This is a genomic window from Paenibacillus sp. QJM3NY_38, from assembly GCF_056173265.1.
Genome location: NZ_CM149665.1, coordinates 2,181,030 through 2,411,715, shown reverse-complemented (window position 1 = coordinate 2,411,715; position 230,686 = coordinate 2,181,030). Strand labels below are relative to the sequence as shown.

Below are 230,686 nucleotides of genomic sequence, written 5' to 3'. Positions count from 1 at the left end.
TTCACGGTAATACTGCATCAGGGCTCCGCAGATTTCGACCAGCTCTTCATCCGTTTTCACTTTGCAGAACGAATCCGCCAGACGTGCCTTCGTGCCGCCGTTGCCTCCAACGAATATTTCCCATCCACCGTCATTGCCAACGATCCCGATATCTTTCGTGCACGACTCGGCACAGTTTCGCGGACATCCGTTGACCGCCATTTTAAATTTCGCCGGAAAATCCAGTCTTTCGAATTTCTCCTCGAGGAATGCTCCCATGCCCATCGAATCCTGCGTACCGAAACGGCAGAATTGGGATCCTACACAGGTCTTCACGGTCCGCAGCGATTTGGCATATGCATAACCCGACGGCATATCGAGCTCTTCCCAGACGCTCGGCAAGTCTTCCTTCTTAACACCGATGAGGTCCAGACGCTGTCCGCCGGTAACCTTGACAACCTTCACATTATATTTAAGCGATACATCCGCGATTTTCTTCAAATCCTCCGGCGTGGTAACGCCGCCGTACATTCTTGGGACTACCGTATATGTGCCGTCTTTCTGAATGTTGGCGTTCATCCGTTCGTTAACAAAACGGGATTCCCTCTCCTCCTGATGGGTTACCGGGTTCAGCATGGCCAGATAATAATGAATGGCCGGGCGGCATTTCGAGCAGCCTTCCGGGTTACTGAAGTTCAGAACATGCATGACTTCCTTCGTTGTGGTAAGTCCCTTCGCACGGATTTCCGCGACGATTTCATCCCGATCGAGTGTCGTGCATGGGCATATGCCTTGTTTGCCTGCGGCCTTAAAGCCATCGCCCAATACGCTCTGGAGTATTTGCTCCACGACAGGTTTGCAGCCGCCGCACGAGCGGGTAGCACCTGTGCAAGCTTTGATCTCATCCACTGTCGTATGACCTTGAAGAGTAATGGCATCCACGATGGCTTTTTTGGTTACGCCGTTGCAGCCGCATACGATCTCATCGTCGGGCATCTTTTCCAGCGAAAATGCCTTGCCGCCTCCTGTCCCTGCACGATCCGTGCCCATGATCGAATCATATATCTCATCCGTCATGGCTGTCTTTTTCCGAATCATGGATTGAAGGCTTGCCGAATCGCTCACATCTCCGAACAATATCGCCCCGACAATGATATTGTCGCGGATTAATATTTTCTTATAAGTCTTGCGCCAATCATCTTTCGCGGTGATCACCGCGTGTTCGGCTTGCTCCATGAACTCTCCGGCAGAGAATACATCAACACCGCTGATTTTCAGTTTCGTCGATACAATGCTTCCCTCGTAAGGCTGGCCTTCCACGCCGCACAGATGCTTCGCCAGTACCTGTCCCTGTTCAAACAACGGTGCAACCAGGCCGTAGCAAACGCCCCGATGCTCGCAGCATTCGCCAACCGCATACACATCCGGCCAGGAAGTTTGAAGATAATCATTAACCACGATTCCCCGGTTCACTTCGATTCCGCTCGCTTGGGCGATCCCCGTATTCGCTCTGATGCCCACTGCCATGACCACCAGGTCGGCTTCAAGCTCATCCCCATCCTTGAACCGGAGTCCCTTGACTCTGGTATCTCCCAATATTTCGGTTGTTTGTTTGCCTAGTAAGAAGTTGATACCCTGCTGTTCAAGCTCCCTCTTCAGCATGCCGGATGCCATCGAATCCAACTGGCTCTCCATCAAATCCTGCATGAGATGAACCACCGTCACCTCCATGCCGAGGCTGACCAATCCCTTGGCAGCTTCCAGACCCAGAAGTCCCCCGCCGATGACTGCCGCTTTCTTGTACGCCTTAGCGGCCTCCAGCATCTGGTTGCAATCGGCTATGTTACGGAAACCGATAACGCCTTCTTTGTCACTACCCGGTACATGTAAAATAAAAGGCTTCGAGCCCGTTGCTATCATTACTTTGTCATAAGGCACCGTCAATCCGTTGTCGGCGGTCACGACCTTGTGCTCTCCATCAATCGCTGTCACGGTGACACCCGTATGCAAAGTGATATGGTTATCCTCGTACCATTTCCAATCATTCAATACAATGTCATCCAAGGTTTTGCTGCCTTCCAACACATACGACAGCATAATGCGGTTATAATTCAGATGAGGCTCCTGTCCAATGACGGTGATGTCAAAATTCCCACCCAATTTAATGATTTGCTCAACCGTGCTATTCCCGGCAATACCGTTGCCAATGACAACTAACTTTTCTCTCTTTATATTGGACATAAGTTCGATTCCTCCCCAACACGTTTATCTAGATCGTGGTATTCCGTTCCTTTCACATAAATTATATCGTCTGACGGCATTATTTTTTGTGATATATTTCACATAAATCGTTAAAATTTTAAACAAAAATGCCAAATAACCCTGTCCGCGTCTGAACAAGGTTATGATAAGAACACTCTATATAATATCGGCTTCCATATAGGCTCGTTCACCGCTTGGCACTTTTAAATAAGGGCGAATACCCGCAAACCCCTTCGCATCCAGATTTACCCCGGTCATCCAGTTCCCCTCTAATAAGCCGCCATCCGATTGCATAGTGACGGCAGGCGCCTGAATATGCTCCTGATACAGAACGATGCCGGCCTGTATGGTCTTAAAGGCTTTTCCCTGCTCCACCAACGGTACGGCGCTGATATACGTAGGCACAAAGTAATTCGCAATCACATCCAGCTCTTCCCCGTCAAAAAACGGCTCGCTGCCAAGGAAGGGATGCATCATCACGATTTTCTCATAGAGTGACCAGATGATCATCTGCAGAAATCTTCCCGTTCGTCCCCTATTCTGCCCGGCAGCATGAAATCGATCGGTTTCATAACCAATGAACTTCCATCCGCCAGGGGCTTTGACCCATTTCTGAAACATGACTGAAGCACTGGTACCGTTTTGGTTAAGGTGTTCTGCAGGTTCCGGGCTTGTTCCAGAAGCAGCTAACCACAGGGAGTCCGGCACATATTGGCTCAGCATCCGCTTGGTTTTCTCAAAAATATGAAGCACTTTTAATGAAGCGTTTTCAAGTTCTGAGATGTCCTCTTGTCCATAATGGAAACGGGAGATATACGTTCGCTTGGTCATGGGCTCGCCTCCTTGATATGCCGCTCTCGTTATTTACATCATATAGCAGCCGCGTCCGCTTGGTGCATGTCCACCTATTCTTGCCGTAAATAAACAGGAACCATACTTCCGTTTAGAAAAAAAACCCTGAAATGAGGATGTCTCATGCCAGGGTTTAATCATCAAGGGGAGTCTTAAGATGACTCATCTTTCGACCCATTGTTCTGCCCAGGATGCAATTTGCTCCATCACCGGACGAAGTGCTTTGCCTTTTTCAGTCAGTTCATATTCAATACGTACCGGTGTTTCCGGATAGACATGACGAATCAGTATCCCTTCACATTCCAAATCCTTCATCCGCTCGGAGAGCATTTTATCGCTCATGGACGGAATCAAATTCGAAATATCCTTAAAACGCTTAGGCCCGCTCATCAACGTTTGAATAATCAAACCGTTCCACCGTTTGCCCAGAAAAGAAAATGCAGATTCAAAACGGGGACACATCGTAACATTTGTAACTTCCATATCCCTTCACCTCTTTACGAAGTCACCTTGTTTATAGAAACTCATAAGCTTAGTCAAAAAAAACTAGAAAACTTACGAATTGTAAGTATGTTTCATTTTAGCACATTTCCGAGAAACTGAAAACCACCTAGCCCCTTTTTCCCATAAAATCAGCTTTTATCCCATAAAATACGAGCCAAAATATCCAAATCATTCTCGATCAATGTGGACAATTTCCTATTATACAGCACGGCCGCTGGATGGAACAGAGGGAATATCTTATAGGTTTCCTCCGAAAACATATAGCCTGCACTTGGATTCTCTAGGTCTGCTGCTTGCTGGACCGGGCCCTCCATCAGTTTGCCGTGCAGCGATGTCACCGTTTCATGGCTTCCGATTAACCGGTGCAGTGCCGTATTTCCCATGGGTGCGATAATGTGCGGGCGAACCCATCGGATCTCTTCATCAAGCAAAGGTGCATGGGCCCATATTTCCGCCTTCGTCGGTGTGCGATTAGAACGGCTGATGACGCTCTCGCCCGAGGATCTCACGATTAGCTTTTCCTTATAGGGCCTGCTTCTCATGGCACTGGTAATATACACTTGCTCCCGGGTCAGGGTCAGGCGTTCCAGGTAGGCATTCATCTCTTGCCCGGCCTGCCCTACAAAAGGTAAACCTTCCAGAACTTCATGTGCGCCGGGTGCTTCCCCAATAAACATAATCTTGGCGAAGCGGACTCCTCTCCCCAGCAGGAAGCCCTCTACGGGTTGATGGACAAGCTTGGCCTGGCATATGGCGATGATTGCGGGATCTACAGGTGCGCTTTGTACTTCATTCATGTGTACAGCCCCCCTTCTTGTATATCATACAATACCCCATACTTAGGTATATTCTATCCCTAGCCGTCAAAAACATTTCGGTGAACATTCACCGCCAACGATAAAACGAGCCGCTCAAGGGCTTCCCCTGAACGACTCGTTAACGCATGACTTCTTAATAAACGCTCGTAAACTTAGATTAAAACGGGAAGCGCGCGAACCGGCTGGCTGTTGCCAAAGGTTTGCTTGCCTGCTGTAGAATTAGCCCAGTTAATCGCATTGGTGATCACTTTCAGCACTTCGGGGTTGTAGTAGGTTGGATAGGTCTCATGCCCCGGACGGAAATAGAAAATGTTCCCATGACCACGCTTGAACGTGCAACCGCTGCGGAATACTTCGCCGCCTTCGAAATTGCTGACAAATACCAGCTCGTCTGGGGCTGGAATATCGAAGAACTCGCCGTACATTTCCTCGTGCTCGATGATGATCGGGCCTGTAATTCCTGCCGCAATCGGATGTGTCGGATTTACACTCCAAATAATTTCCTGTTCTCCTGCTTCGCGCCACTTCAAATCGCAGCTCGTGCCCATCAAAGCTTTGAACGGCTTGGAAAAATGTCCGGAATGAAGAACGATCAGACCCATGCCATCCTGCACGCGTTTTACGACTTTGCTTACGATTTCATCACTTACCTGGTCATGAGCCATATGCCCCCACCACAACAGCACATCGGTTGAATCCAGTACATCGTCCGTCAATCCATGCTCCGGCTGATCGAGCGTTGCCGTTCTGATAACGAAATCCGGATTTTGCAGACCCTCCGCCAAAGCTGTGTGAATCCCGGCTGGATAAACGTTCCGAACCTCATCATGGATTTTCTCGTGTACGAATTCATTCCAAATGGTTACGTTAAGCATCTTGCTGTTCCCCCTAATTGCTTATTCGGTTGTTACGCTAAGCTGTTAGACCCACCACATTTCTCCGAGCGGCTCTTCGATCAGCACCTGCTGAAGATTTTGCACCGCTTTGGAGAAGCCTTCTTCAATCGACATCAATCCATCTTCATGTTCAATGCTTACGACATAATCATATCCAACCAGACGAAGGGCACTCATCATATCCGCCCATTCCTTCACGTCATGCCCATAGCCTACGCTGCGGAACTGCCAAGCGCGATCCAGCATGTTGGCATAAGACTGCATATCGGTCAGACCGTGCTTGTTCACGTTGATCGGGTCAATGCTTGTATCCTTCGCGTGGAAGTGGTGGATTGCCCCTTCGCGGCCCAAAATTTGAATCGCTTGAACAGGGTCGATCCCTTGCCACCACATATGACTCGGATCCAGGTTGGCACCGATCACTTCGCCTGCGGCTTCACGTAAACGGAGCAGTGTGCCAGGCGTATGAACGGAGAAGCCGCCGTGCAATTCCAAACCAATCTTCACATTGCGGTCTGCAGCAAATTTACCCCATTCGGTCCAGTAAGGAATGACCTTGTTATCCCACTGCCAGGTCAGAATCTCTTGGTAATCGTTAGGCCAAGGCGCAACCGGCCAGTTCGGGTATTTGGCATCCTCATGGTCGCCTGGACAGCCGGAGAATGTGTTAACAACAGGTACTTCAAGCTTCTCGGCAAGCTCTACCGTTTTTACGTATGTGTCATGGAACTCTTTCGCAATCGCTTTTTGCGGATGAAGCGGGTTGCCATGGCAGCTCAGTGCGCTAATGATCAACCCACGGGATTCCACCGCATTTTTGAAGCTTTTCAGCGCAGTTTCATTCTCCAGCAGCTCGACCGGGTTGCAATGCGCATTCCCAGGATAACCGCCTGTTCCGATCTCAACCGCTTTAAGACCCTTGGATGCCACATAGTCCAAGGCATCCTCCAATTTACGTCCGCTCAACAATACCATAAATACGCCTAATTTCATTGTATACCTCCTGGTTTACCTTAATATTAGTAGGGATTGCAAGATTTAGTTATCGAAATAAACCGCTTTTCCTGTCTTCGCCGATTCATAGATCGCTTCCAGAATTTGCGTTACAACAAACGCTTGCTCCGGCTTAACCACAGGGTCCTTATCCTCAATAATGGCCTCCAGCCACATTCTGGCTTCCCGGTCCGCATCATTTTCCTTGGAGCCGGAATAGAACGCTACGCCGCCGGCATTCAAATCGACTTTGGTTTCATACAATCTGCTCATTTTCTCGCCGTTAATACGCAGACCGTCCTTCATGTCAGCTCCGCCTTCTGTACCCGCCAGCACGGCTTTGGCTTCGCCGGTCTCAACGACGTTAAGGGCCCAGCTGGATTCCAGAATAATCGTTGCGCCGTTCTCCATCGTAATGAACCCGAATGCCGAATCCTCTACCTTGAACTCCTTCGGATCCCAAGGACCGAACGCATTCGCCGCATTCTCCCGTTGACCAAGTTTATGGAACGTGGATCCCAGCACGCTCTTCGGCTTGTAGTTGTCCATCAGCCACAAGGTCAAATCCAGTGCATGGGTACCGATATCGATCAACGGACCTCCGCCTTGCTTCTCTTCGTCAAGGAATACGCCCCAGGTCGGAACGGCGCGGCGGCGAACAGCCAGCGCTTTACCGTAGTAGATCTCGCCCAGCTCGCCTTCCTCACAGACGCCTTTCAGATACATGCTATCGTCGCGGAAACGGTTGTTGTAACCGATGGTAAGTTTTTTCCCTGTACGCTTTGCGGCGTCCAGCATGGCTTTGGCTTCGGAAACGGTCTTCGCCATAGGCTTTTCGCACATCACGTGCTTGCCGGCTTCAAGGGATGCTACCGTAATCTCGGAGTGAGAATCGTTCGGCGTACATACATGGATAACATCGATGCTGCCGTCTTGCAGCAATTCTCTGAAATCCGTGTACACTTTTGCGCCTTCAACCCCGTACTCAGCAGCCGCCTTCTGCGCACGCTCTTCTACGATGTCGCAAAAAGCGACCAGTTCCGCCTGCGCCTGCTTCTTCAAGCTCGGCATATGCTTGCCGTTGGCGATTCCCCCGCAACCGATAATTCCGATCTTCAACGTTTTCGACATGTCCATTTCCTCCCCATAGGCATTTGATCATTTTGGAAACTCTCCAAATATTAGTGCAACGCTTTCATGCGGACCATTTCCAAGAACTCAAAAACCCTGTCAGATCCGTCAGAAGCTGGTTTGCATGTCGTTCATAACCAGTGTACAAGAATATGAACCGGGCTGCCAGTTCGCTATTCCGACATGTTTGCCTGCTGCGGCGCCGGAAGTTTGCCGTAGCGGTATGTGCTTTGCAGAACGATATGTCGGCCCTCCAGCGAAGACTGCTGGAACGACTGCATAATCTCCAGGACGTGGTATGCCAGACGGGCACTCACGCGATGGTCCTTCTGCTCATGAATCGATTGGATCATATCGTTGATACCAAGCCCCCGCTCGTTCTTCCCGCATTCAAATGCGGGGTCAAGCAGCTCCCATTCCTCGGAGCCGTGCTTCCGGAGCTTCACTTCGCCGTTAAAGTAGTTCGGATCCCCGAGACTGAGGCTTCCCTGCGTGCCATAGATTTCGATCCAGGGCAGGTTCGATCCGCCAAAGATATCGAAACTTGTAATCATGGTTGCAATGGCACCGTTCTCAAAATCCAGCGTCCCTGCTAAATGTGTTGGGGTCTGAACCGTGATCGGTTTTCCTTGGAGCGGACCGGAGCCGATGGCGCGATCTGGAATCTGGATGCCGGTGGACGCGCTGATCCGGCTTGCAGGACCAAGCAGCTCTACGAGAGCCGATACATAGTAAGGACCCATATCCATCATTGGACCTCCGCCCGACGCGTAAAAAAATTCAGGATTAGGATGCCAAGCTTCCGGTCCTGAACCCATCATAAACGCCGTAGCGGCAACAGGTCTGCCAATAAGCCCGGATTCAATCGCGGCTTTGGCCGTCTGTACGCCGGAGCCCAGAAACGTATCGGGCGCGCAGCCGACGCGAAGTCCTTTTTGATCTGCCATATTTAGCACCCGTAGGGCTTCATCAAGGGTAATCGCCAGCGGCTTTTCACTGTAAACATGCTTCCCTGCTTCCAGCGAGGCAATATCCACATTGGCGTGGCTGGCCGGAATGGTCAGATTAATAATAAACTCAATGTCAGTCTGTGCAAGCATCTCCTCAACTGTATACACGTTCGGGATGTTGAACTCTTCGGCCTTCTTCTTCGCGTTGTCCGGAATAAGGTCAGCACATGCCACGACTTCAACCCAAGGGCTGTTCTTTAAGTTCGTGAAGTATACGCCGCTGATGTTTCCGCAGCCAATTATACCTGCTTTCATTTTTTTCATCGCTGTCACTCCTTGAGTGTTTTAGATGTGCTCGGACTAGTACCATGGTATTCTTTTATGCTTTCGTTTAAAATGAAGAATATGATTAAAACATGAACAATCTGGTCATTATTTTCTTATTCTTCAAAGGGGACTTTAGCAATGGATTCAAATCTTTCCAACCAAGTCGTAGCAGCGGATTTCTCATTTCATCGTAAACCTTTCAAGATGTCCCTGGCTGACGGTTTCGACACCTACCTGATGCGATGGCAGACCGACGGCAAATGCCGTGCCAAAATTGATGGCGAGCTGTCACTCGTTGAAGCAGGGGATCTGTTGATCTTCACGCCAGGACAACCCTATGAACTCCGAATAGATGACGAATATAACGCTTTGGGTGAGTTAACCATCGAAAGCGGAGATTACCATATTTTTTTCAAGGGTCCCTGGGCTGACGCGTGGTGGAATTCCAAGAAACGCCCAACCAAAATTCGGGTTCCACTGGAAGAGCGTTACCTGAGTCTGTTTCGGCAAATTCTGCTGGAGCAGCGTCGTGTATCGGATCCTTATCCGGAGATTTCGGATTACACGGTGCGGATTCTGTGCCTCGAAGTGGACCGCCTGTTATCGGAGCAGCCATCGACCACACCCAAGACGTATCTGGCCTACCGCATGAAAAATTACATTGAAGAGAATGCCTCCTCGATGTTCAAGCTGGAGGACGTCGCGGCCCATGTCGGCATTAGTGTCTCTCGGGCAGTCCATCTGTTCAAAGAAGCGTTTGGCACCACCATTATGCAATACACAATGGACGTTCGCCTGAGCATGGCCAAGGAACGGATTGTGTTTAGTCCTCTCTCGCTGGAGGATGTCGCCGAAACGTCCGGCTTTGCCAACTATACTTATTTTCACCGCGTTTTCCGCTCCCGATTCGGCGTTTCGCCCAAACAATTCCGCATGGCCAGCCGAACGTCGAACTGATCGTGCCATCTGTACAGTAAAAAAGCGGGTCGACCAAGGTTTTTCCTTGATCGACCCGCTTCTTTCTTGAATCACATGTAATATATTCCATGATTCCAAAATTACTTCTTATCACGGTCTAGCGTGGCCGCTGCCTCGGATACAACGATAGCCAAGTCTTCATTTCCGAATAACGACAGGACGCCAAGCAGGGTCTGATCCGGTATTTCACCAGCTTCTTCCTTGGGCACCGTTAATTCCAGCACCCGGGCCAGCCGCTCATTGTCCGGCTGATTCGGATATGCCTTACGGTACAGTTCCGCTGGGTCAAGTCCGTGATTCACACACCACTGGGCAAACACGAGGATCATCATATCCTCGTCCTGGCGGTACGACTCCGCAATCCGTTCTTCTACGGATTTTTCCGTATATTCCATGTGTTACCCCTCCTCATGCGAAAAGGGCTTCGGAGCTCTCTTCGTTCATGAAGACATTATACCGTTTACTTGCGCTCAGACAAAGTCTAAACTAGTCAACCATCTTGACCTGCACCGGATTGCTCTTCGCTTTTTGGTCATTCTTCTTCATCCAAGTTCCAAGACTGATGATAATGGCAATAACAAGAATTTCAAAACCATACTTCAGAACGCCATTGGCGAACCAGCTGTGAATCATCGGCTCTTCCACAATCATCTTCGATGCGGTCCAGGCTAACACGGCAGCACCGATCGTGATGATAATAGGAAAGCGATCCGTCAACTTCAGGATAATGGTACTGCCCCACACCATAATGGGAACCGAAATCGCAAGTCCGATAATAACCAGCATGAAGCTTTCGCCAGCAGCGCCAGCTACAGCAAGCACGTTATCCAGTCCCATCATCGCGTCCGCAATAATAATCGTACGGATTGCCGCCCACATTTGGTTGCCAGCGGAAATTTCATGCTGCTTCTCATCCACCATCAGCTTGTAGGCAATCCACAACAGGGCAAAGCCACCGATCAATCGCAAGCCGGGGATCATTAAGAGCTGTACAACGAGAAGTGTGGCCACGATACGAATCACAATCGCACCGACGGTACCCCACAGGATGACCTTCTTCTGGTCCTCCTTCTGGACATTACGAGCGGCAAGCCCGATAACAATCGCGTTATCGCCTGCCAACACAAGGTCAATGAGGACAATCGACAGCAGTGCCATCCAAAAATCCATCGACATTATATCCATGCTTCTCCCATCCTTTCTGCATTTTCTTTAGGTTTACACCTACCGATGTCCTCCACCAAAAAAAACGCTGTTCCCTTAGATTACAAGGTCTACAGCGTTTTTTGGACGCAAAAATAGACCTCCACCTCATTCATAAAGAAATCAGGCAAAGGTCTCGCTAAACAACATAATCGTTGCCAATAAAGCCGGGGATGGTTGATCCCGTAATGACGACTTTACTTACGATATAGAATTTATAAGTTATCAGCGGAACCCATGAAATTCTATATCGCAAGAAAACCTACCTTTGAATCGCGGTTGCTCATCCTTGAAAGGCCACGATGGAGGGTTTTCTTATGAAGCTACTCCCCTTTGGGAACTATTCGATTGGGCATATTATAACATTTGAAAAATCGCTTGTATATTCAATTTTTCCCACCGAAATCGAATGCTTAGCTGTCCGAAATATGGGCAGCAGTCCTGTTTTTTTGCTATCATGGTGCTATTCTGGTTGACTTTGACTATCGCAAAGTGAGGATTGTACATGAAGAGATGGATCATACCCGCAATTTATTCCACAGCCCTGATACTGGCATTTGCATACAGACATGAAATCATGGACTGGCTGGGAGAAAATCCCCCGCTCTACCTGATGATCCTGCTGGCAGCCCTGCTTGCCTTATTTCCCGTTGCGCCCTATAAAGCGCCCCTTTCAGTCGATCCTGCTCGCGCGCTTACTGCCCATCATACCGCAAATGGCCGTCAATATTTATGCCGGCGTCGCATCCATTCCATTCTGGACGTACACAACCGCTTCAGCCATCGGTAAAATCCCCGCGATTCTCCTGTATGCCTGGCTGGGCAGCGGGTTTTCCGATCATCCGCTCCTCTTCGCGGGTATCGCAGGCGGACTTATGCTGGTTACCGCTTTGTGTCTGGCCGCTATCCGGTGGTATAAAGGGAGACCGGCTTAAACGGAGCATAGTTTTGGTTTCCCTGACCAAAATGATTATAATATAGAGTAAGACTTACATTTATATATTATAACGATGGAGGGATAATAGATGAATAATCGTTCAACCCCAAGTGAATTGGCTACCTTTGCGGGAGGCTGCTTCTGGTGTATGGTCTCTCCTTTTGATGAGCTGCCGGGCATTCTGAAGGTCGTTTCCGGCTATACGGGCGGCCATAAGGAAAATCCGACCTATGAAGAGGTATGCTCTGATACAACAGGTCATTACGAGGCTGTTCAAATCACGTATAACCCGGAAGTATTCCCTTACGAAAAGCTGCTCGAGCTCTTCTGGCAGCAAATCGATCCTACGGATGAGGGCGGACAATTCCATGACCGGGGCACATCTTACCGGACTGCTATTTTTTACCACACGGAGGAGCAGCGTGAACTTGCGGAACAATCCAAGCAAGCCGTAGCTGCCAGCGGACGATTCGATGGACCGATCGTAACGCCCATCATCCCCGCCAGCACTTTCTATGAAGCTGAAGAATATCATCAGGATTATCACAAGAAAAACCCGAGCCATTACAAACGCTATCGCAAAGGTTCAGGACGCGAGGATTTCATTGAGCAGCACTGGTCGGATCCGGTAGATCCGGCCGAGCTTAAACAGCGCCTGACACCGATCCAATATGAAGTGACCCAGAATAACGCAACCGAGCCTCCGTTCCACAATGAGTTCTGGGACCATCACGGGGAAGGCATTTACGTGGACATCGTATCCGGCGAGCCGCTCTTCAGCTCAACGGACAAATATGATGCCGGCTGCGGATGGCCGAGCTTCACCCGTCCGATTCGCGAATACAACATTAAGGAAAAAATGGATCTTACCCATATGATGGTCCGCACCGAGGTAAGAAGCAAAAAAGGCGACTCGCACCTCGGCCATGTATTTGACGACGGACCTGGGCCGAACGGGCTTCGCTACTGCATCAATTCTGCGGCACTGCGGTTTGTACCGAAGGAAGAGATGCAAAAGGAAGGCTACGGCGAGTATTTGCAGCTGTTTGAATAAATCCAAGTTTCCTAGTGCATTGCCCTTCAGGGCAATGCACTTTTTGGTACGATTGAACCCGCTTATTCAATTTGGCTGCACGGGGTAATATACATTACATACGAATTAGAGATCAACTGGAGGGATTGCACATGCCTTGGAGCAAACATGATTATCCGCCATCCATGAAAAACCTGGAGCCCCGGGTGAGGAATAAAGCCGTGGAAATTGCCAATGCCCTGCTGGAGGAAGATTACGATGAAGGTCGTGCCATCGCTATCGCCACCGCCAAGGCACAGGAGTGGGATGAGAATCATCCGAAGGACGAGAAGTGAAAATCCGGGCATAAGCATACGAAAGAAGCTCACCCTGCATGCGGGTGAGCTTCTCTTAGTCGGACCGTCTTATGAACGGCCGCTAACGGTATGCTGCGCTGTCTTCGGAGTAACCGGAGTGCTTGGGGCACGGACCGCCTTCCGAATCGGTTTCTTTTCCGTTTTCTCGGTACCGTACGTCACTGTAATGGTGATCACTTGTCCGGCAATCGATACGGCTAATATAGTATATAAGGTTTCAACCAATGGCATGTAGAATAGCGATAATAGCAGTACTACGGCATCCATCAGGAAAAACACCGTCCCTACCTTAAGCCCGCTCCACTCGCTGAACAGCACGGAGATCACGTCGTCACCGCCTGTCGCTCCGCCAAAACGGAGCACGATACCTGCACCAAAGCCCGTCAATAAACCGGACAGCAGCGCGGCTGCCAGCAAGTTATGATTCAGATCGATCACAAGCGTGGAATACCGCTCGATCAATGCGTAGAACAAGGTGAACATGCTCGCCGCAACAACGGTATTGATAATGAACTTCCGACCTTTGATGAATAAGGCAACCAGCAGAACCGGTATGTCCATGAGGACCATACTTAATGCGGGCGGAATATCAAGCGCATATTTGCCAAGCAGCGCAAGGCCGACAAAGCCGCCTTCGGTTAAATGATTGTGAAAATTAATGTGATAATACGTAAAAGCCATTAAAAACGTTCCGAACAACATCGCCGACATGGTGATAATTGTGTTTTGTCTTTTCCTCATACAGGATCCCTCTTGTCGTAGTAGATTGGTCAGACATAGGCCAATCTCTACATAGAGGCAACCTGGAGGAGTTCATCCTTCGAACCATAGTTCCCATCCTTTCGTAAGAGACCGTCCTTGTCTTCTGACGTCCGACTTCGCTCTACGAAGGAAGCTATGTGTATGAGAGATCATAACGTTTCCAAATCGTCCTTTGGGGATTCGTCCTTCGGGGACACATGGTATCCTGATCCTTTCTCGTTTTAATTAGACTGCTTACATTATTATAACACAGTTGGCATACAAGCTAAACAGCTGGCTAGAATGAACTGGAATATATATATGAAATATGTAAAAAAACTCGCTTTAAGAACTCCCTCCATAAAATATCGTCGTTCTGTTCACATATTCGCTAAATCCGATGTGACTTAAATCACAAATACCCCTTCTTCCCTTGTCTATACTTAAATCGAATACGAATTCGAATTATGAATCAGGGGGAGTCTGCATGTTAAGCCAGCATACGATTGAGGTCGTTAAATCGACCGTTCCTGTTCTTGAAACACATGGAACGGCAATTACGACTGCATTTTACCAAAAATTGTTTCATCATCATCCGGAGCTTCTTAACATATTCAACCATGCGAATCAACGAGAAGGAAAACAGCCCTTTGCCCTTGCCAATGCCGTATACGCCGCCGCAGCCCATATCGACCGTCTTGAAGCCATCGTCCCGGTTGTTAAGCAGATCGGACACAAACACCGGGCATTAAACATTTTGCCCGAGCACTATCCAATCGTTGGCGAAACGCTGCTCGCCGCCATGAAGGAAGTGCTGGGAGACGCTGCAACGCCGGAAATTATCGAGGCCTGGGCCGAAGCTTACGGGGCTATTGCCGATGTCTTCATTGGCGTTGAAGCGGATATGTACCAACAAGCCGCGAACGAGGCCGGCGGCTGGAGCGGATACCGCAATTTTGTCATTGACCGTAAGTTGGAAGAAAGCTCCGTTATCACTTCCTTTTATCTGGTCCCGCAAGACGGCGGCGAAATTTCCGCTTATCAACCCGGTCAATATATCACGCTCCGGGTAAAACCCGAAGGTGAAGCCTATTATCATAATCGTCATTACAGTCTCTCGTCCGCACCGGGTCAACCATACTACAGAATTACGGTCAAGCGTGAGGACGAACTGGAAGGAAAGCCCGCAGGTGTCGTCTCCACTTGGCTGCACCACCATGCCGAGGTTGGGACCGTTCTTGAGGTCACGGCTCCGGCCGGTTCCTTTACGCTGGATACGGACAGCGATCTTCCGCTTGTCTTGATCAGCGGCGGCGTCGGTTTAACCCCGATGGTGGCCATGCTCGAAACCGTGCTGCTGGAACAACATAACCGGAACGTAACCTTTATTCATGCGGCCAAGTGCGGCAGCCAGCATGCGATGAAAGCTCACATCGATGCGCTTGCCTCCAAATATCCGCAGCTAACCTCTTATGTCATTTATGAACAACCGGAATCGGAGGATCAGTGTCACCAAGCAGGCTATATTGATCTTGATTTCCTGCGCAAAACCGTTGATGCCAAGGCGGACTTCTACTTCTGCGGCCCCGTTCCGTTCATGCGAGCCGTGAACAGTCATTTGAAATCGATGGAGGTACCTTCGGACCGGATTCATTATGAATTTTTCGGCCCGGCTGGTACATTGGAAGATTAAAATAACCGTATTACACCATCAAAGGGTGCCTGTCTTGCATAAAGACAGGCACCCTTTTTAGATGGAACACGCTTGCTGTCGACTATTATTCAGCGAAGAACAAAACCATATGCCGGTTCTGGTCATGCGCATTTTATAAACCATGTACCCTGGCGTTCATACCGTCCTCAAAATTCCGAACTAGATATGCTTGCCCTGTTCCCGCAGCAGCCGGTTTACCGTTTCTCTTCTCACGCCGATCAGCTGTCCGATCTCTTCCTGCGTCAGATACTCGGTCAAGTGTATTCCCTGTGAATACTCGTCCAGCCACTGGATCAGCAGCTCAAGCCGCTCCGCAGGTCCTCCGACCGTCAAGTGATCCAGCCTCATCTGCATGAACCGCACCTTTTCCTGCAGCAATCTGGCAACCTCGAGCGGTTTCTGCGGATCCTCCGCAAGCTGGCGGTACCACGCATCAGCCGATATGACCTCCACTTCGCTCTGGATCAGAGCGATCGCCGTTCCATGTGTCTCCTTCGGGCTGATCAGGGAATGGTGCGGCACCGTTTCACCGGGATATAAAATATTGAAAAGCACCATATTGCCATTCGGATGGAGACGGGTTACCTTGAACATTCCGCTCCGGATGTGGTATAGATGATCCCCGCTATCTCCTTGCCTGAACAGTATTTCGCCTTTATGAAGAATCATGAATGAATCGCCTCCTGATGAATGCAGTTATCAGGAGTGTAAACGATATGCCGTCATGAATCCACTGGATGCAAATAACAATTACCAGAAATTAATGGTTGCGCGCCGTATATTGTTGGCATAGCATGTGTATTATATAGAACATACGTTCTTGTATTTATTTATGTTTGAGGATGTGTCTCTTATGATGAAACCTTCCACTCCTCCTCCGCCCTCGCTAGAAGACGAAGCCCTGATCCGAGATTATCTGCTGCATCACTTCATTCAGTCAGTTCTCGAGAGGGATATTCAGATTCTCAAGACCCTTAAACTGAAAATGGGTGAACTCTATATCTTAAATCTGCAGCTCATTAAAAAAGGATATTCGGATCATGCCTGGTTCCTACAACAACAAATGAGAAGGCGCGGCATCCGGATTCATGGCCTGAGCGGTACAGCCGAGGAAGGGCTGCAGGTCCAGTATTTATGCCGCGGATATGATGGCTGTCTGCTCTGCGAATGGCACACCTTCAAGGAAGAGATAAAGGATCGGCTCGTTTCGTATCTTGGCACGGATTTGGCGGCATACTAGTACCAACTACGTACAAGACAGGAGCGCTCCATGAAGAATATCTTCCACATATATTCTGCCGATATCCATAGAATCATCCTTAATTGGGCTGCAAGTGTCATCATCGTCGGGCTCGCTATTCTACCTTCTCTGTATGCCTGGTTTAACATTGAGGCCTCCTGGGATCCCTACGGCCAGACCTCCGGCATCTCCATTGCCGTTGCCAACCTGGATAAAGGCACCACCCTCCGCGATCAGCCCATTAACCTGGGAAAGGAAATCGTGGAGTCCCTCCATCACAATGAGAAGCTGGGGTGGCGTTTTACGGATGATCGCGAGAACGCCATTCAGGGTGTACGACGCGGCAATGATTATGCTGCTATCATTATTCCGGAGAACTTCTCTGCCCGGATCGGCACCGTGCTGACCAATGAGCCTGTCAAAGCTCAGATCCTCTATTATACGAACGAAAAAATCAACGCCATTTCTCCCAAAGTGACGGCCCAGGGCGCATCCGGTGTTGTGGAGGAAATCAGCAAAAATTTCATCAAAACCGCCAACGGCACCATCTTCGAGATTTTCAACACGCTCGGGATTGAGATCGAGAACCAGCTCCCGGCCATCAATAAAGTACGAAGCCTTCTGTTCCGGCTCGAAAAAAGCTTTCCGGAGCTCAATGAAGCGGTGGGCACAGCTGCAAAAGATATTAAGCTGGCCAACCGATTGGTTCAGCAAGCCGACGCCGCCCTGCCTCGCCTTGAGGGAATTTCCACGGACGGCAAGGCCATGGCCGGTGCGCTGGCGGAGTTCGCGAATCAGGCCGCCGATGCATCGAAATCGCTGGAGCCAACTCTGCGTCAGGACTTGGAGGTACTGGCCGCAACCACCGGAGCGCTCTCGCAAGTGCTGGACGCTCTGGGGCAAGCCGATATCGACCCGAAGGAGCTTGCCAGCCGCCTGAACGCTGCGCAGGAACGCGCAGAGACCGCAGCGAAAGCCGCAGCCCGGCTGGGTCAATTGTTCAAGCGGCTGGGCTCCATCTCCCCGGCAGCAGCTTCCGGGGCGGCCAAGCTTGCCGCACGATGGACCTCTGCTCAATCCGTGCTCCAAACGATAGCCCAAGCCGTGGAACGGGGAGAAGAAGCACCAGCAGATTCCATCGATAAGTTGAAAAAGCTGAACGATGACATTACGGGACTGACCAACACGCTGTTAAGCCGCTACGATACGGAGATCGGTCCGGCGATAAGCAAAGCCTTCACCAAGGGCGCAGGCACAGCCAAGCGTGTGCAGCAGGAGCTGACCCAGGCGCTTGCCAGCGTCCCCGACATTCAGCATTTGCTCAAAGACGCCCGGAAAGGTCTTAAAGTAGGCGGGGAAGAAGTACAGCTTGCCCAAAGCCGTCTGCCGGAGGCCGAGCTTCGGATTACGCAGCTGGCGAATCGGCTCCGTGAGATGGAAGCTGAGGGAGATATTCAAGAGGTTATTGATTTGCTTCAAAATAATTTCGAGCTCGAAAGCCAGTTTTTTGCCGAGCCTGTAACGCTGGAAGAGAATCGCCTGTATCCGATCCCGAACTACGGGTCCGCCATGTCTCCCTTCTTCACGACTTTATCCTTGTGGGTAGGTGCCCTGCTGCTCGTTTCCCTGCTCTCCGTTGAGGTTCATGATGAAGAGAGAAGCTTCCGCAGCATCGAGGTTTACTTCGGACGCTATTTAACCTTTCTCACCATTGCCCTGTTCCAAGCGCTATTCGTCACCCTGGGTGATATCTATTTGCTGCGGACCTATGTCGTGAATCCGGGCTGGTTCATCCTGTTTGCGCTGCTGATCAGCTCCATCTTCATGCTGATTGTATATACGCTGGTGTCCGTATTCGGCAATGTCGGAAAAGCGATGGCCATCGTACTTCTCGTGCTGCAGCTCGCAGGCGCGGGCGGAACGTTCCCGATCCAGATGACGCCGCCCTTCTTCCAGGCATTGCATCCGTATCTGCCGTTCACCTACGCCATTAGCATGATGCGGGAAGCCGTAGGCGGCATTCTATGGGATATTGTCATCCGGGATGTCCTGTTCATGCTGATCTTTGCCGCAATTGCGCTGATGATCGGGATAGCGCTCAAGAAACCGATCAACCGCGCCAGCGGCGGTCTTGTCCGTAAAGCGAGAGCCTCGAAACTCATCCATTAATCCAGCCCCTTTCGGAGCGTATATCCGCACAGAATGACTGTCTGATTACAACTTTAGTCATATTTTACGCAAAAGGACACCCCTAGCGGCTTCTTACAGCCATGGGATGTCCTTTTTTCATATAAGATTTACTTATGTCGGGATTGCTGGTGGTATTCCTTCAGCTGTTTCAACGTATCCTCTTCCATATCCCCGAGCCGCCAGATCGCAATCTTCGAAACACCCGTATCTCTCGCCGTATCCATCCAGCCGGCAATGGTCATACCATCTGCATACCATACCGTATGGCCGATGCCTTGGTCGTCCGTATATTCATAATGCAGGGCACCACTTGACGAATCCCGCTTCGGCACTTCCGAGATGGAATGCGCCAGCTCCACCGCACGCTTTTCCGTTAAAGAGACAACCTTGCCGTTCTTCGCCCAGTCAAACCCTCCAACCGACAGTGCGATGGCATGGTCTCCCGGAATCCCGCGCAGTTTGTCCGCCAGCTTTCTGATCAAGGCGTGATCCGCCTTCGGCCCCGGTCCGCTATGCCCTCCGTACAAGTTATAGGCCATCACGACATAATCCGGGCCTGCCGGCAACAACTCCAAGGATGACTGGGAGATCCCCGGCTCCAGGACGATTCGAAGAGAGAAACCCTCCGCTTGTAAACGTTCATACAGCTCCTCGTAAAGAGCGCACAGATTCGCCCAATCTTCCTTGCGTACCTTCTCGTAATCCAGCTCGACGCCACGAAAGCCATGCTGGGATACTGCAGCCAGAATGTGCCCGATATGCTGGCTGCGGCTTTCCGGAGTAGCCACGATCCGGGAGATGAGCTCAGGATCCTTCTGTTCCGCCGTCCCATCGGTATCGAAGCGATCGTTTACGATGGTCAGGACCCGGCGAAGCTGCTCCCCTTTCCGGGAAATCTCCTGAAATTCAGGCAGCCCCTCCCGAAAATCCGAAGTAAAATGGAGTTCGTCTTTATGATTGAAGTAGGCTGCAAAAAAATGGATCTCTTCAAGCTCGCTGCCGAGCTGCTCCATATCGGTTATGCCCGTCCTCCACTGCCAATCCGTAATCCAGGCAGACAGCTTTACTCCCGTTTGCGGTATCTGAGGCTGCAGTGCTTTCTCCTGCTCTTCGGTGCGCAGCCACCAGAAGGAGACAGCAGCGCACAAAGCCATCAGCACCACTGCTCCTGCCCATTTCCTCCTGCGATTCTTCATTCTTGTTCACGTCCTACGCCATCCGAATTTTAAAAGGTCTCCACAGCCCAGTCAACCGCCCGGTTCAAACTTCTCTGCACGCCTGTCAGGACTCCGGTCAGTCCGGACGGCTTGTTCGTAAACAGCAGCTTCCGATCGCCGCCCGCAGGCTCAGATGTTATGTTGACATCTTCAAAAATAGCGTCGTAAATATCATCCTTCTCATTCTGCTCGTGATATTGCGATTCAAACGCCACGCCCCCTGCGCCAATCGAAACATCCACAGGCTGCTGGTCCAGAATTAACTGTTGATCGACACTCACCGACACGGAATGACCTTTCACCGAAATCTCCAACGAGCGGTTGCCAAGTATGTTGACCGGATACTCATTCTCATCATCCCGATCTCCGGCCTGCGTCTGTTCCTTGGTATATACCGATGCTTTGTCGAATTGCAGATCCTCTTCACCCCACTCGACCTTCGGCAGGGAATAAGTGAACAGCTCCTCGGGCGCTTGACCTGCTCGCTTCTGTTCTACCACCACGTTATTGTTCTCCAGAAGGAGCCTTACATAAGAGCCCTTGGTCCTGTCGTAACGGACATAGATGGACTGCCGTCCTACCACATAACCGAGCGCTTTAGCCGAGACGGTTACGTCAGTCTCTTCACTACCTTTTAAATAAACCGTCCCTGCCTGAGACGGAGGCGATGTGACCACGAAACGGTTATCCGAAAATTCAACCGCTCCGCCGAGCAGCTCCCAGTTGTCAGCCTGCTGCTTGTCCCCCCGCACAAACTGCATAGGTTGTCCCTGGTCCTTGTGCAGCTTCAACAACAGGTGGTTGGTGGACCAGTAAGGAGCAGGCTGGACCCGAGTCAGATTATAAAGATCGCTATCCAGCGAGTTGAAAGCCATACCTTCCCGGTTGAAATTCATCCCAAACAACTGCTCAATCTGCTCCGTATTGGCATCGGCTACAAGCTGATTCATGCCGCTGCCAAGCGCATTGGCGTGCATGATCATATATGTCCCTGGAACATAACCCAGCGATTCCGTGTAGACTTTATTCATCGCCTCATAATCAGCTTGTATCCGTTCTTCCATCTCCGCGCGGTTCTCGAGCGGTATCATGTTCTCGTCGCGAATGAAATCCATCAAATAGTGGTTGTAATACTCCACGTTGGATTTGCTGGTCAGTTCACCCTCATCCTTAACGCCGATATAACGGCCTTCACGATCAAAAATATTAATATAAGTCAGCCGGTTGCCGTTGGTCCCCAGCTCCCAATAACCGGTGCGGGTCATCTTCAGCATATCCTTCGGCTGCAGAAATTTCCGTTCACTGTTGCCCATTTTGTCCGCATAGGACAGGAAGGTGGCCTTATAGTTGTATTTCTCCAGCAGCGGCTGCGCGAACAGCGCGGATTCATTCCGTCCATCTTCAAAGGACAGATACAGCGCTTTATCCGGCAGCTTCTTGCCATTACGATAATAATCGATAATATCTTGCTGCGAAATCGTGGTGTAGCCCTGTTCATATAAAGCCTTCAATTGTGCATCCAGCTGGCTCTTGGATACGAGCTTGGATGTCCCGGTGCGGCCGACCCCAAAATAGGATAGCGCAATAAAGCCCTGATCCTGACGCCAAGCCGCTCTGTCCGGCTCCTTATAGGTGCGAAAATCGAAAATCGCATCCGCCAGCAGGACGGCTACTACGGCCAATACAACGACCTGTGCCGTAACTTTGATGATTTTGCGGCGATTTTTTCGCTGAACATTGAGGGCTGTTTTTTGTTTTTTACCCATTTGTCATCCTCACTTCAACCGCTTTGACACGATCAGAACGGTAATCCGAATTTTTTGCCTTTACGCTTGCGGGCTTCCTTCTTCTCTCTAGCTTCAATATCCTGCGGTGTTTCCCGGGTCCCCCATGTCGACTTCCAGAAGGTAAACCAGGCCACCGGCATCTGCCATAACAGGACAAACTCATAGAACAGACAGAACACGAAGCCGAACACCCAGAGCTTGCTCTTGCGAAACAGCAGGTGGGCAAGACTCATCAGCAGCGCCATCAGCAGCAAGCCCATCAGGAAGGTCCCCGGGAAAATGCCGTGAACGATCGGCACGTACATCAAGTTATAGGCAACCACGACAGGCGCGGCAATCGGCACGATTAGGCCTATGTAGAAAAACAATGCCATAAACGGCTCTTTGCGCCAAATAAAGCTTCCGGCCCGGAGCGACTCGCGCAGCCAGGAGCGCTTCCAGCGCATCTGCTGCTTCAGGAACACCTTCATCTGCGAAGGGACAATCGTCGAGCATATGGCGGAATCCTGGTAACCGGTGCGATGTGTTTTCAAAATAAAGTTCGTCATGCTTCGGTCATCCCCGAAGGTGGCCGGTCTGCCCAGAAACTTCTGGTTCAGCCAGGCGTCCGCATGCTGCAGGATCAGCTCTTTCCGATAGCAGGATAACGGGCCCGACAAGCAGGTCACGCTGTCAAACCAGGACTCCGCCGCTTTCATGATCCGAAAGGCAATATAATAACGGACCGTCTGCAGCTTCGTCATATTATTGGTATATTTGTTCTCGACGTCCGTCCGGCCGGCCACGCCGCCCATCTTAGGGTCCTGAAAAGGCTGAACGAGGTGGCGAATCGCCGTCGGGTCCAGAAAGCTGTCGGAGTCCACGAAGACCACCAAATCATGCTTCGCCATCTCCACGCCCTTGACCAGGGCGGCCCGCTTGCCCGCATTCTCCGGCAGCACCGTATAGGACAAGCGTTCGCGGGTCGCGTAACGCTCCGCCTCGGAGTGAATCACTTCAATCATATCCTTGATCTGCTGCACCGATTGGTCTGTCGATCGGTCATCTACGACGATGACCTCCAGCTTATCTACCGGATAATCCTGATTAATACAGCTGAGAATCGTACGTTTAATCCAATCCGCTTCATTGAAGCAGGGGATGATAATCGAAACCCCTGGTGTATAATCCGGATGGATCGGCACATCGCGGTACAATGCCCCAAACAGATAGCGAGTTAGCAAAAACAGGGCTGCGATTAAGCTGTACAAATACAGCACCATGTTGTATTTAAAATAGATAATGCTCTCGGCCCGCATCAGTATGATGAAGAGCACCGCCACGAACATCAACGCGCTGGCAGAATATACGGAATATCCCCACCGTTTGCGCTGAAAATATTCAGTCAGCGGCTTCTCAAATTCCAAGGCAAGCATATGTTCTTCACCGGATTCTGCCAAATTCGTGGCCCGACGAACGATGCTTGCATCCATCCTTACAGCCGATTCGAAACCTTCCGGCATCGCACCTGGCGGGATCCGGAATCGGGCTTTCACCTTGTCGCCCACTTCAAGACCTGAAGAAGCGTCCGGCAGCTTGAGCAGCAGGCCCGTGGCCGAAATGTCGGCTGCCTGTCCCTTAATCCCGGCTTTTTTCTTTTTCCCCTTGGGGACGATCCATACTTCAAATTCCGCTTCATAACGCAAGCTGAGCATACGCAGCTTATTTAAATATTCAGAGCTGGACAAATCATCCCCGGGCTGCTCAGCCCGGTTGCCTCTCCGGTCCGCGTTCAAACGAATCTGCTCCGGGTCAGGTACATAGGAAAGAGTACGTCTATCCGTGCGCGGAACCGCAAGAACTTCTTTAGTGCTCTTCGGTTGCTTTCTTTTTATAATCCTCATTGCTTTCTCCCATCGTTACAAACTCCAATAATGAAAGCCATTTGCTTCATATTCGGTTTTTGGATAAGCTCCCTTCACGTCGATCAGAAGCTTCTCTCCTTCAGAGCTAAACATGTCCTTGAATTCGGCAATCCCAAGCTGCTTGAACTCCCGGTGTGCGACGGCGACAACCGCAATCTGAATGTCTTTCAATTCGCTCATGGCCGACAGCTCGATACCATATTCCTCATAAGCCTGATGCGGGTCCACATGCGGGTCCGCGACCATCGGTTGAATTCCGTAGTCCTGCAGCTCCGTAATAATATCGATGACTTTGGAGTTGCGGATATCCCGGCAGTCTTCCTTAAAGGCCAGACCCATTACCGCCACCTTCGCCCTCATCAGATCGATACCTTGGCGAACCGCGAGTTTAATGACATGCTGGGCGATGTATTTCCCCATTCCGTCATTAATATGCCGCCCGGCCAAAATAATTTTGGAATGATATCCCGTATCCTCGGCCTTGTACGTCAAATAATATGGATCAATTCCGATGCAATGTCCGCCAACAAGCCCCGGCCGGAACGGGAGGAAATTCCACTTCGTTTCCGCAGCCCGCAGCACGGCATTCGTATCGATATCCATCTCGTTGAACAGCATGGAGAGCTCGTTCATGAAAGCGATATTGATATCGCGCTGGGCATTCTCGATGACTTTGGCTGCTTCCGCCACCCGGATGCTTTCCGCCCGGTGAACGCCTGCATCAATAATCAGCTCATATAGGCTGGCAACCGTCTCCAGTGCCTCCGGGTCATTACCGGACACGATTTTCACGATGGTCTCGAGTCGGTGTACCTGGTCTCCGGGATTGATTCGTTCCGGGGAATACCCCACCTTGAAATCCTCGCCCAGGCGCAGGCCGGACTCTTCTTCAAGAATCGGAATGCAAACCTCCTCCGTTACGCCCGGATAAACCGTTGACTCATACACAACAACCGCTCCCCGGGTCAATGCGCGGCCGACCAATCGGCTGGCATTGCGCACGAATTTCAGATCCGGGACGTTTCCGCTTTTTACGGGTGTCGGAACGGCGACAATAAAGCAGCGCGCTTCCTTCAGCTTGTCCGGATCCGAGGTGAAGGACGCCGAGCAGTTCGCAAGCGAAGTATCCCCGATCTCACCAGTAGCATCGAATCCGCTGCGGTACTGCTGCACCTTGGCCTCGCTCAGATCGAAGCCGATGACATCCAGCTTTCTTGAGAATGCGACCGCCAGCGGCAGGCCCACATACCCAAGACCGACGACCGCTAATTTGTCAACGCGGTCCAACATATTCACATATAATTCCATCTTATTCCATCTCCATTGCGGCTTTGTCCTGCAGCTGCATCATGTCCGCCATTTTTACAAACGTATATCCTTTATTCTTCAACCCTTCGATTACTCTGGGCAGGGCCTCAATGGTATGAATGTCATCCAGCATATGGAGCAGAATGACGCTTCCCTTTTGTGTCTTGGTCATAACTCCGTTTACAATATCGTCGGCACTGTTGGAAATATCCCAATCCAGCGTAGTCACATCATACATTGCAATGGCGGGGTAACCGGCAGCCGCCAGCGCTTTGGCCCGTTCGTCATCTACCACGCCGGTCGGCGGCCGAAACAGCATGACAGGCTGCTGCTGTATGGCCTCTGTAATAACCTGGTGGGCCTTGACGACATCCTGCTGCAGCTCTTCCGGCGTTAGCGATGTAACGACGGGATGGCTGTAGGAATGATTGGCCACATCGTGTCCGCCTTCGACCATCGCCCGCGCCAAATTCGGGTTGCTTTCCACTCCTTTGGCCCGCAGGAAGAAGGTGGCCTTCACACCATGCTCCTCCAAAATATCAAGGATGCGGGTTACCGTTTTGTCGCTTCCGAAATCATCAAAGGTCAGGGCAACTTCTTTTTTGTTGGTATTGACTTTATAAACCAGTTCATATTTCGCCTGTTCATAATCCGGGTTCATTCTAGCAGCGTCGTATCCCGGAATTAACTCGAGCGGTTTTCGCACGCCGCCATTGCGCACCAGCTCATCCAGCGTAACCAATTGATATCCGATATCGTCCACGGCCTGGGCTATGTATTTAATAGAAGAAATCACTTCCGGATTGACATCGGTATTCATGGAAATAATACTGCCTCTGGAGATGTACCTGGTCACATACTCTCCAATCTCTTCTGCACTCTGCATATTGCGATCCTTGGGATTAATGTTGTAACTTACAACGGCCTTCATTCCAAGATGTGCAGCTGCCAGCGGCACTTCATCCGGATAATCGCCCGAGCGTGTCCGCACATAGCGGGGCTGGACGCCCGTTTCCCGCTCAATGACATCGTTCGCGAGTTTGATTTCCTTATAGATCTGATCGTAATCAAGCTGATTCATATCGAGCTGATTGAGCGTATTGTTCTCAATTTCATGACCTCTGGACAAAATGGCATCCGCAATGTCTGGTTCCTCCGCCACACGGATCCCCGGAAGAAAGAAGGTCGCCTTGATTCCATAGGCATCCAGCTCATCGATCAGGGCCATCATGGTCGCTTTATCGCCCATGCCGTTAAAGGTGAGCGCCAATTCTTTCCTGGCTGTGTAAACAAACGGGATTTCCCTACTCTTTTCTCCCGTATACCGTTCCACTTTTTGAACTGTCGCTGTCAAACCGCCCGCTTCATCGCTGGGAGCTTGCTTACCACTAAAAAGACCACAACCACCCAGTAACGCCAGGGTTAACAACAGTCCGGTCATTCTTGTTAGCATGTATAACATTCGGGTTTTACTAAAATCTCTTTTCATCTGGATACTCCTTTTAAAATTTCAATCAGGGTTTTTATTAAAGCCCTTCCTGAATAAACCAATTGAATATAACACCAACCTATCATAATTGCTATAACATTTTGGAAAAATTCATGGATTTTCATCATTTTCATAACTTTGAATTACAATAAAGAACCCCGGTCGTCCAGCTTGTGTAATCCGTTGCCCATGTTTTTTTCTAAACATGCTTTTACTCCCTGCCGCTCGATGATTCACATTATAGAATTCAGTTCTATACAATTTCTAAACATTTCCGATTTAACCGGGACCTGGCCCACTGTCAGACAAAAAAAATACCTCCGAAAGTCTCTTAAGACTCTCGAAGGTACGTTGAATTGTGAATGATTCATGTTGCACATGCTGCTCATGTTGTTACCATTTAACCTGAAAATCGCTATTGAACCTCATGCAAATCAAGGCTCTTCCCCAGCCATCGCGGTTCGTTTGTGAACCCAAGCCTGGTAGTGATGGACGGCCAGTCCCGCAAAGGAGTTATGGTCGCTGCCAAGTTTGGCGGCGTGCAGGGCTTCGTCCTCCATCTCCTGCTCGCTCTTAGAATAAAAGGTCAAATGCTCGCCTTCCTCCGTATCCCCAAGCTCCATGCCGATCCAGACAGACTTGCCGAGTTCGTCGGCCTGCTCCAGCTCTTCCTTGGACAATTCATACATCTGCTCCCCGCTGTCCCGGTACGCCATAACGGCAATCGCGTCCGTATTCTCAATCATCCAGCGGCTGAACGAATCGGCATCCGCGCTGCGGGGTCCAGGTATCGAGTCAAGCCAGAAAGGAACGGCGGCGCTGAACGTTAGCCCCTGACGCTTTGCCTCCTGCACCCAAACCTCCATGTTCGCGCTCCATTCTTCCACCACCTGTGCCTGTTCACGACCCCATCTTCGGAGCACATAGGGCTCAACATCGAACTGCACGCCCTCGAATTTCTCCTCCGGCGCAGCCGTCCGATTGTACGCTTCCAGCCAGGCCAGCAGCTCCATCCCTTGTCGCCGGCCTTCCTCATAAGCCCAATCCGGCTGACCGTTCAAGGCATGGACGCTGATCCCCTGCTGATGAGCCGCAGCTACAAAATGGCGGTATTCTTCGTCCGTCACCTCTTGTTGAATCTGCAAAAAGATCGTTGTAATGCCTTCCCTGCCGCTAAAGGCTACAATCTCCTCCGTTTCACTCCGGATCAGACTTGCATCCCACAGCCATGTAGCCTTGTTCTGATTCACCTTGCCTGACGGGAGAAGAAAAAGGATCAGCAGCAAAAGACAGATGCCGGCAACCAGAATGATCCACTTCGCTTTTGCATGTATAGGCCTCATTCTTCTCGTCCATTTCATCAGATCAAGACAGCCTCACCCGGCTCAGCTACATGCTGAACGGAATGGCCGATCTTGTAGATATGAGGCTCGGCGAACGCTTTAAATGCATTTCGTGTATCTAAGATTGGCACGCCGGTCGAAGCGATCGAATGATAATCCAGATTGCTGTGGTTTGTAATGAGGACGATGCAGTCGTAACGGCTGAATTTCGCCAGATCATACTCCACGCTGCGTACCGTTCCGCCTTGCTTATCCACGAAGCTGTGGGCATACGGATCGTAATAATCCACATAGGCGCCATTTTCCTTGAACTGTTCATATACTTCAAGGCCCGGGGATTCACGCAAATCGCTGATGTCCGGTTTGTAAGCCATGCCTAACAGCAGGATATTGGAGCGTTTGATCGATTTGGCATATTCGTTCAGAATCGTAGCCGTCTTGTTGATCACATAGTAAGGCATATTATCGTTGGTGGACTGTGCCAGCTCAATAAATTTGCTGTAGAAGCGGAAGCCCTTGGCCTTCCAGGACAGATACATGGGATCCAGCGGGATGCAATGGCCGCCGATGCCCGGTCCCGGATAGAATGGCATGAATCCGAACGGCTTGGTTGCCGCTGCATTGATCACTTCCCATACATCAATGCCCATGCGGTCACACATCATGGCCATCTCGTTGACAAAGGCAATATTCACGCTGCGGAACGTATTTTCCAGCAGTTTGGACATTTCCGCAACTTTCGGGTTGCTGACGGGCACCACCGTCTCCACATACTGCTTGTATAACGCTTCACCCAGCTTTAGGCAGGCATCCGTCGTTCCTCCGATGACCTTCGGCGTATTTCGGGTATTGAACCGGCTGTTGGATGGATCGACCCGTTCCGGCGAGAAGCACAGATAGAAGTTTTGGCCGACCTTATAACCGAGCTTCTCAATCGGCTGCTGAATCAGCTCCTCCGTGGTTCCCGGATAAGTCGTGCTCTCCAGTGTAATTAACAGGTTAGGCTTCATAAAGCGTTTGAGCTGATCGACTACCATTGTAATGTAGGATGTATCCGGGTCCTGATTCTCGCTGAGCGGCGTCGGCACGCAGATGCTGACGGCGTCGATCACAGCAATCATGCTGTAATCCGTTGTCGGCTTAAAGCGTCCGGTCTCCATGCATGCCGCAAGCTCTTCGGACGAGATGTCACTAATATAGGACTCGCCGCGGTAAATGCGGTCAATTTTGTCAGAATCCAGATCGATACCGATGACCGTGAATCCCTGTCTTACCATTTCCACAGCCAGCGGCAATCCTACATAGCCCAGTCCCACAACACCCAGAACGGCTTTCTTATTCTCAATGGCACTCAATAAAGTTTCATATTCCTCATTCACAAGTATTCAACCTCCATCGGATGTTTAGTCTATTCGTCTATTTCTTTTGCCTATTCGCCAAAAGACAGACCTCGTTTTGTTGAACTCTCTCCTTGCGATTAAAGAACCTCTCAGCTCAACTAATCACGTATCATTCATCATTCATTAATTCTCATCAAACTAGAAGCGTTAGTAACGATGTGTTTAATGAAGGCAGCGGCGGATGCGGGCATCCAGTTCCACCGGCGAGAACGGTTTGGTTACATAATCATCCACCCCGTTTTGGAAGCATTGGCTGATCGTTTGCTCCACTCGTTTCTCCGTTAGTACCACAATTTTCGGCGGCTCCTTCATATCCAGCTGCTGGATATGATGGATGAAAGGCAGGCCGTCGATGCCATGCAGGTTGAGCTCGGTCAGCACAAGATCCGGCTCCCATTTCGGGATGAGATCCAGCGCCTCCAAACCGTCAACGGCCTCAAGCGTTTCATAACCTTGCATGGCTAAGCGGATCTGTAAAAACTCCCTCACCGTGGCATCTTGATCCACGATGAGAATGCGGTTTTGACCGCTGTCTGCTTCCTCCTGCGTAAATATATGAATATCCGAAGAGGTGCTGAGCTTGGTCGCTTCCGCCATCTGCTTCAACGTCAGCGCTGATGGCACTTCCGTAAGCGCGGCAAGCGTAATACGCGGATCTGCTTGCTCCAAACGGCCTTGCAGATGCTGCTTCAGGAGCAATGCCTGATAATGGGCGGCATCCAGCGAATATCCAGGCAAGGTAACGGCCATTACACCGGTTTGGGTGTCTTGCAGTACCTCACCGTTCACGCCGGACAGCTGATCCACAAAGCTTTGAACCTCTGCCAGCCCAGCCTCCGTCTCGGACAGATTGCCTGCACAGTACAGAAACAGCAATGCTGTTCCATGGCTATGGTTTCTCACTTCCTCCTCCAGGCGGCCGTAAAAATCTACGGCCTGCACGCGTTGCAATGTTGCGGATTGAGACATAACTGTAGGTCCCACCTCTCTTTATATTTTGATGCTGTTACATATGAACCGGGCCTTGAAGTCAGGCAGCCTCGTTCTTATCTTTCCAGCTCTGCCGGGTCATGGTCCCCCATGAATTGTTGTTTTGCAGATATTGAATATGCCCCTGTACTCTCCACAGCACACCTAACTGGTGGTATCCCACAAATTTGAGTGCCGAGAAGAGGAGCATCTTCACCAGATCGGACAATTTGGTATACCGGCGGAAGGCCATCTCCTCCAGGATGAGAGCTCCCACGCTGAGCAGGTACCCACTTAAAAAATTGACGAGTCCAAACACGACCAGCACATGCCAATTTGTCATATCCAACAATACATATCCAAGCAGAGCCAGAAGGCCCGTAATTCTGAAGTAAGGGTTTAACGCTTCAAAAATAACGTTGTAGGGCATCGTCAACATGCCCATGACTTTATATTTCGGATTGAACACCATATCGCGGTTCTCGATCATGTTCTTCAAGTTTCCCCGTCCCCAGCGCTTGCGCTGATTGGACAGAATGTTGTAGCTGTCCGGCGCCTGCGTCCAGCACACCGCTTCCGGGCAAAAGGAAACGCGGTACTTGATTTTATTTTCCAGCATATAGCGGTGCAGCTTGATAATAATGTTCATATCTTCGCCGGGGTAGCCACCCCGATAGCCGCCCACCGCGATGACATAATCTTTCCGGAACAAGCCGAAAGCTCCCGAGACGATGATGAGCCCGTTGAAATGGCTCCACCCGATTCGTCCACCCAGGAAAGCTTTCAGATATTCGATCGATTGGAACATCGGCCATATCCGGCGCGGCAAGGATACGTCCTTAACCTCTCCGTTCTCGATCACGCAGCCATTGGCGATCCGAACATCTCCGCCGATAGCCACCGTTTCCTCCGGATTCTCCATGTACATGCGGGCCATCCGGATCAGTGCATCCTTCTCCAGCAACGAATCCGCATCGATGGAAGAAATCAGCGGATAACGGGACAGGTTAATGCCCGCGTTCAATGAATCCGCCTTACCGCCATTTTCTTTGTCAATGAGATATAGCTGAGGGTACTGCGGATTATAATAAATGCCGCGAACCTTGTTCGTGCTGATGTTGCCGCGGATCTCCGGATTGGGCAGCAGCGTCAAACCATACTCCTCAATCAGCACCTTCAGCGTTTCGTCGGAGGAGCCGTCATTGATGACAATGACCTCATAGGTTGGATAGTTCAGCGTCATCAGACAGCGGACATTCTCCGCGATAGTCAGCTCTTCGTTATAGGCCGGAACCAGCAAAGATACCGATGGAACCAGTTCCGAACCCGAGAGCGTATTGTATTTGGAATACGTAGCGCGTCTGAAAATATCCTTAATATTTCTGAAAGAAAACATCAGAATTACAAAATAAAGCGCGCTAACGATCATGACGTAATAAATCGCCACCATCCCGTAAGTGAGCAGGATATCTCTAAGCAGTGTAATCTCCTCCTACTCCTGCAACCGTGCTGATCCGTTTGTTCGTTTGAATACCGAAATAACGATCGTACACCAGTTTTCTTTTGTTAAATGCCACCATTTGTTCGACTTGCTCGTATTCGCCTTCGTTGGACATGATCCGTTCGATCCGGTACAAGGCCGTTTCCCTGGCTGGACCTTCTCCTGTCAGGGCGGCTTGGCACAAGGTCTCGAAACCTTGTTCTCCCAACATCGCAAGACTCTCCGCGCTGTTGTTGCGCACATGCCAATTCTCGTCCTTCAAGGCGGAAGCCAGAATCGGAATGCTGCCTGCGGCGTGCAGTCGTCCCAGCGCTTTGGCCGCTGCGGCACGTACTTCCCACTCATGATCATTCATAAGCTCCGCAATGGTATCATCCTTCAGTGCCGGATAGGAGCCAAGATACAGCTTGACCGCCTCCGCACGTACGTCCTTCTCCTCGGATCCGACCAATCGATCGAGTGCCGGCACGACAGCCGGAATGGCCTGCCCCCACATGGCTACAAGCGATACCTTGACCAGTCCAGGATCGGGATCATCCAAGAGCTTGCGCATGAGGCTGGCCGAATCCAGCCGGGTTTCAAGCAAAATATCGGCAGCCATATGATGAATGGCTTTATCGTAGGACAGCAGTTTGGACAGCATCTCTCGAATCTGCTGTGACTGAACTGCGCTTTTGGCAATCGCCCGCGCAATGATGATGGTCATCGGGCCGTATTTGGTACGGTTCATCAGCTGCTGAAGCTGCGGCACAGCCTCTTCCGCACGCATCCCTCCAAGGCGGTAGACCGCCTCGATACGACGGTCTTTCCGCAGGCTGGATAATGCCCGAACCTCCTCTTCCACAAATCCGGCTTCCCGGCATAAGCGCAGTAGCTTATCTCTGGCGTCCCCTTTGAATTGCTCGATCCACTCGATAAACTTGGCTTGAATGACCCGGCGCTCAGCCGAAGTCAATTTGCCGGGCGGGAGCTCCAGCTTCGTATCGTCATGCAGATGACACTGGACATACACAAAATAGTCATGATGTTTTACTGTTAAGCGTTCCGTTTCTCTTTGTACAGCATTGTGCTTGATCTTCATTTGGAACAACAGGATAATGCCGGCTGCAATAAGGCCGAGACATACATAGACAAAGACGTATGCCATTTCTAAATTTGAAAACATATCCGATGGCTCCTCCTTTTATTTAGCATCTGGTTTCCGCTCCGTTTCAGACAGACGGGTGAATATGTCCTGCATATCATAATAGCTTTGTTTTAATCGTTCACTGTACTTGGTCGCTTCCCATAGTTCCCAAGTATAAGGTTCAATCTCCTCCAGGTTGATGGACTCTGCCGATCCTGACGCTGACTGCCCGTTATTCTCAGATCGCTGCGCGATCCACGGAGCCAGCCGGATCCCTTCCGCTGTTATCGTGCTGAATGTACGCTTATCTTGAAGCGGGCTGTAATCCAGCACCTGCAGCGAACTCGGATCCCCGAACCCAAGCAGCATCCATGGAATTCTCATCTCCACGAACCTGTCTTGATACTGCCAGGCCGTTAGAGAATTAAAATCCGGAGATTGCGGATCGCTGGTCCCCCGTTTCAGCATCCCTACTCTTTCATCCACAAACGGATGGGAGAAGCGGGTATCTGGCGGATTCATCAGCAGGCTGATGGCCAGCTTCCAGGCATGAAACGAACCTCCGGACACCACAGGATCGTCCTTGGTCCCCTTCGCTTCCTCTCCTGGCAGCATCCAATACCCCTCTTTGCCGTACAACCGGCTGTGGAAATCGTAGGATGGCGCAATGGTTACCTGGGACTCATCCTCTTGACCTAACTGGATCAAAGTTTCCAAAGCTCCACCTGTAAGCGTTCGTCCCGCCAATTCTTTCTTGGGGATGTCGCCGCCAGGGATCGTATCTGCTCCGATGAAAAGTTTGGAACGTTCGGGATCAAACGCCTCCTCCAGTTCCATGCCGATATACAGGTAGGCTTCATCATGAGTCAGCTTCATGTTCTTGACGCCCGGTGCCGTTCCGGACCAGGTCTTGACTTCCCCTTCGGGAACTTTATCCCAATCGCTGAGATCCCCGTTGATCGTGATCTGCTCTACCTTGCCCGGCTGCATCGCAAGAACGCCGAACATCTTCTCATTCGTCAGCACATTCAACCAGAATGCCCGGCGGTCTGCCGGTATTTCAAAAGGCATCGTATTCCATGTCTTTTTGAACCATTCGTCCTGCCACATGAACAGGATCGCCCCGGAATAACCTTCGTCGTAAATATCCTGGGTCAGCGAGACGTTAACTAAGCCTTGCTCAGCTTCATCATGCCCCCCTTGATCCTTACCGCCGGGACCATGGTGCGAAACACCGATGGATGAAGGTACGCCGTACTCGGTGACCATAATCGGCATATCTTCGAAAGCTGCCTTCAATTTTCGCAGGTAGGCTTTGTACGTGTTGTAACCCCCATTACCATCAGGAATGGTCTGCAGCGTTTTGTCCGTCCGGAAAAAATCCGGGTAGTACGGGTACACATGGTATGCGGCAAAATAACCTGCATCCCAGTTCACCGGTTCTACATGCCTTGCATCGACAGATACCAAGTCCTCTTCAAACAGCGGTTCCCCCGGATGCTCAAGCACGTCCGTTGTAACCCAATTGGTAAATGTCATCGGATGCTGCCATCCGTACTTCTGCTCCTCGGCAGCCGTATGGTCCAATAAAGATGCCAGCCAATTCTCAAAAGGACTTGCGTCCTTCGTCCCCGAGAAATAGGACCCCTCATACCGAGGGACATCCTTATGTACCGTGTTGGTGTTATCGACCATGGTTGGGTCCCACTCAGTTCCCACGTGCCAGGCCATAAGGTACTTGCCTGCATTGACCTTATACTTGCCACTCGACTGTCCATGCTTAGCCTCAACATTGATATCGCCGTAGACAGCAGCAACAGCCTTCGATATCTCCGCTTTGAACGTCTGGACGATTTCTTCGTCATACGCATCCTTGCGCTCGATCAGTTGCTCCTCCGGTGACCAAATGCCCTGCATGAAGTACAAGGGGTCATCACCTTTATCCCGGTTATATTTCACAAGTGCAGAATAGAAGACCGGATTATGCACGGTGTAGACCCTGATTACGTTCGCTCCCATGTCATCAATCTGTTTAAACCAGCGAAGGTAATCCTCCTCCGTTGCCGGAAGCTCACCGGGATAATGTCCGGGTACGGTTGCCCCCAGATTCACGCCTTTGGCAAAAACCTCTTTCCAAACTTCGTCATCCTCATATACGAGAAAGGAGGTTCCCTCTGTTTTGAATTTCATTTTCACGCCGTCCGCATCCGCATACGTCTTTAATGACGGCCGTAGATATCCTAGAATTACAGCGGCACCGCAGAGAAGCACTATAGTGAAAAGTGCTGCGATCACCCACCATTTTCGCCTGCTCATCGTCTTCGTTGCTCACCTGCCCTTTCTATGACATGTTTGTTGCTGCACCGACACATGACGACTGAGCCATACTCGTCATTCTATAGCCGATGCGTTCCCGATACCATATTCCTTCTTTACCAACTTTTCCGATATCGATAATAGTCAAAAAGAAGTAAAACAAACCTCTTCCACATTTTTCCCCCGATAAAACTTACCGCTGCCTCTTCACCCCTGTCATTTGACAACTTAACAGCCTGATGTTAGTTGTGTGCAATGAACAGCATCGCTGTCCGAATAAGGCTGGAACTGCACGACTTCATTCCATCTGAGGAAAGCAGCGATATGACGAAGATTTTCAGAAAATTTTCGTGAATCATAAGGTTAAACGCAAAAAAATTGCTAAAGTTCCGGTCATTTTTACATCATTATCCATAGTTATTACAAATTTGATACCAAAGTCGTATAAAAAAACGGCTGAGAACCGCATTCTGTAAAGGTTTGGCAATATTTACCTTTTATACAAAATGAGAATAGAGTCCTGTACCGGGATTGTGTAATATTCTATAGAATTGACACTCGGGATCAAGTGGTAAGTATCGCCTATTTTTTATGATTTCGGTTTGGATCTCCCCGCATCGTGGTATATAAATTAGTTTGGGAAATTTAAAAACTGCGGCAGAATAACATAAATCAGACCCGGTCCATTGTAGATCCGAGTCTGTTATTGGCGATATGAGATTGAAGATGTTACCATGATTACCGTTTATTCATCAAAGAAAAAACTGCCTTCACCACCAAAAAGTCGGATATCTTCGCTCCTTCACCGCATTATTGACAAGCAGAGCCACAACCACGATCATGACGGACCCGGCAAGCACAGGGGTAAACAAGAATGACCATCCGCTGCCAGCCATAATCACAACCAAAGGATCCGCACCAGCCGGTGGATGGGTCGTTTTGGTTATCCCCATCAAGCTGATTGCCGCTCCCACGCCGATGGCCATAGCCCAGATTCCGTCCCCCAGAACCTCAAGCGTAACGAGTCCCGTGAATGTGGAAATCAGATGACCTCCTACGAGGTTCCTGGGCTGTGATAGCGGCGCATCCCACACCGCAAACGCAAGCACGCAGCTCGCCCCAAAGGGTGCCATGATCCAAACACTCCCTGCAAGTGTCGTCAGAAGAGCCAACAATCCGATGGAAACAGCGCCGCCGATAAAGCCAATGGCGATATTCATGGGACGAACGGTCAACGGACTTCTAGCCCCTCCTTTCATTTTCTGTACATATGCTGCTGCCTGGTCCTTCATTGATTTCCCTCCTATATTAATAATTAACTAGTTATTTAGTTATATATAAAATAATGAATCCCAACCCTACATGTCAATACCTTTCTTGATAATTCGCGAATGATTGTGTACAGTTAAATTACTAGTTGACTAGGAAAGGATGTTTCATTATGCCGCAAAAACTGATGCTTCGTGTCGACCCGCACGCCCCCCTTAATGTCAGTACTCAGGTTAAAGAGCAGTTAAAGTGGTTGATTGGTATTGGACAGATTGAACCATTCGATATGCTCCCTCCGGCCGGTGCGCTGGCGGATCTGCTGGGACTGAACCGCAACACCGTAAATCTGGTCTACAACCAGTTGAAGGATGAGGGGATCGTCTCGATGCATAAAGGCAAAGGAACGCAGGTATTGAACAACGCACAGGTAGAGGAGCTTAGAACTCGCAGAAAGATCATGCACGCGCTGGTAGAGCGAACGACGGAGGAGCTAAGCTCCGTTAACATCCCGGCGAGCGAGTTCTTTGCCGCATCCCTCGCCTATACACTGCTGCAGGAGCCTGTCCTGAACACGAAACAGCGTATTTTGTTCATCGAATGTAAGGAACATGATTTTCCCTTTTATCAGAAAGCGATTGAGCAAATAACGGGTGCCGAAGTGAAAACGGTATTTCTCGAGGACCTGTTGACGGGAACACAAGCCATATTCGACGCACTGGAGTACTCAAACCTCATCGTCACGACTTTAAACCACGATACCGAAGTGAAGGCTTTGTGCAGCAAATATGACAAAAAAGTAACGGTCATTGGCGCCAGCGTGGAAACATCGGTCCTGCTCGATATTGCCCGGCTTGCACCTGGAAGTGGTATCAGCTTTGTTTGCTTGGGTAAGGCAGGTGCACAGTGGATGGCCAGCCGTATGAGAGAAGCCGGTATTGAGGGGGTTCATGCCAGCTTGGCTGGGCTGGATAATCGGGAGGACCTACTGCAGCGGATCGAGGAATCCGATCTGATCTATGCATCTGACGCCGCATATGAAGAGGTTCGAACCTTATCACCAGGCAAAGTGAAGCTGTTTCCCATGACGCTGGAGAAGAGCAGCGAGAGCGTTCTGAGAGAGTTGGTCTGAATCTTAACGCACGAAAACGCCCGCTGTTATAAACAGGGGGCGTTGTTGGGCTGGATATTTCTATCTGTGCCGAATGTTCAAACTTCTGGATTCCGGTATCACTAAATCCGATGCCCGTGTCGTTCCACGGGCATCGGATCGAAGGCCCAATTTCAGGCAAGCTTGCCGGCAATCCGCTTATAGGTCGCCTCGTCCGAGACCACATACAATCTGGCGTCCCGCGGAATCGACACATCGAGCTTGCGATTAATGCTGAGGTCGTTGCGGTCGGAGATAAGCGTCGCTCCTTGCCGCAGCAGATCCAAAAAGGCATCGCCGTAGGTGTTCCATGCAGGGTCCAATGCCACTTCGTAAATATCATCGCCATGCTGGCGGCTAAGCAGCTGCATCAGCACATCCGAGTTTCCTTCCTGCAGCGCCGCGCGTACGGCCAATCGGGACACGGCATCATGTGAGAGCACAAACTCGTTCACATGATTGTAGCGGAAATTTTGAACATGCTTCTCCTGCACAATCTCAACCGTGGTATGTACATTTGGCGCAATTCGTTCAATGCTGGATACGATCAACAGCGACTTGCCGTCCACGAGAGCCGATTCATCAATTCGGGCGTCCGCAAAAACAATGGCCGATTTGGCCTCCATGATGTTGGCTCTCATCAGCACGTCATCCGCTGCTGGATCGCCGCTTACAAAATGCACCTGTTCGAGATGCTCCACCGGATGACGGTTGAGCTCATCAATGAGAACAATATCTGATTCCGGTGCAAACAACAGGATCTCTTCAATAGCGGATTGTGCCTTTTTGCTCCAATTGATAATGATGACATGACCACTACCCTTAAAATTCAACCTGCCCGCTCCTCTCTGCCGCTGCATGCTTCCAAACGATTCAATCACCTTGCCGATCACCAAGCTGAGCAGCCCGATACCAAAGATATAGATAAATATCGTTAATATCTTGCCTGGTACGGTAGCTGCATAATAATCGCCATACCCTACGGTTGCCATCGTGGTAAGTACCCAATAAAAGGCGTTAAACCAATGGTGAAACGTTTCCGGCTCCAGCAGAAATGCCAGGGTCGAGCACAGCACCACAAACAGTACTACAATCACGCTGATCGTTGTTTTACGCAGACGCATCATTTTCAAAGATAATCTTAGAAAAAAGTGCACGTTCCTGCTCCCCTCCCGAAAATGGTGCTATTAGACCTAAATAATCAGGCTGCTGATTGCAAAGGCCGTACCGATAAACACCATCGCAAGCAGAATGCCGATCGCTACGTTCCCCTTTTGCAGATGCTCGGAAATTCGAATGCCCGGCGTAGCCAGCTCGAATACCCAATAGGCAGCAATCAAGCATACATACCCGACGGCAAACCACAGCATCATGTGCCAGATCGATGAATTCGTATATGCGGATATGCCCAGAATAATGGCCGTTGCCATAAACTTGCCGCCAAAAGCAAGGCCAACCGCGACATTGCCCTTCTTCAGCTCTTCCATGTCGTTAAACCGGGTCATCCAGCTGAAAATCAACATACCCAGCAATTGAAGCACGATAATGCAGATTACACTTACAACAATATTAATGACGACCGTCAATCCGCCCACCCCCGAAATTTTGCATAGGCCAAGTCGTAATCGGCGAAATCATGCACTTCCTCCAATACAACATCAACCCTGTCCTTCTTCTCCATTGCGGCATAACGCTTCTCATCGATCGGCTGCTTGATCCGATTGCCCGTCGGCAGCTCGATGACAGCAAAATGCCTGGTGTCTTTTTTATACGTAGTTTTATAAACCCCAACCAGCTTTACATCGGTTTTAACCGTGACTTTCAGGTTGGTTAAATCCGATTCCGCCGTTTTTTTGTCCTTAAACGACTTAATCGTCTGCCAAGACGATAATCGGATATCATTGCGCTGATTCGCATCCGTGGTAAGCTCCGCATCCATGAATTGAAGCGTCCAAATTTTGTCCCCGGTAGCATAGTTGTTATCGTTTGGCAGCAGCTCGTTGTCCGGCAGGACGGTCATATCGCCGCCAATTAAATCGCCAACGGTCCCTTCAATGATCCGGTAGTCCCAAGGCACGCGAGCAGAGGTTGAGGATACTTCCTCCGATCCGGTGTGGAATACCGTCGACCCATTGCCTGAGCATGCACTCAGCGCCAGGACCATGAGGGATAGGATCATTACCGCCAGGACAACCGGAGGTTTCCTCTTTCCCTTAGGAGCACCGCCATGCTGCCTTCTTTTTTGTTTCAACTGCATTTATTTCACTCCCATTGCGATAAAATGGCTGGAATTACCCGTAATCAAACCGCCCGCCCGTCCCAGCAAACCGCAAGGGATTCCGTTAAGGACGAACAATCCTGTCAGTAAATGAAATTCGCCTTCCGCCGTCTCGACGCGGGCCAGGTCTGCCCTCCGCTGATAGACCGTCGGAAACATGACACTTGTATCATACCCGTCCTGATCCTCTACCTCGAGCTGTCCGGCCTGGTCGTACAGCTTAACTGAACCACCCTCGCGGCCGAACATCGACTTTGATACAAAGTTGCCGGAGAATACCGGTTTGTTGTATGTCGGCAGCATATAATTGACGATCGCTTCACGTTCTTTCTCATCGAACAAAAGGCCCAGCTCGTACATCCCCCACATGGCGGCAAGCAGTCCTTTGGATTGCAGCAGAATGCTGTGCGGCGAGTTGAACAGCTGCAGTCGTCCTGTCTCGATGGCATAGGCAAGCGCATCTCCGCCATCATCGACGGACATCCATTCCTTCGGATATAGGGCAAACATCCGGTGAATCTCCCGGCCATCCCCGTCCTTCAGCATGCCTTCGTCCACCCACAGATCAAGACAATCCACCAGCCGGATATCCAGCCCGCTGTGCCGGACCAATGCTTCGATCGTCCCGGAGTCCTCTTTATGCTCGCCGTAAGCGATGCAGGCGGCCGTATCCGGACGCTCAACTCCCCACGCTTGTGCGACCAGCTCTTGCATCCGTTCGTTGGGAGAGAAGATGCCGGCCTGAGCGCACATCCACGGTGTGGCAATGGAAGCCTCAACATAGCCTGTCGGCGTGTCCGCATTCAGCTCCAGCAGCTTGATGCTGCCGTCATGGGCAATAGCAAAATCAAACCTGGCATACCGGCTGATCAATCCCTCCTCCGGCAGGGGACATTCGTCCAGCATCTGCCACAGGACGGGCGGAATGCCGATTAAACTGTATATATAATGATTGCGATGAATGTAACGGACGGTTTTGTCCAGCATGGCCCATAATAATGCAGCCGCTTCTTCCAGCTCACGATAGGTCTCTTGGCGTATGGTGACAAGCTGGTCTATCCAGTAGGCTTCCCCTTCCAAATCCGCCCAGGTAAAACCGAGCTCCGCGAGCTCCGTTACGCGTCCCTCCCGATTGGGGTCAGGCAGTCCCGATACGGTGAATACGCTGTCGTGACTCATCCTCCAAAACCGCCGGATCTGGAGCTGGATTTCGAACCCGATGAGCTGAACCCGCTGGATTTACCGCCAATGCCCCCGGACTTCGACGACGTGGAACGACGCGTAATCGTCCCCGAAGATGACGTTGAGGTCTTAGGACGGACGTTGGAGTTCACCACCGGTTTGTTCTGGAACGTACCGCTTGAATAGGTGCGGGGTTTATATGGCTTGCCGTTATTCGCATAATAACCGCGATGATTATTGTACCATCCGCTGGATGAATAATACGAACCATTGTTGAACAGCATGTGATAGAGCAGCAAATCATCCCAGCCGAAGCCGGAATTGTACCCGCCGTAGTTATTGACGACCGTTGTTCCGCCGCCCGAACCTGATCCTGCAGCGGCTCCTTCTACCGGCTCTTCCTGGAATTCCTTCTCGCTAGGAAACGGAATGTTCCAATCAACATTCTTGTCAAAATACTTCTTCACTTCTTCTGTTGACCAGGACACCAGCTGCGGCTCTTCGGATGAGGTAACCGCTTCCGAAGCGAGGTCTTTCGCTGCTGCGCCGGATACCAGAAATGCGTTTGCCAGCAAGGCGATGCCCAGCGAGCTCGACAAGACCCGAATCGGTTTGCCTTCCGGCGTCAGCCATTTGGATGCAGGCTGATCTTTTTTGTCTTTTTCATTACTCAAGATGGTTTCTCCTTTCGGACAGAATTAATCGTTCCGCATCGGAACGAGCAGAAGCTCAAGTTTACCCGTGTCTACACTTAATCTGCCTTCAATCGTTTCATATTCCCGGCCGCCAACAACGATATAATTCACATGCTCCAGTGCAGCAACCATGTTCATCGTCCATGACCGCTCTTCAATCTGAATCAGCTCACCGTCCGGCCTCTTTTCAAACAAAATGACGTTCATCCCATTATCCACTGTGTGTCTACCCCTTCCATCTAAGCAGTGAGTATTGATACGTGTTATATTCCGAATCGTTTCAAAAAATCTACGATGGGATATCGACGCTTGCCCAGCGATCTTTTCCAAAAGACGCAACCCATATAATAACACTGCTTCTGATTATTTACACCTGCGAATTACCATTAAAAAATTGATGAAAACGAACATTCTGGCCGCACAGTACCTGATTTTTTACGTTTTATTAGGTGTAGCATCAAATTTCATGATGATGATCTGTCTTGACATTGTCACTAGTGTCATACTTTAGAATCGGTATCATTCCAGTCCAGAAAGGGGTTTTACCGATGAATGCAAATCTTGATAGATCATCAAACGTTAACCATCTTCACGATGCGAAGGCAAACAGCTCCATCCTTCCTTCAGTAACCGTGATCGGATTAGGCTCCATGGGCTCCAAGCTGGCCCGCACCTTCTTGCACAGCGGATATGTCACTACAGTCTGGAACCGCACACCTGAAAAAGCCGCTGAGCTTGTAGGCTTGGGTGCCTCCGGCGCTACGGAAATCGCAGATGCCATCGCCGCCAGCCCCCTCTTGATTATATGCGTACTGGATTATGATGCCGCCCGCCATATTCTGGAACCCATAAAGGAGAAGCTTTCCGGCAAGGTTGTCGTAAATCTGACAACCGGTACTCCCGAAGAGGCCCGCACGATGGGGACATGGATGAGAAACCATGGCGCCGGGTATCTGGATGGCGGCATCATGGCCGTCCCTTCCCTGATCGCCACGCCTCATGCCGTTATCCTCTACAGCGGTTCGAAGACAGCTTACGATAATTATAAACAGGTATTGGACAGCTTAGGTACAAGTCACTATTTAGGATCCGATCCTGCGCTTGCCCCACTGAATGACCTGGCACTGCTAAGCGGAATGTACGGTATGTTCGGGGGCTTTATCCATGCGGTGGCGCTTGTGGGCACCGAAGGCGTGAAGGCATTGGACTTCACGACGACGCTGCTGATGCCTTTTCTGCAAGCCATGATGTCCACCATGCCGGAGATGGCGAAGCAGATCGATTCCGGTGATTACTCCGCCAAGGATGCAAGCCTGGCGATGCAGGCCGCCCACGACACCATCGGGGAGGTTAGCAGGGTACAAGGCGTCAGCCCCGAGACATTCACACCGATCTTCGAGCTGATGAAACGCCGGGTGGAAGATGGACATGGAGGGGACGACTTCGCCAGCGTGATTGAACTGATCCGTAAGCGCCCATCGTCTTGATAGGCATAAGGGAGCGATTAGCGGCATGGGGCTAGCATGCAACGAAGCATTATGCTTACTGACTAGTCTAAGGCGATACTTTTTGGCTCCTCACCTGCAAAAGAAAGCATGGATCCTCCCTCGGGAACGATCCATGCTTCTTTTCCATTTCCATGCACCCTTATTATTTAATCAATTCCCTGATCTCCTGAAAGTTATCGGCAAATCCGATAAATACCTTATCACCAATAACGATCGTAGGTACAATCTGCTTTCCTGTCAGACGTCGTACTTCTTCCGGATATTCCGGGTTCTGTGTGCAATCATACTCCGTATACGCTACCTCCTGCTCCTTGAAGTAACGCTTGGCATGATGGCAGTCGCTGCAAGTGGGTATGGTATAGATTTTTAATGATTCTGTCATATCGATCACTCCTTATGCGAAAATTATTTAATCTCAACAACAAAAGGCACGGTCATCACTTCACCCTGATGCTGAAATTGTCCCCAGATTTTGTAGATACCGCTGTGTGGGAAGGTAGTGGCGAATTCCGCATTAGGTCCTGTGCTCCGTTCGTCAAGGGGATGTACATGAATGTACTGCTCAGCGTCTTCGGACAGAATGACCACGTGCCCCACTGCGCCCAGGTAAGGCTCCAGATTGTTGATACCTTGCTTTGTCTTGGCATCCTGAATATGATAGGCGAGCACAACCTCTTCATTCGATAACGTATTGCTTAGGCTCAGTTCAATCTCCTTGCCGTTCACTTGTTTGATTAGGCTGGAATCCGGTTGAATCGCCGAAGATTCCCCTGCTTCTCCCTCAATCTGAACCCATTCGCTTAGCGTGGCCCCTGCAGCACCCTTAGGAACAAAATCTGCAAACAATTTATAGTCGCCGCCAGCCGGGAATGTCGTGTTCACGGTAAATACGCCATTCTCCTTGTAATCCGGATGAATATGCTCGAAGAAAGACAAATCGCGATTCACGATGATCAGATGCAGGAGCTTCTCATGATTGACATCAAAGTCCTGGACAGGTCCACCGTCTTGATTCGTAATTCGAATCGTCAGCTCGGATTCGGCGCCTGCTCTTACCGGTTCATTCCATGTAAACGCAGCGTTGTAATGATCTGAGGCCGTTTCATGCCCGCCAGCGTGTTCGCCGTGCCCGTTCGTTTCCTGGCTTTCATTTTCCTTTTCATGATTCCCGCCATGGCCGCCCGCATCGGGAGCCATCTTCGCGTTATCGCATGCTGTCAACAATCCAAAAGCAAGTATGCCCGTTAAGGTTAGTATGGTGCCCTTCCTATTCAACATGGGCTATCACTCCAATCATCGAATATACTGCAAGACGAATGATCTTCCGTCTGTATATTTAGTATACCCCCCTATCCTATAATTAATCAACTTTTTTCTGTTCGCTCCATGCAAATAACACCATGCCGCCTGCATGGTGTTATCTTCCTCTTCATCATTATTACCCGAATGTTCGGATGCATTCCTTATCATTCAATGGGTGCAACCGATGATTTCATATATTTTTTTCATATCCACATGATTACGAACGACGTCCGCTACACGATCAAATTCCGCGAATTTGCGCTCTACTGCTTTGAACGTTTCCATAATTGGAATAAGCCCCTTCTTCACCCGAATGCCATTCAGCCAGGATCTGCGAAAGTCATCATTGTCAAACAAGCCATGCAGATAGCAGCCCCATATGCGGCCATCCGAAGTAGCTGTCCCTTCAATATGCGGCTGAATATCTTCTTTCGTCTTTATAGCATCTGTGCCATCCGCTTCAATCGAAAAAAGCGGGCGGTGTCCTGAGCCGCCAGACAAGGCGCTCCATTCGCTCACGCCCATATGGATTTCATATGCCGTAATCGACGAATCCGCTTCTGTATCCGAGACAACGAACCTCAGCGAATGTTCCTGTAACAACTTCCCTTTCACCCGAACGGTCCTTTTATGCTTTAAAAAGGAAGTCTGAATCGGCAGCAGGCCGAGCCCCTTCGCTTCCCGAACGCTCCCTTCGACCGCATGCGGATCCGACAGCAGCTCGCCCAGCATTTGATATCCTCCGCAGATGCCAACCAACTGCACATCCCGCTGCCGCGTCTGGCTCAAAATCGCATCGGCCAGCCCTCGATCCTGGAGGAATTCAAGGTCACTGATCGTATCCTTGGTGCCAGGCAAAATAATGACGTCCGGCATTCCAAGTTCATCCGCCGATTGGACGAAGCGAACGACAACGTCCGATTCCATGCGCAGCGCATCAACATCCGTAAAGTTCGAAATACGCGGATACCGGATCACGACAATATCGAGGTCTCGTTGTTCCAGTCTTTGATTCTGAAGTTCATCCAGCACAACCGAATCCTCAGCCTCGATCCGCATGTCCTGTATATAAGGGAGTACGCCAAGCACGGGAATACCTGTCCGCTCTTCAAGCCAGTCCAGTCCCGGCTGAAGCAGCGCCAGATCCCCGCGGAATTTGTTAATGATAAATCCTTTGACTCTGGCCACCTCATGGGCCTCAAGCAGTTCAAGCGTACCTACTATGGAAGCGAACACACCTCCGCGATCGATATCGGCAACCAGAATAACCGGTGAATCCGCCCAGCCTGCCAAATTCATGTTAACAATGTCCCGGTCCTTAAGATTGATCTCCGCCGGACTTCCCGCCCCCTCCATAACAACGATGTCGTAGCTCTCCCGCAGTCGATCCAGTGCATCCAGCACAATCTCTTTAGCCTTCGGCAGGAACAGAGTCCGGTAATCCATCGCACTCATCTGCATTTGGGGTACGCCGTGGATCACGATTTGCGAATGCATGTCCTTTATCGGCTTGATCAGAATCGGATTCATGTCCGTCGTTGCGGCAATGCCGCAGGCTTCAGCCTGTACGCCCTGTGCTCGGCCGATCTCTTTGCCATCCAGGGTCACATAGGAATTAAGAGCCATATTTTGCGATTTGTATGGAGCCGTGCGATAACCATCCTGTAGAAATATGCGGCATAGCGCTGTTGTGACGATGCTTTTCCCTACATCCGAAGCGGTGCCCTGCAGCATGAGTATCGCTCCTTGCCTCTTCCTGATATTCATGGGTGTATCCCTTATGTATTCTGTTTCATTCATCTTCCTCACCCTTTTCCCTGACCTATACCGCTTGCTCATATCATTATAGCAAACCATCGCCAAAGGAGTCCTTCCGGATGAAATCCGGATAAATTCGCTTGAACTTTGTCAGGCCGAAATGTTAACTATATAGAATAGCAGTTTCGCATATCCGTGCATGATTACCGAAAGGCGGAAACCCATCATGAAGCCTGAATTGAATGATAAGCAGATAACCGACATCTTCCCTTATTTGAAAGTCGTACCACGGGAAGAATGGATTCAAGCTAATCCGTTTACCAAACATTTTGAAGCCAAATCGAGAATCTTTCAACGAGAGGATGCCGCGATCTATGGCATGTTCCTCATCAGCGGATCGGCCCGTATCACGATCATCAACGAAGATGGCAACGAATCGGTATTAAACATCCTATCAGCCGGAGAAGTCTGCTCTCTCCTCGTACTTAGTGGGCTAAGCGGCCAGGACTATCCGGGCACTCTGATTGCCGAGTCCAAGGTCGAGGTCTTGTATGTGCTGAAAAACAGCTTCCTCCGCTGGCTGCAGGTGTATGAACCCATCCGCAGCGCTATTTTTGGCGGTCTGCTTGATGGAACACTGCGGATGGCAAACATGCTTCAGGAGAGACAGACATTACCGCTGGAGCAGCGCCTTGCCAGGACTCTGCTGCGCATCAGCTCGGATGAACATCCGCTGGTGCGCACAACCCACCAAGAGCTTGCGGATGACATTGGCTCCGTAAGAGAGGTCGTCTCCCGTACGCTGGGCCAGTTCCAAAAGAAAGGATGGCTGGAGACAGGAAGAGGCTGGGTGAAAATAATAAACCGAGCCTGTCTAACAGAAGCTGCTATGTGACCTAGTCACAGAGCAATGAAGTCCTCCCTGCTACATTGGTAATAGGCCTCACGCCTATATACCGTTAACCCAGGAGGAATTCAAAATGAACAACATGCTTCAACCCGGAGATTATGCTCCGTTATTCCAAAACGTAGATCCAAATGGAAATATGATTTCACTGGAAGCTTATCGCGGACGTAAATTACTTCTCGCTTTTTTTCGCAACGCTGCCTGTGCCCTATGCAATCTGAGGGTGCACCAGTTTATTCAGCGATATCCTCAGTGGCAGCAGCGTCATCTGGATGTCATTTGCGTTTTTGAATCACCGGATACAGCCCTTCAGCAGCATGTCGGTCAGCAAGATGCTCCGTTTCCTCTTATTGCCGATCCAAGTGCGGAGCTCTACTCTCTCTATGGGGTCGAGACCTCGGTAGCCAAGACACAAGCCACCTTAGCTCACCCGAATGTGCATCAGTTCACGGATGAAGCAGAAGCGGCAGGTTTCAAGCTGACGCCGGAAGAAGGTTCAAATTTCAATCGGATTCCGGCAGAGTTTGTGTTGGACGAGGACGGCATCATACGAATCGCGCATTACGGTCCCCTGATTACCGATCATCTGCCTTACGAAACCATTGAGCGTTATGCTGGCGGAACACAGCTTCCTAAGTTGGGCTGAGCCTGTCTTTTAGTCGTTTTCAGCAGTAAAAAGAACTCATAGCATGAGACATAACAACAAGCCGATCCGGATGGATCGGCTTGTTTACTGAAGCTATAACGATAAGGTCAAAGGCTGCCTTTGAATACTCTTAAGGGATAATATTTTCATAATGAGGGATATATTCATCCAATAATATACTTTTTTATCTAACATTGTATTATCTTGGATAGGTGACTAGAGTTGGTTAAGGGAGGAACTGATCGAATGATAATGCATTTCTCCAAGATTAGCAACATCTATAATCATGTCAAATGGTTTACGGATAACTTTGAATGGGTCCCCCTGCCCTTTCCCCGGATCGTTACGCTGACATTCCTGTTTTGGTTAGCGTTTACATTGTTGATCTTATTGCTCACATGCATCTTCCACGATCCGCTGGGGAAGATGCGGCCGGTCATGAAAGTTCATCAATGGCTGCACAGGCTAAGGCCCCATACCGAAGTCATCCTGCGCATTGGGCTGGCCATCGGCTTGGTGCTGCAGCTTCTGAGCGGCTCGTATCTGGCACCCGAGTTCAGAACCAATTCCATGTGGATTATCCTCGGTCTCTCCGCCGCCGCAGCCTGCTTGCTCTATAGGCGCACACTGCCGGTGAGTGGTGCCATCCTATTCTTGCTCTATCTGCAAGCTTCATTAACCTACGGTATGTTTCATTCCATCGATTATTTGATATATCTCGGTATTGTGTATTATCTGTTTGTGAGCGGCACTCCAATAAAAAGAACGGCTGCCCCCGTCATGTACATATGCACGGGCATGTCCCTCGCTTGGCTTGCCATGGAAAAACTGACCATCCCCGAACTGGCTTGCTCTGTAATGGGCAGCTACGGGCTTCCTACCTTCGGTTTTACCATTGAGAATTTCGTCCTAATCACCGCGTTTATCGAAATAGGGCTGGCGTGGGCATTTATCGTGGGTATCATGAGCCGATTCACCGCCCTCCTGGTATCTGGCATTTTTATTATGACAAGCCTTGTATTCGGTTACAAGGAGGTCATAGGCCATACGATCATTCATACAGTACTGATCCTGTTCCTGATCGAAGGGACGGGGGAGCTTAAAACTCCATTTCAATTCCACCGCTCCGCGTTACTTCGCGGGTTATTTGTAAGCGTTAACTTTTGCCTCTTTCTGTTCACTTTGATGGCGCTGTATATCTGGATGGGCAATACGTTATGACTTGCTCTGGATCCGTTGGCCATGATTCCGAAGCTCTACCACCGCTTTGGTCTCATGTGCCCTAACGACTGCATCCAGCACCTCTTGATTCCGGTACCCGTCCATAAATCCAGGGATCCCGTCGGCAGGCGTTCCCCGTAATAGCCCGGCAAAATCGGCATACTGCTTGACTTTGCAATGCTGCGGCACCTCCATTGTCGTTCTGGCGAGCTGCCCGGGCTCTTCTTCACGAATCCATACCACCCGTTCCGGATCCAATGTGCTGGCGTGGACCGTGCCGTCGTCGCCGTAAATGGATACTTCATGCTGATTGCCTGAACCGAAGGCATTGCGCGACGTCTGGAACACGCCCATCATGCCATCTATCATCCGTGCCTGGAAGCTGGCAAAATCATCGACTTCGATCTTGGCCATCGCTCCCGATACCGGGTCCCTGCGTTCCGGAATGATGGTATGCAGTTGGGCCGTAATTTCTTCAAATTCACCAAACAGAAATCGGGCCATATCGATCATATGCGATCCCAGATCTCCGAGCGTTCCCGTTCCCGTGACGGCTTTGTTATATCTCCACATGTAGGGAACCTGCTGGCTCGGTACGCCAAACCCTTGCAAATACTGAATGGAGAAGTGACGGATCGTCCCGAGTTTGCCCGTTCGGACAAGTTCCCTGGCATAACGAAAAGCCGGCGTGTAACGGTACGTAAAGCCGATCATGGCCGGAACCGGCTGTTTCTCGTATAGCTCCAGCAAGGGGATTGCCTCTTCGAACACCCGCGTAAATGGTTTTTCCGCCAAAAAAGGCTTGCCCGCTTGCAGGCATGCTCTAATAATATCCGCGTGCACGTTGTTAGGCGTAACCGAAATGACGGCATCGACGTCCGGATCTTCAATTAAATCCTTAAAGTCTGCATATCGCTTGCCATCCTCAATTCCCAGCTGATCGCCTACTCGGACCACCGCTTCCCCATTGACGTCGCTCACGGCCACGAACTGATAGACATTCTCTGCATTCATCCAGCGGATGTGCTCTTGCGCCATCCCGCCCAATCCAATTAAGCCGATTCGAAATTGATTCATCATCGATACACTCCTTGTATATATATCTTATCTCTCACTAGTATGAATATGCCGTTCGGATATATGCTGGCTACCAGTTCATTATGTCTCTCATGCCGATATTCATTCCACACCGTGACTTATGTTTCGCATGGTTGCCTCCTGTAGATTGATAACATTGCCCATTCATCACTACGAATTCGGATAGTTTTTCCGATCCCTGTTACCCCCGGATTTTTCGGAATGAAATAAATAATGTTGAAATCCGGGGATCGTATATGCTTTCGATGCGAGCTTTCCGTTGGAAAGCTTTCGGGGGCACGCTTCGCTTCTCCAAAACAATTCCGCCTTCTCCGTTGAAGCTGATCGTATAAATAAATCACAGTTTCGTCATCGTTCGAAACGTTACTGCCCCGCAGCATATCGATCTGCGGGGCAGCTCATGACGATTGCCGTCAATCCCTATTTGACACTGATATACCGCTGATAGGCTTCCTTGCGGATTTGTACCAGCCGCTCCAGTCCCATATCGTTCAGCTTTTTAACGTACGCGTCCCATTCCGCATCGATATTGCCTTCGGATATCCACTTCGCGCGGGTCGTGCCGACATAACCATCGATATCCGTTGTCAGCGTAGGCAGCTCCTGGAATTCTTCGGCGCTGTACATGACGTTCGGGAACGGCGTCGTTACGTAATCGCTGCCCAGCTTGTCGATGACCAGCTTCAAGCCGTCGCCCGTGGTCTCATCCAGAATGATGTTTTTCTCGAAGCTCGGGCTTACGTACTTCGGTCCAAAATCCCTTACGGATTGCTCCCAATACCAGGCATCCGCACTCGTTCCCTCCGGCGGACTCATCAGCGTAAACGTTCCGTCGTCGTTCTTCTGAATCACCGTGCCGATGGCTCCCCAGAAATTTTGGATGCTCGCTTCATTGGTATAGAACTGGTCCGCCCAACGAGCCGAAATTTCCGGGTACTTGTTCGACGTGGTAATGAGGAATTCGTTTCTGCGGAGGCTCATGCCCTGCGGCTCGCCGCCCTGATACCTGTTCCCGTCAGGTCCGGCGATGGACGGAATTGCAATATATTGATCCTTCCACTTCCCGAACACCGCGTCCGGCACCCATTGGTTTGAGAAGCCGATCAGCGCCGCATCCGGGTTCTGATGCTTCGCCGTGGACATGGTGCTGTCCTGCGTAAAGATCTCTTGGTCTATGAGGCCCTCGGCGTACAGCTTATGCGCCCACTTGATCGCTTCTTTATAATTCTCCGTCACCGGGTAGAACACGGGCTCGTTATCGATGACCATCATGCTGTTTCCGTTGATGTCCGTGATGCCGAACGGGTTCAACAGATCGATGCTGATATTCCCCGATCCGCTGACCGGAATTTCGTCGGCCTTGCCGTTGCCGTTCGAATCTCCTTCTTTGAACGCTTTGAATACCTCGTACAGCTCATCTGTGTTGTCCGGAATATCAAGGCCGAGCTGATCCAGCCATGTTTTGTTGATAATCGGCTGGATCGATGCTTTCGGCCTTGACGGCAGCCGCGCAGGCAAAGAGTAGATTTTACCATCCGGGAATGTGCTCATCTTCTTCATTTCGGGTGTTTCTTCCAATGCCGCTTTCAGGTTTGGCATGTATTGATCGATATAGTCGTCGAGCGGGCGGAAATAAGACAGGTTGTTCACGATGTCGGAATCGCTGAATACGATATCGCCGAAAATAATATCCGGCAGCGTACCGCTCGCCAGCATGATGGACTTTTGTTCGCCCCAATCATTGGAGGACATGATTTGCCAATTGATTTTGACATTCGTCTCCTTCTCCAAATCCTTAAGCCACTGGTTCTGAAGGAACGTATCCCCCATGTTGCCCCAGCGAACGGTCAGCACGTCCAGCGTTATCGGCTCATTGACAATCGGCAGACCTTCTTTGTTAAACGCGGCTTCGGCATCCGTCTTGGCGTCCTCCTTCTTGCCGCCGCTGCAGCCCGCCAGGCTCAACAGCAGGATTGCGGCCAGCATGATGACGCCAGCCAGTTTGAAGCGATGTCTCCGCTTTGCATGGTTTGTTCCCATTCAACCATTCCCCCAATTATTATTTTTAATAGATCCATCCGGCTTTACGACTTCACGGCTCCGATCATCACCCCCTGATTGAAATACTTCTGTACAAACGGGTAGATGCACATGATCGGCACCGTTGCGACGATAATGACTGCATAACGCATAATATTGGCGAGTCGCAGCGCAATGGCCGCGGCTTCTCCGGTACCCATGGCGGACTGCATCTGGTTGGTGACCAGAATATTTCGCAGGATGAGCTGCAGCGGGTACAGATTCGTATCTTTTAAATAGATCAGGGCATTGAAATAGGAGTTCCAATGACCCACGGCCGTCCACAAGGCAATGACCGAGATGACCGCTTTCGAAAGCGGAATCACGATGGTCACGAAATATCTCAGATTTCCGCAGCCATCAAGCTGGGCCGCCTCCCATAAATCCTCCGGAATGCTGCTCTGGAAAAAAGTCCGTGCCACAATGATGTTAAAGGCAGCTACCGAAAACGGCAGCACCATAACAAGAAACGTATCGTACAGCTGAAAATCGCGGATCGTCATAAAAGTCGGAATCAAACCGCCATTAAAAAACATCGTAAAAATAAAGAGCAGCGATATATACTTGCGGCCTACGAGGTCTTTTCGCGAGAGCGCGTAGGCAGCGGAAATGTTAACCACCAAGCCGATGGCGGTACCTACAATCGTATACACAATCGTATTTCGGTACCCAATCCATATATTAGAGTGCTTCAGCAATTCTTGATAGCCTGCCAGCGTAAAGTCCTTGGGCCACAGCCATACCTGCCCATTCGCAACCGCGGCCGGCTCGCTGAACGAAGCAATGATGATGAAGTACAGCGGGTAAATCAACACGATCAGCATCAAGACAGCGAATACATACAGGCCGATCTCCAGCACCCTGTCGGAAGATCGCGTATTCCTCCGCCTTGGCGCTGTCTTCTCTCTTATTTCCACAACGCCCATAGAACCCTTCCTCTCTTGTGTTACCACAAACTGTTTTCGCTGTATTTTTTCGAAATCTGGTTAACCAGAATCAACAAAACAAAATTAATGATTGTATTAAACAGACTGATCGCCGACGAGAAGCTGTATTGGCTGCTCAGCATCCCGATTTTGTACACATAGGTGGAGATGACCTCGCTGGAGGTAATATTGAGACTGTTTTGCATAAGGTAAACCTTCTCGAAGCCAACGCCAAGCAAGCTGCCGACCCGCAATATAAGCAGGGTTACGACCGTAGGCATCAGCATCGGGATATCGATAAACCGGATTTTCTGCCACCGGCTTGCCCCGTCCATCGTAGCCGCTTCGTACAAGCTGGGGCTCACGGCGGATAACGCCGCGATATAGATAATGCTGTCCCAGCCCGTATGCTGCCACACATCCGACCACACGTACACGCTGCTGAACAAGCCGGCCGATCCCATCAGATTCGGCGCTTCAGCACCAAAGAGCCGGAAAATATTCCCGATCAATCCCGAGCCTGGAGAGAACAGAATCAGCATGAGTCCCACCATCACGACCGTGGATATAAAATGCGGCATATAGGTTACCGTCTGGAAGAAACGCTTGAACCCATTCTGGCGCATTTGATTAACCATCAGGGCAAGCATGATCGGAATCGGGAACGTCGCAACGCTGTATAAGCTGATTACAAGCGTGTTGGTGATCGTGGTCGAGAATTGATAAGAGTTAAAAAATTTCTCGAAATACTTTAGACCCGCCCATGGACTATCCATAATGCCGAGAGCGGGACTGTAGTCCTTGAATGCGATGAGGATGCCGTACATCGGTACGTAAGAAAACAACAGAACCAGCACAACCGCAGGCAGCAGCAGCAAATACAGGCCCCAGTTCTTTTGGATCCGCCCGAGGGTTGGGTGGGTGGTTCTATTCAGTTGGCCTGCTTTCAAATCGATTCCCCTTTCTGTTCGCGTCGTCAATGAATCCGGCATGTCGCGTAAGCAATTTCATTATACTTCCGCCCAGAATCGTTATTTGGACTTCATCATGCGCTATTCGGACCTTCGTCTTATCCCCCTTCAAGGAATCCTCGAGTCCCTATGGGAAGCATGCCATTATCCGGACTTTACGATGTGGTATCCGGACTTTATGATAAATGCCCGAGCCTTCACTCCTGCTTTTTTCGCGATTTCCATTTATAATGTTTTTACCACTATAAAAACGCTTTCACGTGGAGGCGGACTGAAAGGAACCACGGCATCCGTATGGTTAAAGCACTGAATAACAAGCCTTATCCCATCCGTCACTATGTGAAAATCATGCTCTTTATCTCGATCTTTGCCCTTGTAGTGGATCTGGTGATCAGCTTCGCCTCCATCTTCATCGTAAAGCAGCAATCCACCCGATATTTGCAGGATACGGCGAATCTGTACATCCGGCAGATCAATCATGACTTCTCCTACATCAACCACTATATGGGCTGGACACTCGCGAATGATGAGAGCGTTGAGATGTTGGATACCCCCGGCACCGATTACGTGGATTATATTAAATCGAACGAAAGAGTGCATAAACAGTTTAACGAGCTTCAGAAAAACTACGGCCAGGAATACAACTTCTTCTTCTATTTAAAGGAACAGGACTTCTTCCAGAACTATGGACCTATGTCCCTGTCATATACAGAGTTCCTGGAACTTAAGGAACAGATCGTATCCCTCACGGATTCCAAAAACGTATACGAAACGTTCTACTCCAACTGGAACCCGATCCTTGTTGAGGACACCCATTACATCATCAACATCGTTCCTTACCACAACCGGTATCTGATCTGCCTCATCTCCGCCGACGATCTGATCCGGCCGCTCCAGCAGCTGGATTTGGGCGAGGACGGTTACGTCTCTCTGGTGAATGCTCAGGGGGCAGCCCTTACGAGCCCGGGTACAGACACGATGGATGCCAACAGACTTCAAGGAGCCAAGGCATCCCTGCTGAGCCTGTCCCAGCCGCGGACTACGGTCACGGAGGGATTCTCGAACGCCTCCTTCAACGTGCAGCTGGTGATCCAATTCGGCATATTTGAAACGATCATGATCGCCCAGCTTCTCATTATGCTGCTATTTGTTGTACTGACGTGCACGCTCAGCGTGGTTATGCTGTATTTCAAGAAGAAGGTGTTAAAGCCGATTCAGAATTTCTCTGAAAATGTAAGGCGCATTCATGAGGACAGCGAGAACCTGGATTTCATGAGCAGCGAGATCATCGAGCTTGAGCAGGTCAACTCCCAATTCAAACATCTGATCGAACAGATCAAGAAGTTTAAAATCGATATTTACGAGCAGCAGCTGGATAAGCAGAGAATACAGCTGGATTATATGAAGCTGCAGATTAACCCCCATTTTTTCCTGAACTGCTTGACGAACATCTACAGCATGGCACAAATGCAGATGTTTAAAGAAATCGAATATATGTCGCTGTCCACATCCAAATACTTTCGTTACATCTTTCAAAGCGGAGATAATGTCGTACGGCTGGAAGATGAAATCGAGCATGTCCGCATTTACCTGGAGATTCAGAAGCACCGCTACCGTGATGCCTTTTCATATCATATTGATTTTGAAGAGGAGCTTACCGGTCTCACCATTCCGCCCCTCGTGTTACAGACCTTTATCGAAAACGCGGTAAAATACGCTGTTTCCCGGGATCAAGAGCTGCAAATTCGATTGGCCGTGAGCCTGCGAATGGAAGGGGAGAAACCTTCTATGGTCATCCGGATATCCGATACTGGACCCGGGTTTCCCGCAGAAGTATTGGAAACATTGGCCGCGGGCAAACCGCTTGATCAAAGCGAAGGAAAACACATCGGAATCATGAACACCCTTCAGCGGCTGGAGCTGCTCTATCATCGCCGGGCGAATGTGGAATTTTCAAACCCGGAGGAAGGCGGCGCTTGCGTCACATTAACGATTCCACAGCCCATCCAGGAACGGAGAGGAGTAATTCAATGAACATATTGCTAGTGGATGATGATTATTTTGTCGTGGCCGCGCTGGAGAAGAAAATCGATTGGAAGGCACTTTCGATCGAACAGGTCTATACCGCTTACAGCGTTGCGCAGGCAAGGGATATTTTGCAGCAGCATTCGGTCCAGATCCTCATCTGCGATATCGAAATGCCGCAAGGCAGCGGGCTCGAGCTTCTCGCCTGGATTCGCGAGGAACAATACAGCATTCAGACGATATTTCTGACGAATTACGCTGATTTCAATTATGCGCAGAAAGCCATTGAGCTGCAAAGCTTTGACTATTTTCTGAAGCCGATCGAATTCGATAAGCTCAGCCTCATCATTTCCAAAGCCGCCTATAAAGCAAAGGAACAGCAAAGCGATCAGGAAGCGATCCAGGACGGACAGCTGTGGAAAAAAAATCAAAAAAAGCTTCAGGAGCATTTTTGGAGCAAGCTGATCAAAGAAAGGAAAGCTTCTTCGGACCGGGCCGCCATCGCAGGATATATCGCGGAGCAGAATTTGTCCTATAAGATGTCGGATCTATTTCTTCCTGTGCTCATCACCATTTTTCCGTATGATCAAAGTTTGGGTAAAGAAGACAAGGATCTGTTTGACTATGCGTTTTTCAACGTGCTGTCCGAATTATTCCAGGACCCGCTCTTCACGGTTGAAGCCGCTATGGAATATAAGGATTACAATTGGATGGTCATGCTGAAATGGAATCATCCTCCTGATTCCCGCGTCATGGAAAACATCTGCACGTCGTTCATTGAAAAAGCCAATCAATTCCTTCGGAGCGATGCTTCATGCAGCGTATCGATTTCGGTGGCGTTGGAGGAAATCAACAAGTCCGTTCGGATTCTGCTGCAAATGAATGAGGATATGATCAAGAAACGGAATCAGATTATTTTTCTGGAACACCATTCCCTGCAAGAAGTCGCGTACACCCCTCCCCCGCTGCAGGACTGGGAAGCGCTTCTCAGCGGGAACGATCCGACTGGATTTCTGGTTGAAACCCGCAAATACTTGCAAAACCTAGCCAGGAATGGCATCTACAACGCCTCGGTGCTGCGTTTATTCCGCTTGGATATCGTGCAGTTGGTCTATTCCTATCTGAAGGGGAAAGAAATCCAGGCACATAAGCTGTATACCGGCAAAACCAATGACCAGTTGTTCCTGCAATCACTGAACTCGATTGAAGATATGGAGAAATATACGGAGTATCTCGTCAGCACGGCAGCAGAATATCATGCCTACACCGACCATTCGCATACCGTGGTGGAGGAGATTAAGCATTATATTCATTGCCATTACGGGGATGAGCTGACGCGTACGAGCCTGGCTGAACTCGTCTACCTCAACCCGGATTATTTGGCCCGCGTGTTCAAGAAGGAAACGGGCGTGTCTTTGGGTACATACATCATTCAGTCCCGCATCAAGGCGGCCAAGCATCTGCTGGAGACGACACCATTGTCGGTGTACCAGATTGCGGCTAGGGTGGGATACGCCAACTATTCCTATTTCTCCAAGCTGTTCAAGCAGGATACGGGCTGGTCGCCCAGCGATTACAGGCGGGTGCTGCAAGCCGGGACCAGCGGAAAGATCGATCATGCGAAATAACATTACACTTTCGACTTAGGCATTGAGCATGAGCTGTCCGCAACCACATCTTGAAAATAAAAAGTACCGCAGCCTCAAGCTTCATCTGCTTGGCACCGCGGTACTTTTTCTATAATAAGAATGAGAGCTAATCGATATAGATTACGCAGGGTAAATATCGAAATCCTTCAGCGTTTCTCCCGTCCGAGCCGATTCAAATACGGCTTCGATCAGGTTCAGAACGCGCAGCACTTCCTCGTTCTTCACAATCGGCTCAGCCTCGCCTTGAATCACGGCCGCAAAGTTATCGAAGAAGCTGCTGGATTGACGGTATGGATCCGGCAGAGCTCCCGTAATGGTAGCTTCTTCTGAAGGAGGCGCCATCGTTTTGGTCAAGCCTACTCCGGCTTGAATTGGCTTCGGCTCCACTTTCACGGCATCCTGGTTCCGGGTAACCACTCTCCCGTTTAACGACCAATCCTCAATAATGCCGGTCCCCTCGGTTCCTTTGACGTACCAGCGAGGCAGCGTTATGAAATTGGTCGTTCCCACTTCAATCAGAACGGATACGCCGTTCTCGAATTCAATGACCGATTCAAAGCCGTCATCCACCTCATCACCGAGAATAAAGCTTAAGCGGCTGCTCAGGCTCGTAATCCGGCTGTCCACCATGAACAGGACCTGGTCAAGAAGATGCACGCCCCAGTCCAGCAGCATGCCGCCGCCATGCGCTTCCAGATGGCGCCAGTCGCCCGGAATGCCGTTCGCCCCGTGTACCCTGGATTCGATACGGAACAAATCGCCAATCGTCTTTTCGTTGTACATTTGCTTAATCGTCAGGAAATCCTCGTCCCAGCGGCGGTTCTGGTGAACCATCAGCACCCGGCCGGCAGCATCGGCCGCAGACACCATCTCTTTGAAGTCACTGACGGACAATGTTACCGGCTTCTCGCAGATGACATGCTTGCCGGCATTAAACGCCTGCAGCGCCAGTTCCTTGTGCACGTCATTAGGCGTAGCAATGAGCACCACGTCAACCGCAGCATCGTTTAGAACCTGCTCGTAACTCTCATAGGCAGGATACCCGTCCTGCTGGGATACTTCCCGGCGATCTTTCAAAATATCGAAGGTTCCCGTAACCTCGAGATATGCATTGTCCTTAATCAGCTTGGCGTGGTAGCTGCCCATTCCGCCATAACCCACGATCACGATCGCATGTTTTCTTTTCTCCATCGTCATAGTTACATAGCTCCTTTATCACATCTAAGCAGTAAACGCATACACATCCATTATAATATCATATGCGAAATAACTGTCCTCTTTTAACGATATTGTATTCCCGCCGTTATCGCAAGGCTGTGAGTTACTTCGCAGCCCGGAAGAAATCAGCAAATTATGTCCCGAAAAAAAGCGTTACCCTGCTTCTATCGCAAAAGGTAACGCTTCTTGATCTTGCTGGATTACTCCTTCACTACCAATTTCAGCGGCGCGGCGATATTCTTCTCCACCTCTTTGCCTTGCAGCACGTCTTTCGCTGCACCGACGGCAAGCTGACCGATCAGCTCCGGCTGCTGGGCTACGGTAGCCGTCAGGTTGCCGGCTTCGATGGACTTCAGTGCATCGTCGTTTCCGTCAAAGCCGATGACCATGATGTCTTTGCCCGAGCTTTGGATCGCTTCGATTGCGCCCAGGGCCATTTCGTCATTGTGGGCAAAAATCGCTTTGGCGTCCGGATTTCCTTGAAGCAGATTTTCCGTGACGGTGAGACCCTTCGTCCGGTCAAAATCCGCTGCCTGCTTCGCAACCACGTTCAGCTGCTCATCTGCGATATCATGGAAGCCCTTGCCGCGTTCGCGGGTCGCGGAAGCACCCGGAACGCCTTCGAGCTCGATGACCTTCGTATCTTTGCCCAGCTGATCCACCATGTACTCGGCTGCCATCTGACCGCCCTTGACGTTATCAGAGGCAACCAGCGCAGCAACCTCGCCTTGATCTGCGGAACGGTCGAGTGTAATGACCGGAATGCCCAAGCTGTTTGCCGTTTGCACTACGGTTGAAATTGCGGACGAGTCCGTCGGGTTAATCAGCAGTGCATTGACGCCCTGTTGAATCAGGTCGTCGACGTCGTTGCTCTGCTTGGCCGAGTCATTCTGTGCGTCTACGACAACGACCTCCATTCCTTGCTTGGTCGCTTCGGCGACGACGCCATCCTTCAGGGATACAAAGAACGGGTTATTCAAAGTCGAGATGGAAAGACCGATTTTGATGTCTTTGACATCGCCGCTAGCCTTGGGCTTTGCCCATTCCGGCGGCTCCAGAGAACAGCCTGTTATGAAGATCAGCATAAGCGATACGAGCAGCAAAGTTGTTTTTTTCATCGTTCATTCTCCCCCTTAAGCCGATTTTCTACGGTCGAGCAGTACGGCAATCGCAATCACGACGCCTTTGACAACCATCTGATAGAAAGAGTTCACACCGAGCAGGTTGAGCCCGTTGTTCAGTATGCCTATGATCAGCACACCGATTAACGTACCGACAATCCGGCCGCGACCGCCGGTCAGGCTCGTACCGCCGAGAACAACGGCTGCGATGGCATCCAATTCATAGGACGTACCCGCTGTCGGCTGTGCCGAATTCAAACGGGAGGTCAGAATTGCGCCCGCCAGCGCGGACAGCATCCCTGCCAGGGAGTAGATCATAATCTTGACGCGCGGTACTTTAATACCGGATACAAGCGATGCTTTTTCGTTACCGCCGATGGCATACGTTTTGCGGCCAAACGACGTTTTATGCAGGATGACCCATAGCACCGCAAACGTGATGATCATCGTGATGGCCGGCACCGGAATGCCCAGCAGGTATCCGCGGCCGAACAATTGAAATACAAGGCTGTCGCCGAGACCCGTAATCGGGTTACCGTTCGTATAAACGAGCGTAAGGCCTCGGAATATCGTCATGGTAGCCAGGGTGGCGATAAACGGCGCCATTTTCCCCTTGGTAATCATGAGACCATTGATCATCCCCATGACACCGCCAAGCGCAACGCCGATGATAATCGATAGGATCGGGTCAAACCCGGCCACCATCATATTGGCGACAAATGCGCTGGACAGCGCGAGAATCGAACCGACCGACAGGTCAATGCCGCCTGTCAGGATTACAAACGTCATACCGAATGCAATCAATGCATTAATCGATACCTGACGCAGCAGGTTCAGAATGTTAAGCGGTTCCAAGAAGCTTGGATTCAGGACGGATACGATAACGATAAGAATGATCAGTCCGAGCAGCGGACCGAGCTTTTGCGTCAAACCTGAGACCTTAAACCCTTTTTCCGCCTTGGCATCGTTAATAGTTGTCATATTACTGACCTCCTGTAGCTAGAGTCATGATGTGTTCCTGCGTGGCTTGTTCGCGATCCAATTCACCGGAAATTCTGCCTTCGTGAACAACGAGAATCCGGTCGCTCATTCCGAGCACCTCCGGCAGCTCCGACGACACCATCAGAATCGCCACGCCGCGTTCGGTCAGCTCATTCATCAACTGATAAATTTCCCGCTTTGCACCAACGTCTACGCCGCGTGTCGGCTCATCCAGGATGAGCACGCTCGGCCCAATGCCGATCCACTTAGCAATAACGACCTTCTGTTGGTTACCACCAGACAGATTGCGTGCCAGCGTCTCGGATGTATGCGTCTTGATCTGCAGCCGCTTCGTCAACGTATCCACGAACTCCTGTTCCTTCTTCCCGGAGATGAACCCTCTGGAAGAGAAGCTGAACAGATTGGGCAGCGCCATATTTTCGCGGACCGAGAAATCCAGGACCAACCCTTCATCCTTGCGGTCCTCTGTGATAAATCCAATGCCGTGTTTCACGGCATCATCCGGCTTCTTGATCGCAACTTTCTTTCCGCGTACCCAGATTTCGCCGCTATCCAGCGGGTCCAATCCGAAGATCGCTCTCATCATCTCGGTGCGCCCAGCCCCCATGATACGCCAACGATTTCGCCAGCACGTACCGAGAAGCTCACATTCTCGAACCGGCCTTTGCTGCTAATATTCTTCACTTCCAGCACAGGCTCGCCCGGAGAGGGATGGCGTGCCGGATATCGCTCGGTCAGCTCCCGGCCGACCATCTTTTTGACGACTTCATCAAAGTCCGTGTCCGGAATAGCTTTGGTATCGACGGATTTACCATCCCGCATGACCGTAATCCGGTCGCAGATCGTAAAGATCTCCTCCATCCGGTGGGAGATGTAGACGATGGATACGCCTTGTTTTTTCAATGAACGAATGACGTCAAACAGCTTCTCGATTTCCCTTTCGGTCAGCGCCGCCGTCGGCTCGTCCATAATGATGACTTTTGCTTGAGTCATGAGCGCCTTGGCGATCTCAATCATCTGCTGCTGGCCGACGGAGCATTCCCCCGCCTCCTGCGTAAGTGGTATCGTCACCGCCAGTTTGCCGAACTGTTCCTTCGCAAGCGCCTTCATTTGCTTCATGTTGAGGAAACCCAGGCCGGATGTCATCTCCTTGCCGATAAACAAGTTATCCAGAACCGTCATCTCCGGCCAGATGTTAAGTTCTTGATGGATGAAAGCAACGCCTCTCTCTTCCGCTTCCTTCGGATTAGCAAAATAAGTTTCCTTGCCGTCGATGACAATCTTGCCCTCATCCCGGCTGTGAAGACCGGTTAATATATTCATCAACGTCGATTTACCCGCGCCGTTCTCTCCCATCAGGGCGTGAACCTCTCCTTCCCGGAGATCAAAGTCCACGCCTGCCAGCACCCGGTTCGTGCCAAAGGATTTATGGATATTCGTCATCTCAATGTTCATGGTGCTTCCTCCTTTTTAACCGAAATGAACACCGGCCTGCAAAATACAGTTCGCATAGGGCTTGGCTTCTCCTGTACGGATAACCGCCTTGGCGTTTTGCGTCCGTGCTTTGAACAACTCGTGCGAGCAAGCCTCGATCTCGCAATCCTGAAAGTTCTCCTGTATATAGTGCAGTGTTTCCTTATTATCAAGCTTCATTTCTTCAGCAATCACGATTTTTTCAATCACCATATCGTCGGCGATCGCCTCCACCACCTCGGTAAAGCTTGGCGTCCCCAGCGTGAGGGCCAGGTCGATCTTCGGAACGCCTGGGGGAATCGGAAGGCCGACGTCTCCAACTACGATGGTATCGGTGTGCCCCAGATCTGCCAGCACTTTCGCAATGTGACTGTTCAACATGCCGTTCTTCTTCATGTTCAAAGACTCCCTTCCACTTCAAGGCGCGATGGCATTCCGCCCTGCGCTCCGAACTTCATGACCGACAGGGAAGCTGCGCGGTTCGCAAATCTCAGGCTGTCGGCTATGCTCATGCCTTCGGACAGAGCCACGGCGAAAGCGCCGTTGAATGTATCGCCGGCTCCCGTCGTATCCACGGCTTCAACCTTGTAGCCGGGAACGACAACCTCTTGCAGGCCGTCGAAATAACGAACTCCCCTCTTGCCTTCCGTCACAATCAGTTTGTTCGGATAACGGCGCAGCACGTCGCCTAATGGCTCATCCCCGAACAAGATAGCCGCTTCATGTTCGTTCGGCGTAATATAAGCCGCCCTTTCAATAACGCTGCTTGGTACCGGGCGGGCAGGAGCCGGGTTCAGCATCAACGGCACCTGATATTTTGCGCATAGCTCACTGACATGGATCACCGTTTCCTCCGGAATCTCCTGCTGTATCAAGACGATATCCGCAGCCTGGATAACCTCCGCTGCCTGATCAACATATTCCGGAGTAATCCGGTCGTTGGCAGCTTTAACCACCACGATGCTGTTGTCTCCCTCTGCCAAAATGATGTGCGCGGTTCCGCTTTCCATACCTGTAACCGGTTCCACATAGTCTGTCATAACGCCATTTGACTTCAGATTGCTCAAAATCATTTCGCCGAAGGAATCTTCACCAACACAGCCAATCATGTTCACTTCTGCACCCAGACGAGCTGCCGCGACGGCCTGATTGGCCCCCTTCCCTCCGGGTACCGTCTTAAAGCTGTCGCCAAGCACCGTCTCTCCCGCGCCGGGGCGCTTGGTGGAGGTGACCACCAAGTCCATCGACGCACTTCCGATTACCACGATTTTCGCCATTATGATTCCACCTTTCTCGTTGTCTGCCGCTCTATAAATTCTACCGAGAATTCGATGCTGCTTCTCTCTATGTGCTGCCCTTCAATAAGTCCGATAAGCAATCTGGCCGCTTCCCGGCCCATTTCATATGCCGGCTGATGAATCGTAGACAGGGGCGGTGCCAGCAGCCGGCTGAGCAGAATATCGTCAAACCCTATAATTTGTACGTCTTCCGGCACCCTTTTCCCCAGCCGAAACGCTTCCTTGACTACGGCGGATGCCATAATATCATTACTGGCGATTACGCCGTCCGTGTCCGGATACTCGATGAACACTTGCTGGGCGAATTTTTCCGCTTCGATTAAAGAAAACGATGTCGTCTTCAGCACTTGATACACTGCCGCCTGTTCTTCCAGAACCTCGACGGCTCCTTCAAAACGCTCCTGAGCAGGACGGACATCCGCCGGGCCCTGAATCACGGTTACAGCTTTACTGCCTCGCCTAATGATCTCCTGCGCCGCAATTCTTCCGCCCTGCCGGCCATCCGCATAGACGGAAGGACGATCCGATGAGGTGCGATCCAGAAATACTACCGGAATCTTGAGCCCTGTATACAAGTCGGCATCCGGATTATTGGTCGATGTTATGACACCAACCACATTATTTTGGACAAAGGTTTGGATATATTCCATTTCCTTCTTCTTGCTCTCGTCGCTGTTCCCAAATATCAGCCGATAATCATTCTCCTGCATCTCATCTTCAACTCCGCGGGCTAGCTGCGGGAAATAAGGGTTCATAATATCCGGAAGCAAAAGTCCAATTAATTTCGATTTTCTTTTATATAAAGAACGCGCTACTTCATTCGGCGTATAATTCAGCTCGCGAATGCTTTGTTCTACCTTGGACCTGGTGTCCTCATGCACGTAACCGTTTCCATTTAAAACCCGTGAAACCGTGGCCACGGACACGCCGGCCCGATTTGCCACATCCTTGATCGTTGCCATTCCCGTCATCACCTCATTCATGTGTAACCGGTTACAGATATAACATATCACATCTTTTTTTAACCTGCAAGCTTTTTGAGGATTGGAATATTTATGTACCGTCGCTGGCCTGCGCAACTTCAGCATCTAACATATCCAGCAATAAATTACGGTATTCTTACAAAACCCATTACTGGATTTTACATCCGGCTCCTATACTCAATACCTGTAAGGCCAAGCAGGAAAGTGAGGTAAACATGATGATGGAAAAAGAATTTACGCTTCCTTCTCCGGGTCACTCTCTGACGCCGCCGGTCAGCGAAGCTGAACCTTCAACAGCGGCGAAAACGATCTCCATCAAGAAATCTAAACGCAGGGAAATCATACTCGCCTATGCATGTCTGGCACCTTCGCTGCTCATATTCGGCCTGTTCTTATTCTACCCGCTGCTCAAGTCGGTTTATCTTAGCCTGTTCCTGACCGATCCGCAAGGCCGGGTAGCGGAATTCGTAGGAGTCGACAACTTCAGGGAAATATTGGCCTCCGACATGTTCTATACAAGCTTTGGCAATACGCTGCTGTTCATCGCGCTGACGGTTCCGACCGGCATGGCGGCTGCGCTTCTTCTGGCTGCCCTGACGCACAACAAACTCAAGGGCATGAAAATATTCCGCTTTATCTTCTCGCTTCCGATGGCCGTGTCCGTCGGTACCGGCTCGATGATCTGGATGATTCTATACCACCCGACCTTAGGCATACTGAATTATTTCCTGTCGCTGCTCGGCACGCAGCCCATCCAATGGCTGACCGATCCGAAATGGGCCATGATCTCCGTCGCGCTTATGACGGTCTGGATGAATCTTGGATTCAACTATATCCTGATGCTGAGCGGCATGCAGGGCGTGTCCGAAGATATCTACGACAGCACCAAGATTGACGGCTCCGGTCCGCTAAGAACGTTCTTCCGGATTACGATGCCGCTGATCTCCCCTACGTTATTCTTCACGTCCGTCGTCTCGGTGATCGGTGCCTTCCAAGCATTCGGTCAAATCAACATCCTCACCAAGGGCGGTCCGATGAACAGCACCAACGTCATGGTATTCAACATCTATCAGGATGCCTTCGTCAATTTCCGTTTCGGGATCGGCAGCGCGCAGGCACTTATCCTGTTTGCCATCATTCTGCTGCTGACCGTCTTTCAATTTAAATTCGTCGAGAAGAAGGTGCATTACCAATGAACATGCGTCTCATGCCCAAAAGCTTCATCTACATCGCGCTGCTTCTCGGTTCGTTGGGCGTTCTTTTCCCGCTCCTGTACACCTTGTCGACATCGCTGATGAGCGAGGCCGAATCGGCCGTCTATCCGCCGCCTTTGCTTCCCGAAGCCGTCAATCTGTCCAACTTCGCCAAGGTGATCGATACGATCCCTGTCCTTACCTTTATCGGAAACAGCCTGGTGGTCTCCATTGCCATCATGCTCGGGCAGATCGTGACCGCAAGTCTGGCGGCATACGCTTTCGCCTTCCTGCGATTCCCGGGAAAAACGCTGCTGTTCAGCCTCTTTCTCGCCACGATGATGATCCCGTGGGAGGTAATCATGATTCCGAATTACTTGACGGTCAAAAGCCTGAACTGGCTGGACACCTATCAAGGGCTCATCATTCCATTTCTGGCCACGGCCTTCGGGACCTTTCTGCTCAGACAGACCTTCCTGCAGCTGCCAAAGGAGCTGTTTGAAGCGGCCCGCGTGGATGGCTGCGGTCATGTCCGCATTTTCCTGAGCATGGTGCTGCCGTTATCCATCCCCGGAATCGCCACGCTGGGCGTGTACTCGTTCCTGAACCATTGGAACATGTACCTGTGGCCGCTCCTGACAACGAACCGTGTCGAGATGCGAACCGTCCAGATCGGGATCGGGATGCTGCAGTTCGAAGAGATGAATTCATGGAATCTGATTCTGTCCGGCGTACTCCTTCTGCTGCTGCCTTCCCTGCTGCTGCTTGCACTCGGTTTGAAGCCGCTAGTCCGCGGCATTACGGCAGGTGCGTTGAAGGGCTAACTGGCCCATATGCCAGAGCTTTAATGGATCAGCCTTGCGTGCCGGTTATCGGTAAGAAACGGGCCGCGCAATTTCTGATAGATCTAAACCATACTATATTTTCAAAAGGGAGAGATTAACCGATCATGAAACGTTTTGGTAAAAGGTCCTTCGCGCTGCTCCTGCTTTCCTGCTTCATGCTGCTCAGCGCCGCTTGCAGCAATACGCCAGCCGCTGGAGAAACGACCGTTGCCGCCGGCAGCGAGCCAGCCAAAGAGCCCGTTAAGGTCGTATGGTGGCATTCCATGAGCGGTGAGCTCGGGACCGTCGCGGACAAGCTGATCTCCGATTTTAATGCCGCCCACAAGGACATTCAGGTTGAGGGCGTGTTCCAAGGAACGTACGATGAAAGCTTGAACAAGCTGAAGGCCTCCTTGGGATCGAACAGCGGCCCGACCATGATTCAGGTGTACGAGATCGGCAGTCGTTTCATGATGGATACCAAGGCAATCCGTCCGGTCCAGGACTTCATGGATGCTGATGCATACGACATTTCCTCCTTGGAACCGAACATCAAAAATTATTATACATTCGACAACAAATTGTACTCGATGCCATTTAACTCCTCCAACCCGATCCTTTACTACAACAAAGATGCCTTTAAAGCGGCGGGACTGGATCCGGAAAATCCTCCAAAAACCTACGAAGAGGTAGCGGAAGCGGCCAAGGCGCTAACGAAAGACGGCCAAACCGGGGCATCCTTTGCGATCTACGGCTGGTTCATGGAGCAATTCCTCGCGAACCAAGGTGTTGAACTGCTGAACAACGGCAACGGACGCACGTCCCCGGCAACCGCTTCGCAAGTCAACCACGCCGCTGCCGTGAAGACGCTGGAATGGTGGAAGCAAATGCTGGACGATAAGGTCCTGCTGAACCTGGGACGTAAAACGGACGATACCAAAAAAGCATTTGCAGCCGGCCAAATCGCCATGACGCTGGACTCGACGGCTTCCCTTCGCGGGATCGTCAGCGCAGCGGAAGGCAAATTCGAAGTCGGTACGGCGTTCCTCCCTAAACCGGCTGACGGCGGTGACGGGGGCGTGATTATCGGCGGTGCAAGCCTGTGGCTGATGAACAACAAATCGGAAGAAGAGCAGCAGGCTGCCTGGGAATTCATGAAGTATTTGGCCGAGCCGCAAACGCAAGCTTACTGGCATGTCAACACGGGTTACTTCCCGGTCACGACCAAAGCTTACGAAGAGACCCTCGTAAAAGAAAACCTGGAGAAATATCCGCAATTCCAGACGGCCGTTGATCAATTGCATCAAACGACGGCCAATCTGGCAACGCAGGGGGCTGTCATGGGCGTATTCCCTGAAGCCCGCCAGCTGACGGAAACGGCCATCGAGGAAGTGCTGAATGGTCAAAAAACGGCCCAGGAAGCACTGGACAAAGCCGCTCAGGAAATTAGCTCCAAGATCGAGACTTATAATAAGACGGTAAAATAAACGTTCGAGCATGCCGCATAGGCATGCGCTGAATCATAAATCGAATTGCACCTATTTCACACCCTTCATGCTGTATCATGGGGCCTTCTGCGGTCATTCCATGAATCATGCATCAAGGGTGTTTTTCTCTTTGATCCAAAACCTTCCATATTGATCAGCTTGTATAGGGGTTTGCCCAAGTCACTCAGCCGGCTTCTGAATACACTGATACAAAGTGGAGGTGAGCCTATGATGAACAATCTTCCGTCCACCGTAACCATCGTCCCGGTGCCGTTTGACCGGGGTGCTACCCGCCGCGGCGCAGGCCAGGGACCGAACGCGATTTTCGGAGCCGGCCTGAAGCGCAAGCTTGACGCACTCGGAATATCCTATCAGGTTGATGAGCTTGCTGGACTCCCCGAACATAAGGATGGAACGCACCATCCTCAATTGAAACATCTGAAAGAAGTCATAACGATTAACGAGCAGCTCGCCGCTCATGTTTCCGCCCTGGCAGAATCGGGTGTCTTCCCGCTAGTCCTTGGCGGTGACCATAGCATTGCAATTGGCACGCTTGCCGGGCTTACCCGGCACTACCGAAGCCTGGGCGTCATCTGGATCGATGCCCACTCCGATCTCAACACACCCGATACGACCCCAAGCGGCAATATCCACGGCATGTCGCTGGCTGTCAGCTTGGGAAGAGGCGATGCGCGGCTAACATCGATCGGCGGCGCAAAATCAACGATCAAGCCCGAACATGTGGTGCTCATTGGCGCGCGCTCCCTCGACCAAGGCGAACGGGATTTCATCCGCCGGGAAGGCATTTCCTGCTTCACGATGCAGGATATCGACCGCATGGGCATGTTCAGCGTCATGAAGGAAGCCATCCGCATCGCGTCAACGGGCACGGATGGCGTACACCTCTCCTTCGATATCGATAGTGTCGATCCGAAAATCGCGCCCGGAACGGGAACGCCGGTTCAAGGCGGACTCAGTTACCGGGAAGCGCATCTGGCCATGGAGATGCTGTCGGAATCCGGCATTCTGACCTCGGCCGAATTCGTGGAGAACAACCCGCTGCTGGACCGCGGACAGACAACGTCCCGGCTGCTTGTCGGCTTAATCGGCTCCATGCTTGGCGAGAGCATCTTGTGATGCGTCCTCATGCTTGATGAAGAAAGGCCTTTTTTGCGCGGTATACAGTGCCATTGCCGTTTAGGTTTCTTTAGACTCCCAAGGAGGTAACGCTATGGACCCTTCAAACCCGCATATCGAGAAAGCCGAAAAGTACGGTGCGAGAAACTACCATCCCCTCCCCATCGTCATTGCCGAAGCGGCAGGCATCCATGTGACGGATTCGGACGGCAAGCGGTATATCGACATGTTAAGCGCCTACTCGGCGCTGAACGCAGGACATTGTCACCCCCGTATTATCGGGGCTTTAATGGAACAAGCAGATAAGGTGACTCTGACCTCGCGCGCATTCCATCATGACCAATTGGGCGAGTTTTACGAGAAGCTGTCTGCTATCACCAGCAAAGATATGATCCTTCCCATGAATACGGGAGCCGAGGCTGTTGAAACGGCGCTCAAGGCAGCACGCCGCTATGCTTACCGGAAGAAAGGTTTACCGGCCAATCAGGCCGAAATTATCGTCTGCGAAGGCAATTTCCACGGACGCACGATCACCATCACCTCCTTCTCCTCCTCCAGCGAATATCGGGAAGGCTTCGGCCCGTTCACGCCGGGCTTCAAAGTCATCCCCTATGGCGACCTGGAAGCGCTCAAGCAGGCGATTTCACCGAATACGGCCGCCTTTCTTGTAGAGCCGATTCAGGGAGAATCCGGTATTGTCATCCCTCCTGACGGATACCTGAGCGGCGCAATGGAGCTGTGCAAGCAGCATCGTATCCTTCTGCTCGCGGACGAAATCCAGACCGGCTTCGGCAGGACGGGGAAACGGTTTGCCTGCGACTGGGAGGATGTCGTGCCGGATATGTACATCCTCGGAAAAGCGCTTGGCGGCGGCGTCTTCCCCGTCTCTGCCGTGGCGGCGGACGCCGATATCCTCGGTGTATTCGAGCCGGGGTCCCACGGCTCTACCTTCGGCGGGAATCCCCTCGGCTGCGCGGTGGCCATTGCCTCCATGGATGTATTCCTAGAGGAAGGGCTGGAAGGCAACTCCAAGGAGCTCGGCGAATATTTCCTTCAGCAGCTTCGAACCATCCGGCACCCCGATATCAAGGAAGTGCGCGGCAGAGGCCTATTTATCGGCATGGAGCTTAACGTCCCAGCCAGAACCTACTGCGAGAAATTAAAGGATCTCGGCTTGCTCTGCAAAGAAACCCATGAATCCATTATCCGCTTCGCCCCTCCGCTCATCATCACCAAAGCGGAACTGGACCAGGCCGTCGAGATCGTAAGGCAGGCGTTTGCATGAGGAATCGATACCGATGGCATGTGCACAAAAAAACAGTTTGTTCACCCCTGACTCCAGCATAAGGGTGCAACAAACTGTTTTTCCGGTTCTTCTCTATTCCAAGCCCTGCAGCTTATCCTGACACTGCGAGCCGCCGCGCAACTTTGATCGTGCGGCTCTGAGCACCGTCAGGTAACCGACTTCTGTTTCATTCTTCTTGTTACTAACAGCAGCTGGGATACAGCGGCAAGCACAGGCAGTTCGATCAGCGGTCCGATGACCAAGGCAAGGGCAATCACCGGCTGGTCCGGAAAGGCCGTCACGGCGATCGCGAGGGCTACCGGGGAATTACGGGCAATGATCGTTAAATGGAGGCTGACCGAATCCTCATAGGTGAAACGCAGCATGCTGCCCACCGCACTGCCCAGCATATAATTCATCGTGAAATAAATCAGGATCGGAACAATGAGGATATATACCATGTCCATATTATTCAATAAGTATGACCCTTGAGACGCAAACATCGCAACAATGGCGAGGCTCAGAAGGACAATCTGGGCCCTGCCGAAAAACGGCATCACCTTGTGCTCCAGCACCTCTTTCCTGGTTCTCAGAATGAAACGGGTGAGATGCGCAAGCGTGAACGGAACGACGAGCACAAGCAGCACGCTTTCGATCAGCGTTGCCATCGAAATCGTTTCGATCGTGCCGGAGAACAAGAGCAAATACAGCGGAAGCAGCAGCACCTGTAGGATCAGGTTTATAGGCAGCACCGAAGCACCCAAGGGTACGTTTCCCTTGGCAATCGAGGTAAAGACCAAATACCAGTCTGTACAAGGGGTCACCATCAGCATGATGAATCCGATCCAAAGCGCCGGGTGGTTCGACAGAAAGACAGCACCGAGTCCCCAGGCTAGCAGCGGCGTCCATATAAAATTAATGAGCGTGCTCGCTCCCAGAAACCTGATGTTCTTAAACGCCTCTCGCAGCTGCCGCAGCGGTATCGTTAAAAACAATCCATATAACATCAGCAGTAAAAAAGGAACGATCGTGTATTCCGCATACTCTGCGGCGAACGGCAGCTGTCCCACTGCCAGCCCAATCGCCACCGCGCCCATAATGATCAAGGTTTGAAATTTCTCTATAAGTCCCATCCCGCACTCCTTACCGATTCGAATTATGAACAAACTAAAGAAATATCATCTAATGGTATCATACCGCATTTCCAGTATAATGGATTGTATAATACTGGATTTAGCATCAGGTAAGAAACGCATCCCGGTATCCTTCTCCGCTCATTTCAATCGATGAGGGGCAACGATTCTTAGCCTTGTTTTGTCAGGGTTGATGATAACTTTTACAAGGAGGTTCAACCATGAAAATAGCCATTTGCGGAGGCACCGGTTTCATTGGAGAGGCATTGTGCAAGCGTTGGCAGCAGGGCGGGCATGACATGATCATCGTCACAAGATCGAAACCGGACAATCCCCAACCCAGCAGGCCTATATCCTATCTGACCTGGAATGAGATGAAGTCCCATCCCGAGCGGTTCGAGGGTCTGGATGCCCTCGTTAACCTTGCAGGCTCTTCCCTGAGTCAGCGCTGGACGCAGGAAGGCAAGCAGAGAATCCTTCAGTCAAGACAACGAACCGTCTCCTCCGTAGCCGAGCTAATGGACCGCCTGGAGTTTAAACCTCCGGTGGTCATTCAGGCTTCGGCGATGGCCATTTACGGCACATCCGAGTTTGAAACCTTTGATGAGGAAAGCCCTGCCACGATTATGGATTTCCCGTCCGAGGTTGTGCAGGAATGGGAGCAAGCGGCCGACTGCATCCCGGTTGACCGGTTAATCAAGCTGCGCATCAGCGTTGTTCTGGGCGGTAAAGGTGGAGCCCTTCCCAAAATGCTGCTGCCCTATAAACTAGGCGTTGGCGGCAAGATCGGCAGCGGCAAGCAATGGCTCTCCTGGATACATATCGACGATATCGTGGATTTGATCGATTATTGCATCCGGCACGAGGGCATATCCGGAGCCGTGAATGCGGCTTCCCCGCATGCGGTCACGAACGATGAATTCGGCAGGAGCATCGCCAAGGTCTATCGCCGTCCGCACTGGCTCCCCCTGCCTGCTTTCATGCTTCAAGCCATCCTGGGCGAAATGTCGCTCATCCTGCTAAAGGGCCAGCGTATCCTTCCGGCCAAGGCACTGCATCACGGCTTCCAGTTTCGATATCCGGAAGTGACGGACGCTCTGAAGCAGATCAAAGAAAGCTGAGCCGTACGGCCATATGCATAAAAAAACAATCGCTCTCATGGTATAGAGAACGATTGTTTTCTTATTTTTCATAAAACTTCTATTGTACGGGGGCCAGCTCGCTTTCCGTCACCCACTTATGATTCTTGACTTCTTCGCCGGTTGTCGTCGTGAAGTCCACCATATAGACCGTCGTTTGTTCGGCGGAATCGATAACGGCGGTGGCTCCCTTCATGCCCTCCATATGATCCGCATTCACGACAGCCTGCGTTCCGGGCTCCAAGGGCTCCTTCCCGGCATCCTTCAGCTCCTCATGAATCACCCATTTATGATCCTTCACTTCGGGTCCGCCGCTCATCGGCGTATACGATATCGTGTACACCGTCGTATCGTACGCCCCGACAATCGTTGCCTTTGCCCCCTTCATTCCGGGCATGTGATCGGATTCAATGATCGCTTGGGTCTGGGCCGCATAGGTCGGATTCTCTGCCGCCTTCAACCCTTCCGGGATCTCGCCCGAGCCGGAATGGTTCATGCTGCCATGATCCATGCCATCCATGTCCCCGGTGGCTTCCGTATTTTCCTTGTTATCGGGGTTTGGACTCTTCGTATTGCCGCAGGCACCCAGTATGAGGATGAGGGATGCCAACGCTACTAGAATAAGCGGCTTCCATCGTTTCTTGGCTGACATATGATGAACTCCTCTCTTATATTGAATGTTCATAGCATAGCAGCTACTTATGAAGAACTTGTGTAGCTGTCTATGCATGACATCACTTACCCATTTATTCAATAAAACCTATCTGTGATATACAATAGAGAGTGACTAGAAGTCCCATTTTGTCCTATATTCTTGGCAGAGATATTAAGCCAATTCCGAGAAGGAGCACCATCTCCCATGCAAATCAATGACGAAACTTTCATCCCGTTATTCAAACGGGCCAATTCCATATTAAACCGAACCCTGAACTCCATTGAACAGCAGGAACTGAGCGTCCGGATCCACTACTGGGGATTTATGCCGCGCCACTACGATAATACGGAGCATAAGCATTCTTTTTTTGAAGCTTGTTACGTGTTGACAGGCTGCGGCTCGTATATCGAAAACGAGACAGAGTTCCATCTTCATCCAGGCACCCTGTTCCTCTCAAGGCCGGGCATCCAGCACCAAATTAAGAGCAGGGAGGGCTTGGCCTTATGTTATGTTGCCTTTGAACTGGATGAATCAGCAAACAGCGATCTCCATACGGCTGCTTTCCGCAGGTTAGCCATCCAAGGCATTCCGGTGCTTCAGGAAGATGCCGGGCAAGCGTCCGGACTCTTGTGGCTTTCGCTGCTATCGATGTTTCAGTCGGGCTCTGGCGGTAAGCAGCACCCGCCGCATATGCTGAACAGCTTGGCAGCTTCACTCATATTATCGATTCTGGCTGCCCACGGTCCCGGTTTCTACCAAGAACCTTCCGATCTTGGAGCACGCGAAGAAGGAGCTTCGATGTTTCATCAGGCCGAATTGTTTATCCAGGATAATCTGGGCGAGCCGCTCTCGCTGGAGCGGGTGGCTGGCCATCTTCACGTTACTACCCGTCATTTAACCCGGCTGTTCCGTAAATACGGACATCAATCCTTTGTTCATTATGTGCAGGAGCAGCGCGTGCAGCAAGCGAAACACCTGCTTCTGAATACAGACCGGCAGATCAAAGAAATTGCCGTCTCCTGCGGATTTGAGTCCGTGCACTACTTCACCCGGGTGTTTACGTCCAAGCTCGGCGTAACCCCGGCCCGCTTCCGGCGTTCCCAGTTTTCGGAAGGCCGTTACGACTCCGAGCTTTAGCGACTAGAGACGTCGATGTCCTGATCGTACAAAAACACTTCCTCTTTTTATAAAGACGGATCCTCCCCTTCCTCCTACAATGAAGTCGTAACCGACATTCCGGAAGGGAGGATCCATTTATCCATGAAACCTGCAACGACCTTTCAATCACACCCGATCAACCACTTGGACTTTGGCAGCGAACCCCAATTTATGAAGAATGGGATCGACGCTTGGTGCTCGTATATCCTGTCGACCTATAAACAAAAAAATTCCCAGCATGAAGCACAGGAAAAACGCAGTATCTTCATTACGCTTGACGGAACACACGGCGCCGATTTCGATAAACTGCTGGCCAAGCTTCAGCAAGCCTGTGAGCAAGAAGGCATCGCCTTCGCATGCGATTCCACGTTCGATTACGTCAAACCCGAAGCCGAGCTCCGGGCTGAAATGGCTCCATATCTTACGGATAACCGGGCATTCGGATATAAAGCAACCGATGTCCGCCCCATTCAATATTTTCAACAGGATGCACGGCCAGCCTTGAATAAAAATGCGCTTGAATTTGACGCGATGCGCGGCATATACGTCCTGCACGGACCCGGCGCTTCGCTGCTTCAAGGCCGGACCCCCGACCTTCGTTTCTACGCCGATTACTCCCGCGAGAACCAGCAGCGGCGCCATGCCCGGCATATGGGCAGCTTCGGCTTGGGCAGGTCCTTCGACAAGGTTGAGACTTACAAGAATTGTTTATTTCTCGAATGGCCCGTCTGGGAGACCTACCGTCGCGACTGGTTAGCCCATCATACCCATGCCCAACACTCCGACAACCAAGCGTATTACATGGACTTAAATCGTCCGGAAGAGCCGGTGTGGCTGCCGGCTCCCGCCTTGGCAAACGTACTGCACAAAGCAAGTCGGCAGCCGTTTCGGGTCAAGCCTTTTTTTGCCCCGGGAATATGGGGCGGTCAATATCTTAAGGAATTATGCGGTCTTCCCGGCGAATGGCCCAACTGCGCCTGGAGCTTTGAGCCTATCGCTCCCGAGAACACGCTTCTGCTGCGCGTGCAGGATATCACCTTCGAGGTTCCGTTCACATTGCTCATGGAGGCAGCGTCTCAAGAGATTATGGGAGCGCGTAATGTCCGGCTATTCGGCGACTACTTCCCGATCCGGTTTGATTATCTGGATACGATGCAGGGCGGCGAGCTGTCGCTTCAGGTGCATCCGCTGCAGGAATATGCAGAGTCGCAGTTCAATGAGCATATGACGCAGCAAGAATCGTACTACATCATGCGCAATGCCCCGGGAGCCAAGGTGTATCTCGGGCTGAAGGAAGGAATAAGCGGCGAACGGCTGCTTGCAGCAGTGGAAGACGCCCAGCTTCGGGAAGAGCCGCTTGAGCTCTCCGACTACGTTAACGAGTACAACTCGCAAACAGGGGATCTCTACCTGATTCCACCGGGCACGGTCCACTGCTCCGGCAGGGATAATCTGGTACTGGAAATTTCCTCGACCACCTGGTGGTTCACGTTCAAGATCTACGATTATCTGCGGCTGGACGCCGATGGCAAACCGCGCCCGATGAACCCTGAGCATGCGCGCCACAATATTAATGACGCCATGAATACGCCTGCGGTAGAAAGCGGGCTTATCGCCCGGCCAACCGTCGTAAGCCGTCAAGGGGGCAGCTCGGAGGAGCTGCTGGGTCAACGGGAAAATCTTCTGTTCCAGGTCAGCAGGCTGAATCTGCAGGAAACGTGGAAAGCGGACACCCAAGGAGAATTCGTCATGTACAATCTCGTGGAAGGCGAACGCGTCCGCCTTGTACCGGCAGCGGACGAGGATGCGGCCGTTGAATGGGGCTATGCGGAATCTTACATTGTTCCGGCATGTTTAGGCGAATACCGACTGGAGAATCTGTCCGGGTCCCCATGCGCATTGATTGCAGCAAGGGTCAATCCCGATTGGGATTCTCCATTGCTTCCGCCTTCCCGGCCAACAGAAAGCGGGGAATTTGCATGAACCGCAAGGATAGCGCCGATCCAGAAAGCGTGCCCTCCCCTGCCCCCATCACCATCGCGCTTGATGCCGGCGGCACCGCTTTGAAGGGAGCGCTCATCGTGAACGGGCTGCCAATCCCCGGCTCGTTCATAACCCGGCCTTCGGAATCGCACGGAGCCGCGGCGGATACGATTGCCAGCTTCGCCCAAGCCTGTCATGATCTGATCCACTATCACGCTTCGGCCTTCCGGCCGTTGGATTATCATGATTCAATCCGGATCGGCTTTGCTTTTCCGGGGCCCTTCGATTATGCAAAAGGCATTGCGCTTCTTCAAGGCCTAGGCAAGTATGACGCTCTGTTTAAGCAATCGGTTCGGGATCTGCTCCGTACCGAATTTCAGAGACTCAAGTCATCCTTCCCGGGTGTCACGATGAACCGTCTGACCGCCGCCGATATCCGGTTCGGCAATGATGCCTTCATGTTCGGCCTTGGGGCCTCCACGCGGTTCCCATCGGAACGTCTCCTATGCCTTACGCTCGGTACGGGCCTCGGCTCTGCCTTTGTAGAGAATGGTCAAATCGTAGCCGGCAGGCACGGTATCCCAAGCAGCGGAATGCTGTTTGCGGAGCCCTACCGGGATCATATCGTGGACAGCTATTTCGGGAAAAGGGGCATTCTGAACATGGCTTCGGAGCGGGGACTCCTGGCTGACGGGATCGACGTAGCCGACCTCGCTGAAGCTGCCAAGAGCGGTAACGCTCAAGCTCAGGATGTATTCCGCGAATATGGCAGCAAGCTGGGAGAAATGCTCCTGCCTTATTTATCCGAGTTCAAACCGAGCCGCCTAGTGCTGGGCGGGCAAATCTCGGGCAGCTTGCCCTTATGGGAAAAGGATATCATGCTCGCTTTGGGCAGGCACGCCGTTCCCGTTCACGCTCTCGCAGACGGAACGGCGGCTGTGTTTAACGGCATTGAGAAGCTATTCGAGGATACGGATCATCATGCATCCGCTCCCCATTTTAATCTATAGGAGGTCACTAATATATGAACCTATCCACCCAAGGCGGTCATCGACCCGCCCTTCCCTGGACGATCTATGTCATCCATCATTCCCACACGGATATCGGCTACACGGAACGCCAAGAGAGAATCGAGCAGTACCATGTTGATTTTATCCGCCAGGCACTAGACATCACGGAAGCCGCACAACGCGGGGAGCGCCCGGAATGGGAATCGTTCCGCTGGACTTGCGAGACCTTCTGGGCCGTAGAGAAATTTCTCGAAGCGGCAACTCCGGCAGAAAAAACAGCTTTTCAACAAGCGGTAAAGCGTGGCGACATCGAACTGTCCGGAACCTATCTCAATATGACCGAGCTCCCGGATTTCGACCTCCTTCTGCGGAATCACGGCAAGTCGCAAAGGTTCGCGGAGACCTTCGGACATCGGATCGACAGCGCCATGACCGCCGACATTAACGGATACAGCTGGGGGTATGCCGAAAGCCTGCTGCAAAATAACATCGAGCATCTGTTTTCCTGCATCCATACGCATCACGGCATGTATCCGCTGGGACGCAAACAAACCCCGTTCTGGTGGGAAAGTCCGAATGGCGGCAGGCTGCTTGTCTGGAACGGCGAACATTATATGTTTGGCAACGAGCTCGGGTTCTGCCCTGATGCACTGGGCAAATATATCATCAAGGACGAGCTTCAGCATAACCTGATGGAGCCTGAACAACGTCATAACGAGATCGCTGCTTTACGGATTAACCGGTATTTATGGAATCTCGAGCAGGAGTCCTATCCGTATTCCTTCGTTCCGGTCATGGTCTCCGGCCTGGGCACGGACAATGCATCCCCGAATGCGGATATCGCGGAGTGGATTACGAAATGGAATGGACAATACGGCAACCAAATCACCATTAAGATGGCTACGCTGTCCGAATTTTTTGCGGCATTGAAACAGGAGGACCTGTCCGCGCTTCCAGTACACCGGGGGGATTGGCCGGACTGGTGGACTGATGGGGTCGCTTCAACAGCAATGCATACCCAGATTTACCGGGATGCCCAGCGCACGCTTCGCAAAGTCAAGCGGCTAGATCCGGTCCATGGTGCGGCAAGCCTGGCCGAGGTCGAGGATGCGTCACAGGCGCTGACCATGTATGCCGAGCATACATGGGGCTATCATTCCTCCGTGTATGAGCCATGGCATCCGCAGGTGCAAATGCTCGAGGTGCGGAAGCAGGCCTATGCGGCGGAAGCCAGCAAGCTCGCTTACCGGGCGCTGGATAAAGCGCTCGTGGCCCGTCAGGGCGCGCTGCTCGCTCCCCACCGTCCCCTGCGCTACGAGGTGATCAATACGGAACCGGCCGCGGCGACGCTGCAGGTCGCCATTCCGCTGGATGGCTGGGAACACGTGATCCTGAAGAAAAAGTTTGAGCTCATCGACGAAGCGACCGGGCAGGCGCTGCCGTACCAATTGGCACACACGGGGGCGCTTGTCGCGCAGCTCTCGCTTGAACCGGATGAGTCCCGGATCTTGTACATCCATCCGCACGAAACACCGGATGCACTCTCCGCTTCCGGGAACATGGTGACTGCGCGCAACACCGAACCGATTGCGTGCGAAGGAATCGCCGACATCCAGACACAGCCCATAACTCCTTATCCGATTGTGGTGGGCAAGCGTTCGATCGAATCCGAATCCTTCCGGATCGAATGGGAGATGAACGAAGGCATCACGGCCTGGATCGATAAGACGCGCTCAGCAGACCTGCTGGACGGCGCACGCGAGCACGCGCCTTTCACCCCCATCTACGAGGTAACGCCGGCACAGGATGAGCATAATCCGTCCGAAATATGCTCAACCCGCCGCCGCATGGGACGCAACCGGAAGGGCACGAACGTCCAGCGGGATACCGGACGCTTGACCCGGGTCACCGTGCTGGACAACGGACCGCTATTTGCCCTGGTCGAGCTGGTGTTCGACGTGAAGGGACTCAGCTACTATGCCCTCCACATCAAGATGTTTGCCAACCAGCCCCGGGTTGAGGTGTCCGTCCGCTTCCACAAGGACAGCGTCTGGCTGCCGGAAAATGTCTATGTGGCTTTGCCGTTCTCCATGGGCACTGAAGCCGAGTTATACGTGGAAAAAGCCGGTTGTCATTTCCGCCCTTGGAAGGATCAAATTCCCGGAAGCTGCCTGGATTACACCAGCGTGCAAGAGGGAATATTCTGGCACTCGGCTATAGACCGGGAAGCGCTGGCCCTGTCCATGACGGACACGCCGCTTGTACAGCTGGGAACGCTGGAGCACGCGCCTCGTCAGCTCCACACCATGCAGCCGGAGGACAGCCGTCCTTCCACGTATGCCTGGATATTGACCAACTACTGGGAAACCAACTTCAAAGCGACGCTTGGCGGCTTCTATGAGTTCCGTTATGCGGTAGAGCGGCATCGCCAGCTGGACCCGGAGCAGGCTGCGAAGACCCTGCACGCTTCAACCGGACAATTCACGGTACACCGAATTAAATAAGTCATGATGAAAAACAGCTGCCCTGGTTTCAAGGCAGCTGTTCTCATTATGAAAGGGAGGATGGCCGTTAAGCCTGTCTCTCTGTCCTTATTATTTTTTTGCTCAACAAAACTACGTCCACGCCCACATGAATCCGTCGCGATCCCAAGCAATCCGTCCGCCATGCAGTTTGCGGAATGCCTTCTTCACGTCCTTGGACAACGAGGCGTTTCCGTTTTCGTTCACGAAAACAAATTCTTCCCCGAAGTTCTCGCGTACATAGCGGATGGCCTCCGTCTGATACAAATTACCCGTAAACCGGATTTCCTCCACCATCCATTCGGCCACCTGCTGCGCTGTATATGTCATTCACATCGTTCCCTTCTGTATACCTTCACTTATTATAACAGAATGGACGATGGAATCGATTTTTATGAAAACGGCAGACTACATCAAAATGATGGACAGCAATAAAAACTGGACGGAGCCTACAATCTCAATGATTCCGACCTTCATCGGCTTCATTACTTTTCCGGAATACAGCAACGTCTTAATGAACGGAAACAGGAATGGCAGACACATCCATGGATTCCCGAAGAAAATCGGCAGAACCAACATCACAGCATGATACAATTTTGCATATACGGTCCAGCGTCTGTTTTTGCGTTCACGGAAGACCGATTTGACAAAGAACACGGTCCCCGTAAAATAAAGGAAATTATACCCAATGACGGCGGCAAGGATCGGATCGAAACCACCGCCTCCCAGCATATAAGCAGCGGCGCCTCCGGTACAGAACAGCAGAATCGCGCAAATATCATTTAACAGCGCACGCTCCGATTTCTGAAGGACATGCCAAACATTCACCATGATCAGGATGAGCAGCACAGGTGCAAACCAGAGCATCATCGGTTTGAAGACAAGCACCGGAATGAGAAACGCAATAGCGATAAGGGCATAAACGATCCCCCAGGATAACCATGTTTTACGTTGGGATGTTTTCTTTAAGGATTGCAGAAACGGATAGGATGCCATATATAAACCTAACCACGCCAAAAATAACGGAAGGTGCAGAAGCACCGGCTTGGCGGCCGCCATTCCTATGATATAGGGTACGCTGACCATAGCCCAGCCACCATGCTCCCGGGGTATGACAAACCTCGTCTTTTTCATGTGTCTCTCCCTCTCCAATCCATAGACTCATACCCGGTACGATCCATATCTTCAGCCATTCGAACAACGGCCAGGCGGATGATAAGTAATATCGCTGAAGGTGCCCACATACTGAACGATGTCACCCGATTCGTCCTTTACCGCGTTAATCGTTAGCAGTTCCAAGTACTCTTCTCCGTTCTTCCTGCGGTTCCAAATCTCCCCCTGCCAGCTTCCATGTTCCATGATTTCAGACCACATCGCCTGATAAAACGCCGGTGTTTGTCTTCCGGATTTCAATACGCTCGGATTCTTGCCAAGTACTTCCTCCTCTGAATATCCCGTTAACTTCGTAAATGCCGGATTGACGGCATTGATCTTTCCGCTCCGATCCGTAACCAATATCCCCTGGCCGGTGGAGTTAAACACCTCGGATTGTACGGAGAGTTTGTCCTGATAGTACATCCATACCACAATAACGAAACTGGCCAGCGCAACCTGCGATAAAGCCATGAACCCAATGGAATATTGCCCCGTAGCCGAATGGATGAAGGAAAGCATCAGCGGCGGGAAGAATCCGCCAAGACCGCCCATCATGGACACGATACCGTTCACAATGCCGGCCTGCTTGTTGAAATAAAGGGGCACGAGTTTGAAAATAACCCCGTTTCCAAGCCCGGCACCAACGGCAATGGTTAAGCAGCCGGCCGTATACAAGCCAATGGACGGAGAGAATGCCAACAGGATGGCCGCAGCCGTGAGCCCTATGAATACGCCCATTAATAAGAACAGCGGTTTAAACTTATCTGCAAGCCAGCCGCCTACAGGGCGTAATATTGTTGCTACCAAGATGAACCCTGCCGTCCGCATCCCGGCATCCACCTTCGCAAGCTCGAAATGGGTAACCAGAAAGTTCGGCAAATACACCGTAAAGGCTACGAACGAACCGAATGTAATAAAATAAAAAAGTGAGAAGAACCACAATTTTTCATTTTTATATACACCCTTGATCTGTTCCATAATCGGTGTTTTCACTTTGATTTCTTTACGGTCGCCTAAGATTACATTTAGCACGGCAAAGATCAGCAGCAGAACCAAATACAGCTGGACGGTTCTGGACCATCCGATCTGAGTCGCGATGACCGGTGCAGCAAACGTGGTAATGGCGGTGCCGATGTTGCCCATCCCGTATATCCCATTTACGAGTCCGAGCTTCTCTTTCGCATAATATTTGGGCAGTGAGGTCACGCCGACCGAGAACACGGCCCCCCCGATCCCAAGGAACAAGCCGCCGATTACCAAATGCGTAAAGGAGGTAGCCGAGCTGATAAAATAGACCGGAAACAGCAGCAGGATAAAGCTGGCGATAAAAACAATTCGCGCTCCCACCACATTGGCGTAATAGCCGAGCGGAATCCGGAGGACCGAACCCAGCACCACCGGAATAGCCGTCAGAATAGCGAGGCGGTCGGCCGCAATGGAGATATCCTCCCGAATAAACGGCAAGAGCGCGGAGATGATGACCCATACCATAAAGCCAAGCACCAGATTCATTGTTTGCAGCGGAAGCTGCACCTTTTTGATCATTTCCATCACCTTTTCTAAAGCGTAATGAATGGCATATTGATCCCCAGCTCCTATTGTACGTGCACCTATTCACAATGCTAATAGGGAAGTTCCCTGAATCTCTCCGGGGAACTTCCCTATTCCTTTAAGCAATGACCCTTTATTGCGCCCTATTGTATAGGTAAGGACTAAAAATCCAGCAATTTTTTCTTCAGCGCATATTCCACTAACTCCGGACGGCTTTTCAAATTCAGCTTTTCCATAATTTTGGCCTTGTGCGCCTCCACCGTCTTGACCGATACGAACAGTTTTTCCGCAATCTCCTTATTGCCATAGCCCTTGGCGATTAGAGGCAGGATCTCAATCTCCCTTTTGGACAGGCTGTTAAACGGATCCTGCTCCGCGCTCTCACTATCTTTCTTAATAAACTCCCGAACCAGGGAAGTTGCCATCTGGGGATGGATATAGGTCCCTCCCTTTTGCACCATGCGGATGGCGGAGATTAATTCATCATCCGGCGCATTTTTGAGCACATAACCTGAAGCCCCGTTTTTTAAAACATGAAACAGGTAATCGTCATCATCATACATGGTTAGAATCAGAATTTTCGTTTCCGGAAATTCGCTGCTGATCTTGCCGGTTGCAATCAGCCCGCTTTCGCCGGGGGGCATGCTTAAATCCATCAACAGCACATTCGGCCGATGCTTCGCCACCATGGTGTAAGCCTCCATACCGTCTGCCGCCGTCGCGACAACCTCCATGTCTTCCTGGTAATTCAGAATCATGGAAAATCCGCTGCGGACCACGGCATGATCATCCGCAATCACAATTTTCATGTAACCATCACCTCCGGCTTGTCGTCACCATTCGTAAGCGGAATGTTGAGCTGAACCGTCGTACCCTCACCGGGAGCGGACAGCAAAATAAACTGACCCCCGACGAGCTCCGCGCGTTCCCGCATCCCGTACAGCCCCAATCCGGTTCCCTTGGCTTCATCAATGACCATATTAAACCCAACTCCACGGTCACGAACGGTTAGCTGAAGGTAGCCGTTCACTTCGCATAATCGTACATGCACCTCGTCCGTTCCTGAATATTTCATGGCATTCAGCACCGCTTCCTGACATACCCGGTACACAACCGTTTCAATCTCGCTGCCGTAGCGGGCTGCCGCTAACTCCGCAGAGAACTCAACAAGCACTCCGTAATTCTTCCCGATCCATTTAAAATGGGAGCGGAATGCAGCCTCAAGCCCCAAATCATCCAATGAAGCAGGTCTGAGTTCAACGGATAAATGCCGGATGTCATCCAAAAGCCGGGTTAAAGACACCTCGGTCTGATGCAGCTTCTTGAGCACATCCTCGCCTACATCCATATATTTAACGACACGCAGGTCGACCAGCGAGCTGAGCAGCTCTTGAGCCACGCTATCATGGAGCTCGCGGGATATCCGCTTACGCTCGTCCTCCTGTGCCTTGATGACATATTTCAGCATATTCGTCCGCTGCAGCATTTCCTGCGTTTTCTGCTGCTTCGTCAGGTCAAGGAGCATCATCACCCGGATGCCGCGGGCTTCATCGATGATATGGTAACTGGCCGCATAGGGAACGATTCCTTCGCCGCGCGTCTTAAGATAGACCTGAAACGATGAAAACTCCCCATGCGGATAATCTAAATAGCATGTGGAGCAGGTTATAAGATCCTGTTCATCGGTATAGCCTTTGCAGGTCTGGCAGAAGGAACCATCCGCACCGGACTGCATCCTCTCAATCACATCAATGTCAAGGATGTTCTCCGCAGCCGGATTCATAGCCACCACGCTGCCCTTTTCGTCGATAAAAAAAATGGCCTCCATGCTATTCTGATACATGCTTCGAAGCAATTCGCTTAAATGTTCATCCGTCATCTGAATCAAGGCTGTGATACCTCCTTGGCATAAAAAGCACCAAATTCCGTTCCCATTCCTTCCTGAAACGACTCAAAGGACCTTGGATCCAGCACGTTTTCCTTGCGATATCCCACAAGCAAAACCCCCTTGACGCGAGAGCCTTCCCACAGCGGTACTGCGCCAAGGCTTTTCAACTGCTCTGCAACGATAATTGGATAATTATACAAGTCCCTTGATTCAATATCGGCATTCACGTTTTGAATCAGCATCGGTTTTCCGGTCTTAAATACCATGCCCGCGATGCCTTTGCCGGAATGTAAAACGATACGCTTGTACCTCTCGTTTATATTTCCCGAGGCATACTGCCAGGTCAAAACAAATCGGTCTTCAGCCGGCTGCACCAACGCCATGGACACGAAATCGAATTGAAACCGGGCTCGAAGCTTATCCATTTCACTTTGGTAATCAAAGATCGGCTGATTCTTCATTTCCATTACTCCTCTGACGTAGAAAAGAAGGCCCAACAGCCTTCTTCCGCTCTACGATTCAAATTTACGGTGCTTTCTATACAGAATATATCTTCTCCCCATATAATTCAACGGAACACTCCACACATGCACCAATCGGGTAAACGGCCATAAGCCAAAAATGCCGAATCCGGCCAGAATATGAATTTTAAACGACAGCGGCACGTTCACCATCAACGAAGCATCCGGACGGAGCATAAACAATCCACGGAACCACACGGAGACCGTTTCCCGATAATTGAATTCCGGCTGCACCGCGTTCGTGACCAGCGTGCTGTACATCCCCATAAATACGATAAACAGCAGAAGGACATTAACCAGCATATCCGAAGCGGTGCTGAGTTTTCGGACATTACGAATGGTGAACCGCCTGGCGGTTAACAATACCATGCCTCCCAGCGTTAGAAAGCCAAATGCGCTTCCAACATACACCGCCCCGATATGATACATATGGTCGCTGATCCCCAGTGACTCCATCCAGGATTGAGGGATAGCTAAGCCTGCAACATGCCCTCCGATAACAGGAATGATGCCTAAATGAAACATGAGACTGCCCAGCTTGAGATGTTTCTTCTCGATAAACTCGCTGGATTTGGCTGTCCAGTTAAACTGGTCCGTACGGTAACGGTAAATATGACCGACAATAAACACGGCAAGGCAGATATAGGGGAAAATGACCCACAGAAACTGATTAATCATGCTCATGAGCCGCCTCCTCCTGATTGAAACATGCTTTGAACGTCTCGCGAAGGCCTTGAATGAGATAAAGATACGGACTCTTATATTTATCCAAAGCTTTCAGCAGATGATAGGTGCCGTCCTCCATAACAGCCAGCATCAAATCCAGGCTCTCTCCAGCTTCCTTCTCGTGCCCCTGCCAATTCGCTGCATATAGAAACTCGCACATCAGCGGGAGATAATCCGATAGTTCCGAGCCCGCGATGCCCAGACCAAACATTTCATACGTCTCTTTAAGTTTGGCGAGCATCTGGCCACGTTCCCTGCCATCCTCAAATTTATAAAAGGTCATATACAATGTGGATTTCGACTGAAAGTCGAAGGTCTGGACGTACAGCTCTTCAATCTCTTCCATGCTGTATTCATGCATGGTCGCCCAGTACGTTCTGACGGATTCATAAGCCGGGTCAGAGGAGTCAAGCGACTCCTCCATAACCGACGGGTGGAAATCCAGCTTTTCCGGGTACGTGAGCTGCTGAGCGAAAAAACCGAAAACATGTTTATAATCATGCAGCTTTCCGAGATTAATCACGCCAGATCCCCCCGTAGAAGTTTTCTTCGTACAGCTCTTTGCCCGTTTTGCCCTGCAGTCCTTCCGGTCCGCAACCGCCGCAGCTTGCGCTAAAACCTTCGGAACCCTGCGAACGGTAAACATCCATATGGCTTTCCTTATGCGAAGTCGGGACAACAAACCGGTCATCGTATTTCGCGATGGCAAGCAGACGGTACATCTGCTTCATTTGGTAGGCGGTCAAGCCAACCCGTGCTAACCGTGTCTCATCAAACTCAGCCCCCGACGATTGCGCGCGCATATAAGAACGCATCATCGCCATTTTTTGCAGGGCATCCTTCACCGTCACCGTGTCCCCTGCCGTGAGCAGATTCGCGAGATACTGAATCGGTGTACGCATCTCCTCGATCGCCGGGAAAATCATGTCCGGATTCTCGATCGAATCCCTGCCTTCAAAATAGTTCATGATCGGACTGAGCGGCGGTACGTACCAAACCATCGGCAGCGTCCGGTACTCCGGATGGAGCGGAAAGGCCAGCTTATATTCAATGGCTAGTTTATATACAGGCGAATTTTGGGCGGCTTCGATCCATTCTTCGGTTAATCCGTCCTTCCGCGCCTGCTCGATCACTGCCGGATCATGCGGATCCAGGAACAGATCGCACTGGGCCTGATAAAGATCCTTCTCGTCCGGCGTGGAAGCTGCCTCCTGTACCTTGTCGGCGTCGTACAGAAGCACGCCCAAATACCGGATACGTCCTGTACAGGTTTCGGAGCATACGGTAGGCAGACCGGCTTCAATTCTCGGGAAACAGAAGGTGCATTTCTCGGCCTTATTTGTTTTCCAATTGAAATATACCTTTTTGTACGGACAGCCCGTCATGCAGTACCGCCAGCCGCGGCAGGCTTCCTGGTCCACCAAGACGATGCCGTCTTCATCCCGCTTGTACATCGCACCGGAAGGACAGGACGCTACGCAGCTCGGGTTTAAGCAATGCTCGCACAGGCGGGGCAAATACATCATGAACGCCTGCTCGAAGTTGAATTTAATCTCTTCCTCGATTTTTTCGATATTCGGATCCTTCGGGCCGGTGACATGGGCTCCCGCCAGATCGTCTTCCCAGTTCGGACCCCATTCCAGATTCATCGTCTCGCCGGTTACCGCCGATTTCGGACGGGCCACCGGCTGATGCTTCTTCTCCCCGGCATTCGTCAGATGCTCATAGTTATACGTCCACGGCTCATAGTAATCTTTCATTTCCGGCATATCCGGATTGTAGAAAATTTTGCCGAGCGCGATTTTGGACAGCTTGCTGCCAGATTTCAGCTGCAGCTTGCCTTTTTTCAGCGTCCAGCCTCCCTTGTATTTCTCCTGGTCTTCCCAGCGAATCGGATAGCCTATGCCCGGCTTCGTTTCCACGTTGTTGAACCACATGTATTCCGCACCCGGACGGTTGGTCCAGGTGCTCTTGCAGGTGACGCTGCACGTATGGCAGCCAATGCATTTATCCAAATTCATGACCATGGCGACTTGTGCCTTAATCTTCAAGCCAATCCACCTCTTTCATTTTGCGGACAGCCACGTACACATCCCGCTGGTTGCCGATCGGTCCGTAGTAGTTAAAACCATAGCTGAGCTGGGCATAGCCCCCGACCATCTGGGTCGGCTTTACATGGATTCTCGTCGGCGCGTTGTGGCTGCCGCCGCGATCCTTCGTAATCTCCGAGCCCGGCACGTTGATGTGTTTATCCTGCGCATGATACATGTACATCGTTCCTTTCGGCATCCGGTGGCTGACGACGGCGCGGGCGGTGACAACGCCGTTGCGGTTGTATACTTCCAGCCAATCGTTGTCCTGAATGTCGTTCGCCGCTGCGTCATCATTGTTAATCCATACCGTCGGGCCTCCGCGGAACAGTGTCAGCATGTGCAGATTATCCTGGTAGGTGCTGTGAATGTTCCATTTGCCATGCGGCGTCAGATATCGGAGCACAAGTGTATCCTTTCCCCCGGTAATCTGCTTGTCGCGCGGCCCGAATACCATTGGCGGAAGGGTCGGTTTATACACCGGCAGCGCTTCGCCGAACTGCAGGAAAATTTCGTGGTCGATATAAAAATGCTGTCTGCCGGTCAGCGTGCGGAAAGGTACGAGCCGTTCAATATTCGTCGTGAACGGAGAGTATCGTCTTCCCATTTTGTTCGATCCGCTGAATACCGGCGTCGGAATGACTTCCCGCGGCTGGGCCGTAATACTCTGGAACGTAATGTGCTCTGCCGCGCGGTCCGCGGAAATGTCTTTCAGCTGCACGCCGGTGTCCTCCTCCGCCGATTCCCAGGCTCGCTGCGATACCTTGCCATTCGTGGCCGAAGACAGATTCAAAATGGCGTCCGCCGCATTTCTTGCCGTATGAAGTTTGGGCAGGCCGTTTTTGATGGTGTCATCGTAATACGTTCCGTTCAAACGCTTCAGCTCTTCATACTCTTCGGCGACCGAGAAGCTGACGCCGTGCGCTCCGACTTTGCCTGTAGCCAGGTTCGGACCGAGCGTAATATATTTGTCGTGAATTTTCGTATAGTCCCGCTCAACCACCGTCAGATTGGGCATTGTTTTGCCAGGTACGGCCTCAATTTCACCCTTGCGCCAATCCTTCACCTCACCGTATGGCTGGGCGATCTCGCTTATGGAGTCATGAGAGAGCGGAGTGGTGACCAGGTCCTTATATATTCCCGGAAGATGGGTCTTTGCCATGTCGGAGAAGACCTCGGCAATCGTTCTGTATATATCCCAGTCCGACCGTGATTCCCAGAGCGGATCTACTGCCGGGTTAAACGGATGCACGAAAGGATGCATATCGGTTGAAGACAAGTCCGTTTTTTCATACCAGGTTGCTGCAGGAAGTACAACATCTGCGTACATCGGAGTTGATGTCATCCGGAAGTCCAAGGCAACAAGCAGATCCAGCTTGCCTTCCACGTCTTCGCGCCACACCATTTCTTCCGGTTTATCCTCTTCATTCGGCGTCGAGAGCAGGCTGTCCGAGGCGCCCAATAAATGCTTCATGAAATATTCCTGACCCTTGGCGGAGCTTGAGATCAGATTCGAGCGCCATACGAACAGAGATCTTGGGAAGTTTTCAGGCGCATCGGGATCTTCGGCCGCAAACTTGGTATCTCCAGAGACGATTTGCGCAAGCGTATGCTTTACAATGTCCTCATGGGTGGTTTTCCCCAGCTGCGCTGCCTCCTCGGCAAACTTCAAGCTGTTTTTGTTAAACTGCGGGTAAGATGGAAGCCACCCAAGTCTCGCGGCAAGCACGTTGTAATCCGCCGGATGCTGGTAACGGATTTCCCCGCCCGTTGGCGATTTCAGCGAATCGGCCCCCATTTCTTCGTACTTCCATTGGTCGGTCGCAAAATAAAAGAACGATGTCGCATTTTGCTGACGCGGCGGTCCCTGCCAATCTTTCGCGAAGGCGACCGTGGACCAGCCCTCGATCGGGCGGCATTTCTCCTGGCCGACGTAATGCGCCCAGCCGCCGCCGTTCACGCCTTGAGACGCCGTCAGAATGACCAGATTCAAAATGGAACGGTAGATCGTGTCACTGTTAAACCAGTGGTTAATCCCGGCGCCCATGATGATCATCGAGCGTCCCCCGGTCTCCAGCGAATTCTGCGCAAACTCCCGGGCAATCTGGACGACGACCGATGGTTTCACACCGGTGATTTTTTCCTGCCAGGCCGGGGTATAGAAGGAGTCTGCATCGAGCCCGCTGCCTATTCCATACTGGCTGAGCATCAGATCGTATACCGTTGCCGCCAGACGCTCCGTTCCATCCGCCAGCTGAATGGTCTTCGCCGGAATTTGGCGTTTGAAGGTACCGTTGGCGTTGTTGTCGAAGAACGGGAAGGAAATCGTCTGCCACTCCCCACCCTGAGGCTCCACGGATAGCGCCGGGGCAATGATCGAGCCGTCCTCGCGCTCCAGGATCAGGTTCCATTTCTTATCCTGCTCCCAGCGCTGTCCCATCGTTCCGTTCGGAACCGTGATTTCATTGGTGTTCTCGTCGATGATCACCGACTTCCACTCGGCATGCTGCGAGGCATCGCCCAGATCGCTTGCCCGCAGGAAGCGCCCCGCCTTGTAGCCCCCCTCAAACTCATCCAATAGAATCAGGAAAGGCATATCCGTATATTGTTTCGCATAATTCAGGAACATTGGTTCCTGACGCTCATGATAGAATTCTTTTAAAATGACATGCGTCATGGCCTGCGCAATAGCCGCATCCGTTCCGGGATTCGGAGCCAGCCAGTTATCGGCAAATTTGACGTTCTCGGCATAGTCCGGCGCGACCGACACAACCTTGGTGCCTTTATATCGCACTTCCGTCATGAAGTGGGCATCCGGCGTCCGCGTTAACGGTACGTTCGAGCCCCACATAATCAGGTAACCGGCATTGTACCAATCGCTGGATTCCGGCACGTCGGTCTGCTCTCCCCAGATTTGTGGAGATGCCGGCGGCAAGTCCGCATACCAGTCATAGAAGCTGAGCATTTCGCCGCCGAGCAGAGAAATGAATCTGGCCCCTGAAGCATAACTGATCATCGACATGGCCGGAATCGGGGTGAAACCGGCAATGCGGTCCGGCCCATATTTGCGGATCGTATAAATGAGCTGCGCGGAGATCAGCTTCGTGGCCTCCTGCCAGGACACACGGACATGACCGCCTTTACCCCGTGCTTGTTTATAGGACTTCGATTTCTCCGGATCTTCGACGATGCTGGCCCAAGCGGCGATCGGATCGCTGTGTTGGCTTAAGGCCTCTTTCCACATATGCCATAGCCGGCCGCGCATATAAGGGTATTTTCACTCGCAGCGGACTGTATTCATACCAGGAAAATGAAGCTCCGCGCGGGCAGCCGCGCGGTTCGAATTCCGGCATATCCGGCCCGCAGGAAGGATAATCAATCTGCTGGTTTTCCCAAGTGATAATCCCGTTCTTCACAAAAACCTTCCAGCTGCAGGAGCCTGTGCAGTTTACGCCATGCGTCGTCCGCACCACTTTGTCATGCGACCAGCGCTTGCGGTACATATCCTCCCATTCCCTGCTTTTCTCCTCCAGAACGGACCAATTATCAGAATAGCTTTCCATCCTCTTGAAGAACTTCAGCCCCGACTTTCGTTTCATAGGACAGTTCAACTCCTTCTGCTTGAATGACAATGATTGGGGAATCAATGTGCCGTCCTTCGTATAGCTTTATTATGGGTGGCTTCTTCCCCGGTTCCTATTAGGGAAACACCTATATTCCTAAGAGAATTCCCTTGTTGATGGCTTGTCGCCCGGAAACGCCTTCGAAAGGAACGATTCGTGCACGGAGCCCTTTTTGAACAAAAAAAGAATGTCCCATAAGACCTGACGATCTCATGGGACATCCCTAAGGCAATCATTATGAATCTGGTTGACGAACATAAGAACAACGTCGATCGACGTACTATTTCAGACAGACCGCGGTGAGGGGTTGATGATCATTCCCCAACCTTTACCGGTACTCCCGTTTCGGCTGACCGCAAAGCAGCATAGGTCACTTCCATCGTTTTGACGGCATCCTCATAGGTCGATAAGATTCTGGAAGCATCGCCTGTGCGCAGCGCATGGATGAAAGCTTCACTCTCTCGAAGATAAGGATTAGCTGCATTGCGGATTTCCGTCATTCTTCCTTTATCCTTGACGATGAGTTTATCGGATTGAATGCCGATGACCCCCTGCTCCGTATAGATATCCAGGCCAACCTTATCCGACTCCGGCAGCATGCAGGTATTGGATATCGTTGCCACCGCCCCGCTCCTTAATTTCAGCGTCGCGGTACCCACGTCGTGTACCGTTACTCCCTCATGAATGTCCTGCATGGCTCTATGGGCAAAAGCCGCATACACTTCATCGGCTTCACCCAGCAGGCAGCGAAGCAGATCAACCATATGGGTGGTTTGCTCGATGAATTGTCCCCCGGAGCCTTCCTGCTGTCTCCACCAGGCCACCTGCGGCATGTCCCCCATCCAGTAGCCAAGCGCCATCCCGATCTTCCGGCCTTCCAGCAGCTCGGCAGCCTTGATGGCTGCATCCGAATAACGGAAATGATACCCGGCGGACGTAATCAAACCGGCCTTCTTCACCTCATGCAGAATCTGCCTTGGCGTATCAAGGTTAGTACCCAGCGGCTTCTCAACCAGAAAAGGAATGCCCCTCTGCACGAGCTGTAATTCGATCTCGCCATGCGCAAACGGCGGAACGCAGATGTAAACCGCATCGGGCTTGGTTTCATCCAGCATTTGCTCAACGTTGCCATAAGCCTTGGCCGCAGCATAGCCTCGAACCGCTTGTGCCGCTTTCTCCAAACTTGTCCCGACAAAAGCCGTTACGTCCACTCCGTCCATGTTGGATAAAATATCTGCGTGGACCTTGCTAAACCAGCCTGTGCCAATGATTCCAATTCGTAGTGTCATGTAATCCTATGACCTCCCCTTCGATTAGAGACGCTATGGCTTTCTTCTCCGCCATTGATACATAAATCCTGCAGCAATTACAACCAGCCTCAGGGATGTAGGCTTTGTGACGATCTCCGTGGAGCTGATGTCTCCAGATTACATCAAATGGCCCTGAGTTCCAATGATAATCATGAATAACACATAGGCTCCAACTTCTTCACCCCTTGCTTCTTGATTCAACTCTATAATAGAGGATGTCTGCGACCGGCGCTGAAAGATCAGGATCATGTGTGCGGGTATGGAACCCGGAAATCTCCGTTTCCGCTGATTTAAAATTCGCCTTCGCCGTGATGACCGTATTCGATCGCGACCATTGGACATCCGCCTGGGCCTTTGCCCTAATAAAAAAGGCTGCTTCCCGTACATAGTACTGGAAACAACCTGTTCAGTTATTTAAAGATCATCCATATTACAATAAATGCAATCAATGATACCACATAAATGATGAGCAGCTTCGTGAGGTTGGTCCTCGTTTTCCGCTCGTAATTCGGATTTGCCTTCTTATTCTCCTGGGATAAACCTACAAGAAGCGTCGAAACTCCTCCAATTAATGCCAGTGCGATGACGATAATATACATAACCAACCACAAACAACCCCATTCGATATTCATTATATACATTCTATTATAGAAGCTGAGGCTTCAGGATCAATCTATTTCACCATGAAATGGTCATTTCTGCCTCATTATAATGAACAATCGGCTAATGCACACCATCCAATTGCACGGCAGTTGTGACCATCCAATTGGATGGTCAGTCACCATCCACTATTCTCCCTCAATTCGACGCAACCCATTGAAACATCCGTTCCAATGCGTCTTCGGCTTCAGGCATAGGGAACAGGGGCCTCACATGCATCATATTCTCGTATTCCCAGTATTCGGTATCAACACCTTCACGGACCATTTTGTCCTGCAGCCGACGGGCGTCCGGCAGAAGGCAATCATCGGTTCCGACGAGAATGACCGTACGGGGCAGGCCTCTCATCTCGCCAAACAATGGACTTACTGCTGGGTCGTCCAGGAGAAGGCTTCCCCCATACATCCTTCCTACCTCGCCCAGCCCGGCCGGCTGCAGAAAGATGTCACGGCGCGGTATATTAAGACCGGCAATCAGCGGATTGTCCGTGGCTGCATCCGCCCAAGGCGAGAGCAGAATTAATCCTTTTGGCGTAAGTGGCGATTCTTTGACCGATTGGGCCATATCGAGCGCCAGCGCACCGCCGGCCGAATCGCCCATTAGAAATACCGGACTCTTAACCAAAGCGAAGACGTACTTGTAAAATTCGCGCATCAGCCCCGTCAGCTTCTTCGCATCAATAGCTGGGACCGTAGGATAATTGGGTGTGATTACGGTAAATCCGGTCCGCTTCGTCCACTGTTTGGCAAAAGCGAAATGGGGCGGAAGGATCTCCTCGATATAAGCTCCGCCGTGCAAATATATGACGGTTCCCTGTTCCAACGCACCATGCGATACATAATAATTCATACTCATTCCGGATTCACTCTGGAAACAGCGGGTTTCAAACCCCTCCTGTTCCTGTGAAAGTGCAGGATAAGAAGGCAGTGCTTCGATATATTGCTGAATCGTTCCGGCATTCTCCCATTTTAGATTAAATCCCTCAGCGGTCAGCAGCTCTTTTATAGCCATGCTTTCTTTACTCGGCATATGGTTTAATCCCCTTTGCTGGACGTTATCAATACATGACAGGTTAAGTAGGTCACAGCTTCAATATATCACCGCGCGCGCCGTGGGCGCTGTGGCAATTGATACAGAGGCCGGCATATAAAAGAGACCTCACTCTGTCACGACATACAGGTGAAGTCTCTTTATCGCTATTCCAGCTCCTTGATCTGACCAAAACCCGCACATGTTCCTACACTTCAGCTTCAATAGGCGGGTCTACATGAATGTCGCTATCCGGTTCAGTCCTCACCCAATGCGTGAATGTTACGTTCAGTCCGGTACGGGTCGGCGAGCAAACAAAAGGTCCGGCCTGACTTTCAGTCCCGGCGGGGAATGGGGCAACACGAACGGTTCGCCAAGGATGCTTGCCGGTTCTTGCCCTGATGATAACTGCATCATTCAGCCTCGAGGCACGGATCGTGACACGCTCGCCAACCCACTCCGGCACCGGCGCGAGCGACCAATCCGAATATCCATCTGTGACGACCGTGGCAAGCTGCGGGATTCCGTCATTAATCTCGATCCCTGCTTTGATCCACTGTCCCGGAGCGTTCATAAGCATAATCCCAGCCTGATCGTAAAGTTCTGTAAAGGAATCCAATTCAAAAGTGACCTCCATGGCCGCATCCTGATCCCATAAGGTAAGCAGTGAATGCCCGCTGTCGCGTTGAAAACCGTACAAGGTTTTCTCCCAATAGTCACTGCCTTCTCTCGACTCTACCTTCAGATGCAACCCTTCCTTTGTAACGGATACCGGTTTGGTTGTCCATTCGCCTGAATCCCAATCCATGATTCTTCTCGTCATTCGACCACGACTCCTTATATTAGTAACTGATCCGCACTGTGCTGCAGAAGCAGGCAGAAGGAACGGTTATGTCCGATAAAAAACGACGACACGTCATAGCGGTTACGGGCAGGCTCATAGGTAATCAGCGCGCGATGCCTCATGTTCCCCAGAAGAATGTCAGCGAACCGCTCTGCAGGCCCGTTCGAGAAAAAAGTAAGGTAGGCGTAAAGGGAATGATCAACGGGTTCTAGAGGGCTTACACCGGCGCAGGAAAACTCGGTTACCAATCCCGCTTGCTGCAGCAGGATCAATATCGGATATAACTGCTCATCGACAGGGGCATTACCGAATAACCGGGTCCGTTTAGGCTGTTGACGCACCTTGGGTCTGCTGATCCATTCGTTTAGCTCCTGTCTTCTCCGCCTCCACTGTTCCGGGGTATGTGTGCTTAGGAGCAGCTCACCGCTGGAATCGTTTCGTTCCTGGTTCATATACGTCCCCCTCGCTCGCATGGCAGCATTCTGCTACTTTTAAGTGTAGTCTCATTTCGCTTGAAGTCAAATAAGCCGGACGATAAGTCCGGCTTAGGATACTTTTTTAACGGGTTTCCCGATGAAGTGTCACTCGCTTCAAGCGCGGACAAGATTGTCATCGTAATGATGAAATTATGAAAACCCTTAATTTGTACATAATGCTATGATTAAGATTACGGACAGGAACTTCCTGAATATGTCGCGAAAGGATGAGGAAGATGTGGAAGCCGGATCGTAACAGCACACAACCTCTATATCAGCAAATCGCTGATAATCTGGAGCAAAGAATATCTTATGGTGAGTTTCCACCAGACAGCTTACTCCCATCCGAACGAAAACTCGCAGAGTTGTTAGGGGTTAATCGAAGTACCGTGGTTCTGGCATACTCGGAGCTTCGGGCGCTTGGAATTATAGAGAGCCGTTCCGGAAGCGGAACACGGGTCAGCAACTCCAAATGGGGAGCCACGCCCAAGCATACGCCGAACTGGCACCGCTATGCGGAGGGAGGGAACTTCCTGCCTAACCTCCCTTTTCTCCGTCGAATTCGGGAAGCGTTGACGCATGATCCCTCTTTGATTGATTTTGCCAGCGGAGAGCTTGCGGGCGATTTGGCGCCGATCAAAGAAATGAATACATTGATGAGTCAAAAACCGAACACGTCCTATCTCGGTTATGATAATCCGCAAGGATATGGTCCACTCCGAGAAGCGTTGGTTACATATCTAAAAAAGTATCGTGGAATCCATACAACCGAATCGTCCATATTGATCACGTCAGGATCTCAGCAATCGCTGTATCTCATCACGCAGTGCTTGTTGTCACCTGGTGATGCAGTGGCTATTGAGGACCCGTCGTATTGCTACTCCCTGCCTATGTTTCAATCCGCGGGACTTCGATTGTTCAGGCTCCCTGTTGATGAACGAGGGGTACAGCCGGAGGACCTTCGCTCTCTGTACAAGAAACACCGGATTAAGATGATCTTCATTAATCCGAATTATCAGAACCCGACAGGCACCGTGATGGCCCAAGAACGAAGGTCGCAGCTGCTTGATGTTGCAAGTGAACTCGGGCTCCCCATCGTGGAGGATGACCCCTACAGTTTAACCGCCTACGAATGTCCGCCGCCTGCCCCTTTGAAATCCGTCGATTCCGTCGGGTCGGTGCTGTACATCGGGTCACTTTCGAAAATAGCTGCATCCGGCCTCCGAGTAGGCTGGATGGTTGCCCCGAACACGGTTGTGGAGCGGCTCGCAGACGCCAGGCAGCAAATGGATTTCGGACTGAGCGTGGTGCCCCAAAGCCTGGCCGGTCACTTTCTCAACTCATCCTATTTTGCTCCCCACCTGGACAGGCTGAGAGCGAGCCTGCTATATAAGCGGGATTTACTGATAGAGGCCCTTCAGAAAGAACTGCAAGGCCTGGTTCATTTTCATGTACCGGAGGGCGGCTTGCATCTCTGGTGCAAAATCGTACCGGAAGTGAATGACAGCAAGCTGCTGGAAACCTCCATTCACAATGGCGTTATTTTCGCGCCGGGAAGCGTGTACGGTTCAGCTTCCGGATATGTGCGATTCACATACGGCCGTGCCAGAGCTGAGGATATCCCATTCGGAATATCCAAGTTCGCTCAAGCTCTGCGCTCCGTGATTCAATAGGCCTTCAAAGAGCCTTCATGGAAAAAAGCCGGGAAAGCTCCCGGCTCAAAATCCTGTTATATTACTCGCCGGTTTCAGCGAATGTTTGAATACGCTCGCCGATTTGATCGCGAACACGCTGAAAAACAGCCCATTTTTCTTCATCGGTGCCCTGTGCCTTGGCAGGATCGTCAAATCCCCAATGCTCGCGGCGAACATGCGGAGGTGTCACTGGACAACGATCGGCAGCATCACCGCATAAGGTGACCACTAGGTCGGCTTGATTTAGCAATGCCGGATCAATGACATCGGACGTTTGTTTCGAAATATCAATACCTACCTCATTCATCGCTTTCACAGCATTAGGGTTCAGGCCGTGTGCTTCAATGCCGGCGCTGTATACATTCCAATCATCACCCAGATGCTGCTTGGCCCATCCCTCCGCCATTTGGCTGCGGCAAGAGTTGCCTGTGCACAAGAAATAAAGTGTCTTTTTTTCCATATTTGTGTCTCTCCCCTATCGTTTGAATTAAAGTATGGTCAACCAGATATATAAACCTAGGAGGGTTATAAATAACGTTGGGATGGTTAATATGATCCCTGTCTTAAAGTAGGTTCCCCAGCTGATCTTCACGCCTTTGGTCGAAAGGACATGCAGCCACAGAAGGGTAGCCAGCGAACCGATCGGCGTGATTTTGGGACCTAAATCGGCGCCAATAACATTCGCATAAATTAATGCCTCTTTGATAGCAGCCGACGTGTTTGTCGCATCGATGGCGAGTGCATCAATCATCACCGTTGGCATATTGTTCATGATGGAGGAAATTATCGCAGCGATAAATCCCATCCCCATCGTTGCCGCAAACAGTCCCTGGTCCGCTATGCTCTGAATGACACTGGCCAGAAGATCCGTAAGACCCGCGTTACGTAAGCTATATACGACCACATACATGCCGATGGAGAAAAACACGATGGCCCAAGGAGCACCTTGGAGTACTTCCTTTGTTTGCACAGCCGGACTTTTTCTTGCCATCAGGAGGAAGAAAATCGCAATCACGCCAGCTACGATCGATACCGGAATACCAACAAATTCACACACAAAGTAACCGATAAGGAGCACACTCAACACGATCCAGGATAAACGGAACATGGCAGGGTCTTGAATTGCCGTTGATGGATGCTTAAGCTGGGTGTCGTCAAACTTTCGTGGAATGCTTTTGCGGAAAAACAGATACAGCACCAGGACACTCGCTGCTAAAGAGAACAGATTGGGAACCAACATACGACTCGCATATTCGGTAAACGTAATTCCGAAGAAATCGGCCGATACGATATTCACCAGGTTGCTGACCACAAGCGGAAGAGAGGTCGTGTCCGCAATAAAGCCGCTTGCGATGATAAAGGGGAATACCTTCTTTTCGTCGAAATTCAGCGCTCGGACCATAGCCAGCACAATCGGAGTTAAGATCAGAGCCGCACCGTCGTTTGCGAAAAAAGCGGCGACAACAGCTCCAAGAACGGATACGTATACAAACATCCGGATCCCGTTTCCTCGAGCAGCATTCGCCATATGTAAGGCAGCCCACTCGAATAAACCGATCTTATCCAAGATCAATGAAATGATAATAATCGCGACAAAGGCGAGCGTTGCATTCCATACGATCTGAGTGACATCCCATACATCCTGAAAGTCGACTACTCCAACGAGCAGTGCCGATACTGCCCCCCCGCATGCCGACCATCCAATGGATAGATTTTTAGGCTGCCAAATGACAAAAACTAATGTGACCAGAAAAATGATGCTAGACAGAACAACAGAAACCAATGTTCAAACCCTCCAATTACACACTGAACTAGAATAAATGTTTTTTCAAGAATCAATATATAACTATATTCTTATATGATGAGCAGAGATAATCGTTTACATCCCTCAATTTTATGCTAAATATCCCTATTAGCATGATTAATCACAAGCACACTTAATTTCCCTATTTAAGGATGACAGTATTTCTTGAGAGCTTGGCATCTCATTCAACACCGCTTGGATATATGGCTTATCCGCAACATGCAGTGAATAATAAACCCATTGGCCTCGTCTGGCTTCAGTCACGATCCCTTGAGACTTAAGCTTTCTTAGGTGCTGGCTGATAGCAGGCTGCGACATATCAAAAATATCGACAAACTCGCAAACGCACCATTCTCTTTCCTTAAGGAGCGTCAACATGGTAAGCCTAGTTTTATCTCCAAGCAATTTGAGTTTCTCGGCCATTTCGTACATTTGCTCCAATAAGGCTCACTCCTTTCTTGATAGATCACTTCGACAGAAGCATAACCATATAACTTAATGCTTATATACTAATCGAAAGCGCACTTGATTTCAAGTGTGTAGACTCAACTCCCAATAATTTCTCATTCAAAAACACCAGCGTGCATCCTGGTTTCCTGCGACACATTTCCCGATGGAATCAACTTACATCGCCCTAATCGAAACTAACCAAACAATAAATCCAGAATTTTTTCATCTGCCTTTCTATTTTTTCCGATGTAAGGATAACAGTGGATATGGATCGCTGGATTGAAGTTGATTTCAATAATGCTGTAATTGGTATCGGTGGCTTCTTCCTCTAAAGAATCAATCATCATATCCACACCACATAGGACCGCTCCTGCAGCTTTAGCTGATTGAACGGCAAGTTCCTTATAGCTATTTGGCATTTCATCCGTAAAATCGATACTGTCTCCACCCGTGCTAATGTTCGAATTTTCTCTTAGATAGATAACCTCCCCTTGTTGGGGGATATCGTTCCAACTCATAGCATGATTTTTCAAAAACATCGCTTCTGCTTCCCCTAACTGAATTTTCTCAAGGGGAGTCTTATACCCTTTACCTCGAAGTGGGTCTTTATTTTTCTCATGAACAAGCTGTTCGATCGTGTGAACACCGTCACCGACGACATTTGCAGGCACACGATGCAGGACCCCTACAACTTGATCACCCATGACCAGAAAGCGATATTCTTTTCCTGTCATAAATTCCTCAAGAAGAACCGTTTGATCGTGAGTAAATGCGATTTCAAACGCTTTTTCCATATCCTCTCTCGAATAATCTTGATTGAAGATCGTAATGCCCAACCCAAAATTGGTTGATTTGGGCTTTATCACTATGGGATTACCGCGATAGGTTTCATAGGTGGACATTGCTTCATCCAAGCTCTGAAATGCTTCTCCTGACGGTACACGAATTCCATGTTGTTTGAGAACTTTTTTCGTAACCACCTTATTTTCCATCATTAACACCGTACTATAGGAGTCCAATGAAGTTTTCGTAGCTTGCTTCACATACTCTTGATGATTACCTTTTGAAAGTAATACAAAATTCTCGTCCCGATCCATCCACGTAAAGCGTATGCCGCGTTTAACCGCTGCCTTTAAGAGCAGTTGGGTTGATAATTCGAGATCCTCATACCCTGCAAAACGGTATCCGTTTTGCATACTGTCCTGGGCATATTTTTTCGCCTTTTCCAAATGGTATGTCAGATAGGATGATTTTTGAATGTCAGACTTCACCCTGGATGCAACATTCAGCTCCGTATGAAGAATCTTTTGCTTTTCATCGTCCAGAATGTGCTGAAAATCCTCATTTTTAGGAAACAAAAGCTGCACCATATCCTTCATTTCATCGATAACAGCAAGTGCCATTTCCTCCATCGTGAACTGACTATACTCCGGCTCGTTTAAATAACCTTTAATACCTTCCATAATCACCTGATCTTGGTTTTCTTCAGCTATCCTTTGATCTTCCTCATGGAAGGATTCATCTACTTTAAGCAGCATAAAGAGAATAAACAAATGTATAAAGTGCATGATTTCTTTACTTATTCCAATCTTGTGAAGTGGATTGATATCCATAAATCGAAGCTCTAAGTATGCTACCCCATCTTCCACAAGCTCCTGGCAGGGGTTGATCCCCTTAGCGGTTTTTAAGCGAACGGGGCTGTAAAATTCCTTTACGCTCAGTAATTCATTCTGTTGAATCAGCCTGTTTAAGTCATGAACGTACTCTTTGGCCGAATTAAAAGAAACATAATACGATTTTTCATTCCGATAGCCGCACATACTATTCCGAAGTGAGTTCATGATCGGAAAATAATAACTTTTATTGTCATGGGTATTCGCTAATTTAACACATTGCTCAATATAGGTATTGTCAAAAACAGGACTTGCCCCTGTTAAATAAATAAGCAGCCAACGGTACCTCATCAAGTTACGGGCTACTTTAAAGTAAATTGCATCTTTGAACTCCTTAAAGTCTTTGTGCAGCACCTGGGTATTATATAGTTTTGTAAGAAATTTCTCATCAAACGAGAAATTATAATGAATTCCGCTTAACAACTGTCTTTTACGACCATACTTATCCGCCAGTTCACTTCGATAATCGTCCGCAATGGGATCGCTCATGTTGGCAATAGGAATTTCTTTCTCTTCGGGCAGCATAGGAGGATTGCTGCTTGGCCACAAATATTCCCCTTCTAATTCCACAGAAACAATGTCTTGCAAGGCTTCCATGAAATGATAAGTCTCTTCAATCGACTCAAACGCGGGGGTTATTAGCTCGATTTGACTCTCTGAAAAATCAGTTTGAATATAAGGGTTATCCGTCTTATTCCCAAAGGCTTCTGGATGGGGTGTCAATGCAAGTTTTCCATCTTGATCGACCCGTACATTTTCTTTTTCTAAACCGAAATGACCCCGAAGTAGATCCTTTTGAAGTGTATGGTCTATTACAACCTGTATAAGTTCACGATTCAATAAATTCATCATGTATATGACCCCTTCATATTAATTGCATTCCGAAGTAGATGAGGCAGCAGGCATACAACAATCGTTGGCATTCGGAGCACTGCTAATTCCACACACGCCGGTCTCGGGCAGCTCTAATTCAACTTTTAGCGCGGATTCCATATCTCCATCGAGATATGCCGCAATGGATCTAACCTGTTCGTAGCCTGTTGCCATAAGGAAGGTTGGTGCCCGGCCATAACTTTTCATTCCAACGAGATAAAAGTTCTTGTCTACATGACGCAGCTCTTTTTCGCCATGGGGTCTTACGGTTCCGCAGCTGTGCACGTTGGGATCGATTAGGGGCGCAAGCGCTTCAACACTCTCCGTAGCAGGATCAATGCTAAGTCTAATCTCACTCAAGAATGAGAAATCCGGTCGGCTTCCTGTATTTACGATCATTTCGTCGATTTCTTGGATATCCTTAGTTTCGCCATTTACATTCCCCTTGATTGTCATTCTTCCATCGTTTTTGGAAAGCCCTTCGATCATGAATGGAGTAACCACTTGGATTTGGCCGGCATCAATCAGCTGGTGAATGTGGCTTCCAAGTGCTCCTCGTGCCTCTAATTGGTCATTCTCTTCCCCACCGTAAGCTTCTTCCACCGATTTCTTTCTCATCACCCAAATGATTTCCGTATCCGAATCCGTCTCTTTAAGCTTGGCTAGATCCAGTAATGTGTTGATCGCCGAATGCCCGCCTCCTACAACTGCTACACGTTTCCCTGTATACTTCTGCCTTTGTTCTCCTGATAAATCCGGAATTCCATAATAAATGCGATCTTTCAGATCACGCTCTTCACGTGTCCATATCCCGTCTGCATGCAGCGGATTCGAATGACCCCAAGTCCCGGAGGCATCGATCACCGCCCGTGCTTCAAACCGCTCGGTGGAGACGCTTGTTTCAACATATAGTACAAACGGCGCAGCTTCCCGATTTGCGGATTTCATTTTATCAATGTTCTTCTTCGTTATGGAGATGACTTTGGAATTCAACCTAATGTAAGGCTCTAGTTCAGGCAATTTTGCCACAGGCTCCAAATACTGATGAACCAACTCTTGACCAAGAGGCAAATCCGTTAGAACGGGAGGCTTCCACCCTTGATTGCGTAAAAGACGCTCAGCGGCTTTATCGAGGTTATACTTCCATGGTGAAAAAAGACGTACATGTCCCCATTGCAGGATGTTTTGACCAATGCTGGGCCCGGCTTCAAAAAGGATGAATTTTTGTCCTCTCTCCGCCAAGTGCGCTGCGGCTGCCAAGCCAATCGGACCGGCACCGATAATCGCGACCGGCAGATTATTGTTGTAGGAAGCATGCTCCTCCTTGACCGTTTCTTTAGTTTTAGTTGTTACCAGGGGTGTACAGCAAGATGTTGGAGCTACCTTAAATTCAATGTTTTTCATACATAAATCCTCCTGCATTTCTATTTATCAATTTTTTTTGATTTATTGACTAAATAAAGAAGAAATCTGTTTTAAACTATAAAAAAAACTTAATAACTTGTATTTTGCAACTATAAATCAAATTAGGATTACAGTAAAAAACCAACAGTTCTTGCGGATCTTATGAGCAGCATCCACTCTGCTTGGCATCCATTGTGCGGAAAATGCAGCACAAATCCGGTGAAAGCAGCCGGTTGACTACAGCATGATTTAATTCATAATAGCTCCAGGTTCCTCTGGTCTCGAGAGTGACCAATTGGGCATCGAGTAGGACTCTGAGATGATAGGATAGCTTAGACTGAGGAATTTCCATAATTTCCATCAGGTCACAGACGCAGACGCTTCCTTTTTGGCTGAGTTCATGCATGATTTTCAGTCTTTTCTGATCCGCCAATGCTTTGAACTTAGCCTCGTATTGGGTAAAATCAACAGTCTCGCTGGATCCCTGGATAACATTCAGTTCTTTGATCATAACCGTAACCTCCATTTAGCAGCAGCAACAAACAGCGGCTGGTTGTACAGTGATATGGGCCGAAGAGTTCATCGTCGTCATTGGACATTCCACCATCCATCAATTAATTTTGATGAATGAAGCATATCATGATGTAATTTCATATTCAAGAACTAAATCAAAATATTTTGATTTAATAATTATTCACCCAGCTTATTGAACTGCAAATCATTATATTATATGGATTAATATTTATTTGCATACTGCAAGTGTATGTTGTATAACTATGACAAGAGGTGATTTAGCAATGGAAAATGCTCGCGAGTTGTTTCAGATCATGACCCGAAGATTTGGTCTACTTAATAAAAACTGCTGCAGTGTTGGAGGAAACGATGTCACATTAGTACAAAGCCACATCCTATACGAAGTGGATCGGCAGCACAACCCTTCCATGCAACAGATTGCAGATACGCTTGGAACCGACATTACGACGTTTAGCAGACAGGTACAATCCCTAATCAAAATGAATTTAGTGAAAAAAACTCAGGATCCGCAGGACCGAAGAGTTTATACGCTGGCTCTTACGACGGAGGGAAAGTTTATAGCGACTACCATTGATCAACAAATGAATGACTACCTGAACGAAGTATTTTCGTATATGACCGAGTTCGAAAAAGAAACCGTGCTTCACTCCGTTAAGATTTTCAACGATGCAATGGCCAAATCCAGTAAATGCTGTGGCCCAATATCTGAATAAATAATTATGATTTATAGGGGGAACCAACAGTGAACACCACTTTGATTAGAGCAGCGGTCAATGACGATATGGAACGAATATTGAACATTTATAATCAAGGAATCGAGGATCGGATTGCAACCCTTGAAACGGATGTAAAGGATATTGCATATATGAATAACTGGTTCCAACAACACCAAGATCGTTACGCTGTCATTGTAGCCGAGTTCGCTGGCGATGTGATCGGCTGGGCTTCCCTCAACCCTTACTCGCAGCGATGTGCTTATGACGGTGTTGCCGACCTGTCCATATACATCGATCGGGCATTCAGAGGCCAAGGAATCGGAGGTTTGCTGCTTCAGCATCTTGAGGTAATTGCAAAGGAACAAAGGTTTTATAAAATCGTGTTGTTCACCTTTCCATTTAATCAAAACGGTCAAGGCCTATATCATAAACTGGGATACCGCGACGTCGGTGTTCTTGAAAACCAAGGCATCTTAGATGGAGAGTTCGTGGATGTCAAGATTATGGAGAAGTTATTGAACAAGGGGACAAATCCCTCGATTTCTTTCATCAGCAAAAATATTTGAATTTAATAAAAGGAGGCTGTCCCATAGAGACATGCCTCCTTGCTGAATACAACGCATAAGTTTGTTTTTACACCGATAATCCTGCCGCGACCGTCCGGTTACGCCCTTCCCCCTTCGCCCGGTATAACGCCATATCCGCCGCCTGGAATACGTCCTCTCGGTTCCTGCCATGTTCAGGATATAAGGATACGCCGATCGATACGGTAAGCGTTCCGGAATAAGGGATCGGGGAAATCAGGATCGCGCTGCGTATCCGCTCAGCGGTGAGGTATGCCTCGTCCTGGCTCCGCTCGCGAAGAAGAACGACAAATTCCTCCCCGCCAAAACGGGAGCATACCGCATCCGCTGGAACGCATTCCATCATGACGACTGCCACCAGCTTCAGGACCCGGTCGCCGGTTTGATGGCCATAAGTATCGTTTACGCTTTTAAAATGGTCAATGTCCAGCATTATAACGGCATATGGATCCCCGAGCGCTTCCCATGAATCAAGGCAGCGTTCCAGCTCTCGGCGATTGGACAGCCCCGTCAATGGATCCGTGATGGCTTCCTGCTGTAACGAAAGGGTCTGCTTGGCCAACGATTCGGCAGCAGCCCGCATAATCTGATTTAATTGATCCGCTTCCCGATTCCAATGCGGCCGGAATTCCTCGGAAGACACCGTTTGGCCAGCTGCTACCGATTTCGTTAATTTATACAGCCGGGTAAACGGAGCCGCAATTCTTGCAGCCGTATAGGCGGCTATGACCAGCATAAGCACGATCGGAAAAAGCATGCTTCTCAATTGGTCTTCCAAGTTGCGATTGACATCGGCCAGGATGGAACTTACCGACGTCTGCATGACAATCCCCCAGCCATTCATCGTAACGCTGGCATAACCGGCCAAATAATCGTCACCATGCGTATTCATGACGCGTTGCATGCCGCTCTCGCCGCCCATGAGCCGCTTCACCACGACATTAGAACTGACATCCTCACCTACCCGGCTTTTATCCAGATGATAGAGCAGAATCCCACCGGAATCCACGATGTAGGAGTAGGATTCTTCTTCATTCCCCGCACCGGAACCGAAGATCCGATGCAATATATTGTTTTCTTCCAAGTAGATTGTGCCGCCAATCATACCGTGATACTTGCCGGAGCTGTCAAAAATCGGCTCGCTCGCAAGGACAATCCAGCGTCCGGCAGGAGTTCTATACGGTGCAGATATATAGGACTTTCTATCCTGTAGCGCCTCCGTTTTTAATCGGGCCTGATTCAAATTATTCCCCACAGGAGAAACCACGCGAATGGTACCCGCTTGATCGGCCCAAAATACGGAGTTGAAGTAAGGGCTGCTCTGCAGCATCAGATCAAAAATGACCTGCAGCTCCTTCTGATCGGATGCCGCGCTGGCCTCAATAGCCGGATTGTTGGCAGAGGCGCGAAGACTTTGGCGCATCCCTGAGAAAAGAGCTTCAATGGTAACCGCCATTTTTTGTGCGGAGGATAAATTAAGGGACATGGTGTTGTTGTATAAGGATCGTTTCTCGTTTTTATACTGGATATAGAACATAATCGACATCGTCATGAGAATGGATAATGAAACCAGCGCAGGCATAACCATGGCTAGACTGATTTTGATGCGTTGTTTAGGTATGTTCACGGCGGCTGCTCCCCTACTCTTGATGAAAAATTTTGCCGGATGATTATACGATCTTTACATATTACTTCACAATCGTTTATGCGTCCATATATGGATGAAGCGTTTTGTGTTAAAGGCTGCGACTTGTCATGGAGTAACACGTACTTTATTTATCGCTTATCGCTTTATAACAAACATATGTTCGTTATACAATGTAGAGGAACAGTCTCCATTTTTGATAAGGATGTGATCTCACTTTGAACGACAACATATATGCAGAGGCAGACAACCATCTCCTCGGACAAAAAACCACCATCCCTGGCAAGCTTCTGCAGTCGATGCTCTGGAACAGGCACGATCTCCCCTCTCTGGAGCATGGCCGGCTCTATCGCCACCATACCGGGTTCACGCTCACCGGAATGGTCGTAGCCGGACTGGATGGCCGGCCGCTCCATTGCTCCTATGAGGTTGAAACCACCCGCAGTTGGCAGACCCGGAAGGTAAAGATTAAGCTCTCAAGCGGCACGGAAGTTCAGTCCCTTCACCTGGAGCGGGATGATGACGGCCGCTGGTGGAACGGCGATACTGAGCTCACCGGATTTGCCGGCATGACCGACATTGATCTCGGGATTACCCCTTCAACCAACCCCCTGCCGATCCGACGCTTGAAGCTGAAGCCTGGAGAGAGCACGTCCATGACGGCCGTCTGGATTCAGTTCCCGAGTCTAACCATTGCCCCCCTTCCCCAGCAATATACGCGTACGGGCGAGTATACCTACCGTTATGAGAGTAACCATGGTGCCTATCAAGCGGATTTGGAGGTTGACGAGCACGGCCTCGTCACGAGGTACGCCGACGTATGGAGCCGAGCTCGCTGAGCCCTGTGCGTCCATGTCCACCAGAAGGAGGATCCCTGTAACCGGACGAAAACAACAACCCGGAACCGTTCATTGCAGCATCATCTCGACCGTTACAAGCAAGCCTCACGCTCATTTTCGGAGAAAGTATCCATCGGCGAGAATTCGGTGATCGGCTACAATACTTATCGGCATGCCAAAAATCCCCTGCCGGGTCTGCTTAGACCTTGCAGGGGATTTTCATGCGCCTAATGTTCCTGAATCAATGAGGGACAAAGACTAGCTGCAGTACGAACAGCACCGCAAAAATATACATCAACGGGTGAACCGCCTTCCACTTGCCCTTGACGATTTTCATCAGTGGGTAAGAAATAAAACCGAGCGCGATCCCGGTCGCGATGCTGGACGTAAGCGGCATGGTCAGGATGACGAGAAACGCGGGGAACGCTTCATCAAAATCATTCCACCGGATGTGCTGAACGCTGCTCAGCATCAGGCAGCCCACTACGATGAGCGAGGGTGCCGTAATGGCGGACAATCCGGCAACTGCGCCGATCAGCGGACTGAAAAAGGCGGCAACCACGAACAACGCGGCAACGACGACCGCCGTCAATCCAGTCCGACCGCCTGCGCCAACGCCGGCTGCAGATTCAACATAAGCGGTGGTCGGGCTTGTCCCGACCATGGATCCGGCCACGGTTGCCACCGAATCGGAGAACATGGCACGTTCTGCACGAGGCAGCTTGTTATCCTTCATCAACCCCGCCTGCTCCGCCACACCAACTACCGTACCTGTGGTATCGAACAGCGTCACCAGGAGGAACGAGAACACAACGGCATAGAGCCCATGCCTGATCACATCCGAGGCAGCGGTAATCGGGTTCCATACCAGAATGCCTTCCGGCAGCACAGGAACCGACATAATTCCGCCCGAAAAGGACAGCATATCGGCAAAATAAGCAATAATGCCGGTAATAATCATACCGATAAACAAGGCACCCTTCACGTCGCGGGCCAGCAGCACAAGCGTAACCGCTAGTCCTACCAAGGCGAGCACAACCGATGGCTGGTGCAGATCGCCGAGCGCTACCAGATTGTCCGGATGCGCTGTAATAATGCCGCTCATCCGCAAACCGATAAAAGCAATAAACAGGCCGATACCGACCGTGATCGCATGCTTCAGATTCGCCGGGATCATCTCAATCAGCCTGCGCCGCAGGGAAGTCATCGATAACACCAGAAACAGAATACCGGCTATAAAGACGGCCGAGAAAGCTTCAATATACCCAAGTCCGGCATGTCCTTGAACTACGGAATAGGTGAAGTAGGCATTCAAGCCCATCCCCGGCGCCACAGCGATCGGGTAGCGGGCTACGAGCCCCATCAGCAGTGTACCAATCACAGCGGCAATAATCGTAGCCGTGAAGCTCTGCTCAAAAGGCACACCCGCTTGCGATAGAATCAGCGGATTCACAACGGTCACATACGCCATCGTGAAAAACGTCGTGGCCCCGGCAACAACTTCTGTCTTAACCGAGGTACCGTTAGCTTTTAAATCAAACACGAAAAATCCTCCATTCATGATGCTTGGCCTGGCTACGCGCCAGCCCCTTTTGGTAAGTTACGCATTATTTGATATACTCAAACACAAATGTATTGTAAATCTCTACATAGCATTTCGTCCTGAACTCGATAAAAATCTTGATTAGACAATCTATTCAAATCTTAAGGGACAGCAAATGACAGGAGGCTTGAAACGATGTGCGGACGCTTTACCCTCACGGTCACTTGGGAAGAACTGATGACCAGGTATCTCATCGATCCCGAATCGGTATCTCCCTTTCACATTCCCCGGTACAACATCGCTCCTACGCAGATGGTCACGGCGATTATTAACGACGGCAGCACCAACCGAATCGGTCAGCTGCAATGGGGGCTTGTCCCATCCTGGGCCAAGGATTCCTCGGCCGGAGCCAAAATGATCAATGCGCGCAGTGAAACGCTGGAAGACAAGCCTGCCTTTAGGATGCCCTTTTATCGGAAAAGATGCCTGATTCCTGCAGACGGCTTTTACGAATGGCAAAAAAACGACAATGGCAAGCAGCCCTTTCGCATCGGTTTGAGGAACGGTGAAATATTCAGCATGGCCGGTCTGTACGATACCTGGATCACCCCTAGCGGAGATAAGCTCAGCACTTGCACCGTCATCACCACCGCACCCAATCAACTTATGGAGCCGATCCATAACCGAATGCCGGTCATTCTGAGACCCGCAGACGAAGCCCTATGGCTTGAACGACAGACGTCTTCCCATACCAATGATAGCAGCCCTTCCTTCCTGCAATCCCTCAAAGAGCTTCTGAGGCCTTACCCCGCGGAGGAAATGCAGGCCGTACCGGTCAGCACCACCGTGAACTCCGTTAAAAATGACACGGAAGATTGCATCCGCTCCATTACGGGCAGCTAAAACTGTTGGAAAGGTTCGGGGTTCCTCTTCAAATTCAGCTTTTTCTCAACTTGCCGGTTGCTTTTCTATCGATTGGAACATAAATCAAAAACTCCATTTGCGGAAAAACGTCAGGAACGTTTCATCCCTGCACATCCCAAATCAAAAGCCCCTGCTCATAAGGAGAATACACTCCCGAGAGGGGCTTCTTCTATGCAAAGTCAATCCTTGATGTCATCCAATTGTTATCGAAACATCCCCCACAGCTTGATCAAATGGAAGGTGTTGTTCGGATCGATGCGCTGTGCAAGCACGAATTGAACCATTTGCTGCTCCTGCGTGGAGCTCAGCTTTTCATTCAAGATGCCGCTGGCAGTCCGGATCAATTGATGGACTTTTGCGCTATTTTGAAGATCTGCCTTGGTCAACCCCTGAGTCAGCCCTTTAATTCTGTCCTTGACCGCCGGGTTTTTCATTTTTAGCTTGATTCGTTCTACCAGCTGCGGACTAATCCCGTACTGCTGATAACTCAATGTTGAAGCACCTCCAGTCATAAATGCTGCTACCTTTTTTGAGTATATGACGAAGGTCTGTCCATTGTGCCAACAGATTCATGTCATTAATCCATGATATCGCCCTGAAAGATCTTCTCCTGCTGCAAAAAGTCGCGCAATGGCTCATATTCAGGAGACGTCCAGAAGGAACTGTCGCTGACAAGAGCCGCTGCATCGCCCCTGGCCTCCTCCACTACTTTGAAGTCGGCGACCATGTCGGCCAGCCGGAATTCCGGCAGTCCGCTCTGCTTCGTACCGAAAAAGTCGCCAGGGCCCCGAAGCTCCAAATCCCTCCGGGATACCTCGAAGCCGTCCTCGGTTTCGGTCATAACCTGCATCCGCTCCTGACCCACTTCCGATTTCGGATCGGCCACAAGCACGCAATAGGATGCATGCTGCCCACGGCCAACGCGGCCCCGAAGCTGGTGCAGCTGGGACAGACCGAAGCGATCGGCATCCATAATGATCATCAGGGTTGCGTTCGGCACATCGACGCCAACCTCAACGACCGTCGTGGAAATCAACAGCTGGACCTCATTGCTGTAGAATTGGCGCATGACCTCATCCTTCTCGGCAGGCGTCATACGGCCGTGCAGCAGCCCCACAGCATATGCAGGAAAGGCCTGCTGCATCTGGACATGCAAATCGATCGCATTCTGAACGTCCAGCTTGTCCGATTCTTCAATCAAAGGAGCAATCAGATATGCCTGACGTCCTTGATTTACTTCCCGGGAAATAAATCCGAGCACACGGTCCATGAGTTCATGTTTGACCCAATAGGTCGTAATGGGAATACGACCTTTCGGACGCTCTGACAGCGTGGATACATCCATATCGCCAAAGGCGGTAATTGCCAGCGTCCGTGGAATCGGCGTCGCCGTCATCGTGAGCACATCCGGGTTATAGCCTTTACGGCGGAGTACGCTTCGCTGATTCACGCCAAAACGGTGCTGCTCGTCCGTCACGACGAGTCCCAGCTCCCGGAAGTACACATCATCCTGGATGAGAGCATGGGTACCCACGACAACGTCCGTCAACCCCATCTGTAAGGAAGCCAGCAGGTCTTTACGCTTCTTCCCCGTTACGCTGCCTGTCAACAGGCCCACAGTAATGCCAAAAGGCTCAAACAGCTTCTGCAAGGAACGCATATGCTGTTCGGCAAGAATCTCTGTCGGCACCATCAAGGCCCCTTGAAAGCCTGAGCGTACCGTTGTAAACAGAGCGATGGCGGCAACAATCGTTTTTCCCGAACCGACGTCTCCTTGAAGCAAGCGGTTCATGCAGTAAGGGGAGCGCATATCATGCAAAATCTCCAGCTCCACCTTCTTCTGCGCATCGGTAAGCTCAAACGGGAAGCTGCGCACGAACTCCCGGATTGTTGCATTGTCAGCCGTATGTACAACACCGTCCATCCGACTCCGGTTCAGCGCGCGGAACGCCTGCATTTTCAATTGGAACAAGAAGAGCTCCTCGTACACCATCCGGCGCCGTCCTTCCTGACCTTCCCGGGAATCGACAGGCTGATGAATCGTCATAATCGCCGCTTTACGGGGCATCAGATCATATTTCCTTAGCAGGGATTGCGGCAAAATCTCGGGGATCATTTCCCCGTATTGCTCCAATGCCTGTCCCATCGTTTTTCGGATCCAGGATTGCGTGATCTTCCCGCCGATGGAATACACCGGCTGCAGCGTTCCGCTGCGAAAGGCTCCCTTATCCGGGAACTCGGATTCGGACACCGTAAGCTGCATTCTGCGCTGATCCCATTTGCCCGTCAGCACGATCTCCCGGCCGGCCGTAAGCTGGTCCTTCAGAAAATGCCGGTTAAACCAGGTCGCGGTGAACATCCAGTTTTCGGCCAGCATTTTGCAGGTGAGACGGGATTTACGCCCGTAGCGCTGCAGTACCGGCACGCTGGCGATCTTGGCTTGAATGGTAATTTTGTCTCCGTCCTTGACTTCACTCAGGGAACGGAGCCGGTAATCCTCATACCGGAAAGGGTAATACTCCAAAAGATCCTTGACCGTAGAGACGCCAAAGGCGTGAAGCTCCCCCTCTTTCAGGGCGCTCACGCCGTTGATCTGTCTGACGGATATTTGATCGAGTTTGAGACTCATATCATCTACCTCACTTAAGCAGGCCATATATATGCTGCAATGGTTCCCGGTCCAACGTGCGTGCCGATAACCGGACCGATCTCGGAGAACACCGTTTCCTCGATCATAAACACAGCGGACAGCTGCTGCAGAAAATCCTCAACCTGAGCAGGGTCAGCTGTATGACCCACAGCCACTTTAATATTTTTCACACCGGATAGATCCTGTTGAAACAGCTCAATGATTTTGGCCGTCGCTTTCTTGCGACCGCGCACCTTGTCTACCGGAAAGATAATCCCTTCGCCGTCAATGGACAGGATCGGCTTAATGTTAAGCAGGGTTCCAAGTACAGCCGAAGCCTTGCCAATTCGCCCACCCTTCTGCAAATACTCCAGCGTGTCTACCAGGAAGTAGAGACGGCGCTTGGAGCGAAGATCCTCAAGCGACGAAATAATATCTGGAACAGCCGCACCTGCTTGTGCGAGCTTCGCTGCATGAACCACGAATAGTCCGAAACCGTAGGACGCCGATTTGGAATCCCATACGGTGATATCCGCTTCTCCTTCGATTAGAGAGGTTGCAAGCAATGCGGACTGATACGTTCCACTCAAGCCGGATGAGATGTGAATGGACACAATGGAGCAGCCGGGTTGCTGTTCCAGAATGGACTCATACACAGCTACAAAATCTGCGGGTGAAGGCTGGGAGGTCGTTGGAAGCTGGGGCGATTGCACCAGCTTTTTGTAGAACTCTCCCGGGGTAATTTCGACTCCGTCCAAATACGTATCTTCCCCGAACATAAGTCTCAGCGGCACAATATGAATGTTGTGTTGCTTCGCCAGGTCTGCCGGAATATCCGCTGTGCTGTCTGTCACAATAACGGTCTTATTCACCGGAACCCCTCCTAAAATGTACCTTGCATAATGTCAAAGCGTTGTTTATCAAGACTCAACGGAGAACAGATAGGAATAGATCGGCTGTCCGCCGTAGTGTACCTCAACCTCTGCGTTAGGGTACTGCTCGCCGAGCCACTCCGTGAGTGCGTTGGTCGATTCTTCGCTTGCGTCCGCCCCTGTAAGCAGAGTCACGATTTCATCGCCGGACTCCAGCATTTTACCCAGCAAATCTTGGGAGGTCGTAATCAAATCCTCATTCGCTGCAACGATATTGGAATTGCGAATGCCGATGAATTGACCGGCCTTGATCTCCAGATCATCAATCGTTGTGTCCCGAACAGCATAGGTTACCTGACCTGATTGCACACGAGTGATCGCATCCAGCATGTTGTCGGTATTCATATCCGCATTCTCATCTTCCTGGAAAGCAAATGCAGCCGCGATCCCCTGCGGAATCGTCTTGCTCGGAATGACCGTTACACTGCGCTCGCCTTCGAGAAGCTCTCTCGCCTGCTGGGCAGCCAGCACGATGTTGGAGTTGTTCGGCAAAATGTAAATCTGCTGAGCCGAGATCGAAGAAATCGCATTGACAAAATCCTCGGTGCTCGGGTTCATCGTCTGTCCTCCGGAGAGAACGACGTCAACGCCCAGACTTTTGAATATGTCAGAGATGCCTTCCCCTGACGATACTGCAATGAACCCGTACGGTGCGATCTCGTCTGCCGGAGGAACAGCCGGAGCTTCCGGTGTTACGGTCTCTGCCGGAATATCCGCAAACAACTCGGGCATCGGTGCGATGTCCATTCCCGTTGTCAGCAAATCACGGTGCTGCTCGCGCATATTCAATATATGAATCTGGGTGATTTCTCCATACAGTAATGCCAGGTTCAACACTTCGCCTGGAGCTTTGGAATGCACATGAACTTTGATGGTCTCGTCATCGGCGATAACAATGATGGAATCTCCATTCACTGCAAGCGCTTTCCGGAACTTATCTTCATCAAAGTCTGCGCCCGTTCCTTCCCCAAGCTGCCTATTAATAAAGAATTCCATGTCATATAAAAATTCAATGTCCTCTGTGGATAGTCTGGACTGGGCAGAGGCCGGAGCTTGAACCGCCGAGAAGTCAGGAACCGCTTGGAAGGCTGGTGCCATGCTGCTCTGTTCAGCTTGTCCTTCCGCAACAGCAAACGATCCGGACGGAGCGTCTTTTCTTAGCACCTGCAAGAAACCTTCATAAATGTAAACCAGGCCCTGGCCACCCGAATCCACAACGCCAACCTGCTTCAGAACAGGGAGCATATCAGGCGTCTGGGACAGTGTTTCTTTGGCTTTGGCCAACACCTGCTCCATCAATTCCACGATATCGTTGTTGCGGCGGGAGAAATAGACCGCATGCTTGGCCGCTTCTTTAGCTACGGTAAGGATGGTGCCTTCAACAGGCTTCACGACAGCTTTATACGCAGCTTCTACGCCTGTCTGCAGCGCTGCGGCGAATTGATGAGAATTTAGTTCTGTATAAGGTGCCGCATATCGGCTGAAACCGCGGAACAGCTGGGACAGAATAACCCCCGAGTTCCCTCTGGCTCCCATCAGAAGCCCCTTGGATAGCACACCGGCACTATGCCCGACGGACTCCGAGTACTTACTCTTCAGTTCTGCCACACCTGCAGTCATCGTCAAATTCATGTTGGTCCCCGTATCGCCGTCCGGCACCGGGAACACATTCAGGGAATTGACGTGTTCTGCATGCTGCTGCAGCTGCTCCGCTCCGGCTAGGACCATCGCGGTAAATTCTGTTCCATTCAAAGAACGCTTACTCAATGAGAATTCCCCTTCCTGGCTTGATACCCATAACACTTCTTGTCGTAAATTTCATATCTATTTCATAGCTTATAGCTGACGAAATGCCCAAGCAGTAAATAAAAGACTTATCATGATTAATGGATCATAAATCTATGATGGGCTATCCTCTCGTCCTCTACGCTTTGCGGCGGTTCCCAAGCTTCTTGAGAGCCATGCCGACCAGCCCACGAACTATTTCTTCGGAAATATTATGGACTAATCAACATTGTACTATAATGGCAAAGAGAAATAAATGTTTTTAGGACAGTTGACGGAGCAATTTTTACTGTGATATTATATTTAAGTATTGTTTCATGCAGGGTTAGGAACAAGGAGGTGTAATGAATGGCTCGCAAATGTTATGTAACTGGCAAGAAACCAAGCAGTGGTAACCATGTTTCTCACGCTAACAATCACAACAAGCGTTCTTGGGGTGTCAACGTTCAAAAGGTTCGCATTTTGGTGGATGGCAAGCCAAAACGTGTATACGTCAGCACTCGCGCTTTGAAATCCGGTAAAGTGACTCGCGTATAATCATCTTGTGTTATATGAAGAAAAACTTCTTAATCTCCAGGCACCATTTGTGGGCGATCCGGGACAAGGAAGTTTTTCTTGCGTTTAGATACATATTCTCCTTCTAAACAAAAAGCACCCTGAGCAGTTAGCAGGTGCTTTTTTTATTTAGATATAAGAAAGATGAAAGAGCATAACTTCCGCTTTCTTATATCGCAAGAAAAACTTCCGGTCGAACGCGGTCTGTCCTCGATAAGTACGTCGCTAGACACTCTTCTTTTGATATAAGAAAGCGAAGGAGAACTATCGCGCATTTTGGCTTTCTTATACCGCAAGAAAAACCTCCGCATGCAGCTGCGGTATGTCCTCCATGCGCTCTATCGGAGTGTTCTTGCCTCTTTCCCCAGAACCGGCTAGGCGGCGTCAGTCCCAGGCGGAGGTTTTGTTACGCCGGGACAAGCTGTCAGCTCTTGTGAAACGTATTTAAGATGGCCTTCACAAAACCTCCCAAAAACTTCGGCAGCTTGAACGTATAGAATTTCATGTCTCACCCTCCCCATCATTCTCATGCCTTCCTAGATTATGTTATGCACCAAGCCCATAGATGTGAACACAGACAAAAAAGGCTACATGAGAACCCAGCTCATGTAACCATATTTATGCGGGAAACCCGCGCCCTATGCATCCCGTTGTTCACGTTCTGGTCAAGATGTTACGCTGTCGCGGATTTTTGCAATAGCTGCCGCGCGATCCGGCTTGCCGAATACGGCGCTGCCCGCAACCAGGACATCCGCTCCCGCTTCCACCACAAGCGGCGCTGTCTCCGCTGTAATGCCGCCATCCACTTCAATATGGATGCTCGGGTTGTCGGAGTTTGAAATCCATTCACGCAGCTGCGAGATCTTGTTTATGGTCCGCTCGATGAAAGCCTGTCCGCCAAATCCAGGATTCACGGTCATTACCAGGACCAAGTCCAAGTCAGGGAGCACTTCCTGAAGGACATGGGCCGGCGTAGCCGGATTGATCGCGACGCCTGCCTTCACGCCAAACTCTTTGATCAGATGGATGACCCGATGAAGATGCGGGCAGGTCTCGGCATGAACGGTGATCAGGTCAGCTCCAGCCTTGACGAAGTCCGCAATATACAGCTCCGGCTGTTCAATCATCAGATGCACGTCAAGCGTCAGGCTCGTATGAGGCCTGATGGCTTGGACGATCGGTGGGCCCAGCGTAATATTAGGTACAAAGTGTCCGTCCATGACATCCACATGAATCCAATCGGCTCCGCCGGCCTCGGCTTCCTTAATTTCTTGTCCCAGCTTCGCAAAATCCGCTGACAATATGGATGGGGCAATTTTTATCATCATTCAGTACCTCCGTTTCTTCTCTTTCATCTCCGTATAAAACTCCACATAATGCTCATAACGGCTAGCCAGGATGATTCCATCCTCTTTGGCTTGGAGCACCCGGCAGCCCGGCTCATGCAGATGACTGCAGCCTCTGAATTTGCATTCGGCAGCATAAGGAGCAAATTCTCTAAAACAGGTCGATAACTCCTCGACACCCAACTCCAGAAAATCCAGTTGGCTAAAACCGGGGGTATCGGCGACATACCCCCCGTTATCAAGCTCAATCAGCTCTACATGGCGTGTCGTATGCCGACCGCGGCCAAGACGCAGGCTGATTTCGCTCGTCTCCAGCGAGAGGCCTGGCATTAACGCATTCAGCAGGGACGATTTCCCGACACCGGATTGACCGGAGAAGACACTGATTCGGCCGGCCAGCCGTTTCTTTACCTCTTCGGTCCCGATCCCTTGCAGAGAGCTGGTTATCAGCACTTCGTAACCAATCTCTTCATACTGACGCTTCACCTGCTCCAGCACATCGTCGGAGGCGTCCACAAGATCCTGCTTCGTCAGACAGATCAATGCCTCAAGGCCCTCATGCTCTATATGTACCAGAAACTTGTCCAGCAGATGCAGGCTCAGATCCGGTTCTTTGACCGAAAACAACAGCACCGCCAAGTCGACGTTTGCGACAGGCGGGCGAATTAATTGGGAAGACCGTGGAAGAATTTCGTCCACGGTCCCTTCCCCATTTTCAGTCAATGAATACATAACGTGATCTCCAACGAGCGGAGAGATGCCTTTCTTTTTGAAAATGCCGCGGGCTCTGCATTGAACCGCTGGGTCCTCCCCGGATATAATGTTGCCATCCTGCATGGGTTTGACATAATAATATCCGCTTAGTGCCTTCACGATCAGTCCCTCTAGCATATAATAGGCCTCACCTTTCTTGTTGAAATTTAGTATTCTCACGACTTGTTTCTAATCGTTATCATTACCTTTGCCATTACCCTTGCCGTTTCCATTGTTACCATTGTCCCAATGGTAAGCAGCATCATCTTCCTCATTCGAACCTTCCTCGCCATTTCCTTCATCCGGATTAGTGTCCACCGGTACATCAGGTTCAACAGGCGGTTGTTCAAAGGTCGGCTGCGGCACGGTGCCGTTCTTGACGTCGCTGTAACTTACGCTGTACGTATCCACCTGGCGACCGTCACGGAAGATCATGACCGTTGCATGCTTGTCGGGGGCCAGCAGCAGCTTAACAGGTACCATTTCCGAGGTCGTAATGGTCTTGTTCACGGCTTCCTGGTTTTCTCCCAGCGCGTCCGTGAAGACGACCCGTATTTTGCTTTCTTGGCCTTCCGTACTTGGTGAGACCGGTACACTGTAATTATACTCAAGCGCATCCGAAGGATAGCCTGAGCTGACGAACAGCGTGATTTTGGAGCCTGGAGCAACCTGTTCATTGGCCTCATGCGGCCACTGCTCTACTACGATACCTTTCTTCACTTCATAACTGGATCTCTCTTTGATTGCCTCAACCGTAAAGCCATTGGACTCCAATATATTGACGGCATTCTCCTGCTCTAAGCCAACCACGCCAGGCATAGGAACAAAATTCTTGCCCTCGCTTACCGTTACGTTGATTACTTCCGTTTCCGGATCGATTTTTGTAGCGGCTTCTGGACTTTGTTTAAAGATCTTGCCTTGAGGAACTTCATCATTTTTTTCGGACGATCGTTTAATGGAGGTTTCCTTAACGCCAATTTTTTTTAACGCAGCAACAGCCTCATCAAACGTCATCCCATTAAGGTCCGGCATTTCCGGAAGCGGCTTCGCATCCCCAACCGACAATTGAACTGGAGACCCCTTCTTCAGCATGGTCTCAGCTTCCTTGTCCTGTGCAAACACGATGCCTTCGTCCACATTCGGTTTATATTCACGAATGACTTCCTCATTCACCGTCAAGCCTTTGGCCTCAAGCTCGCGGATCGCATCCTCCTCCGTCATGCCTACAACTGGCGGCACCTTAACCTCCGGTACCTCCAGCATATTGTTCACATACATGACGACGCCGAACATAAGGCCGAGGAACAGGAGTACCGAGCCGATGATGATGGTCGGCTTGACCCATTTTTTCTTCGGTTTGCCGGTCGGCTTTTCCTCAAACTCGTCGTCATCCGAGTCGTCGGCATCGTCATGATGATGCTGACTGCTGCGCTGCATCGTTTTGAGCGCGGGCATGACCAGTGTAGAATCGGCATCGTCCTCAAACTCCATCTTCGGTTCGTTGAGTCGCATCGGCATCAAGCACGTTTCGAGATCGTCCATCATCTCTTCCGCGGACTGATAACGCTCCTCCGGGTTTTTGCGCATGGACTTCAGAATGATGTTCTCCACGCTCTGAGGAATGAGCGGGTTCACTTCTCTAGGCTCATCAAATTCCTCCTGAAGATGCTTCAGAGCAACACTAATCGGGCTCTCGCCCAGAAAAGGAAGACGGGCCGTTAGCATTTGATATAACACAATACCAAGGGAGTATAAATCCGATTTTTCACCCGTAACGACGCCCTTGGCGTGCTCCGGGGAAAAATAATGCACAGAGCCCACAACGGAGCCTGTCTGCGTAATGGTTGTCGACGTGACCGCCCTGGCAATGCCAAAGTCCGTTACTTTGACCCTCCCATTACGGCCAATCAGAATATTATGCGGTTTAATATCCCGGTGAATGATCTGGTTATGATGAGCGTGTCCCAGCGCATCGCAAATCTGGGTAGCAATCCGCACAGCTTCTTCCACCTGCAGCGGTGCCCGTTCTTTTATGATTTCATTCAAGTTCTGACCTTCGATATATTCCATGACGATATAATGCACATCTTCCTCTTGGCCCACATCATAGATGCTGACCACGTTGGAATGCGACAACGAAGCCGCTGATTGTGCCTCACGCCGGAAACGGCGGATAAATTCCTCGTCGTGCACAAACTGCTGGCGCAGCACTTTGATCGCTACATTCCGGTTCAGCAAAATATCCTGAGCCTTGTAGACCAGCGCCATGCCACCGCCACCGATGCGTTCTATAATCTTATAACGACCAGCCAATTCATGTCCGATCATGAATCCCACCCCTTTATACGTTGCCCGACAACTTCCTCTTGATGTTCAAACATTGCGACCGTGATGTTGTCCTCACCGCCAGCAAGAAGTGCCAGTTGAAGCAGGCGATCCGCTCTTTCTTCCAGAGGAAGGTCAAGTGAGCCGGAAATTTGTCCGATCAGCTCGCGGCTGACCCGGTTGCTGAGCCCGTCACTGCAGAGCAGCAGCACTTCGCCTTCTCCGATCGTAACCGGTGTAAGCTCAACCGTCACATCCACGTCCGTTCCAAGTGCCCGGCTTAATACGTTTTTCCGGGGATGGGTTTCCAGTTGATCTTCCGTAATCTGACCACTCTTAAAAAGCTCATTAACCAATGTGTGATCATCTGTGAGTCGAATCACTTGTCCGGGAACGACTTTGTAAGCCCTGCTGTCCCCGATATGTCCGATATAACCTTCGGAACCCCGCAGCAGCACCGCTACAATCGTCGTGCCCATATTGTGAAGCCGCTCATCAGCCGAGGCTTCCCGATAGATAACTGCATTGGCATGCAATATGGCATCACCAAGCGCAGCCCGAATACTTTCCATGGACATGTCCTCCTCCAAAGAGGACAGATCCTCGGCCACGGTATCTACCGCAAGCCTGCTGGCGGTGTCACCTGCAAGGTGACCTCCCATACCGTCAGCAACCACACCCAAGGTATAGCCATGCTCCAGTGTGCTAACAAATACCGAATCTTCATTAACAGGACGAACGCGTCCCACATGGCTTACATGAACCGTCTTGATCAAATCTTCTCACCTCAACTCCATATGCTTGGCCCGCAGCTGACCGCAAGCGGCAGCGATATCATGGCCTTGTTCACGACGGATGGTCACATTGACCCCCTTGTCTGCTAACGCACGTTGAAATTTGAAAATATCGTTACGCGATGTGCGAACATATTTCCGTTCCGGCACATGGTTAACCGGAATCAGATTGACGAAGCAGTTCATATCCTTAATGACGTCCGCAAGCTCTTCGGCATGCTCAACCTGATCATTTACGCCGCCGATCAAGGCGTATTCAAACGTAATGCGGCGTCCGGTTTTTGCTTGATAATAACGAAGAGACTCAATCACGTCGTCAAACGGGAACCGACGGTTAACAGGCATCAGCTTGGAGCGCAGCTTATCGTTCGGTGCATGAATGGAGATGGCCAGATTAATCTGGGTATCCTCTTCCGTGAATTTATAGATGTTAGGCACAATGCCACTCGTCGAAACGGTAATGTGGCGCTGGCCGATATTCAATCCTTTTTCATGGATCATCGTGCGCAGGAACTTCATGGTCGCTTCATAATTCTCAAACGGTTCGCCTGAGCCCATGATCACGATGCTGCTAACACGTTCTCCCGTCTTATCGAGAATCTTCTGCGCCTGAACCACTTGGGCAACAATTTCGCCAGAGGTCAGATTTCGCTTCAGGCCACCCAGTGTGGATGCGCAGAACGTACATCCGATGCGGCAGCCAACCTGCGTTGTAACGCAGATGCTGTTGCCGTAATTGTGCCTCATGATGACGGTCTCGATTGCATGGTCATCATGCAGGCCGAACAGAAACTTGACCGTTCCGTCCTTCGACTCCAGCTTGGTGATTTCCGTCAAGGTAACGAAACTGAATTCCTGCTCCAGCTTGGTCCGAAGCTCCTTGGACAGATTCGTCATTTCCGCGAAGTCGTTCACCCGCTTCACGTACAGCCAGTCATAAATCTGGGTTCCCCGAAACGCGGGCTCCCCGTTCTCTTGAGCCCATGCTTGAAGCTCTTCCAGTGAATAATCATATATAAAAGGTTTCATTCTCACCACACCTGTCTAATTTAGAGGATGTCCAGCCAGTATTCTTCCGAACGCTCCCTATTACATTCATATGCATCTCTTTTTTCATTCTTCCTATTCTAACATAAATAAAAGAGACGGTAAAAGAGGAAAACCCGCCGGCATTGGCGGGATACGACTATAGTCATGGCGGCGGGGCCCTTAAGAGGGACGTCTGCCGAGTCTTGCAATGTAAAATCCGTCACTATGGTAATGCTGGGGCAGAATTTGAATCCCGCCTCCCCGCTGAAGCGATATCCCTTCCAGCCGGCTTAAGTCTCCAAGACCATCTTCCGCGATTCCAAACCCGGAATGGCTATCCAGAAAAGCAGATACAACCCCTTCATTCTCCAGCGGCTCAATCGTGCACGTGCTGTACACCAAGAGCCCTCCGGGACGAAGCAACGTGGAGACCGAATCCAGCAGCCTGAGCTGCAGCGCCGCTATTTCATGGATGTCCTCCTGTGACTTGCCCCACTTCAGATCGGGCTTGCGGCGGATGACGCCAAGACCCGAACACGGAGCATCCAGCAAAATTCGATCAAAAGACGCAGGCTCGAAGCGGTCAACCAAATCCAGCGCGTCCCCGGTCACGATCGAAATGCTGTCCAGTCCCAGACGGCCTGCCTGATCCGATATCAGCTTGCCTTTATGAGCATGAATGTCGTTGGCAACAATGCTGCCCACATCCTTCATCAGCTCGCCCATGTGGGCACTCTTCCCGCCCGGGGCTGCGCAGCAATCCAGCACCCGCATTCCCGGCTCAGGGTTAACAGCCTCAGCGACCAGCATGGAGCTTTCATCCTGGATCGAGATCATTCCATCCCGGTACCAATCGGTCAAGGCCATATTACCAGCTCCCCTTACAACAATCCCGTAGGGACTAAGGGGCGATGGGGCAGCTTCAAAGCCTTGGCTGCTCATTAATTCCAGCATATCGTCGCGGCTGATCATCGTGGTGTTCACTCTCACGCTGACAGCCGGCGGTTCGTTGTTTGCGGCACAGATTGCCTCTGCCGTCTCGATCCCGTACTGGGATATCCAGCGCTCCACCAGCCACAACGGATGGGAATGCTGCAGGGAAATGCGCTGGGCCGGCGGCATATTCTCAGGGATCGCCAAACTTTCCTTCTGGCGCAAAATATTCCGAAGCACCCCGTTCACCATGCCGGAGATCCCTTGATGCCCGCGGCGCTTCGCCAGATTAACGGCCTCGCTGACAACCGCGTGATCCGGAATCCGATCCAGATATATGACCTGATACAGACTGATGCGAAGCAGTGCTCTTACCCACGGCTGAAGCTTCTGTACCCCTTTGTTGACAAACTTGTCCAAAAAATAATCGAGCGTGTTGAGTCTTGAGATCGTGCCATAGATCAGCTCTGTGGCAAGTCCCGCGTCGCTCTTTGCAAGCGAGGACTTCTGCAGAGCGGAGTTGAGCAGGAGATTGCTGTACGCCCCCTCCTGCTCAACCTGAGTCAATACATCCATCGCCAGCTCCCGAGGAGAGTCCAGGCGTCCCTTCGGCCTGCGGTTCCCGCTCACGTCAACACCGTCCCGACCGTCAGGCTCGTCCCGCGCACGAATTGCGCCGCATCCATTGCCTTTTTGCCGCTGGGCTGGACGGTTAACAGCGTTAGCGTGCCATCGCCTGTTTTCACGACGATCCCCTTCTCATGGAGCTTAAGCACGGTTCCTGGCTGTGCATCGTTAGATGGGGTTTGTGCGCTGTCCGGCTTAGCCGCTGCCCATACTTTAAACACATCCCCGTTCCACAGCGTAAATCCGCCGGAGTAAGGAACCAGACCGCGAATTTGATTGTAAATTTCGCGGGATGTGCGAGTCCAGTCGATTCTTTCGTCATCGCGGGTCAGGTTCGGTGCATACGTTGCCTTTGTGTCATCCTGGGGCTCGGCATCCACCTTGCCCTTCACAAGCCGCGGCAGCTCTGATCGCAGCAGCTCCGCGCCGGCTTGGCTCAGCTTCTCAAACATGGTTCCTGCCGTATCGTCATCCTCAATGGGAACCTCGGTGCGGGCGATCATGTCGCCCGTGTCGAGCCCCTCCGCCATATACATCAGCGTGATGCCTGTTACGGATTCTCCGTTGATGATACTGCGCTGAATCGGAGCTCCTCCCCGGTAAGCGGGGAGCAGCGAGCCGTGGACATTGAGACAGCCCAGTGACGGCATATCCAGCACCGATTTCGGCAGAATTTGGCCATAGGCGGCGGTGACAATCATATCAGGCTTATACTCGGCCAGCTCGGCCACAGCTTCCGGATTCCGCAGGCGCTGAGGCTGCAGAACAGGAATGCCGTGACGAAGAGCGGCTTCCTTAACCGGCGTTGGGGTCAGCACCTTTTTACGCCCTTGCGGGCGGTCAGGCTGCGTAACGACGGCGACAATGGAATAACCTTCGCTAATCAACATTTCAAGACTGGGTACTGCAAAGGCCGGGGTGCCCATAAATACGATATTCATCGGTTCTCCAGCTCTTTTCTCGGCTGTTCCGGAACATACTCATACACCCGGTCAGCGATTTCCGTAAACAGCACCCCGTTCAGATGATCGATTTCATGCTGAAACGCTCGCGCAAGCAGCCCGGTACCTGTAATGACAAGCTCATTGCCTTCGCGGTCAAGCCCCTTAACGGTCACTTTCTCCGCACGGCGCACATCTCCGTTCCATCCTGGAATGCTCAGGCAGCCTTCCGGCCCGAATTGCTCGCCTTCGCTCTCCACGATCTCCGGATTGATCATTTTGATCAAGCCGTGCTCGTCACCGGCGTCGATCACGATCAGACGCTTCAGAATGCCGACCTGCGGCGCAGCCAGCCCGACGCCTTCCGCATCGTACATGGTATCCGCCATATCGTCCAGGAGCTTTTGAACGTTCGGCGTAATTTTGGTAACTTCCTTTGCCTTTTTATGAAGAACCTCATCCGGTTCTTTAACGATAATACGAATCGCCATGTCTATGACACCATCCTTGTGCTTTTCATCATTGTATGCTGTATTACATTAACATTTGCGGATCTACGTCAATACTGATCTGGAGCTTGCTGTCCCGCGCCGAATCCTGCAGCTTTTCGGCAACCGAGCGTACCAGCGTGACAGCATCCATCGTTCCCCGCCATTTTATCATACATTGAAATCTGTATCTATTTTTTAGCCGCGGAATAGGGGAGGCTACCGGACCCAATATATCAAGCGCGCTTGCGTCGAATCGGTCCAGGCTTCCAAACCATCCCCGGCGGTCGGATTCACTTTTAATGGTCGCAGCAAAATTCTCCGCCATTCTTACCAGCAGCGGCAGCTGCTCATGCGACAGCGTCACCAGGATCAGCCTGCAATACGGCGGATAATGGAGCGCTTTGCGGTGCTTCAGCTCGTCCTTGACGAAGGATAAATAATCATGGCTGCTTGCATGGATAATCGAATAATGCTCCGGCGTATAGGATTGGATAACCACTTCACCCGGCAGCTGATGGCGGCCAGCTCTTCCGGCAACCTGAGTGAGCAGCTGAAACGTCTTCTCGGCCGCCCGGAAATCGGGCAGGTTCAACGCCGAATCGGCCGTTATGACGCCGACCAAGGTGACATCAGGGAAATCCAGGCCCTTGGCGACCATCTGGGTGCCTAGCAGCACGTCCCCTTTTTTATCCCGAAACTGCTTCAGCAGCCTCTCGTGAGAGCCCTTCTCGGTCGTGGTATCCACGTCCATCCGAATGACGCGAATGCCGGGAAACAGCTTGGCCAATTCTTCCTCGACACGCTGTGTGCCTGTGCCGAAATAACGTATATGCTCGCTTCCGCAATCCGGGCAAACCTCCGGAGCCTGTGCGGCATAACCGCAATAGTGGCAGCGCAAATTATTCGATTTCTGATGATAGGTCAGCGAAATGTCGCATTCCGGACAGCCTGCCACATATCCGCAGCTCCGGCACATGACAAACGTGGAGTAGCCCCGCCGATTCAGCAGCAGCACCGTCTGTTCCCCGCGTTCCAGCCGTGCCGAAATCGCGGCATGCAAAGAGCGGCTGAACATGGAGCGATTGCCTTCACGTAGCTCCTCCCGCATATCCACGACCTGAACCTCGGGCAGCTTGTTGCCCAGCGCACGGCTCGGCATCTCCAGCAGATGAGGCGCAAAATCATCCTGAGCTTGCGATCTCGCCGCATGGTAACTCTCCAGCGAAGGCGTTGCCGAACCCAGAATGACGGCTGCACCGGTCAGCTGGGCACGGTGAATCGCAACATCCCGGGCATGGTACTTCGGTGTTTCTTCCTGCTTATAAGAGCCTTCATGCTCTTCATCCATAATGATTAATCCCAGACGGTTAAACGGCGCAAATACCGCCGATCGAGCGCCCACGACAACGGACGCCCGGCCTTCTCTTATTTTCCGCCATTCATCGTAACGCTCCCCATCTGAAAGCCGGCTGTGCATGACAGCCACACGATCGCCGAAACGGGCTTTGAACCGTTCCACCATTTGCGGTGTCAGCGATATTTCGGGCACCAGCACAATCGCCTGACGCTCCTGTTCAAGGCATCTCTGAATCGTCTGCAAGTAAATTTCGGTCTTACCGCTGCCCGTCACTCCGTGCAGGAGAAACACGCCATGCTTGCGTTCATCCAGCTTGTGCACGATGCTGCGATACACCGCTTGCTGCTCCGGTGTGAGCGCCAATGGGGTGCTAGGCGTGAAATGCCGCCCTCGATACGGATCGCGGAACACTTCGATATCCTCAAGGGTAATCAGCCCTTTGTCGACCAGTCCCTTCACGGTGCCTGCGGTGACACCCAGCGTCTGGAGCATATCCTTCTGCGATATCGGCAGAAATGCTTCCATCTCCAAAATATATTGGAGCACTTCCTTCTGACGCTGAGCCTTGGTCGGAAATGAAGCCAGCGCCTGATGCGCTTCCTCGCTCGATACGGCAAGCTCTACCGCTTTTATCGTTTTTTTCTGCAGTTTATCCTTGATTTGCTGAAATTCGCTAAGCCGTCCTCGGCCGATCAGCGCTTTAATGGTCGCAGCGCCATCCGGAAATGCCCGCGTTAACTGCTGGAGCGAAACCTCGCCTTTCTGACTGACAAAGCGGATGATCTCCTCCTCCGACTCACTTTCGGGCAGGAGCGCAAATAATCCGTCGGTTTGATCCGTCTGCAACGTGTCTGAATCGCCAATGGAAATGTACCGCTCCGCCTTCCCTTTCAGCGCCGTAGGCAGCATCGACTGCAGGACCGATATATATCGGCATGCGTAACGCTCCTTCATCCATTCGCCAAGCTCAATCAGCTCAGGTGAAAGCGGCGGCATCACATCGAGGACTTCCTGAATCGGCTTCATTTTCGCCGTATCCATCTCGGGCCAGGGATGCAGAGAGATCACGAATCCCTGGAGCGTTCGGTGCCCGAACGGCACGCCGACCCGGCTGCCTACCTCGACCCAGGGCCGAAGTTCCTCAGGAATCAAATAATCAAAAGGCCGGTCCGTATCCTTGGACGGCACGTCCACAATCACTCGTGCCATTTCCATCAGGATGACCTCCCGGATAACCGATCAGCCGCCAGTGTTAACAACCTCTGGGCCACTTCCTCCTTGGACATCACTGGAAGCTGCAGGACCAGCCCTTCTGCATCAAAGATATGAACGCTGTTCGTATCCGTGCCAAAGCCCGCTCCTGCCTGTGTAACATCGTTAGCAACGATCAGATCGCAATTTTTGCGTTTCAGCTTTTCTCTGGCGAACTGCTCCACTGTATCGGTCTCCGCGGCAAATCCGATTAAGAACTGGGAGGTTTTTTGGCGTCCCAGGCTCTCCAGAATGTCGGTTGTTTTGACAAGATCCAGCGTCATGGTCTCCCCTCGCTTTTTGATCTTAGACGTCGCTACTTCAGCTGGGCGATAATCGGCAACAGCGGCCGCCTTGACCACGATATCACTATGCTCGAATACGCGCTGCACCGCATCGTACATATCTTGGGCCGATTCCACTCTTTCCACCTTGATTCCCACTGGTGGAGCTTCATCGGTATGAGCGGCAATGAGGTGAACATCCGCTCCCAGCTGCTTGGCCGCTTTTGCAATCGCAAATCCCATTTTCCCGGAAGAATCATTCGTTATATACCGGACAGGATCAATGCGCTCAATGGTGCCGCCGGCCGTGACAACCACCTTTTTGCCGTGCAATATGCCTGTGGAGCTGCTCTCTTTATCCTCATTCAACGCCACAGGTTGTGTCCCGCGATCTCGGAAAAACCGTTCAACCACGTCAACAATCGTATCAGGCTCTTCCATTCGTCCCTTTCCAACATATCCGCAAGCCAGAAGCCCCTCTCCGGGTTCAATCATGGACACCCCGCGGGAAACCAGCGTCTCCATATTGGCCATGACGGCCGGATGCGTGTACATATGCACGTTCATTGCCGGCGAGATCATGACGGGAGCCGTCGTCGCGAGCAGCGTCGTGGTCAGCATGTCATCCGCCAGGCCATGTGCCATCTTGCCGATAACATTGGCTGTGGCCGGAGCGATCAATACCAAATCGGCCAGATCGGCCAAGTGGATATGCGAGACGACCGAGGGATCCCGTTCATCAAAGGTATCGCTATAAACCGGGTTTTTGGTCAGCGTTTGAAGCGTTAATTCCGGAATGAACTGCTTCGCGGATTCCGTCATAATGACATGCACATCCGCTCCCCTCTGGACAAGCCTGCTGCATAAAGTCGCTGCTTTATACGCGGCAATGCCACCTGTAACGCCAAGCACAATGACTTTTCCGTTCAACATGACAATCCCCCGCTTTCCATTGTATAAAGGCTACATTCTCATATCTTCTCAAAAAAATAACAACCTTTCGGTTGTCACATTTTCGCGCGCTAACGCATGATATTCAAATATTGAAAAAAAAGCCTTAGTCCTGTCCCTTCTCGATTTTCACGTAATCGCCATAGATTTCTTCCAGAGCGACACCGACAAACTTATGGGATTTCGGATGTTTCAACTCGCTGACTCCGCCTTCACGCAATTGGCGTGCACGGCGGGAAGCCGCAACCACAAGAGAATATTTACTGTCTACTTTATTCATCATTTCATCAATGGATGGATATAACATGGTCGAAGCACCTCTTCTTCTTTTACTTGAAAGTTAGCACCGTCTATGAAAAGACAGCTTACTTTCTCACCTTACAATGTTCGGCAATAATGATAGATTGTATTCTCTCACAAGCGAGATTGATTTCATCGTTCACTACCGCATAATCATAATGCTGCAGTAAATTGATTTCGTCAACCGCTACGGACATGCGGTGGTCGATGGTCGCTTGGCTCTCTGTTCCCCGGCCCTGGATCCGATCCTTCAGTTCATCCAGCGACGGCGGCATCAGAAACACAAAGATACCCTCCGGAAACTTCTCCTTGACCTTCAGTGCGCCCTGCACTTCGATCTCCAGTATAATATCCTTACCGGAGGCTAAAGTTTCTTCCACAAAATCACGCGGGGTTCCATAATAGTTCCCGACGTATTCCGCATATTCGAGAAGCTGGTCGTTCTCAATCATATCCATGAATTGTTCCCGACTTTTGAAAAAATAGTTCACACCATGTACCTCACCGAGCCGTGGCGAACGCGTCGTTGCCGACACCGAATACACCAGCTCCGGAACCCGGCTGCGAAGTGCCGTACAGACGGTTCCCTTACCCACCCCGGAAGGACCGGACAATACAATCAATAATCCTCTAGACATAGTACTCCTCATCTTATTCGTCGTTGTCGTCATCTTTGCTGGACAGACGGTGAGCCACCGTTTCTGGCTGCACAGCCGATAAAATCACATGATCGCTATCCGTAATGATAACAGCCCGTGTCCTTCGGCCATATGTAGCATCAATCAGCATATGACGGTCCCGTGCTTCTTGAATGATCCTCTTGATCGGAGCCGATTCAGGACTCACGATTGAGATGATCCGATTGGCCGATACGATGTTTCCGAAGCCAATATTAATAAGTTTGATTGCCATAGTGCGGTTGCTCCCCCTATACATTTGACTCTTACTTGCCGATGAAGCTGCGGTCATTCCACATTAGCGGCTTGTTCACGAATCTTCTCCAGTTCCGCTTTCATTTCGACAACACGGTTTACCAGAGTCAGATGATTGGCTTTCGATCCAATCGTATTGACTTCTCTGTTCATTTCCTGAATCAGAAAATCCAGTTTACGGCCTACAGGGCTTTTCTGATGAAGCAGCTCTCTGCATTGTTCCAAATGGCTGTGAAGGCGAATCAACTCCTCGTCCACATTGGAACGTTCAGCAAACAGAGCGACTTCCATTCCGAATATATGTTCATCAACAGCAAGCGACCCGTCATCAAGAGATTCTATGCGCTGCCTCAGACGCTTCCGGTACTCTTCCGGAACTTCAGGAGCAAGTTCAGTCATTTCTCGGTGAAGCAGCTGTAATCGGTCAAGCCTCTGCTCGATATCCTTCACGAGAAAAGAACCTTCCCTGCTGCGCATCTGGATCAGACCCTCCAGCGCTTGTTCAAGACCTTGAAGAAGCGCATCATTCCATAACTTCTGCTGCGCTTCATCCATGGGAAGTCCGCTCGGACTAACAAGAACATCTGGCAGCGACAAAATATCCCGCACCGCCAGATCTCCCTTGATTCCATATGACTTCAAATCCTCGGCTGCCTGTAAATACGCCTGAACCATGGTGTGGTTCAGCACGGCACCCTGGGACTCGCCGTTGTTTTCCTTGTTAATATAAACATCAATCCGTCCGCGTCCGATTCGGCTCTGTACCGTCCGTCGAAGTGAATCCTCGAAGCACGCCCATTCACGGGGCATACGAAAGACGATTTCACAATACCGATGATTGACCGACTTCACTTCGAAAGAGACACTGTAACCTTGAAAATCGACAACGGATTGACCATATCCGGTCATGCTCAATGACATCGGAATCACATCCATTACACTATTGTAATTGATAATTATTAATGAAACAAGGGGGTCAATCGACGGCCCGATTTCTCCCATACATACTCCATTAATTGTACGCTCATTTCATAGAACATAAACGGCGTCATCAAATATATGCCGTTAAAATGCTCTGTTGCAACATCCAACAGCTCCTTGCCGATCTTGACACCCATTGCCCGGCCCGCTTCGCCTTCAAGCCCGGCCATGCGGCTGCGGACTTCATCCGAGAGCTGAATGCCCGGCACCTCGTTATGCAGATACTCCGCGTTCCGTCCGCTTGCCAGCGGCATGATGCCGATAAAGATCGGGATATCCAGATGTGCCGTCGCTTCTCTCAGCCTAACCATTAACTCGGGATCGTACACGGGCTGCGTCATCACATAATCCGCACCGGAGGCAATCTTCTTCTCCAAGCGAGCAACGGCCTTGTCAAGATGCCTTACATTGGGATTGAACGCTGCGCCGACAACGAATTTGGCCTTCTGCTTCAGCGGCTTTCCGGAAAAAGCAATGCCGTCGTTCAGCTGTTTGATCATGCGGATGATTTCAAATGAGGTCATGTCGTAAACCGAGCTGGAATCCGGCAAATCCCCGAAGCGTGCCGGATCCCCGGTCACCGCAAGCACATGGTCGATGCCGAGCGCATCAAAGCCCATCATATGCGACTGCGTGCCGATCAGGTTTCGGTCACGGCAAGCGATGTGGATCAAAGGCCGAAGTCCCGTGCGTGCTTGTACCAGATGTCCGAGGGCCATGTTGCTCATGCGGGTTACGGCCAGCGAGTTATCTGCAAGGGTCAACGCATCGGCCCCCGCTTTTTTCAAAGCTTCCGCGCCTTTCATGAACTTGGTAATATCCAAATCCCTTGGAGGGTCCAGCTCCACGATAACGGTATGCCGCTCCTTCACGATATCGACAATCGTCGGCTCCCCGCTGCGCTCGTAAAATTGCTCTTGGGCCGTCTCGTGAATCACGATCCGGTTGACTTCAGCCTCCTCGACGATCGGAAGCGGCGCAGGCACGTAACCGGACAACGCCGATGAAATTTCAGCAATATGCTCCGGCGTCGTTCCACAGCACCCGCCGACAATCCGGGCGCCACGATCCGCAAACTCCAGTGCCGTCTTTCCGAAATACTCGGGACTCGCACCATACCGGTATTCCCCGTCCACATAATCGGCGATCCCTGCATTCGGATAGACCGAAGCCGGAAGATTCATAATACCGTTCAAGGTTTCCAGCGCGCGCATGATGCCGTTTGGACCTGTCCGGCAGTTAAAGCCGATCACGTCCGCGCCTTCTTGACTCAGGATGCGGTAAGCATCCGGCATCGTGAAGCCGTCCAGCGTGCGGGCAATATCCTCCACCGCAAACTGGCAGATCACCGGCAGGTCGCTTAGCATCCGGGCCTGCGCCAAAGCCAATTGAATTTCATCCACGTCATAGAACGTTTCGAGCAGAATGCCGTCAACGCCTTCCGATATGAGAACCGACAGCTGCTCTTCGAAATAACGCTTGAGTTCGCTCGTGGAAATGTTGCTTCTTTTGCCCGCGCGGATGGAGCCTACCGCACCCACAACATATCCGCTATCGCCAGCGGCTTCACGCGCAATTCTTACGCCTGCGCGGTTGATCTCTCCTACCTTCGCCTCCAAGCCGTATTTGGACAACTTGTCATAATTGGCAGAGAACGTGTTCGTCTCAATGACCTGCGCACCAGCCTCAACATACTGGCGATGAACGTTCCCGATGACCTCCGGGGAGGTTAAATTCAGTTCTTCATATGATATGCCCACAGGAAATCCTTTTTGATATAAATACGTACCCATCGCGCCGTCACCGACCAGTACCTGATTCTCCCATGCCTTCCGAAGATTCGGTTTCATCGCGTTTCTCCTCCACCCGACGTTTATTTTCAACTAATGTATCATAAAACCTCTCTAAAGATAAAGAGACAAAAGGGAGGCCTTCAGAAGGCCTCCCTACCGTGTCCACCCCTACAGGACAAACTTTACAACATACCGTTTTTTTGCTTTTGCGGGTGGGGATTGTCATGGCTGGCGGATCCTCTATCAGGCGAGCGTTCCTGCGTACACGACCTCGGCCGGCCCTGTCATGTACACATGATTGTCGGACTCCTCCCACTCGATGAACAAGTCTCCGCCTTTAAGAGAGATTGTCGCGCTGCGATCTGTCAATCCGTTCAGCACCGAGGACACCAATGTTGCGCAAGCGCCGGTGCCGCAGGCCAAGGTCGGCCCTGCACCGCGCTCCCATACCCGCATATCTGCTTGCCCCCGTGAGTTGACCGTCGCAAACTCCACGTTGATCTTTCTCGGGAAGAGCGGATGCACCTCAAGTTTGGGCCCCCATACGCCGAGATCGAAGTTAATGGCATCGTCCACATAAATGACGCAGTGCGGATTCCCCATGGAAACGGCAGTGAATCGGAATTCCCGGCCGTCCACTTCAATGGGATGATTCACCACCGGATGGAGATCGATCAATGTAGGCACGCTCAGTCCATCCAGGACCGGTTCACCCATATCGACCCGCACGCTGCTTACTTGACCGTCCTGAACCGTAAGGCGCACTTGCTGTACTCCGGCGCCGATGGTTTCAATGGTAATCTCCTCTCGGTCAATATAACCGTGATCATACACATACTTCGCGACACAACGAATGGCGTTGCCGCATTGTTCGGCTTCGGAACCGTCTGAGTTCATGATGCGCATCATAAAATCAGCCTTCGAGGAAGGCAAAATATATACAAGTCCGTCTGCACCGATGCCGAAAAAGCGATTGCACAGCTTCACGGCCCGTTCGGATGCATTGGATGGAAGTTCTTGTTCGCCGTATACGACAACGAAGTCGTTGCCAAGTCCATGCATTTTCGTAAATTCCATCATAAAACCCATCTCCTCTGCAATTGCTATGCTCGTGCTTAGCATATCGCAGAGGTGATGGGCTATCCATTCAATTTATGCCGAAATATTTGCACTCTTCGTCATCATGTTGCGGCGGTTCCGGTTGCGGTTCCGTCTGCCTCCCCACACGCTTCCCGCTCCCATCAGGAAGGTAGGAATGCCGGCGGCCACGAGTGTCAGTGCCCACTCTTTCAAATCCAATGGAACGGTCTTAAAGATCGGCTGAAACGCCTCGATGTACATGACGCCGAGCATCAGCAATACCGAGGACAGCACAGCAAGCACCAACGCTTTGTTCTGAAGCGGATTGCGGTGGAAAATCGAACGCGAGCTGCGGCAGTCAAACACATGGATCAGCTGCGCCATGACGAGTGTGGCAAAGGCAACGGACTGCGCTTTGGCCAACTGGTCCGGATCATTCGGCGCGATGCGAAGCGTAATCCAAAATGCGCCAAGTGTACACAGGCCGATCAATATGCCGCGGCTGATGATTTTCCAACCAAGCCGTCTGGCAAAAATATTTTCCTTGGCTCCGCGCGGCTTGTGCTCCATCAGATCCTTCTCCGGCTGATCCACCCCGAGCGCCATAGCCGGGAGCCCATCCGTAACAAGGTTCACCCACAGAATCTGGATCGGAACGAGCGGAAGCGGCAGACCCATCATCATCGCAAAAAACATCGTCAGAATTTCGCCGACATTGGAAGCCAGCAAATAGCGGATAAACTTGCGAATATTTTCATAGATGCTTCGCCCCTCCTCAATCGCCGAAACAATCGTGGAGAAATTATCGTCACTGAGCACCAGCGACGACGCTTCCTTCGTTACGTCTGTACCGGTAATCCCCATGGCTATTCCGATATCCGCCGCTTTAATGGCTGGGGCGTCGTTCACGCCATCCCCCGTCATGGCAACCACATGCCCCTTACGCTGAAGCGACTTCACGATGCGGAGCTTATGCTCAGGGGATACGCGGGCATACACAAAGGTCTGATCCACTCTCGCATCCAGCTCTTTGTCATCCATCCGGGATAACTCCTGGCCTGATAACGACAGGCCGTTCCTTGGCAGGATGCCCAGCTGGGCGGCGATCGCTTCCGCCGTCGTCCGGTGGTCGCCCGTGATCATGACGGTCTTGATGCCCGCGCGGCGGCATGTTGCAATCGCTTCGCGCACTTCACGGCGCGGCGGATCGATCATCCCCGCCAGCCCGACAAAGATAAGCTGGCTCTCGGCCTCTTTCTCCGTTTCCGGCTTGTCATAGGAACGCAAATCCCGATAAGCCAAACCAAGCACGCGCAGCGCGTCAGAAGCCATGCCTTCATTGGCGGCAAGCACCTTTTGACGGAGCGTAGCGGTAAGCGGCACAACGTTTCCGTCCCACATGATATAAGTGCATGCATCCAGCAGGACATCGGGCGCGCCTTTCGTGCAGAGCAAGCGCCCGCCCTGATGGCTGACGATGACGGACATCAGCTTTCGCTCCGAATCAAACGGAAACTCCTTGTCTCTCTGATAGATGGAGTTCAGGCTTCCCTTTGTCAATCCCATCTTGGACGATAGCGTCAGCAGCGCTCCTTCCGTCGGGTCCCCTTTTAATTCCCAGGCAGCGGCTGCCGGTTCTTCCTTGCTCTTGCGCTTGCTGCGCGATTCTTCCTGCACGTTCTCATAAATTTCGGCATTGTTGCACAGCCCGCTGATTTGCAGTAATCTGCGCAGTCCCTGGTCGGACCGGAGCTCCACGGGTTTGCCCCTATGAAGGATCTGACCCGTCGGGTCATACCCCTGCCCCGTCACTTCCAATGAGCGACCACCCAGCCAAACTTGGGTTACGGTCATTTTATTCTGCGTGAGCGTCCCGGTTTTGTCCGAACAGATTACGGATGCACAGCCCAGCGTCTCCACGGAAGGCAGCTTGCGTACGATCGCTTTGCGCTTAATCATGCGCTGCACGCCGAGGGCGAGCGCAATCGTAACGATGGCCGGAAGCCCTTCGGGGATGGCCGCAACGGCAAGGCTGACTCCAGCGAGGAACATGCCTGCGGCAGGCTGTCCATGCAGAATGCCTGCTACGACAACCAGAATCGTAAGCCCCAGTGAAACGGCGATCAGGATTTTACCCAGCTGTTCGAGGCGATGCTGCAGCGGCGTCTCCTGTGACTCCGTGTTCTGGATCAAATCGGCGATCTTGCCCATCTCCGTATCCATGCCGGTTCGGATGACAACGCCTTTGCCCGTACCGCGAGCCACCATCGTGCCCATAAAGCCGATGTTCTTGCGGTCGCCCAGCGGAACGTCCTCATCGCGAATCGGCTCGGCATGTTTGTTCACCGGCAGGGACTCGCCGGTCAAGGCCGACTCCTCGACGCTGCAGCTGTTGATCTCGAGCCAGCGAACATCGGCCGGAATGCGGTCTCCGCTCTCCACGAGCACGACATCGCCAGGTACGAGCTCTCTAGCAGCAACTTGTACCACTTTGCCGTCCCGGATGACCCTGGACGTCGGCGCGGACAGCTGCTTCAAAGCCCGAAGCGACCGTTCTGCCCTGAATTCCTGGACGAAACCGAGGATCCCGTTGATCAGGATGATGGCTACAATCGTTACGGCATCCAGATACTCGCCCAGCAGACCGGATACCAGGGTGGCTCCAAGGAGGACCAGCACCATGAAATCCTTAAATTGATTCAAGAACAGAACAAATGGAGAAATTTTAACGCCCTCGGAGAGCTCGTTATAGCCGCTTTTTTTTCGCCTCTCCCCGGCTTCCTCTTCCGTGAGGCCCTGCTCCGGATGCATATGCAGCACTTGCTGCAACTCATCCGTATCCATCTGATGCCATTGCTTTTGTTCCATGCTTCCTTTCCCTCCCGGTTGTTTTGCTCCGGCGGATGACAGCTTTTCCACCCTTTCTACGTAAATGTATTCGGACAGGTCCTGAATTATCACAGAAGGGGCCTTAAGTTTTTGAGGGAAATATGGCATCATAGAGAAGTACGATAGGAAGGGTAACAGACAGATAGGAGAATGAAGGATGGCATTAGACGGCATTGTCACGCGTGCGATCGTGCATGAGCTTCAATCATGCCGGGGCGCACGGATCAATAAAATATATCAACCGAACGATCGGGACATCGTGTTTCATATACGCACCCAGCAGGGAAACGCCAAGCTGCTGCTATCCGCAAACCCCACGTATCCCAGGGTGCACCTGACGCAGGAGACCTTTCTGAATCCGGCCGAAGCCCCTATGTTTTGCATGATTCTGCGCAAGCATTGCGAGAGCGGCATCATCGAGGACATCCAGCAGGTGGGGATGGAACGAATTATCCATATTACGATCCGGCAGCGTGACGAACTCGGGGATATTTCCTCCAAGAAAATCATCGTCGAGCTCATGGGCAGACACAGCAACATTATTCTCCTCGATCCCGCAAGCGGCACCATTCTGGACGGCATTAACCATGTGACGCCAGCCATCAGCAGCTACCGCGTGGTTATGCCGGGATTCTCCTATACGAATCCGCCGGAGCAGCACAAGCTGAATCCGCTCGAAACCTTGCAGGAAGCCTTCCGGGAATCCTGTCTGATGAACGAGGAGCAGGCCGTTCCATGGCTGGTCGGCGCGTTCAGCGGCCTCAGTCCGCTCGCGGCCCAGGAAATTGCCAACCGCGCAGGGGAAGGGAGTCCAGGCGAGCTTGAAGGGGAAAAAGATTGCGGAAGTCTGTGGAGCGCATTTGATGAGGTCATGGAACAAGTACGCAACCATCAATATACGCCGGTTACAGGCGTCAATGCCAAAGGAAAGTCGGTGTTCTCCGTCATTCCGCTGACCTTGCTGGTGGACGAGACTACAACGTACGAGTCGGTCAGTCGATGCATGGAGGATTATTACGGGGATAAGGCGCAGCGGGATACGGTAAAACAAAAGGTCAGCGACCTCCTCCGATTCCTGCAGAATGAACGGACGAAGAACATCAAGAAGCTGGATAATCTGAACAAGGACTTGGAAGAAGCCGGGGATGCCGACCGGTATCGCATCTTTGGCGAGCTTCTCTTCGCCTCACTCCACCAGATTCAGAAGGGCGACCGTGAAGTACAGCTTGTCAACTTCTATGATGAAGAGCAGGCGACCGTCACCATTCCGCTCGATCCGCTCCTGACTCCGTCGGACAATGCGCAGCGCTATTTCAAAAAATATAATAAATACAAGAACAGCCTCGCGGTCATCGACGAACAGTTAATCAAAACCCGCGAAGAGATCAACTATATCGAGAATCTTCTGCAGCAGCTGTCGCATGCTTCCTTGAGCGACATCGATGAAATCCGGGACGAGCTGATCCAGCAGGGATATTTGAGAGACCGCAATCGTAAAGCGAAGAAAAAGAAGAAAAACGACAAGCCGACGCTGCATGTCTATACTTCATCCGAAGGCATCGAGCTTTATGTTGGAAAAAACAACCTCCAAAACGAATACGTAACCAACCGTCTCGCTTCCTCTAATGATACATGGCTGCACACCAAGGATATCCCGGGCTCTCATGTGGTCATCCGAAGCAGCGAGTACGGGGAGGCAACGCTGCAGGAAGCGGCACAGCTGGCGGCTTATTACAGCCAGGCCAAAGAATCCAGCAGCGTGCCTGTCGACTACACGCTCATTCGCCATGTACGCAAGCCGAATGGAGCCAAGCCCGGGTTTGTCATTTATGACAATCAAAAAACGCTGTTCGTCACGCCGGACGAGCAGCGGATCAAGGCGATGCCCAGTTCAGTAAAAAACAATCGCAATTAAGATGAGCAAAGAACTCGATATATCGTTCGTTTAACCACAAAACGGGTATCCGAAAGGTCGTATGACCTGCCGGAGGACCCGTTTTTTCTTACTGTCATGCCCCGACTCTGCTATACGAATCCGCCGGAGCAGCACAAACGGATTCCACTCGAAACCCGCGCCGTGTTGTCGAGCTTAGCTCCTTGCCCGCGCCTGTTGAAGCTCATCCAACACCTGGATGGATACCTGGCGGCTGCCGATATCCCCATGGAACACCTGGCCCTGCCTCTCGCCATGGTAATCGGATCCGGCGGTCACAATCAAACCGTATGCCTCGGCCATCTCCAAATACCGTTTCTCCTCTGCTGCCCCATGGTCCGAATGATAGACTTCAATCCCCTTGAAAGCAGCCTCTTCAATGACCGCTCTCACCAATGCATCATCGCCGTAGAGTCCAGGGTGCGCAAGCACCGGCACCCCCCCGGCTTCGCGTATCCATTCGCAGGCTTCCTTGGGATGAATCCGCGGCTGTGGCACATATGCAGCTGCGCCCTGTGCGAGATACCGATCGAAGGCATCCCTTAGATCGAGGGCATGACCCTTAAGAACCAGGGCATCCGCAATATGCGGGCGGCCGATGCTCTCATCGGGTTCCAGCGGCCGCCCCAAGCCTCTGATCACTTCCTCCATCGTCAGCTCGATGCCAAGCCCTCTCAGCTTCGCCATGATCTTCTCATTGCGCTCCACTCTCGTACGACGGAGCTCTGCCAGCCGCTCCAGAAACACGGGGTCCCGGTAATCTATGTAATAGCCCAGGACGTGAATATCCGTCCCGCCTGCCATGGTGCTGATTTCTACGCCAGGGACCACGATCATGTTCAGGCTTTCTCCGGCTTGCAGCGCCTCCTCGACACCGGCCACCGTGTCATGGTCCGTTATAGCTAGAGCCCCAAGTCCCCGCTCGAAAGCAAGCTGCACGTTCTCCGAAGGTGTGTTCATCCCGTCCGAAGCCTGGGTGTGGGAATGGAGGTCGCAGCCTGTCCGATTCATCGATTTATCTATGTCAATCAATCCCCTTTCGTTGTAAGTTCGGGTGTGCTTTATCGCTGGTTTTGCTGACGTTCCTTTAAATAGGCCAAAAACGTCATCGCCGACATCGGCAGCAGCGCGGACCGCAACTGAATGGAATAAAAATTCCGTTTAAACGAGGCATCCGCAATATCAATCATTTTGACTAAACCGAGCGCGGTTTCATGCTTGACCGTTGAGGTCGACAGCATCGTAATGCCGAGCCCTTCCTCTACCGCCGATTTCACCGCTCCCGTGCTCCCAAGCTCCATGACCGTTTGGATGCTTTCGGGATCATACCCCCGCATAAGCAGCACATCCTCCATCACCTTCCGTGTGCCAGACCCCTTCTCGCGAAGCACAAACGGATACTTCAGCACGTCCTCCAAATATATCGCATCTTTCCTTATTGCTAAAGGATGGCCGGAAGGAACGATCAGTTTCAACTCATCCTCCATGACCGAATCGAGGACCATATCCGGATGCTCCACAGGTGCCTCGATCAGCCCAAAATTCAGTTGATGGCCGGCGATTTCCTCGAGGATCTGCGTGGTGTTCATCACTTTCAGCATAATGGATATATCCGGATACTCCCGGCCGAAGGGCCCCAGCAATCGGGGCAGCACGTATTCCCCGATGGTCAGGCTTGCCCCCAACTGCAGCCTTCCCTGAAGCTTATTAGAGAAAGCCGCCATCGCCGCGTCCGTTTCCTGCGACAGCTCCAGGCTCTTCCGGGCAAAAGGAAGCAGCGTCCTCCCGGCCTCGGATAATTCCATGCGCTTGGTGGAACGAATGAGGAGCTTTGTCCCAAAATACTCCTCGAGCGATTGTACCTGCATCGTCACAGCCGGCTGGCTCATATGAAGCGCCTGGGCAGCAGCGGAAAAACTCCCGCGCTCTGCTACCGTGTAAAAAATATGTAGCTGATGAAAGTTCATAACATTGGTTCCCCTCTCGCTGCCGCTTTTGTATTTATCATTGTAACGGATCGCGGCGGAGCATACAAAAAAGACATCCGCGCTTACGCTCGCATGCCATATGAAAACTCTATTTCTTTATTTACGTTTACGGCTGTTCTTAATCAGTGTCATGCGACGTGAATGGCGAAGCCATGAGTAATAAGACTTCAGGTCTCGAAGCTCAATGGTTTCTGACATACGTCCCAAAAAAGTTACAATAATCATCCGATGCAGCGGGTTGCCAATCAGATCACGTTCATGCTCCAGCTCCGAGAACTCCGCCACTACAACCAGGTCGTCGTCAATCAGATAGACATCCTGCTCGTTGCGGTAATACGGCACGATCCGGTCCTGCTTCAGGCACTCCCACATCCAAGTCCCGATTTCCTCATGGGACGTGTCGTTACCTTGAACCCGGTCCGTATAACGGCTCTTCGCATGATTGGTAATGACGATGTCGGCGACCTTTTTATCATTTAACGTAATATAAAACGGCTCATAGGTGCTCCACCGCTCAGTCCCTTTGTCGCGCATGGAATATCACTCTCCACCAAATGGGTCTTTGTATCTATGTATATATACCCAACATATTACATCATTCCACTGGCATTCACAAGATTGAAACCTCGCTTCTTGTGAACAATCACCGAAAATTTAGAAATATCTCTAGTTGTATCCTGTGCGTTGAGGCGCAGACGCCCGAATGGAATGATGGGTTTGATTAAAATGTAAATTGTACCTTACTTATACTATTTTATCAAACAAGATTCCGAATTATGCCAATCTATCGTCATCAATCCCTAATAAACTTTATAAGACCATGCCAACGCTCCAATTTTATACTTTCCGATAGCTTAAAAAAAGCGGCCCTGAGGGGGCCGCTTTACACTCTTCTCGCTAACTTATGCGATTTGCGTTAGATTCTCGATCAGGACATCATGCTAAGGTCCGTAAAACTTCGCTTTATCCGGCCCTTTGCTGCTGTACTCCGTCTTAATCTCATTCCGGTAGGAGCGCTCGATCTTACGAACGTAGGACAATCTCCGGATGTTCTTCATTGTTTCCTCGGCGCGGTCAGCATTGACGTACATGACAACATAATGCATGCGGCGTGATATATAGTGCACACTGCCGTATTTCTCCAAATTCCTTGCTGCCTTTACATCGCTGACCCATATAATAAAACCGGTCCGTTCAGCCAACATCCTAAGCTCCTCGCCTCACTTTCGTCTCTATCTCTAGTCTATGCCTATTATCCGCACGAACAAGCTCCGCCGCTGCCGCACCCCTTCTTGGGAAGAGGATCGTTGCCCGGAACCTTGATGCTCTCCGAAACCGAAAAAGCAATCTTCTCCGACATCGAATGCAGCAGATCGTCCAGATTCTTCTCCGCCTGCTTGAATCGGGCTACAGGCTCGAAAGCCTCAAGCTCGGCTTCCACTGCGGCTACTTCATCCTTGGCCGAATGGTAGTTCGGGTGAAAGTGACCGAACCGCTGAGTCTCTTCAAACAGCTCTTTCTTGGACTCAAGCTTTTTGATCAAAGCCTGAATCATAGGATCACCCTCAACTGCCTGCTTCCAATATAGATAATCCGCCACTTCGACGGAAGCATTAATCATGTCGCCTATTTCATAGGCATAGGTGAGCACCTCGGCCATATCGACCGTATTTATTTCCGATACGCTCATGAACTCATCCCGCTTTTCTATTAGTTTGGCCCACGCTTTGTTCGTGGACTCTTTCATCATAGCATAACGCTCGTATCTTAAGAAGGGGGAATTCATACGCTTTTACGGAATCACAAGCCGCATTTCCTTCCATTCCCCTTCGCCTAACTGCACCACGGTTTCCGTCATTTCGGAATCAGATTCGGAGTCCGGATCGTATAACGCCCCCGAAATTTTCCATGGCTGCCGCTCGAGCTGAAATGGAATAAACTCCATCCGGCTGCCTTCGACCGCAATCTCTAATTTGGCTGACAATTCAAGCGCCTGCTCCATCATTTGCTTGGCCGTCGAACCGTGATAAGAGCGCCAATCCCGTGTCCACATGATGGGAATCCGGTTCAAATCCGGAACGATTGACGTTATATCCGGAAGACTGTGGTCCAATTCAAGAACAAGCTCGCTGCGCGCAGGGCGAATCAAACTGCAGGATGGGCTGCCAGGATAACCCGGCATGGCGTAACGGTTATCTTCTTCATCACAAGCCCCGGGTTCGGTTTTATCTTTCGGAGCCGCACCGGTAAAGCGTAAAAGCTCTTCCTTACCCGTTCTTTCAGGCTCCTTGGCCCACTGATTTAAGGCAGCGTGCACGTTCTCCGGAATTCCCGCCGCAGCATACTCCGTAAAAAATGCCGTGATCGCTTCCAGACCCATTCCTGCTGTCGCTGCCTGAGCTACCGAATCCCTGGTCAGACGATAGACCGTCATTACGTCATCCGAGATGCGCTCCGTGCACAGGGCAGCCGTAAACTTGACCGTGTAAGACACGTCAGGCGGAATCAATATGTCAAAATCCGGCTGGATAAACAGCCCCGAAGATCCGGTGTTAGACTGGCTGCTTCCACTCAGCAAGGAGCAGGGATCCATACGCCACCGGAACAGGAATTGGCCATCGTGATCCATGCCAAGATCGGTGTAACCGCAGCCGGTTAATAAACGGAGCCATGAAGCTGCGTCCTCCGCGGACAATTCCCTTCCGCTACTTGGCTCCAAGTTCTGGGGCTCCTCGCCATATGCCAATGTGTGCTGAGCATAGTACCACATCCCGCCGATCCGTGATGAGTGACATATCCGCCATGTGAAATGCTGATACTCGGCCGAACTCGGAACATAGCGTTCCATCATGCGCAACAGAACCAATCGGTCCATCGCTTCGCGCGTGAGTGTAAGCCAATGGCGCAATGCGGTCATGTTCAGTCTAAGCTCCCCTTGCTCCAGGGCGACCAGATCAAACGAAAACAGCAAATCCAATACAACCGCAATATGTGGTGGGTAAACATCAGCGTGATCATATTGAAGTGCGAGCCCCTCAACATCGGATGGCGATAATTCCACCACGCTCCCCAGCTTCTGAATAAATTTTTTATGCAGAACCCCTTTAGCAGTCACAGCCACTCGGTTCTTAGCGACATATACGAGAACGTTGAACATATCGACTGCTATCCCGCTTCTTCCCTCCTGCTGGAGCTTCACGGCAGCTGCGGGAACGGAACCCGCCTTGAGATCGCCAAAGGCCTCCTGGAGAATCTGAAGCTTATCAAAAGGGATGAAATACATCCTCTCGCCCCAGCCCTGCTTCACCGCTTGAACCCATCGCTGCTGCCTCAAGGATAAGAAAGCGAGCTGCACTTCCACGCCGCTCAAGCGCCGAACGCGCAGCGAGCGAAGTTTGTCGTCATCAAATCGCTGCCCGGCAAAACGGCTCCAGATATGATGAAGGACCGACCGCTCCTTCGGAAGAAGCCGATCTAAGCTTATGGCATCCGCCACGTCCTGCTGTTCCATCATCTCCACGAGGCCTCCTTCCCGTCAGGAATCTGCAGGCGATGCCTATGCCGCATCGATGACATGTCAAGGAAGGCTGGGTGCTTCGCTTGAATCGCGTGATATTCATACCCCTGCTCAATCAGGAACAGCTGACGCCGGATCGCAAACATCTCCTCCCGGCTCTCCTCCGTTACCAATGCATAAAAATAAGCCCGGTTCTCCCCCTGCTTCGGCCGCAGCAAGCGTCCGAGACGCTGCGCCTCCTCCTGCCTAGAGCCGTAACTTCCCGATACCTCGATCGCCACGGAGGCATCGGGCAGGTCAACGGCGAAGTTAGCCACTTTCGAAACGACAAGTACACGGACGGTTCCTTCCCGGAAAGCCTTATACCATTCATTGCGCTGATCCTGCGTCATCTGCCCCGTAATGAGAGGGGCCTGCAGTTCCTCGGCAATGGCATGAAGCTGATCCAGGTATTGCCCAATAATCAGCGTCTGTGCATCCTTGTGGAAATCCACGAGTTGCCGAATCACGCGGAGCTTGGACGGATTTTCGGCAGCCAGCCGATACTGATCCCTTTTGCCCGCCGTCTCGCAGGCTGCTCTGATCTCATCCGGCAGCGGCACCTTAATCTCCGTACAGTCCACCGAAGCAATCCAGCCCTGCTCCTCCAGCCTTTTCCACGGCATTTCATATCGTTTGGGGCCGATCAGCGAGAACACGTCATGCTCCCTTCCATCCTCTCGAACCAGGGTGGCGGTCAGTCCGAGCCTGCGGGTCGCTTGAATATCAGCCGTCGCACGGAATACTGGGGCCGGAAGAAGATGAACCTCATCATAGATGATTAAGCCCCAGCGGCGTTCATTAAACAGCTTCATATGCTGCTGTTCATCCCCCTTGCCTTGTCGGTGGGTCAGGATGTGATAGGTGGCGACCGTTACCGGCCTCACCTCTTTGCGCTGACCGGAGTATTCACCGATCTCCTCCGCGGACAGCGAGGTTTTCTGCAGCAGCTCGGCGATCCACTGCCGTACAGACGTTGTGTTGGAAGTGAGGATCAGAGTCTCGCACTGCAGATCGCGCATCGCAGCGATGCCAATGACCGTTTTCCCGGCACCGCAAGGCAGGACAAGGACCCCGTTGCCGCCTTCACCGCCGACATCCCTGAAGGAATCGGCAGCCTTCCGCTGATAGTCGCGGAGCTGAAAGCGCTGATCGTTGGATCCGCCGTTGGAGTCTTCAAGACCCCCACTGTCCGATTTTTCACCACGCCAAAGAATGTTCAGATATTGCCCGTCCATATATCCCGCGTGGTCCAGCACAGGATAGCCGAGCCGGGTCAGCTCCTGCTTCAATAGGCCACGTCGGTCTGAAGGCACTTCTGCTTCCTTCGGCGAAATCAATCGAACGCCGATTTCCTTCAGGGAGCGATGGGATATCAGCTCCTGCATCAAGGCTTCCTCATGACTAGATAGCAGCAATGAGCTGTCAAGCGTGGGATGCGGGAGCAGCGACAGCTGTCCGTAACGCCCAACGAGCTGGCAAACCTTTTCGAGCAGAGCTGCCGGCACATCCCATCGTGACAGCGACCGAAGGCTCGAACAAATTGCCTCAGCCGTCATTCCCCCGGCAGCGGCGTTCCATAAGGATAACGGGGTGAGGCGATATGTATGAAAAGACGAAGGACTTTTGATCAAATCCGCATACTGGGCCAGTTGTACGCGTGCGATCTCAGCATCCGCATGAGCGGTTTCAAGCAATATGGTCCGATCCCGCTGGACGATGCATGGCTTGTTATGCACCCTATTCCCTCCTCGTAACGTTTGGTCATCTAAAAAAAAAGAAGCCCACATCCATGTCCATGGATCTGAACTTCCCCTATGATCTATAGGATTTCCAAATTACGAGCGTTCATGCGCGATGATTGCGATTTTCTTAAAGTCTAGTCCCCGTTCTGATAGCTCGACACCATCTCGACCAGCAGCTTCGCCCCATAACGCATGGCATCTTCATCAAAGTCGAACATCGGATGGTGGTGCGGATAGATTGCCGCCTTATCCGGGTTACCGGCTCCAACGAAAATGAAGCAGCCTGGAATTTCCTTCAAGTAGTATGCAAAATCCTCTGCCGGCATCAGTTTGGGTGACACCTTGACCTGATCCGCTTCGAATACCTTAGGGGCCGTACGGAAGAAGCGAGCGGTTTCGGTCTCATCATTCACCAAGGGTGGATAACCGACGAGATATCGAACCGCTGCTTTCGTGCCGTAGGTTTCCGAAACCGTCCGGGTCATATGCTCGATCCGCTCCCGTATTAGCGTCCGGGTAGGTTCGTCAAAGGTGCGTACCGTTCCCGTGATCCGGCAAGAGGAAGCAATGACGTTTTGCGCCGTTCCGGCTTGCATCGTTCCTACCGTAACCACGGCAGGCTGCAGCGGATCTACCGTGCGGCTTACAATGGTTTGAAGCTGCATGACCAGCGCTGCCCCCGCTACCAGGGCATCTGCTGTCACATGCGGCATACCGCCGTGTCCCCCGCGCCCCGTAATATCAATGAAAAACTCATCCGCAGCAGCCATCAGCGGACCTGGCGCGCTCGCTGCGGTTCCTACTGGAAACGGCGTCCATAAGTGGAGACCATAGACAACGTCGGCTCCGTCAAGCGCTCCATCCTTGATCATCTCTACCGCACCGCCGGGGCAGACTTCCTCCGCTGGCTGAAACATAAAACGAATCTCGCCCTCGACTTCTTCCGGGTACGTGCTGTAGTAAGCCGCAGCTCCCAGCAGCATGGAGGCATGCCCGTCATGCCCGCAAGCATGCATCACTCCTTGCACCTGCGATTTGTACTCGCAGCTCTTGCCGTCTTCAATCGGCAGCGCATCCATGTCGGAGCGCAACACAACGGTCTTGCCGGGTTTATCTCCTCTGAGAATTCCTATCACTCCATGACCGCCTACGCCTGTCTTGACCTCCAGACCAAGCTCCTGCAGCCGGGTTGCTATAAATGTCGAAGTTTCCTTCTCCTGGAACGAAAGTTCCGGGTGCATATGTAAATGACGCCGCCATTCCACCATCCGTGGATACCATTGTTCCCAAAATGCTTCCTTCATCAAGTTCCATCATCCTTCCCCGCTATATGCGGCTCAATCGATCGCAAGAAATCCGTGAAGCTTGCTCAGCAGCAGCCCGTGCCCAACCATGGCATCCATTCGGCCGCTTTCCTTCATCTTGCGATACACATCCCTGAGCGGGACCCACATAGCTCTAACATCTTCGTCCTCATCTTGATTCGACTCTTGGCTAACGGACACCTTCAAATCGTCGGTGAAATAATAATGAACGTTCCGGTTGGCCAGAGAAGCCATCGGATAAGCGCTGCCCATGTAGGACAAGTCCTTGCACAGCACACCTGCCTCTTCCTCAAGCTCCCGCTTCACGGCAAGCTTCCGTTCCTCACCGGGTTTCACCGTTCCGCCAGGAAGCTCCCAAGTGATCTCATCCACCGCTTCCCGGTGCTGGCATACCAAGAGCAGACATCCTTGATAAACGGCCACAACCGCTGCCGATTCCGGAATCCGGTCGATCACGACAATTTCCTTCTGCCCGTTCTCTTCCACTACATAATAATCCGTGCGGTAAACGACGCGGTTCATCGGCCATATCCACCCTTCGCTTGAATTGAAGTCCTATGAATATATAACCACCTGAATGGAAAGCGTACATTTCACAGCGTTTTCACTTGCTTTTATTTTAGCAGAAAAGAAGAATGCCTGTCGTTATCAAAAACTCATCTGGATAAAAGGTCTCAATTGAAGCGTGACGGGCGGTACAGGCTTGCACAAGTTCCTGAAACATACTATCATATTAAAGAACTTTGCAAGGACTATTAAGGGGGTTACGACCACATGATTTTCGAAAATACAGGCTTGGACGGATTGCACAGCGATTTAGCTTACCTCGATGAATGTGCCGAGAAAGTAGGCTTCATTCGTTGGCAGTGGGAATACTACCGCGCTACATATGACTTGAAAATCGAAGATAAAAAAAATCAGGCTGAATACTTCCTGCGCATTAACACCCGCGCTGTTGAAGGCAAGCTCGAAAAACCGGACACCATCCTCAAAATCGAAGCGGTATACCTGGGTAAAGCCACGTTCCCGCACGGACTCGAGTATGAATCCATGGCTCCACAGCCCGTTATGAATGTGGCCACCAAGAAGCTTCAAGAGCTCAAAGCTCTTCTGGAAGCGTAAGGTCGAACATTATGAATACGACCAAACCTCAGCCGAAGAGAGGGACGCCTGATTTTCAACTGCTGATCCTTACCTTGCTGTTGGTGGGATTCGGACTGATCATGGTGTTCAGTTCCAGCTCCAGCTTGGCCGTTTTCAATGAAAAATTCAATAACGATCCGCTGCATTTTACGAAGCGGCAAGTCGCGTTTGCCGTCCTTGGCACATTGGTTATGTTTGTTGCCATGAACATCAACTATAAAAAGTACAAGAAGCTATTCATACCGGTGTTTTTTCTAACCTTAATGCTGCTGATTCTTGTGGTGATCATCGGTTCCGCAACCAACGGAGCCACAAGCTGGTTTAACCTGGGGAAATTCGGCATCCAGCCAACCGAACTGGCCAAAATAGCGACCATTGTCTATCTGGCAGCGTTGATCACCAAAAAAGGGGAACGAATCCGTCAATGGAAGGGCGGTTTCTTCCCCGTACTCATTATTGTAGGGATCGTAGCGGGACTGATCATGCTTCAGCCGGACCTGGGCTCCTGTTTCATCCTCGTGGCTACCAGCGGGCTGCTGATCTATGCCGGCGGCGCCAGCCTCAAGCATATCCTCGGATGTATCTCGCTTGTCGCGCTTGGCCTAGTGCTCACACTGGGCGTCGGATCGCTCTTTAACTCCGGCGGAGATCAGGAAGAGGCTTCCAAGAACTATAAGATGGGCCGGATCGAGGCTTTCATGGACCCGTTCCACGATGAGTCGGACACGGGTTACAATCTGGTTCAATCGCTGATCGCCATCGGCCAGGGCGGTGTCACCGGAGCCGGTTACGGGGAGAGCGTGCAGAAGCTGCATTACCTGCCGAATCCTTATAACGACTTTATCTTTTCGGTCATCGGCGAAGAATTCGGTTTTATCGGAACCGCGATATTCCTCCTGCTCTACTTATATTTTATCCTGCGAGGGATCATTGTTTCGCTTCGCTGTTCGGATCCCTTCGGTACTTTGACCGGCGTCGGCATCATGGGACTGATCGCCATTCAGGCCTTCATCAATATCGGCGGGGTGACCAATACCATCCCGATAACGGGCGTTACCCTCCCGTTCATCAGTTATGGCGGATCCTCGCTGCTGGTCATGATGCTGAGTATGGGAATCGTGCTTAGCATATCCAGGGACAGCAACCGTCCGATGAAAGAGGAGCAGGTTAAATCCGTAATTAAAAAAGACTACCGGGCAATCCGGTAGTCTTTTTTTCGATTTTTTTCATAATTAGCGGGGCACGATCCCCTATGGTCGTCTTATTTGGCTCGAAGCTGAATATCGTCGATTTCATCGTCTTTAAACGCTACGCCTTCGACCTTCACGTTGACTTCAACCACACGAAGCCCTGTCATGCTCTCGACAGCTTCGCGGACATTCTGTTGAAGCATGCGGCACACTTCATGTATTGGTGTCTCATAGAGCACGATAATCCGCAGGTCGATCGCCGCTTCCAGCTGACCTACTTCCACGGTAACACCCTTTTGCACATTTTTGCCGCTCAGTCTCTTAGCCCAGCCCTCGGACAATCCACCGGACATGGCTGCAATACCTGGGGTTTCCAAGGCAGCCAATCCGGCAATTTTCGAGACGACATCATCCGATATTCGAATCAAACCGTTATCCAGTTGAAGTTGTTCCGTCATGCCATATCCTCCTTCACCTCATTATCCGTTATTGTAAATCGTAACGGACCCAAAAAGCAAATGCTCCCTTCAGAAAACAGGGATAATTTTTCGAAAAATTTGGGTATATTGTAGAAAGCGATGCGAGAATCGTCGTTTCCAATCGCAAGAACTCATCAGTACATAAACCATAAGGTAGGTGTCGGTTATGAAAAAATGGCTAAATCCCGCGCTTCTCATCTTCACTTTTTTACTGAGCGCGCTGGGACACTTTGCGAACTGGAACTTCACGCTCCAATTCATTTTGTCTTCTATTTCGGTTATTTTTGTCGCCGGTTTTCTAGGCAAAGCAACCGAAAGCGTTGCGCATTACGCGGGTCAACGACTCGGCGGATTCCTCAACGCTACCTTCGGTAACGCGGCAGAGCTGATCATCGCCATCCTGCTGATCAAGGAAGGCTTGTACGATATGGTGAAAGCAAGCATCACCGGCTCCATTATCGGCAACTTGCTGCTCGTTCTCGGGCTCAGCCTGTTTGCCGGGGGCCTCAAGTTTAAAATCCAGAAATATAATGTGACGCTGGCAGGTCTGAACGGATCCCTGATGACGCTGGCCATTATCGCGCTGTTCATCCCTGCGGTCTTTCTGAATACCCACTCCATTACGGAGGGTGAGACCAAGACGCTCAGCCTCATTGTAGCGGGAATTCTTATCGTGTCCTACATCGCATGGCTTGGATTCTCAATGATTACTCACAAAAATTATTTGGCGGATGTCAGCGACGATCACGACCAGGATGCGCTACCGCACGAGCACGGCCCCACCTGGTCCAAGAAACGCTCGATTCTGTATCTTGTCGTCGCCACCGTCATGGTCGCGTTTGTCAGCGAATGGCTTGTCGGGGTCCTTGAGCCTATCAGTCACGAGTATGGCCTCAGCGAGCTGTTTATCGGGGCCTTCCTGGTAGCGATTATCGGTAACGCCGCCGAACACAGTGCAGCCATCATGCTGGCGATGAAGAACAAAATCGGCGCCGCCGTTGAAATTGCCGTCGGCAGCAGCCTGCAGATCGCCCTGTTCGTCGCTCCCGTGCTCGTGTTCATCAGCTTCTTCCTCGGGGATACGATGGATCTCGTGTTCACCACGCTGGAACTGGTCGCCATCGGCGTCGCCGTATTCATTGCCAGATCCATTACGCAGGACGGTGCTTCCAACTGGTATGAAGGCCTTCTGCTGCTCGCCGTATACATCATACTGGGCGTCTCGTTCTTCCTCGTCTAAGCGTAGGAAACGATCCGCCCGCACAGCCGCATACATCGTGCGCGATGTGACCCTGATCCACAAGAAAAAAACGCATGCCGCCTGAGTGCGACATGCGTTTCTCTATGTATGCGCCTGTACGAGTACAGGCTATTTGGATTGATTCATGGCTTCGTACAGGACCGCCAGATTGCGTTCAAGCTTGCTGATCAGCTGCTTTCCCGTACTTTCCGGAAGAAGCCCGGCCCGCACCGCGAAATCAACCTCTTTTGAAAAACCGTACATTTGGGTATCCAGCACTTCCTCATAGAGAGGGCAATAACGGGTCGCCAGATTCTCCATCTGTACTTCAATAAGCTTTAGGATTTTATCTGCATCTTCATGAAGAAGACTGATCGCTTTGAGATTCAGCTGTTCCTGTAAATCAGATGAAGTCATGATCTTCCCCCCTATGTCAAAAATCACAGCACAGTTACTATCTTTAATATTAGTCGAAATCGTTTCTCAATACAAGGACCTGAACAAAATAGACCCCTTCTCTACGAAAAAACACCCTTCCATTGGATGGAAGGGCGTTTTTGGCGAATGTTATTCAGCCACGACGGATACATTCAAGCCATGCTTGGTGAATACGTCGATCATTGCTTTTTTAGCTTCATCGGCATCAGGACCATGTACATGCAGTTCATAGCTTTGGCTGTTGACAAGCGTTGTGAACAGACCCAGGATGCTCTTCACATCAATGTACTTGTTCTCCGCCTGTAAAACGATGGAGGATGAGAATTGGCTGGCGGTTTGCGAAATTTCTACGATAGATTGATTGTTATTGGACATACGAATCCCTCCGTAACTTTAGGATCTGAATAAAGCTCATCACTGCACCTTCATGATACATTGAATCCGTTTTCTTATGCAACATTTTTTCCAATCTATTTAAGATTTTCCGGATTTAACGCTGCCAGTTCTGGAATAACAAATATACCATCCTTGCGAATGAGACGGTCATCAAAGTAGATTTCCCCGCCGCCGTACTCCGGACGCTGGATCAGCACGAGATCCCAGTGAATCGAGGAACGATTGCCGTTGTCTGTTACATCATATGCTTGACCTGGCGTAAAATGCAGGCTTCCCGCGATTTTCTCGTCAAACAGAATATCTTTCATCGGTGTCAAAATGTACGGGTTGAAGCCGATGGCAAACTCGCCGATATATCTTGCACCTTCGTCCGCATCAAGGATCTCGTTCAGCCGCTTCGTGTCGCTGCCTGTTGCTTCGACGATTTTTCCGTTTTCAAAGCGGAATTTAATATTTTCGAAAGTGACGCCATTGTAAAGAGTCGGTGTATTGTAAGCGATCGTTCCGTTAACCGAATCACGAACAGGCGCTGTGTATACCTCGCCATCCGGAATGTTTTTCTGGCCGGAGCATTTCTCCGCGCCGATGTTCTTGATCGAGAAGCTGAGGTCCGTTCCCGGTCCCACGATGCGAACCTTGTCGGTATTTCTCATCAGCTCGGCCAAAGGATCCTGCGCGCGGTCCATTTTGGAGTAGTCCAGATTGCACACATCGAAGTAGAAATCCTCAAACGCCTCCGTGCTGGTGTTGGCAAGCTGCGCCATGCTGGCGTTCGGATAGCGGAGAACCACCCATTTCGTACGCTTGACACGCTCTTCGCTATGTACGGGATGCGAGTAAAGTGCATTGTACAGCTTCATGTTTTCCTCAGGCACGTCAGCCATATCGTTGACGTTCTCGCCTGCGCGGATACCGATGTAACAATCCATTTTCTTCATGCGCTCAAGATCCAGCTCAGCCCACAGCTCAAGCTGCTCCTTGTTTGCGTTCTTTAGCATTGCCCGTTGAACCGTGCGATCTGTCAATTGCACGAACGGGCGGCCGCCTTGATTCGAAACCTCCTCAATGATGGCATTCAGCAGATCGCGCTCCGATCCGATCATTTCAATGTGCACATTTTCGCCTGGCTGCATATCTACCGAATAGTTCACGAGATTTTGAGCCAGTTTTTGAATTCTGGGATCACGCATATGTCATATCCTCCTTATGATGACTGTTCCCCTACATATGAATTGAACAGCGGTAAATTTATAAATTATTGTAGCATGCAACCAACACGAAGTCAGCGTTCATCGTTAAAAAAATTTTCATGGCTGATCTTTCAATAACCGGTAAAAGTAACATCGGACAGCAGCGTTTCCGTGCGGGTTCTGCCCTGCTCGTCAACAAAAAACAACGTTCGTTCCATAGTCAGTCTGGTAGGAAGCTGTTTTTTTTTGTTAATCGTTACATGAGAGACCGAAACGGCATCCGCCTTGCTGAGCATGTTCTTCATTTCATTATAGTCTCGCTCCCAGACGGCCTTCAGTCGTTTACGAACCTTAGGATCTGCACTGTATAGCGGATCCCCTTTGCGTTCGATCCGCGCAGCCAGCGCCTTCATCTGCTCATCCAGCGATCCATAGACCATATTGGCTGCCGCCTCGGGTGACAGCTCGATTCGCAGCACCTTGGTTCCTCTTGCCGCCCCCAGTTCCTGGGTCACCGTCTTCTCCGACTTTCCGATATACTCCAGCAGTTCCAGCGGATTCAGGCGGGTGATCCACATTTCTTCGGCATGTTCCGATGACAGCGTGCTCCACTTGCCTTCTTTGCGCTTCAGTGCCACTGTAAGTCCATCTGATTTATATACCGAATCCGCTGATACCTTATCCTTCTGTATTGTTGTCCCTTTGTCCCTTGATGATAGTGTCAAATCCGTATGATGCTGCAGATTGCCTTCAAATGCCAAACTTTGCTGAAACGGTCCGTTTTCTCCGATCCGAATCGCTGCTTCTCCCCGAAAAGAGAAATTATCAACGCCCGACAGCCCCGACAGGGCACGGTTAAACGACTCTTCGGCAGACAACTGCTCCTGCCAGGCACATCCGGTTAGGCAAAAGACGAATAAAACCATTCCGATGACGCTCCGTGATCTTCTCATTCTCATAATCATCAGCCTCTCGTTGATCTTGCTCTTAGGCTATCCGCGGCCCCTTACATTATGCAGATTACAGAAAAAACCCTGCAGCCACTAAATAGCTGCAGGGTATTTAATCCAGTCCGATTTCAGCTTCCGCCCTCTCCACGACAATCCGGTTGCGGCCGCCATTCTTCGCTTCGTAAAGGGCCATATCCGCTCGATAGAAGAGAGACTCTACGCTGATCTTGTCATTGGTCCAGTTCCATTCGGAAATTCCGCAGGACACCGTTACGCGGGGATCGGTCTCTTCCGATACCCTTATGCGAATCCGTTCGGCGACCTGCATCGCCTGTTGAATGCCGAGTCCCGGCAAATACACGGCAAGCTCTTCACCGCCCCAGCGGGCTGGAATATCGCTGTGCCGTATCGTTGTCTTCACGATGCTGCTGACCTGCTTCAGAATTTTGTCCCCACGCTGGTGACCGAACGTATCATTGACCTGCTTGAATTCATCGATATCCACAACGATGAGAGAACCGCAAAAATCACGGTTCTGACATTCATGGATCATTTCGTCAAGATAATGTCTCGCATACAGTTCAGTCAGCATATCCCGGTTAGCCATTCTCCTCACTTCCGCATGCAGAAAAGCATTGCCGATAGCCAGACCAATATGGCTGGTCAGAGCTTGAAGCAGCCGATAGCTGTCATAGGAAAAATAATGCGGCTTCGCATGGGTGAGAAGAACAACGCCCCGTACTTCACCGTTAACGGTTAGCGGAGTAGCAATCATCGAGCTGGAATGGGTACTCTCCATCAGTCTGGATTCCGCCGGACGTTCTTCGTGATAGTCTGACAGGATGAGGGGCTCCTTCGAATGATAGACTAGGCCGCCCAAACCATAATCCTTCTCAAAGACCTCCTTGGAAAGCCACTCAGCGTTGCAGGATACCACTTCAAGACCGCCAAGCTCCTCGTTATAAATCAAAATGCAGCAGTAATCGGCTTCAAGAATCTTTAGCAGCTCATGGTTGGCAAATTGAAATATCTCCGCCAAATGCAGGCTTTTGTTCAACCGCTGTGTCAGTTCATTAATCATACGGAGCTCATGAATCATCAGATTGGACTGCTCGTACAATTTGGCATTCTCAAAGGCGGTGCCGGCAGCGTCGGCCATCATCCCGAGCAGCTCCAGATCCATATCGGGCAGCTCGGACTTGTCCACTTCCACATGGAGTACGCCATAAACGCCCTGCTTGCCTCCCATGGGAATCCCGATTTCCACGATCGAATCGGATTCCTCATGTTCATCAATCGTGAGGGTACCCTCCATGAATGTCCGCACATAAACCTCTTTCTGCCAATGATGAAGCAGCAGAGGACGTACAAGCGGATGTCCACTCTCATGGTCCTGAGACATAAACAATTCGACTTTGGCCTTGGGATACAGCGCCAGGACACTGTCGATAGCCTCCACCAGCACGCTGTCCACATCAATCTGGACATGCATCCGTTTGACATACTGAAACATGATGGAACGCCTGTGCACCTCACGCTCAGCTTGGGTGTGGACTTTCTCCAGATCATCAGCAAACACGTACTCCAGCTTCCGATAGAAGCAGGAACGAAACAATAAGGCGTATGTTTCTGTCAGCATAAGTGATTGTTCCGACTCCATTGCCTGCGAGGAAACACTGACCATCACCGCAAATACATCACCATGAATCCGAGTGAAGAGCGGGACAGCGCACAGCACGCTTCCCTCAAACGAACCCTTTCCCATTCCTTGGGCCGCTTCCTTGGAGTTCAAAGCAAGCGATAATGTCTCATCTTCACTTCCATTAAGGTATTCCGTTATATCGGAAGCCCCTGTCAGCCAAGCTCCCTCATGAGAAAGAAGGGCCCAGCTGAATTTCTTCATCGCCTGTGTGCCTGCGCTTTCTCTTAGCCACTCCAGATAGCTGTCTGATATGAGAGGCTGAATATAAGGGAAATCATGAGGTGTAATATCCAAGCTCTGAAGCCAAAAGCAAGGCTCGTTTCCAGGAATTGGCCCGGCATCATGAAACATAACTGCAGAACCGGGAGAGCTTTCATACACTTTCCGTTGATCTTCTGACATATTGGGCGCTCCTTTGCACCATTATAAAAGGCCTATCCAAGACTGGCGTTCCGATTCATAATGTAAGGATCCATTGGCTGCCGCATGAATGGCGGTAACCCAGCTGTTCAACATGTTGGGAAGGTGCTACTTAAACACCAGATAGGTGTTACAATATGTAACTAGATAAATGAGACTACTTAATCCAATACCATCTTACTCTTTTCTACCCATTTTTGCATTAAAATTTATGCGTTTTTCACAATAATTTTAGGTCCATGGACCTATCGACAAAATTAGACAAAATCCAAGTTATAGTAAGTTGCAGGTTGAACTTGACTTTATATCATTACTTCATATAATATTTATTGTTGAGTAAGAATGCAATGCATTCCATGAATTTGGGCGGGTTGTGTCACCCTCACGTTATTTGTTACTGACAGGACAGCGGCTGAACTTTCCTGGCAGATCTTCCGGCGATTTCGGTAGAGCAAACAAATACGGCGCAAATAGAGCCCTAATGAAACTTTAATTAAAAAGGAGTCTATATAACATGGCACGTTACACCGGTCCTAAATTTAAATTAAGCCGTCGTCTGGGAATCTCCCTGAGCGGTACAGGTAAAGAATTGGCTAAACGCCCTTTCCCTCCAGGTCAGCATGGTCCTAACCAACGGAGAAAAGTCAGCAACTATGGTATGCAGCTTCAAGAAAAGCAAAAGCTGCGTCACATGTACGGCTTGGGCGAGAAGCAATTTAAAACCCTGTTTAACAAAGCAACTGGCATGAAAGGTATCGCTGGTGAGAACTTTATGTTCCTGCTTGAGAGCCGTCTGGACAACCTGGTTTACCGTCTTGGCTTCAGCAACTCCCGTGCGGGTGCTCGCCAATTGGTAGCTCACGGTCACGTGACTGTGAACGGCAAGAAAGTCGATATCGCTTCTTACGCTGTAAGCACTGGCGATGTAATCGGTCTTCGTGAAAGAAGCCGCAGCCTTTCCTCCATCAAGGAAGCTTTGGCTAACCGTGTACATCTTCCAGCTTACCTCGAGTTTGATGAAGCAGCAATGGAAGGGAAATACATCCGTCTTCCAGAACGTTCCGAACTTTCCCAAGATATCGATGAGAAACAAATCGTCGAATTCTACAACCGTTAAGATTAACTCGGAACCTAAAAACCCTGAAGGCCTTGGCCTTCAGGGTTTTTGCTGTCTAATTGAATCCTCCCCAAGTTCAATAAGCTTAGGAAAGCCTCAGTCTGGCAAATTTACGCCTGCCCACTTGAACCACATCCCCATCCTGAGGGACGATCTCACCGTAAATGTCGCTGCATTTCTCTCCATTCCATTTTACAGCCCCCTGCTGGATGCTCCGTCTTGCCTCGCCATTGGAAGCGGCAAAACCGAGTAGTGTCAGCAGCTTGATAAGCATAATCTTTCCTTCCTTCAATTCTCCTTCGGGTACCATATAAACCTCAATGTCTTCAGGAAGTGCCTTCTGCTGGAATACGGTCACAAAATGCTGCTGTGCAGCATCCGCAGCCTCCCGCCCATGATACATGCGAACGAGTCTGTGCGAGAGACTCATCTTGGCATCCCGGGGATGGACGATTCCGTCCCGGAGCCCCTTCTCCAAGCTGGTTACCTCCTCACTCGCCATGTCCGTAGCCAAGCTAAAGTATTTGAGCATGAGCTCATCCGGAACGGACATGGACTTACCGTACATCTCATTCGGCTCTTCATCGATACCGATGTAATTGCCCAAGCTCTTACTCATCTTCTGTACGCCGTCGAGCCCTTCAATAAGCGGCATCGTGATTGCAACCTGAGGCTCTGAGCCATGCTCCTTCTGCAGGGTGCGTCCCATCAGCAAGTTAAACTTCTGATCCGTCCCACCAAGCTCGACATCGGTCTTAAGCGCCACAGAATCCATCCCCTGCATCAACGGGTAAAAAAATTCATGGATGCTGATCGGAAGCCCGCTCTGATACCGTTTTGTAAAATCATCGCGCTCGAGCATCCGTGCCACCGTAACCTTTGCCGATAAGCTGACCACATCGGCAAAAGTCATCGGCGCAAGCCACTCGGAGTTGTAATATACCTTCGTTTTTTCAGGATCCAATACCTTGTATATTTGTTTTTTGTACGTTTCCGCATGCCGTCTAACATCTTCTTCCGACAGCTGCTTACGCGTTTCGGATTTCCCTGTCGGATCTCCGATTCTGCCGGTAAAGTCCCCAATGATGAGCTGTACTTCATGTCCGAGCTCCTGGAACTGACGCAGCTTCTGCAGCACGACGGTATGCCCGACGTGAAGATCGGGCGCTGACGGGTCCATTCCCAGCTTCACGCGCAGCGGCTCGCCGGTTACAACCGATTTCATCACCTTCTGCCTCATCGCTTCTTCCGGGATGATCTCCACTGCTCCACGGGAGATCACCTCCATCTGCCGTTCCACCTCTTGCTGCTGAACGTTCGATATACCATCCCATTTCATGTTTCCGCACGCCTCCCTCTATTTATGAACGCAAAAAAGCTCCTACTCATCCCAAGGGACGAGTAGGAGCGCTCGCGTTACCACCCTAATTAAAATCCGTTACCAAAAGGAACGGATTTTCACTTCATTGCCATAACGGGTTGTCATCCCGGAACCGGACTACTGTCACAGCCGCACAGGTGTACGGCTCTTTTTCCCCCGGTCAGCTCCGGACGGTAATTCAAAGGGGCTCGTTATCGGTTTGCACCACCCACCGACTCTCTGGAAACGAAAGGTTCCGCCTTCTACTGGGGTCCTTCAAAGCTTTTCACGATATGAACTTTGCATTATTTGTATCACATGCTTTCCGAAAAAGTCAATCTTCCTCAAAAAAGGACACGCTATATAGGGACACATGATTCAAAACCTTCGATTTATGCTATAATAGGTGCGTTAAAAGGAGGAGTATACATTCATGGTTGAGGAGAAAAAACAAGAGCCTGAAAAACAGAAGAAACCGCGTAAACGGTCCTTTCTGCGGGTGCTCGGATCCGTCATCGGATGGCTCTTTGTGGTGGGTCTGATGGGCGTTTTGTTCGCCGGAGGAGCCGTAGCTGGCTACGTGACCTCTATTGTTGAGAATGAGCCGGTAAGATCCAGAGCTCTCATCGAGAATACGGTGAACGACAATGCCATAACGGGCTTCGCCTACTTCGCGGATGGCTCACCGATCGGGCAGCTTAGAACCGAAGAAGACAGACGACCTGTGGAATTCAAGGATATTCCCCAGCTTGTTAAGGATGCCGTCGTATCCATAGAAGACAACCGTTTTTATACACATAAGGGTGTTGACATAAAAGGTACCGCTCGCGCCGTAAAAGAACGCGTGCTGAACGAACCGGTTCAAACCGGGGGCAGCACGTTGACGCAACAGCTGGCCAGGCTCACTTTTTTAAGTCGCGACAAAACCGATAACCGCAAGGTAAAAGAAATGCTGCTTGCCATGCGGATGGAACGCTTTTTGAGTAAAGACCAAATTTTAACAGCCTACTTGAACAAGGTTCCTTACGGCAACGGTTCCAGCGGATACCAGCTGTTCGGGATCAAGGCTGCCGCAAAAGGAATATTCAACATTAACAAGCTGGATGATCTGAACGTGGCTCAAGCTGCATATTTGGCAGGTCTGCCGCAGCTTCCATCCTCCTACTCGGCCTTCAACGGCAAAGGAGAATTTGACGAGAAAGCATTTAACCGGGCAGTAAACCGGCAACACCGCGTGCTGGCAAGCATGCTGGAAGAAGGCAAAATAACGCAAGCCGAATATGAAGAGGCCAAGGCATTCGATATCAAAAAATCGCTTGCTCCTCGCACACAGAAGGCCTATGTGACTTATCCTTATCTCATGATGGAAGTAGAACGTCAAGCATCGAATATTCTGATGCAGCTGAGCGAGGAAGCGGAAGAGAACGCAAAAGGCACGCAAGCGAACTCCGATCTGATGGATGCTTCCCGGGCCCAGCTCAGCACCGGCGGTTACCGTGTTTACACCACCATCGACCGGACATTATACAAGACCATGCGATCCATTGCTGAGGATGACAGCAACTACTTGCCTGACAGCCAGGAAAAAGGAATGGAGCAGACCGCCGCGATGATGATCGACAACAAAACCGGCGCCATTCTCAGCATGATTGAGGGCAGGGATTTTAACACAGAACAAATGAACTACGCCACACAAATGAAACGACAACCTGGATCTGCCATGAAGCCTATTGCCGCCTATTTACCGGCACTCGATTCGGGAGGGATTCAACCTGCCAGCGTGGTGGACGATTCACCGATCATCTTAAAGGACTACAGCAAAGTGTTCCATATTCCCAAAAACTCGTACAGCGGGTACAGAGGATTGATGACGGCACGACAGGCTTTGAACGATTCGACCAATACGGTGGCCCTCAAACTGTTTAACAACACGGTCGGAATCGAGAAGGCCTGGGAATTTTCCAAGAAGCTGGGTATCACGACCTTGGAGGAGGACGATTATAACGCTTCAACAGGTGTACTCGGCGGGCTTCATTATGGCGTGACAGTAGAAGAACTCACCAATGCATACAGTTCCATCGGCAATCAAGGCAAATTCACGGATGCTTTCATGATTGAAAAAATCGTGGATTCCAAAGGCAATATTGTCTATAAACATGAAGTAAAACCGGAGCAGGTATTCTCCGAGCAGACAGCGTATCTTATGACGGATATGCTCCGTACCGTCATCACGAACGGAACAGGCAGCAAGGTCAGAGACACGTACAAAAAATTCAATGAGGTTCCGGTCGTTGGTAAAACCGGATCTACCCAGAACTACGGGGATGTCTGGTTCATGGGATACTCGCCGGATGTGACGCTTGGCGTATGGGTCGGATACAAAGAACAAAAAAATACGCTCGTTGGAGACCAGCGCAAGCACGCCCAGGCCATTTGGGCAAGAATCATGAACGAAGCAACCGACGTTAAGCCGGATCTATTCCCAACCAAAACGTTTGAGAAGCCTGAAGGCATAACCTCCAAAACGGTTTCGGCGTACAGCGGCAAACTGCCGACCGCCTTAACGGACAGATTCGTAACGGATCTGTTTAATGTGAAGTTTGTACCTACCGAAAGCGATGACGGCATCGCAAAAGCGAAATATATCACCTATCGGGGTGTAAATTACATTCCACAGGAAGCAACGCCTCTGGATATGTTGAGAGAACAAATCGTAATCAAGCGTGAGAAGCCCATCGATGAGCTGATTATAGAGCTGCAGAACGCCCTGAAGGTCATGAAAGGTGAGAAGAGATCACTGGAATCTTATCTGCCGCAGGACGCGAAGAAAGGGATGCCAAGCAGGCTCGACCCTAGAACGGATGATGGCAAAGCCCCTACTCCACCGAAAAACGTACATTATTCGATGGGCAGCGGCTCGATCAGCTTTAATGCCAGCGGATCTCCTGATGTTGTCGGATACCGGCTCTTTAAGTCCGTTAACGGAAGTCCGTATACACACCAAGGGCAGGTCGTGCTTGGCGATGAGAGTCTTGTCTTCTCAGGACTTGGAGCTGACGGAATGTTTACTTCCTATTACGTTGTCGCCGTTGACGTTGCCGGCAAAGTATCTGAGCCAAGCGCCATTGTGGGCGGCACAGCGCCTGGATTCGAAGTACCGGGTGACAACGAAGCGAATCCGGATGACGACATCGATAATCCTGATGACGGCTTGACTGAGGGAGATCCCAATATCGACCTGGAACTTGGGAATGAAGGTGCTGCTACCGTACCGTCTGCACCAGGTCAGCCGACCCTTGTAGCTACCCCTGAGGGCTTTCAGGCCACCTGGAGCGGCAATGCTCCAGAGGAAGAGGTTATGGTCTACAACATCTACATCAGCCCAAATAGTGACGGCAATTACCAGATTCTTGGCTCAAGTAAGAGCACGGAGTTCTATTACTCCTCCGGTAACCCAATCGGCGGTACCTTTAGAGTAACTGCCGTAAATCCAATCGGTGAATCTGCTGCTTCACCGGCCGTATATTTTGAGAAAAAATAGATTGAAATATTAAAAAGCCAGCCCCTCTACAGAGCTCATCTGTTGGAAGGGCTGGTTTTATTTTTGCTTAAGCAGAGGCTTCTGGTTTAGTTCATCTTTTTAGGTAGAAGAAAAAAACGTCCGTCTATAAAAAAACTGACAATGAAAATGGTGGTCACCATCTTCATTGTCAGCCCTGTCTTGATCACGCTTTTTAATCTTCAATCGTGGACAGATCCCCTGTCGGAAGATCCAGCTCCCACGCTTTCAGTACGCGGCGCATAATCTTACCGGAGCGTGTCTTCGGAAGTTTATCCTTAAACTCAATTTCACGAGGCGCGGCATGAGCGGAGAGTCCTTCCTTCACAAAACGGTAAATTTCATCCTTGAGCTCCTGAGTAGGTGTATACCCCTCACGTAAAGAGATAAAGGCTTTAATGATCTCGCCACGAGTAACATCAGGCTTACCTATCACGCCTGCTTCAGCAACAGCCGGATGTTCAACCAGCTTGCTCTCGACTTCGAACGGCCCGATTCGCTCACCGGACGAATTAATCACATCGTCGATTCTGCCCTGGAACCAGAAGTATCCTTCTTCATCCATGTATGCCGAATCACCTGAAATGTACCAGCCCGGAATTCGGAAGTATTCTTCATACTTCGCCTCATTATTCCAAATTTTTCTCATCATGGACGGCCAAGGTGTCTTGATTGCCAAATTCCCCATCGTGTACGGAGCCACTTCTTTCCCCTGATCGTCCAGGATAGCCGCTGTAATGCCCGGCACCGGGCGCCCCATGGATCCTGGCTTGATCGCCATGCCCGGGTAATTACAGATCAACTGTCCGCCAGTCTCTGTCATCCACCATGTGTCATGGATACGCTGCTTGTAAGCCTTGTGTCCCCAACGCACCACCTCGGGATTAAGCGGCTCGCCAACGGATAAAATATGCCGTACATGGCTCAAATCATATTGGTCGATAAGCTCGGAGCCGGCACCCATCAGCATGCGGAAGGCGGTCGGAGCGCTGTACCATACCGTTACCTTATTGTTCACCAAAGTGCTGTACCAATCCTGCGGACTGAAACGGCCGCCGCGAATGACATTGGTAACCCCGTTCAACCACGGTGCAAAAATACCGTAGGACGTACCGGTAACCCAGCCCGGGTCCGCCGTGCACCAATATATATCATCTTCCCTTAAATCCAAAACAACCTTGCCCGTATAATAATGCTGAATCATGGCATTCTGCACGTGATACACGCCCTTCGGTTTCCCGGTAGAGCCTGACGTATAGTGCATGATCAATCCATCTTCCCGTTCAAGCCATTCAATCTCCAGCTCACTTGATGCAGCTTCAACTTCCTCGTGGTAGCTTACTAGCCGCGGGTCCTCCTCTTCAATCTCGCCCACGACAAAAATATGCTTCAGTTCAGGCAACTCGTCTCGCTTCACGCGTGACAACAGTGCAGGCGTCGTAATCAGTGCAATCGCTCCACTGTCCTCCAGACGATCCTTTACAGCCGTCTCCATAAACGCCTCGAACAATGGGCCGACCACGGCGCCAACCTTCAGAATGCCCAGCAAACCGGCATAGAGCTCAGGACCGCGCGGCATAAAGATAAATACCCGATCACCTTTGCCAACGCCATATTTACGAAGTACATTACCGAACTTGTCGGATTTTTCTTTCAACTGCGCATAAGTAATAGATTCCTCACGATTGGCGTCACTATACAAGAGAGCTACCTTATCTCCTCGCCCCTCTGTCACATGACGATCTATAGCTTCATAGGCCATATTCACTTTGCCCGTCTCATACCAAGTAAAATGTCTCTCGATTTCGTCCCATGAAAACTCGGAGCGTGCCTGCTCGTAACTCTTCATATTGGAATGTGAAACTTCACTTGGCAATATTTCGCTATGCGTTTGATTCATGATAACATCCTCCTCATTCTCAAATCGGTCTCCTCATAGTGGACAGCGCTTACAAAATGATTGAATGAAACATACATTTTACACATTGCGGTGGGTCGTCACGTTGTCGCAGTCATCGAGTCATTAACCCCTGAATTCGCAAGGAAACATATCGTTAAGTACGACACAAATGTGAAGATTTTATGTCGAAAAGATTATATCATAGCTCTCGTTTGCCTGTCATTGCTTTTCATTTTTTTATTTTTTTGCTATAAGTAGGGTATGGAATTGAAAGGAGCGTAACGGATGGAACACTGCAAGGTATACCAGTCTCATGTTTTGTTCCCTGAAGACCGCCGCCTGATCATCGAAGGACCTGTACCTCCCGAGCAACTATCCGAGCTAACCATGCACCCTGATCTCAAGGCTTTTCGTCGTCCTGCGGAGCAGCATGAGGCATTGGTGGAAATTGCAGGCCTGCCCGAAGGCAGAATCATTATCACGAGAGACCAAGATATGATCGTTGGATATGTAACGTTTCATCACCCGGATGAGCAGGAACGCTGGTCTGAGGGCAATATGGAAGATTTGATTGAACTTGGAGCCATCGAGGTAGCGAAAGATTACCGTTCTCTGGGACTTGGGCAGCAGATGATAAAGACTGCATTTGAAGAAGAGCAGATGGAGCGTTACATCGTGTTTACGACCGAGTACTACTGGCATTGGGATCTTAAAGGAAGCGGCCTTAACGTATGGGATTACCGCAAAATGATGGAACGGTTAATGAAAATCGTAGATATGGAGTGGTACGCAACCGACGATCCGGAAATCTGCTCCCATCCTGCCAACTGTCTCATGGTCAGAATCGGACGGCACGTACCGCTTTCATCACAAGAACAATTCGATCGTATCCGTTTCAGACAGCGGTTTATGTATTAAGTCGATACCCAATAAATAAAAAACAAACTCCCCAAGGGCTTGTCCTTGGGGAGTTTGTCTGTAGAGGTGCATACTGGATATGTATGCCTGCCACTTACACAAAGTTTTTACTAGAGTTTGCCGAGCATGTAGCTCACGATTTCGTGTGAACGCTTGGAAGCTTTCACGGTAAACTCAGGGAAGTTGACATGCGCAGAACCGTCAGCCTTATCCGACATGGATCTGATCACCACATAAGGCACACGGTTCATATAACACACCTGGGCAACGGCAGATCCTTCCATTTCCGCGCAAACCCCGTTCAGATCCTCGTGAAGCGTCCGTACTGTATCACGACTGGCAATGAACTGATCGCCCGAAAGAACCTTTCCGATAACGTAATGATTCGCCGCCTGCTCTTTGCACGCTTCCTCTGCCAGCTCGATCAACGAGGGATCAGCAGGAAAATCAGACACTGCCTGATACGGAATCACGCCGCGCGCAAAGCCGAGCGGCGTCACGTCCATATCGTGCTGCATGCAGGAGGAAGAGATGACGATATCGCCAATGTTCAGCTCCGGGTGCAGCGCGCCTGCTACGCCGGTAAACAATATTTTGGAAACGCCATAAGTATCAATCAAGATTTGCGTAGTAACCGCGGCATTCACCTTACCCACTCCGCTCTTGCATACAACGACGCTCTTGCCATGAATCGTTCCCGAAGCATATGTAACCCCTGCACGAACTGCCGTTTCTTTATTCTCCAGTTGACTGAGCAGCATTTCCACTTCTTCGTCCATGGCCCCGATTAGGCCAATAACCTGTGTTGTCATACCGATATCCCTCCTGAATTCAAGACCACAAAATAATCCCACCAGAAAAAAGCCCCTTTAAAACCAGGAGCTTTCTTCAAAATGGTAAATTGCTTTCATTCACACTTCTTACTCGTTCACATGACTAACCGAAAGCCGAAGAATCGTTTCATGCGGCAGAATCACGCGAGGATTCTCCACATTCTCCTTCTTCATCAGCTTGGTAAGCAAGCGCATAGCTACGGCTCCCAAATCATACATCGGTTGAGCTACCGTTGTCAGCTGTGGACGAACCATCGAAGCCATCCGAATATTATCTACGCTGATAATAGAGAAATCATCCGGCACTTTGTAGCCTTCATCCTGAATGCTATGAATAGCGCCAATTGCCATCTCATCGGTAGCAGCAAAAATAGCCGTCGGTTTCTTCTTAAGTCCCAGGAAGTATTTCATCGCTTCCACGCCGGACTCATAGCGATAGTTACCAATACGCACCAGATCCTCTTGATATTCGATGCCGGCAGTTTCCAGTGCCTTCTTGTAGCCTTGGAAACGTGCATAGCCGTTCGCCGGATCCTGAAGCGTGCCGCTGATCATGGCAATCTCACGGTGCCCATGCCGGATCAGAGTGTTCACTGCATCAAACGCAGCCTGTTCATGATCAATGTCAACGGAAGGATAAGAACCTCTCTCGTCACTTGTCGCACATAGAACAATCGGCACAGCCGATGTCTGGAACGCCTGGATATGCTCGTCCGTCACCGTTCCACCCATAAACAACAAACCGTCCACTTGCTTCTCAAGCAATGTGTTGATAACGCGGATTTCTTTTTCCTTACGTTTGTCGGCATTACACAAAATTATATTATAGTGGTACATGTTAGCAATATCCTCAATACCACGGGCAATCTCCGCAAAGATCGAGTTCGAAATGTCAGGGATCACAACGCCGACGGTTGTGGTCTTCTTGCTGGCCAAACCTCTGGCTACCGCATTCGGACGATACCCTAAACGTTCAATCGCTTCGTATACTTTTTTCCGGGTCTGAGGCTTAACGTTCGGGTTATTGTTTACAACCCTTGATACCGTCGCCATGGAAACGCCTGCTTCGCGCGCAACATCGTAAATGGTTACCGTCAAATTCCTTCTCTCCATTGCCAATAGATTTTCATTCGTTCAATACCAATTGAATTTATGATACGACAAATTACTGCTTTGTGCAACGACACGGCATTAGATGCCGTCCAATTGAGCTTTCAGCGCTTCAGTCGTAATATGGGAATGGGATGTATGCCAGACTGGCGCTCCTTCTTTTACAAGAATAACTTGTGGCGATTCGTGCTGTATGCTTAGAGTTTCCGCAGCTTGACTCGACACCGGACGGTCGGCAATGACATCGATCCATACATAGTCGATCCGCTCGTTCGGCTGGTCCTCCAGGTAAGCTTGCACTTCCTTATAGGCTCCGGCACTAATTGGGCATCTGGTACTATGTTTGAACAGCAGCAAGGGCCTCTGCTCCGAAGATTCAAGGGTGCTGCGCAACTCTTCTATAGTAGTCATTTTCGTCAACGTCGCCATAGGATATACATTCCCTTCATTGTATTGAAGTTCCTATCCTCTATCCTAACAAAAAGTGCGTGAAAAATCCAACAACCGCGAAAATTTTCTGAAAATTATCTTGCATAATTTCCCGAATTTTCAGGAACGAGAGATTTAATCGTGCTTAACTGCTCGAGCCGTCCCTCAATTTGTCTCATCCAGTCACCGTCGCCCAAGCTCTGGGCATAACGAAATAGATCCAACAGCATATTGATCCGCTCATCAAAAACTTCCATGCAGCGTGTCTGCCATTCTACCGACGAATCATCATCGTATGTACGGAACACTTCTCGAAGTACGTATGCAGACTCATTAACATCTGCGAACGAAACGTGTATTCGTCCGGTCTCATTGCTCATCGATGCGAGATAGCGAAGTAAATCCGGTTTAATAAGAGGCAGAAGCTCATACTTCTTGCAAGCCTGACAGGCATAAACAGGAACATGATATATTCGAGTCCTTCTTTCATGAATCAGCTTTCTTAATTCCAACTTCATCCATTGTCCGCAGTTGCAGGTTTTGAACAAAATGCCCACCCCAAATCCTATCACGTAATCTAATCCCAACAGCCTATGTCACAAATCTGTCACCTAAACTAGTTCTATTCGACTATCATACCAAAGAATCCTGCTAATTTGTGATAATGCTTTATTTACCAGATATGTTTCCAAATGTTTGTTCTTTGCTCGTTCCTATGAAACAGCCCTCCATATTTGTTACAATAAGTACAGTCATACGGATACATGAGGAAATCTGCGAGAAAGGGGTTATATCAATCATGAGATTGGCTGGAAAAAAGGTAATAGCGCTTGTAGACGAAGAATTTGAGGATCTGGAACTCTGGTATCCCGTTTACCGGGTCCGTGAGGAAGGGGCAGAAGTCCATCTTGCCGGGTTGGAAAAAGGAAAAACTTACACGGGCAAATATGGTGTTCCCGCTCAAGCCGAATATTCATTTGAAGAGCTGAACAGCAAGGATTACGATGGAATTCTCGTTCCGGGCGGCTGGGCGCCGGACAAGCTGCGCCGTTATGATAAAGTGCTGCAACTGGTTAAAGAAATGGATGCGGACAAAAAACCGATCGGACAGATCTGCCACGCCGGATGGGTACTCATCTCCGCCAAAATCCTGAACGGAGTTACGGTTACTTCCACACCGGGAATCCGCGACGATATGGAAAATGCCGGTGCAATCTGGAAGGATGAAGCGGTCGTGACCGACGGTCATATTATTTCCGCCCGCCGTCCACCGGATCTGCCGCCGTACGGCAAAGCCTTTTGCGATGCTCTGGCACAGCAAGGCTAAAAGCCCCCCTGCACCACACAAAAACAGCCGCTCATTTCACCAAGAAGGACTCCTGGTGAGATAGGCAGCTGTTTTTGATGTGAGTATATGTTAGCTTGTCCACTCAAAAAAGAAACATGAAAATTGTAACATCATCCATCTTCTTGAGGTTGTCTTGTTAAGAGGCCGTGCTGTCCGTACCGTTAGTTCCGTTCAGATAACTGCTGCGTTCGGCAAACGCGCTGAGACGCTCTTCGACAGCGGAGCTGGTACGCAATTTGAAGCAGGCCGCTGCCTCCCCCTTCGCTTCTGCCGCATTGGTATTCAAGATGCGATGCTTCACGCGAAGCAAGGATTGCGGCGACATGCTTAAATCCTTAACGCCAAGCTCCAGCCATATCGGAATCGCCCGCTCGTCCCCGGCCATTTCTCCGCACACGCTGACCGGTATGCCTGCCGCATGCGCAGCCTCCACCGTCGTCCGAAGCATGCGCAAGACCGCAGGATGAAATGGATGGTACATATGCGCGATCTGCTCGTTCATCCGATCCACCGCCAGCACATACTGTACCAGATCGTTCGTCCCGATGCTGAAGAAATCGGCTTCCTCTGCCAACATATCCGAGATGGTAACTGCTGCCGGCACTTCAATCATGATGCCGACCTTAATGTTTGGATCGTATGCGATGCCGCGTTGGTCCAAATCGGCCATCGCACGCCGCAGCACGGCATTAGCCTGCTTGACTTCCTCTATCGAGGATATCATCGGATACATGATTTTGACGTTACCAAAAGCGCTGGCCCTCAGAATGGCGGACAGCTGGGTCTGGAACGGTTCTGTGCGATCCAGGCTGATACGGATGGCGCGATAACCCAGGAAAGGGTTCTCTTCTTCCGGCAGCCCGAAATAATCCAGCTGTTTATCGCCGCCAATGTCCAGCGTACGGATCACGACCGAGGACTCACCTGCGTTCTCGGCAACCAGTTTATACACTTCAAATTGCTCTTCTTCCGAAGGAAAGTTGTGGCGATCCATATATAAAAATTCCGTCCGGAACAATCCGACTCCCTGTGCGCCGTTCTTCAGCGCAATCTCCATTTCTTTAACGGAGTTCATATTCGCGGCCAGATTAAAATAGGTTCCATCCTTCGTAACCGCATCAACGGTTGCCAGGAGCTGCAGCTGCTCTTTCTTTTTCCGTTGCAACTCGCGGATCCCTTCGTAACGCTCTACAACCAGCGTGTCGGGCTCCAAATACAGCAAGCCTTCATCCCCATCCACAACCAGATGCTGTCCGGTCTGGATCGGATGATCCAGCTTGTTCTCAATCCCGGATACAAGTGGTATGCCGAGAGCGCGGGCCATTATCGCCGAGTGAGAGGTCTTGCCACCCGTCATCGTCACGATGCCAAGAACGTGGGAAGGGTTAAGGTGCACAAGCTGAGACGGAGAAAGTTCCTTTGCAACCAAAATATAAGGCTGCGTATCAGCCGGAAGCTTGACTTCCGGAGCACCGAGAAGATGCTTGAGCAGCCGATTACCAACATCCTTAATATCCAGCGCCCGCTCCTTCATATACTCGTCGTCCAGCAAATCGAACATGGATACGAAATGATCGATCGCCTCTTTAACCGCCACTTCGGCAGCCTTGTACTGGCGCTCGATGATCCCTTGAATTTCGTTCATGAATACGGGATCCTCCAGTATGGCCAGATGCGCATCAAAGATCTGCGACTCCTCGTGCCCCACCATTTCCTTGAATTCGTTCTTGATATATTCAATTTCATTCTTGGAGGTTCGTATGCCTTCATATAAGCGCTCGAACTCTTTGGCTAAATCGACAGCATCCATTTCGGAATCCGGAAGGTCCAACTCCCAATGCGGCAGTACGAAAGCCTTACCGATCGCTACGCCTGTTGCTGCGCCAATGCCTTGTATCATGATTCTCTACCCCCAGCATTACTCTCATTTAATACGACGGACATGACAGATGACTGTCCTCTCTTAACGGACTTGAATGGAGCAAAGCTCCAAGATCTTACTTTATCGGGATTGGTGATCACCATTGGTGTTGCCAGTGATGCGGCATGTGTCTTTAAATATGCCAGATCGAACTTGACCAGCAGTTGCCCCGGCTCAACGGTATCCCCTTCGCTTACCACAGCTGAAAACGGTCCTTTCAGTTGAGAGGTATCGATCCCGATATGAATCAACACCTCGAGTCCATCCGGCGTTGAAATGCCAATGGCATGCATCGTCGGATAGACATGCATCACGGTTCCGTATACCGGAGATACAAGCTCCCCTTTTTCCGGAATGAACGCCACGCCGTTGCCGACAAGCTTGGCGGCAAAAATATCATCCGGCACTTCGTCAATCGGAAGCATGCGTCCCTGTACGGGCGCGCTGAACAGAACGCGCGGTAAATCTTGCTGCATCAGCTTATTTATCTCTTCGCGGATGAGCTCGGAATACGTCCCGAATACCACCTGGACATTACCGCCGCCCAGCTTGATGATGCCGGCTGAACCGAGCAATTTCAGTGCGTCCGAATCAATCTGGCGGTCGTTGTATACGGTCAGTCGAAGACGCGTCATGCAGGATTGGACCTGAACGATGTTGTCTTTCCCACCAAGCGCTTCCAGAATAAGCGGTGCCTGATAGGGGATGTCTCCTGCCCGGCCTTCCAGCGCCGAGCCTTCTTCACGCCCGGGTGTCGGGATTTCGAAGGTGCGAATGGCCCAGCGGAACAGAAAATAGTAAACGATGCCGTATACAGCCCCGATGGGTATGATGATCCAGGCGTTCTGCGACAAGTGAAAATTGAGTACGTAATCGATAAATCCGGCCGAGTATGAAAACCCGTGATGGATATCAAATGCATAGGTAAGCACCATCGCGAAACCGGCCATCAGGGCGTGGAGTACATACAGATAAGGAGACGCAAATAAGAATGCGAATTCAATCTGCTCCGATACCCCGGTCAAAAAACAGACGAGCGCGGACCGCATAAACGTTTTTTTCACCTTCGGCTTCAAATCTTCCCGTGCCTCTTGAATAATGGCAAATGCAATCGCCGGCAGGGCAAACATCATAATCGGGAATAAGCCGGCCATGAAGTCGCCCGCTGTCGGATCACCCGCGAAGAATCGGGGCAGATCCCCCTGAACAACGGTACCGTCTTCCGTCTCGTACGAGCCCAGCTGAAACCAATAGACGTTATTCAACAAGTGATGCAGACCAAATGCCGTCAGTACCCTGTACAAAATACCGTAGAGAAATAATCCGAATGCCCCCATATGTACGGTCAGATCATAAAAAGCATCTAAGCCGCGCTGTACCATGGGAGCCATCCCCAGCATGATCCATGCAAATATCGTGGAGAACAGTCCCATGAACAAAAGAACAAATCGGGAGCCCCCAAAAAACTGTATAGCTTCTGGAAGCTTAATATGTTTGAACCGGTTATAAACGTAACCGGACATTACCCCAAAAATAATACCAATCAAGGTCGAGGGCTGTACACTCCCGTCTCCGAGACGGGATATTACCTGATCGTAGATGAACATGCCAGCCAGAGCGGCAAGCCCTGCGGGTCCTCCCTGATTCGAGAGCCCCCATGCGACACCGATGGCAAATAAATACGGCATATAATAAAACACACCGTGCCCCGCTGCCTGGGCAATCTCGCCCAAGGTTCCGAAGCCCCACGCCGACCATGGCAGACTCCCCACGCTAAGCAGGAGAGCTGCCGCCGGAAGCGCCATTGTAGGGAGCATAACTGCTCTGCCCAGCTGTTGTAATGATCCCAACCAATTCAAGGCGAGCCCTCCTTTCTATCCTTGATGGTAAGCGCTGCGCCTGTTTTTGTCAAAAAGAAATCAGGGCAAATGCCACATAGAAAAGCAAGCCTCACGAGCAGTGCCTCGGCAGGCCCGGATCGTGTCCAGTCTGCCAGCGGCTGCTTCAACATAAGGCTTGCTCCTAATTCCAACTCACCAATTCAAATCTTAACGCCCGCCCAAAGCGATGGAATCCTCCACCTTAATGCAGCGGTCCATGATGGCAATCATGCCGCTCTTCTCCGCGATGGCCGCCGCCTCTTCACTGATAATGCCCTGCTGAAGCCAGAGCACCTTGGCTCCAATCTCGGCAGCTTCCCGCGCCACATCGGCACAATATTCACTGCGTCTGAACACATTGACGATATGGATCGGCTCCGGAATGTCCTTCAGGGATGGATAACTCTTCTCCCCAAGTATTTCTGTTGCACCAGGGTTAACCGGGATAATCCGGTATCCGCGCATTTGCATCGCAGCAGAAACCATATGGGAAGTACGATCCGGCCTGTCAGACAGACCGACAACAGCGATATTGCCTGCGTTTCGCAAAATATCCGCGATTTCTTCGCGCGTAGGATTTTCAAATGCCATGCTTCATGACCACCTTTCCATTCGTAATAGACGAGCCTCTTGGCTATTCCTTTATTTTACCCATTCTACATTGGCTCCAAGCGCCTTCATGTGATCAAAATATTGCGGGTACGACTTGGCCACATGATGCGCATCCTTAATCCGGATCGGCTGATGTGCGCGAAGTCCGACCACAGTCAGGGCCATAATGACCCGATGATCATAATGGGCATTGATCTCCACACCGCCCTCGACGCCTTCCGGACGGCCGTGAACGATGATCTCGGCCTGGCGTTCCTCAACATTGGCTCCGGCTTTGCGCAATTCGTTCAAATAATCCGTAATCCGGTCGCATTCCTTATAGCGGAGATTCTCCACATTGTAGAATCGGGAGGTTCCTTCGGCAAACACAGCTGCCGCAACCATCGCTAGTACCGCATCCGTCGCTGCATCTCCATCGAATTCTAAAGCCTTCAGGGTTCGGTTGCCCTGGACATGGACATTTCCGTCCTTGTGCGTGAGGGGAACCTCCATCATCCGCAGGACGTCAATAATAGCCCGCTCTCCCTGCTTGCTGTCCTCTGACAGATTGCGGATGGTTACATCCGACTGCGTGACAGCAGCCGCCGCCAGGACGGCAGCAGAGCCCGGATAATCGCCTTGAACGGTATAGGTCTTCGCTTCGTAGGATTGACCGCCAGGAACCCGGAAGAATGTATAATCATCCGCTGCGTGAATCGTAATGCCCGCTTGCTCCAGCACTTCCAGGGTCTGACCGATAACGACCTTGGATTTCAAATCACCGGTAACGGTAATCTCGCTGTCCTCGGCAAGCAGTGGCGTTAAGAACAACAGTGCGCTTAAGTACTGCGAACTTACTTCGCCAGATACGGTGAGCTTTCCGCCTTTCGGCTGACCGCCACGAATCGTGATCGGCAGTTTGCCTTCATTATGCTCGACTTCCACGCCCAATTGACCAAGCGTCTCAATGAGATCATCATGAGGACGTTTGCCCAGTGATTCCGGATAAGTATTGACAAAGGTAACCTCTTTAGACAACGCCGTGACTCCCATCAGGAAGCGCAAAACGGCGCCGGCGTTACCGACGTTCAGTTCCTTCACATCCCGCGGCGATTTGCCAAAGCCCGTAATGACCGCCTTCTCCTCGTCCTCCTCGATCACGGCCCCGAGATCCCGGATACAGCGTCTCATGGCGTCGCTATCCTCGCTATGAGCTGGGTAATAGATCGTGCTCGTTCCTTCGGCAAGTGCAGCTACCAGCAAGTAACGAGTTGTATAGTTCTTGGAGGATAGCGCTCCAATCTCTCCGTTTAATATAGGCGTAGGCTTGACGATTACATCCATCGTATGTATCTCTCCTTGTAATTATTAGGTTATGAATAACAACCTTGAAATCTCCCTTAGTATAAATTGACAGGGAAAGAACCGCTTGGTTATCATAGTTCATGTGAACTGGAAATTAAGATCGTTACGATCTTAATCATTTATTATCAGAAAAGAGGTCTATATGATGAAACCGATCCCTCAAATGGAAACATCGGAGCTTAGAAGCCGGCTTCAAAACGGCGAAAATGTGTACATGATTGATGTCCGCGAGGACGAGGAAGTTGCAGCAGGCATGATCAGCGGTGCCAAGCATATTCCTATGGGCGAGATTCCGAATCGTCTGGACGAAATTCCGCGCGATCAGGAGGTCGTCTTCATCTGCCGCAGCGGTGGTCGCAGTCAACACGTATGCGAATTTTTGAATCACCAGGGCTTGACTAATGTAATCAACATGAAGGGCGGCATGCTTCAGTGGCATGACGATGAAGAATAGACAGGCCATGAAGAAGGTGCGGGATGATCGTGATTCCCGCCTTTTTTGCATGCTCCGACCCAAGTACAATCTACAGATGCACCTTAGAGACTGATTCATGATCATCGCCTCAAGGCCGTTCGCTGACCATCTTAGCCGCGGTAATGCGTTAAAATGTCAGCCGCTACTTCCCCCGCGGATCGGCCAACCGTATCCACTATGACATCCGCAAACTGGTATTTGTCCTTTCGTTCATCCAGGATACGCGGAACTCTATCTTCGACATCCCCCGCAAGCAGCGGCCGATTGGCATCACCACGTACCCGTTCAACAATGCTGGAAGCATCCGCTGTAAGAGCAACGACCCAGCCACCGCGTTTCATTACATCACAGTTCTCGGAACGAAGCACAGCTCCTCCGCCGGACGCTACGACAATGCCTTTCCGTTCTAAAACGCTGCGCAGTGCAACAGATTCTGCCTCACGAAAATACGGCTCTCCATCCGCTTCAAACATCTCGGAAATCGTTCTGCCTTCCACCCTCTCAATTTCCGCATCCAGATCGATCAGGGTGTAGCCGAGCGTGTCTGCCAGGAGACGCCCTACGGTTGACTTGCCCGTACCCATCATCCCGATCAGAATGATGTTCCTACCTATCTTATCCAATTTGACACCCCATTTGCTGCTTCACTGTAAAGGTTGCTCATATCATACCACAGCCCCAAATCTTTCGACAATGGACCTGACTCTCTAAATTGTTCTTATGCGAGTAACCCCCAAGTAAAGCTCCAATTTTATCGAGTCTATCTGGTTCCCTATTGTCATATACTAATTACAAAAATACAAGATTAGAAGAAAGGAGTGAATATATTATGTCTTTTCGTCCAACCGGTCTCTCTTCCGCTGCCAAGCGCATCCGCCGGATTCTCGACCCAGCCTACCCGCTATGCCGCGAAGATGTGATCTGGGTGCTTCATTTTGTCCAAAAAAAAGTGGCTCTGAAGGATCCTGCGCTGCTGGATCTTTCAAAGCCACGTTTGCTGCAAAATTTCAACAGTTACTGCGAAGCCGCGCTGCTCTTGCTCGGAAGCGGAAACCACATCCATACAAAGAACCACGACATCCGCACCTGTCTCTTAGAAGCCATGCACGGACTTCCTGAGCTGGCGGAGGCGCACTCCCCTTCTCAAGCCCGTACGGTTGAATCTCTGATCTCTCCCCCGGCGAACGGAAATCATTCTAGCTCCCCAGAGTGAAATGGCTCCATCAGGGATGGCATTCATGCTGCCATAGAGAGCAGAATTAATCCATCCAGTTATAGTGGAAGGTGCCTTCTTTGTCCACGCGTTTAAACGTGTGAGCTCCAAAGTAGTCACGCTGAGCCTGCAGCAGGTTTGCCGGCAGGTTTGCGGTGCGATAGCTATCGTAGTATGCAAGCGCGCTGGAGAACCCAGGAACCGGGATGCCCAAGGATACCGCGGAAGCAACAACCTTACGCCATGCATCTTGATAGGATTCAATAATATCGGTAAAGAACGGATCCAGCAGCAGGTTCTTCAGCTCAGGATTGTTCTCATAAGCATCCGTGATGTTCTGCAAGAAACGGGAACGGATAATGCAGCCGCCGCGCCAAATTTTAGCGAGGTTGCCGTATTGCAGGTTCCAGCCGTACTCATCGGATGCCACGCGAAGCTGTGCAAAGCCTTGAGCATAGGATACGATTTTGCTTGCAAACAGCGCTTTGCGCACATTTTCAATGAATTCGGCCTTGTCGCCGTCAAATGCAGCTGCTTTTGGACCATTCAGGATTTTGCTTGCTGCCACACGCTCTTCTTTCATTGCGGACAAGAAACGGGAGAATACGGATTCGGTGATCATGGACAGCGGCACGCCCAGATCCAGGGAGCTTTGGCTTGTCCATTTACCTGTTCCTTTTTGGCCTGCCGTATCCAGAATCACGTCAACCATCGGCTTGCCGGTTTCATCGTCATATTTGGAGAAAATGTCAGCCGTGATCTCGATCAGGTAGCTATCGAGTTCGCCTTGGTTCCACTCTGTGAAGATTCCGTGCAGATCCTTCGCATCGAGGCCGAGTACGTCCTTCAGCAATTGGTAAGCTTCGCAAATAAGCTGCATATCGCCATACTCGATACCGTTGTGAACCATTTTTACATAATGGCCGGCACCGTCTGGTCCGATATATGTACAGCAAGGCTCTTCGTTAACTTTAGCGGAAATAGCCGTCAAAATAGGCTCAACCAGCTTGTAGGCACTTTCTTGTCCGCCAGGCATGATCGATGGACCTTTCAATGCGCCTTCTTCGCCGCCGGAAACCCCAGCACCGATAAAGTTAAAGCCTTTTTCAGCCAGTTCTTTGCTGCGGCGCTGTGTATCAGGGAAATAAGCGTTACCGCCGTCGATAATGATATCGCCTTTGTCCAAATGTGGAATCAGCTGTTCAATCGTAGCATCCGTAGCTTGTCCCGCTTGTACCATGATCAGGATTTTACGAGGAGTTTCAAGGGAATCCACGAATTCTTCGATCGAGAACGTCCCCTTCACTTGCTTGCCTTCGGTTTCCTTCAGCATATCTTCCGTTTTTTGCGGAGAGCGGTTATATACGGAAACGGTGAAGCCTTTGCTTTCGATGTTCAGGGCCAGGTTTTTTCCCATTACAGCAAGGCCAATCACACCGATTTGTTGTTTTGACATCTGGTTCTCCATCCTTTGCTCCAATATATTTTTAAACAACCCATCCCTATCCGAGATGATTTGCAATAATCTTATATTAACGTTTTTCATTTGACAAGTGAACCCCTGTCACAAAATCAGAACACGCGCGAAAACACCCCTTCTGTTTCGGAGTGTTGTTCGTGCTTTAAACTTGTATCCGGGTTGAAGTCATTACCACTCCAGCCTCATCAGCTCCAAGGAAAGCTCACGGAGTCTTTGCTTGCAAGCCGAAATTTTGTCTTCGTCCCCCTCTTGCAGCGCCGCATGGAGCTTCTCAAGCTCATCATCGGTTTCCAGTCTCGACAGCAGCAATCGCTGTTCCCCTACATCCGATTCAAACAGCCGCAGCATTTCCTGCTCCGTCATCGGCGTTCCCTTCTGAAACAGCACCCGCTGCCGGTAACCGGATATTTCCACGAGCCTTATGACCTCACCAAACAAAATATTCTCGATCAAAATTTGCCGATCCTTGAAACGTTTGACGACAGCATGGCCACGGGTATTCTCGATCAATTTCTCCATCCATTCCGCGAGTTTGGGATCACGAATCATATAATCGCCTACCAGTTTAAAACCGCTTCCTGTTCGTTGAAACCGCAGCTTTACCAGCTTGCGACCTGTTCGGATTGAAATGACAAACTGCGTATCATTCTCGCTCCAATAAAGCGAATATCCTTCCTGGATCAATTCCTTGATTAGGTCCTGGATATGCCGGCGATCAAACCGGAGCTCCAGGTTGCAATACTCCACTTCCTCGCTCTTATTCACGGCACTCCCTCCTCCGGTTTACTACCGATCATTAAACGGCGGTGAAGATTTCCCCCATGGCTGCTTTTGATGTTGTCTTATCTATATCTTATACTCCATCTTATGTAACGGTAACTTGGTTTATTGACTATTTTTAACCCACATGAACATACGGTGAAGCTTTTCTGGGCAATGCGTGATGTCCGTTTGCCTTATGGTATAATAAGTTATCCAAAAACCGAGTTTAGTAACGATATCATCAACAACAGGGAGGCCATCACATCCTATGACGGTTACCGGATTTACAGATCAAGATTTCGACGTATTCTCCGTTCCCGGGCTTGAGGCCCGTATGGAGGTTCTCATTGAACGTGTAAGACCCAAGCTGGAGGCGTTAGGGGCTGAGTTGTCACCTTATGTATCGGCATTGGCTGGGGAAGAAATGTTTGTGCATGTGGCGAAGCATGCAAGACGCACTGTCAATCCTCCCATTGACACCTGGGTCGCTTGGGCTGCCAGCAAACGCGGCTACAAAGCACTGCCTCATTTTGAGGTGGGCATGTTCGGAACCCATCTGTTTGTCATCTTCGCGATTATTTACGAGAGTCCCAACAAGACCGTGTTTGCCGGCAACCTGGAAGCCAAGCTGAAGAAAACAGCGAAGGCACTGCCTAAACATTTCTACTGGTCCATGGATCACATGAACCCGTCTGGCACCTCTCATCAGGATATGAGTGAAGAGGATTTCACGCGTCTGATTGAGAAGCTGAAGCAGGTGAAAAAGGCTGAGGTCATGTGCGGACTGCGCATCCCGCGCGAGGAAGCCGTCAAGCTTGAAGGGGACAAGCTGGTGCAAAAAGTGCAGGAGACGTTTGAGACGCTGCTGCCGCTTTATAAAATGGCGTTTTAATGAGCATGATATATTGATGTAAAGGGCTGCTGTTGCAGCTCTTTTTTTTAAGATTATAGAATTTATAAATTTTCAGGAAGCTGAACAATTCCGTAATCGCAAGAAAAACTTCCTTTAACCGCGGTCTGTCTTCTGAGAAAGTACGTCGATAGACGTTTTTTTATGGATGATATTTTAATGAAGGAACGATGAAGATCTTTGTTGCTCCTCCTTAATATGTCTAAAGTTTGAAGCGTTATGGGACATAGCAAAAAAAGACGTTTAATCTCCTTGCATTCCCCCCCTATTTTGCTATACTCAATTTTGTTTATATAAAAACAGAAATCAACAAATCATAACAAAATAAACATAAGGAAAGGTTGTGACAACGTCCATGGACCACAGTCGTACACCGCTCTTCACCGCACTTAAAGAACATGCGGCCAAAAACCCCGTGCAATTTCACATTCCGGGACATAAGAAGGGCCTCGGCACCGACGCCGAATTTCGGGAATTTATAGGGGATAACGCCTTTTCTATAGATTTGATTAATATTGCACCGCTGGATGATTTGCATCAGCCTACAGGCGTCATCGAGGAAGCCCAAAAGCTGGCCGCCGACGCATTCGGTGCCGATCACACCTACTTCAGTGTCCAAGGGACAAGCGGAGCGATCATGACCATGATCATGTCGGTATGTTCGCCTGGCGATAAAATCATCGTACCGCGCAACGTCCACAAATCCGTGCTTTCTGCCATCATTTTCACCGGGGCCAAGCCTGTATTCGTATCGCCTGCCCAGGATTCCAATGTGGGAATCGATCACGGAATCACCATCAGCTCGGTCCGGAAAGCATTAAAACGTCACCCTGACGCCAAAGCCGTACTGGTCATTAACCCGACATACTTCGGGGTAAGCGCCAATCTGAAGGAAATCGTGGATTTGGCTCACAGCTACAATGTGCCCGTTCTCGTGGATGAGGCGCACGGTGTATTGATCCATTTTCATGAAGAGCTCCCGATGTCGGCCATGGAAGCGGGGGCCGATATGGCCGCGACCAGCGTCCACAAACTCGGCGGCTCGATGACGCAGAGCTCCGTGCTGAACGTGAATACCAAGAACGGATACATCAATCCTTATCGCGTACAGACGATTATCAGCATGCTGACCACAACCTCCACCTCTTACATCCTGCTGGCATCGCTTGATACTTCACGCCGCAGTTTGGCGCTGCATGGACGCGAAATGGCTGCAAGGACGATTGAGTTGGCGCAATATGCACGTGATGAAGTCAACAAAATCGAAGGTTTGTACAGCTTTGGAAAAGAAATATTAGGCGGGGAAGCGACGTACTCCTATGATCCAACCAAATTGACGATCCATGTGCGCCACCTCGGCATTACGGGATATGAAACCGAGAACTGGCTGCGGGATCACTACAATATTGAGGTGGAGCTCAGTGATATGTACAATATTCTGTGCCTCATTACACCGGGGGACAATCGGGAGACCATCGATATTTTGCTGACAGCGCTCCGCGAGCTTTCCAATCAATACATGCATGTGAATGAGATTAACGAGCTGGTTGTGAAAACTCCGGAAATTCCGCAGTTGTCGCTGATCCCTCGCGATGCATTTTACGGAGATACGGAAGTAGTGCCTTTCAAGGAATCGGCAGGGCGCATTATTGCCGAATTCATCTATGTCTACCCGCCAGGGATTCCGATCCTGCTTCCGGGCGAAGTTATTTCCCAGGAGAACATCGATTACATTATCGATCATGTCGAAGTAGGCCTTCCGGTTAAAGGCCCCGAGGACCGCAGCATCCAAAATGTTAAAGTCATCGTGGAAACGGATCCTATATTCTAAAACGTCAGCTGTAAACACAATAAACCCGGTGCGAATGGTTCGCACCGGGTTTATTGCTTTGGAATCTTATTCCTGGTTTGCAGCAGCGACCAGTTCGTTGTAAACCGCCTCTACTTCATTCCATTCTTCTTCGTCCTCAATATTGTAAAGAACCATTTCCTCGTTCTCTTCTTCCATACGTAGAATGACGCCGTCCGCTTCCGGATTTTCGCGTTCAAGCAAAAGCGCGTAAAGCTTCTCGCCGACATCAAATGTCTCCACAAGAACCATCTCTACTTCTTTTCCTTCTTCATCCGTCAATGTCAGCACAAACTCTTCATGTTCGTGGTCGTGGTCATGATCGTGACCGCAGCCGCAAGCATCTCCGTGTTCATGTTTGTGTTCACTCATTGAAAAAACCTCACTTCGGTTAAATTATCATACTTTCGTATCGTATCACGGATAGCTTCTTCAGGTCAATTTCTGCCAAGTGCCTTAGGGCCCCTTAATTTAGGGCAGTAATCACTTTCTCCGCAACTTTCACAAAACCGTCCTCCGATTTGACTTTTACATAAAAGCCCACCGAGTATTTTCCCGCCGTTTTGAAATCATATGTGAAATCGTAGGTTCGGAACCAGAAGTTATCCTTGCGGTCCTTTACTTCCTGGGATTGGATGTCCTTGATATTGCCCGAAGGATCCTCAATCGCTACTTTCACGGAATGAATATCGTTGTTTAAGCTGTCAACCTGGCTAAAAACATTGAATTTCAGCTTCCCCTTGTTCACGTTGCCGAATACAGTATCTCCTTTAAACAGAAAAATATGCACGTTCGGCTTGATGACTTGAACTTGTCCATTCGCGGGATTCCAATCCACAGCGCCGTCAAATTCCCGAACCGGCACATACGTTTTGCCATCAATTAAATATCCGCCATCCTTCAATTCATGACCGTTCAGCCAGACACGGACACGCTCATTGACAGAATCTGCAAACAAAAGGGTGCTGCCACCCATTAAAGAGAGCACTAGCATACATGCCATCACTTTTTTCCACTTCATAATAATCATTTCCCTCCATTGGCTCATCTTGTTGTTATATGTGTATACTACATGTCAAAAAACAAGTTGCGGACAATTTTGCACTTTGTGGTAAAATTTTTTCCTCGTGCGTAACGATTGGTCCTATCACGAATTATAATGCATTTCGGCCCCGATTCGATCATATAATCCGTGTAAATCAACGTGGAATTCGTTAAAATATACATTAGCATACGGGGACTACACATCATATCATCAGGAGGTTTCATCCATTGACACTAAAATTGCAAATGCTTGGCACCGGCAGTGCGTTTGCCAAGAACTACTATAACAATAACGCACTGGTCCAAGACGGGAATTTCACACTTCTCATTGACTGCGGCATCACCGCTCCAATGGCACTTCATCAGCTGAATAAGACCTTTAACGATATGGATGCTGTGCTTATCACTCACATTCATGCTGACCATGTAGGCGGACTTGAGGAGCTGGCTTTTATTATGAAAATGAAATACAACCGTAAGCTCCCACTCTATATTGCCGAGACGCTGGTGGAACCGATATGGGAGCACACCCTCAAAGGCGGTTTATATCAACAGGGACATATCTCCTCCCTGCATGATGTATTTGACGTACACCCTCTGAAACCGGGAGTGAAGACCCATATTTCATCCGGCATCTCGGTAGAACTGATTCATACGCAGCATATTCCCGGCAAGGACAGCTATTCGCTTTATCTGAATGATCGGATTTTTTACAGTGCTGACATGGTATTCGACCCTATACTGCTCAACCAATTGGTGAATGAGCGGGATTGTGAAGTGATTCTGCATGAATGTCAGCTGCAAGGCCCTGGCGAGGTTCATACGACACTGGATGAGCTGCTTAGCCTACCACAAGAAATTCAGGAGCGCACCTATCTCATGCATTATAGCGATGAGGTCGAAGCTTTCATTGGCAAGACCGGGATCATGGAATTTGTGGAGCAGCAGCGGGTATACGAATGGTAGTTCAGTATAGATGAATAGTTTATGAGGTTTCCCGGGAACACTAATGCCGGGAGGCGATTCATATGGATAATACACAACAAGAAGTCGTAGGCGTCCGTAAAAACGGAGATGGCGACATCATCGAACTTAAGCTGGATAACGGCAGTGTCGTTGACTACAAGACAGCGCAACAAATGGCCAAGAATAAAGAGATCAAAAACCTGAACGTATTCCGTGGACGTGACGGAGACGAACATCTTCGCTCCAATGCGGATGGCGATCCAAGCAACAACCTGGACAATTTGCCAAACTTTTAAAATCATGACTAAAAAGACCTCGAGTCGATACTCGAGGTCTTTTCTTTTTAAACAGTGAGGATCATTAGCACCTTAATATGGTAAAAAGCCTACAGTTCCTTTTTCATACGAACGTGGGGAATGCCCGCATCATCAAACGGCTCGTCCGAAATGGTCTCATACCCAAGCTTGCGATAAAATGCCTCCGCTTGCACCTGTGCATCCAGTACAGAATACTGCAGCTTCAATTCACGCGCCTGCGCTTCCAATGCCATCATCAGCACACGCCCTATCCCTTTGGAGCGGAATGGCTTACGCACCGCGATTCGCTGCATTTTGGCGGAGTCTTTATTGTAATAGGTGATACGTCCGGTTGCCGCGTATTGACCTTCCGATTTGATCAGGACATGAAACGCATCGGATTCCAGACGATCGTACTCATCGATCTCCAGGTCAATCGGCACCTTCTGTTCAAGCACGAAAACATCCTTCCGGATATCCAGCGCCTGCTGCAATTGCTCTTCGGTTGATACATTTAAGATTTCTGCTGCCATTTCAACACCTCTTTATGTAGAATCAATTCTAGTGATATCGCAGATCGAGATATTATACAAAATAATCGTTTTCCTGTATAGTATAAGCTAACGTTTTCTTGAAAGGAGCATGGCCTTTATGGGCATGGGAGCCACGATATTTTGGGCTGTTATCATCTCAGTCGTCATCATCTACCCTATCTTTTGGGCGATTAAAAAAGGATATTCCCGCAAATGGGATGAGGAATAGCATCGGCCGTTTTACAGCAAACCGCCAGCCTGCAAGCCGACGGTTTGCTCTGCTCGTTGTTCGAGCAATGGATACAGACATTATTACAACTGATCTGTTACGGATTCGTTGCTGCACCCCTTTATGGTTGGAGATCACGTAATGTGTCCACCGAATCCATCGGCGGTACCGGCTCCAGTGCCCCGCTTCCCTGCTTGGAATACACATCCTGATCTACAGAACGGCCGTAAACATCGAGCATTACGGGCGCCGCTGATCCATGGAGCGGCTCCAGCTGCACCGACGTTCTCTCCGGGATACTGCAACCGCTGCCCAGTACAGTTACCCCCAGCAACGAGAGCACCAGTCCGGCTCGTTTGAAATGATGGGATTTCCCACCTGCCATACCATTCACGCTCCTCCACTGGCAAATACATGCTGTATTTAGTCTGAACCGGAATGTCATTTTTTATAACGAGAAAACCATTGACAGTCGCATTGTCTGCTGGTAATATATGAATTACCTTTTTAAATATTTCATGATCTGTTAGCTCAGCTGGGAGAGCACTATCTTGACAGGGTAGGGGTCAGTGGTTCGAGCCCACTACAGATCATAACCGTAAACCCTTGATGCCATTGGCATCAAGGGTTTTTTCTTTTTTCCTTCTTTAGATTAGCTAGCTGAATTTCACCCAAAGGGGACGAATTGGGGGGACAAAGTCGGGTTTCCCCGTCTCCAGGTACGTTGCCCGGATCCACTGATCCCGAATGTTGTGTATCTTTATCGAAGATCAACGACACCATTCCAGGCTTGACTTCCACTTATCCATACAAAAAAACCGGTACCCAGAAAGGTGCCGGAAATCATAACCTACATATTCATCTTTATTTATACCATTATCTTTAAGTACCCCAGTCCCCTTACGAAGGATCAAGACTTACTTTAACAGTTCTTCCGGCGTCTCTCCGCTGTATACAAAAACGGGACTTGCAGTATTAACTACAAAAACAGCTACCAACGTCAGAGCAGATGCGATAAACGAAAACAACCGATGTCTAATCCTATGGATCCATAACATGAGCTTGTCCTCCTTTCCAGCGTATTAAACTGATAGCCTGGACCAAAAATATGACAGCCAATGTTGGGGACTGGAGTCCAAAGTTAAATATCACGATGAAACAGCTAATCAAGCGAAGTTTTGCGTAATGCTTCCTCGATATTCGGGACTGCTTCTCAATTCGGCTGGGAGCGAACAGCATCACCAGCGACAGACTGAGAGCAGTAATTACGAGAATGCCTGCATTCGCCATATCCGCAAAAGACACCAGAGTGAATAGCGCTGTCGTGAATGCAATACAGCCTGCCCCCGTCTTAAGATGATATCCTCCGGAAAATTGCCTTAGTACCGCAAAACCCACCAAGGCTATCACAGCCTGCTTCATGTTACCTGTAAAAATAGAGATAAGCAGCGTGAAGACCACAATACACAATACGTTTAAAATGATGGTGATCGCATGTTTCAGAACAGAAACAGAGGACTTATGGTCGGGTACCTGGCGTTTGATCCCCTCCGCTATCCGCTTTGACAAGCCTTCTATGATCATAAGATTCCCGCTCCTCTGTATTGATGGCATAATACAAGAAGATTCCAAATGTTATTCCAAAGAAGAGAAGGTGCAGCCATAAACGATTAAGGTAAAATAGAATTGCAATTAATATCAACACCACGATAATCAACGTGATCAATAGAACATGTTCAAATTTAATGCGCAGCTTTTCCAGATCGTACTTAAACCCAATACCAAACCTGTACATAATCCAGGATATCAATAGTCCTGTCGCACCTGAGAGGATTTGAAGAATATAACCATTGGCATGATCGGTCTGAATGGAGTCGATCGATCCGAATATCGTTGTCAGATATGCCGTTTGAATTAACGCATAAAACATATAACCCAGAATGGTGCAGATCGCCGACCAGATAACCGGGATCTTAATAATGGCTGAAAATAAGAAAACGAAGATCAGCACGGTGATGAGAGGGGCTAGAAAATCCAATTGAAGTTCGTTGCGCATGATAAAACTTTGTAAGTTGGCAAGGATCATGACAATCAACGCCTGCCCTATGTACTCTGTCGTCTTGAATCTAAGCAATGTCATGATTAGCGAATAAATAGCCAGTGTTTCAAATGTTGAAAACAACATAAACCAAATAACTTCCATTCAAAGCTTTCCTCCCTACACCATAAGAAATGGTTAAATGTGTACTACGCCACTTCTCGATTTATCCTGATTACACTGATGGTTATAACGTCCATAAATAAACGGTATACCGACAGACCCTCAGTTTCCTATCGAGTCGTCCTAAATGATGCATGTTCTTGAGGTCAATTCCGATGGCGCCTGCCACTTCTTATATGTCTGGAAACTGTGATGGAAAATGTAAAAACATTAACGTCGTTTATGTCTCCGGTTTGGCCAAAAATTCTAAAAAAGAACAGCTTAGAACTTCGTATACACCAAAACGAATTAAATCGCTGACGTTCAATCCATATACCAAACGAAAATTAAGCACTAGTTATCAAGAATCCACGACCTTGCGAAAATGACTAAGCCAGAATAAACTCAGTTCCTACTATATTAACATCCTGACATCATCTAGGTTGATTATATAAGGCCCGGAGGGCATAACAACAGGTAATTAAATACATAAGTGGGGGAATCCATCATGGATCTATGAAGTGAAGGGTGAAATAGGAAGTTAATTTGCTATATCTCTATTATATACGAACCTACGTTCCTGCTCAACCGTTTACAATCTAAAAAATGAAAGAAAAGGCATCCATCTCGGTTGCCCTTCCCTTCCACCAACCCATTAAGAGATGGGTACCGATTCTTGTTAGCAGATACGTTTTTGTGTATGTTAATAATACACTGAAAATGCAGTATATAAGGAGAATAGGACATTGCGAATTAAGATTAGGATATGCTTAATCGTTCTATTACTAACATTCGGACCACATACAACCTACGGGGAAGACAACAGCTCGCTCAACCAAGAAACAATAAATCGATTACGGGAAACCTATAATCTGGAAGCACCCGGGCCTCCATCCATGCTATCCGGGTGGAGCGAAGGAGACTGGGGAATTAGCCTTGATCCTTCCTCTCTGCCCGATCTAATTCACATAACCCTGCACCCGGTATGGTTCTTTACCCGGCAACTGGTCCAAATTTTATCCTCTTAGCGTAACCCGCTTCATCTTCCCCTGCTCTTCCTGTCATTCCCCGATTCACTTATACAGCTTGGTCCATGCCAAACCATTCGCAACGAGCAGCATGAGGATATATGCTAACATGCCATAGGGAATCGTGCTGCTTGCATAATGCAAACCCCATAATCCGCCCACTACAATAAAGAATAGCAGCACCCACCAGCCGTCTTTCTGCTGAGCCATATTAAACGCCTGAGAGAACGGTGGAGTGCGCAGAATTGCCTTGGCTGATAAAGGAATCAACACCAAGCCGGTAAGGAATACGATGAGAACATCCGGGATAATCCGGCTTCCGAACAGAATCAGGAATATGACCGCATTCACAGTGAAGAGCGGCAGGAACATTTTGACCGCAAAAGCCTTTAACGCCCCTAGGTATAACGGATTCATGCTTGGCATCGGGGCTGCGCCAAACAGCCAGAAGGCTTTGGGCTTGCCGGAGAATTTCAGCATCATGACGACCGTTACAATCATAATGAGCATCGTGTGCAGTACATAGTACGACGATCCCTGGCTGATTTCGGCCAATGAGGAGTTGCGGATTGTGGAGACAAAAAATAAATAAGGCAGTAACACGGACAATCCGAGTGTTGGATACACTTTAAGCTTAAACTCTCTCTCATTCTTCAGCATGCTGGCAGATAATCGGAAACAAGCCTGCTCCGTGCGCGACCGGCATACCAATTTGGCCAAGAATCTGTCCAAGCGCCCGCGCTCCCGCCCTTTTCCCGCTTCGCTGTGAGCCAGCTTCTCCAGATGCTGCTCGAAAGAAGGAATATAACGGACATAAACGATCATAAGCACAATCGGTACGAGTACAGCCAGCAACGAGAGTACGGTCAGCCACCCGCTCCCCTCGCCAAACAACCACTCATACGGAGCCGCAAACCACACTGGCGGAAGCAGAATCTGCCACCAGGCCGGCGTAAATACCAAATTGAAATCAATCAGATCAAAGGAACGAATCACAAACTGATAGCCAATGGCCAGCGCGGCGGAAAGTCCAATCTGTACATAATTGATCAGATCCTTCAGTTTCTCTCCATCCCAATACTTAAGCAGCAACAGATAAACCAAGGAAGTGCTCACCAGAATGAGCATATTCATCAGAATTAACTCCAGGATATAGATCAGAAAGAACAGCACGCCATGCTTGAACAATCCCACGACCAGTGAGCCTGCTGAGAGCGCCCCGGTCAGCAGCAGCAAGTAAATTCCTGCATGAATCGATCTCGCCAACCCGACCGTACGGCCGTCGATCGGCTTGGTCATCAAAATGCTGCGGTCGCGCACATCAAGCAGCACGGAAGAGAAATCTGAAATCATGGAGCTCATGATCAAGAACATGAGGATCGCAGACAGGATGCTCATCGGCATTAAATATTCCGGATTGCTCCAGAACACAAACGGCGTCAGGACAAGCCCGATTAAGCCGTACAGCCAGAGGGAGCTGACAAACAGGTTCTTGTCCTGCTCTTCTTCTTTCTTCCTGTTGCTTGAAGATAATATGACAGGTGCACGCCTCGAATCCATCAGCAATTTGACATGGAGGATCCGGCGCAGGGTTGCATAGTCGACACCCATTCTCGAAATAATTCCCTGAAAGCGATCCAGTATCTTCAGCATTCGAAACGATGATTCCGATCCCCCCATATCAACTTCCCTCCCGAACGATCGATACGAACCGTTCCGCAATACGGGCATGGTCATGGAACCCCGTCAGCTGATTAAACACTTCTTCCAGGGACCCCTCATGGGAATGCTGTTGTAATTCTTTGAACGTTCCGTCCGCCACTACCCGGCTGTCAGCAAGCAGGATGATCCGGCTGCTGATTTTCTCAACGACGTCCATAATATGTGAGGAATAAAAAATCGTCTTGCCCTGGGCCGAGAGTTGGGCCAATACTTCCTTGACCACCATCACGCTGTTCGCATCCAGCCCGCTTAAGGGCTCATCCAGAAACAACAGATCAGGGTCATGCAGCAGGCTCGAGATCAGCAGCACCTTTTGCCGCATTCCTTTTGAAAACGTAGCGATCCGGGAATGATAGGCCTTTTCCATGTCGAAACATTCCATCAATTGCTTTGCCTTATAATCCGCTGCATCATATGTAAGTCCGTACAACTCGCCTATAAAGGTCAAATACTCGGCAGCCGTTAACTGATCGTACAATTCGGCCACCTCGGGGACATATCCGATTCTCCGTTTATAATCGATATTCCCATCGGAAATATCCTGACCGAATATGCGGACTGTCCCCGTGTACCCCTCAACCAGCCCGAGCATGATCTTGACCGTCGTGCTCTTCCCCGCTCCGTTCGGACCGATATATCCAATCATCTCGCCGCGGCGTACCTCCAAGTCGATACCGTTCAGCACATAACGATTATCATATTTCATGCGCAGGTCTTGAATCCATAACACTTCATTTTCGGACATGATATGATTCTCCATTCCCTCATTGACTTCACATACCTACCTTATTATGGAAGTAGAGGAAAATCAACCTTTTGAGGCATACTCGCTCTGCAATATCCCCATATGCACGATGTCATGCCAGTCGCCATTCCGGTACAAGCTCTGCCTGGAGCTGCCTTCGTGGACAAATCCGATTTTTTGATACAGCTTGATCGCTTTATGGTTGAAGGAAAATACTCGCAAGCTTACCCTGTGCAGATTCAGTTCCAAAAAAGCATAATCGAGCAAAAGCGTCATCGCTTCAAAGCCGTACCCTTTGCCCCAAGAAGTCTTTTCGCCAATGTCGATGATGCACTCCGCATTCCGGTTCTTGGTATCGATATGAATCAATGACATGATGCCGATCGGTCTGCCGGTATTCTTCAACAGGATCAGATAGCTCTTCGAGGAGGAAGAGCCCAGGATCACATGCTGAACGAAGTCCTTTGTTTCCTCCAGTTGATAAGCATCCAGGCAAGGACTGGTGGATTTCATCACTTCGAGATCATTACGCCAGGTATGATAAAGCTCCGCGTCATTCATCGTCATTTTTCGACATATTATTCTAGCAGAATTAAATAGCATCAAAAAGCACCCTTTCCATAATCATGTTTCTATTGATATCGGATCTAACATTGCGCTAAGAGATTGGATGAACGTTTCCAACTGCTCCGGTACGCAAGTCATCGTCGGTCCGAGTTGGAAGGTATCCAGCATGAGTCCGTTCAGAAACGAGATCATATACCGCGCTATGGCTTCCGGTTCCAATCGGGGCCGAAACTCCCCTTGCTCCTGACCTTTCCGAATGACCCGTCCCATGGCCTCAACGGTCAGTTGATATCGTTCGGTTATATAGGGATAGTCCTTCCTGGCATGAACATAAGAGGAAGACAGGAAAAATTCCGCCCTGGCCAATACAAGCGAATGGCGGATTAGCGATAGATCACGCTGCTGTTTCTGGACCCAGTCCATCAACTGATTCCATATCGGATATTGCGGATCCGGTTCAAAAAAACGGAGCGTCTCCTGGTCGTCAAAACGCAGGACCTCTATAAATACATGCTCCACATTATCAAAATACGCATACACGGCTCCGCGGGACATCCCCGCTTCATCCATAATGTCCTGCATCACGGTGCGGGTATAGCCCTTTCTGATAAAAACGCGCCTGGCCGCCCTCAATATTTCATGTTTCTTCTCCTGCTTGTATTCTTCGCTAACCCGTGGACACATGAGTCATCCCTCTCCCGCCCTTTAACATGAATATCGATTCCACTAACTTCACCTTAACATAAACGACATTAGTGTCATTTTACTTATTTTATCATAAACGACACTGGTGTCGTTTTCAAGCCGCATCCGCGATCAACACGAAAAGCCTCTTGAAGAAATCCCCTCCTCTCCTTATATTTCTCTTTGAAAACAACTTGTTCTATTTTTCCGCATATGCACATTTCCGTCAACATTCGCGAATAGCTGCATATATATGGGGGAGAACGAAAAGAGGTGATCGGACATCATTAAGGGCATCAGCCGCATACTGATCTTCACCTTACTGCTGGTTTTCTTTTTCCCCGTCGTATCCCATGGCGCTTCCGGACAGAAGCTGGACAGTAAGTACAGCAAGTACGCACAGTTTATCGTCATTGATAAATCCACCAACAAACTGACGTATTATGAAAAAGGCAAGGTCATCAAAACGTTTCCCGTCGCTACAGGCAAAAAGCCCTCCTATACGCCAGAAGGCCTGTTCAAAATTCACGAAAAAGTGAAAAACAGACCTTACTACAAGGAAGGCATCAAGGGAGGAGACCCGCGCAATCCGCTAGGGGACCGCTGGCTCGGCATTAATGTGAAAGTAAACGGCAGAGTTAGCTACGCGTACGCCATTCATGGAAACAACAACGCCAACTCGATCGGAAAATACGTGTCGGCAGGTTGTATACGGATGCATAATAAAGACGTGCGCTGGCTCTACGACAAAGTGAAAATGAATACCCCCGTCCTCATCCAAAAATAAGAGCGCTAAAAAGCCAAACACATTCATGTGTCTGGCTTTTTTTAAAATTTGGCGTTTACGATCCATACTCCGCTCCGAATTCAATAATATTGCGGTCTGGATCCAGCACGAAAATCTGGGCAAAGCCGGCAACGCTGTCGGGATTAGCCACATACTCGACATTCATTCGGTCCAGCCATTCCTTCGTCTCGCGGTAGCTTTTCACCCAGATCGAGAAATGCCCGTCCGTCGTATCGATTCCGCGCTCCCGCAGCGTATCACTGATGGGATGCTCCAGCAGATGAAGCTGCTGGTCTCCGACAGCGTACCAGACACCCTTGGAGGCAAACGGCGGCCGCGGCAGCTCCTGAAACCTCAGCACCTCCGAGTAAAACACCTTCGCTGTCTCCAAATTTCGTACGGCCAAGCTGACATGGTGCAGTCTTTCAAACTGAATCATGATTCACACCCACTCATAAACGGAATCCATCATCGTTCATATTGTCTTACAGCTTTATAATATTGCCCATCCATTTCAACCAAGAGCACCTTGTCAGCAGGCGCCCCACCCAACTGATAGATGGCCGTTCCGACAGGTAAACTGCTATCTCCATCTTCCAAGCGTACCCCCTCTGGAGCGCGATGATCCGCAACGTCCGCATGATCGATCTCGCGGCTCACTTCTCCAAGCTTGGTTCCGGCTTTAAAAGAAGGAAGCACGGCATGCTTCAATACTTTGTAAGAGTTTCCACCGTTCCATACAACAAATCCCTCGCTCCATTGCACAGGCTTACTATTTGCTGCTTTTTCCTCGGGTTGTATTTGTTCCGATGAGCCAGTTACATTAACCTCACTCTTCTCCACGACTGCTGTGGAATTCAAAGTCATCGAAACGACCATTGCAGTGACAATCATCAAAAAGTATTTCATTCCAAGACTCTCCTTCCATTGAATAAAGGTATGTAACCATCTTGTATAGGATAACTTATACATTATATTTGAATCAACCATCTAAGGGGGGAGTTAACCATGGACATCCATTCGGAGGAATATAAAATTGCCTCACTCAATGGGAATGAAGGTACCTTGAAAGCGATTGAAGATGCTGAGACCAAAATTGCCGAGCTTACTGGCAAAGATATCACCCTGATTGCTTACGAGAAAGACCAAACCCAAGAGAAGAATCAATAATCAAGCCGAGTAAAATAAAGAGCTGCCCTCCAACCGTCCACTGTGGCCTATTGAGAGCAGCTTTTTCATTTCATTATGCAAGACAGCAAAGCCCGATCCATGTAACTCGGAATCGGGCCTTGCTGGACCGGGATGTCATATTCCCAGCGGTATCTAAAAAATGCTTACTTGACCGAAACTTTAACGCCGAGTGTCACGATTTCGTGAGGTTTAACCGGCAGCGTGAAGCTTTCTTGATTATCAAAGCTTTGAACCGTACCCTCAACTTCCAGAATAGAGCTCTTATAAACGCCCCGGGAAGGTAGAGAAGATTTCAGCTTCAGTTTTGTATCCGTGCCCGCCATATTGAACCAGCGCAGCATCAGATCCCCAGTCTTCGGATTCACTTTCAGGGAAGAGAACACAAGTTCGTCATGGCTCCATTCAAGCGGTGCGGAAGTCGATGCGACGGTGCCGGCATGGACTCCGGTCTGTGCAACCGTCCATGGGATTTGGAACTGGTAAGCCTCAGCGTATGCGCCTGACTTCATGCCGTCTCCCTGATGCGGAATGACCTCCATACGTACGGTATGAATGCCGATGCACTGAGCCTCAGGTGTAGGGAAGTACCCCCAATCACCGAGCTCGCCTACGGAACGAAGCAATGTAACGGCGATGGTATTTCGGCCGTCACGCAGGACTTCATATTCATTCAAGCCTTGGTTAGCTACCGTTAACCCTGCAGTAGCCGTCGTAACGTCAACGAAAGCCTGTTGATGGGCCGTATAACTCGGGTTCTCCCATTCGGCAGCTGGTTCGTTATCCCGCGTTGCCACCTCAAACATGGAATCCACGTTGTGTGACGATGCCTGCAGATCCATTGGGAACAATGCACGCACCCGATGATCCTTCGCCTGATTATCCATCGTCGCTTCAATCTCCACGCCTTTGCCGCTGCGGTTCAGACTGACCACGGTACGAATGCGCATGGGCACCATCTCGCTCGATCTTTGCGCTTTCCGGTTTGGATAATATACAAGCTCATGCTGCTCTTCATCCAGCTTGCTGTCAGCCATAGCCGGAATGGACCAGTTATGAACGATTTCAATGGCTGCGCGGTAAGGCGTATCTTCCAGAACCGAAATTTGGGCGGTTTGGCCTTTCGTGGTCAATGCCGCTTCGCCATCCGGCTGTTTGTACATATATTCGTTACCGATATCTCCGGTATTTTCATAGACGCCCAGATCGCGGTATACTTGTCCGTTCTTTTTATCCGTCAAGCAGAAGGAACCGTCCCCCTGGATCTCAACCTTGATCAGCTCATTCTCCATCACATTGGCATTGCTGATTAAGGATTCAACCTCAGCAGGCTTCACTTCACTCTTCACCCAAGCATAAGCAGTCAATCCCATTGCAGGAATTGCGCTTGCCTCGAAGGTGAGTCTCACACGACGGCACATATACGGCTGGCGGAAACGGTCGTCCGGCAGATCGTAGCCGAACTGAAGACCCAGATCCTCAACGGTGCAAGGTACAGCTTGTCCTTGAGCGTTAACCAGCACGCGGCCGGACAAGTCGATTTCCTTCATCCGGCGGCTGGTTTCCTCCAAAGAGTAACCTTCCCGGAAATAGAGCCGTTTCGCGTCCAGCTCGATGCTGACCGTACCGCTGCGGCTCCAACCCGTCGTATTGAATACAACAAGCGGCAGCGGATCGGATCCCCATTGCTCGAAGGCGCTCGTGTCAACGGCATCTGCAATGACGCGAATACTGTCGTCCACGATATTTTCGGCCACGTGTGCGCTTTTCTCAAAGCGGGTAACCATTTCGCGGTGAACTTCGTCCACGCTGCAGCCGCAGATGCTGTCATGCGGATGATTCTGCATCAGTGTCTTCCACGCGTAGGTGAACAGATGATGCGGATACTCCTTACCCAGCAGGCTCGCGTAGGATGCAAGCGGTTCGGCCACTTTTTCGAGTAAGGTCTGGCCGCGCTGGTTCATCTGCTTCAGGTACACGCGTGCCGAAGCGGTATTAACGAGCGTTCCCCATCCATCGGTACGCTGACTGCGCAGCTCTCCTTTTACGGAGGAAAGATCCTGCGGCAGCTTCTCCCGAACGGCTGTCAGGTAATCGTCAAAATTGGAATGAATAAACTCCGTATCCGGATACAGCTTCTTCGCTGTACGGATGCCTTCCGGAAGATCGGTCTGTATCGGCTGATGGTCACACCCGTTCATATAGAGCAGCTCAGGCGTGGAAGCATACTTCTCGGCATCCGCCAGCTTGCGGTCCCAGAATGCCTTCGCTTCCGCTTCATCAACGGGAACCTCGTTACCGTTACTGTACCAGTTGGCAAACAGGATGCCCAGCACCTTGGAGCCGTCCGGACCTTCCCACATCAGCTCTGAGAATGAGGACTCATAGCCGCTGTCGGAGACGGTATTGTTAAAGCCCGTTGGCTTCACGCCCCGGCCGAAGAAGGCATTATCGATGCCGGACTGCAGCATCAACTGCGGTATTTGGCCTGTAAGTCCAAATGTATCGGGGAAATAACCGATTTTGGCAACTGTGCCGTATCGCTCGGCATCCTGGTGTCCGATCTGCATATTTCTCACGTTGGCTTCACTGCTTGTCAGGTAGGCATCCTGCAGAATGTACCATGGACCGATAATAATGCGTCCATCCGTGATCAGCTTCTCAAGCTGCTCTTTCTTCTCGGGTCTCACCTGCAAATAATCTTCGATAATAATCGTCTGGCCATCAAGGAAAAAGCTGCGGTACTCCGAGTCCTTCTCCATCGTCTCAAGCAAGCTGTCCATGAGCTCGATCAGCCGCACATGGTGCTTTTCATACGGTAAATACCACTCGCGGTCCCAGTGAGTATGCGAAATAATATGTGCTTTTCTGGATTGATCCATCGTTTGCTTAGTCCCCCTTATGTTAGCCCTTCGATACCGTGATTTCGACCTCATCCGGACGGTACACCGATAACAGGTCACCGCTCGCATCTACTGCAAACAAGACCGAACGATCCGCTTCCAGCACGAATGAATAGATGAGGCCTGTGGAAGGATCCTTTACCTCAACATTCGTGTCCCACGATTGCTCCGAGCCGAATACGAAGAGAGCTCCTTCTTCAAACGTTACCTTGCGTCCATATACGCCGGAATGGTCTCCGCCTTGATTCCAGATCAGTCCAGTGTCGGCAGCGGACAGCTCCAATGCATACCGATATAAAGCCGCAATGGTGTCGATTCGATCATTCAATTCTACGGGAAGCGGGCTCCAGAGAAGACGCCCTGCTCCAAGCTTCACATCCACGATAGAGTCGCCGGCCACATCAGCCGGTTTCGCCCCGCTGCCTGCCGGAATTTCTTTGCTCAGCTCGGCAATCTTCCGATGGCCATACGATGCAGACCATGCACGATCCCCAATGCGCAAGCTTTCTTCCCGGCGAACATTCGCCAGCTTCCGCTCGCCCAGCTCCTCGGTCATTCGATCGACCTGATGCCAATATGCATCCAGACCGATAGGACCTGTCAGAAGCAGCGTAGCTCCCGTTTCCTTCACGATATCCATCAACTCGGCAAACGCCTGGTCATCTACATTGTGCGCGCTCGGCAGAATGATGAACTTCACCGGATGGTTACGCAGCGAGCTTAAATCATATTCCCCGACAGCGCGGAACGGCACATTCAGCTCGTAAGCAAGCGCGCGCGTCGCCTTGGTCGTTGCTTCAAAGGCGAGCTTCCGGTTCGAGAAATCGTTCGAATAAGGGAAAATGACCGCGGTCTCTTCCAGCTTCCGGCCTGTAAACATATCCCGGATGCCTTCCATGAAAGCGCCGAAATCATACGACACATCCGCTTCCGGTTTCTCCGTGCCGTCAGCGCGGACAGCTCCGATATGCGATTCATTGGCATTGTCCATGTAGAAATTCGTGTTCCAGATCCAATGAATGGCTCCTGCGCCCCCTGTGGAGAAAGCGTAAGCATACTTGCGCTCCAGCAAATTCCGCAGCTCGGCTTCGCTTCGCTTCGCCCGGCCATCCGGTGTCTCCACGTACATGATGCCCGTTTCCTGAATCAGGTTCGGTTTATCCGGCGTTTTGGCAAAGATGCCGTCCCAGATCAAATAGTCGTTGAACCACCAGGAGTGGACCGTCGTATAGTCTACGGCTTCGGCATAGAAGAACGGAGATGGACGCTGTGCGCCAAGCGCCTCGTCCTGTCCAACGGTAACCATATGATCCGGGCATACTTCTTTAATATCGTCATATAATTCCTTGGCCCAGCGGTTATGCATGTCCATGGAGAACAGTGCGTAATCAAGCCATTGGGTGCCTTTTTTCCCTTGATGCATGTCTTGAACGTCAAAATTAATGACTTGAGGCTCCGGCGGAAGCACGGAGTCAAAATCCGGCAGCTGATCGGCTGTCATATTCCAGCGTTCCTGCAGACGCTCAATCGAACCATGGCGCTTTTTCAGCCAGTCGATATAAGCTTGTTTCTCGAATGGATCCTTCGCGGAACGCGGTCCGTCCGAGAATATCTGCGGCGGATCAAACATGGATGGCTCGTTAATCAGATCCCAGTCCACATTCTTCGTATTTTTATGTCTACTAATGATGGAACGTATGAAACGCTTCTGCGCTTCCACACTTCGCGGATCGAGGTAAGGATTTTGACCTTCCCAAGTCTCCGGAGTGAAGGAGAAGAACGTGAATGTCACCTGCAAATCATGCTTCTTCGCCGTTAACAGGAAGGCGTCAATCGAACGCAAAACCTCTTCGGATGCATGACCGTCCACCTGCATAATATTGCGGTATGCGGTCCAGATACCGGTACGAATCCAGTTGATGCCCGCATTACGCATCTGTGCCATATCGCGGTCCCATACATCCGTGTTCGGAAGAAACAGGAATTTACGCGCTACATCGGAGGTCATGTAAGTCATCCCGACAACAGGCAGCGGGCGGCCATCCTTGATGAAGTAATCCCGATTGCAGGTTACAGGCGTTCCCGCCTGCAAAAGCTCGGAATCTGTTCCCCAGAACCCTTGTCTCAGCCGGCGGATTTCTCCATCCGGTCCTTCAGCTTCACATACGACCCGATAGGATCCCGGCTTGATATCCAGCTTAACCGGAATACGCTGTACATGAAATTGTCCGGTCACATCCACCGTCTCGGAATGATGCCAGGATAAGGACTCATCTTGGTCGTGTTTGACGGAGATGCGGAATGTCCAGCTCTGCGGCTCTTGTACGGGTAAGCTCCGGCCAAGACGTTGTGCCTGCAGGGTCAGAATCGCGCGCTCGCCGGACTCGTAGGCCGCATAATTCGGCTTGATCCACAGCTCGGTGATGCCTTTTGCGCAGAATGCCGCCCAGCGCCGTACCTCTTCTCCTCCATCCTGTTCCCAGAAAGAGGTTGAGAGAGGCTGATTCACAAACATCCAGCGTCCGCCCAAGAAAGGTCCGCCGACGTTTTCCCACAGAACGGCAGGAGCCGCGACTTCTCTTCCCTTCGCCGTGGTCCCCTTAAGGAGCGGATAAATCCGTGTATCCATTGGCCCGGCCGATCCCATCTGATGCGGCAGGTCACTGCTTTTGGTGACATGCGGAACCAGGTTCCACGTATCGCGGACGGATAACCGCTCACGGCAACTCTCCATAAGCGGAATAACGTCACTTGCAGTCAAATGGTCGACGCGTCCGCTGTCTACTGGCAGCGCTTCATGTATGTGAAGCTGCTGGTGATATGCCGTCTGTTCGTGCTCCACCACCCAAGCGCCATCCTCCATACGGACAGGGCGTTTGAAGGGGGCACCGCCTACGCTGACAAGACCGCCGCCATTTCTCAGAAAGCCCAGGATCGCTCTCCAGGCGCTTTTCGGGAAGTAAGGCGCATGCAGATTGACAAAGCTTGCGCCCTGTCCGCCTGCAGATTCCAACGCTTCAGCCAAATCCTCAGCACGGCACACGACATCGAATGCATGCAGGGCCGCCGCGCTAGCCGGCAAACCGGCAGCTTCTGCTGCCGGAAAGGACGGATTGTAGAATACAATCAGACGCCCGCTCATAGAATCCCTGCTTTCATCGCCTGATACACCAATTGCGAGAAGAGGCTGTTGGACCAAGCAAACCAAGATCTAGTAAAGACTTTTGGATCGTCGGCATGGAAGCCTTCATGCATAAAGCCGGTATCTGCATCGGTCGCTTCCAGCAGCGCAATCATCTCCAGCTTCTCTTCGGCCGTCTGTGCCGTAATTCCCTGCATGGACAAGGCCATATGCCAGATGTAATCCGGCGGTGTATGCGGACTGCCGATTCCTTTGGCAACAGCGCCCTCGTAGTAGAAAGGATTCTCTTTGCTGAGCGCAAACCGTCTGGTGTTTTGATAGATCGGATCATCTGCAGAGCAATACCCCAGATAAGGGATGGACATGAGTCCAGGGGTTCCCGCATCATCCATCAAGCAGTGATTCCCGTAACCGTCTGTTTCATAGGCGTAGATCGGTCCAAACTCCGGATGGCGGTAGATGCCGTACAACTGAATCCCGTGATCCACGTCGGCTTCGAGTCGTTTCAGCTCATCGAGCAGCTTCATATCCCGGAATACCCATTCCGCGAATTCCTGCATTTGACGCAGGGCGACAACGGCGAACATGTTGCCCGGAATATTGTAGTGGAAGTCGCAAGCGTCATCGCTTGAACGGAAGCCGGACCAGATCATGCCCGTATAATTTACCGGCATGCCGAGCCCGTTATTGCGCAAGGAATCCGTTGGAATTCCGTTATCCCGCGTGAAACGGTAAGGCGATTTCTCGAAATGGTGCTGCTCGGTTTTAAACAGCTCGATGATCTTGATCATAGCCGACTTGAAGTTGGCGTCAAACACATCCGTAAGACCGGTTTCCTTCCAGTACAGGTAGGCCAAGCGAACGGAGAAGCACAGGGAATCAATCTCAAACTTGCGCTCCCATACCCATGGGGACATTTCGGTTTCGTCGGTTGTGTTCCAGTGCCAGTCATTCGCCGATTCATTAAAGGCGTTGGCATAAGGATCGATATGAATATATTGAAAATGGCGTTTGATCAATCCGCTTAAAATCCGCTGCAGCTGCGGATCATTCTTCGCAAACGGAATGTAATGGATCACCTGTTCTACCGAATCGCGCAGCCACATGGCCGGGATATCACCGGTAATCACAAATGTCGTGCCATCCTCCATCAGTTTGGTTGTTGTCTCCAGCGTGTTCGGGAACGTGTTCTTGAACAGCTGAAGCAGCTTTGGACGGTGCGCAAGCTTCTCTTCAGCCTCTTGCAGAACCGCCTGAATCGATTGCGGCAGCTCAAGCTCCGGCATTGGTATTTTGGGGAGTCTGAATTGTTCCATGGTTGTTCTGGCTCCTTTGATTAAGTATGATGTGTAGTCAATTTGATGGTTTTGATCTCACACGGCAAGAATTGAAGGACTAACCTTCCTTCCGCAGTATCCAGTAGTTCGAGTTCTTCTTCCAGGGCGTTGGATACATGGACGCTATCATAAGGATAAGGCCAGCTCAGTACTGCTTCGTCTCGCCCTCCCACGGATTCATACATTCGAAGGATATACCCTGAACCGTCTTCTGCTGGTTTAACGGTATCCAGGATCACATGATCGCTCTCGAACGGAATAAACGAATGAACAGCAGCCCGAGGCCCCTTGTTCGAGCTTGCTCTTACGTATGGAAGCTCATGATTGAGCTCGGCAGCTTTGCGGACGATTCCAGCGCTTCTCCAGTCTCCTTCATGCGGGTATAAGGAATATGTGAACTCATGCTCACCCAAGTCTGCCGTGACATCGGGCCACTTCGGTGCGCGCAGCAGGGACAACCGGATGGTGCTATCCTGAATGTCATACCCGTACTTGCAGTCGTTGATGAGGCTGACGCCATATCCATGCTCCGACACATCCGCGAAACGGTGGCCGCAGACTTCATATTGCGCCTGCTCCCAGCTTGTATTGCGATGAGTCGGTCTCTCGATGGTTCCGAACGGAATCTCATAAGTAGCCTTATCGGCAACGACCCCGATCGGGAAGCCGACTTTCAGCAGTTTATGTGATTCATTCCAACTGACAAACGTCTTGAAATCGATCCGCCGGTCGTGATGATAAAAAATCATGTCCTGCATGATCTCCGAGTTATGGATGCGCCAGTGGAAACGCAGCACATCCTGTACCTCACCCGCATGCACCAGCTTCTTCTCGATCAGCTCCGCCTCTCCGGCTAATTGCTCCTCGTAACGGGTATCGATATCCCATGCGTCCCACAGCGTCGGACGGTCATGGAAGAAGTGGAAGCGGTTCGCGGCTTCGCCCGGCTTGACCACTTCCCGATGAGCCTCTTTATCCCACAGGCTCGTGATTTCGCCGCGCTCATTAAAGCTGACCTTATAATGATCCGTTTCCCAGGAATTTGCGAACACTGTAGTAGAATTCTCCGCTACCGCCTGGTTTCCTGCTGGCCGCTTCAACCAAATGGTCTTGTATCCCAAAGCCGGGATGCCTTGAACATGAACATTCAAGCGGTGAGAGGTTTTACCGTTCTCTTCGGTTTGGGCATCGTATTGCAGCAGCGCTCCATCCGAATCATACGGCGCGAGGCCCTGCTCTCCTTCAATCGAAATGACCGCATCTCTGCTCCATCCAAGTCCGTTGAAGATGACATACGGAATGCCTTCCCCTTCAGTATCGGCCTGATCCGCCAATACCTGAAGTCCAAGACGGAGGCTATGATTTCCTTTTTGGAACACCTCTGCGTATTCCTTCTCGGAGGTGACGTAAGACTCCGTAATGGCAGAACCCGGGATAATATCATGAAATTGATTCAGCAAAATCAACTTCCAGCCGTCATGCAGCTCGCTCCTAATCGCCTGCCGCTGCTCGTTGTCCATCGACGAAAATGCCACCGAATTCCAGAGCTCCGCCTCGCGGTACAGAATTTCCGCCTTCCGGTTATGACGCTTGTTCCGCCCATGCGTTGTATAGGTGCCGCGATGAAGCTCAAGATACAAATCCCCGCGCCATTTCGGCAGCTTCGGCTGTGTTTCCTCGATCCCGCGGAAAAACTCGGCAGCCGTACTGTACTTGCTGGCCGGTTGCCCCACCATAAGCCCGGCACGGTCGATATATTCCAACATTTCGCGGGTTACGCCGCCTCCGCCGTCACCATGTCCATACAGCAGCATCTGCTCCGGATGAACGGCTCTTTGGCGGTATGACTGCCAGTGCTCATGAACATCTTTGGGCAGCGTGTTCTCATTCACACCGTGATTGAGATAGGATAACATTGGGGTTCCATCGATCCCGACCCAATGGAACAGGTCGTAAGGGAACACATTCGTATCGTTCCAGCCAAGTTTTGTTGTCATGAAATAACGAATGCCGCCATGCTTCAGGATCTGAGGCAGGGATGCACAGTACCCGAACGTATCCGGCAGCCACTCAATATGAGATGTCAGACCAAACTCTTCTTGATAGAAGCGCTGCCCGTACAGCATTTGGCGCATGAGGGACTCCCCGCTCGGAATGTTCAGGTCCGGTTCGACCCACATCCCGCCGACCAGCTCCCAGCGTCCTTCCTTGATTCTGGCCTTCACTCTCTCGTACAGCTCAGGATCGTGATCCTTCAGGAATTGGTACAGCAAAGGCTGGCTCTGAGCGTACTTAAATTCGGGATATTCATTCATTAGCGCATCCATGGTGGAGAAGGTCCGGCTTGTTTTTCGCACGGTTTCCCTGACCGGCCACAGCCAGGCGATGTCGATATGCGATTGGCCTACCATATGCTCGGTGCCTTCAGCATGGCCGCCAATGGCAGTAACCGCCTGTTTCAGATCATGCTCAATCCCGGTTACCTGAGCGCCATCCCGAATGGCGGCGTCATCCAGGCTGACAAAGCGGTCCATCGCCTGATACAGCGCCTCCATTAAGCGAATTCGCCGCATATCGCTATCCGGCAACAGGATAAGCGAATCGCGGATCACGGTCGCGGTGTACATCAGGCTCTGAACGGGTACGTTCACGTTGACTAGCAAGCTTTGCACCCTAGTAATCGGAGGCTGGATGACAGCCTGCTGATTCAGCGGGTCTACCGGCTCCGGAATCGGATCGTACAACTCGATCTCAAGCTTCATGTTCAAGCCGGTGCGTTTCGGATCAAGCTTGACGAAAGTATGATTGCGGTCCAAGCCCTGATAAGATACTCCGTTTATGCGCAATAATCCCTCGCCCCCGGAGTGGAATACAAGTCCGATCGCTCCATCCACCCATTGGGTGGGCAATTCAAGGTTCCTCCGAAAGAAATAGGTTGTTCCCTGCGTGCTCGGAAACCTGTTGAAGTCATGCCCCTCTGTATAAGGAGCCGTATCCTCATACACGCCCGGAACCATGTATGTGGTTCGGGTAATGTCCCACTCTCTAAGCTCCGTCGACTCGAGCCACTGCCGCTCCGACAGTTCGCGTATAAAGCGTCGAATGCGTTCCATTCCTTAACCCTCCTGTACAGTCAGATCTGCACTCAGCGTATCGTTCACATGTCTGCCAACCATCACACGGAACAAGCCAGGCTCAACCACCTGCTTGTAATCTTGACCGATATATTGAAGCTGTTCCGGTCCGACGGTAAATTCCACCTTGCACTGCTCTCCAGGCTGCAGAGAGATCTTGCGGAAGCCCTTCAGCTCACGGGCCGGTCTTGTATATTTGCTGGCGGCATCGCTCACATACAATTGTACAACCTCGGACCCTTCCCGGTCTCCACTATTTGTAACATTCACAGAGACAACGGCGGATTCGCCTGTTCCGATCACTTCTGGTGTAACTTGAATATCCGAATAACGGAACTCGGTATAGCTAAGCCCGTATCCAAACGGATAACGCGGCTGAGAATCCTCTTCGAGGTAACGCTTACCGCGCGACCGCTTGCCGTTATAGTAAACCGGAAGCTGTCCGACATGCTTCGGTATCGACATCGTCAGCTTGCCGGACGGATTCACATCGCCGAACAAAATGTCCGCTACCGCATGTCCGCCCTCCTGACCCGGATACCATGCTTCCAGGATGGCATCGGCATGCTCGTCGATCCACGGCTCCGCAATCGGCCGGCCGTTGATATACACAACGATCATCCGCTTGCCAAGCTTATGAATCTCCTGGGCCAATTCCAATTGGACGCCGGATAACTGCAGCGTCATCCGGTCGATGCCCTCGCCGCAATCCATGTCGCTTAGAGCGTCGTCCGTGACCTTCAATGCCCCTGTGCGCAAATCGATCGTGCCTTCGCCGAAATCGCGGGCACTGGAACCGCCAAGCACCATGACCACGGTATCGGCCTGATCCGCGCAAGCTAACGCGAAATCAAAACCTTCCCTGGAGTCATCCTTAATGCGACAGCCCGGTGCATACAATACACGATTCGCTTCATCACCCAGTTTTGCGCGGATTCCATCCAGTACGGTGGTCACGCTTGCAGGCGGCTGAGGAGACGTATAATCCCCAAGCTGATTGTAGCCCTGATCGGCGTTAGGTCCAATGACGGCAATCACGCCGCTTTCTTTGGATAACGGCAAGGCCTTGCTTTCATTCTTGAGCAGAACGATGCCTTCCGCAGCAAGCTGTCTGGCTAGATCCACATGATGCTGGCTGCCGATAACCTCCTCGGCTACCTGAGGATCCACGTACGGATTCTCGAATAGTCCGAGCTTGAATTTCAAGATCAATACGCGGCGCACGGCCTCATCCAATACGGCAACCTCAAGCTTGTTTAACTCGATCGCGTTCAGGAGATGCTTGCCAAACATCTCGCCTGACATCTCCATATCGATGCCGGCACGAAGTGCCTGAACAGCGGCATCCATTCCGTCTTCAGCGGTGTCATGGCCGCTGGCCAGCATATCAATGGCCCCGCAGTCGGTGATCACCATGCCGTCAAAGCCCCACTCCTCGCGAAGAATTCCGTCAAGCAGCTCCGTATTAACGGTGCACGGCACGCCGTCAATCTCGTTATAAGCCGGCATAATGGATGCTGCTCCTGCCTCCACGGCTTTCTTGAACGGCAGCATGTCCACTTCCATCAATTCACGTGTTCCCATATGCACGGGTCCCGCATTTCTCCCGCCCTCGGAACTGCCATAACCTACAAAATGCTTCAACGTCGCCGCAACACTGCTCGGGCTGTCCAATGAATCACCTTGAAGGCCTTCTACCGATGCGACCGCATATTCGCTGATTAGGTATGGATCTTCGCCGAAGCATTCCTCGGTACGGCCCCATCTTGGGTCGCGCACGACGTCTAGGACCGGGGAATAAGTGACGGCACCGCCTTGGCTGCGCGTTTCGAGCGCCACGGCACGGCACATATCCCGGTACAAATCCACGTTCCATGTGCTCCCGATGGACAGCGGCACCGGAAAGACCGTGCCGCCGATAGCCATATGCCCATGCGAGCATTCCTCCCCGATCAGGATCGGGATGCCCAGACGCGATTCCTCAATGGCGTAGCGCTGGATGTAGTTGACGGCTTCTGCTCCTTCACGCGGAGAAAGACCGGTCTCAAGTGTTACACCGGTCCATGGATCGGCGCGAAGGGTCCCGTAAAGGGATCCGACGCCGCCATTTTTCACTTGCTCTTTAAATGAATCCGTTAATGAAATCCGGCCTTCATTTACTTCATAGGTCTTCCAGCCGAACGGCTGGATCAGCTGCCCAACCTTTTCCTTCAGGTTCATCAGGCCAAGAAGATGTTCAACTCTTTCCGTAATGGGTTTACTGGAATCTTTATAAGTCATCTCATACCCTCCGGTACATGAAGAATTTATTCTTTAACCGCGCCGATGGTCAGACCTTGAATGAAATAGCGCTGGAAGAACGGATAAGCCAGAATAATCGGCCCCGTTGCCAGAACGACCATCGCCATCCGCGACGTATCCTGCGGCATGCTCTGCAGAGCGGCCATGCTAAGGGATGAATTCTGAGAGTTCTGCAGGATGAACTGCATGCTGGTCTCAATCCGCATGAGCATGGATTGCAGCGGAACCAGGTTCGGATCATCAATGTAGAGCAATGCGTTGAACCAGTCGTTCCAATATCCCAGGGTGCTGAATAACCCGATGGTTGCCAGACCCGGCAGGGATAGCGGCAATACCAGCTTGTAGAAAATTTTAAACTCGCTTGCACCGTCGATTTTACCGGATTCAATGATGGCATCCGGAACGCTGGTGCTGTAGAACGTTCGAAGAATCATAATATAGAAGGCGTTGAGCGCCAATGGCAGGATCAATGCCCAGATGGAATCTTTCAGACCGAGCAATTGCGTGGCAACGATATAAGTCGGTACCAGCCCCCCGTTAAACAGCATCGTGAAAAATGCAAAGAACGCGAAGAAATTCCGATATCTGAAACCCTTGCGAGAGATTGCATAGGCATATAACGAGATGATAAACAAACTGATCAACGTTCCCACTACCGTTACAAAGATCGTAACACCATAAGAACGAAGCAGCGTATCGCCTGTCTGGAATACGTATTTGTAAGCTTCAAGACTCCATTTCTCCGGCCAGATTTGGTAACCGTTGCGGGCCAGTGAGCCTTCATCTGTAAATGAAATGATCATGACGAACAGGAATGGAAATACACATAAGAACGAGAAAATACCGGCAATCAGGTTGAATACGACATTCCACCCGGATGAAAGCTGATGGAAATCTTTCATCTTGCTTTTAGATTTGAACACATCACATACCCCCTTCTTGGTAGATTGATCGATTAGAACAATGCATTATCCTTGTCATATTTACGAACGATATAGTTCGATACCATGACCAGAATAAATCCGACTACCGACTGGTACAGACCCGCAGCGGTACTCATTCCGATCTCGCCCGTTGTCTTCAGACCACGATATACATAGGTATCAATGACGTTCGTTACGGAATACAAGGTTCCCGAATCCCTTGGCACTTGATAGAAGAGACCAAAGTCAGCGTAGAAGATTTTACCGATCGCAAGAAGAGTCAAAATGGTCATCAGCGGTTTGAGCATCGGAAGCGTAATGGCTTTAATCTGCTGCCATTTGTTTGCTCCATCAATCATGGCCGCTTCGTACAAGGATTTGTCGATCCCCATAATCGCCGCCAGATAAACGACGCTGTTATAACCAACGGATTTCCACAAACTGATTAACGTCAGGAATATCGGCCAATACTTGGCCTCGGAATACCATTGAACCGGCTCCATGCCAAACCAGCCCAGAATCTGGTTCAACATCCCTTTATCCATGCTCAGGAAACTGAATGCGAAGTAACCTACGATAACCCAGGACAGGAAGTACGGCAGGAACATACCGGTTTGATAGACTTTCGCCAATTTCTTGTTCACGATTTCAGACAATACGATAGCCAGTGCTACGGATAGAATGAGACCTAGAATAATGAACACGAAATTATATAGAACGGTGTTGCGCGTAATGATGTAAGCATCGTTGGTACTGAACAGGAACTTAAAGTTCTGGAATCCTACCCATTCACTATTAACGATACTTGCCCAGAACCCGTCACGGCTAAAGCGGTATTCCTTAAATGCAATAATGGTCCCGAACATGGGCAAATATGAGAATAAGAGAAACCATAGGGTCCCCGGCAAAACCATGAACAGCATGGCCTTATTCGTCATAATATTTTTGAAAAACTGTCCGATCGCTCTCACGCTTACCCCTCCTCGTGATGTGCATGAAATGAACAAAAGAAGGGCGGGTGAACATCCGCCGCCCCGTCCTTGTTCATGCTGCAGCGGTACTGCTGTCCCTTAGGACAGGCAGGCCGCTTCATGCATTGTTATTACTTGCTTGCTTTCCAATCATCAATTTGGCTTTGTGCTTCAGCGATGATCTTGTCCAGACCAGCAGCTTTCAGCTTTTCATTCGCTTTTGGCAGGAACTCCTCAGGATTCACGGTACCTGTCATCAGCGGCGCCCAGAACTCTTCTTTTACGTTGTTGACTGCTGCGAGCTCTGTGGATACTTTGGTTGGATCGAAGTTGAAACCGAGAAGCGGAGCAGGCTGGCCGGACTCGTTAAACTTCTTGAACTCTTCCCATTTGTTCTCAGGATCCTCTGGATTCAAGTAAGTCAGCATGACATTACCAAGCGAAAAGGTAGGCATGTCGTAGTTTTTCGATTCTGGCAAGTTTTCCATTACGTTCTCGCTAAGCTTTTTGTAGTGCACGCCTTCGATACCGGAGTCAACCAGGTTGCGAAGATATACGTCAGTGTTCAGGAGATTCAAGAACTCCATAGCTTTCTCAGGGTATTTCGAGTTAGCAGAAATCGCTTGCATCGAACCCATTACCGACCAGTTGAAGATCGTTGCGTCGCCAGCCGGAGTGGATACAACCGGATAGCCGTAGCTTTGGCTCCACAGATTGTCTGCGAACGGCTGCGTTGCCGCACGGTCCGTGAACCAGTTGCCGGATGTCATCAAATCTTGCGTCGAAGTTGTTGTCGCTGCTTCTGGGGAAATGTATCCCGCTTTGTAGTACTTGTTCATCAATTTCAGCATGTCCATCGTTTCCGGCATTTCGAGGAAGTTCACAACTTTCAGCTCTTCCTTATCATCCAGGTAAACGGCCATTGGCATTTTTTCGATGATGTAGTCAAATGGAAGCAACGGACCGAAGTCTTTGCTGATAGCCAAAGGAACGACATTCGGTTCTTTTTCCTTAATCGTTTTCAGCAATGGCTCCAAACTTTCCATCGATTTCACGTTCGAAATATCGAGGTTGTATTTATCAAGCAGCGTTTTGTTAAAGCGCCATGCTTCTTGAGCAGGAAGCTCTTTGTTTGCCGGAATTGCATAGTTGTGACCGTCAACCTTGGAACCTTCCAGGAACGCAGGGTCAATCGCGTCTTTAATGCCTTTTCCGTGGCTTTCAATCAGCTCGTCCAATTCCATGAATGCGCCTTTACGTGCATTTTGCACATAGTCAAACGCCCATGAGCTGGTAAACAGGATATCCATCGGTTCGCCGGAAGCTGCCATAACTTGCATCTTCTGGTTGTAATCACCGAAGTCGATCATTTTCATGTCAACGGTTACACCAATCTTCTCAGCAGTGTATTTATTGATTTCTTCTTCAACCTTGTCGACATCCTTTTGAGGTGTTCCGATAGTGTACCAGATCAGCTCAACCGGTTTCTCGGCAGTTCCCCCACCGTTTCCTGCACTCTCTTCTTTGTTGCCTCCGCATGCCGACAACAGCATGGATGCAGACAATAGCAGCGTTAGCGGCAGGAGCCATTTCTTTTTCGATTTACTCATGTTTATCCTCCCTTTTGAATCCTTTGTGTCTCTACACTTATAAGGTTATCCCATGAAAGCAGTTTCACATAGGCGAAAAATTAAAGGTATTATGGTGAAAATAAAGAAAAAAACTCTGATTAAATTAATCAGAGCATTCCTCGAAAATCCCTCGGCGATACGCCGACGAATTTTTTGAACTGTTTATAGAAATAACCGGTTTCCCAATAACCTACATTTTTTGCGATATCCTGCACTTTCGTCGAAGTGTTTCGGAGCAGCTCCTTCGCTCGTTCAATCCGGTATCGGTTTATATACTCCGTAAAGTTCTCTCCTGTCTCTTTATGGAACAGGTGCCCCAGGTAGACCGGATGAATATGATATTGGGCGCCTAACACCTTCAGTGACAAATCCTCGTTATAATGATGCTGGATATGATGCAGAATCTGCTGGATGACAGGGCTCTTCACGTCATTGTTGAGCGAATCGACCAGCCCGCCAACCCCTTCCTTCACGGCCGTAATCAGATCGTCGATCGATACGGAATCCATAATATCGGTCATTGTATTTTTCACAAAATCAGGGGCTGCCGTGTATTGGATATCGTTCAGCTCCAGCTTCAGGCGAATGACCATCTCGACCGCGATGCTCTTGAGTGTCGTCGGGATCATCCCCTGCGTATGACGAAGCCGATCAAAATCACTGTCAATCAAATCAAACAGCACCTGCTTGTCCCTTCCGGCGATGCCTTTGGCATATTCGGGCCACTGTACGGAATAGGATTCCGCCGCTTCTCCCTTCTTGGCTTGAACATCCACATAATCCACGTAGGAGGGCTGCTCCAGAACGAGATAGTATTCCTGTGCCTCCTTGGCGTGAAGATAACTGTCCTTATAATTACCGCCGAGGCTTTCCACGCTGCCAAGCGAGATGGACAACTCTTCTTCATAGCAATACTCGCGCACCTGCTGCAGGAGCCGGATAGCTCTCGCTTTTTCCGTGTCCGGGTCTTTCATCATAAAAATCACCACATGATCGCCGTCGTTGTCCCGGAAATACAGAACACCCGGCTCCTGATCCATTAATTGATACAGACAGCTCTCCAGCGGCGTGAAATCCGCTCTCAGGATAGACGCCATGACGTAAGGCAAATTCAGATTCAGCCCCAGAAGGGTCGCCCGTTCTTCCAGCTCCTCCGGCTCAATCCGGTCCGTGATCCAGCGATACAGGATATTGCTTCGCAATATGTTAATGTCGTATTCGTCCAGTCTCATTTCCCTTCTGGATTTGTTCATTTTATCCGTTGTGCTGGCAATCGTTTCCTCCAGTTCCTTCAGATTGATCGGCTTGAGCAAATAATTCTCGATCCCCAGACGCATGCCTTCCTTCAAATAAGCAAAATCGTCGAAACCGCTCAGGATGATCACCTTCAGATTACGGTTTAATTTACGCGCGCCTTCAATCAATTCAAGTCCCGTCATGACAGGCATCGATATATCCGTAATGAGAATATCAACCGGAATGACCGCCATCTTCTCCAGTGCCTTGCGCCCATTCTCCGCATGACCGACCACCTCGATGCCATACTTCGACCAATCCACGACGTCATATAATCCCTCTATAATGAACGGCTCATCGTCCACGATAAACACTTTATACATCGTTATTCAGCTTCCCTTCTGCCACCGGAAATTTGACTGTCACCGTCGTACCGTTACCCGGCTCACTCTGGATGTCCATTCCGTACGAACTTCCAAACGTCAGCTTTAACCGCTCATTCACACTCCGCAGACCAAACGACTCTTCACTCGACTCGGCCATCTCCAGCCGGGATTTGATCTCCTCAAGCTGCTCCGGCTCGATCCCTTTCCCGTTATCCTTGATCTCGATCACGACATCCCCATCCTGCTGCGTCGCGTTTATCGTCAGCCAGTTATCATCCTGGTCGCTGCGCAGCCCATGAACGATGTAATTCTCAATCAGCGGCTGCAGTGACATTTTCATCATCGGCACATGCTTGATTTGTTCCTCACAGTGCATTTTGTAAATATACTTGTCCTTATAGCGAATGCGAAACAGTTCCAGATAGAGCCTGCACGCCTCCAGCTCATCCTTCAGCGTATAGTGGGACTTGTGCTGAACGATATTCTTGAACAGCATCGATAAGCTGTAGATCATATCGCCAACATCCTGCGCCCCTTGCGAGAGAGCCCTCATTCGAATCACTTCGAGCGTATTATAAAGAAAATGCGGATTAATTCTGGCTTGCAATGCAGACAGCTCCGCGTTCTTTTGGTTGATTTCCGCCTTATATACCTTGTCGATATACCGGGAAAGCTCGTCCAGCATTTCATTAAAGCTGCCCGCAATTTGCCCCAGCTGATCATCCTTGGTATCCTGCATCCGGGCCACGAACTCTCCCTTCTCAACCTTGCGCATAAAACGGATAATGTTATCTGTCCGCTTGGAGTAATTCACGATCATCAGCGAAGGAATGGACACAGCAATCACGATGCACAGCAGGGCGGCAATCATGATGGTGCTCTGCACGCCATGGAAAGATTCAGCGATCTCACGTTTAGGCGTAATGCCAACCACCGTATAACCTGCCTGATTGTGCGCTGCCGTTGTAATATACGATTCTTCATCGAGGTTCACGGTTTCCTTGGAATTCAGCAGCCGGTCTGCATACGGATATTTCTCGCCGTAATATTTGCCTGAGGAATCAAACATCACGCGGCCGTCGCCGGATAAAACCATTACGGATCCCTTCAATGGATCTTTGCCACTGTTCAGGACGGCATCCAGTGCTTCCGTTCGATATAAAATAACCAGCTGCCCCAGATTCTTGTAGGTGGTCATATCATTAATCGGGCTCCGGATCGAGAATAACGGTAAGGTCACGTCTCCGGCCAGCTTACGCACCCACAGATTCGGCAATGTGACACTCTGGCTTTCGAGGGCCATCACGTCGGGGATGTAAGAATGCGTCGCATTCGCCTGATAGAGCCTTGTCATGCTGCCCTGCTTGTAAACATACACATACTGCTTCTCGGCACTGTACAGCATAATATTCTCGATATCCGGATCATCGTCCAGCCTCTGCTTAAAGTAAGCGACCACGCTGTCTGAATTGGACTGCCCTCCGCCCGCAATCCGGTTCATTCGCTTCGCCATGTACTCATTAAACGAGTTCATAAGGAAATAGGAAGTGTCAATGCCTAGAGAGGTGTTGCGATACAGCTCATTCACATAGGACTGCGCATTCACATATTTTTGATTCACATGCCGTTCCACCCGCTCAACCGCGCTTCGCTGAATGTCCAATTCACTGCGAACGGCCGATTGAAACAAGAAATAATACATGAGAAAAGATAAAGTGACAATGGTAACCACCGCAATCAGGGAGATTAACAGCAGCATCTTGGTAAACATATTATTTTTGATATATTTTTGATAAAACCTAGCAGGAGACATCGGTTTCCCCTTCCTGATGCAAACGTTGTTACTGCGCAACATATTAAATATAACATCGGCAGACCGTCACCATTGGATGAAATTTCTACCAAGTTATGAAGGTGTAATTTGCCTATTTTAGGTCATTTTAGGGGCCAGTGTTCCCCCTGGTTCATAGCATGAATCAGGAAGGAGAGGGTTTACAATGCCCCAATACCGAATTATTGTCGATTTATCCGATTATCAGCTGCACCTGCTGGACGGCAACATCGTGGTACGTACATTCCCGGTTGCCATCGGCAAAATGGCTACACAGACGCCGCCAGGCAATTACACCATCATCAACAAGCAGCCAAATCCCGGGGGACCGTTCGGAGCCTATTGGTTAGGGTTGTCCAAACCCCATTACGGCATCCATGGCACGAACGACCCTTCATCCATCGGGCGCTCCGTTTCCCTTGGATGTATTCGGATGTACAACGAGGATGTGACGGAGCTGGCTTCCCTCGTGCCCATCCATACCCGGGTCACCATACGAAACTGATAACATAAACTGGTGATTTCAAATCCCTCCAAATTGGTTAAATACAAATGTTACATAGTACCTATGTATTTACTAATCGTTGTATGGAGGGATTGCCCATGATGCAGAGCAAATATTTCAGGACATGCTTTGGCATAATCGCACTGCTCTTGATCATTTATCTCGGTTCCGAAATCAGCTTTTTGTTCCGGCCAATCGTCTCCATGTTCAATATGCTGATCGTTCCCGTCGCGATGGCCGGCTTCTTCTATTATCTGCTCAGGCCGATCGTGGACTACCTGGAGCGGCGGAAAATCAAACGATCCATTGGCGTTCTGATGCTGTATTTCGTGTTTGCCGGTCTCTGCGCCATCTTCGGCATTGTGGTGTGGCCGACACTGCGCGAACAGATCGAAAATTTTATCAGCAATACTCCCTTTCTGGTAGAGGGCGTGCAGGAACAGATTGACCAGCTGCAGCAGAATCAATTCTGGTCACGCTATATACCGACGGAATCCGAGCTGTCCACCTCACTGACGGAGTATATGAATCGGATCATTACCTGGATCAGCAACTCCATCAACAACCTGATTACCGTTGTATCGAGCGTTGTCGTTATTATTGCTACGATTCCGATCATTCTGTACTACATGCTGAAGGAAGGCGGCAAGCTTCCGCCCAGGCTGCTCAGTGTCCTGCCAAGACGATACCGCCGCGATGGCCAGGAGGTGCTGGGTGAGATCGATACGGCACTCAGCAATTTTATTATCGGCAAAGTGATCCTGAATCTTATACTTAGCATTATGATTTATATCGGATTTCTGATCATCGGGCTGCCCTATTCTTTGCTCTTGACGGTCATTTCCTTTTTCTTGAATTTCATCCCGTATATCGGAGCGCTGCTGGCGACCATTCCTGCCGTCATTATCGGATTTATCGAATCTCCTTCCATTGCGATATGGTCCGTTGTCGTTATTGTCATCGCACAGCAGATCCAAGATAATATTCTGACACCGGTCATCTACGGGAAACAGCTTGATATTCACCCGTTGACCACGATTGCCCTCATCCTTGTAGGCGGCGATTTCTTCGGTCTGCTGGGCATCCTGCTCGCCATTCCGGCTTACATGATCATCAAAATAATCGTGATACGGATTTACGAACTGTTCCTTGCCGAAAAAGTAGAAGACGCATAATGAACTCGGATGACTGGAGATACACTTTTCCATTTGCACAAAAAAAGACGTCCCCGCCAACTTCACGATGGCTGCTGGGGACATCCTTTATTTAAAGAATCACGCATTGCCGCGCAGGGATCGAACCACAAAATAATGCTCGTCCTTGCGCAATATCATGCCATTTGACAGGGTAACGGTATCCTCATCGTGAGAAGTCAGGATGGCCTGTGGTGACACCAGTCGATTGCCCCTCCATATCATGACGGAAGATCCAAAATAGACGGCGTTATCGAATTGAATGGTATGGTTCACGACATAACCGATGGAGTTCAAGGCCGGGTATGCGTTTCTCGGCATAATTCTATGAATGGCACGAAACGGTATAACAAGCTCACCCGGGCCAAGAATCACTTTTTCCTGAACGGGGTCCCATCCTTTCAACACACCTTCAACCGTGCTTTTTGCCCCGTCTAAACGCTGAATGACAACATGACGACCAATCCAATGTTTCATGAAGGTCACCTCTCGCGGATTATTCATCTCCATCGCCCGGCGTGCTCGGGATGTCCCAATTCACCGGATCCATACCCTTTTGCATTAAAAAAGCATTAGATGCTGAAAATGGACGACTACCGAAGAATCCTTTATGCGCTGCAAACGGACTCGGATGACTGGACTCAAGCACCTTATGCCGGCTTCGGTCTATGAAGGAACCTTTCTTCTGTGCGTAACTTCCCCAAAATATAAAAACCATTGGCTGATCGCGTTCATTCAGTTTCGTAATGACCGTATCGGTGAATTTCTCCCACCCGATCCCTTTGTGTGAGTTCGGCTCGCCCTCGCGAACCGTAAGCACTGCGTTAAGCAGCAGTACCCCCTGATCCGCCCACGATTGCAAGGAACCGTGATTGGGAATCGAGATTCCCAGATCCGAAGCAAGCTCCTTATGTATATTTCGTAAAGATGGAGGAATCGTAACCCCGGGCGAGACGGAAAAGCTCAGCCCCTGCGCCTGCCCACGACCGTGATATGGGTCTTGTCCCAAAATAACGACTTTCGTCGATTGGTACGATGTTTGCTGAAGAGCCCGAAATATATCTTCCTTGGGGGGATACACCGTGCAGTGCCGGTATTCCTCGTCCACCCGTTCCATCAACGCTTGAAAATAAGGCTTATCCATTTCTCCCTGCAGAATAAGGTCCCAATCATTGTTAAACATCCGCATGTCTCCTCTCTCCTCCTCACACAGGCCAGCATGGAATCATAAAAGAATGCGATTTCTATAATCGGAACACCAACTTCTTCCGTTCAATTTGAATCAAATAACAACACGCATCATGAGTTGACCTTGTGTCGATTTAAAAAATAAGCCGGCACCCATACGGGGGCCGACTTATTTTGCATCTTACCAGACGCTGTTATAATGCCGAGGACGGGGGTCGAACCCGTACGGTAGTCACCTACCGCAGGATTTTAAGTCCTGTGCGTCTGCCAATTCCGCCACCCCGGCATATTTATCCGCGCATGTTCCTAGCGTCGTTCACGTTCACTTACATAACCGAAGGTACGCGTGGAATTCGCAATATTTTGCGATCTCATTCCGATATCTAGGTGTGCACATTTCGTCTTAGCGACAAAATTGATAATACCATGTCCAACCATATGATGTCAATATATGAAACTCATAATTTTTCGCATCACCCTATCCAAAGCCTCATTCTCGATAGCTTCAAGCCTTCGCTCTAACTCATCCGTTCGAATCCTTCCGTTTTCCGTAAAGAATAATTTTACCGTAATCACCAAATGATAAATATGCTTGCACTGTCATGTCATATGCGAAGACTAGAACAACAGAGAAAAGGAAACCGCTCACCATGAAAAAACTCTCAACCGTCATATGGATCGCTCTCTCCATCTCCCTTTGCCATCAACATGTTGTCAACGCCAACCATGCGCCATCCGCTTCCAAGGGCAGGGGTTATTATGAGGAACGAGGCGAAATAGTATGGGAAGTCCCCACTCACAATAAAGTAATTGCTCTTACCTTTGACGATGGACCGGACGCGCAGAACACCGTTCAAATTCTGGATCTGCTAAAGCAATATGACGCAAAAGCCACCTTCTTCGTTGTTGGCAGCCGGGTGGAGAAGCACCCCGAGATCGTAGCGCGGGAACTGCAAGAAGGACATGAAATCGGCAATCACTCTTACTCCCATCCTCCTTTTCACAATATTAATGTCAGCAAGTTAACAAGTGAGTTAAACCAGACGCAAGATGCGATCTTTCAGGCAACCGGCATTCGAACCGTCCTGTTTCGTCCACCGGGAGGCAGCTATAATGAAGCAATTGTCCGCACGAGCAAGGATTTCGGTATGCTGACCGTATTATGGTCATGGCATCAGGATACACTCGACTGGCGAAAGCCCGGCGTTAACCGGATTGTTAAAAAAGTGCTGGATAATGCCCATAATGGAGACATCGTACTGATGCACGACTTTGTGCCAAGCAGTACACAGACGGTAGAGGCTCTCAAAGTGATTTTACCGGAGCTGCAAAAGAGAGGCTACGAGTTTGTGACCGTTTCGGAGCTGCTCTCCTATCACGAGAAAACGCGTAAGTTCATTGAAGTAAACCATTAATCGAATGGATGACCTACAACGTTCTAGAATAACCGCTGCCTTCTGATGGTAACGGTTATTTTTTCAAAGTCGGTTGGATCGGAAAAACACAGAGTCTAATTTCCTCTTGAATATATCAATTCCATTTGATAAGATACAGAACGAACGTTCAGTATACAAAGTTCGAATAGCTTTCAAGGGTTATAAGGGGGTGCATGCGTGAATAAAAAACAACAACAAACCGAAGATACCAAGCGACGAATAGCCGAAGCCGCCAAGGCTCTTTTTATGCAGAAGGGTTACAAATCAACGTCAATAGAGGAAATCGTTGAAGCCACGGGCAGCAGCAAAGGGAATATCTATTATCATTTCAAGAGCAAGGAAGGGCTGTTTCTGTATCTGGTTGAGGAATGGGACCTCGAGTGGGAACAGAAATGGAACAGCAAAGAGCAGCATTACACCACCACCGTTGACAAGCTGTATGGAATAGCCGATCAATTGGTGTTTGATGATCTGAACCACCCCTTCTCTAAGGCGCTTGATGAATTTATAAACAGCAATGGAGATGTTAGCGAAGAAGTAGAACAAAGAGTCGTCCGGATTATTAGGAGCCATTTGGAATTCAATCAGAAATTGCTGCAGCAAGGGATGGATCGCGGGGAGTTTGAGAATCATAATGTGGAGCAACTGTCCGTTATCTTTGAGAGCCTCATTGTTGGCTTAAGCCAGATGTCGCGTATAACGAAGGTGGAAAATGCGCTTGCCCTTTATCATGCCGCCATCAAAGTATTTCTGCATGGCATTGAAAAGAAATCATAAAAAATAAATACTTTTTTTCATACACTATCACAAACCGAACGTTCAGTATATAAGTAACCGAATTACAAACATTTTCATTATGTCTTTATTAAATCGTCTTTTATTTTTGGAGGAATCATCATGTCATTACTCATGCGAAACAATGGAGCCATTCTGCTCCTCATGTTCAATATATTTCTAGTCTTCACCGGGATCGGGCTTGTCATACCTATTATGCCAACCTATATGACGGAACTGCATATCAGCGGCAGCACGGTAGGTATGCTCGTTGCCGCATTTTCATTAACACAGCTGTTATTCTCCCCACTTGCGGGAAGATTGTCCGACACCATGGGTCGTAAAAAAATCATCATCACCGGCATGATGGTTTTCGCCGTATCGGAATGGTTGTTCGGAGCTGCCAGCACACCGCCGCTCCTGTTTGCCTCAAGAATGCTGGGCGGTATCGGCGCTGCACTCATTATGCCCGCTGTTATGGCCTACACGGCTGACGTGACTTCGAATGAGGAACGCGCCAGAGGCATGGGGTTCATTAATGCTGCGATTACGACAGGCTTCATCATCGGACCGGGCATCGGAGGATTTATCGCCGAGTTTGGCATTCGCGTTCCTTTCTACGCCGCGGCCGTTGCGGGAGGTATTGCCGCGCTGGTAACGCTGCTGCTGCTTCCGGAATCATCCGCCAAGCAGGAAGCACCTACCGTGCTGGGACGGAAGAAGGAGAGCCTGGCCGTTCAGCTGGTGCGTTCTTTCAAGGAACCTTACTTCCTAAGTTTGATCATTGTATTTGTGCTCTCGTTCGGGCTTGCCAATTACGAAACGGTGTTCGGCCTGTTTGTGGATCATAAATTCGGGTTCACCCCTAAAGATATTGCCATGATCATCACGTTTGGATCGATTGCGGGTGCCGTCGTCCAAGCGACGATATTCGGTTGGATCCTCAACCGCTTTGGTGAGAAAAGAGTCATTACGCTCAGTTTGCTTACCGCGGGAATCTGTATTCTGTTAACCCTGTTCGTGCATAAATACTGGCTCATATTCCTTGTAACCTTCTTGGTATTCCTGTCGATCGACATCTTGCGTCCCGCTATCGGTACGCAAATGTCTAAGCTGGCGAAGGATCAGCAAGGCTACGTGGCCGGCCTGAACTCGGCATACACCAGTCTGGGAAATATTGCGGGGCCGCTGGTGGCAGGATATCTGTTTGATTTGGACATCAACTTTCCTTATATCTCCGCGTCCATCGTTCTCATCCTCTGCTTCTTCCTGGCCATGCGTGCAGGCAGAGCCTGGACCGCTACAGAGGCCGTCATGAATGAACGGTGACGAAAGGTAACGACTTCCTGACCGTTTACAGCTAATCATTGAACAAGACCCCGCCGGAAGCTTCTGGCGGGGTCCTGTTTTTGATTATGTATTTTTTAATAGGCCACCAGGACAATCATCGCCAATAAAGCCACCAGGGCAAACAATAGAGACCATCCCAATTCAAACCGTCTTTTTTCTTTATATGCCTTGAAAGCCTTCCTTGATTCAAATACAAATACGATCACCAAGAAGGCTAGCAACACCGGAAGTCCCCAGGACTGATTTAATACCCACTCTGACACCTTCATCCCCCACCCTATATGCTAAAATGAGCTGCATCCACAGCAGCAGCCGTATAAATAAGTGTGTCCCCCTACGACTCCATTAAAATGTACCGTAAGTCGCCCCCGATTACAAATCTCGCTTGGTCGAATCATCAATCTCCCGGAGATTTTGTCTATCACAAAGAAAACGGTGCATATATAAGAACAATTGATATGATGGACAACGAGAACATGAGGACCATGCACGGGGAGCTTTTAGAGAAGCACCCGTCTGTAGAAATAAGGGTGTGGTAGTCCTGGATCTTGTTCCATTGGGTGTTGAATATTTGGTATAATCCTTCCGAGGTGAAAATGATGAACGGAAAGAAGTTTGTTATTATCATGGTTCTTATTTTGCTGATAATTGGCGCTTGTTCTTTAGTCCTAGCGCAAGTCTTGAATTCAATCGGGCGCCCAGATTTATAGAAATCTGATAGACTGGAAAATAATACATTGAAAGGGCGGAATCATTGAGGATATTTTTGATTATATTGGTCTTACGGCCCCACTATAAACCAGAACGCCAAAAAGAACCCCCTCTGCCTAAAGCCAGCAGGGTTCTTTCCCACGTTAACTCTCATAAGTAAGTGAAGACAAGTAAAGTTCAACAGGGAGAAGCATCACTCAATTCGAGTATAGCCTCTAAATGATGATTTATACATTTTTCAAAACAGCAAAATTTTCATCTAGTCACGCTGACCAGATAATCTTATTGGCTTTTTAGGATCAAGTTGGCGCCATATGGGTTTATCAGCATTTCCATCTGTAAAGATATAATCTGTATTTGGATCATCTGCAAACCTAACATAAACGGGATATGTAGGCATTTTACTAAGTTTTGCTTTAATACTGATAATGTCTGAATCAGAGTATCCCTCAACATTAATAAGATGATTTCTCAAACTTCTTTCGAGAGAATTGTATTTCACTTGAAGGTAAGTATAAAAAACACCGACAATAATCAGCACAAGTAACAGAAAAACAATCAAAATCTTTTTCTGTTTCATAAATAGATAGTCCCTCCAATCTAGTTGATAATGGTCCTGTATGTTTTTAATACAGATAGTCGCTCTCTTGTAACGGGTGAGGACAAACTTTTGAATATTTGAATCCGACAATCCGGGGGCGGTTGAATTTTGAAAATGGACAACGTCAGGGATGTTTCGGACGATATTTAATAAAATATAAAGACAGTTGTTCTACTGCTTGAAGTTTAATTGTCTTAAATAAGAGGTGACTACTGATGAAAAAAGCAATACTTCGATGGGTTATTGTTCTTTCGGCTTTATACTGTATGGGGCATATCTTATTTGATTTCAAAGAAACACATTTAATGCGGATTTTTACTGGTGCAGTTGAAATATCTTTCTTTGGGAGCATTCTTCTCTATATAAATTTGAAAACGAAAGAGGGAAAAAGCAATCATTCAACGGCGCCAAAGAAATGACCCTTATATGTGCTATTCTTGGATTTGGAGATAGAGCAGGGATCAACTCATCAATAAGTTCATTCAAAGAAGGTGTTCTAACAGAGGAATCTTCCTCCGCAGCAAAATGAGCTCTCGTGGATGTTTTTAATATCTGTTTTATTGAATTATACTGATCGGTGTCTATTTCTTTAAGATGCGTAAATCACGCTACACAACAAAAGAGGTGAGCCTTTGAAGCTTATTTCAAAATTGTATTCAGAATATTGACATTTGCTGATCTCCGAGGAATACGTTGAGTTCTTCCCTTTGGTTGTTACTTAGGAACACCAAATTTCGGTAACGCTGCTTTAAGTGGAAACGTCATTTTAATCTCTGGATCCTGTGGATAAATAGCTGCCGTTAGCAAATCAAAGTTTCCTACTTCTTCACCATCGTTTTTGTCGGAACTAAACAGCCCTATAAACAGCAAAAAACCCTTGCATCGCAAGGGTTTTCGATAAAGTGGGCCCTGAGGGACTCGAACCCCCGACCAGTCGGTTATGAGCCGACCGCTCTAACCAACTGAGCTAAGGGCCCTGAACATACATGTGCACATAAACATAAGGACGTCATACATACATCGTTTAAAAATTGGTTGCGGGGGCAGGATTTGAACCTGCGGCCTTCGGGTTATGAGCCCGACGAGCTACCGAACTGCTCCACCCCGCGTCAATGCTGTATCAAACAGCGACAAGAATAAATATACACCATAACCCTACATCAAGTCAAGTACTGTTTTAATGGAATTTCCTCAAGGCATAAACCGCACGCCATAACGGCCCTTTTTGGAACGGTAAACCTCCACCATCCGCGGATCATGATACCCGAACAGCCAGCCATCCTGCTCCAAACGTTTCGCAAAGCACCCTGCCTGAAATTTGCTTGTATACAGCTTTCCATAATATACCCAATTCATCCTATGCGACTCCTTACCCGAATGATAATGTAATGCTGTCATATTATGTCCATTCTTCCACAAAAAAAACACAGATCAATAAACTTCTTCACGATCTCCCCATAAAAAAACAATCAGCCATACCCTTACCACATCGTGATACGGATACAATTGATTGTCACCTTAGGTAAACCGCGCCTATTGGCCGTCAGCCTCCGCAAATCGGGCGGCAATGCTCATAAGCTCCTGCTCCATCGAATTCATCATCTGGATGAAATTCATCAGCTGCGCCTTCGTCTCCTCGGCCTCCGTACGAAACCGCTGCTGGGAAACGCCCTCCCATTCGGCATTCAACGTTTCAATGACCTGGGACAATCGGGCGACCAATTCTCCGCCGTAGTCACTCCCGCTACGAATGTCTGCCGCAGCCCGGCGCAGCTCCTCGGGGGATACCTCTATGCGTCCTGACATGGATCTACCTCACTCCTCCCTTTATAGATATCTTCTCGTTTGTTATGTAGGCTTCGTCTCAGCCAGTACGGCCTGAAACTGTTCTTCCTCTTCGTCCTGGTAACCGGTAAATATAATCTCCTGAATATCCTCATGGTTAAAGACGTAGGCAAACTCCGGGCTGACATAACCTTCCGGATATGGACAAGCCAAATAGTCGAACATCTGCGGCTGATCAAGCGCCAGAATTTGCTTTCGACCATAGATCACGAGCTTCTTCTCGCCTTCTTTCAAAATGACAATCGATCCGTTCGGCAGCAGCTGCTGCGTCATAACTACCCTCTCCTTTTCTTGCTCTTCCGGTGCGGTGCCGCCGGCGTACGGCCCTGATTCATTTTATTCAGAAACGCGGCGTTCCGCTGCTTCTTCGGCAATCCCAATACGGGATAATGAGCTTTTAGCTTATCCATGTTGTTCTGGATGAACATATACCGATGAATGAAAACAACGGCCATGTACAGACCGAGAATCAACAACACGGAAAAAGCCGCCATGCCCATTACAAATCCTCCGAAATCGCCGGTTACCGCCACCACGACGTAATAAGCCGTATAACCTATAGCCGCAAACAGTAAGGCCGCTTTGCCCGCTTTACCGACGCTGCCATTGCGCTCCATAGACTGGTAGGTCCCTTGCTGCAGCGCTCTAAAATGCAGCACATAAAACACAAGGAGAAGCAGAAGCATCACCGCTACCGAGCTAAGCCCATATAGAATCGATTCAACTCCGGCCATGTCATACATCATTTTGAGGATAGCGATCTGACAAGTGACCGCCAGAGCCAGTCCGTATATTCCCAAATACAGCACAAAACCAACCTCAGACCGGTACGGATTTGCACTCAGGCCAATTCCCCATAGCAGCATAACCACCCACACCGCCGCAGCCACATACATATATACCGACATCATCGGCGCTGCCAGCGTGACCAGCGCAGGGATCAGCATAATGAATAAAAAACATACGATGCCGCCCCGTATCTGCTCGGCGGGGATCAGCCGGAAATGAAACTGTTCTTCCTCTGAAATCTTTGCGCTCATCAATGACACTCCCTTTATTTGAACCATCCGGCAATCGTTGAACCTATCTTCTCCGCCCCCATTTTCAATCCTTCGGTTACGGTATCTTTCTTCCCGTCCCCGTCAAAATCCGTAAACTTGATGCCGTCCATAACATAGGAAGCACCCACCGATACGCCGAAGCCGATGGCCGCACCCGCAAGGGTGCCAATCGGACCGCCCACTGCTGTCCCGATCAGCGCGCCTGCCTTAGCGCCAGCCGCAGCGGATGCCACGACGGTACCCACACCGACACCCACATCAACCACAGCATCTCCGGCTATTTTTGTCCCGCTCTTGTTCTCGTTGATATTCGTCACCAGATTTCCCACCGTTTGCATGGCGATGCCTGCATAACCAAGCTTACCGCCCTTCCAGCTTAGCGAGTCTTTTACAGCCGCGCCGGGTAGGACGTATTTCGGGATTCGGGGGTGATTCCGCCAGTTGTATTCGGCATAGGATTTTTTGCGGATATTGGCCAGCATCCCGTTCGTCACGTTAGCTCGCATATTGCCGCGCTTGTCTTTCTCAAGCCACACGCCAAAGCCGTTCCGGTACATATCCCAGTATTTATACATCGTACCCGATGCCGTTGCCGTTCCGAACAATACCCCTGCGGCCGCTAGCGGATTACTCTTCCATTGATCCGCCGTTCCGCCAAAAGGCGCTAGAGCATTGAATTCAACCCCCGCTGCCGTCACGGGCGGTTGCGTGCTCTTGTTTCCGTTCTGTGCCAGACTCGCCTGAAGCAGCAGATGCGGACTGACCTGGGCCACCGATTGTTTGCCGAAGTTGAGATTGCTGCCGAGCGATTGATCCGTCTGCGAAAAATCACCCGCCTTTTTCACCAGCTGCCCTCGATTTTGTTCCAGACGGCTAACCACCGACTGGCAAGCGGCCCTGCATTGGGCCAGGCGCTGTTCAACCTGGGCACGATGACGCGACTCCCAGGACATGCTCTGGATACGCTGCTGCATGCGCTCCTGAAGCTGCTGGACTTCCCGTGCAATATCAGATACCGCTGCTCCTTGCTGGTTCAGCATGTCAGGTACCACACGTATTTTAGTCATATCTAACAATCCTCCATATCGTTGATCGAGAAGGTAATAACTTGAGAGTACAGGATCATGATGCAGCCCTTTCTCACTTAATGCGCTCAATGACCGCGCCAAGCTCCCTAATAACTTCCGTTACAGTAGCGCCCCAAATTTGATCCTGTTCGCCTTCATTGCGAATCAGCCAATTGGAATGCTGTCCTCTCAACAATTCGATTCCCTCTATTCTGCAGTTCAGATCCGGGCAATAGTACGCTGTGAAGGTTGCATATCTCTCCGGATGGCTGACGCTATCGGCCAAGGCGGAAACGACAGATTCCGGGTAGCCTTGTGCAAGCAAATACTTCCGAGGCTCCTGCTCCCCTTGCTCGGCACTCATCCATTGCTGGAACCAGCCTTTAGGCATAGCCACTGGAGCTGTATCCCGGTTCTTCCTATCCTCCAGCTGCAGGTGACTGATGATTTTAAGCCAAGCCTCCGAAGGGGTTCCCAGCGCTTCCAGCACATAGATTCTCGCACCGTCAGGCCCGCTTTCAATATCGGCCCTTACAACCAGACTTGAACTGTAATAAATGAAACACTCCTTCAGCGCTTCGTCGGAACCGGACACCCTCATATGTATCGTTAACAGGGTCCGGCTGCATACTTCTATGTATTCCAGGAGTTCCTCCACAAGAACCGGCTCCTTACCCGCCGTATCGATCAAGCCTTTCTCCTGCAGCTCCTGCTCAATCTTGGCCACTTCTACAGGCATCTCCTCGGCCAGCGTTCCGCGAAAAGGGTCCTCTAACCCAATGACAGCCCGCGCACCGACGATGCCGGTTAGTACAAAGAATTGTTTGCCGGTCAGTTTGATCCTGGATGAAACTTCCAAAGATCTCTCCTCCTTACGGTCAGTCCCGCCTATTTTGTGTTTATATCTGAGCTTATCATTACTATTATAGGTGAGACGTCTCCTTCCCCTCTACCAAGTCATGGCCCTAAATTTATAGGAACATATACCCAAATCAGCCGATCTTCAAACGATTCATCAGTAAAATTTTATAAAAAAACATTCCCGGGTCGAAATCACCTCTGGAATGTTCTTATACTCATATTAGATTAGACGGGTCTTCCTGCTGGATAATTCCGTGATATAGAATCGTCATCAGCTGTTCACTGACCGCGTTCAGGCTTCCCAAACCATGGTACCATTCGGTCCGTGCCGTAAATTCCTTGATGAAAGTCAGGAATGCAACCAGTACCTGGGGAGAGATGTCTTTTCGTATCTGTCCAAGCTGCTGGCCTTTAAAGATCAGCATTTCGAATTCCGGAACAACGAATTTCTGATTGAATTGAAGCAGCTTGTCCATCTGCTCCGGGAATTTGGCCAGATCCGCCACAAATTTCTGGGATACCAACGCCGAAAATTTGTTCTGATCTCTGTAGAAGACCGTTAACGCCTCAAGCGGATCTTTTGCCTGATCCATAATATTACGGTACAGCGCCATGAGCTCCTCGACCATCCGGTCCACCACATGGTCCAATAAGCCCTCTTTGCTCTGATAGTGGTTATAAATCGTCATCTTGGAAACGGAAACCGCTTCGGCAATCTGCTCCATGCTCGTCTGCAAAATCCCCTGCTCCATGAACAACCGCTTCCCGGCTTCAAGCACTGCTTCTTTCTTTGTATTCATCTGTTAGACTAAATCCCTTCTATATCAGCATAAGGACACCGATAGCTGGCTGCAGCCGCGTACAGTCCTAATGTAACGATCCAGCCACCCGCTGTCAACCCGGCATCCTCCGCGGATTATCTTTGGCTTTAGAATATAAAAAAGCTGCCGCTCTGTGATAACTCACAAATGCGACAGCCGGATTATCCTAGCTTGTATAAGTTGTTTACACACCAAAGGAAGCAGGATTCGATCTCCAGGATTGAAGAAGCTCCACATCCTGTTCCTGAATCCGATTCTCGGATAGCGCAACTTCGATCAGCGCTCCGTAGTTGGACAAGCTCTGCAGCGGAATCCCAGCTTCGGCGAAGGCTTGCACTGCTTTATCCAACTGGTAGCTGAAAATAGCCACTACCGCCAGCGGCTCCGCTCCTGCATCCTTGACCGCTTGCGCCGCTTTTAGCGAGCTGCCGCCCGTGGATATCAGATCCTCGATCACAACCACCTTTTGACCGGGCTTGATCAAGCCTTCGATCAGGTTTTCCTTGCCATGGCCCTTTGCTTTGTCCCGAATATAGGACATTGGCAGATTCATCTTCTGTGAAACAAAGGCCGCATGCGGAATCCCGGCTGTGGCTGTTCCAGCAATGGCCTCAGCCTCCGGATATTGCTCCCGGATGACAGCTGCGAACGATTCAGCAATGTAGTCGCGAATCTCGGGAAACGACATCGTCAAGCGATTATCACAGTAGATCGGGGACTTAATTCCCGACGTCCATGTAAACGGCTGATGGGGCCTAAGAGAAACGGCCTCAATCTTCAGCAAATAAGATGCGATCTGATGTGGAATATTCGCGAGTGTACTCATGCTTGAATCATCTCCTCAATAATCTGTTCTGCTGCTTGTCTCGGGTTCGGGGATTCCGTAATCGGGCGGCCGACAACCAGATAATGACTGCCCTTGCGGATGGCTTCCCTTGGTGTAAGAACCCGTGCCTGGTCTCCGATATCCGCACCGGCCGGACGAATACCTGGTATAACGGTCTTAAACGCTTGTCCGCATACGGATATTATGGCCTCCACTTCAAGCGATGAAGCGACGACGCCATGCAGCCCCGCTTGCTGAGCCAGCTTCGCATATCGTACGACCGCATCTTCAACCGAACCCGGGATACCGATTTCGTTATTCATGACATCCTGACTCGTGCTAGTCAACTGGGTTACCGCGATGATGGTAGGCATGGCAAGACCCGGGGTATCCGCCACTGCGGCCTCCGCCCCGGCTTTTGCCGCCTGCATCATGAGAGCGCCGCCGCCGGCATGGACATTAAACATGTCCACACCCAGCCGCGTTACGCTGTCCGCCCCGCCTTTTACCGTGTTCGGAATATCATGCATCTTCACATCCAGAAATACGGAATAACCTTTTGCTTTCAATTCCTTGACAAAATCAGGACCGGCCGCGTAGAACAGCTGCATGCCGACCTTCATATAACACGGGATGCCCTCCAGCTGCTGCACCAATGCCTTTGCGCGCTTGGCATCCGGGTAATCCAGGGCCACCATAAGGCGGCCCGCCATTTCATTGTAGCTGGCGCTCATCTATACCCCTCCTTCTCGATTAAACAACCGGCATTGCTTCAGAGGAGAAATTGATGGTCTCCAGCATCGTCAGAAGCTCACGAACCGTATCGAGCGAGGTCATACATACCACACCGTTTTCAACCGCTTCACGGCGAATTCGGAATCCGTCACGCTGCGGCGTTTTACCTTTGGTCAAAGTGTTAAAGACGAAGTTCGCTTCACCTGTGCGGATCATATCCAGAATGTTCGGCGTTCCCTCGGACAGCTTATGAATGATGGTCACATCAAGTCCCGCTTCCTTCAATGCTGCTGCCGTGCCGCCTGTTGCGATGATTTTATAGCCAAGCTTATGGAAGCCTTTCAGCAGTGCTGCAGCTTCGGCTTTATCTTTATCTGCGATGGTAGCGATGATCGCTCCTGTTGAAGGAATTTTCATGCCTGCACCGATCAGACCTTTGTACAGCGCTTTGGCATACTTCACGTCTCGGCCCATAACCTCACCGGTAGACTTCATTTCCGGTCCAAGGGTAGGCTCAACGCGGCGAAGTTTAGCAAAGGAGAACACCGGTACTTTAACCGATACATGTTCACTTTCCGGCCACATGCCTTCCTCGTATCCAAGCTCCTTCAGCTTGCCGCCCATGATCGCCTGTGTTGCCAGGTTGGCCATCGGGATGCCTGTAACCTTGCTCAGGAACGGAACCGTTCGGGAAGAACGCGGATTTACTTCGATTACGTACACTTCATTTTTATAGATAACGAACTGGATGTTAACAAGTCCTCGTGTATTCAGCTCTTTGGCAATCTTGATCGTAATTTCCGCAATCTTGTCCTTCAGATCCTGGGACAAGTACTGAGGAGGATATACCGCAATCGAGTCACCGGAGTGAACGCCTGCACGTTCTACATGCTCCATGATGCCTGGTATCAGCACCGTATCGCCATCGCAGATCGCGTCTACTTCTACTTCTT

Annotated in this window: 208 protein-coding genes, 4 tRNA genes, 3 pseudogenes and 1 other annotated feature (2 of these 216 only partly in view); of the genes and pseudogenes, 54 read left to right on the top strand and 161 right to left on the bottom strand. The window is 50.3% G+C overall.

Annotated features, from left to right (window positions below):
* From nirB to AC0VZ8_RS10590, 8 genes are all read right to left on the bottom strand, one after another.
* Positions 1–2,220: the 5' portion of a nitrite reductase large subunit NirB gene (gene nirB, locus AC0VZ8_RS10625; protein WP_475486805.1), read on the bottom strand. 219 nt of this gene lie to the left of the window's left edge; only the first 2,220 of its 2,439 coding nucleotides appear in the window; the start codon lies at positions 2,218–2,220; the stop codon falls past the left edge of the window.
* A 177-nt stretch (positions 2,221–2,397) separates the two neighbouring features.
* Positions 2,398–3,072 carry a hypothetical protein gene (locus AC0VZ8_RS10620; RefSeq protein ID WP_475486804.1) on the bottom strand — a complete coding sequence of 225 codons (675 nt, stop codon included), beginning with the start codon at positions 3,070–3,072 and terminating at the stop codon, positions 2,398–2,400.
* Positions 3,073–3,255: 183 nt separating this feature from the next.
* Positions 3,256–3,576 carry a winged helix-turn-helix transcriptional regulator gene (locus AC0VZ8_RS10615; protein ID WP_071223811.1) on the bottom strand — a complete coding sequence of 107 codons (321 nt, stop codon included), beginning with the start codon at positions 3,574–3,576 and terminating at the stop codon, positions 3,256–3,258.
* Between the two features lie 149 nt (positions 3,577–3,725).
* Positions 3,726–4,394, bottom strand: coding sequence for a uracil-DNA glycosylase (locus tag AC0VZ8_RS10610; RefSeq protein ID WP_216530896.1), 669 nt, complete (start codon positions 4,392–4,394; stop codon positions 3,726–3,728).
* Positions 4,395–4,567: 173 nt separating this feature from the next.
* On the bottom strand, positions 4,568–5,290 hold the full coding sequence (locus AC0VZ8_RS10605; protein WP_071223809.1) for a ThuA domain-containing protein: 723 nt from the start codon (positions 5,288–5,290) through the stop codon (positions 4,568–4,570).
* A gap of 45 nt (positions 5,291–5,335) precedes the next feature.
* Positions 5,336–6,304 (bottom strand): sugar phosphate isomerase/epimerase family protein, encoded by a 969-nt coding sequence (locus AC0VZ8_RS10600; RefSeq protein WP_071223808.1) that lies wholly within the window; start codon positions 6,302–6,304, stop codon positions 5,336–5,338.
* 45 nt (positions 6,305–6,349) lie between these two features.
* On the bottom strand, positions 6,350–7,435 hold the full coding sequence (locus AC0VZ8_RS10595) for a Gfo/Idh/MocA family protein (protein ID WP_071223807.1): 1,086 nt from the start codon (positions 7,433–7,435) through the stop codon (positions 6,350–6,352).
* Between the two features lie 173 nt (positions 7,436–7,608).
* Positions 7,609–8,709: a Gfo/Idh/MocA family protein gene (locus AC0VZ8_RS10590; protein WP_071223806.1), complete on the bottom strand. Its 1,101-nt coding sequence runs from the start codon at positions 8,707–8,709 to the stop codon at positions 7,609–7,611.
* A gap of 141 nt (positions 8,710–8,850) precedes the next feature.
* On the opposite strand from AC0VZ8_RS10590, the gene AC0VZ8_RS10585 reads away from it, so the two are divergent.
* Positions 8,851–9,669, top strand: a complete 819-nt coding sequence (locus AC0VZ8_RS10585) for an AraC family transcriptional regulator (RefSeq protein ID WP_071223805.1) — start codon at positions 8,851–8,853, stop codon at positions 9,667–9,669.
* Between the two features lie 101 nt (positions 9,670–9,770).
* On the opposite strand, the gene AC0VZ8_RS10580 is transcribed toward AC0VZ8_RS10585, so the two are convergent.
* The gene (locus AC0VZ8_RS10580) at positions 9,771–10,085 is read right to left on the bottom strand and encodes a hypothetical protein (protein ID WP_071223804.1); all 315 of its coding nucleotides are present in this window, start codon (positions 10,083–10,085) and stop codon (positions 9,771–9,773) included.
* 91 nt (positions 10,086–10,176) lie between these two features.
* Entirely contained in the window at positions 10,177–10,875 is a 699-nt protein-coding gene (locus AC0VZ8_RS10575) for a TerC family protein (protein ID WP_071223803.1), read from the bottom strand.
* Between the two features lie 523 nt (positions 10,876–11,398).
* On the opposite strand from AC0VZ8_RS10575, the gene AC0VZ8_RS10570 reads away from it, so the two are divergent.
* From AC0VZ8_RS10570 to AC0VZ8_RS10555, 4 genes are all read left to right on the top strand, one after another.
* Positions 11,399–11,683 carry a hypothetical protein gene (locus AC0VZ8_RS10570; protein ID WP_475487810.1) on the top strand — a complete coding sequence of 95 codons (285 nt, stop codon included), beginning with the start codon at positions 11,399–11,401 and terminating at the stop codon, positions 11,681–11,683.
* Positions 11,610–11,828, top strand: a complete 219-nt coding sequence (locus tag AC0VZ8_RS10565; RefSeq protein ID WP_475487673.1) for a hypothetical protein — start codon at positions 11,610–11,612, stop codon at positions 11,826–11,828. The genes AC0VZ8_RS10570 and AC0VZ8_RS10565 overlap by 74 nt, the downstream gene beginning before the upstream one ends.
* 90 nt (positions 11,829–11,918) lie before the next feature.
* Positions 11,919–12,884, top strand: a complete 966-nt coding sequence (msrA, locus tag AC0VZ8_RS10560) for a peptide-methionine (S)-S-oxide reductase MsrA (protein ID WP_071223801.1) — start codon at positions 11,919–11,921, stop codon at positions 12,882–12,884.
* Between the two features lie 131 nt (positions 12,885–13,015).
* The gene (locus AC0VZ8_RS10555) at positions 13,016–13,198 is read left to right on the top strand and encodes a DUF2188 domain-containing protein (protein ID WP_071223800.1); all 183 of its coding nucleotides are present in this window, start codon (positions 13,016–13,018) and stop codon (positions 13,196–13,198) included.
* Positions 13,199–13,267: 69 nt separating this feature from the next.
* Here the strand turns inward: AC0VZ8_RS10555 and AC0VZ8_RS10550 are convergent, their stop codons facing one another.
* Positions 13,268–13,960, bottom strand: a complete 693-nt coding sequence (locus AC0VZ8_RS10550; RefSeq protein WP_194541834.1) for a YitT family protein — start codon at positions 13,958–13,960, stop codon at positions 13,268–13,270.
* 487 nt (positions 13,961–14,447) lie between these two features.
* Between AC0VZ8_RS10550 and hmpA the strand changes: the two genes are divergently transcribed.
* On the top strand, positions 14,448–15,653 hold the full coding sequence (gene hmpA, locus AC0VZ8_RS10545) for an NO-inducible flavohemoprotein (protein ID WP_475486803.1): 1,206 nt from the start codon (positions 14,448–14,450) through the stop codon (positions 15,651–15,653).
* A gap of 180 nt (positions 15,654–15,833) precedes the next feature.
* On the opposite strand, the gene AC0VZ8_RS10540 is transcribed toward hmpA, so the two are convergent.
* Entirely contained in the window at positions 15,834–16,343 is a 510-nt protein-coding gene (locus tag AC0VZ8_RS10540) for a Crp/Fnr family transcriptional regulator (protein WP_475486802.1), read from the bottom strand.
* Between the two features lie 184 nt (positions 16,344–16,527).
* Here AC0VZ8_RS10540 and AC0VZ8_RS10535 point away from each other — a divergent pair, with 184 nt between their 5' ends.
* Together AC0VZ8_RS10535 and AC0VZ8_RS10530 are read left to right on the top strand one after the other, a co-directional pair.
* On the top strand, positions 16,528–16,914 hold the full coding sequence (locus AC0VZ8_RS10535; protein WP_475486801.1) for a YhjD family protein: 387 nt from the start codon (positions 16,528–16,530) through the stop codon (positions 16,912–16,914).
* 30 nt (positions 16,915–16,944) lie between these two features.
* Positions 16,945–19,083 carry a YhgE/Pip domain-containing protein gene (locus AC0VZ8_RS10530; protein ID WP_475486800.1) on the top strand — a complete coding sequence of 713 codons (2,139 nt, stop codon included), beginning with the start codon at positions 16,945–16,947 and terminating at the stop codon, positions 19,081–19,083.
* Positions 19,084–19,211: 128 nt separating this feature from the next.
* On the opposite strand, the gene AC0VZ8_RS10525 is transcribed toward AC0VZ8_RS10530, so the two are convergent.
* The 12 genes from AC0VZ8_RS10525 to AC0VZ8_RS10470 form a co-directional block, all read right to left on the bottom strand.
* Positions 19,212–20,300: a glycosyl hydrolase family 18 protein gene (locus AC0VZ8_RS10525; RefSeq protein ID WP_475486799.1), complete on the bottom strand. Its 1,089-nt coding sequence runs from the start codon at positions 20,298–20,300 to the stop codon at positions 19,212–19,214.
* A gap of 29 nt (positions 20,301–20,329) precedes the next feature.
* Entirely contained in the window at positions 20,330–22,087 is a 1,758-nt protein-coding gene (locus tag AC0VZ8_RS10520) for a polysaccharide deacetylase family protein (protein ID WP_475486798.1), read from the bottom strand.
* Positions 22,088–22,119: 32 nt separating this feature from the next.
* Positions 22,120–23,991, bottom strand: a complete 1,872-nt coding sequence (locus AC0VZ8_RS10515) for a glycosyltransferase family 2 protein (RefSeq protein ID WP_260064075.1) — start codon at positions 23,989–23,991, stop codon at positions 22,120–22,122.
* 15 nt (positions 23,992–24,006) lie between these two features.
* Positions 24,007–25,320, bottom strand: a complete 1,314-nt coding sequence (locus tag AC0VZ8_RS10510; RefSeq protein ID WP_475486797.1) for a nucleotide sugar dehydrogenase — start codon at positions 25,318–25,320, stop codon at positions 24,007–24,009.
* A gap of 1 nt (position 25,321) precedes the next feature.
* Complete coding sequence (locus AC0VZ8_RS10505) at positions 25,322–26,773, bottom strand: polysaccharide deacetylase family protein (protein WP_475487672.1); 1,452 nt, start codon at positions 26,771–26,773, stop codon at positions 25,322–25,324.
* A gap of 470 nt (positions 26,774–27,243) precedes the next feature.
* Positions 27,244–28,152 carry a hypothetical protein gene (locus AC0VZ8_RS10500; protein WP_475486796.1) on the bottom strand — a complete coding sequence of 303 codons (909 nt, stop codon included), beginning with the start codon at positions 28,150–28,152 and terminating at the stop codon, positions 27,244–27,246.
* A gap of 17 nt (positions 28,153–28,169) precedes the next feature.
* Positions 28,170–29,531 (bottom strand): nucleotide sugar dehydrogenase, encoded by a 1,362-nt coding sequence (locus tag AC0VZ8_RS10495; RefSeq protein ID WP_194541823.1) that lies wholly within the window; start codon positions 29,529–29,531, stop codon positions 28,170–28,172.
* Positions 29,532–29,714: 183 nt separating this feature from the next.
* Positions 29,715–30,521 (bottom strand): response regulator transcription factor, encoded by an 807-nt coding sequence (locus tag AC0VZ8_RS10490; protein ID WP_071223785.1) that lies wholly within the window; start codon positions 30,519–30,521, stop codon positions 29,715–29,717.
* A 61-nt stretch (positions 30,522–30,582) separates the two neighbouring features.
* A complete protein-coding gene (locus AC0VZ8_RS10485) occupies positions 30,583–31,950 on the bottom strand; it encodes a glycosyltransferase family 2 protein (RefSeq protein ID WP_235613270.1) in 1,368 nt (455 codons plus the stop codon).
* 43 nt (positions 31,951–31,993) lie between these two features.
* The gene (locus AC0VZ8_RS10480; RefSeq protein ID WP_260064084.1) at positions 31,994–33,187 is read right to left on the bottom strand and encodes a HEAT repeat domain-containing protein; all 1,194 of its coding nucleotides are present in this window, start codon (positions 33,185–33,187) and stop codon (positions 31,994–31,996) included.
* 18 nt (positions 33,188–33,205) lie between these two features.
* The gene (locus AC0VZ8_RS10475) at positions 33,206–35,464 is read right to left on the bottom strand and encodes a hypothetical protein (RefSeq protein ID WP_475486795.1); all 2,259 of its coding nucleotides are present in this window, start codon (positions 35,462–35,464) and stop codon (positions 33,206–33,208) included.
* A gap of 770 nt (positions 35,465–36,234) precedes the next feature.
* A complete protein-coding gene (locus tag AC0VZ8_RS10470; RefSeq protein WP_071223782.1) occupies positions 36,235–36,756 on the bottom strand; it encodes an HPP family protein in 522 nt (173 codons plus the stop codon).
* 149 nt (positions 36,757–36,905) lie between these two features.
* On the opposite strand from AC0VZ8_RS10470, the gene AC0VZ8_RS10465 reads away from it, so the two are divergent.
* Positions 36,906–37,862 (top strand): GntR family transcriptional regulator, encoded by a 957-nt coding sequence (locus AC0VZ8_RS10465; protein WP_071223780.1) that lies wholly within the window; start codon positions 36,906–36,908, stop codon positions 37,860–37,862.
* A gap of 152 nt (positions 37,863–38,014) precedes the next feature.
* On the opposite strand, the gene AC0VZ8_RS10460 is transcribed toward AC0VZ8_RS10465, so the two are convergent.
* From AC0VZ8_RS10460 to AC0VZ8_RS10435, 6 genes are read right to left on the bottom strand one after another with little or no spacing between them, the layout of a single operon-like run.
* Positions 38,015–39,037, bottom strand: coding sequence for a potassium channel family protein (locus tag AC0VZ8_RS10460; protein ID WP_071223778.1), 1,023 nt, complete (start codon positions 39,035–39,037; stop codon positions 38,015–38,017).
* Between the two features lie 36 nt (positions 39,038–39,073).
* Complete coding sequence (locus AC0VZ8_RS10455) at positions 39,074–39,466, bottom strand: DUF350 domain-containing protein (protein WP_071223777.1); 393 nt, start codon at positions 39,464–39,466, stop codon at positions 39,074–39,076.
* Complete coding sequence (locus AC0VZ8_RS10450; RefSeq protein WP_071223775.1) at positions 39,463–40,137, bottom strand: hypothetical protein; 675 nt, start codon at positions 40,135–40,137, stop codon at positions 39,463–39,465. Before AC0VZ8_RS10450 ends, AC0VZ8_RS10455 begins: the two co-directional genes overlap by 4 nt.
* Positions 40,138–41,337 (bottom strand): glutathionylspermidine synthase family protein, encoded by a 1,200-nt coding sequence (locus tag AC0VZ8_RS10445; RefSeq protein ID WP_475486794.1) that lies wholly within the window; start codon positions 41,335–41,337, stop codon positions 40,138–40,140.
* Positions 41,334–42,014 (bottom strand): hypothetical protein, encoded by a 681-nt coding sequence (locus AC0VZ8_RS10440; protein WP_475486793.1) that lies wholly within the window; start codon positions 42,012–42,014, stop codon positions 41,334–41,336. The genes AC0VZ8_RS10445 and AC0VZ8_RS10440 overlap by 4 nt, the downstream gene beginning before the upstream one ends.
* A 24-nt stretch (positions 42,015–42,038) precedes the next feature.
* Positions 42,039–42,254, bottom strand: coding sequence for a hypothetical protein (locus AC0VZ8_RS10435; RefSeq protein ID WP_162487678.1), 216 nt, complete (start codon positions 42,252–42,254; stop codon positions 42,039–42,041).
* 329 nt (positions 42,255–42,583) lie between these two features.
* Between AC0VZ8_RS10435 and AC0VZ8_RS10430 the strand changes: the two genes are divergently transcribed.
* Positions 42,584–43,522: an NAD(P)-dependent oxidoreductase gene (locus tag AC0VZ8_RS10430; RefSeq protein WP_475486792.1), complete on the top strand. Its 939-nt coding sequence runs from the start codon at positions 42,584–42,586 to the stop codon at positions 43,520–43,522.
* A 163-nt stretch (positions 43,523–43,685) separates the two neighbouring features.
* On the opposite strand, the gene AC0VZ8_RS10425 is transcribed toward AC0VZ8_RS10430, so the two are convergent.
* The 3 genes from AC0VZ8_RS10425 to AC0VZ8_RS10415 form a co-directional block, all read right to left on the bottom strand.
* Positions 43,686–43,925, bottom strand: coding sequence for a glutaredoxin family protein (locus tag AC0VZ8_RS10425; RefSeq protein ID WP_475486791.1), 240 nt, complete (start codon positions 43,923–43,925; stop codon positions 43,686–43,688).
* Between the two features lie 23 nt (positions 43,926–43,948).
* The gene (locus AC0VZ8_RS10420; protein ID WP_475486790.1) at positions 43,949–44,821 is read right to left on the bottom strand and encodes a hypothetical protein; all 873 of its coding nucleotides are present in this window, start codon (positions 44,819–44,821) and stop codon (positions 43,949–43,951) included.
* Between the two features lie 192 nt (positions 44,822–45,013).
* Entirely contained in the window at positions 45,014–46,612 is a 1,599-nt protein-coding gene (locus tag AC0VZ8_RS10415) for a cobyric acid synthase (protein ID WP_475486789.1), read from the bottom strand.
* 217 nt (positions 46,613–46,829) lie between these two features.
* Here AC0VZ8_RS10415 and AC0VZ8_RS10410 point away from each other — a divergent pair, with 217 nt between their 5' ends.
* The 3 genes from AC0VZ8_RS10410 (at position 46,830) to AC0VZ8_RS10400 (ending at position 49,377) form a co-directional block, all read left to right on the top strand.
* Positions 46,830–47,498: a Crp/Fnr family transcriptional regulator gene (locus AC0VZ8_RS10410; RefSeq protein ID WP_475486788.1), complete on the top strand. Its 669-nt coding sequence runs from the start codon at positions 46,830–46,832 to the stop codon at positions 47,496–47,498.
* Positions 47,499–47,583: 85 nt separating this feature from the next.
* Positions 47,584–48,156, top strand: a complete 573-nt coding sequence (locus tag AC0VZ8_RS10405) for a redoxin domain-containing protein (RefSeq protein WP_475486787.1) — start codon at positions 47,584–47,586, stop codon at positions 48,154–48,156.
* Positions 48,157–48,402: 246 nt separating this feature from the next.
* Entirely contained in the window at positions 48,403–49,377 is a 975-nt protein-coding gene (locus AC0VZ8_RS10400) for a hypothetical protein (protein ID WP_475486786.1), read from the top strand.
* Here the strand turns inward: AC0VZ8_RS10400 and AC0VZ8_RS10395 are convergent.
* From AC0VZ8_RS10395 to AC0VZ8_RS10375, 5 genes and pseudogenes are all read right to left on the bottom strand, one after another.
* Complete coding sequence (locus tag AC0VZ8_RS10395) at positions 49,372–50,454, bottom strand: Gfo/Idh/MocA family protein (RefSeq protein ID WP_475487671.1); 1,083 nt, start codon at positions 50,452–50,454, stop codon at positions 49,372–49,374. The two genes, AC0VZ8_RS10400 and AC0VZ8_RS10395, sit on opposite strands and share 6 nt — an antisense overlap.
* A gap of 29 nt (positions 50,455–50,483) precedes the next feature.
* Positions 50,484–50,567: pseudogene (locus tag AC0VZ8_RS10390) on the bottom strand (ThuA domain-containing protein); the annotation flags it as partial.
* A gap of 328 nt (positions 50,568–50,895) precedes the next feature.
* Positions 50,896–52,515 carry an extracellular solute-binding protein gene (locus tag AC0VZ8_RS10385; protein WP_475486785.1) on the bottom strand — a complete coding sequence of 540 codons (1,620 nt, stop codon included), beginning with the start codon at positions 52,513–52,515 and terminating at the stop codon, positions 50,896–50,898.
* Between the two features lie 44 nt (positions 52,516–52,559).
* Positions 52,560–53,480, bottom strand: coding sequence for a carbohydrate ABC transporter permease (locus AC0VZ8_RS10380; RefSeq protein WP_071223762.1), 921 nt, complete (start codon positions 53,478–53,480; stop codon positions 52,560–52,562).
* Positions 53,481–53,500: 20 nt separating this feature from the next.
* Positions 53,501–54,430 (bottom strand): ABC transporter permease, encoded by a 930-nt coding sequence (locus AC0VZ8_RS10375; RefSeq protein WP_071223760.1) that lies wholly within the window; start codon positions 54,428–54,430, stop codon positions 53,501–53,503.
* Between the two features lie 315 nt (positions 54,431–54,745).
* On the opposite strand from AC0VZ8_RS10375, the gene AC0VZ8_RS10370 reads away from it, so the two are divergent.
* Both AC0VZ8_RS10370 and AC0VZ8_RS10365 read left to right on the top strand, forming a co-directional pair.
* Positions 54,746–56,485 (top strand): sensor histidine kinase, encoded by a 1,740-nt coding sequence (locus AC0VZ8_RS10370; protein ID WP_475486784.1) that lies wholly within the window; start codon positions 54,746–54,748, stop codon positions 56,483–56,485.
* The gene (locus AC0VZ8_RS10365; protein WP_475486783.1) at positions 56,482–58,104 is read left to right on the top strand and encodes a response regulator; all 1,623 of its coding nucleotides are present in this window, start codon (positions 56,482–56,484) and stop codon (positions 58,102–58,104) included. Before AC0VZ8_RS10370 ends, AC0VZ8_RS10365 begins: the two co-directional genes overlap by 4 nt.
* 141 nt (positions 58,105–58,245) lie before the next feature.
* Here AC0VZ8_RS10365 and AC0VZ8_RS10360 read toward each other — a convergent pair whose 3' ends face one another.
* The 7 genes and pseudogenes from AC0VZ8_RS10360 to AC0VZ8_RS10330 all read right to left on the bottom strand — a co-directional run bounded on the left by AC0VZ8_RS10360 (position 58,246) and on the right by AC0VZ8_RS10330 (position 65,199).
* Positions 58,246–59,322, bottom strand: a complete 1,077-nt coding sequence (locus AC0VZ8_RS10360) for a Gfo/Idh/MocA family protein (protein WP_475486782.1) — start codon at positions 59,320–59,322, stop codon at positions 58,246–58,248.
* A gap of 221 nt (positions 59,323–59,543) precedes the next feature.
* Positions 59,544–60,461, bottom strand: a complete 918-nt coding sequence (gene rbsB / locus AC0VZ8_RS10355; protein WP_475486781.1) for a ribose ABC transporter substrate-binding protein RbsB — start codon at positions 60,459–60,461, stop codon at positions 59,544–59,546.
* A gap of 15 nt (positions 60,462–60,476) precedes the next feature.
* Positions 60,477–61,445: a ribose ABC transporter permease RbsC gene (gene rbsC / locus AC0VZ8_RS10350; protein ID WP_009592570.1), complete on the bottom strand. Its 969-nt coding sequence runs from the start codon at positions 61,443–61,445 to the stop codon at positions 60,477–60,479.
* A gap of 1 nt (position 61,446) precedes the next feature.
* Positions 61,447–62,921, bottom strand: a pseudogene (locus tag AC0VZ8_RS10345) (sugar ABC transporter ATP-binding protein).
* 15 nt (positions 62,922–62,936) lie between these two features.
* Complete coding sequence (gene rbsD / locus AC0VZ8_RS10340) at positions 62,937–63,335, bottom strand: D-ribose pyranase (RefSeq protein ID WP_194541795.1); 399 nt, start codon at positions 63,333–63,335, stop codon at positions 62,937–62,939.
* A 2-nt stretch (positions 63,336–63,337) separates the two neighbouring features.
* The gene (gene rbsK / locus AC0VZ8_RS10335; protein ID WP_475486780.1) at positions 63,338–64,216 is read right to left on the bottom strand and encodes a ribokinase; all 879 of its coding nucleotides are present in this window, start codon (positions 64,214–64,216) and stop codon (positions 63,338–63,340) included.
* A complete protein-coding gene (locus tag AC0VZ8_RS10330; RefSeq protein WP_071223746.1) occupies positions 64,216–65,199 on the bottom strand; it encodes a LacI family DNA-binding transcriptional regulator in 984 nt (327 codons plus the stop codon). Before AC0VZ8_RS10330 ends, rbsK begins: the two co-directional genes overlap by 1 nt.
* A 236-nt stretch (positions 65,200–65,435) precedes the next feature.
* On the opposite strand from AC0VZ8_RS10330, the gene AC0VZ8_RS10325 reads away from it, so the two are divergent.
* The 5 genes from AC0VZ8_RS10325 to AC0VZ8_RS10305 all read left to right on the top strand — a co-directional run bounded on the left by AC0VZ8_RS10325 (position 65,436) and on the right by AC0VZ8_RS10305 (position 71,146).
* Positions 65,436–66,416 carry a carbohydrate ABC transporter permease gene (locus tag AC0VZ8_RS10325; RefSeq protein ID WP_475486779.1) on the top strand — a complete coding sequence of 327 codons (981 nt, stop codon included), beginning with the start codon at positions 65,436–65,438 and terminating at the stop codon, positions 66,414–66,416.
* Positions 66,413–67,237 (top strand): carbohydrate ABC transporter permease, encoded by an 825-nt coding sequence (locus tag AC0VZ8_RS10320; RefSeq protein WP_475486778.1) that lies wholly within the window; start codon positions 66,413–66,415, stop codon positions 67,235–67,237. Before AC0VZ8_RS10325 ends, AC0VZ8_RS10320 begins: the two co-directional genes overlap by 4 nt.
* A gap of 125 nt (positions 67,238–67,362) precedes the next feature.
* Positions 67,363–68,724, top strand: a complete 1,362-nt coding sequence (locus tag AC0VZ8_RS10315; protein WP_475486777.1) for an ABC transporter substrate-binding protein — start codon at positions 67,363–67,365, stop codon at positions 68,722–68,724.
* Between the two features lie 228 nt (positions 68,725–68,952).
* Positions 68,953–69,861 carry an arginase gene (rocF, locus tag AC0VZ8_RS10310; RefSeq protein WP_475486776.1) on the top strand — a complete coding sequence of 303 codons (909 nt, stop codon included), beginning with the start codon at positions 68,953–68,955 and terminating at the stop codon, positions 69,859–69,861.
* A 94-nt stretch (positions 69,862–69,955) separates the two neighbouring features.
* The gene (locus AC0VZ8_RS10305) at positions 69,956–71,146 is read left to right on the top strand and encodes an ornithine--oxo-acid transaminase (RefSeq protein ID WP_475486775.1); all 1,191 of its coding nucleotides are present in this window, start codon (positions 69,956–69,958) and stop codon (positions 71,144–71,146) included.
* A 167-nt stretch (positions 71,147–71,313) separates the two neighbouring features.
* Here the strand turns inward: AC0VZ8_RS10305 and AC0VZ8_RS10300 are convergent, their stop codons facing one another.
* Complete coding sequence (locus AC0VZ8_RS10300; RefSeq protein ID WP_475486774.1) at positions 71,314–72,279, bottom strand: arsenic resistance protein; 966 nt, start codon at positions 72,277–72,279, stop codon at positions 71,314–71,316.
* Positions 72,280–72,500: 221 nt separating this feature from the next.
* Here AC0VZ8_RS10300 and AC0VZ8_RS10295 point away from each other — a divergent pair, with 221 nt between their 5' ends.
* Positions 72,501–73,400, top strand: a complete 900-nt coding sequence (locus AC0VZ8_RS10295; protein WP_475486773.1) for a TIGR01777 family oxidoreductase — start codon at positions 72,501–72,503, stop codon at positions 73,398–73,400.
* Between the two features lie 79 nt (positions 73,401–73,479).
* On the opposite strand, the gene AC0VZ8_RS10290 is transcribed toward AC0VZ8_RS10295, so the two are convergent.
* Positions 73,480–74,070, bottom strand: a complete 591-nt coding sequence (locus AC0VZ8_RS10290) for a YdhK family protein (RefSeq protein ID WP_475486772.1) — start codon at positions 74,068–74,070, stop codon at positions 73,480–73,482.
* 207 nt (positions 74,071–74,277) lie between these two features.
* Between AC0VZ8_RS10290 and AC0VZ8_RS10285 the strand changes: the two genes are divergently transcribed.
* From AC0VZ8_RS10285 to AC0VZ8_RS10270, 4 genes are all read left to right on the top strand, one after another.
* Entirely contained in the window at positions 74,278–75,210 is a 933-nt protein-coding gene (locus AC0VZ8_RS10285) for a helix-turn-helix domain-containing protein (protein WP_071223738.1), read from the top strand.
* A 123-nt stretch (positions 75,211–75,333) separates the two neighbouring features.
* Positions 75,334–77,214, top strand: a complete 1,881-nt coding sequence (locus AC0VZ8_RS10280; protein WP_475486771.1) for a class I mannose-6-phosphate isomerase — start codon at positions 75,334–75,336, stop codon at positions 77,212–77,214.
* Positions 77,211–78,224, top strand: coding sequence for an ROK family protein (locus tag AC0VZ8_RS10275; protein ID WP_475486770.1), 1,014 nt, complete (start codon positions 77,211–77,213; stop codon positions 78,222–78,224). The genes AC0VZ8_RS10280 and AC0VZ8_RS10275 overlap by 4 nt, the downstream gene beginning before the upstream one ends.
* A 14-nt stretch (positions 78,225–78,238) precedes the next feature.
* Entirely contained in the window at positions 78,239–80,728 is a 2,490-nt protein-coding gene (locus AC0VZ8_RS10270) for a glycoside hydrolase family 38 N-terminal domain-containing protein (protein WP_475486769.1), read from the top strand.
* A 111-nt stretch (positions 80,729–80,839) separates the two neighbouring features.
* On the opposite strand, the gene AC0VZ8_RS10265 is transcribed toward AC0VZ8_RS10270, so the two are convergent.
* The 15 genes and pseudogenes from AC0VZ8_RS10265 to AC0VZ8_RS10195 all read right to left on the bottom strand — a co-directional run bounded on the left by AC0VZ8_RS10265 (position 80,840) and on the right by AC0VZ8_RS10195 (position 96,595).
* Positions 80,840–81,076, bottom strand: a complete 237-nt coding sequence (locus AC0VZ8_RS10265) for a DUF6953 family protein (protein WP_041621962.1) — start codon at positions 81,074–81,076, stop codon at positions 80,840–80,842.
* A gap of 78 nt (positions 81,077–81,154) precedes the next feature.
* Positions 81,155–81,880: a YwiC-like family protein gene (locus tag AC0VZ8_RS10260; protein WP_475486768.1), complete on the bottom strand. Its 726-nt coding sequence runs from the start codon at positions 81,878–81,880 to the stop codon at positions 81,155–81,157.
* A 51-nt stretch (positions 81,881–81,931) separates the two neighbouring features.
* Complete coding sequence (locus tag AC0VZ8_RS10255; protein ID WP_475486767.1) at positions 81,932–83,446, bottom strand: nitrate/nitrite transporter; 1,515 nt, start codon at positions 83,444–83,446, stop codon at positions 81,932–81,934.
* A 167-nt stretch (positions 83,447–83,613) separates the two neighbouring features.
* Complete coding sequence (locus tag AC0VZ8_RS10250) at positions 83,614–84,261, bottom strand: response regulator transcription factor (RefSeq protein WP_475486766.1); 648 nt, start codon at positions 84,259–84,261, stop codon at positions 83,614–83,616.
* A complete protein-coding gene (locus AC0VZ8_RS10245) occupies positions 84,258–85,340 on the bottom strand; it encodes a sensor histidine kinase (RefSeq protein ID WP_260064124.1) in 1,083 nt (360 codons plus the stop codon). Before AC0VZ8_RS10245 ends, AC0VZ8_RS10250 begins: the two co-directional genes overlap by 4 nt.
* Positions 85,337–85,801: a GAF domain-containing protein gene (locus tag AC0VZ8_RS10240; RefSeq protein WP_475486765.1), complete on the bottom strand. Its 465-nt coding sequence runs from the start codon at positions 85,799–85,801 to the stop codon at positions 85,337–85,339. Before AC0VZ8_RS10240 ends, AC0VZ8_RS10245 begins: the two co-directional genes overlap by 4 nt.
* A gap of 51 nt (positions 85,802–85,852) precedes the next feature.
* Positions 85,853–86,545 (bottom strand): respiratory nitrate reductase subunit gamma, encoded by a 693-nt coding sequence (narI, locus tag AC0VZ8_RS10235; protein WP_475486764.1) that lies wholly within the window; start codon positions 86,543–86,545, stop codon positions 85,853–85,855.
* On the bottom strand, positions 86,532–87,110 hold the full coding sequence (narJ, locus tag AC0VZ8_RS10230) for a nitrate reductase molybdenum cofactor assembly chaperone (RefSeq protein ID WP_475486763.1): 579 nt from the start codon (positions 87,108–87,110) through the stop codon (positions 86,532–86,534). Before narJ ends, narI begins: the two co-directional genes overlap by 14 nt.
* The gene (gene narH / locus AC0VZ8_RS10225; protein ID WP_071223729.1) at positions 87,103–88,638 is read right to left on the bottom strand and encodes a nitrate reductase subunit beta; all 1,536 of its coding nucleotides are present in this window, start codon (positions 88,636–88,638) and stop codon (positions 87,103–87,105) included. The genes narJ and narH overlap by 8 nt, the downstream gene beginning before the upstream one ends.
* A pseudogene (locus tag AC0VZ8_RS10220) lies at positions 88,628–92,276 on the bottom strand (nitrate reductase subunit alpha). The gene narH and the pseudogene AC0VZ8_RS10220 overlap by 11 nt, the downstream one beginning before the upstream one ends.
* A gap of 338 nt (positions 92,277–92,614) precedes the next feature.
* Entirely contained in the window at positions 92,615–93,589 is a 975-nt protein-coding gene (locus tag AC0VZ8_RS10215) for a Gfo/Idh/MocA family protein (RefSeq protein ID WP_475486762.1), read from the bottom strand.
* A 431-nt stretch (positions 93,590–94,020) separates the two neighbouring features.
* Positions 94,021–94,242 (bottom strand): hypothetical protein, encoded by a 222-nt coding sequence (locus AC0VZ8_RS10210; RefSeq protein ID WP_235613268.1) that lies wholly within the window; start codon positions 94,240–94,242, stop codon positions 94,021–94,023.
* Positions 94,243–94,408: 166 nt separating this feature from the next.
* Positions 94,409–95,299, bottom strand: a complete 891-nt coding sequence (locus tag AC0VZ8_RS10205) for an alpha/beta hydrolase fold domain-containing protein (protein WP_475486761.1) — start codon at positions 95,297–95,299, stop codon at positions 94,409–94,411.
* Between the two features lie 208 nt (positions 95,300–95,507).
* The gene (locus AC0VZ8_RS10200) at positions 95,508–96,122 is read right to left on the bottom strand and encodes a DUF1349 domain-containing protein (RefSeq protein WP_071223724.1); all 615 of its coding nucleotides are present in this window, start codon (positions 96,120–96,122) and stop codon (positions 95,508–95,510) included.
* A gap of 14 nt (positions 96,123–96,136) precedes the next feature.
* Complete coding sequence (locus AC0VZ8_RS10195; protein ID WP_475486760.1) at positions 96,137–96,595, bottom strand: hypothetical protein; 459 nt, start codon at positions 96,593–96,595, stop codon at positions 96,137–96,139.
* 260 nt (positions 96,596–96,855) lie between these two features.
* On the opposite strand from AC0VZ8_RS10195, the gene pdxR reads away from it, so the two are divergent.
* Positions 96,856–98,292 (top strand): MocR-like pyridoxine biosynthesis transcription factor PdxR, encoded by a 1,437-nt coding sequence (pdxR, locus tag AC0VZ8_RS10190; protein ID WP_071223722.1) that lies wholly within the window; start codon positions 96,856–96,858, stop codon positions 98,290–98,292.
* 61 nt (positions 98,293–98,353) lie between these two features.
* On the opposite strand, the gene arsC is transcribed toward pdxR, so the two are convergent.
* The 6 genes from arsC to AC0VZ8_RS10160 all read right to left on the bottom strand — a co-directional run bounded on the left by arsC (position 98,354) and on the right by AC0VZ8_RS10160 (position 105,028).
* Positions 98,354–98,773 (bottom strand): arsenate reductase (thioredoxin), encoded by a 420-nt coding sequence (gene arsC, locus AC0VZ8_RS10185; RefSeq protein WP_071223721.1) that lies wholly within the window; start codon positions 98,771–98,773, stop codon positions 98,354–98,356.
* A gap of 27 nt (positions 98,774–98,800) precedes the next feature.
* Entirely contained in the window at positions 98,801–100,096 is a 1,296-nt protein-coding gene (locus AC0VZ8_RS10180; RefSeq protein WP_071223720.1) for an arsenic transporter, read from the bottom strand.
* A gap of 138 nt (positions 100,097–100,234) precedes the next feature.
* The gene (locus tag AC0VZ8_RS10175) at positions 100,235–100,549 is read right to left on the bottom strand and encodes an ArsR/SmtB family transcription factor (protein WP_201259458.1); all 315 of its coding nucleotides are present in this window, start codon (positions 100,547–100,549) and stop codon (positions 100,235–100,237) included.
* 212 nt (positions 100,550–100,761) lie between these two features.
* The gene (gene gshAB / locus AC0VZ8_RS10170; RefSeq protein WP_071223718.1) at positions 100,762–103,092 is read right to left on the bottom strand and encodes a bifunctional glutamate--cysteine ligase GshA/glutathione synthetase GshB; all 2,331 of its coding nucleotides are present in this window, start codon (positions 103,090–103,092) and stop codon (positions 100,762–100,764) included.
* Between the two features lie 18 nt (positions 103,093–103,110).
* The gene (locus AC0VZ8_RS10165; protein WP_475486759.1) at positions 103,111–104,517 is read right to left on the bottom strand and encodes an FAD-dependent oxidoreductase; all 1,407 of its coding nucleotides are present in this window, start codon (positions 104,515–104,517) and stop codon (positions 103,111–103,113) included.
* A 160-nt stretch (positions 104,518–104,677) separates the two neighbouring features.
* Entirely contained in the window at positions 104,678–105,028 is a 351-nt protein-coding gene (locus AC0VZ8_RS10160) for an ArsR/SmtB family transcription factor (RefSeq protein ID WP_475486758.1), read from the bottom strand.
* 286 nt (positions 105,029–105,314) lie between these two features.
* Here AC0VZ8_RS10160 and AC0VZ8_RS10155 point away from each other — a divergent pair, with 286 nt between their 5' ends.
* Both AC0VZ8_RS10155 and AC0VZ8_RS10150 read left to right on the top strand, forming a co-directional pair.
* Entirely contained in the window at positions 105,315–105,764 is a 450-nt protein-coding gene (locus AC0VZ8_RS10155; RefSeq protein ID WP_475486757.1) for a MarR family winged helix-turn-helix transcriptional regulator, read from the top strand.
* A 29-nt stretch (positions 105,765–105,793) separates the two neighbouring features.
* On the top strand, positions 105,794–106,333 hold the full coding sequence (locus tag AC0VZ8_RS10150) for an arsinothricin resistance N-acetyltransferase ArsN1 family A (RefSeq protein WP_475486756.1): 540 nt from the start codon (positions 105,794–105,796) through the stop codon (positions 106,331–106,333).
* 67 nt (positions 106,334–106,400) lie between these two features.
* Here AC0VZ8_RS10150 and AC0VZ8_RS10145 read toward each other — a convergent pair whose 3' ends face one another.
* Entirely contained in the window at positions 106,401–107,978 is a 1,578-nt protein-coding gene (locus AC0VZ8_RS10145) for a sensor domain-containing diguanylate cyclase (RefSeq protein WP_475486755.1), read from the bottom strand.
* A 236-nt stretch (positions 107,979–108,214) separates the two neighbouring features.
* Between AC0VZ8_RS10145 and AC0VZ8_RS10140 the strand changes: the two genes are divergently transcribed.
* On the top strand, positions 108,215–108,835 hold the full coding sequence (locus AC0VZ8_RS10140; protein ID WP_475486754.1) for a putative glycolipid-binding domain-containing protein: 621 nt from the start codon (positions 108,215–108,217) through the stop codon (positions 108,833–108,835).
* Positions 108,836–109,076: 241 nt separating this feature from the next.
* On the opposite strand, the gene AC0VZ8_RS10135 is transcribed toward AC0VZ8_RS10140, so the two are convergent.
* Entirely contained in the window at positions 109,077–110,378 is a 1,302-nt protein-coding gene (locus AC0VZ8_RS10135; RefSeq protein WP_475486753.1) for an NCS2 family permease, read from the bottom strand.
* Positions 110,379–110,573: 195 nt separating this feature from the next.
* On the opposite strand from AC0VZ8_RS10135, the gene AC0VZ8_RS10130 reads away from it, so the two are divergent.
* Positions 110,574–111,281: an SOS response-associated peptidase gene (locus AC0VZ8_RS10130; RefSeq protein ID WP_475486752.1), complete on the top strand. Its 708-nt coding sequence runs from the start codon at positions 110,574–110,576 to the stop codon at positions 111,279–111,281.
* Positions 111,282–111,505: 224 nt separating this feature from the next.
* Here AC0VZ8_RS10130 and AC0VZ8_RS10125 read toward each other — a convergent pair whose 3' ends face one another.
* The 4 genes from AC0VZ8_RS10125 to AC0VZ8_RS10110 all read right to left on the bottom strand — a co-directional run bounded on the left by AC0VZ8_RS10125 (position 111,506) and on the right by AC0VZ8_RS10110 (position 116,630).
* Positions 111,506–111,793: a stage VI sporulation protein F gene (locus AC0VZ8_RS10125; RefSeq protein ID WP_071223709.1), complete on the bottom strand. Its 288-nt coding sequence runs from the start codon at positions 111,791–111,793 to the stop codon at positions 111,506–111,508.
* An 86-nt stretch (positions 111,794–111,879) separates the two neighbouring features.
* Positions 111,880–113,931: an ATP-dependent DNA helicase RecG gene (recG, locus tag AC0VZ8_RS10120; RefSeq protein ID WP_071223708.1), complete on the bottom strand. Its 2,052-nt coding sequence runs from the start codon at positions 113,929–113,931 to the stop codon at positions 111,880–111,882.
* Positions 113,932–113,945: 14 nt separating this feature from the next.
* Complete coding sequence (locus AC0VZ8_RS10115; protein WP_475486751.1) at positions 113,946–114,803, bottom strand: DegV family protein; 858 nt, start codon at positions 114,801–114,803, stop codon at positions 113,946–113,948.
* A 48-nt stretch (positions 114,804–114,851) separates the two neighbouring features.
* Positions 114,852–116,630 carry a DAK2 domain-containing protein gene (locus tag AC0VZ8_RS10110; RefSeq protein WP_475486750.1) on the bottom strand — a complete coding sequence of 593 codons (1,779 nt, stop codon included), beginning with the start codon at positions 116,628–116,630 and terminating at the stop codon, positions 114,852–114,854.
* 366 nt (positions 116,631–116,996) lie between these two features.
* On the opposite strand from AC0VZ8_RS10110, the gene rpmB reads away from it, so the two are divergent.
* Entirely contained in the window at positions 116,997–117,185 is a 189-nt protein-coding gene (rpmB, locus tag AC0VZ8_RS10105; RefSeq protein ID WP_006209230.1) for a 50S ribosomal protein L28, read from the top strand.
* A gap of 442 nt (positions 117,186–117,627) precedes the next feature.
* On the opposite strand, the gene spoVM is transcribed toward rpmB, so the two are convergent.
* From spoVM to AC0VZ8_RS10015, 18 genes are all read right to left on the bottom strand, one after another.
* Positions 117,628–117,708, bottom strand: coding sequence for a stage V sporulation protein SpoVM (gene spoVM / locus AC0VZ8_RS10100; protein WP_034273235.1), 81 nt, complete (start codon positions 117,706–117,708; stop codon positions 117,628–117,630).
* Between the two features lie 160 nt (positions 117,709–117,868).
* On the bottom strand, positions 117,869–118,528 hold the full coding sequence (rpe, locus tag AC0VZ8_RS10095) for a ribulose-phosphate 3-epimerase (protein ID WP_071223956.1): 660 nt from the start codon (positions 118,526–118,528) through the stop codon (positions 117,869–117,871).
* Between the two features lie 3 nt (positions 118,529–118,531).
* Positions 118,532–119,440: a ribosome small subunit-dependent GTPase A gene (gene rsgA, locus AC0VZ8_RS10090; protein ID WP_071223705.1), complete on the bottom strand. Its 909-nt coding sequence runs from the start codon at positions 119,438–119,440 to the stop codon at positions 118,532–118,534.
* A gap of 51 nt (positions 119,441–119,491) precedes the next feature.
* Complete coding sequence (pknB, locus tag AC0VZ8_RS10085; RefSeq protein ID WP_475486749.1) at positions 119,492–121,630, bottom strand: Stk1 family PASTA domain-containing Ser/Thr kinase; 2,139 nt, start codon at positions 121,628–121,630, stop codon at positions 119,492–119,494.
* Complete coding sequence (locus AC0VZ8_RS10080) at positions 121,627–122,403, bottom strand: Stp1/IreP family PP2C-type Ser/Thr phosphatase (RefSeq protein WP_071223703.1); 777 nt, start codon at positions 122,401–122,403, stop codon at positions 121,627–121,629. The genes pknB and AC0VZ8_RS10080 overlap by 4 nt, the downstream gene beginning before the upstream one ends.
* 6 nt (positions 122,404–122,409) lie before the next feature.
* Positions 122,410–123,450 (bottom strand): dual-specificity RNA methyltransferase RlmN, encoded by a 1,041-nt coding sequence (rlmN, locus tag AC0VZ8_RS10075; RefSeq protein WP_194541754.1) that lies wholly within the window; start codon positions 123,448–123,450, stop codon positions 122,410–122,412.
* 180 nt (positions 123,451–123,630) lie between these two features.
* Positions 123,631–124,959 (bottom strand): 16S rRNA (cytosine(967)-C(5))-methyltransferase RsmB, encoded by a 1,329-nt coding sequence (gene rsmB, locus AC0VZ8_RS10070; protein WP_475487670.1) that lies wholly within the window; start codon positions 124,957–124,959, stop codon positions 123,631–123,633.
* Between the two features lie 50 nt (positions 124,960–125,009).
* Entirely contained in the window at positions 125,010–125,951 is a 942-nt protein-coding gene (fmt, locus tag AC0VZ8_RS10065) for a methionyl-tRNA formyltransferase (protein ID WP_071223701.1), read from the bottom strand.
* A complete protein-coding gene (gene def / locus AC0VZ8_RS10060; RefSeq protein ID WP_071223700.1) occupies positions 125,948–126,442 on the bottom strand; it encodes a peptide deformylase in 495 nt (164 codons plus the stop codon). Before def ends, fmt begins: the two co-directional genes overlap by 4 nt.
* A 43-nt stretch (positions 126,443–126,485) precedes the next feature.
* Positions 126,486–129,014 (bottom strand): primosomal protein N', encoded by a 2,529-nt coding sequence (gene priA / locus AC0VZ8_RS10055; protein ID WP_475486748.1) that lies wholly within the window; start codon positions 129,012–129,014, stop codon positions 126,486–126,488.
* Entirely contained in the window at positions 129,014–130,267 is a 1,254-nt protein-coding gene (gene coaBC, locus AC0VZ8_RS10050; protein WP_475486747.1) for a bifunctional phosphopantothenoylcysteine decarboxylase/phosphopantothenate--cysteine ligase CoaBC, read from the bottom strand. Before coaBC ends, priA begins: the two co-directional genes overlap by 1 nt.
* Before the next feature lie 124 nt (positions 130,268–130,391).
* Complete coding sequence (gene rpoZ, locus AC0VZ8_RS10045; protein ID WP_071223697.1) at positions 130,392–130,592, bottom strand: DNA-directed RNA polymerase subunit omega; 201 nt, start codon at positions 130,590–130,592, stop codon at positions 130,392–130,394.
* Positions 130,593–130,650: 58 nt separating this feature from the next.
* A complete protein-coding gene (gene gmk, locus AC0VZ8_RS10040) occupies positions 130,651–131,223 on the bottom strand; it encodes a guanylate kinase (RefSeq protein ID WP_071223696.1) in 573 nt (190 codons plus the stop codon).
* 13 nt (positions 131,224–131,236) lie between these two features.
* Complete coding sequence (remA, locus tag AC0VZ8_RS10035; RefSeq protein ID WP_006209218.1) at positions 131,237–131,497, bottom strand: extracellular matrix/biofilm regulator RemA; 261 nt, start codon at positions 131,495–131,497, stop codon at positions 131,237–131,239.
* 53 nt (positions 131,498–131,550) lie between these two features.
* Complete coding sequence (locus AC0VZ8_RS10030) at positions 131,551–132,438, bottom strand: YicC/YloC family endoribonuclease (RefSeq protein ID WP_071223695.1); 888 nt, start codon at positions 132,436–132,438, stop codon at positions 131,551–131,553.
* Positions 132,439–132,476: 38 nt separating this feature from the next.
* On the bottom strand, positions 132,477–134,348 hold the full coding sequence (locus tag AC0VZ8_RS10025; protein WP_260064158.1) for a bifunctional homocysteine S-methyltransferase/methylenetetrahydrofolate reductase: 1,872 nt from the start codon (positions 134,346–134,348) through the stop codon (positions 132,477–132,479).
* 186 nt (positions 134,349–134,534) lie between these two features.
* A complete protein-coding gene (gene dapF / locus AC0VZ8_RS10020) occupies positions 134,535–135,368 on the bottom strand; it encodes a diaminopimelate epimerase (protein WP_475487669.1) in 834 nt (277 codons plus the stop codon).
* 75 nt (positions 135,369–135,443) lie between these two features.
* Positions 135,444–138,239: a calcium-translocating P-type ATPase, SERCA-type gene (locus AC0VZ8_RS10015; RefSeq protein ID WP_475486746.1), complete on the bottom strand. Its 2,796-nt coding sequence runs from the start codon at positions 138,237–138,239 to the stop codon at positions 135,444–135,446.
* 178 nt (positions 138,240–138,417) lie between these two features.
* On the opposite strand from AC0VZ8_RS10015, the gene AC0VZ8_RS10010 reads away from it, so the two are divergent.
* Positions 138,418–140,175 (top strand): Rqc2 family fibronectin-binding protein, encoded by a 1,758-nt coding sequence (locus AC0VZ8_RS10010; RefSeq protein ID WP_260064160.1) that lies wholly within the window; start codon positions 138,418–138,420, stop codon positions 140,173–140,175.
* 174 nt (positions 140,176–140,349) lie between these two features.
* Here AC0VZ8_RS10010 and AC0VZ8_RS10005 read toward each other — a convergent pair whose 3' ends face one another.
* The 9 genes from AC0VZ8_RS10005 to AC0VZ8_RS09965 all read right to left on the bottom strand — a co-directional run bounded on the left by AC0VZ8_RS10005 (position 140,350) and on the right by AC0VZ8_RS09965 (position 149,329).
* On the bottom strand, positions 140,350–141,204 hold the full coding sequence (locus AC0VZ8_RS10005; RefSeq protein ID WP_162487680.1) for a PHP domain-containing protein: 855 nt from the start codon (positions 141,202–141,204) through the stop codon (positions 140,350–140,352).
* Positions 141,205–141,254: 50 nt separating this feature from the next.
* Positions 141,255–142,160 (bottom strand): selenium metabolism-associated LysR family transcriptional regulator, encoded by a 906-nt coding sequence (locus tag AC0VZ8_RS10000; RefSeq protein ID WP_071223692.1) that lies wholly within the window; start codon positions 142,158–142,160, stop codon positions 141,255–141,257.
* Between the two features lie 117 nt (positions 142,161–142,277).
* The gene (locus tag AC0VZ8_RS09995) at positions 142,278–142,715 is read right to left on the bottom strand and encodes a hypothetical protein (RefSeq protein WP_071223691.1); all 438 of its coding nucleotides are present in this window, start codon (positions 142,713–142,715) and stop codon (positions 142,278–142,280) included.
* Positions 142,716–143,122: 407 nt separating this feature from the next.
* On the bottom strand, positions 143,123–143,386 hold the full coding sequence (locus AC0VZ8_RS09990) for a YlbG family protein (protein ID WP_006209210.1): 264 nt from the start codon (positions 143,384–143,386) through the stop codon (positions 143,123–143,125).
* A gap of 47 nt (positions 143,387–143,433) precedes the next feature.
* Entirely contained in the window at positions 143,434–143,871 is a 438-nt protein-coding gene (locus tag AC0VZ8_RS09985; protein WP_071223946.1) for a YlbF/YmcA family competence regulator, read from the bottom strand.
* Positions 143,872–143,973: 102 nt separating this feature from the next.
* Positions 143,974–145,695 carry a helicase-associated domain-containing protein gene (locus AC0VZ8_RS09980; protein ID WP_475486745.1) on the bottom strand — a complete coding sequence of 574 codons (1,722 nt, stop codon included), beginning with the start codon at positions 145,693–145,695 and terminating at the stop codon, positions 143,974–143,976.
* Positions 145,692–147,476: a DNA repair helicase XPB gene (locus AC0VZ8_RS09975; protein ID WP_475486744.1), complete on the bottom strand. Its 1,785-nt coding sequence runs from the start codon at positions 147,474–147,476 to the stop codon at positions 145,692–145,694. The genes AC0VZ8_RS09980 and AC0VZ8_RS09975 overlap by 4 nt, the downstream gene beginning before the upstream one ends.
* A gap of 140 nt (positions 147,477–147,616) precedes the next feature.
* Positions 147,617–148,786, bottom strand: coding sequence for a M20 family metallopeptidase (locus AC0VZ8_RS09970; RefSeq protein ID WP_475486743.1), 1,170 nt, complete (start codon positions 148,784–148,786; stop codon positions 147,617–147,619).
* 33 nt (positions 148,787–148,819) lie between these two features.
* Positions 148,820–149,329, bottom strand: a complete 510-nt coding sequence (locus AC0VZ8_RS09965) for an NUDIX hydrolase (protein ID WP_071223687.1) — start codon at positions 149,327–149,329, stop codon at positions 148,820–148,822.
* Between the two features lie 252 nt (positions 149,330–149,581).
* Between AC0VZ8_RS09965 and AC0VZ8_RS09960 the strand changes: the two genes are divergently transcribed.
* Entirely contained in the window at positions 149,582–149,929 is a 348-nt protein-coding gene (locus AC0VZ8_RS09960; protein ID WP_009589628.1) for a YugN family protein, read from the top strand.
* Positions 149,930–149,940: 11 nt separating this feature from the next.
* The gene (ftsW, locus tag AC0VZ8_RS09955; RefSeq protein ID WP_194541738.1) at positions 149,941–151,158 is read left to right on the top strand and encodes a putative lipid II flippase FtsW; all 1,218 of its coding nucleotides are present in this window, start codon (positions 149,941–149,943) and stop codon (positions 151,156–151,158) included.
* A 53-nt stretch (positions 151,159–151,211) separates the two neighbouring features.
* Here ftsW and AC0VZ8_RS09950 read toward each other — a convergent pair whose 3' ends face one another.
* Entirely contained in the window at positions 151,212–151,598 is a 387-nt protein-coding gene (locus AC0VZ8_RS09950) for an Asp23/Gls24 family envelope stress response protein (protein ID WP_009589611.1), read from the bottom strand.
* Between the two features lie 187 nt (positions 151,599–151,785).
* Between AC0VZ8_RS09950 and cax the strand changes: the two genes are divergently transcribed.
* Positions 151,786–152,859 (top strand): calcium/proton exchanger, encoded by a 1,074-nt coding sequence (cax, locus tag AC0VZ8_RS09945; RefSeq protein WP_475486742.1) that lies wholly within the window; start codon positions 151,786–151,788, stop codon positions 152,857–152,859.
* A gap of 129 nt (positions 152,860–152,988) precedes the next feature.
* On the opposite strand, the gene AC0VZ8_RS09940 is transcribed toward cax, so the two are convergent.
* From AC0VZ8_RS09940 to AC0VZ8_RS09920, 5 genes are all read right to left on the bottom strand, one after another.
* Complete coding sequence (locus AC0VZ8_RS09940; RefSeq protein ID WP_009589686.1) at positions 152,989–153,276, bottom strand: Fpa/YlaN family protein; 288 nt, start codon at positions 153,274–153,276, stop codon at positions 152,989–152,991.
* Between the two features lie 150 nt (positions 153,277–153,426).
* Positions 153,427–153,672, bottom strand: coding sequence for an HPr family phosphocarrier protein (locus tag AC0VZ8_RS09935; RefSeq protein WP_475486741.1), 246 nt, complete (start codon positions 153,670–153,672; stop codon positions 153,427–153,429).
* Between the two features lie 95 nt (positions 153,673–153,767).
* Positions 153,768–154,883 carry an aminopeptidase gene (locus tag AC0VZ8_RS09930; RefSeq protein ID WP_475486740.1) on the bottom strand — a complete coding sequence of 372 codons (1,116 nt, stop codon included), beginning with the start codon at positions 154,881–154,883 and terminating at the stop codon, positions 153,768–153,770.
* A 131-nt stretch (positions 154,884–155,014) separates the two neighbouring features.
* Positions 155,015–155,842, bottom strand: a complete 828-nt coding sequence (locus AC0VZ8_RS09925; RefSeq protein WP_475486739.1) for a hypothetical protein — start codon at positions 155,840–155,842, stop codon at positions 155,015–155,017.
* A 103-nt stretch (positions 155,843–155,945) separates the two neighbouring features.
* Complete coding sequence (locus tag AC0VZ8_RS09920; protein ID WP_475486738.1) at positions 155,946–157,937, bottom strand: sensor domain-containing diguanylate cyclase; 1,992 nt, start codon at positions 157,935–157,937, stop codon at positions 155,946–155,948.
* A gap of 532 nt (positions 157,938–158,469) precedes the next feature.
* Between AC0VZ8_RS09920 and rpsD the strand changes: the two genes are divergently transcribed.
* Complete coding sequence (rpsD, locus tag AC0VZ8_RS09915) at positions 158,470–159,072, top strand: 30S ribosomal protein S4 (RefSeq protein WP_100536080.1); 603 nt, start codon at positions 158,470–158,472, stop codon at positions 159,070–159,072.
* Positions 159,073–159,157: 85 nt separating this feature from the next.
* Here the strand turns inward: rpsD and tyrS are convergent, their stop codons facing one another.
* Positions 159,158–160,411 carry a tyrosine--tRNA ligase gene (gene tyrS / locus AC0VZ8_RS09910; protein WP_475486737.1) on the bottom strand — a complete coding sequence of 418 codons (1,254 nt, stop codon included), beginning with the start codon at positions 160,409–160,411 and terminating at the stop codon, positions 159,158–159,160.
* Positions 160,412–160,462: 51 nt separating this feature from the next.
* Positions 160,463–160,721, bottom strand: a binding site (T-box leader).
* A 144-nt stretch (positions 160,722–160,865) separates the two neighbouring features.
* Between tyrS and AC0VZ8_RS09905 the strand changes: the two genes are divergently transcribed.
* Complete coding sequence (locus tag AC0VZ8_RS09905; protein WP_475486736.1) at positions 160,866–163,973, top strand: transglycosylase domain-containing protein; 3,108 nt, start codon at positions 160,866–160,868, stop codon at positions 163,971–163,973.
* Between the two features lie 193 nt (positions 163,974–164,166).
* Here the strand turns inward: AC0VZ8_RS09905 and acsA are convergent, their stop codons facing one another.
* Positions 164,167–165,891, bottom strand: coding sequence for an acetate--CoA ligase (gene acsA / locus AC0VZ8_RS09900; RefSeq protein WP_475486735.1), 1,725 nt, complete (start codon positions 165,889–165,891; stop codon positions 164,167–164,169).
* A 285-nt stretch (positions 165,892–166,176) separates the two neighbouring features.
* Here acsA and AC0VZ8_RS09895 point away from each other — a divergent pair, with 285 nt between their 5' ends.
* Positions 166,177–166,809 carry a GNAT family N-acetyltransferase gene (locus tag AC0VZ8_RS09895; RefSeq protein WP_071223676.1) on the top strand — a complete coding sequence of 211 codons (633 nt, stop codon included), beginning with the start codon at positions 166,177–166,179 and terminating at the stop codon, positions 166,807–166,809.
* 110 nt (positions 166,810–166,919) lie between these two features.
* Here the strand turns inward: AC0VZ8_RS09895 and AC0VZ8_RS09890 are convergent, their stop codons facing one another.
* The 4 genes from AC0VZ8_RS09890 to AC0VZ8_RS09875 form a co-directional block, all read right to left on the bottom strand.
* Entirely contained in the window at positions 166,920–167,621 is a 702-nt protein-coding gene (locus AC0VZ8_RS09890) for a 5'-methylthioadenosine/adenosylhomocysteine nucleosidase (protein WP_475486734.1), read from the bottom strand.
* Between the two features lie 108 nt (positions 167,622–167,729).
* Positions 167,730–168,740, bottom strand: coding sequence for a catabolite control protein A (ccpA, locus tag AC0VZ8_RS09885; protein WP_071223674.1), 1,011 nt, complete (start codon positions 168,738–168,740; stop codon positions 167,730–167,732).
* Between the two features lie 93 nt (positions 168,741–168,833).
* Positions 168,834–169,181: a bacillithiol system redox-active protein YtxJ gene (gene ytxJ / locus AC0VZ8_RS09880; RefSeq protein WP_475486733.1), complete on the bottom strand. Its 348-nt coding sequence runs from the start codon at positions 169,179–169,181 to the stop codon at positions 168,834–168,836.
* A gap of 95 nt (positions 169,182–169,276) precedes the next feature.
* Positions 169,277–169,753 (bottom strand): hypothetical protein, encoded by a 477-nt coding sequence (locus AC0VZ8_RS09875; protein WP_235613267.1) that lies wholly within the window; start codon positions 169,751–169,753, stop codon positions 169,277–169,279.
* A gap of 227 nt (positions 169,754–169,980) precedes the next feature.
* Here AC0VZ8_RS09875 and AC0VZ8_RS09870 point away from each other — a divergent pair, with 227 nt between their 5' ends.
* Entirely contained in the window at positions 169,981–170,508 is a 528-nt protein-coding gene (locus AC0VZ8_RS09870; RefSeq protein ID WP_475486732.1) for a type 1 glutamine amidotransferase domain-containing protein, read from the top strand.
* A 157-nt stretch (positions 170,509–170,665) separates the two neighbouring features.
* Here the strand turns inward: AC0VZ8_RS09870 and ptsP are convergent, their stop codons facing one another.
* From ptsP to aroA, 5 genes are read right to left on the bottom strand one after another with little or no spacing between them, the layout of a single operon-like run.
* Positions 170,666–172,429 (bottom strand): phosphoenolpyruvate--protein phosphotransferase, encoded by a 1,764-nt coding sequence (gene ptsP / locus AC0VZ8_RS09865; RefSeq protein WP_071223671.1) that lies wholly within the window; start codon positions 172,427–172,429, stop codon positions 170,666–170,668.
* Positions 172,426–174,309 carry a glucose PTS transporter subunit IIA gene (locus tag AC0VZ8_RS09860; RefSeq protein WP_071223670.1) on the bottom strand — a complete coding sequence of 628 codons (1,884 nt, stop codon included), beginning with the start codon at positions 174,307–174,309 and terminating at the stop codon, positions 172,426–172,428. Before AC0VZ8_RS09860 ends, ptsP begins: the two co-directional genes overlap by 4 nt.
* On the bottom strand, positions 174,306–174,461 hold the full coding sequence (locus AC0VZ8_RS09855; protein WP_162487675.1) for a hypothetical protein: 156 nt from the start codon (positions 174,459–174,461) through the stop codon (positions 174,306–174,308). The genes AC0VZ8_RS09860 and AC0VZ8_RS09855 overlap by 4 nt, the downstream gene beginning before the upstream one ends.
* Before the next feature lie 37 nt (positions 174,462–174,498).
* The gene (locus tag AC0VZ8_RS09850; RefSeq protein ID WP_071223669.1) at positions 174,499–174,921 is read right to left on the bottom strand and encodes a CoA-binding protein; all 423 of its coding nucleotides are present in this window, start codon (positions 174,919–174,921) and stop codon (positions 174,499–174,501) included.
* Positions 174,922–174,972: 51 nt separating this feature from the next.
* Complete coding sequence (aroA, locus tag AC0VZ8_RS09845; protein ID WP_220686002.1) at positions 174,973–176,265, bottom strand: 3-phosphoshikimate 1-carboxyvinyltransferase; 1,293 nt, start codon at positions 176,263–176,265, stop codon at positions 174,973–174,975.
* 166 nt (positions 176,266–176,431) lie between these two features.
* On the opposite strand from aroA, the gene AC0VZ8_RS09840 reads away from it, so the two are divergent.
* On the top strand, positions 176,432–176,740 hold the full coding sequence (locus AC0VZ8_RS09840; protein ID WP_174819205.1) for a rhodanese-like domain-containing protein: 309 nt from the start codon (positions 176,432–176,434) through the stop codon (positions 176,738–176,740).
* A gap of 131 nt (positions 176,741–176,871) precedes the next feature.
* On the opposite strand, the gene AC0VZ8_RS09835 is transcribed toward AC0VZ8_RS09840, so the two are convergent.
* Complete coding sequence (locus AC0VZ8_RS09835) at positions 176,872–177,348, bottom strand: shikimate kinase (RefSeq protein WP_475487668.1); 477 nt, start codon at positions 177,346–177,348, stop codon at positions 176,872–176,874.
* A gap of 242 nt (positions 177,349–177,590) precedes the next feature.
* Here AC0VZ8_RS09835 and AC0VZ8_RS09830 point away from each other — a divergent pair, with 242 nt between their 5' ends.
* A complete protein-coding gene (locus AC0VZ8_RS09830; protein ID WP_201259450.1) occupies positions 177,591–177,974 on the top strand; it encodes a hypothetical protein in 384 nt (127 codons plus the stop codon).
* A gap of 46 nt (positions 177,975–178,020) precedes the next feature.
* Here AC0VZ8_RS09830 and gndA read toward each other — a convergent pair whose 3' ends face one another.
* Both gndA and AC0VZ8_RS09820 read right to left on the bottom strand, forming a co-directional pair.
* Positions 178,021–179,430, bottom strand: a complete 1,410-nt coding sequence (gene gndA, locus AC0VZ8_RS09825; protein ID WP_475486731.1) for an NADP-dependent phosphogluconate dehydrogenase — start codon at positions 179,428–179,430, stop codon at positions 178,021–178,023.
* A gap of 192 nt (positions 179,431–179,622) precedes the next feature.
* Entirely contained in the window at positions 179,623–180,219 is a 597-nt protein-coding gene (locus AC0VZ8_RS09820) for a hypothetical protein (RefSeq protein WP_100536070.1), read from the bottom strand.
* 265 nt (positions 180,220–180,484) lie between these two features.
* Here AC0VZ8_RS09820 and AC0VZ8_RS09815 point away from each other — a divergent pair, with 265 nt between their 5' ends.
* Together AC0VZ8_RS09815 and AC0VZ8_RS09810 are read left to right on the top strand one after the other, a co-directional pair.
* On the top strand, positions 180,485–181,108 hold the full coding sequence (locus AC0VZ8_RS09815; RefSeq protein WP_071223664.1) for a YktB family protein: 624 nt from the start codon (positions 180,485–180,487) through the stop codon (positions 181,106–181,108).
* Between the two features lie 373 nt (positions 181,109–181,481).
* Positions 181,482–182,957, top strand: coding sequence for an aminotransferase class I/II-fold pyridoxal phosphate-dependent enzyme (locus AC0VZ8_RS09810; RefSeq protein ID WP_071223050.1), 1,476 nt, complete (start codon positions 181,482–181,484; stop codon positions 182,955–182,957).
* A gap of 66 nt (positions 182,958–183,023) precedes the next feature.
* Here AC0VZ8_RS09810 and AC0VZ8_RS09805 read toward each other — a convergent pair whose 3' ends face one another.
* Both AC0VZ8_RS09805 and AC0VZ8_RS09800 read right to left on the bottom strand, forming a co-directional pair.
* Positions 183,024–183,347 carry a DUF1292 domain-containing protein gene (locus tag AC0VZ8_RS09805; RefSeq protein WP_071223049.1) on the bottom strand — a complete coding sequence of 108 codons (324 nt, stop codon included), beginning with the start codon at positions 183,345–183,347 and terminating at the stop codon, positions 183,024–183,026.
* Between the two features lie 94 nt (positions 183,348–183,441).
* Positions 183,442–183,996 (bottom strand): copper amine oxidase, encoded by a 555-nt coding sequence (locus tag AC0VZ8_RS09800; RefSeq protein ID WP_260064190.1) that lies wholly within the window; start codon positions 183,994–183,996, stop codon positions 183,442–183,444.
* Positions 183,997–184,247: 251 nt separating this feature from the next.
* On the opposite strand from AC0VZ8_RS09800, the gene AC0VZ8_RS09795 reads away from it, so the two are divergent.
* Positions 184,248–184,985: an MBL fold metallo-hydrolase gene (locus AC0VZ8_RS09795; protein ID WP_260064191.1), complete on the top strand. Its 738-nt coding sequence runs from the start codon at positions 184,248–184,250 to the stop codon at positions 184,983–184,985.
* A gap of 62 nt (positions 184,986–185,047) precedes the next feature.
* Positions 185,048–185,281 (top strand): DUF3892 domain-containing protein, encoded by a 234-nt coding sequence (locus AC0VZ8_RS09790; protein ID WP_071223047.1) that lies wholly within the window; start codon positions 185,048–185,050, stop codon positions 185,279–185,281.
* 89 nt (positions 185,282–185,370) lie between these two features.
* Here AC0VZ8_RS09790 and AC0VZ8_RS09785 read toward each other — a convergent pair whose 3' ends face one another.
* Positions 185,371–185,814, bottom strand: a complete 444-nt coding sequence (locus tag AC0VZ8_RS09785; protein ID WP_475486730.1) for a GNAT family N-acetyltransferase — start codon at positions 185,812–185,814, stop codon at positions 185,371–185,373.
* A 350-nt stretch (positions 185,815–186,164) separates the two neighbouring features.
* Positions 186,165–186,428 carry a hypothetical protein gene (locus tag AC0VZ8_RS09780; RefSeq protein ID WP_071223045.1) on the bottom strand — a complete coding sequence of 88 codons (264 nt, stop codon included), beginning with the start codon at positions 186,426–186,428 and terminating at the stop codon, positions 186,165–186,167.
* A gap of 135 nt (positions 186,429–186,563) precedes the next feature.
* Between AC0VZ8_RS09780 and AC0VZ8_RS09775 the strand changes: the two genes are divergently transcribed.
* Positions 186,564–186,636: transfer RNA gene (locus AC0VZ8_RS09775), tRNA-Val, on the top strand.
* A gap of 324 nt (positions 186,637–186,960) precedes the next feature.
* Here the strand turns inward: AC0VZ8_RS09775 and AC0VZ8_RS09770 are convergent.
* The 7 genes from AC0VZ8_RS09770 to AC0VZ8_RS09740 form a co-directional block, all read right to left on the bottom strand.
* Positions 186,961–187,101, bottom strand: a complete 141-nt coding sequence (locus tag AC0VZ8_RS09770; protein ID WP_074961962.1) for a cyclic lactone autoinducer peptide — start codon at positions 187,099–187,101, stop codon at positions 186,961–186,963.
* A complete protein-coding gene (locus AC0VZ8_RS09765; protein ID WP_475486729.1) occupies positions 187,085–187,627 on the bottom strand; it encodes an accessory gene regulator ArgB-like protein in 543 nt (180 codons plus the stop codon). Before AC0VZ8_RS09765 ends, AC0VZ8_RS09770 begins: the two co-directional genes overlap by 17 nt.
* The gene (locus AC0VZ8_RS09760) at positions 187,563–188,246 is read right to left on the bottom strand and encodes a hypothetical protein (RefSeq protein ID WP_071223044.1); all 684 of its coding nucleotides are present in this window, start codon (positions 188,244–188,246) and stop codon (positions 187,563–187,565) included. The genes AC0VZ8_RS09765 and AC0VZ8_RS09760 overlap by 65 nt, the downstream gene beginning before the upstream one ends.
* 1,070 nt (positions 188,247–189,316) lie before the next feature.
* Entirely contained in the window at positions 189,317–190,951 is a 1,635-nt protein-coding gene (locus tag AC0VZ8_RS09755; RefSeq protein WP_475486728.1) for a hypothetical protein, read from the bottom strand.
* A gap of 1 nt (position 190,952) precedes the next feature.
* Positions 190,953–191,738, bottom strand: a complete 786-nt coding sequence (locus AC0VZ8_RS09750) for an ABC transporter ATP-binding protein (RefSeq protein ID WP_216535639.1) — start codon at positions 191,736–191,738, stop codon at positions 190,953–190,955.
* 63 nt (positions 191,739–191,801) lie between these two features.
* The gene (locus tag AC0VZ8_RS09745) at positions 191,802–192,341 is read right to left on the bottom strand and encodes a GNAT family N-acetyltransferase (protein ID WP_475486727.1); all 540 of its coding nucleotides are present in this window, start codon (positions 192,339–192,341) and stop codon (positions 191,802–191,804) included.
* A 21-nt stretch (positions 192,342–192,362) separates the two neighbouring features.
* Entirely contained in the window at positions 192,363–192,989 is a 627-nt protein-coding gene (locus tag AC0VZ8_RS09740) for a TetR/AcrR family transcriptional regulator (RefSeq protein ID WP_475486726.1), read from the bottom strand.
* A gap of 283 nt (positions 192,990–193,272) precedes the next feature.
* Here AC0VZ8_RS09740 and AC0VZ8_RS09735 point away from each other — a divergent pair, with 283 nt between their 5' ends.
* Complete coding sequence (locus AC0VZ8_RS09735) at positions 193,273–193,776, top strand: L,D-transpeptidase (protein WP_339296657.1); 504 nt, start codon at positions 193,273–193,275, stop codon at positions 193,774–193,776.
* A 55-nt stretch (positions 193,777–193,831) separates the two neighbouring features.
* Here the strand turns inward: AC0VZ8_RS09735 and AC0VZ8_RS09730 are convergent, their stop codons facing one another.
* Both AC0VZ8_RS09730 and AC0VZ8_RS09725 read right to left on the bottom strand, forming a co-directional pair.
* A complete protein-coding gene (locus AC0VZ8_RS09730; RefSeq protein ID WP_194541710.1) occupies positions 193,832–194,215 on the bottom strand; it encodes a VOC family protein in 384 nt (127 codons plus the stop codon).
* 29 nt (positions 194,216–194,244) lie between these two features.
* Complete coding sequence (locus tag AC0VZ8_RS09725; protein WP_475486725.1) at positions 194,245–194,685, bottom strand: hypothetical protein; 441 nt, start codon at positions 194,683–194,685, stop codon at positions 194,245–194,247.
* A gap of 99 nt (positions 194,686–194,784) precedes the next feature.
* On the opposite strand from AC0VZ8_RS09725, the gene AC0VZ8_RS09720 reads away from it, so the two are divergent.
* Positions 194,785–194,946, top strand: coding sequence for a hypothetical protein (locus AC0VZ8_RS09720; protein WP_181469721.1), 162 nt, complete (start codon positions 194,785–194,787; stop codon positions 194,944–194,946).
* Positions 194,947–195,110: 164 nt separating this feature from the next.
* Here AC0VZ8_RS09720 and AC0VZ8_RS09715 read toward each other — a convergent pair whose 3' ends face one another.
* The 10 genes from AC0VZ8_RS09715 to AC0VZ8_RS09670 form a co-directional block, all read right to left on the bottom strand.
* Positions 195,111–197,846, bottom strand: a complete 2,736-nt coding sequence (locus AC0VZ8_RS09715) for an alpha-mannosidase (RefSeq protein ID WP_475486724.1) — start codon at positions 197,844–197,846, stop codon at positions 195,111–195,113.
* A 22-nt stretch (positions 197,847–197,868) separates the two neighbouring features.
* The gene (locus tag AC0VZ8_RS09710; RefSeq protein WP_475486723.1) at positions 197,869–201,009 is read right to left on the bottom strand and encodes a beta-galactosidase; all 3,141 of its coding nucleotides are present in this window, start codon (positions 201,007–201,009) and stop codon (positions 197,869–197,871) included.
* Positions 201,006–202,325: a glycoside hydrolase family 125 protein gene (locus tag AC0VZ8_RS09705; protein ID WP_260064201.1), complete on the bottom strand. Its 1,320-nt coding sequence runs from the start codon at positions 202,323–202,325 to the stop codon at positions 201,006–201,008. The genes AC0VZ8_RS09710 and AC0VZ8_RS09705 overlap by 4 nt, the downstream gene beginning before the upstream one ends.
* A gap of 20 nt (positions 202,326–202,345) precedes the next feature.
* A complete protein-coding gene (locus AC0VZ8_RS09700; protein ID WP_475486722.1) occupies positions 202,346–205,459 on the bottom strand; it encodes an alpha-mannosidase in 3,114 nt (1,037 codons plus the stop codon).
* Between the two features lie 3 nt (positions 205,460–205,462).
* Positions 205,463–207,760, bottom strand: a complete 2,298-nt coding sequence (locus AC0VZ8_RS09695; protein ID WP_475486721.1) for a glycoside hydrolase family 3 N-terminal domain-containing protein — start codon at positions 207,758–207,760, stop codon at positions 205,463–205,465.
* 26 nt (positions 207,761–207,786) lie between these two features.
* The gene (locus AC0VZ8_RS09690; RefSeq protein ID WP_071223071.1) at positions 207,787–208,683 is read right to left on the bottom strand and encodes a carbohydrate ABC transporter permease; all 897 of its coding nucleotides are present in this window, start codon (positions 208,681–208,683) and stop codon (positions 207,787–207,789) included.
* Positions 208,684–208,736: 53 nt separating this feature from the next.
* Positions 208,737–209,666, bottom strand: coding sequence for an ABC transporter permease (locus tag AC0VZ8_RS09685; RefSeq protein ID WP_175320733.1), 930 nt, complete (start codon positions 209,664–209,666; stop codon positions 208,737–208,739).
* 140 nt (positions 209,667–209,806) lie between these two features.
* Positions 209,807–211,285, bottom strand: a complete 1,479-nt coding sequence (locus AC0VZ8_RS09680) for an ABC transporter substrate-binding protein (protein WP_475486720.1) — start codon at positions 211,283–211,285, stop codon at positions 209,807–209,809.
* A gap of 128 nt (positions 211,286–211,413) precedes the next feature.
* Positions 211,414–212,925, bottom strand: coding sequence for a response regulator (locus AC0VZ8_RS09675; RefSeq protein ID WP_475486719.1), 1,512 nt, complete (start codon positions 212,923–212,925; stop codon positions 211,414–211,416).
* On the bottom strand, positions 212,918–214,741 hold the full coding sequence (locus AC0VZ8_RS09670) for a sensor histidine kinase (protein WP_260064205.1): 1,824 nt from the start codon (positions 214,739–214,741) through the stop codon (positions 212,918–212,920). The genes AC0VZ8_RS09675 and AC0VZ8_RS09670 overlap by 8 nt, the downstream gene beginning before the upstream one ends.
* Before the next feature lie 184 nt (positions 214,742–214,925).
* Here AC0VZ8_RS09670 and AC0VZ8_RS09665 point away from each other — a divergent pair, with 184 nt between their 5' ends.
* Both AC0VZ8_RS09665 and AC0VZ8_RS09660 read left to right on the top strand, forming a co-directional pair.
* On the top strand, positions 214,926–215,264 hold the full coding sequence (locus tag AC0VZ8_RS09665) for a L,D-transpeptidase (protein WP_194541700.1): 339 nt from the start codon (positions 214,926–214,928) through the stop codon (positions 215,262–215,264).
* A 98-nt stretch (positions 215,265–215,362) separates the two neighbouring features.
* A complete protein-coding gene (locus AC0VZ8_RS09660) occupies positions 215,363–216,439 on the top strand; it encodes an AI-2E family transporter (protein ID WP_475486718.1) in 1,077 nt (358 codons plus the stop codon).
* Between the two features lie 99 nt (positions 216,440–216,538).
* On the opposite strand, the gene AC0VZ8_RS09655 is transcribed toward AC0VZ8_RS09660, so the two are convergent.
* The 3 genes from AC0VZ8_RS09655 to AC0VZ8_RS09645 all read right to left on the bottom strand — a co-directional run bounded on the left by AC0VZ8_RS09655 (position 216,539) and on the right by AC0VZ8_RS09645 (position 217,931).
* The gene (locus tag AC0VZ8_RS09655; RefSeq protein WP_260064207.1) at positions 216,539–216,934 is read right to left on the bottom strand and encodes a hypothetical protein; all 396 of its coding nucleotides are present in this window, start codon (positions 216,932–216,934) and stop codon (positions 216,539–216,541) included.
* Between the two features lie 19 nt (positions 216,935–216,953).
* On the bottom strand, positions 216,954–217,640 hold the full coding sequence (locus AC0VZ8_RS09650; RefSeq protein WP_475486717.1) for a uracil-DNA glycosylase: 687 nt from the start codon (positions 217,638–217,640) through the stop codon (positions 216,954–216,956).
* A 205-nt stretch (positions 217,641–217,845) separates the two neighbouring features.
* A tRNA-Leu gene (locus AC0VZ8_RS09645) sits at positions 217,846–217,931 on the bottom strand.
* Positions 217,932–218,295: 364 nt separating this feature from the next.
* On the opposite strand from AC0VZ8_RS09645, the gene AC0VZ8_RS09640 reads away from it, so the two are divergent.
* The 3 genes from AC0VZ8_RS09640 to AC0VZ8_RS09630 all read left to right on the top strand — a co-directional run bounded on the left by AC0VZ8_RS09640 (position 218,296) and on the right by AC0VZ8_RS09630 (position 221,184).
* Positions 218,296–219,060 carry a polysaccharide deacetylase family protein gene (locus AC0VZ8_RS09640; RefSeq protein WP_475486716.1) on the top strand — a complete coding sequence of 255 codons (765 nt, stop codon included), beginning with the start codon at positions 218,296–218,298 and terminating at the stop codon, positions 219,058–219,060.
* 198 nt (positions 219,061–219,258) lie between these two features.
* Positions 219,259–219,858: a TetR/AcrR family transcriptional regulator gene (locus tag AC0VZ8_RS09635; protein ID WP_071223024.1), complete on the top strand. Its 600-nt coding sequence runs from the start codon at positions 219,259–219,261 to the stop codon at positions 219,856–219,858.
* A 120-nt stretch (positions 219,859–219,978) separates the two neighbouring features.
* Positions 219,979–221,184 (top strand): MFS transporter, encoded by a 1,206-nt coding sequence (locus AC0VZ8_RS09630; protein WP_071223023.1) that lies wholly within the window; start codon positions 219,979–219,981, stop codon positions 221,182–221,184.
* A gap of 95 nt (positions 221,185–221,279) precedes the next feature.
* On the opposite strand, the gene AC0VZ8_RS09625 is transcribed toward AC0VZ8_RS09630, so the two are convergent.
* Both AC0VZ8_RS09625 and AC0VZ8_RS09620 read right to left on the bottom strand, forming a co-directional pair.
* Positions 221,280–221,468: a hypothetical protein gene (locus AC0VZ8_RS09625; RefSeq protein ID WP_071223022.1), complete on the bottom strand. Its 189-nt coding sequence runs from the start codon at positions 221,466–221,468 to the stop codon at positions 221,280–221,282.
* A gap of 707 nt (positions 221,469–222,175) precedes the next feature.
* Positions 222,176–222,496 carry a DUF3139 domain-containing protein gene (locus AC0VZ8_RS09620; protein WP_475486715.1) on the bottom strand — a complete coding sequence of 107 codons (321 nt, stop codon included), beginning with the start codon at positions 222,494–222,496 and terminating at the stop codon, positions 222,176–222,178.
* 236 nt (positions 222,497–222,732) lie between these two features.
* Here AC0VZ8_RS09620 and AC0VZ8_RS09615 point away from each other — a divergent pair, with 236 nt between their 5' ends.
* Positions 222,733–222,936: a hypothetical protein gene (locus tag AC0VZ8_RS09615; RefSeq protein WP_071223020.1), complete on the top strand. Its 204-nt coding sequence runs from the start codon at positions 222,733–222,735 to the stop codon at positions 222,934–222,936.
* A gap of 484 nt (positions 222,937–223,420) precedes the next feature.
* On the opposite strand, the gene AC0VZ8_RS09610 is transcribed toward AC0VZ8_RS09615, so the two are convergent.
* From AC0VZ8_RS09610 to carB, 12 genes are all read right to left on the bottom strand, one after another.
* Positions 223,421–223,494: transfer RNA gene (locus AC0VZ8_RS09610), tRNA-Ile, on the bottom strand.
* A 55-nt stretch (positions 223,495–223,549) separates the two neighbouring features.
* A tRNA-Met gene (locus tag AC0VZ8_RS09605) sits at positions 223,550–223,626 on the bottom strand.
* Between the two features lie 82 nt (positions 223,627–223,708).
* Entirely contained in the window at positions 223,709–223,873 is a 165-nt protein-coding gene (locus AC0VZ8_RS09600) for a hypothetical protein (RefSeq protein WP_164817394.1), read from the bottom strand.
* Positions 223,874–224,050: 177 nt separating this feature from the next.
* Positions 224,051–224,323 carry a WXG100 family type VII secretion target gene (locus tag AC0VZ8_RS09595; protein WP_071223018.1) on the bottom strand — a complete coding sequence of 91 codons (273 nt, stop codon included), beginning with the start codon at positions 224,321–224,323 and terminating at the stop codon, positions 224,051–224,053.
* Between the two features lie 42 nt (positions 224,324–224,365).
* The gene (locus AC0VZ8_RS09590) at positions 224,366–224,635 is read right to left on the bottom strand and encodes a DUF4176 domain-containing protein (RefSeq protein WP_475486714.1); all 270 of its coding nucleotides are present in this window, start codon (positions 224,633–224,635) and stop codon (positions 224,366–224,368) included.
* Between the two features lie 2 nt (positions 224,636–224,637).
* A complete protein-coding gene (locus AC0VZ8_RS09585; RefSeq protein ID WP_475486713.1) occupies positions 224,638–225,402 on the bottom strand; it encodes a hypothetical protein in 765 nt (254 codons plus the stop codon).
* A gap of 14 nt (positions 225,403–225,416) precedes the next feature.
* Positions 225,417–226,490 (bottom strand): WXG100 family type VII secretion target, encoded by a 1,074-nt coding sequence (locus AC0VZ8_RS09580; protein WP_475486712.1) that lies wholly within the window; start codon positions 226,488–226,490, stop codon positions 225,417–225,419.
* 73 nt (positions 226,491–226,563) lie between these two features.
* Positions 226,564–227,349, bottom strand: a complete 786-nt coding sequence (locus AC0VZ8_RS09575; protein ID WP_475486711.1) for a hypothetical protein — start codon at positions 227,347–227,349, stop codon at positions 226,564–226,566.
* Between the two features lie 217 nt (positions 227,350–227,566).
* The gene (locus AC0VZ8_RS09570; RefSeq protein ID WP_475486710.1) at positions 227,567–228,151 is read right to left on the bottom strand and encodes a TetR/AcrR family transcriptional regulator; all 585 of its coding nucleotides are present in this window, start codon (positions 228,149–228,151) and stop codon (positions 227,567–227,569) included.
* A 205-nt stretch (positions 228,152–228,356) separates the two neighbouring features.
* On the bottom strand, positions 228,357–228,998 hold the full coding sequence (gene pyrE / locus AC0VZ8_RS09565) for an orotate phosphoribosyltransferase (RefSeq protein WP_071223012.1): 642 nt from the start codon (positions 228,996–228,998) through the stop codon (positions 228,357–228,359).
* Positions 228,995–229,732 carry an orotidine-5'-phosphate decarboxylase gene (pyrF, locus tag AC0VZ8_RS09560; RefSeq protein WP_475486709.1) on the bottom strand — a complete coding sequence of 246 codons (738 nt, stop codon included), beginning with the start codon at positions 229,730–229,732 and terminating at the stop codon, positions 228,995–228,997. Before pyrF ends, pyrE begins: the two co-directional genes overlap by 4 nt.
* Before the next feature lie 19 nt (positions 229,733–229,751).
* On the bottom strand, positions 229,752–230,686 hold the end of the coding sequence (carB, locus tag AC0VZ8_RS09555) for a carbamoyl-phosphate synthase large subunit (RefSeq protein WP_475486708.1). Its footprint extends 2,275 nt past the window's final position; the window shows 935 of its 3,210 coding nt (coding positions 2,276–3,210); its start codon lies beyond the right edge, outside the window; its stop codon occupies positions 229,752–229,754.

Coding starts and splice junctions, on each gene's coding strand:
- AC0VZ8_RS10580 (WP_071223804.1), bottom strand. CDS start 10,085: ATGGAATATACGGAAAAATCCGTAGAAGAACGGATTGCGGAGTCGTAC.
- msrA (WP_071223801.1), top strand. CDS start 11,919: ATGAATAATCGTTCAACCCCAAGTGAATTGGCTACCTTTGCGGGAGGC.
- AC0VZ8_RS10155 (WP_475486757.1), top strand. CDS start 105,315: ATGGAAAATGCTCGCGAGTTGTTTCAGATCATGACCCGAAGATTTGGT.
- AC0VZ8_RS10465 (WP_071223780.1), top strand. CDS start 36,906: ATGCCGCAAAAACTGATGCTTCGTGTCGACCCGCACGCCCCCCTTAAT.
- AC0VZ8_RS09595 (WP_071223018.1), bottom strand. CDS start 224,323: ATGTCAGGACGCATAGAGGTATCCCCCGAGGAGCTGCGCCGGGCTGCG.
- pyrF (WP_475486709.1), bottom strand. CDS start 229,732: ATGAGCGCCAGCTACAATGAAATGGCGGGCCGCCTTATGGTGGCCCTG.
- acsA (WP_475486735.1), bottom strand. CDS start 165,891: ATGAATCAAACGCATAGCGAAATATTGCCAAGTGAAGTTTCACATTCC.
- AC0VZ8_RS09660 (WP_475486718.1), top strand. CDS start 215,363: ATGATGCAGAGCAAATATTTCAGGACATGCTTTGGCATAATCGCACTG.
- AC0VZ8_RS09800 (WP_260064190.1), bottom strand. CDS start 183,996: ATGAAGTGGAAAAAAGTGATGGCATGTATGCTAGTGCTCTCTTTAATG.
- AC0VZ8_RS09905 (WP_475486736.1), top strand. CDS start 160,866: ATGGTTGAGGAGAAAAAACAAGAGCCTGAAAAACAGAAGAAACCGCGT.
- AC0VZ8_RS10315 (WP_475486777.1), top strand. CDS start 67,363: ATGAAACGTTTTGGTAAAAGGTCCTTCGCGCTGCTCCTGCTTTCCTGC.
- AC0VZ8_RS09765 (WP_475486729.1), bottom strand. CDS start 187,627: ATGATCATAGAAGGCTTGTCAAAGCGGATAGCGGAGGGGATCAAACGC.
- AC0VZ8_RS09790 (WP_071223047.1), top strand. CDS start 185,048: ATGGATAATACACAACAAGAAGTCGTAGGCGTCCGTAAAAACGGAGAT.
- AC0VZ8_RS10305 (WP_475486775.1), top strand. CDS start 69,956: ATGGACCCTTCAAACCCGCATATCGAGAAAGCCGAAAAGTACGGTGCG.
- AC0VZ8_RS09815 (WP_071223664.1), top strand. CDS start 180,485: ATGACGGTTACCGGATTTACAGATCAAGATTTCGACGTATTCTCCGTT.
- AC0VZ8_RS09675 (WP_475486719.1), bottom strand. CDS start 212,925: ATGTATAAAGTGTTTATCGTGGACGATGAGCCGTTCATTATAGAGGGA.
- rbsB (WP_475486781.1), bottom strand. CDS start 60,461: ATGAAAAAAACAACTTTGCTGCTCGTATCGCTTATGCTGATCTTCATA.
- AC0VZ8_RS10290 (WP_475486772.1), bottom strand. CDS start 74,070: ATGTCAGCCAAGAAACGATGGAAGCCGCTTATTCTAGTAGCGTTGGCA.
- pyrE (WP_071223012.1), bottom strand. CDS start 228,998: ATGAGTACACTCGCGAATATTCCACATCAGATCGCATCTTATTTGCTG.
- AC0VZ8_RS10555 (WP_071223800.1), top strand. CDS start 13,016: ATGCCTTGGAGCAAACATGATTATCCGCCATCCATGAAAAACCTGGAG.
- AC0VZ8_RS09730 (WP_194541710.1), bottom strand. CDS start 194,215: ATGATTCAGTTTGAAAGACTGCACCATGTCAGCTTGGCCGTACGAAAT.
- AC0VZ8_RS10275 (WP_475486770.1), top strand. CDS start 77,211: ATGAACCGCAAGGATAGCGCCGATCCAGAAAGCGTGCCCTCCCCTGCC.
- AC0VZ8_RS10195 (WP_475486760.1), bottom strand. CDS start 96,595: ATGAACCAGGAACGAAACGATTCCAGCGGTGAGCTGCTCCTAAGCACA.
- AC0VZ8_RS10270 (WP_475486769.1), top strand. CDS start 78,239: ATGAACCTATCCACCCAAGGCGGTCATCGACCCGCCCTTCCCTGGACG.
- AC0VZ8_RS10570 (WP_475487810.1), top strand. CDS start 11,399: ATGAAGAGATGGATCATACCCGCAATTTATTCCACAGCCCTGATACTG.
- AC0VZ8_RS09995 (WP_071223691.1), bottom strand. CDS start 142,715: ATGCGCGACAAAGGGACTGAGCGGTGGAGCACCTATGAGCCGTTTTAT.
- AC0VZ8_RS09740 (WP_475486726.1), bottom strand. CDS start 192,989: ATGTGTCCACGGGTTAGCGAAGAATACAAGCAGGAGAAGAAACATGAA.
- AC0VZ8_RS09710 (WP_475486723.1), bottom strand. CDS start 201,009: ATGAGCGGGCGTCTGATTGTATTCTACAATCCGTCCTTTCCGGCAGCA.
- AC0VZ8_RS09990 (WP_006209210.1), bottom strand. CDS start 143,386: ATGTTGGCTGAACGGACCGGTTTTATTATATGGGTCAGCGATGTAAAG.
- AC0VZ8_RS09615 (WP_071223020.1), top strand. CDS start 222,733: ATGAAAAAAGCAATACTTCGATGGGTTATTGTTCTTTCGGCTTTATAC.
- AC0VZ8_RS10015 (WP_475486746.1), bottom strand. CDS start 138,239: ATGGAACAAAAGCAATGGCATCAGATGGATACGGATGAGTTGCAGCAA.
- AC0VZ8_RS10285 (WP_071223738.1), top strand. CDS start 74,278: ATGCAAATCAATGACGAAACTTTCATCCCGTTATTCAAACGGGCCAAT.
- rpmB (WP_006209230.1), top strand. CDS start 116,997: ATGGCTCGCAAATGTTATGTAACTGGCAAGAAACCAAGCAGTGGTAAC.
- fmt (WP_071223701.1), bottom strand. CDS start 125,951: ATGAATATCGTATTTATGGGCACCCCGGCCTTTGCAGTACCCAGTCTT.
- AC0VZ8_RS10515 (WP_260064075.1), bottom strand. CDS start 23,991: ATGAGGATTATAAAAAGAAAGCAACCGAAGAGCACTAAAGAAGTTCTT.
- priA (WP_475486748.1), bottom strand. CDS start 129,014: ATGGAAATGGCACGAGTGATTGTGGACGTGCCGTCCAAGGATACGGAC.
- AC0VZ8_RS09840 (WP_174819205.1), top strand. CDS start 176,432: ATGAAACCGATCCCTCAAATGGAAACATCGGAGCTTAGAAGCCGGCTT.
- AC0VZ8_RS10215 (WP_475486762.1), bottom strand. CDS start 93,589: ATGACACTACGAATTGGAATCATTGGCACAGGCTGGTTTAGCAAGGTC.
- AC0VZ8_RS09630 (WP_071223023.1), top strand. CDS start 219,979: ATGTCATTACTCATGCGAAACAATGGAGCCATTCTGCTCCTCATGTTC.
- AC0VZ8_RS10300 (WP_475486774.1), bottom strand. CDS start 72,279: ATGGGACTTATAGAGAAATTTCAAACCTTGATCATTATGGGCGCGGTG.
- AC0VZ8_RS10530 (WP_475486800.1), top strand. CDS start 16,945: ATGAAGAATATCTTCCACATATATTCTGCCGATATCCATAGAATCATC.
- AC0VZ8_RS10615 (WP_071223811.1), bottom strand. CDS start 3,576: ATGGAAGTTACAAATGTTACGATGTGTCCCCGTTTTGAATCTGCATTT.
- def (WP_071223700.1), bottom strand. CDS start 126,442: ATGGCGATTCGTATTATCGTTAAAGAACCGGATGAGGTTCTTCATAAA.
- AC0VZ8_RS09870 (WP_475486732.1), top strand. CDS start 169,981: ATGAGATTGGCTGGAAAAAAGGTAATAGCGCTTGTAGACGAAGAATTT.
- AC0VZ8_RS09680 (WP_475486720.1), bottom strand. CDS start 211,285: ATGAGTAAATCGAAAAAGAAATGGCTCCTGCCGCTAACGCTGCTATTG.
- AC0VZ8_RS10505 (WP_475487672.1), bottom strand. CDS start 26,773: ATGCTAACAAGAATGACCGGACTGTTGTTAACCCTGGCGTTACTGGGT.
- AC0VZ8_RS10480 (WP_260064084.1), bottom strand. CDS start 33,187: ATGTTTTCAAATTTAGAAATGGCATACGTCTTTGTCTATGTATGTCTC.
- AC0VZ8_RS10160 (WP_475486758.1), bottom strand. CDS start 105,028: ATGATCAAAGAACTGAATGTTATCCAGGGATCCAGCGAGACTGTTGAT.
- AC0VZ8_RS09590 (WP_475486714.1), bottom strand. CDS start 224,635: ATGACGCAGCAGCTGCTGCCGAACGGATCGATTGTCATTTTGAAAGAA.
- AC0VZ8_RS09830 (WP_201259450.1), top strand. CDS start 177,591: ATGTCTTTTCGTCCAACCGGTCTCTCTTCCGCTGCCAAGCGCATCCGC.
- AC0VZ8_RS09655 (WP_260064207.1), bottom strand. CDS start 216,934: ATGAAACATTGGATTGGTCGTCATGTTGTCATTCAGCGTTTAGACGGG.
- AC0VZ8_RS09855 (WP_162487675.1), bottom strand. CDS start 174,461: ATGTTGAAGCAGCCGCTGGCAGACTGGACACGATCCGGGCCTGCCGAG.
- AC0VZ8_RS09670 (WP_260064205.1), bottom strand. CDS start 214,741: ATGTCTCCTGCTAGGTTTTATCAAAAATATATCAAAAATAATATGTTT.
- AC0VZ8_RS10265 (WP_041621962.1), bottom strand. CDS start 81,076: ATGACATATACAGCGCAGCAGGTGGCCGAATGGATGGTGGAGGAAATC.
- AC0VZ8_RS09650 (WP_475486717.1), bottom strand. CDS start 217,640: ATGTTTAACAATGATTGGGACCTTATTCTGCAGGGAGAAATGGATAAG.
- AC0VZ8_RS09690 (WP_071223071.1), bottom strand. CDS start 208,683: ATGAAAGATTTCCATCAGCTTTCATCCGGGTGGAATGTCGTATTCAAC.
- AC0VZ8_RS09935 (WP_475486741.1), bottom strand. CDS start 153,672: ATGTCCAATAACAATCAATCTATCGTAGAAATTTCGCAAACCGCCAGC.
- AC0VZ8_RS09695 (WP_475486721.1), bottom strand. CDS start 207,760: ATGACTTATAAAGATTCCAGTAAACCCATTACGGAAAGAGTTGAACAT.
- AC0VZ8_RS09805 (WP_071223049.1), bottom strand. CDS start 183,347: ATGAGTGAACACAAACATGAACACGGAGATGCTTGCGGCTGCGGTCAC.
- AC0VZ8_RS10250 (WP_475486766.1), bottom strand. CDS start 84,261: ATGAAAATTGTGATTGCGGATGATCATGCCGTGGTCCGCAGCGGATTT.
- dapF (WP_475487669.1), bottom strand. CDS start 135,368: ATGGAATTTACGAAAATGCATGGACTTGGCAACGACTTCGTTGTCGTA.
- rbsK (WP_475486780.1), bottom strand. CDS start 64,216: ATGGCGAAAATCGTGGTAATCGGAAGTGCGTCGATGGACTTGGTGGTC.
- AC0VZ8_RS09620 (WP_475486715.1), bottom strand. CDS start 222,496: ATGAAACAGAAAAAGATTTTGATTGTTTTTCTGTTACTTGTGCTGATT.
- AC0VZ8_RS10610 (WP_216530896.1), bottom strand. CDS start 4,394: ATGAATGAAGTACAAAGCGCACCTGTAGATCCCGCAATCATCGCCATA.
- AC0VZ8_RS09970 (WP_475486743.1), bottom strand. CDS start 148,786: ATGAAGGAAGCATTTTGGGAACAATGGTATCCACGGATGGTGGAATGG.
- AC0VZ8_RS10005 (WP_162487680.1), bottom strand. CDS start 141,204: ATGAATCGGACAGGCTGCGACCTCCATTCCCACACCCAGGCTTCGGAC.
- AC0VZ8_RS09760 (WP_071223044.1), bottom strand. CDS start 188,246: ATGGAAGTTATTTGGTTTATGTTGTTTTCAACATTTGAAACACTGGCT.
- AC0VZ8_RS10415 (WP_475486789.1), bottom strand. CDS start 46,612: ATGAATATCAGGAAGAGGCAAGGAGCGATACTCATGCTGCAGGGCACC.
- rsmB (WP_475487670.1), bottom strand. CDS start 124,959: ATGGATGTATTGACTCAGGTTGAGCAGGAGGGGGCGTACAGCAATCTC.
- AC0VZ8_RS10380 (WP_071223762.1), bottom strand. CDS start 53,480: ATGGGCGTTGTGGAAATAAGAGAGAAGACAGCGCCAAGGCGGAGGAAT.
- AC0VZ8_RS10450 (WP_071223775.1), bottom strand. CDS start 40,137: ATGCAGTTGAAACAAAAAAGAAGGCAGCATGGCGGTGCTCCTAAGGGA.
- AC0VZ8_RS09585 (WP_475486713.1), bottom strand. CDS start 225,402: ATGAGCGCAAAGATTTCAGAGGAAGAACAGTTTCATTTCCGGCTGATC.
- AC0VZ8_RS10445 (WP_475486794.1), bottom strand. CDS start 41,337: ATGAGTCACGACAGCGTATTCACCGTATCGGGACTGCCTGACCCCAAT.
- AC0VZ8_RS10485 (WP_235613270.1), bottom strand. CDS start 31,950: ATGATCGTTAGCGCGCTTTATTTTGTAATTCTGATGTTTTCTTTCAGA.
- AC0VZ8_RS09600 (WP_164817394.1), bottom strand. CDS start 223,873: ATGAATTGGGTATATTATGGAAAGCTGTATACAAGCAAATTTCAGGCA.
- AC0VZ8_RS10405 (WP_475486787.1), top strand. CDS start 47,584: ATGAACAACATGCTTCAACCCGGAGATTATGCTCCGTTATTCCAAAAC.
- AC0VZ8_RS09920 (WP_475486738.1), bottom strand. CDS start 157,937: ATGTCAGAAGATCAACGGAAAGTGTATGAAAGCTCTCCCGGTTCTGCA.
- AC0VZ8_RS09640 (WP_475486716.1), top strand. CDS start 218,296: ATGAAAAAACTCTCAACCGTCATATGGATCGCTCTCTCCATCTCCCTT.
- pdxR (WP_071223722.1), top strand. CDS start 96,856: ATGTGGAAGCCGGATCGTAACAGCACACAACCTCTATATCAGCAAATC.
- ytxJ (WP_475486733.1), bottom strand. CDS start 169,181: ATGGCGACGTTGACGAAAATGACTACTATAGAAGAGTTGCGCAGCACC.
- AC0VZ8_RS09930 (WP_475486740.1), bottom strand. CDS start 154,883: ATGCGTGATCCCAGAATTCAAAAACTGGCTCAAAATCTCGTGAACTAT.
- AC0VZ8_RS09850 (WP_071223669.1), bottom strand. CDS start 174,921: ATGGCATTTGAAAATCCTACGCGCGAAGAAATCGCGGATATTTTGCGA.
- gshAB (WP_071223718.1), bottom strand. CDS start 103,092: ATGATGAATTTATTGAATCGTGAACTTATACAGGTTGTAATAGACCAT.
- AC0VZ8_RS09700 (WP_475486722.1), bottom strand. CDS start 205,459: ATGGAACGCATTCGACGCTTTATACGCGAACTGTCGGAGCGGCAGTGG.
- AC0VZ8_RS10330 (WP_071223746.1), bottom strand. CDS start 65,199: ATGGCAACGATCAAGGATGTGGCAAATCGGGCCGGCGTGTCCGTGGCC.
- AC0VZ8_RS09770 (WP_074961962.1), bottom strand. CDS start 187,101: ATGTTATGGATCCATAGGATTAGACATCGGTTGTTTTCGTTTATCGCA.
- AC0VZ8_RS09780 (WP_071223045.1), bottom strand. CDS start 186,428: ATGGCAGGTGGGAAATCCCATCATTTCAAACGAGCCGGACTGGTGCTC.
- hmpA (WP_475486803.1), top strand. CDS start 14,448: ATGTTAAGCCAGCATACGATTGAGGTCGTTAAATCGACCGTTCCTGTT.
- arsC (WP_071223721.1), bottom strand. CDS start 98,773: ATGGAAAAAAAGACACTTTATTTCTTGTGCACAGGCAACTCTTGCCGC.
- rbsC (WP_009592570.1), bottom strand. CDS start 61,445: ATGACAACTATTAACGATGCCAAGGCGGAAAAAGGGTTTAAGGTCTCA.
- AC0VZ8_RS10475 (WP_475486795.1), bottom strand. CDS start 35,464: ATGAGCAGGCGAAAATGGTGGGTGATCGCAGCACTTTTCACTATAGTG.
- AC0VZ8_RS10600 (WP_071223808.1), bottom strand. CDS start 6,304: ATGAAATTAGGCGTATTTATGGTATTGTTGAGCGGACGTAAATTGGAG.
- AC0VZ8_RS09755 (WP_475486728.1), bottom strand. CDS start 190,951: ATGGGGGGATCGGAATCATCGTTTCGAATGCTGAAGATACTGGATCGC.
- rpe (WP_071223956.1), bottom strand. CDS start 118,528: ATGATAAAAATTGCCCCATCCATATTGTCAGCGGATTTTGCGAAGCTG.
- AC0VZ8_RS10130 (WP_475486752.1), top strand. CDS start 110,574: ATGTGCGGACGCTTTACCCTCACGGTCACTTGGGAAGAACTGATGACC.
- AC0VZ8_RS10550 (WP_194541834.1), bottom strand. CDS start 13,960: ATGAGGAAAAGACAAAACACAATTATCACCATGTCGGCGATGTTGTTC.
- AC0VZ8_RS10395 (WP_475487671.1), bottom strand. CDS start 50,454: ATGAATCAATTTCGAATCGGCTTAATTGGATTGGGCGGGATGGCGCAA.
- AC0VZ8_RS10320 (WP_475486778.1), top strand. CDS start 66,413: ATGAACATGCGTCTCATGCCCAAAAGCTTCATCTACATCGCGCTGCTT.
- AC0VZ8_RS10370 (WP_475486784.1), top strand. CDS start 54,746: ATGGTTAAAGCACTGAATAACAAGCCTTATCCCATCCGTCACTATGTG.
- AC0VZ8_RS09835 (WP_475487668.1), bottom strand. CDS start 177,348: ATGATGGGTACGGGCAAGTCAACCGTAGGGCGTCTCCTGGCAGACACG.
- ftsW (WP_194541738.1), top strand. CDS start 149,941: ATGAATACGACCAAACCTCAGCCGAAGAGAGGGACGCCTGATTTTCAA.
- AC0VZ8_RS10525 (WP_475486799.1), bottom strand. CDS start 20,300: ATGAAGAATCGCAGGAGGAAATGGGCAGGAGCAGTGGTGCTGATGGCT.
- AC0VZ8_RS09725 (WP_475486725.1), bottom strand. CDS start 194,685: ATGAAATACTTTTTGATGATTGTCACTGCAATGGTCGTTTCGATGACT.
- AC0VZ8_RS10210 (WP_235613268.1), bottom strand. CDS start 94,242: ATGAATATCGAATGGGGTTGTTTGTGGTTGGTTATGTATATTATCGTC.
- AC0VZ8_RS09720 (WP_181469721.1), top strand. CDS start 194,785: ATGGACATCCATTCGGAGGAATATAAAATTGCCTCACTCAATGGGAAT.
- AC0VZ8_RS09985 (WP_071223946.1), bottom strand. CDS start 143,871: ATGAGCGTATCGGAAATAAATACGGTCGATATGGCCGAGGTGCTCACC.
- AC0VZ8_RS10175 (WP_201259458.1), bottom strand. CDS start 100,549: ATGTACGAAATGGCCGAGAAACTCAAATTGCTTGGAGATAAAACTAGG.
- AC0VZ8_RS10590 (WP_071223806.1), bottom strand. CDS start 8,709: ATGAAAAAAATGAAAGCAGGTATAATTGGCTGCGGAAACATCAGCGGC.
- AC0VZ8_RS10500 (WP_475486796.1), bottom strand. CDS start 28,152: ATGAGGCCTATACATGCAAAAGCGAAGTGGATCATTCTGGTTGCCGGC.
- AC0VZ8_RS09980 (WP_475486745.1), bottom strand. CDS start 145,695: ATGATGGAACAGCAGGACGTGGCGGATGCCATAAGCTTAGATCGGCTT.
- AC0VZ8_RS09895 (WP_071223676.1), top strand. CDS start 166,177: ATGGAACACTGCAAGGTATACCAGTCTCATGTTTTGTTCCCTGAAGAC.
- AC0VZ8_RS10535 (WP_475486801.1), top strand. CDS start 16,528: ATGATGAAACCTTCCACTCCTCCTCCGCCCTCGCTAGAAGACGAAGCC.
- cax (WP_475486742.1), top strand. CDS start 151,786: ATGAAAAAATGGCTAAATCCCGCGCTTCTCATCTTCACTTTTTTACTG.
- AC0VZ8_RS10575 (WP_071223803.1), bottom strand. CDS start 10,875: ATGGATATAATGTCGATGGATTTTTGGATGGCACTGCTGTCGATTGTC.
- AC0VZ8_RS10470 (WP_071223782.1), bottom strand. CDS start 36,756: ATGAAGGACCAGGCAGCAGCATATGTACAGAAAATGAAAGGAGGGGCT.
- AC0VZ8_RS09960 (WP_009589628.1), top strand. CDS start 149,582: ATGATTTTCGAAAATACAGGCTTGGACGGATTGCACAGCGATTTAGCT.
- AC0VZ8_RS10605 (WP_071223809.1), bottom strand. CDS start 5,290: ATGCTTAACGTAACCATTTGGAATGAATTCGTACACGAGAAAATCCAT.
- AC0VZ8_RS09810 (WP_071223050.1), top strand. CDS start 181,482: ATGGACCACAGTCGTACACCGCTCTTCACCGCACTTAAAGAACATGCG.
- AC0VZ8_RS09925 (WP_475486739.1), bottom strand. CDS start 155,842: ATGAGAATGAGAAGATCACGGAGCGTCATCGGAATGGTTTTATTCGTC.
- AC0VZ8_RS10200 (WP_071223724.1), bottom strand. CDS start 96,122: ATGACGAGAAGAATCATGGATTGGGATTCAGGCGAATGGACAACCAAA.
- aroA (WP_220686002.1), bottom strand. CDS start 176,265: ATGGATGTAATCGTCAAGCCTACGCCTATATTAAACGGAGAGATTGGA.
- AC0VZ8_RS10240 (WP_475486765.1), bottom strand. CDS start 85,801: ATGAAGAATCAGCCGATCTTTGATTACCAAAGTGAAATGGATAAGCTT.
- AC0VZ8_RS09570 (WP_475486710.1), bottom strand. CDS start 228,151: ATGAATACAAAGAAAGAAGCAGTGCTTGAAGCCGGGAAGCGGTTGTTC.
- AC0VZ8_RS10400 (WP_475486786.1), top strand. CDS start 48,403: ATGATAATGCATTTCTCCAAGATTAGCAACATCTATAATCATGTCAAA.
- AC0VZ8_RS10325 (WP_475486779.1), top strand. CDS start 65,436: ATGATGATGGAAAAAGAATTTACGCTTCCTTCTCCGGGTCACTCTCTG.
- AC0VZ8_RS09890 (WP_475486734.1), bottom strand. CDS start 167,621: ATGACAACACAGGTTATTGGCCTAATCGGGGCCATGGACGAAGAAGTG.
- AC0VZ8_RS10260 (WP_475486768.1), bottom strand. CDS start 81,880: ATGAAAAAGACGAGGTTTGTCATACCCCGGGAGCATGGTGGCTGGGCT.
- AC0VZ8_RS10360 (WP_475486782.1), bottom strand. CDS start 59,322: ATGACGATGGAGAAAAGAAAACATGCGATCGTGATCGTGGGTTATGGC.
- AC0VZ8_RS10030 (WP_071223695.1), bottom strand. CDS start 132,438: ATGTCATTGAGCATGACCGGATATGGTCAATCCGTTGTCGATTTTCAA.
- ptsP (WP_071223671.1), bottom strand. CDS start 172,429: ATGATACAAGGCATTGGCGCAGCAACAGGCGTAGCGATCGGTAAGGCT.
- AC0VZ8_RS10365 (WP_475486783.1), top strand. CDS start 56,482: ATGAACATATTGCTAGTGGATGATGATTATTTTGTCGTGGCCGCGCTG.
- AC0VZ8_RS09705 (WP_260064201.1), bottom strand. CDS start 202,325: ATGGAACAATTCAGACTCCCCAAAATACCAATGCCGGAGCTTGAGCTG.
- rpoZ (WP_071223697.1), bottom strand. CDS start 130,592: ATGTTATATCCATCCATTGATGAAATGATGAATAAAGTAGACAGTAAA.
- AC0VZ8_RS09750 (WP_216535639.1), bottom strand. CDS start 191,738: ATGTCCGAAAATGAAGTGTTATGGATTCAAGACCTGCGCATGAAATAT.
- AC0VZ8_RS10585 (WP_071223805.1), top strand. CDS start 8,851: ATGGATTCAAATCTTTCCAACCAAGTCGTAGCAGCGGATTTCTCATTT.
- AC0VZ8_RS10255 (WP_475486767.1), bottom strand. CDS start 83,446: ATGATCAAAAAGGTGCAGCTTCCGCTGCAAACAATGAATCTGGTGCTT.
- AC0VZ8_RS10000 (WP_071223692.1), bottom strand. CDS start 142,160: ATGAACTTTCATCAGCTACATATTTTTTACACGGTAGCAGAGCGCGGG.
- rbsD (WP_194541795.1), bottom strand. CDS start 63,335: ATGAAGAAGAACGGCATGTTGAACAGTCACATTGCGAAAGTGCTGGCA.
- AC0VZ8_RS10620 (WP_475486804.1), bottom strand. CDS start 3,072: ATGACCAAGCGAACGTATATCTCCCGTTTCCATTATGGACAAGAGGAC.
- recG (WP_071223708.1), bottom strand. CDS start 113,931: ATGAGTCTCAAACTCGATCAAATATCCGTCAGACAGATCAACGGCGTG.
- AC0VZ8_RS10025 (WP_260064158.1), bottom strand. CDS start 134,348: ATGAAACCGAATCTTCGGAAGGCATGGGAGAATCAGGTACTGGTCGGT.
- tyrS (WP_475486737.1), bottom strand. CDS start 160,411: ATGAAATGGGATGGTATATCGAACGTTCAGCAGCAAGAGGTGGAACGG.
- AC0VZ8_RS10490 (WP_071223785.1), bottom strand. CDS start 30,521: ATGTCTCAATCCGCAACATTGCAACGCGTGCAGGCCGTAGATTTTTAC.
- gmk (WP_071223696.1), bottom strand. CDS start 131,223: ATGTCTAGAGGATTATTGATTGTATTGTCCGGTCCTTCCGGGGTGGGT.
- AC0VZ8_RS10385 (WP_475486785.1), bottom strand. CDS start 52,515: ATGGGAACAAACCATGCAAAGCGGAGACATCGCTTCAAACTGGCTGGC.
- gndA (WP_475486731.1), bottom strand. CDS start 179,430: ATGTCAAAACAACAAATCGGTGTGATTGGCCTTGCTGTAATGGGAAAA.
- narI (WP_475486764.1), bottom strand. CDS start 86,545: ATGAGCATGATTAATCAGTTTCTGTGGGTCATTTTCCCCTATATCTGC.
- AC0VZ8_RS10280 (WP_475486771.1), top strand. CDS start 75,334: ATGAAACCTGCAACGACCTTTCAATCACACCCGATCAACCACTTGGAC.
- AC0VZ8_RS09950 (WP_009589611.1), bottom strand. CDS start 151,598: ATGACGGAACAACTTCAACTGGATAACGGTTTGATTCGAATATCGGAT.
- AC0VZ8_RS10205 (WP_475486761.1), bottom strand. CDS start 95,299: ATGCCGAGTAAAGAAAGCATGGCTATAAAAGAGCTGCTGACCGCTGAG.
- AC0VZ8_RS10410 (WP_475486788.1), top strand. CDS start 46,830: ATGAAGCCTGAATTGAATGATAAGCAGATAACCGACATCTTCCCTTAT.
- AC0VZ8_RS10540 (WP_475486802.1), bottom strand. CDS start 16,343: ATGATTCTTCATAAAGGCGAAATACTGTTCAGGCAAGGAGATAGCGGG.
- AC0VZ8_RS10430 (WP_475486792.1), top strand. CDS start 42,584: ATGAATGCAAATCTTGATAGATCATCAAACGTTAACCATCTTCACGAT.
- AC0VZ8_RS10295 (WP_475486773.1), top strand. CDS start 72,501: ATGAAAATAGCCATTTGCGGAGGCACCGGTTTCATTGGAGAGGCATTG.
- AC0VZ8_RS10595 (WP_071223807.1), bottom strand. CDS start 7,435: ATGTCGAAAACGTTGAAGATCGGAATTATCGGTTGCGGGGGAATCGCC.
- AC0VZ8_RS10010 (WP_260064160.1), top strand. CDS start 138,418: ATGGCATTAGACGGCATTGTCACGCGTGCGATCGTGCATGAGCTTCAA.
- rlmN (WP_194541754.1), bottom strand. CDS start 123,450: ATGAAACCTTTTATATATGATTATTCACTGGAAGAGCTTCAAGCATGG.
- AC0VZ8_RS10420 (WP_475486790.1), bottom strand. CDS start 44,821: ATGTTGAATAGGAAGGGCACCATACTAACCTTAACGGGCATACTTGCT.
- AC0VZ8_RS09715 (WP_475486724.1), bottom strand. CDS start 197,846: ATGGATCAATCCAGAAAAGCACATATTATTTCGCATACTCACTGGGAC.
- rsgA (WP_071223705.1), bottom strand. CDS start 119,440: ATGCTAGAGGGACTGATCGTGAAGGCACTAAGCGGATATTATTATGTC.
- spoVM (WP_034273235.1), bottom strand. CDS start 117,708: ATGAAATTCTATACGTTCAAGCTGCCGAAGTTTTTGGGAGGTTTTGTG.
- rocF (WP_475486776.1), top strand. CDS start 68,953: ATGATGAACAATCTTCCGTCCACCGTAACCATCGTCCCGGTGCCGTTT.
- AC0VZ8_RS10425 (WP_475486791.1), bottom strand. CDS start 43,925: ATGACAGAATCATTAAAAATCTATACCATACCCACTTGCAGCGACTGC.
- AC0VZ8_RS10165 (WP_475486759.1), bottom strand. CDS start 104,517: ATGAAAAACATTGAATTTAAGGTAGCTCCAACATCTTGCTGTACACCC.
- coaBC (WP_475486747.1), bottom strand. CDS start 130,267: ATGTTGAACGGAAAAGTCATTGTGCTTGGCGTTACAGGTGGCATTGCC.
- AC0VZ8_RS09940 (WP_009589686.1), bottom strand. CDS start 153,276: ATGACTTCATCTGATTTACAGGAACAGCTGAATCTCAAAGCGATCAGT.
- rpsD (WP_100536080.1), top strand. CDS start 158,470: ATGGCACGTTACACCGGTCCTAAATTTAAATTAAGCCGTCGTCTGGGA.
- AC0VZ8_RS09580 (WP_475486712.1), bottom strand. CDS start 226,490: ATGACTAAAATACGTGTGGTACCTGACATGCTGAACCAGCAAGGAGCA.
- AC0VZ8_RS10565 (WP_475487673.1), top strand. CDS start 11,610: ATGGCCGTCAATATTTATGCCGGCGTCGCATCCATTCCATTCTGGACG.
- AC0VZ8_RS09665 (WP_194541700.1), top strand. CDS start 214,926: ATGCCCCAATACCGAATTATTGTCGATTTATCCGATTATCAGCTGCAC.
- remA (WP_006209218.1), bottom strand. CDS start 131,497: ATGGCAATCAAACTTATTAATATTGGCTTCGGAAACATCGTATCGGCC.
- AC0VZ8_RS09745 (WP_475486727.1), bottom strand. CDS start 192,341: ATGCTATTTAATTCTGCTAGAATAATATGTCGAAAAATGACGATGAAT.
- AC0VZ8_RS10510 (WP_475486797.1), bottom strand. CDS start 25,320: ATGGAATTATATGTGAATATGTTGGACCGCGTTGACAAATTAGCGGTC.
- AC0VZ8_RS10520 (WP_475486798.1), bottom strand. CDS start 22,087: ATGGGTAAAAAACAAAAAACAGCCCTCAATGTTCAGCGAAAAAATCGC.
- AC0VZ8_RS09785 (WP_475486730.1), bottom strand. CDS start 185,814: ATGGCAGCAGAAATCTTAAATGTATCAACCGAAGAGCAATTGCAGCAG.
- pknB (WP_475486749.1), bottom strand. CDS start 121,630: ATGATCGGACATGAATTGGCTGGTCGTTATAAGATTATAGAACGCATC.
- AC0VZ8_RS09965 (WP_071223687.1), bottom strand. CDS start 149,329: ATGAACCGCGTCGTTTACCGCACGGATTATTATGTAGTGGAAGAGAAC.